The 229659-nt window shown below is 46.2% G+C and carries 217 protein-coding genes, 2 tRNA genes and 1 riboswitch (2 of these 220 running past the window's edge); of the genes, 122 read left to right on the top strand and 97 right to left on the bottom strand.

Translation table 11 applies throughout. From position 1 onward, the window contains the following. From odhB to sucD, 3 genes are all read left to right on the top strand, one after another. Window positions 1-1223, top strand: partial view of a 2-oxoglutarate dehydrogenase complex dihydrolipoyllysine-residue succinyltransferase gene (gene odhB / locus Q5L94_RS03645; protein WP_317497112.1) — the 3' portion only. It extends 376 nt beyond the left edge of the window; the window shows 1223 of its 1599 coding nt (coding positions 377-1599); its start codon lies off the left edge, out of view; it ends in the stop codon at window positions 1221-1223. Window positions 1224-1358: 135 nt separating this feature from the next. Continuing rightward, window positions 1359-2525: an ADP-forming succinate--CoA ligase subunit beta gene (gene sucC / locus Q5L94_RS03640; protein ID WP_317497111.1), complete on the top strand. Its 1167-nt coding sequence runs from the start codon at window positions 1359-1361 to the stop codon at window positions 2523-2525. After that, entirely contained in the window at window positions 2525-3397 is an 873-nt protein-coding gene (gene sucD, locus Q5L94_RS03635; protein WP_317497110.1) for a succinate--CoA ligase subunit alpha, read from the top strand. Before sucC ends, sucD begins: the two co-directional genes overlap by 1 nt. Window positions 3398-4119: 722 nt before the next feature. On the opposite strand, the gene Q5L94_RS03630 is transcribed toward sucD, so the two are convergent. Both Q5L94_RS03630 and Q5L94_RS03625 read right to left on the bottom strand, forming a co-directional pair. Further along, window positions 4120-4296, bottom strand: coding sequence for a DUF6435 family protein (locus Q5L94_RS03630; protein ID WP_317497109.1), 177 nt, complete (start codon window positions 4294-4296; stop codon window positions 4120-4122). Window positions 4297-4576: 280 nt separating this feature from the next. Further along, window positions 4577-5692 (bottom strand): DEAD/DEAH box helicase, encoded by a 1116-nt coding sequence (locus Q5L94_RS03625; protein WP_317497108.1) that lies wholly within the window; start codon window positions 5690-5692, stop codon window positions 4577-4579. Window positions 5693-5964: 272 nt separating this feature from the next. Between Q5L94_RS03625 and Q5L94_RS03620 the strand changes: the two genes are divergently transcribed. The 4 genes from Q5L94_RS03620 to Q5L94_RS03605 all read left to right on the top strand — a co-directional run bounded on the left by Q5L94_RS03620 (window position 5965) and on the right by Q5L94_RS03605 (window position 9621). Beyond that, complete coding sequence (locus Q5L94_RS03620) at window positions 5965-6357, top strand: hypothetical protein (RefSeq protein ID WP_317497107.1); 393 nt, start codon at window positions 5965-5967, stop codon at window positions 6355-6357. 112 nt (window positions 6358-6469) lie between these two features. Continuing rightward, on the top strand, window positions 6470-7729 hold the full coding sequence (locus tag Q5L94_RS03615) for an acyl-CoA dehydrogenase family protein (RefSeq protein WP_317497106.1): 1260 nt from the start codon (window positions 6470-6472) through the stop codon (window positions 7727-7729). Beyond that, window positions 7722-8807, top strand: a complete 1086-nt coding sequence (locus Q5L94_RS03610) for a phosphotransferase family protein (RefSeq protein WP_317497105.1) — start codon at window positions 7722-7724, stop codon at window positions 8805-8807. The genes Q5L94_RS03615 and Q5L94_RS03610 overlap by 8 nt, the downstream gene beginning before the upstream one ends. Before the next feature lie 43 nt (window positions 8808-8850). After that, complete coding sequence (locus tag Q5L94_RS03605) at window positions 8851-9621, top strand: SDR family oxidoreductase (protein WP_317497104.1); 771 nt, start codon at window positions 8851-8853, stop codon at window positions 9619-9621. 7 nt (window positions 9622-9628) lie between these two features. Here the strand turns inward: Q5L94_RS03605 and Q5L94_RS03600 are convergent, their stop codons facing one another. Then, window positions 9629-10087 carry a hypothetical protein gene (locus Q5L94_RS03600; protein ID WP_317497103.1) on the bottom strand — a complete coding sequence of 153 codons (459 nt, stop codon included), beginning with the start codon at window positions 10085-10087 and terminating at the stop codon, window positions 9629-9631. A gap of 76 nt (window positions 10088-10163) precedes the next feature. On the opposite strand from Q5L94_RS03600, the gene Q5L94_RS03595 reads away from it, so the two are divergent. From Q5L94_RS03595 to glnS, 6 genes are read left to right on the top strand one after another with little or no spacing between them, the layout of a single operon-like run. Then, entirely contained in the window at window positions 10164-10424 is a 261-nt protein-coding gene (locus Q5L94_RS03595; protein ID WP_317497102.1) for a hypothetical protein, read from the top strand. A 27-nt stretch (window positions 10425-10451) separates the two neighbouring features. Continuing rightward, entirely contained in the window at window positions 10452-10856 is a 405-nt protein-coding gene (locus Q5L94_RS03590; protein ID WP_317497101.1) for a hypothetical protein, read from the top strand. After that, a complete protein-coding gene (locus Q5L94_RS03585; RefSeq protein WP_317497100.1) occupies window positions 10853-11641 on the top strand; it encodes a 5-oxoprolinase subunit PxpA in 789 nt (262 codons plus the stop codon). The genes Q5L94_RS03590 and Q5L94_RS03585 overlap by 4 nt, the downstream gene beginning before the upstream one ends. Before the next feature lie 8 nt (window positions 11642-11649). Beyond that, a complete protein-coding gene (gene pxpB / locus Q5L94_RS03580) occupies window positions 11650-12381 on the top strand; it encodes a 5-oxoprolinase subunit PxpB (RefSeq protein WP_317497099.1) in 732 nt (243 codons plus the stop codon). Further along, complete coding sequence (locus Q5L94_RS03575; protein ID WP_317497098.1) at window positions 12378-13331, top strand: biotin-dependent carboxyltransferase family protein; 954 nt, start codon at window positions 12378-12380, stop codon at window positions 13329-13331. Before pxpB ends, Q5L94_RS03575 begins: the two co-directional genes overlap by 4 nt. A 48-nt stretch (window positions 13332-13379) precedes the next feature. Further along, entirely contained in the window at window positions 13380-15065 is a 1686-nt protein-coding gene (gene glnS / locus Q5L94_RS03570) for a glutamine--tRNA ligase (RefSeq protein ID WP_317497097.1), read from the top strand. Here the strand turns inward: glnS and Q5L94_RS03565 are convergent. The 5 genes from Q5L94_RS03565 to Q5L94_RS03545 form a co-directional block, all read right to left on the bottom strand. Then, entirely contained in the window at window positions 15052-16089 is a 1038-nt protein-coding gene (locus tag Q5L94_RS03565) for a saccharopine dehydrogenase family protein (protein WP_317497096.1), read from the bottom strand. The genes glnS and Q5L94_RS03565 overlap by 14 nt on opposite strands. A gap of 7 nt (window positions 16090-16096) precedes the next feature. Beyond that, the gene (gene fur, locus Q5L94_RS03560; protein ID WP_317497095.1) at window positions 16097-16540 is read right to left on the bottom strand and encodes a ferric iron uptake transcriptional regulator; all 444 of its coding nucleotides are present in this window, start codon (window positions 16538-16540) and stop codon (window positions 16097-16099) included. Window positions 16541-16585: 45 nt separating this feature from the next. After that, entirely contained in the window at window positions 16586-17119 is a 534-nt protein-coding gene (gene fldA / locus Q5L94_RS03555; protein ID WP_011234721.1) for a flavodoxin FldA, read from the bottom strand. Between the two features lie 77 nt (window positions 17120-17196). Further along, entirely contained in the window at window positions 17197-17412 is a 216-nt protein-coding gene (locus Q5L94_RS03550; protein WP_011234720.1) for a DUF2788 domain-containing protein, read from the bottom strand. Window positions 17413-17512: 100 nt separating this feature from the next. Beyond that, window positions 17513-18289 carry an alpha/beta fold hydrolase gene (locus Q5L94_RS03545; protein ID WP_317497094.1) on the bottom strand — a complete coding sequence of 259 codons (777 nt, stop codon included), beginning with the start codon at window positions 18287-18289 and terminating at the stop codon, window positions 17513-17515. Between the two features lie 106 nt (window positions 18290-18395). On the opposite strand from Q5L94_RS03545, the gene Q5L94_RS03540 reads away from it, so the two are divergent. Both Q5L94_RS03540 and pgm read left to right on the top strand, forming a co-directional pair. Beyond that, complete coding sequence (locus Q5L94_RS03540; RefSeq protein ID WP_317497093.1) at window positions 18396-18878, top strand: replication initiation negative regulator SeqA; 483 nt, start codon at window positions 18396-18398, stop codon at window positions 18876-18878. Further along, window positions 18878-20515 carry a phosphoglucomutase (alpha-D-glucose-1,6-bisphosphate-dependent) gene (gene pgm, locus Q5L94_RS03535; protein WP_317497092.1) on the top strand — a complete coding sequence of 546 codons (1638 nt, stop codon included), beginning with the start codon at window positions 18878-18880 and terminating at the stop codon, window positions 20513-20515. Before Q5L94_RS03540 ends, pgm begins: the two co-directional genes overlap by 1 nt. Window positions 20516-20519: 4 nt before the next feature. On the opposite strand, the gene Q5L94_RS03530 is transcribed toward pgm, so the two are convergent. Then, the gene (locus tag Q5L94_RS03530; RefSeq protein ID WP_317497091.1) at window positions 20520-21806 is read right to left on the bottom strand and encodes an MFS transporter; all 1287 of its coding nucleotides are present in this window, start codon (window positions 21804-21806) and stop codon (window positions 20520-20522) included. A gap of 152 nt (window positions 21807-21958) precedes the next feature. Here Q5L94_RS03530 and Q5L94_RS03525 point away from each other — a divergent pair, with 152 nt between their 5' ends. Both Q5L94_RS03525 and hda read left to right on the top strand, forming a co-directional pair. Next, a complete protein-coding gene (locus Q5L94_RS03525) occupies window positions 21959-23044 on the top strand; it encodes a DUF2066 domain-containing protein (protein ID WP_317497090.1) in 1086 nt (361 codons plus the stop codon). Beyond that, entirely contained in the window at window positions 23044-23757 is a 714-nt protein-coding gene (hda, locus tag Q5L94_RS03520; RefSeq protein ID WP_317497089.1) for a DnaA regulatory inactivator Hda, read from the top strand. The genes Q5L94_RS03525 and hda overlap by 1 nt, the downstream gene beginning before the upstream one ends. Here the strand turns inward: hda and Q5L94_RS03515 are convergent. Genes Q5L94_RS03515 through arsC form a run of 3 tightly spaced genes read right to left on the bottom strand, consistent with a single transcriptional unit; the run spans window position 23754 to window position 25057 of the window. Continuing rightward, window positions 23754-24143, bottom strand: a complete 390-nt coding sequence (locus tag Q5L94_RS03515; protein ID WP_317497088.1) for a DUF2069 domain-containing protein — start codon at window positions 24141-24143, stop codon at window positions 23754-23756. The two genes, hda and Q5L94_RS03515, sit on opposite strands and share 4 nt — an antisense overlap. A 9-nt stretch (window positions 24144-24152) precedes the next feature. Continuing rightward, window positions 24153-24710 (bottom strand): flavodoxin domain-containing protein, encoded by a 558-nt coding sequence (locus tag Q5L94_RS03510; RefSeq protein ID WP_317497087.1) that lies wholly within the window; start codon window positions 24708-24710, stop codon window positions 24153-24155. Further along, window positions 24710-25057 carry an arsenate reductase (glutaredoxin) gene (gene arsC, locus Q5L94_RS03505; RefSeq protein WP_317497086.1) on the bottom strand — a complete coding sequence of 116 codons (348 nt, stop codon included), beginning with the start codon at window positions 25055-25057 and terminating at the stop codon, window positions 24710-24712. The genes Q5L94_RS03510 and arsC overlap by 1 nt, the downstream gene beginning before the upstream one ends. 70 nt (window positions 25058-25127) lie before the next feature. On the opposite strand from arsC, the gene Q5L94_RS03500 reads away from it, so the two are divergent. Next, the gene (locus tag Q5L94_RS03500; RefSeq protein WP_317497085.1) at window positions 25128-25577 is read left to right on the top strand and encodes a TlpA disulfide reductase family protein; all 450 of its coding nucleotides are present in this window, start codon (window positions 25128-25130) and stop codon (window positions 25575-25577) included. On the opposite strand, the gene Q5L94_RS03495 is transcribed toward Q5L94_RS03500, so the two are convergent. Then, window positions 25569-26942 carry a M48 family metalloprotease gene (locus tag Q5L94_RS03495; RefSeq protein ID WP_317497084.1) on the bottom strand — a complete coding sequence of 458 codons (1374 nt, stop codon included), beginning with the start codon at window positions 26940-26942 and terminating at the stop codon, window positions 25569-25571. The two genes, Q5L94_RS03500 and Q5L94_RS03495, sit on opposite strands and share 9 nt — an antisense overlap. A 223-nt stretch (window positions 26943-27165) precedes the next feature. Here Q5L94_RS03495 and Q5L94_RS03490 point away from each other — a divergent pair, with 223 nt between their 5' ends. Beyond that, the gene (locus Q5L94_RS03490) at window positions 27166-28245 is read left to right on the top strand and encodes an AI-2E family transporter (protein WP_317497083.1); all 1080 of its coding nucleotides are present in this window, start codon (window positions 27166-27168) and stop codon (window positions 28243-28245) included. A 22-nt stretch (window positions 28246-28267) separates the two neighbouring features. On the opposite strand, the gene bcp is transcribed toward Q5L94_RS03490, so the two are convergent. Continuing rightward, window positions 28268-28738, bottom strand: coding sequence for a thioredoxin-dependent thiol peroxidase (gene bcp, locus Q5L94_RS03485; RefSeq protein WP_317497082.1), 471 nt, complete (start codon window positions 28736-28738; stop codon window positions 28268-28270). A gap of 177 nt (window positions 28739-28915) precedes the next feature. Here bcp and dapA point away from each other — a divergent pair, with 177 nt between their 5' ends. From dapA to purC, 3 genes are read left to right on the top strand one after another with little or no spacing between them, the layout of a single operon-like run. Next, window positions 28916-29806: a 4-hydroxy-tetrahydrodipicolinate synthase gene (gene dapA / locus Q5L94_RS03480; RefSeq protein WP_317497081.1), complete on the top strand. Its 891-nt coding sequence runs from the start codon at window positions 28916-28918 to the stop codon at window positions 29804-29806. Continuing rightward, complete coding sequence (gene bamC / locus Q5L94_RS03475; protein WP_317497080.1) at window positions 29806-30894, top strand: outer membrane protein assembly factor BamC; 1089 nt, start codon at window positions 29806-29808, stop codon at window positions 30892-30894. The genes dapA and bamC overlap by 1 nt, the downstream gene beginning before the upstream one ends. Before the next feature lie 23 nt (window positions 30895-30917). Beyond that, complete coding sequence (gene purC / locus Q5L94_RS03470) at window positions 30918-31631, top strand: phosphoribosylaminoimidazolesuccinocarboxamide synthase (protein WP_317497079.1); 714 nt, start codon at window positions 30918-30920, stop codon at window positions 31629-31631. On the opposite strand, the gene Q5L94_RS03465 is transcribed toward purC, so the two are convergent. The 5 genes from Q5L94_RS03465 to Q5L94_RS03445 are packed head-to-tail and all read right to left on the bottom strand — an operon-like array spanning window position 31628 to window position 34506. Next, a complete protein-coding gene (locus tag Q5L94_RS03465; protein ID WP_317497078.1) occupies window positions 31628-31792 on the bottom strand; it encodes a DUF2897 family protein in 165 nt (54 codons plus the stop codon). The two genes, purC and Q5L94_RS03465, sit on opposite strands and share 4 nt — an antisense overlap. After that, a complete protein-coding gene (locus tag Q5L94_RS03460; RefSeq protein WP_317497077.1) occupies window positions 31777-32472 on the bottom strand; it encodes a M15 family metallopeptidase in 696 nt (231 codons plus the stop codon). Before Q5L94_RS03460 ends, Q5L94_RS03465 begins: the two co-directional genes overlap by 16 nt. Beyond that, window positions 32466-33596 carry a succinyl-diaminopimelate desuccinylase gene (gene dapE / locus Q5L94_RS03455; RefSeq protein ID WP_317497076.1) on the bottom strand — a complete coding sequence of 377 codons (1131 nt, stop codon included), beginning with the start codon at window positions 33594-33596 and terminating at the stop codon, window positions 32466-32468. Before dapE ends, Q5L94_RS03460 begins: the two co-directional genes overlap by 7 nt. Next, window positions 33593-33937 carry an arsenate reductase gene (locus tag Q5L94_RS03450; protein ID WP_317497075.1) on the bottom strand — a complete coding sequence of 115 codons (345 nt, stop codon included), beginning with the start codon at window positions 33935-33937 and terminating at the stop codon, window positions 33593-33595. Before Q5L94_RS03450 ends, dapE begins: the two co-directional genes overlap by 4 nt. A 20-nt stretch (window positions 33938-33957) precedes the next feature. Then, window positions 33958-34506 carry a PTS glucose transporter subunit IIA gene (locus Q5L94_RS03445; protein ID WP_317497074.1) on the bottom strand — a complete coding sequence of 183 codons (549 nt, stop codon included), beginning with the start codon at window positions 34504-34506 and terminating at the stop codon, window positions 33958-33960. A gap of 139 nt (window positions 34507-34645) precedes the next feature. On the opposite strand from Q5L94_RS03445, the gene yfbV reads away from it, so the two are divergent. Beyond that, window positions 34646-35080: a terminus macrodomain insulation protein YfbV gene (gene yfbV / locus Q5L94_RS03440; protein ID WP_317497073.1), complete on the top strand. Its 435-nt coding sequence runs from the start codon at window positions 34646-34648 to the stop codon at window positions 35078-35080. 24 nt (window positions 35081-35104) lie between these two features. Here the strand turns inward: yfbV and xthA are convergent, their stop codons facing one another. Continuing rightward, window positions 35105-35914 (bottom strand): exodeoxyribonuclease III, encoded by an 810-nt coding sequence (gene xthA, locus Q5L94_RS03435; RefSeq protein ID WP_317497072.1) that lies wholly within the window; start codon window positions 35912-35914, stop codon window positions 35105-35107. 121 nt (window positions 35915-36035) lie between these two features. Between xthA and Q5L94_RS03430 the strand changes: the two genes are divergently transcribed. Together Q5L94_RS03430 and Q5L94_RS03425 are read left to right on the top strand one after the other, a co-directional pair. Continuing rightward, window positions 36036-36359 (top strand): DUF3392 domain-containing protein, encoded by a 324-nt coding sequence (locus Q5L94_RS03430; protein ID WP_253620053.1) that lies wholly within the window; start codon window positions 36036-36038, stop codon window positions 36357-36359. 14 nt (window positions 36360-36373) lie between these two features. Further along, complete coding sequence (locus Q5L94_RS03425; protein WP_317497071.1) at window positions 36374-37441, top strand: alpha/beta hydrolase; 1068 nt, start codon at window positions 36374-36376, stop codon at window positions 37439-37441. 1 nt (window position 37442) lies between these two features. On the opposite strand, the gene Q5L94_RS03420 is transcribed toward Q5L94_RS03425, so the two are convergent. Further along, window positions 37443-37913, bottom strand: coding sequence for a hypothetical protein (locus Q5L94_RS03420; protein ID WP_317497070.1), 471 nt, complete (start codon window positions 37911-37913; stop codon window positions 37443-37445). A gap of 101 nt (window positions 37914-38014) precedes the next feature. On the opposite strand from Q5L94_RS03420, the gene Q5L94_RS03415 reads away from it, so the two are divergent. The 4 genes from Q5L94_RS03415 to Q5L94_RS03400 all read left to right on the top strand — a co-directional run bounded on the left by Q5L94_RS03415 (window position 38015) and on the right by Q5L94_RS03400 (window position 43416). Then, the gene (locus Q5L94_RS03415) at window positions 38015-39949 is read left to right on the top strand and encodes a PAS domain-containing hybrid sensor histidine kinase/response regulator (RefSeq protein WP_317497069.1); all 1935 of its coding nucleotides are present in this window, start codon (window positions 38015-38017) and stop codon (window positions 39947-39949) included. 61 nt (window positions 39950-40010) lie between these two features. Next, entirely contained in the window at window positions 40011-40847 is an 837-nt protein-coding gene (locus tag Q5L94_RS03410; RefSeq protein ID WP_317497068.1) for a MoxR family ATPase, read from the top strand. An 8-nt stretch (window positions 40848-40855) separates the two neighbouring features. Continuing rightward, a complete protein-coding gene (locus Q5L94_RS03405; protein ID WP_317497067.1) occupies window positions 40856-42025 on the top strand; it encodes a vWA domain-containing protein in 1170 nt (389 codons plus the stop codon). Then, window positions 42022-43416, top strand: a complete 1395-nt coding sequence (locus tag Q5L94_RS03400; protein ID WP_317497066.1) for a phospholipase D family protein — start codon at window positions 42022-42024, stop codon at window positions 43414-43416. The genes Q5L94_RS03405 and Q5L94_RS03400 overlap by 4 nt, the downstream gene beginning before the upstream one ends. Before the next feature lie 17 nt (window positions 43417-43433). On the opposite strand, the gene Q5L94_RS03395 is transcribed toward Q5L94_RS03400, so the two are convergent. Together Q5L94_RS03395 and Q5L94_RS03390 are read right to left on the bottom strand one after the other, a co-directional pair. Continuing rightward, window positions 43434-44309 carry an MBL fold metallo-hydrolase gene (locus tag Q5L94_RS03395; protein ID WP_317497065.1) on the bottom strand — a complete coding sequence of 292 codons (876 nt, stop codon included), beginning with the start codon at window positions 44307-44309 and terminating at the stop codon, window positions 43434-43436. Beyond that, window positions 44306-47218, bottom strand: a complete 2913-nt coding sequence (locus tag Q5L94_RS03390; RefSeq protein WP_317497064.1) for a diguanylate cyclase — start codon at window positions 47216-47218, stop codon at window positions 44306-44308. Before Q5L94_RS03390 ends, Q5L94_RS03395 begins: the two co-directional genes overlap by 4 nt. Window positions 47219-47354: 136 nt before the next feature. Here Q5L94_RS03390 and Q5L94_RS03385 point away from each other — a divergent pair, with 136 nt between their 5' ends. The 8 genes from Q5L94_RS03385 (at window position 47355) to Q5L94_RS03350 (ending at window position 56049) form a co-directional block, all read left to right on the top strand. Further along, window positions 47355-48404 (top strand): NAD(P)-dependent alcohol dehydrogenase, encoded by a 1050-nt coding sequence (locus Q5L94_RS03385; RefSeq protein WP_317497063.1) that lies wholly within the window; start codon window positions 47355-47357, stop codon window positions 48402-48404. A 44-nt stretch (window positions 48405-48448) separates the two neighbouring features. Then, window positions 48449-48626, top strand: a riboswitch (Lysine riboswitch). 93 nt (window positions 48627-48719) lie between these two features. After that, window positions 48720-50060, top strand: coding sequence for a lysine-sensitive aspartokinase 3 (lysC, locus tag Q5L94_RS03380; protein ID WP_317497062.1), 1341 nt, complete (start codon window positions 48720-48722; stop codon window positions 50058-50060). Between the two features lie 288 nt (window positions 50061-50348). After that, entirely contained in the window at window positions 50349-51146 is a 798-nt protein-coding gene (locus tag Q5L94_RS03375) for an undecaprenyl-diphosphate phosphatase (RefSeq protein WP_317497061.1), read from the top strand. An 11-nt stretch (window positions 51147-51157) separates the two neighbouring features. Beyond that, window positions 51158-51985 (top strand): ion transporter, encoded by an 828-nt coding sequence (locus Q5L94_RS03370; RefSeq protein ID WP_317497060.1) that lies wholly within the window; start codon window positions 51158-51160, stop codon window positions 51983-51985. Continuing rightward, the gene (locus tag Q5L94_RS03365) at window positions 51969-52685 is read left to right on the top strand and encodes a SprT family zinc-dependent metalloprotease (protein ID WP_317497059.1); all 717 of its coding nucleotides are present in this window, start codon (window positions 51969-51971) and stop codon (window positions 52683-52685) included. Before Q5L94_RS03370 ends, Q5L94_RS03365 begins: the two co-directional genes overlap by 17 nt. Before the next feature lie 12 nt (window positions 52686-52697). Beyond that, window positions 52698-53138: a VOC family protein gene (locus Q5L94_RS03360; protein ID WP_317497058.1), complete on the top strand. Its 441-nt coding sequence runs from the start codon at window positions 52698-52700 to the stop codon at window positions 53136-53138. An 89-nt stretch (window positions 53139-53227) separates the two neighbouring features. After that, window positions 53228-55453: an NADP-dependent isocitrate dehydrogenase gene (locus Q5L94_RS03355; protein ID WP_317497057.1), complete on the top strand. Its 2226-nt coding sequence runs from the start codon at window positions 53228-53230 to the stop codon at window positions 55451-55453. Between the two features lie 125 nt (window positions 55454-55578). Continuing rightward, window positions 55579-56049, top strand: a complete 471-nt coding sequence (locus Q5L94_RS03350; RefSeq protein WP_317497056.1) for a hotdog fold domain-containing protein — start codon at window positions 55579-55581, stop codon at window positions 56047-56049. On the opposite strand, the gene Q5L94_RS03345 is transcribed toward Q5L94_RS03350, so the two are convergent. Continuing rightward, on the bottom strand, window positions 56039-57355 hold the full coding sequence (locus Q5L94_RS03345) for a M24 family metallopeptidase (RefSeq protein ID WP_317497055.1): 1317 nt from the start codon (window positions 57353-57355) through the stop codon (window positions 56039-56041). The genes Q5L94_RS03350 and Q5L94_RS03345 overlap by 11 nt on opposite strands. A gap of 67 nt (window positions 57356-57422) precedes the next feature. After that, a complete protein-coding gene (locus tag Q5L94_RS03340; RefSeq protein WP_317497054.1) occupies window positions 57423-58976 on the bottom strand; it encodes a peptide MFS transporter in 1554 nt (517 codons plus the stop codon). A 365-nt stretch (window positions 58977-59341) separates the two neighbouring features. On the opposite strand from Q5L94_RS03340, the gene Q5L94_RS03335 reads away from it, so the two are divergent. From Q5L94_RS03335 to Q5L94_RS03310, 6 genes are all read left to right on the top strand, one after another. After that, the gene (locus Q5L94_RS03335) at window positions 59342-60031 is read left to right on the top strand and encodes a GntR family transcriptional regulator (RefSeq protein WP_317497053.1); all 690 of its coding nucleotides are present in this window, start codon (window positions 59342-59344) and stop codon (window positions 60029-60031) included. After that, complete coding sequence (prpB, locus tag Q5L94_RS03330) at window positions 60028-60906, top strand: methylisocitrate lyase (RefSeq protein ID WP_317497052.1); 879 nt, start codon at window positions 60028-60030, stop codon at window positions 60904-60906. Before Q5L94_RS03335 ends, prpB begins: the two co-directional genes overlap by 4 nt. A 78-nt stretch (window positions 60907-60984) precedes the next feature. Beyond that, on the top strand, window positions 60985-62109 hold the full coding sequence (gene prpC / locus Q5L94_RS03325; protein ID WP_317497051.1) for a 2-methylcitrate synthase: 1125 nt from the start codon (window positions 60985-60987) through the stop codon (window positions 62107-62109). An 83-nt stretch (window positions 62110-62192) separates the two neighbouring features. Continuing rightward, a complete protein-coding gene (gene acnD / locus Q5L94_RS03320) occupies window positions 62193-64787 on the top strand; it encodes a Fe/S-dependent 2-methylisocitrate dehydratase AcnD (RefSeq protein WP_317497050.1) in 2595 nt (864 codons plus the stop codon). Between the two features lie 12 nt (window positions 64788-64799). Then, a complete protein-coding gene (gene prpF / locus Q5L94_RS03315; protein WP_317497049.1) occupies window positions 64800-65978 on the top strand; it encodes a 2-methylaconitate cis-trans isomerase PrpF in 1179 nt (392 codons plus the stop codon). Beyond that, on the top strand, window positions 65979-66233 hold the full coding sequence (locus Q5L94_RS03310) for a hypothetical protein (protein ID WP_317497048.1): 255 nt from the start codon (window positions 65979-65981) through the stop codon (window positions 66231-66233). Between the two features lie 17 nt (window positions 66234-66250). On the opposite strand, the gene Q5L94_RS03305 is transcribed toward Q5L94_RS03310, so the two are convergent. The 4 genes from Q5L94_RS03305 to Q5L94_RS03290 form a co-directional block, all read right to left on the bottom strand. Continuing rightward, entirely contained in the window at window positions 66251-66865 is a 615-nt protein-coding gene (locus tag Q5L94_RS03305) for a hypothetical protein (RefSeq protein WP_317497047.1), read from the bottom strand. A gap of 139 nt (window positions 66866-67004) precedes the next feature. Then, window positions 67005-67751 (bottom strand): 3'-5' exonuclease, encoded by a 747-nt coding sequence (locus Q5L94_RS03300; RefSeq protein WP_317497046.1) that lies wholly within the window; start codon window positions 67749-67751, stop codon window positions 67005-67007. Window positions 67752-67754: 3 nt separating this feature from the next. Further along, window positions 67755-69608 carry a DUF294 nucleotidyltransferase-like domain-containing protein gene (locus Q5L94_RS03295; protein ID WP_317497045.1) on the bottom strand — a complete coding sequence of 618 codons (1854 nt, stop codon included), beginning with the start codon at window positions 69606-69608 and terminating at the stop codon, window positions 67755-67757. A gap of 71 nt (window positions 69609-69679) precedes the next feature. Continuing rightward, window positions 69680-71374: a BCCT family transporter gene (locus Q5L94_RS03290; RefSeq protein ID WP_411161926.1), complete on the bottom strand. Its 1695-nt coding sequence runs from the start codon at window positions 71372-71374 to the stop codon at window positions 69680-69682. 445 nt (window positions 71375-71819) lie between these two features. Here Q5L94_RS03290 and katG point away from each other — a divergent pair, with 445 nt between their 5' ends. Beyond that, window positions 71820-74075: a catalase/peroxidase HPI gene (gene katG, locus Q5L94_RS03285; protein ID WP_317497044.1), complete on the top strand. Its 2256-nt coding sequence runs from the start codon at window positions 71820-71822 to the stop codon at window positions 74073-74075. A 97-nt stretch (window positions 74076-74172) separates the two neighbouring features. On the opposite strand, the gene dbpA is transcribed toward katG, so the two are convergent. Next, window positions 74173-75585 carry an ATP-dependent RNA helicase DbpA gene (gene dbpA / locus Q5L94_RS03280; RefSeq protein ID WP_317497043.1) on the bottom strand — a complete coding sequence of 471 codons (1413 nt, stop codon included), beginning with the start codon at window positions 75583-75585 and terminating at the stop codon, window positions 74173-74175. Between the two features lie 87 nt (window positions 75586-75672). Continuing rightward, window positions 75673-76545 (bottom strand): DMT family transporter, encoded by an 873-nt coding sequence (locus Q5L94_RS03275; protein ID WP_317497042.1) that lies wholly within the window; start codon window positions 76543-76545, stop codon window positions 75673-75675. A 193-nt stretch (window positions 76546-76738) separates the two neighbouring features. On the opposite strand from Q5L94_RS03275, the gene Q5L94_RS03270 reads away from it, so the two are divergent. Both Q5L94_RS03270 and Q5L94_RS03265 read left to right on the top strand, forming a co-directional pair. Beyond that, complete coding sequence (locus Q5L94_RS03270; RefSeq protein ID WP_317497041.1) at window positions 76739-77752, top strand: WYL domain-containing protein; 1014 nt, start codon at window positions 76739-76741, stop codon at window positions 77750-77752. Window positions 77753-77856: 104 nt separating this feature from the next. Continuing rightward, window positions 77857-79560, top strand: a complete 1704-nt coding sequence (locus tag Q5L94_RS03265) for a class I SAM-dependent methyltransferase (RefSeq protein WP_317497040.1) — start codon at window positions 77857-77859, stop codon at window positions 79558-79560. 53 nt (window positions 79561-79613) lie between these two features. Here Q5L94_RS03265 and Q5L94_RS03260 read toward each other — a convergent pair whose 3' ends face one another. After that, window positions 79614-80216 (bottom strand): outer membrane beta-barrel protein, encoded by a 603-nt coding sequence (locus tag Q5L94_RS03260; protein ID WP_317497039.1) that lies wholly within the window; start codon window positions 80214-80216, stop codon window positions 79614-79616. Between the two features lie 223 nt (window positions 80217-80439). On the opposite strand from Q5L94_RS03260, the gene Q5L94_RS03255 reads away from it, so the two are divergent. From Q5L94_RS03255 to Q5L94_RS03245, 3 genes are all read left to right on the top strand, one after another. Beyond that, entirely contained in the window at window positions 80440-80811 is a 372-nt protein-coding gene (locus Q5L94_RS03255; RefSeq protein ID WP_317497038.1) for an ArdC family protein, read from the top strand. Between the two features lie 107 nt (window positions 80812-80918). Next, on the top strand, window positions 80919-81335 hold the full coding sequence (locus tag Q5L94_RS03250; protein ID WP_317497037.1) for a hypothetical protein: 417 nt from the start codon (window positions 80919-80921) through the stop codon (window positions 81333-81335). Window positions 81336-81549: 214 nt separating this feature from the next. Beyond that, entirely contained in the window at window positions 81550-82254 is a 705-nt protein-coding gene (locus Q5L94_RS03245) for a uracil-DNA glycosylase family protein (RefSeq protein WP_317497036.1), read from the top strand. An 85-nt stretch (window positions 82255-82339) separates the two neighbouring features. Here the strand turns inward: Q5L94_RS03245 and Q5L94_RS03240 are convergent, their stop codons facing one another. The 3 genes from Q5L94_RS03240 to Q5L94_RS03230 form a co-directional block, all read right to left on the bottom strand. Further along, window positions 82340-82720: a hypothetical protein gene (locus tag Q5L94_RS03240; RefSeq protein WP_317497035.1), complete on the bottom strand. Its 381-nt coding sequence runs from the start codon at window positions 82718-82720 to the stop codon at window positions 82340-82342. A 23-nt stretch (window positions 82721-82743) separates the two neighbouring features. Next, complete coding sequence (locus tag Q5L94_RS03235) at window positions 82744-84756, bottom strand: AAA family ATPase (RefSeq protein ID WP_317497034.1); 2013 nt, start codon at window positions 84754-84756, stop codon at window positions 82744-82746. Between the two features lie 213 nt (window positions 84757-84969). Then, window positions 84970-85046, bottom strand: a tRNA-Val gene (locus Q5L94_RS03230). Between the two features lie 195 nt (window positions 85047-85241). Here Q5L94_RS03230 and Q5L94_RS03225 point away from each other — a divergent pair. After that, entirely contained in the window at window positions 85242-85505 is a 264-nt protein-coding gene (locus Q5L94_RS03225; protein WP_317497033.1) for a hypothetical protein, read from the top strand. A 34-nt stretch (window positions 85506-85539) separates the two neighbouring features. Here Q5L94_RS03225 and Q5L94_RS03220 read toward each other — a convergent pair whose 3' ends face one another. Beyond that, the gene (locus Q5L94_RS03220) at window positions 85540-86574 is read right to left on the bottom strand and encodes a DUF3080 domain-containing protein (RefSeq protein ID WP_317497032.1); all 1035 of its coding nucleotides are present in this window, start codon (window positions 86572-86574) and stop codon (window positions 85540-85542) included. A gap of 31 nt (window positions 86575-86605) precedes the next feature. Here Q5L94_RS03220 and Q5L94_RS03215 point away from each other — a divergent pair, with 31 nt between their 5' ends. Then, a complete protein-coding gene (locus Q5L94_RS03215; RefSeq protein ID WP_317497031.1) occupies window positions 86606-87229 on the top strand; it encodes a riboflavin synthase subunit alpha in 624 nt (207 codons plus the stop codon). On the opposite strand, the gene Q5L94_RS03210 is transcribed toward Q5L94_RS03215, so the two are convergent. Beyond that, on the bottom strand, window positions 87223-87432 hold the full coding sequence (locus tag Q5L94_RS03210; RefSeq protein WP_317497030.1) for a CPXCG motif-containing cysteine-rich protein: 210 nt from the start codon (window positions 87430-87432) through the stop codon (window positions 87223-87225). The two genes, Q5L94_RS03215 and Q5L94_RS03210, sit on opposite strands and share 7 nt — an antisense overlap. Window positions 87433-87501: 69 nt before the next feature. Then, entirely contained in the window at window positions 87502-88395 is an 894-nt protein-coding gene (locus Q5L94_RS03205) for a DMT family transporter (RefSeq protein WP_317497029.1), read from the bottom strand. Window positions 88396-88560: 165 nt separating this feature from the next. On the opposite strand from Q5L94_RS03205, the gene thrS reads away from it, so the two are divergent. From thrS to Q5L94_RS03170, 7 genes are all read left to right on the top strand, one after another. After that, window positions 88561-90477 carry a threonine--tRNA ligase gene (gene thrS, locus Q5L94_RS03200; protein ID WP_317497028.1) on the top strand — a complete coding sequence of 639 codons (1917 nt, stop codon included), beginning with the start codon at window positions 88561-88563 and terminating at the stop codon, window positions 90475-90477. A gap of 19 nt (window positions 90478-90496) precedes the next feature. Beyond that, on the top strand, window positions 90497-91042 hold the full coding sequence (gene infC, locus Q5L94_RS03195) for a translation initiation factor IF-3 (RefSeq protein WP_317497197.1): 546 nt from the start codon (window positions 90497-90499) through the stop codon (window positions 91040-91042). A gap of 73 nt (window positions 91043-91115) precedes the next feature. Next, the gene (gene rpmI / locus Q5L94_RS03190; protein ID WP_317497027.1) at window positions 91116-91313 is read left to right on the top strand and encodes a 50S ribosomal protein L35; all 198 of its coding nucleotides are present in this window, start codon (window positions 91116-91118) and stop codon (window positions 91311-91313) included. A 13-nt stretch (window positions 91314-91326) separates the two neighbouring features. After that, entirely contained in the window at window positions 91327-91680 is a 354-nt protein-coding gene (rplT, locus tag Q5L94_RS03185) for a 50S ribosomal protein L20 (protein WP_011234642.1), read from the top strand. Window positions 91681-91803: 123 nt separating this feature from the next. Continuing rightward, on the top strand, window positions 91804-92784 hold the full coding sequence (gene pheS / locus Q5L94_RS03180; protein WP_317497026.1) for a phenylalanine--tRNA ligase subunit alpha: 981 nt from the start codon (window positions 91804-91806) through the stop codon (window positions 92782-92784). 13 nt (window positions 92785-92797) lie between these two features. After that, window positions 92798-95185 (top strand): phenylalanine--tRNA ligase subunit beta, encoded by a 2388-nt coding sequence (pheT, locus tag Q5L94_RS03175; protein ID WP_317497025.1) that lies wholly within the window; start codon window positions 92798-92800, stop codon window positions 95183-95185. Between the two features lie 3 nt (window positions 95186-95188). Next, window positions 95189-95485, top strand: a complete 297-nt coding sequence (locus tag Q5L94_RS03170) for an integration host factor subunit alpha (RefSeq protein WP_317497024.1) — start codon at window positions 95189-95191, stop codon at window positions 95483-95485. Window positions 95486-95532: 47 nt separating this feature from the next. On the opposite strand, the gene Q5L94_RS03165 is transcribed toward Q5L94_RS03170, so the two are convergent. From Q5L94_RS03165 to Q5L94_RS03155, 3 genes are all read right to left on the bottom strand, one after another. Continuing rightward, a complete protein-coding gene (locus Q5L94_RS03165) occupies window positions 95533-96210 on the bottom strand; it encodes a ChrR family anti-sigma-E factor (RefSeq protein WP_317497023.1) in 678 nt (225 codons plus the stop codon). Beyond that, a complete protein-coding gene (locus Q5L94_RS03160; RefSeq protein ID WP_317497022.1) occupies window positions 96200-96820 on the bottom strand; it encodes a sigma-70 family RNA polymerase sigma factor in 621 nt (206 codons plus the stop codon). Before Q5L94_RS03160 ends, Q5L94_RS03165 begins: the two co-directional genes overlap by 11 nt. 88 nt (window positions 96821-96908) lie before the next feature. Further along, complete coding sequence (locus Q5L94_RS03155; RefSeq protein ID WP_317497021.1) at window positions 96909-97478, bottom strand: LON peptidase substrate-binding domain-containing protein; 570 nt, start codon at window positions 97476-97478, stop codon at window positions 96909-96911. 145 nt (window positions 97479-97623) lie between these two features. Between Q5L94_RS03155 and Q5L94_RS03150 the strand changes: the two genes are divergently transcribed. From Q5L94_RS03150 to Q5L94_RS03100, 11 genes are all read left to right on the top strand, one after another. Continuing rightward, complete coding sequence (locus Q5L94_RS03150; RefSeq protein WP_317497020.1) at window positions 97624-98559, top strand: DUF523 and DUF1722 domain-containing protein; 936 nt, start codon at window positions 97624-97626, stop codon at window positions 98557-98559. Window positions 98560-98561: 2 nt separating this feature from the next. Next, on the top strand, window positions 98562-99968 hold the full coding sequence (phrB, locus tag Q5L94_RS03145) for a deoxyribodipyrimidine photo-lyase (RefSeq protein ID WP_317497019.1): 1407 nt from the start codon (window positions 98562-98564) through the stop codon (window positions 99966-99968). After that, window positions 99961-100395 carry a nuclear transport factor 2 family protein gene (locus Q5L94_RS03140; RefSeq protein ID WP_317497018.1) on the top strand — a complete coding sequence of 145 codons (435 nt, stop codon included), beginning with the start codon at window positions 99961-99963 and terminating at the stop codon, window positions 100393-100395. Before phrB ends, Q5L94_RS03140 begins: the two co-directional genes overlap by 8 nt. Further along, on the top strand, window positions 100392-101123 hold the full coding sequence (locus tag Q5L94_RS03135) for an SDR family NAD(P)-dependent oxidoreductase (RefSeq protein ID WP_317497017.1): 732 nt from the start codon (window positions 100392-100394) through the stop codon (window positions 101121-101123). Before Q5L94_RS03140 ends, Q5L94_RS03135 begins: the two co-directional genes overlap by 4 nt. Next, on the top strand, window positions 101120-102394 hold the full coding sequence (locus Q5L94_RS03130; RefSeq protein WP_317497016.1) for an NAD(P)/FAD-dependent oxidoreductase: 1275 nt from the start codon (window positions 101120-101122) through the stop codon (window positions 102392-102394). Before Q5L94_RS03135 ends, Q5L94_RS03130 begins: the two co-directional genes overlap by 4 nt. After that, entirely contained in the window at window positions 102391-103113 is a 723-nt protein-coding gene (locus tag Q5L94_RS03125; protein ID WP_317497015.1) for a DUF1365 domain-containing protein, read from the top strand. The genes Q5L94_RS03130 and Q5L94_RS03125 overlap by 4 nt, the downstream gene beginning before the upstream one ends. Window positions 103114-103134: 21 nt before the next feature. Next, on the top strand, window positions 103135-104373 hold the full coding sequence (locus Q5L94_RS03120; RefSeq protein ID WP_317497014.1) for a cyclopropane-fatty-acyl-phospholipid synthase family protein: 1239 nt from the start codon (window positions 103135-103137) through the stop codon (window positions 104371-104373). Then, window positions 104373-104873, top strand: a complete 501-nt coding sequence (locus tag Q5L94_RS03115; RefSeq protein ID WP_317497013.1) for a DUF2878 domain-containing protein — start codon at window positions 104373-104375, stop codon at window positions 104871-104873. The genes Q5L94_RS03120 and Q5L94_RS03115 overlap by 1 nt, the downstream gene beginning before the upstream one ends. A gap of 3 nt (window positions 104874-104876) precedes the next feature. Next, the gene (locus tag Q5L94_RS03110; protein ID WP_317497012.1) at window positions 104877-105383 is read left to right on the top strand and encodes a chalcone isomerase family protein; all 507 of its coding nucleotides are present in this window, start codon (window positions 104877-104879) and stop codon (window positions 105381-105383) included. A gap of 1 nt (window position 105384) precedes the next feature. After that, the gene (locus Q5L94_RS03105; RefSeq protein WP_317497011.1) at window positions 105385-105912 is read left to right on the top strand and encodes a DUF3833 domain-containing protein; all 528 of its coding nucleotides are present in this window, start codon (window positions 105385-105387) and stop codon (window positions 105910-105912) included. An 83-nt stretch (window positions 105913-105995) separates the two neighbouring features. After that, the gene (locus tag Q5L94_RS03100) at window positions 105996-106253 is read left to right on the top strand and encodes a DUF3912 family protein (RefSeq protein ID WP_317497010.1); all 258 of its coding nucleotides are present in this window, start codon (window positions 105996-105998) and stop codon (window positions 106251-106253) included. A gap of 47 nt (window positions 106254-106300) precedes the next feature. Here the strand turns inward: Q5L94_RS03100 and Q5L94_RS03095 are convergent, their stop codons facing one another. Continuing rightward, on the bottom strand, window positions 106301-106660 hold the full coding sequence (locus Q5L94_RS03095; RefSeq protein ID WP_317497009.1) for a hypothetical protein: 360 nt from the start codon (window positions 106658-106660) through the stop codon (window positions 106301-106303). Window positions 106661-106800: 140 nt separating this feature from the next. Between Q5L94_RS03095 and Q5L94_RS03090 the strand changes: the two genes are divergently transcribed. Genes Q5L94_RS03090 through Q5L94_RS03080 form a run of 3 tightly spaced genes read left to right on the top strand, consistent with a single transcriptional unit; the run spans window position 106801 to window position 109239 of the window. After that, window positions 106801-107562 (top strand): Nif3-like dinuclear metal center hexameric protein, encoded by a 762-nt coding sequence (locus tag Q5L94_RS03090; protein ID WP_317497008.1) that lies wholly within the window; start codon window positions 106801-106803, stop codon window positions 107560-107562. 15 nt (window positions 107563-107577) lie between these two features. After that, window positions 107578-108354 (top strand): methyltransferase domain-containing protein, encoded by a 777-nt coding sequence (locus tag Q5L94_RS03085; protein WP_317497007.1) that lies wholly within the window; start codon window positions 107578-107580, stop codon window positions 108352-108354. Between the two features lie 15 nt (window positions 108355-108369). Next, entirely contained in the window at window positions 108370-109239 is an 870-nt protein-coding gene (locus tag Q5L94_RS03080; RefSeq protein WP_317497006.1) for an NAD(P)-dependent oxidoreductase, read from the top strand. Window positions 109240-109395: 156 nt separating this feature from the next. Here Q5L94_RS03080 and Q5L94_RS03075 read toward each other — a convergent pair whose 3' ends face one another. Then, complete coding sequence (locus tag Q5L94_RS03075) at window positions 109396-110745, bottom strand: DUF1329 domain-containing protein (RefSeq protein WP_317497005.1); 1350 nt, start codon at window positions 110743-110745, stop codon at window positions 109396-109398. A gap of 162 nt (window positions 110746-110907) precedes the next feature. Between Q5L94_RS03075 and Q5L94_RS03070 the strand changes: the two genes are divergently transcribed. Both Q5L94_RS03070 and Q5L94_RS03065 read left to right on the top strand, forming a co-directional pair. Beyond that, complete coding sequence (locus tag Q5L94_RS03070; RefSeq protein ID WP_317497004.1) at window positions 110908-112086, top strand: WD40/YVTN/BNR-like repeat-containing protein; 1179 nt, start codon at window positions 110908-110910, stop codon at window positions 112084-112086. Continuing rightward, window positions 112087-114417: an efflux RND transporter permease subunit gene (locus Q5L94_RS03065; protein ID WP_317497003.1), complete on the top strand. Its 2331-nt coding sequence runs from the start codon at window positions 112087-112089 to the stop codon at window positions 114415-114417. Between the two features lie 84 nt (window positions 114418-114501). On the opposite strand, the gene sbcB is transcribed toward Q5L94_RS03065, so the two are convergent. Continuing rightward, window positions 114502-115941, bottom strand: a complete 1440-nt coding sequence (gene sbcB, locus Q5L94_RS03060; protein WP_317497002.1) for an exodeoxyribonuclease I — start codon at window positions 115939-115941, stop codon at window positions 114502-114504. Window positions 115942-116003: 62 nt separating this feature from the next. Next, on the bottom strand, window positions 116004-116240 hold the full coding sequence (locus Q5L94_RS03055; protein WP_317497001.1) for a hypothetical protein: 237 nt from the start codon (window positions 116238-116240) through the stop codon (window positions 116004-116006). Between the two features lie 89 nt (window positions 116241-116329). Between Q5L94_RS03055 and Q5L94_RS03050 the strand changes: the two genes are divergently transcribed. Continuing rightward, window positions 116330-117367 (top strand): isoaspartyl peptidase/L-asparaginase, encoded by a 1038-nt coding sequence (locus Q5L94_RS03050; protein WP_317497000.1) that lies wholly within the window; start codon window positions 116330-116332, stop codon window positions 117365-117367. Window positions 117368-117378: 11 nt separating this feature from the next. Beyond that, window positions 117379-121308: an ATP-dependent RNA helicase HrpA gene (hrpA, locus tag Q5L94_RS03045; RefSeq protein WP_317496999.1), complete on the top strand. Its 3930-nt coding sequence runs from the start codon at window positions 117379-117381 to the stop codon at window positions 121306-121308. 36 nt (window positions 121309-121344) lie between these two features. Here hrpA and Q5L94_RS03040 read toward each other — a convergent pair whose 3' ends face one another. The 6 genes from Q5L94_RS03040 to ubiG all read right to left on the bottom strand — a co-directional run bounded on the left by Q5L94_RS03040 (window position 121345) and on the right by ubiG (window position 127148). Further along, the gene (locus Q5L94_RS03040; RefSeq protein ID WP_011234612.1) at window positions 121345-121611 is read right to left on the bottom strand and encodes a GrxA family glutaredoxin; all 267 of its coding nucleotides are present in this window, start codon (window positions 121609-121611) and stop codon (window positions 121345-121347) included. 102 nt (window positions 121612-121713) lie between these two features. Then, window positions 121714-121974 (bottom strand): class I ribonucleotide reductase maintenance protein YfaE, encoded by a 261-nt coding sequence (gene yfaE / locus Q5L94_RS03035; protein WP_317496998.1) that lies wholly within the window; start codon window positions 121972-121974, stop codon window positions 121714-121716. A gap of 3 nt (window positions 121975-121977) precedes the next feature. Continuing rightward, window positions 121978-123111, bottom strand: coding sequence for a class Ia ribonucleoside-diphosphate reductase subunit beta (gene nrdB, locus Q5L94_RS03030; protein ID WP_317496997.1), 1134 nt, complete (start codon window positions 123109-123111; stop codon window positions 121978-121980). A gap of 18 nt (window positions 123112-123129) precedes the next feature. Then, on the bottom strand, window positions 123130-125460 hold the full coding sequence (gene nrdA, locus Q5L94_RS03025; protein ID WP_317496996.1) for a class 1a ribonucleoside-diphosphate reductase subunit alpha: 2331 nt from the start codon (window positions 125458-125460) through the stop codon (window positions 123130-123132). 272 nt (window positions 125461-125732) lie between these two features. Beyond that, a complete protein-coding gene (locus tag Q5L94_RS03020; RefSeq protein WP_317496995.1) occupies window positions 125733-126416 on the bottom strand; it encodes an HAD-IA family hydrolase in 684 nt (227 codons plus the stop codon). Further along, window positions 126417-127148 carry a bifunctional 2-polyprenyl-6-hydroxyphenol methylase/3-demethylubiquinol 3-O-methyltransferase UbiG gene (ubiG, locus tag Q5L94_RS03015; protein WP_317496994.1) on the bottom strand — a complete coding sequence of 244 codons (732 nt, stop codon included), beginning with the start codon at window positions 127146-127148 and terminating at the stop codon, window positions 126417-126419. Window positions 127149-127297: 149 nt separating this feature from the next. On the opposite strand from ubiG, the gene gyrA reads away from it, so the two are divergent. The 11 genes from gyrA to Q5L94_RS02960 all read left to right on the top strand — a co-directional run bounded on the left by gyrA (window position 127298) and on the right by Q5L94_RS02960 (window position 138968). Beyond that, window positions 127298-129937, top strand: coding sequence for a DNA gyrase subunit A (gene gyrA / locus Q5L94_RS03010; RefSeq protein WP_317496993.1), 2640 nt, complete (start codon window positions 127298-127300; stop codon window positions 129935-129937). Continuing rightward, entirely contained in the window at window positions 129934-131019 is a 1086-nt protein-coding gene (gene serC / locus Q5L94_RS03005; protein ID WP_317496992.1) for a 3-phosphoserine/phosphohydroxythreonine transaminase, read from the top strand. Before gyrA ends, serC begins: the two co-directional genes overlap by 4 nt. Before the next feature lie 30 nt (window positions 131020-131049). Beyond that, window positions 131050-132153 (top strand): histidinol-phosphate transaminase, encoded by a 1104-nt coding sequence (gene hisC, locus Q5L94_RS03000; protein ID WP_317496991.1) that lies wholly within the window; start codon window positions 131050-131052, stop codon window positions 132151-132153. Then, the gene (gene aroA, locus Q5L94_RS02995; protein ID WP_317496990.1) at window positions 132146-133435 is read left to right on the top strand and encodes a 3-phosphoshikimate 1-carboxyvinyltransferase; all 1290 of its coding nucleotides are present in this window, start codon (window positions 132146-132148) and stop codon (window positions 133433-133435) included. The genes hisC and aroA overlap by 8 nt, the downstream gene beginning before the upstream one ends. Before the next feature lie 97 nt (window positions 133436-133532). After that, a complete protein-coding gene (gene cmk, locus Q5L94_RS02990; protein ID WP_253620441.1) occupies window positions 133533-134225 on the top strand; it encodes a (d)CMP kinase in 693 nt (230 codons plus the stop codon). A 114-nt stretch (window positions 134226-134339) separates the two neighbouring features. Continuing rightward, window positions 134340-136022 carry a 30S ribosomal protein S1 gene (gene rpsA, locus Q5L94_RS02985; RefSeq protein WP_317496989.1) on the top strand — a complete coding sequence of 561 codons (1683 nt, stop codon included), beginning with the start codon at window positions 134340-134342 and terminating at the stop codon, window positions 136020-136022. 35 nt (window positions 136023-136057) lie between these two features. Continuing rightward, window positions 136058-136342 carry an integration host factor subunit beta gene (locus Q5L94_RS02980; protein ID WP_317496988.1) on the top strand — a complete coding sequence of 95 codons (285 nt, stop codon included), beginning with the start codon at window positions 136058-136060 and terminating at the stop codon, window positions 136340-136342. Window positions 136343-136416: 74 nt separating this feature from the next. Continuing rightward, complete coding sequence (locus Q5L94_RS02975) at window positions 136417-136677, top strand: LapA family protein (protein WP_317496987.1); 261 nt, start codon at window positions 136417-136419, stop codon at window positions 136675-136677. A gap of 6 nt (window positions 136678-136683) precedes the next feature. After that, window positions 136684-137841, top strand: a complete 1158-nt coding sequence (lapB, locus tag Q5L94_RS02970) for a lipopolysaccharide assembly protein LapB (RefSeq protein ID WP_317496986.1) — start codon at window positions 136684-136686, stop codon at window positions 137839-137841. 4 nt (window positions 137842-137845) lie between these two features. Beyond that, on the top strand, window positions 137846-138541 hold the full coding sequence (gene pyrF, locus Q5L94_RS02965; protein WP_317496985.1) for an orotidine-5'-phosphate decarboxylase: 696 nt from the start codon (window positions 137846-137848) through the stop codon (window positions 138539-138541). A 106-nt stretch (window positions 138542-138647) separates the two neighbouring features. Further along, the gene (locus tag Q5L94_RS02960) at window positions 138648-138968 is read left to right on the top strand and encodes a ComEA family DNA-binding protein (protein WP_317496984.1); all 321 of its coding nucleotides are present in this window, start codon (window positions 138648-138650) and stop codon (window positions 138966-138968) included. 88 nt (window positions 138969-139056) lie between these two features. On the opposite strand, the gene rne is transcribed toward Q5L94_RS02960, so the two are convergent. Beyond that, window positions 139057-142002, bottom strand: coding sequence for a ribonuclease E (gene rne / locus Q5L94_RS02955; RefSeq protein ID WP_317496983.1), 2946 nt, complete (start codon window positions 142000-142002; stop codon window positions 139057-139059). Between the two features lie 452 nt (window positions 142003-142454). On the opposite strand from rne, the gene rluC reads away from it, so the two are divergent. The 17 genes from rluC (at window position 142455) to Q5L94_RS02870 (ending at window position 155829) form a co-directional block, all read left to right on the top strand. Then, the gene (gene rluC / locus Q5L94_RS02950; RefSeq protein WP_317496982.1) at window positions 142455-143402 is read left to right on the top strand and encodes a 23S rRNA pseudouridine(955/2504/2580) synthase RluC; all 948 of its coding nucleotides are present in this window, start codon (window positions 142455-142457) and stop codon (window positions 143400-143402) included. A gap of 15 nt (window positions 143403-143417) precedes the next feature. Continuing rightward, window positions 143418-144080, top strand: coding sequence for an HAD-IA family hydrolase (locus Q5L94_RS02945; RefSeq protein WP_317496981.1), 663 nt, complete (start codon window positions 143418-143420; stop codon window positions 144078-144080). Further along, window positions 144077-144673 (top strand): Maf family protein, encoded by a 597-nt coding sequence (locus Q5L94_RS02940; protein ID WP_317496980.1) that lies wholly within the window; start codon window positions 144077-144079, stop codon window positions 144671-144673. Before Q5L94_RS02945 ends, Q5L94_RS02940 begins: the two co-directional genes overlap by 4 nt. Window positions 144674-144724: 51 nt before the next feature. After that, on the top strand, window positions 144725-145252 hold the full coding sequence (gene yceD / locus Q5L94_RS02935; protein WP_317496979.1) for a 23S rRNA accumulation protein YceD: 528 nt from the start codon (window positions 144725-144727) through the stop codon (window positions 145250-145252). Window positions 145253-145268: 16 nt separating this feature from the next. Next, the gene (gene rpmF / locus Q5L94_RS02930) at window positions 145269-145439 is read left to right on the top strand and encodes a 50S ribosomal protein L32 (protein ID WP_011234590.1); all 171 of its coding nucleotides are present in this window, start codon (window positions 145269-145271) and stop codon (window positions 145437-145439) included. Window positions 145440-145447: 8 nt separating this feature from the next. Continuing rightward, window positions 145448-146473 carry a phosphate acyltransferase PlsX gene (gene plsX / locus Q5L94_RS02925; protein ID WP_317496978.1) on the top strand — a complete coding sequence of 342 codons (1026 nt, stop codon included), beginning with the start codon at window positions 145448-145450 and terminating at the stop codon, window positions 146471-146473. Between the two features lie 16 nt (window positions 146474-146489). Further along, window positions 146490-147452 carry a beta-ketoacyl-ACP synthase III gene (locus Q5L94_RS02920; RefSeq protein ID WP_317496977.1) on the top strand — a complete coding sequence of 321 codons (963 nt, stop codon included), beginning with the start codon at window positions 146490-146492 and terminating at the stop codon, window positions 147450-147452. A gap of 10 nt (window positions 147453-147462) precedes the next feature. Continuing rightward, a complete protein-coding gene (fabD, locus tag Q5L94_RS02915) occupies window positions 147463-148383 on the top strand; it encodes an ACP S-malonyltransferase (protein WP_317496976.1) in 921 nt (306 codons plus the stop codon). Window positions 148384-148399: 16 nt separating this feature from the next. Next, a complete protein-coding gene (gene fabG / locus Q5L94_RS02910) occupies window positions 148400-149137 on the top strand; it encodes a 3-oxoacyl-ACP reductase FabG (protein ID WP_011234586.1) in 738 nt (245 codons plus the stop codon). A gap of 119 nt (window positions 149138-149256) precedes the next feature. Next, entirely contained in the window at window positions 149257-149496 is a 240-nt protein-coding gene (gene acpP, locus Q5L94_RS02905) for an acyl carrier protein (protein WP_011234585.1), read from the top strand. A 54-nt stretch (window positions 149497-149550) separates the two neighbouring features. Beyond that, complete coding sequence (pabC, locus tag Q5L94_RS02900; protein WP_317496975.1) at window positions 149551-150339, top strand: aminodeoxychorismate lyase; 789 nt, start codon at window positions 149551-149553, stop codon at window positions 150337-150339. Then, entirely contained in the window at window positions 150336-151340 is a 1005-nt protein-coding gene (mltG, locus tag Q5L94_RS02895) for an endolytic transglycosylase MltG (protein ID WP_317496974.1), read from the top strand. The genes pabC and mltG overlap by 4 nt, the downstream gene beginning before the upstream one ends. Before the next feature lie 2 nt (window positions 151341-151342). Next, entirely contained in the window at window positions 151343-151960 is a 618-nt protein-coding gene (gene tmk, locus Q5L94_RS02890; RefSeq protein ID WP_317496973.1) for a dTMP kinase, read from the top strand. Beyond that, complete coding sequence (locus Q5L94_RS02885; protein WP_317496972.1) at window positions 151960-152820, top strand: DNA polymerase III subunit delta'; 861 nt, start codon at window positions 151960-151962, stop codon at window positions 152818-152820. Before tmk ends, Q5L94_RS02885 begins: the two co-directional genes overlap by 1 nt. 23 nt (window positions 152821-152843) lie before the next feature. After that, a complete protein-coding gene (locus tag Q5L94_RS02880) occupies window positions 152844-153200 on the top strand; it encodes a hypothetical protein (RefSeq protein WP_317496971.1) in 357 nt (118 codons plus the stop codon). Between the two features lie 12 nt (window positions 153201-153212). Further along, window positions 153213-154001, top strand: a complete 789-nt coding sequence (locus tag Q5L94_RS02875) for a YchF/TatD family DNA exonuclease (protein WP_317496970.1) — start codon at window positions 153213-153215, stop codon at window positions 153999-154001. 343 nt (window positions 154002-154344) lie between these two features. Beyond that, window positions 154345-155829 carry a bifunctional 2-methylcitrate dehydratase/aconitate hydratase gene (locus tag Q5L94_RS02870; protein ID WP_317496969.1) on the top strand — a complete coding sequence of 495 codons (1485 nt, stop codon included), beginning with the start codon at window positions 154345-154347 and terminating at the stop codon, window positions 155827-155829. 51 nt (window positions 155830-155880) lie between these two features. Here the strand turns inward: Q5L94_RS02870 and Q5L94_RS02865 are convergent, their stop codons facing one another. Genes Q5L94_RS02865 through sppA form a run of 3 tightly spaced genes read right to left on the bottom strand, consistent with a single transcriptional unit; the run spans window position 155881 to window position 160159 of the window. Beyond that, window positions 155881-157224: a sodium-dependent transporter gene (locus Q5L94_RS02865; protein WP_317496968.1), complete on the bottom strand. Its 1344-nt coding sequence runs from the start codon at window positions 157222-157224 to the stop codon at window positions 155881-155883. Window positions 157225-157256: 32 nt separating this feature from the next. Next, complete coding sequence (gene ansA / locus Q5L94_RS02860; protein WP_317496967.1) at window positions 157257-158270, bottom strand: asparaginase; 1014 nt, start codon at window positions 158268-158270, stop codon at window positions 157257-157259. A 38-nt stretch (window positions 158271-158308) separates the two neighbouring features. Beyond that, complete coding sequence (gene sppA, locus Q5L94_RS02855) at window positions 158309-160159, bottom strand: signal peptide peptidase SppA (RefSeq protein WP_317496966.1); 1851 nt, start codon at window positions 160157-160159, stop codon at window positions 158309-158311. Window positions 160160-160267: 108 nt separating this feature from the next. Here sppA and Q5L94_RS02850 point away from each other — a divergent pair, with 108 nt between their 5' ends. After that, complete coding sequence (locus tag Q5L94_RS02850) at window positions 160268-160834, top strand: nitroreductase family protein (protein ID WP_317496965.1); 567 nt, start codon at window positions 160268-160270, stop codon at window positions 160832-160834. Here the strand turns inward: Q5L94_RS02850 and asnS are convergent. Then, window positions 160831-162231 carry an asparagine--tRNA ligase gene (asnS, locus tag Q5L94_RS02845; protein WP_317496964.1) on the bottom strand — a complete coding sequence of 467 codons (1401 nt, stop codon included), beginning with the start codon at window positions 162229-162231 and terminating at the stop codon, window positions 160831-160833. The two genes, Q5L94_RS02850 and asnS, sit on opposite strands and share 4 nt — an antisense overlap. Window positions 162232-162338: 107 nt before the next feature. Here asnS and Q5L94_RS02840 point away from each other — a divergent pair, with 107 nt between their 5' ends. Next, a complete protein-coding gene (locus tag Q5L94_RS02840; protein WP_317496963.1) occupies window positions 162339-162698 on the top strand; it encodes a hypothetical protein in 360 nt (119 codons plus the stop codon). Here the strand turns inward: Q5L94_RS02840 and bioA are convergent. Then, window positions 162695-163990 carry an adenosylmethionine--8-amino-7-oxononanoate transaminase gene (bioA, locus tag Q5L94_RS02835; RefSeq protein ID WP_317496962.1) on the bottom strand — a complete coding sequence of 432 codons (1296 nt, stop codon included), beginning with the start codon at window positions 163988-163990 and terminating at the stop codon, window positions 162695-162697. The two genes, Q5L94_RS02840 and bioA, sit on opposite strands and share 4 nt — an antisense overlap. A gap of 101 nt (window positions 163991-164091) precedes the next feature. Between bioA and bioB the strand changes: the two genes are divergently transcribed. The 7 genes from bioB to Q5L94_RS02800 all read left to right on the top strand — a co-directional run bounded on the left by bioB (window position 164092) and on the right by Q5L94_RS02800 (window position 170946). Then, window positions 164092-165129 carry a biotin synthase BioB gene (gene bioB / locus Q5L94_RS02830; protein ID WP_317496961.1) on the top strand — a complete coding sequence of 346 codons (1038 nt, stop codon included), beginning with the start codon at window positions 164092-164094 and terminating at the stop codon, window positions 165127-165129. Between the two features lie 24 nt (window positions 165130-165153). Continuing rightward, window positions 165154-166284 (top strand): 8-amino-7-oxononanoate synthase, encoded by a 1131-nt coding sequence (locus Q5L94_RS02825; RefSeq protein WP_317496960.1) that lies wholly within the window; start codon window positions 165154-165156, stop codon window positions 166282-166284. 10 nt (window positions 166285-166294) lie between these two features. After that, entirely contained in the window at window positions 166295-167062 is a 768-nt protein-coding gene (locus Q5L94_RS02820; RefSeq protein WP_317496959.1) for a methyltransferase domain-containing protein, read from the top strand. An 18-nt stretch (window positions 167063-167080) separates the two neighbouring features. Then, on the top strand, window positions 167081-167749 hold the full coding sequence (gene bioD, locus Q5L94_RS02815; protein WP_317496958.1) for a dethiobiotin synthase: 669 nt from the start codon (window positions 167081-167083) through the stop codon (window positions 167747-167749). Window positions 167750-167812: 63 nt separating this feature from the next. Next, complete coding sequence (gene htpX, locus Q5L94_RS02810; protein WP_317496957.1) at window positions 167813-168676, top strand: protease HtpX; 864 nt, start codon at window positions 167813-167815, stop codon at window positions 168674-168676. A gap of 72 nt (window positions 168677-168748) precedes the next feature. Continuing rightward, on the top strand, window positions 168749-170107 hold the full coding sequence (locus tag Q5L94_RS02805; protein WP_317496956.1) for a class II 3-deoxy-7-phosphoheptulonate synthase: 1359 nt from the start codon (window positions 168749-168751) through the stop codon (window positions 170105-170107). Window positions 170108-170148: 41 nt separating this feature from the next. Next, entirely contained in the window at window positions 170149-170946 is a 798-nt protein-coding gene (locus tag Q5L94_RS02800; RefSeq protein WP_317496955.1) for a DUF1338 domain-containing protein, read from the top strand. 31 nt (window positions 170947-170977) lie between these two features. On the opposite strand, the gene Q5L94_RS02795 is transcribed toward Q5L94_RS02800, so the two are convergent. Beyond that, complete coding sequence (locus tag Q5L94_RS02795) at window positions 170978-171787, bottom strand: pyruvate, water dikinase regulatory protein (protein WP_317496954.1); 810 nt, start codon at window positions 171785-171787, stop codon at window positions 170978-170980. 107 nt (window positions 171788-171894) lie between these two features. Between Q5L94_RS02795 and ppsA the strand changes: the two genes are divergently transcribed. Together ppsA and Q5L94_RS02785 are read left to right on the top strand one after the other, a co-directional pair. Beyond that, a complete protein-coding gene (gene ppsA / locus Q5L94_RS02790) occupies window positions 171895-174261 on the top strand; it encodes a phosphoenolpyruvate synthase (RefSeq protein ID WP_317496953.1) in 2367 nt (788 codons plus the stop codon). Between the two features lie 2 nt (window positions 174262-174263). Beyond that, on the top strand, window positions 174264-177293 hold the full coding sequence (locus Q5L94_RS02785) for an FAD-binding and (Fe-S)-binding domain-containing protein (protein ID WP_317496952.1): 3030 nt from the start codon (window positions 174264-174266) through the stop codon (window positions 177291-177293). A gap of 14 nt (window positions 177294-177307) precedes the next feature. Here Q5L94_RS02785 and Q5L94_RS02780 read toward each other — a convergent pair whose 3' ends face one another. The 6 genes from Q5L94_RS02780 to Q5L94_RS02755 all read right to left on the bottom strand — a co-directional run bounded on the left by Q5L94_RS02780 (window position 177308) and on the right by Q5L94_RS02755 (window position 183416). Next, window positions 177308-178345, bottom strand: coding sequence for a Glu/Leu/Phe/Val dehydrogenase dimerization domain-containing protein (locus tag Q5L94_RS02780; protein ID WP_317496951.1), 1038 nt, complete (start codon window positions 178343-178345; stop codon window positions 177308-177310). A 132-nt stretch (window positions 178346-178477) separates the two neighbouring features. Next, complete coding sequence (locus Q5L94_RS02775; RefSeq protein ID WP_317496950.1) at window positions 178478-179620, bottom strand: cupin domain-containing protein; 1143 nt, start codon at window positions 179618-179620, stop codon at window positions 178478-178480. Then, window positions 179617-180987 carry an adenylosuccinate lyase gene (purB, locus tag Q5L94_RS02770; RefSeq protein ID WP_317497196.1) on the bottom strand — a complete coding sequence of 457 codons (1371 nt, stop codon included), beginning with the start codon at window positions 180985-180987 and terminating at the stop codon, window positions 179617-179619. Before purB ends, Q5L94_RS02775 begins: the two co-directional genes overlap by 4 nt. Before the next feature lie 40 nt (window positions 180988-181027). Further along, entirely contained in the window at window positions 181028-181648 is a 621-nt protein-coding gene (gene hflD, locus Q5L94_RS02765) for a high frequency lysogenization protein HflD (RefSeq protein ID WP_317496949.1), read from the bottom strand. Continuing rightward, entirely contained in the window at window positions 181645-182760 is a 1116-nt protein-coding gene (gene mnmA / locus Q5L94_RS02760) for a tRNA 2-thiouridine(34) synthase MnmA (protein WP_317496948.1), read from the bottom strand. The genes hflD and mnmA overlap by 4 nt, the downstream gene beginning before the upstream one ends. Before the next feature lie 80 nt (window positions 182761-182840). Then, window positions 182841-183416 carry a pseudouridine synthase gene (locus Q5L94_RS02755; RefSeq protein WP_317496947.1) on the bottom strand — a complete coding sequence of 192 codons (576 nt, stop codon included), beginning with the start codon at window positions 183414-183416 and terminating at the stop codon, window positions 182841-182843. A gap of 106 nt (window positions 183417-183522) precedes the next feature. Between Q5L94_RS02755 and Q5L94_RS02750 the strand changes: the two genes are divergently transcribed. Continuing rightward, complete coding sequence (locus Q5L94_RS02750) at window positions 183523-184278, top strand: hypothetical protein (RefSeq protein ID WP_317496946.1); 756 nt, start codon at window positions 183523-183525, stop codon at window positions 184276-184278. Window positions 184279-184285: 7 nt separating this feature from the next. Beyond that, on the top strand, window positions 184286-185131 hold the full coding sequence (locus tag Q5L94_RS02745) for a glucosaminidase domain-containing protein (RefSeq protein WP_317496945.1): 846 nt from the start codon (window positions 184286-184288) through the stop codon (window positions 185129-185131). Window positions 185132-185200: 69 nt separating this feature from the next. On the opposite strand, the gene ttcA is transcribed toward Q5L94_RS02745, so the two are convergent. The 13 genes from ttcA to Q5L94_RS02680 all read right to left on the bottom strand — a co-directional run bounded on the left by ttcA (window position 185201) and on the right by Q5L94_RS02680 (window position 200201). Next, window positions 185201-186103, bottom strand: a complete 903-nt coding sequence (gene ttcA, locus Q5L94_RS02740) for a tRNA 2-thiocytidine(32) synthetase TtcA (RefSeq protein ID WP_317496944.1) — start codon at window positions 186101-186103, stop codon at window positions 185201-185203. Window positions 186104-186169: 66 nt separating this feature from the next. Further along, window positions 186170-187096: a universal stress protein UspE gene (gene uspE / locus Q5L94_RS02735; protein WP_317496943.1), complete on the bottom strand. Its 927-nt coding sequence runs from the start codon at window positions 187094-187096 to the stop codon at window positions 186170-186172. Window positions 187097-187164: 68 nt separating this feature from the next. Beyond that, on the bottom strand, window positions 187165-187836 hold the full coding sequence (locus Q5L94_RS02730; protein WP_317496942.1) for a sulfite exporter TauE/SafE family protein: 672 nt from the start codon (window positions 187834-187836) through the stop codon (window positions 187165-187167). Further along, window positions 187808-187993 (bottom strand): cbb3-type cytochrome oxidase assembly protein CcoS, encoded by a 186-nt coding sequence (gene ccoS / locus Q5L94_RS02725; RefSeq protein WP_317496941.1) that lies wholly within the window; start codon window positions 187991-187993, stop codon window positions 187808-187810. Before ccoS ends, Q5L94_RS02730 begins: the two co-directional genes overlap by 29 nt. After that, complete coding sequence (locus tag Q5L94_RS02720) at window positions 187990-190368, bottom strand: heavy metal translocating P-type ATPase (RefSeq protein ID WP_317496940.1); 2379 nt, start codon at window positions 190366-190368, stop codon at window positions 187990-187992. The genes ccoS and Q5L94_RS02720 overlap by 4 nt, the downstream gene beginning before the upstream one ends. A 4-nt stretch (window positions 190369-190372) precedes the next feature. Further along, on the bottom strand, window positions 190373-190870 hold the full coding sequence (locus tag Q5L94_RS02715) for a FixH family protein (protein WP_317496939.1): 498 nt from the start codon (window positions 190868-190870) through the stop codon (window positions 190373-190375). A gap of 53 nt (window positions 190871-190923) precedes the next feature. After that, on the bottom strand, window positions 190924-191877 hold the full coding sequence (gene ccoP, locus Q5L94_RS02710; protein WP_317496938.1) for a cytochrome-c oxidase, cbb3-type subunit III: 954 nt from the start codon (window positions 191875-191877) through the stop codon (window positions 190924-190926). Further along, on the bottom strand, window positions 191870-192052 hold the full coding sequence (locus Q5L94_RS02705; protein ID WP_317496937.1) for a cbb3-type cytochrome c oxidase subunit 3: 183 nt from the start codon (window positions 192050-192052) through the stop codon (window positions 191870-191872). The genes ccoP and Q5L94_RS02705 overlap by 8 nt, the downstream gene beginning before the upstream one ends. Further along, window positions 192052-192672 carry a cytochrome-c oxidase, cbb3-type subunit II gene (gene ccoO, locus Q5L94_RS02700; RefSeq protein ID WP_317496936.1) on the bottom strand — a complete coding sequence of 207 codons (621 nt, stop codon included), beginning with the start codon at window positions 192670-192672 and terminating at the stop codon, window positions 192052-192054. The genes Q5L94_RS02705 and ccoO overlap by 1 nt, the downstream gene beginning before the upstream one ends. An 11-nt stretch (window positions 192673-192683) precedes the next feature. After that, window positions 192684-194120, bottom strand: coding sequence for a cytochrome-c oxidase, cbb3-type subunit I (ccoN, locus tag Q5L94_RS02695; protein ID WP_317496935.1), 1437 nt, complete (start codon window positions 194118-194120; stop codon window positions 192684-192686). Window positions 194121-194262: 142 nt separating this feature from the next. Next, window positions 194263-195903 (bottom strand): methyl-accepting chemotaxis protein, encoded by a 1641-nt coding sequence (locus Q5L94_RS02690; RefSeq protein ID WP_317496934.1) that lies wholly within the window; start codon window positions 195901-195903, stop codon window positions 194263-194265. 100 nt (window positions 195904-196003) lie between these two features. After that, on the bottom strand, window positions 196004-199129 hold the full coding sequence (locus Q5L94_RS02685) for an efflux RND transporter permease subunit (protein ID WP_317496933.1): 3126 nt from the start codon (window positions 199127-199129) through the stop codon (window positions 196004-196006). Next, window positions 199122-200201 (bottom strand): efflux RND transporter periplasmic adaptor subunit, encoded by a 1080-nt coding sequence (locus tag Q5L94_RS02680; RefSeq protein ID WP_317496932.1) that lies wholly within the window; start codon window positions 200199-200201, stop codon window positions 199122-199124. Before Q5L94_RS02680 ends, Q5L94_RS02685 begins: the two co-directional genes overlap by 8 nt. A gap of 102 nt (window positions 200202-200303) precedes the next feature. Here Q5L94_RS02680 and Q5L94_RS02675 point away from each other — a divergent pair, with 102 nt between their 5' ends. Next, window positions 200304-200495 (top strand): CPXCG motif-containing cysteine-rich protein, encoded by a 192-nt coding sequence (locus tag Q5L94_RS02675; protein ID WP_034820882.1) that lies wholly within the window; start codon window positions 200304-200306, stop codon window positions 200493-200495. A gap of 21 nt (window positions 200496-200516) precedes the next feature. Here the strand turns inward: Q5L94_RS02675 and Q5L94_RS02670 are convergent, their stop codons facing one another. Continuing rightward, on the bottom strand, window positions 200517-201077 hold the full coding sequence (locus Q5L94_RS02670; RefSeq protein WP_317496931.1) for an FMN-dependent NADH-azoreductase: 561 nt from the start codon (window positions 201075-201077) through the stop codon (window positions 200517-200519). A 115-nt stretch (window positions 201078-201192) separates the two neighbouring features. Here Q5L94_RS02670 and Q5L94_RS02665 point away from each other — a divergent pair, with 115 nt between their 5' ends. From Q5L94_RS02665 to fabA, 3 genes are all read left to right on the top strand, one after another. Then, a complete protein-coding gene (locus Q5L94_RS02665) occupies window positions 201193-202104 on the top strand; it encodes a LysR family transcriptional regulator (protein ID WP_317496930.1) in 912 nt (303 codons plus the stop codon). Window positions 202105-202505: 401 nt separating this feature from the next. Then, on the top strand, window positions 202506-204422 hold the full coding sequence (locus Q5L94_RS02660) for a Lon protease family protein (RefSeq protein ID WP_317496929.1): 1917 nt from the start codon (window positions 202506-202508) through the stop codon (window positions 204420-204422). An 83-nt stretch (window positions 204423-204505) separates the two neighbouring features. Then, on the top strand, window positions 204506-205018 hold the full coding sequence (gene fabA / locus Q5L94_RS02655; protein ID WP_317496928.1) for a 3-hydroxyacyl-[acyl-carrier-protein] dehydratase FabA: 513 nt from the start codon (window positions 204506-204508) through the stop codon (window positions 205016-205018). 76 nt (window positions 205019-205094) lie between these two features. On the opposite strand, the gene rmf is transcribed toward fabA, so the two are convergent. The 5 genes from rmf to rlmKL all read right to left on the bottom strand — a co-directional run bounded on the left by rmf (window position 205095) and on the right by rlmKL (window position 211511). Continuing rightward, entirely contained in the window at window positions 205095-205271 is a 177-nt protein-coding gene (gene rmf, locus Q5L94_RS02650) for a ribosome modulation factor (protein WP_011234532.1), read from the bottom strand. A gap of 184 nt (window positions 205272-205455) precedes the next feature. Next, the gene (locus Q5L94_RS02645; protein WP_317496927.1) at window positions 205456-207207 is read right to left on the bottom strand and encodes a DUF3466 family protein; all 1752 of its coding nucleotides are present in this window, start codon (window positions 207205-207207) and stop codon (window positions 205456-205458) included. A gap of 3 nt (window positions 207208-207210) precedes the next feature. Next, a complete protein-coding gene (locus tag Q5L94_RS02640) occupies window positions 207211-209157 on the bottom strand; it encodes an ATP-binding cassette domain-containing protein (protein ID WP_317496926.1) in 1947 nt (648 codons plus the stop codon). Further along, a complete protein-coding gene (locus Q5L94_RS02635; RefSeq protein WP_011234529.1) occupies window positions 209154-209393 on the bottom strand; it encodes a glutaredoxin family protein in 240 nt (79 codons plus the stop codon). The genes Q5L94_RS02640 and Q5L94_RS02635 overlap by 4 nt, the downstream gene beginning before the upstream one ends. Before the next feature lie 3 nt (window positions 209394-209396). Then, window positions 209397-211511 carry a bifunctional 23S rRNA (guanine(2069)-N(7))-methyltransferase RlmK/23S rRNA (guanine(2445)-N(2))-methyltransferase RlmL gene (rlmKL, locus tag Q5L94_RS02630; RefSeq protein ID WP_317496925.1) on the bottom strand — a complete coding sequence of 705 codons (2115 nt, stop codon included), beginning with the start codon at window positions 211509-211511 and terminating at the stop codon, window positions 209397-209399. Window positions 211512-211713: 202 nt separating this feature from the next. Between rlmKL and Q5L94_RS02625 the strand changes: the two genes are divergently transcribed. Next, window positions 211714-211790 (top strand) — tRNA-Met (locus Q5L94_RS02625). A gap of 114 nt (window positions 211791-211904) precedes the next feature. Here Q5L94_RS02625 and Q5L94_RS02620 read toward each other — a convergent pair. The 14 genes from Q5L94_RS02620 to Q5L94_RS02555 form a co-directional block, all read right to left on the bottom strand. Further along, window positions 211905-212459: a cell division protein ZapC domain-containing protein gene (locus Q5L94_RS02620; protein ID WP_317496924.1), complete on the bottom strand. Its 555-nt coding sequence runs from the start codon at window positions 212457-212459 to the stop codon at window positions 211905-211907. 64 nt (window positions 212460-212523) lie between these two features. Beyond that, window positions 212524-213528, bottom strand: a complete 1005-nt coding sequence (gene pyrD, locus Q5L94_RS02615; protein ID WP_317496923.1) for a quinone-dependent dihydroorotate dehydrogenase — start codon at window positions 213526-213528, stop codon at window positions 212524-212526. Then, window positions 213528-218375 (bottom strand): NAD-glutamate dehydrogenase, encoded by a 4848-nt coding sequence (locus Q5L94_RS02610; RefSeq protein ID WP_317496922.1) that lies wholly within the window; start codon window positions 218373-218375, stop codon window positions 213528-213530. Before Q5L94_RS02610 ends, pyrD begins: the two co-directional genes overlap by 1 nt. Before the next feature lie 196 nt (window positions 218376-218571). Further along, window positions 218572-218799, bottom strand: coding sequence for a DUF2835 domain-containing protein (locus tag Q5L94_RS02605; RefSeq protein WP_317496921.1), 228 nt, complete (start codon window positions 218797-218799; stop codon window positions 218572-218574). Window positions 218800-218822: 23 nt separating this feature from the next. Then, window positions 218823-221414 carry an aminopeptidase N gene (gene pepN / locus Q5L94_RS02600; protein ID WP_317496920.1) on the bottom strand — a complete coding sequence of 864 codons (2592 nt, stop codon included), beginning with the start codon at window positions 221412-221414 and terminating at the stop codon, window positions 218823-218825. Window positions 221415-221473: 59 nt separating this feature from the next. After that, on the bottom strand, window positions 221474-222928 hold the full coding sequence (gene nhaC, locus Q5L94_RS02595) for a Na+/H+ antiporter NhaC (protein ID WP_317496919.1): 1455 nt from the start codon (window positions 222926-222928) through the stop codon (window positions 221474-221476). A 12-nt stretch (window positions 222929-222940) separates the two neighbouring features. After that, entirely contained in the window at window positions 222941-224326 is a 1386-nt protein-coding gene (locus tag Q5L94_RS02590; RefSeq protein ID WP_317496918.1) for a sodium-dependent transporter, read from the bottom strand. A gap of 110 nt (window positions 224327-224436) precedes the next feature. Continuing rightward, complete coding sequence (prc, locus tag Q5L94_RS02585) at window positions 224437-226494, bottom strand: carboxy terminal-processing peptidase (RefSeq protein WP_317496917.1); 2058 nt, start codon at window positions 226492-226494, stop codon at window positions 224437-224439. 9 nt (window positions 226495-226503) lie between these two features. Beyond that, entirely contained in the window at window positions 226504-227130 is a 627-nt protein-coding gene (proQ, locus tag Q5L94_RS02580; RefSeq protein WP_317496916.1) for an RNA chaperone ProQ, read from the bottom strand. Further along, on the bottom strand, window positions 227123-227413 hold the full coding sequence (locus Q5L94_RS02575; RefSeq protein WP_011234518.1) for a hypothetical protein: 291 nt from the start codon (window positions 227411-227413) through the stop codon (window positions 227123-227125). The genes proQ and Q5L94_RS02575 overlap by 8 nt, the downstream gene beginning before the upstream one ends. A gap of 1 nt (window position 227414) precedes the next feature. Next, window positions 227415-227888 carry a GAF domain-containing protein gene (locus Q5L94_RS02570; protein ID WP_317496915.1) on the bottom strand — a complete coding sequence of 158 codons (474 nt, stop codon included), beginning with the start codon at window positions 227886-227888 and terminating at the stop codon, window positions 227415-227417. Then, window positions 227885-228184, bottom strand: a complete 300-nt coding sequence (locus tag Q5L94_RS02565; RefSeq protein WP_317496914.1) for a YeaC family protein — start codon at window positions 228182-228184, stop codon at window positions 227885-227887. The genes Q5L94_RS02570 and Q5L94_RS02565 overlap by 4 nt, the downstream gene beginning before the upstream one ends. A gap of 3 nt (window positions 228185-228187) precedes the next feature. Next, window positions 228188-228517 carry a hypothetical protein gene (locus Q5L94_RS02560; RefSeq protein ID WP_317496913.1) on the bottom strand — a complete coding sequence of 110 codons (330 nt, stop codon included), beginning with the start codon at window positions 228515-228517 and terminating at the stop codon, window positions 228188-228190. A 130-nt stretch (window positions 228518-228647) separates the two neighbouring features. Beyond that, a protein-coding gene (locus Q5L94_RS02555; protein WP_317496912.1) for an AGCS family amino acid carrier protein crosses the window boundary here: on the bottom strand, window positions 228648-229659 show its 3' portion. Its footprint extends 665 nt past the window's final position; only the last 1012 of its 1677 coding nucleotides appear in the window; the start codon falls outside the window, past its right edge — the gene reads right to left on this strand; the stop codon is at window positions 228648-228650.

Below are 229659 nucleotides of genomic sequence, written 5' to 3'. Positions count from 1 at the left end.
GCGAGAAGATGGAAGTTAAAGTTCCTCAACTGCCTGAATCAGTCTCTGATGCCACTGTTTCTACCTGGCACGTTAAAGCCGGTGATGCGGTAAAACGTGATCAGAACTTGGTTGATATTGAAACCGACAAAGTGGTTCTTGAAGTGGTTGCTCCCGCTGACGGCGTTTTAGCTGAAATTAAGCATGAAGAAGGCGACACTGTTAGTGCTGATGACGTTATTGGTCTTGTAGAAGCTGGCGGTTCTGCTGGCAGTAGTTCAAGCAAATCTGATGAGAATAAATCAGAAGCTTCTTCACAGAGCAAAGACGAGAGTAAAGATGACGGTGACAACGAAGTAGCAGGTCCTGCGGTTCGCCGTTTACTCGGTGAGCACGGTCTTAAGCCAAGTGACGTAAAAGGCACGGGTAAAGGCGGTCGTGTTACTAAAGAAGATGTTGAAAAACATGTGAAAGGTCAGTCTTCGTCTAAATCATCTGACAGTAGCAGCAAGCAGCAGTCTTCACAGCCTGCAGTTTCAGGCGACCGTGATCAGAAGCGTGTACCTATGACACGTCTGCGTAAACGTATCGCCGAGCGTCTGTTGCAAGCTAAGAACGACACGGCCATGTTGACCACGTTTAACGAAATCAACATGAAGCCAATTATGGACTTGCGTAAGAAGTACAAAGACGTGTTCGAAGAAACTCACGGCACGCGTCTTGGTTTCATGGGCTTCTACGTCAAAGCAGTAACCGAAGCACTGAAGCGCTTCCCGGACGTCAACGCATCCATTGATGGCGATGATATTGTTTACCACAATTTCTTCGATATCAGCATTGCGGTATCAACGCCTCGTGGTCTGGTAACCCCAGTTCTGCGTGACACTGACCGTTTAAGCATTGCGGATATGGAAAACGGTATTCGTGACCTGGCTATTAAAGGTCGTGACGGTAAGTTGACGATGGATGAAATGCAGGGTGGTAACTTCACCATCACTAACGGTGGCGTATTTGGCTCACTGCTTTCAACGCCAATTTTGAACCCACCACAAAGCGCTATTCTGGGTATGCATAAAATCCAGGAGCGGGCGATGGTGGTAGACGGTAAGATCGAAATCTTACCGATGATGTACCTGGCTCTTTCTTATGACCATCGAATCATTGATGGTAAACAATCGGTAGGTTTCCTGGTTACCGTGAAAGAGTTATTAGAAGATCCTCAACGTCTTATCCTGGATATCTAAAGACGCTGAGAACCAGCCGCAATGCAACTTTGCTTGCGGCTGTTAATTATGCGCCGAGCAGGTTAAAATTCGGCGCGGTATTCGGGTAGGCAGCACTTTGCTGCTTGAGTTGTTTCAACGAATCGGAAGAGCATCATGAATTTGCATGAGTATCAGGGTAAACAACTCTTTAAAGAGTTTGGTTTGCCAGTATCTGAAGGTTATGCCTGCGACACTGCTGATGAAGCGGTAGAAGCGGCAAAACGTATTGGTGGCGACATTTGGGTTGTCAAATGTCAGGTTCACGCAGGTGGCCGCGGTAAAGCGGGCGGCGTGAAATTAGTGAAAAGTTTAGACGATGTTCGCGCATTCGCTGAGCAGTGGTTAGGTAAAAACTTAGTAACTTTCCAGACCGACGAAAAAGGTCAGCCGGTTGCTAAGATTTTAGTTGAAAGCTGCACTGACATTGCAGACGAGCTTTATTTAGGTGCAGTTGTTGACCGTGCTTCACGCAAAATCGTGTTCATGGCATCAACTGAAGGCGGCGTGGAAATTGAAACCGTTGCTGAAGAAACACCTGAGAAAATCTTGAAAGCTGAAATCGACCCTACGGTTGGCGCGCAGCCATACCAAGGTCGCGAACTAGGCTTTAAACTGGGACTGACTCCAGACCAGGTTAAGCAATTCACTAAGGTCTTCATGGGCCTGGCGAAAATGTTCGAACAGTACGACTTAGCACTGTTAGAAATTAACCCATTGGTTATCACTGACGAAGGCAACGTTCACTGTCTGGATGCGAAAGTTGGCATCGACAGCAACGCATTGTATCGTCAGCCTAAAATCCGTGAAATGCACGATCCGTCACAAGACGACGCACGCGAAGCGGAAGCGGCAAATTGGGAACTGAACTACGTAGCACTAGACGGCAATATTGGCTGTATGGTTAACGGTGCCGGCTTGGCGATGGGTACTATGGACATCGTTAAACTGAGTGGTGGCGAGCCAGCTAACTTCCTTGACGTTGGTGGCGGCGCAACCAAAGAGCGTGTTTCTGAAGCGTTCAAAATTATCCTGTCAGACAGCTCTGTTAAAGCCGTATTGGTTAACATCTTCGGCGGTATCGTACGTTGCGATATGATTGCTGAAGGTATTATGGGCGCTGTTGAAGAAGTTGGCGTTAAAGTACCGGTTGTTGTTCGTTTAGAGGGTAACAACGCGGAGCTGGGTAGAGAAAAACTGAAAGAAAGTGGCCTGAACATTATCGCTGCAGAAAGCTTGTCTGATGCTGCCGATAAAGTTGTTGCTGCGGCAGGAGGTCAATAATGAGCATTTTGATCGATAAAAATACCAAAGTTATCTGCCAGGGGTTTACTGGTGGTCAGGGGACTTTCCACTCTGAACAAGCGATTGCTTACGGTACGCAAATGGTTGGCGGTGTTACACCTGGTAAAGGTGGTCAAGAGCACTTAGGTCTGCCTGTTTTCAATACAGTGAGTGAAGCTGTAGAAGCTACTGGCGCAACTGCTTCAGTTATCTACGTACCAGCTCCTTTCTGTAAAGATTCAATCATCGAAGCAGCAGACGCTGGTATCGAACTGATTGTTTGTATTACTGAAGGCATTCCCACATTGGACATGCTGTACGTTAAAGAATACCTGACGCACAAAGGCGTGCGCATGATCGGTCCAAACTGCCCGGGTGTTATCACTCCGGACGAGTGTAAAATCGGTATCATGCCTGGTCACATCCACAAGAAAGGTAAAGTGGGTATCGTGTCACGTTCAGGTACATTAACGTACGAAGCAGTTAAGCAGACTACTGACGCTGGTTTTGGTCAGTCTAGCTGTGTTGGTATCGGTGGCGACCCTATCCCGGGTTCTAACTTCATCGATATTCTGGAACTGTTTGAAAAAGATCCAGAAACCGAAGCTATCGTAATGATTGGTGAAATCGGCGGAACGGCAGAAGAAGAAGCGGCAGAGTACATTAAAAACAATGTCTCTAAGCCGGTTGTTTCTTACATTGCTGGTGTTACTGCGCCTCCTGGCAAACGTATGGGCCACGCTGGTGCCATCATTGCCGGCGGTAAAGGTACTGCTGACGAGAAATTTGCTGCACTTGAAGCAGCAGGCGTTAAAACTGTACGCAGCCTGGCCGAAATTGGCAAAGCTGTTGCAGAGAAAACTGGCTGGTAATAACGGCCAACGCTTAGACAAAACCCGGCCTTCGAGCCGGGTTTTTTGTTGGTGGCTTTGTGGTAAGAAGGGCTGGTCCTCACGGAGACGCTACGTGCACGTCCGTGTGCGCTTGTCTCAGGCCATCCTTGGCCTTCGACACTCCGTGAGGCCTAGTCCTTCTTCCCTTGCCTGCAACAAAATACCGCGGTATCTCGAAGCCAGCATGGTGAGGCTACAACATCTGGCACTAGCTCTCAGCTATTTCGACCTTCTGGCTCAGCAACAATCACAGCGACGACTCTTTTTCTGAGGATTAAATTAATACGGAATTGAACAGCAGAGCGAGCATAAAGAAGTTAAAGCAGAGAGCCATTGAGCCTGATTTGTTTGTTGTGTTTTTCAATGAAGAGTAAAAAAGTTCCCTAGCCGAAGCTAGGGAAAAAATTCGCACTTCCAGGGAGAGGAAAAGCAAAGACCTGTAAAACAAAACTTAAGATTGCTTAAGTAATTGTCATACATATTGTAATGAGAATCGTTATTATTTGCAAGTTGGTTTTAGATATTATGATTAGGGCGTGAATACATCGATTGAGAAAACCAAATTTTTCTAACAAATAGGTTAGTGGGAAGACTGATTATGATGGCTAGTGTAAGGCACAAATAGTGCACAGATATCTTTACACTCACGGAAGGACGGTAGATGAGTGCGGGTTGCCAGTTAGCAACCCAAAACTTAAATCTTATTTATTTTGATTTTCCAGTGCTTGAATTTTATTCCAGAGTTCGTCTGCTTGCTGGCTGATATGCGAACTATCCCGAATGTTTCCGTTACGCTGCATTTCCATGGCTTTTTCCTGCAACTGCTTTAGTTCTTTACGCATTTTCTTCGTAGGATCTGATTTGAAAAGTCCAAACATTAATGAGTGCCTCGAGTTACTATGTGTATCTAGCGATACGAGAAAACCTGGTTAAAAGTTTATTTGTCGCTTAGGATTTTGAATTCTAGACGAGTCCATATGAAGCTATTTACCGGAACCAATACTAAAAGCCTGGTAAGGCCGTACTGGTTGGTGACACCACCGCCAGTGCCGGGTATGGATGCTTTAGACCATGCTCATGAGTTAAGTAGCAAAACTATCCACGCTGGTCTTTAGTAGGAGCCGGCGTCGTTCCGTTAAGTTCGACGCCGGCAATGCCTTACAGCTGGCGCTGCTCAATTCGCTGGCCTATAAGCTCTTCAATGGCTTTCAGCGCTTCAGCGTCCTCGTCCGTTACCAACGATATAGCATGACCGGTTTGGCCTGCGCGGCCAGTGCGACCAATACGGTGTATGTAGTCTTCCGCAACGTGGGGGAGATCGTAATTGATTACGTACGGCAGCTTTTCAATGTCGATGCCGCGTGATGCTATGTCGGTGGCGACAAGCACCTGCACTTTGTCGTTTTTAAAGTCAGCCAATGCTTTGGTACGGGCACCCTGACTTTTGGCACTGTGAATAGCCGCTGCCAGAAAGCCGGCTTTATCCAGCTGTTTGACTAACCGGTTAGCGCCTTGCTTGGTGCGCGAAAATAGAAGCACCTGGGGTAAGTTGAGACTTTTCAGTATCTTTAATAGCAGCCCTAACTTTTGGCTTTTTTGCACTTCATACAACGTTTGTTCAATAGGCTCGGCAGTAGCGTTGGGTGGTGCTACGGAAATTTCTACCGGTTTGTTCAGCAAGCTTTTAGCCAGGGTGCGAATATCATCTGAAAAGGTCGCTGAGAACATGAGTGTTTGGCGCTTAGCTGGTAATAACTTAATAATTTTCTTAATGTCGTTAATAAAGCCCATATTGAGCATACGGTCGGCTTCATCTAGTACCAACACCTCTAGCTCGGGAAAGCGAACTGCGTTTTGTTGGTATAAGTCCAGCAAACGGCCCGGTGTGGCGACCAGAATATCCACGCCTTTGCGAAGCTTCATCATCTGCGGGTTAATTTTCACACCGCCAAACACCACCGCGTAATTCAATGGCAGACGGGCGCTTAAGTTAGCAACACTTTCACCCACCTGAGATGCCAATTCACGAGTCGGTGTTAAAATGAGCACGCGAGCTGTGTTTGCCTTTGCGCGCTCGTTGCTTTTGAGAATGTCTAAAATCGGTAAGGTAAAGCCTGCTGTTTTACCTGTGCCGGTTTGCGCCGCAGCCATGACATCTTTCCCAGCTAGCACTAAGGGAATAGCTTGCGCCTGAATGGGCGTGGGTTCGCTATAACCCTGACGTGAAAGGGCTGAAAGCGTTCCATGGGAAAGTCCTAGATCAGAAAAGATCATGTAGTTGTGTGCGCTTTGATAGTGGTTGGGGGATTCTAACGGAAAGCCAGGCTTTTCGCATTTTATTTAAGCTTACAACTTATTGCTCTTGAGCTTTTTTAAGAGCTTGAAGTTCTCTCCGCGTACTTTAAGTCTTTTAGCTATGGTAAATCTAAACAGAGCTCATTAGCGTAGGTATCAGTTAGAAACGCTGCGTTCTAGTTTGACAGATCGCGGCTTAGTAAATAACACTTGAGGACAGCGATTGATCTTTGTTGTAACGGGAGGTTTTTATGAATGCAGAACAGTATCTGAACGATTTCCTCAGTCATCGTTTACCAGATAGCAAATCATTGTCTGAATTTTATGAGGTTGCGGAAGAGCAAAAAGAAGAGCTGCAGCAACTGGCTAATACTATAGTTGAGCTTCAGACTGATGCAGCTACACCAGCCGACCACACCAGAACGCAGTCCTATGATGCACTTGCTGAAGAGCGAGCGAATATTGTTTCTAATATGGAACTGGCAGGAAGCCGAACGGAGCGAGAGTCCCGCGAGAGGCGCCTGGATGATATTCAGCGTGAAATGGAAGTAGAAAATCAGACCGACAGTGATAAAGAAACCGAAATTGGAGACAAACTTAGTCAGCTTGAGCGCATTACTGACAGTGTCGTGGCGCGGATGTAGTAGACCCGAAAGCCCCCTCTCAGCCAATATCAATTTTAGGTAATCTACAGAGTTGTACCAGTACTGTTTTCATGTCTACAATGCTGTTTAACGTTGGCTGGGAGCGGGTGTTATGGACTTTTCCTACAGTGCGAAAACAAAGAATTATTTAGCGCGGCTAGACGCCTTTATGCGCGAGCATATTGAGCCGTACGAAGACCAATATCAAAAAGAGAATTATCGTCTGAACAGCACGCCGAATTGGCGTGAATGGCAGGTGCCGCCGCGGGTGGCTGAGCTTAAGCAAATGGCGAAAGAGCAGGGGCTTTGGAACCTGTTTTTGCCGGACGAAGAGTTTGGTGCTGGTTTAAGCACGCTGGAATATGCGCCATTAGCTGAGCGCATGGGTCGCAGCCTCTTAGCACCCGAGGTCTTCAACTGCAACGCACCTGACACGGGCAATATGGAAGTGCTCTATCACTTTGGTGATGACCCGCAGCAAGAGCAGTGGTTAACACCACTTTTAAACGGCGACATTCGCTCGGTGTTTTGTATGACCGAGCCCGATGTCGCGTCCTCCGATGCCACCAACATGCAAACCACCATTGTTGCCGATGGCTCAGACTGGGTTATTAATGGCCGTAAGTGGTGGAGTACGGGTTTAGGCCATCCGGACGCTGAAATTGCCATTGTTATGGGGCTGACCGACGAGGACGCCGACAAGCATCATCGCCATTCCATGGTATTGGTGCCGTTAAACACGCCGGGCGTGAATATTGAACGGATGTTGCCTGCCCTGGGCGAGTACGACGCTCCCTATGGCCATGGCGAGGTGGTGTTCGATAACGTACGCGTACCGAAAGAAAACATTATTGTTGGCCCAGGTGCGGGTTTTAAAATTGCGCAGGGGCGTTTAGGGCCGGGACGAATTCACCATTGCATGCGTGCTATTGGCGCGGCAGAACGTGCGCTGGAGCTTTTCATTGAGCGTGGCGTATCGCGCATTGCCTTTGGTGAGCCGTTAATGAAGCTGGGTGGTAACACCGAGCGCTTAGCTGACTTACGTGTAGCCATTGATCAGGCGCGGTTACTGACACTGCACGCGGCATGGCAAATAGATAACGTAGGTGCACTTAAAGCCATTAAGGAAATATCGGCCATTAAGCTGGTGGCACCGAATGTGCTGCAGCGGGTGGTGGACGAAACCATGCAGTTGTTTGGTGGGGCCTCTATGTGTCATGACACGCCACTGCCGGGCTTATTAACCGTTGCGCGTTCGCTGCGCATTGCCGATGGACCCGACGCGGTTCACCGCGCGACTATTGCAAAAACAGAGTTGAAACAAAGAGAAAAACAAAGGGAAAAACAATGGAAAGGGCGCTCTAATGACTGATCCATCATCCGCCGTAGTCGATCAGGCGAGTGACGTACGCGAAGAAGAAACCTTGCCCGTAGAGGCATTAGATAATTGGCTGGCGGAGCACATTGGTGACGAGCTTCCGGAAGACCGCGGTACTTTGCGCATTACCCAATATACTGGTGGTGTGTCGAACTGGACCTACCGTTTAGATTACAACGGGTTGGCATTAGTGTTGCGCCGCCCACCAGATGGCACAAAGGCCAAGTCAGCCCATGATATGGGTCGTGAGTTTCGCCTGCAGAAACGCCTGAGACCAGAGTTTCCGCACGTACCCCGAATGCTGGCGTATTGCCGTGACGAGTCGGTTATTGGCGCCGAGTTTTATGTGATGGAACACGTAACCGGCATTATTCCGCGGAGGCGTTTTCCTAAAGGACTGGAGTTAAGTTCTGAGCAGGCGCGGCAATTATGCACGAACGCGTTGGATAAACTGATAAAGCTGCACCAGGTAGATTTAGACAGCACCGGACTACGCAAAATAGCCAAAGGTAAAGGTTACACCGAACGTCAGGTAAATGGCTGGTGTGGCCGTTATGAAAAAGCAAAGACCTGGAATGTATTCGGTGCGGGTTCGGTTATGCGTTGGCTTAAAGAGAACCAGCCGCCAAGCGAGAAAATTTGTCTGGTTCACAATGACTTTCGCTTAGACAACCTGATACTCAACCCGGATGATCCAACCGACATTATTGGCATTCTGGACTGGGAACTGGCGACTTTAGGCAACCCGTTAATGGATTTAGGTAACTCGCTGGCTTATTGGATAGAAGCGGGCGATGACAAAGTGGCGCGTGCGACCAAACGGCAGCCGAGCGACTACCCTGGCATGCTAACCCGCAAAGAAATTATCGATTACTATTGTGAGCGCACCGGCACTAAGGTAGAAGACTTTGCCTTTTACGAAGTGTTTGGTTTATTCCGTTTAGCGGTGATAGCCCAGCAAATTTATTACCGCTACCACCATAAGCAAACCACCAATAAAGCCTTTAAGAACTTCTGGTTTTTGGTGAACTACTTGCTGTGGCGTTGCCGTCGTCGTATTGCCAAAGCCTAAAAAATACGAGTAAAAAGACAATAACAATAAAGAGAGCTCAATAATGTCTCAAGAAAGGAAGACCATTTTAATTACCGGAGCCAGTTCTGGTCTGGGGCAAGGTATGGCTCGCGAGTTTGCCGCTCAGGGCAAAGACCTATGCCTGTGCGCACGTCGGTTAGACCGGCTGGAAGCCTTAAAAACCGAATTGGAAGAAAAGCATTCTGGCATAACGGTCAGCATTAAAACTCTGGATGTAAATGCTCATGAAGACGTATTCCGCGTGTTTCAAGAGTTTAAGCAAGAGCAGGGGCAAGTTGACCGCTTTATTATTAACGCGGGCATGGGTAAAGGCGCTGCGCTGGGTACTGGCTACTTTGAAGCAAACAAAGCCACGGCTGAGACGAACTTTGTAGCCGCGCTGGCGCAGTGTGAAGCGGCTATGGAAATTCTACGAGAGCAAAAGCAGGGGCACCTGGTAACGATTTCGTCCATGAGTGCTTTCCGCGGTATGCCGCGGGCTATGACGGTTTATGCGGCTACCAAAGCTGGGTTGGCATCATTAACGGAAGGCATTCGTGCAGACTTAATGAAAACCTATGGCAGCAACAGCCCGATAAAAGTTTCGACCATTTACCCCGGCTATATTCGTTCGGAAATTAACGAGAAGGTTAAAAAAACGCCTTTTATGGTGGACACCGAAACCGGCTGTCGCTTATTGGCAAAAGCCATTAACAAAGAGCCGGTTCAAGCTTATGTACCGCGTTGGCCGTGGGCATTAATGGCGTTTTTAATGAAACGATTACCACTGAAATGGGTGTTAAAGCTGGCTTAGCTTTCGGTTATTCACCAGAGTCAGCGCACACGGCGTCGCCGCGGGTAGAAACCTGGACCGAGAGAGACTGGCTGACGCCTTGTGCATCGTTAAACAGAAACACCGGCTCGACTAAAAACATGTTGCCGCGCTTGCCATCGTGGTTGATTTCCAGCCGCTGATTCGCCAGTTCCAGTTTAATGCAGCCATCGTGCTCTGTGGTCATTATGCGTTCCCATTTATCTGGCTGTGGTTCGTGCAGCCAAATTTCATGGCCCTGCCAACTTTGTTTTTCACCCCGTTCGCACCAGTAGCTATGAACCTCCAGCGCGCCGTCTTCACTGGTTTCCAGTTGGCGAATGTCGCACTCGTCTTCATGCGGTAATTCTGGTTCCATGGCGGTGTACTGGTACACAACAACACTGACAAAAATGACGAGAAGTGTGACGGCCGAAGCGCCTAACCAGATAAGAATTTGCTTTAACATATGGCTCCAGAACCTGATACAGTATAAGTTCTTAGTATAAAGACAATAATGATAAGAACAATGACTTGGGGGAAGTATGTGGCAGCGTGTTTTGGCATTACTGATTCTGATTGTCGGTCTGTTAATGGCCGTTTTGGGTGTGGTGAGTGACAACGATACCAATGTCAGACTGTCGGGTGCGGTATTGATGTTAATTGGTATTATCTGGCTATATAAGCAACCGACGCTGAAGTCGCTTAACCGTACCGACAAGCCAACGTTAAAATGGTATCAGTCCCCAATTCTCTGGATACCGATTATTGCGATCATCATCTTTGTGATTAGTCTGTTTATGTAAACAGAGACTCAGTTAGGAATCGAATTCATGAATATAGCAAAACGAATTGTTATTTTGGCCGGTGCGGTGGGGCTGTTTTTTTATACCGCAGAGCAGGAAGAGCTGATTACCTTAATTGCGAACTTTAATCTGAGCTGGTACAAACTGGGCGTTCCTGTTGCCTGGGGCTTAGTCATTGGTGGGCTTTGCGCGCTGTTAAAATTCCGCTGGCTGCTTTCCTGGATGGCACCTGTTACCTTAGTTGCCAGCGCCATAACGACTATGGGGCTCACCGGTGCAGCAGCGGTATTTGTGAAACATCAACTGATGGTGCTGTGCTTGCCTCCGTTGCAGTTAGCCGCCGTAGGTGTTGGTTTGTATTTATTTGCCGTGGGTCTGGTTAAGCTAATGGGAGACATTGAAGCCAGAAAATCCGAAAAAGGTGAGGAATGAGTCGTCAAAGTAGCCCCGAAAGTAATCCGGGAATTACATTAAACAGCGATATTGGTGAAAGCTTCGGAACCTGGAAAATGGGCGCCGATGACTTAATTATGCCGCACATCGACTGCGCTAATGTAGCTTGCGGTTTTCATGCATCAGACCCGTTAACTATGCTGAAAACAGTCAAGTTAGCCAAGCAGCATGATGTGACGATAGGCGCGCATCCTGCGTACCCCGACCTCGTTGGTTTCGGCCGACGTCACATGACGTTAAAACCCGATGAAGTAACCGCTTTAATTCAGTATCAGGTGGGGGCTTTACAGGGCATTTGTGCAGGCCAGAAAACCGAAGTGAAATATGTGAAGCCACACGGCGCACTTTATAACGACATGTTAAGCGACGGTCAGCAATTCGATGCTGTTTGTCAGGCCATTGCCGCCTTGCAGGACGACAGACATGAACCCTTGCCGTTAATGGTTATGGCAACTCCCGAAAATGACGCCTGGCGCCACCGCGCGCAGCAGTTTGGTGTGGAATTATGGTTTGAAGGTTTTGCCGACCGCGCTTATGACGATAATGGGCAATTGCGTTCACGGAGTAACCCCGACGCTGTGCATGGCGATGTTGAGGCCATGTATGCTCAAGCAGAAGCTTTTGCGACAGGCCGTGCTATTGAGAGCGTGTCGGGCAAGTCGCTGCAAATTGAAATTGATTCTCTTTGTGTTCACGGGGATAACCCCAAAGCGATAGAAACCGTAGAGAAGCTGCGGAGTATTGTCCGGCAAGCTAACGAATAAACTTAGGAATGACCTATAGTTCAGTTATGAAAGAAGAGCTTGATTTTCCAAAACTCGTTTCAGCCGGCGCCGATGCCGTTATTGTCTATTTAGGCGAGGGCATTAGCGTGTCAGTTAACCAGCGTGTTCTGGCTGCGGTTAAGGCAGTTAAAGACCAACTGTCTGACGTTGTGCTGGATTTAGTGCCGTCCTATAACTCCTTAATGGTTTATTATAACGTGCTGAGCATTGATGAGTCTGAAATACGCGAACGTCTGCGTAACGCTTTAACTGACCTCAGCTCTGATACTAGCGAGCAGAGTGGCAAGCGGCATCGTATTCCGGTTTATTATGACGAAAGTGTCGGACCGGATTTAGCCCGCATTGCTGAAATGAACAACTGCTCTGTGGATGATGTAATAAAAATGCACACCGAACAGACGTACCGCGTATACGCCATGGGCTTTGCGCCGGGCTTCGCTTATTTAGGCGAAGTTAGTGAGAAGATAAGGACGCCTCGTTTAGATAACCCCAGAAAGCGCATTACCGCCGGCAGCGTCGCCATTGCTGAAAGCCAGACCGCTGTTTATCCGTCGGCATCGCCTGGTGGGTGGAACATTATTGGCCGTACTTCAACTCAGTTGTATGACCCGTCCTCCGGGACCATCAGCCCGCTGAACGTAGGCGATGAAGTCGAGTTTTACGCGGTAAGCAAAGAGCAGTTTATTGAGGAAGGCGGTGACACGGAGGCCTTGTCATGATGCGTATTATTGAGCCGGGTATGCGCTCAGCCGTTCAGGATTTTGGGCGCTTTGGGTATTTGTCGAAAGGCCTGACCCGCGGCGGCCCTATGGATGAACACGCGTTTTTATGGGCGAACCGGTTGCTGAGTAACCATTTTAATGCCGCTCAAATAGAAATTACCCTGGGCGGCTTTGAAGTAGAATTTGACCGTGACTGCCAGTGTGCTGTGACCGGCGCCGACGTGGAGTTGACGCTGGACGACGAGGTGTTAAATAGCTGGCAAAATTTTAAAGTACGCGCGGGGCAGCGCCTGAAAATGGGGTACGCTAGTGCTGGTGTCAGAGCGTATTTAGCAGTGCAGGGCGGTTTTCAGGTGGAATCTAAGTGGGGCAGTTGCGCAACCGTTACTCGCGACGCGGTTGGCGGCCTGCATGGAGACGGCTCGTTTTTAAAAGCGGGTGACGAACTGAGTTTTAATGAGCAGAATTATCAGGTATCGCGGCGCGTGGGCTGGGCCTACAGAGCAAACTACCAGAAAACCCCGGTTATTGGCTTAATACCGGGCTTTCAGTACGACGCCTTTCCCATGTCGGCAAGAGAAGCTTTCTGCTACGAAGATTACGAAGTGACTAAAGACAGCGACCGCATGGGCATTCGCTTGTCGGGTAAAGCGTTGGAATATGATGGTGAGGGTTTGGTATCTGAAGGCGTGAATGTGGGGTCTGTACAGGTGCCCGCAAATGGCCAGCCTATTATTATGATGAACGACCGCCAGACCTTAGGTGGCTACCCGAAACTGGGCACCATTAACCCGTTCGATTTAGGTCGGTTGGCACAATGCCAGCCAGGGCAGACGGTTCGTTTTACCCGCATTGAAGGTAAGGTTGCACAGCAGCAACTGCGCCGTTTTTATCAGTTTTTTAATGTTCGCTTAGCTTGTCAGGCAAGCGATAACCTGCGATCATAACCGCTTCATTTTATCCGGTGTTGATTTTGTAGCGGAGACAAAAGGTCCATGGCTGATACTGATTCACGTCCCAGTAATTTTATTCGCCAAATCATTGATAAAGATTTGGCCAGTGGTAAGCACTCTACCGTACATACCCGTTTTCCTCCGGAACCGAATGGTTACCTGCATATTGGCCATGCCAAATCGATAGTGCTGAACTTCGGTATTGCCGAAGACTACAAGGGCACTTGTAACCTGCGTTTTGATGACACCAACCCACTGAAAGAAAAAGTGGACTATGTGAACTCCATTAAAAAAGACGTGGAGTGGTTGGGTTATCACTGGGAAGGCGAACCGCGTTATTCCTCTAACTATTTCGATCAGTTACACGCGTTTGCCGTTGAGCTGATTGAAAAAGGTCTGGCCTACGTTGATTTCAGTTCTCAGGATAAAATGCGCGAACTGCGCGGTACGCTGAAAGAGCCTGGCGTAAACAGCCCTTACCGTGATACCTCTGTGGAAGAGAATTTAAAGCATTTTGCTGACATGACGGCAGGTAAGCACGAAGAAGGCACCGCGGCATTACGGGCTAAAATTGATATGAGCTCGCCGTTTATGTGTATGCGCGATCCGGTTATTTACCGTGTGCGCTTTGTACACCATCACCAGACCGGTGATAAATGGTGCGTTTACCCAATGTACGACTTCACCCACTGCATTTCGGATGCGCTGGAAGGCATTACGCACTCGCTGTGTACGCTGGAGTTCCAGGACAACCGTCGCTTGTACGACTGGGTACTGGATAACATCAGCATTGACTGTCACCCGCAGCAAATTGAATTCTCGCGCCTTAACCTGCAATACACGGTAATGAGTAAGCGCATTATTAATACGCTGGTCGACGAGAATAAAGTCAGTGGCTGGGATGATCCGCGCATTGCCAGTATTGCCGGTTTGCGTCGCCGTGGTTATACACCAGACTCAATTCGTGAATTCTGCCGCCGTATTGGCGTGACCAAAATGGATAACCAGGTAGAAATGAGCATGCTGGAAGCCTGTATTCGCGACGACCTGAACGCTAACGCACCACGCGCTATGGCGGTGATGGACCCGGTGAAAATTGTTATTGAAAACTACCCGGAAGGTGAACAGGAATTGCTGGATGCACCGAACCATCCGAATGATCCGGAAATGGGTTCGCGTCAGGTAACCTTCAGCCGCGAAATTTGGATTGAGCGGGAAGACTTCCGTGAGTCGGCTAACAAGAAGTTTAAGCGTCTGGTGCTGGATAAAGAAGTGCGTTTGCGTAATGCCTACGTAATTCGTGCAGATCGGGTAGAAACCGACGATAACGGCGAAATTCAGACTATTTACTGCCATTACGACGCCGACACTCTGGGGAAAGACCCGGCGGACGGGCGTAAGGTGAAGGGCGTTATTCACTGGGTGTCTGCAGAAACCGCAAAAGAAGCAGAGTTCCGTGTTTATGACCGCTTATTCCAGGTGCCTAACCCGGCTGCCGAGGAAGACTTGTTCTCAACCCTTAACCCTGAGTCTTTGATTATTAAGAAAGGCTTTGTGGAAGCTAACTTAGCGAACGCGAAACTGGGCGAAAACTTCCAGTTTGAACGTCTGGGCTACTATTGTCTGGATCAGGACGCTGACACAGAAGTTCGTTTAATATTTAACCAGACCGTTGGTTTACGCGACAGCTGGGCGAAAATAGAGCAGGAACAAACTACTGGATCTTAAACTGGTTCAGTAGTTTAGCGCCGTACAAACGTGAGGGGGTGTAAAAGCCCCCCGACTGTTTCTGGCTTAAAGTATGAACGGCTATCTCAACAGCCCCTTCTGCCGTTAGCGAATAGCCGTTTTTCACTTTTACCCGCATACTTTTCTTGTTGCCTTTGGTGTCGCTGATTTCACCCCAAACGTAAGTCGGGTTATTCTTTCGTTCTTTTTCTTCAGGGCCAGCAGGCTGTGATTCTAGCTTTTTCTTCAGCTTAGCCTGAACCCATTTCCACTTAAATACCCAACGGAACCAGTTCATTCGGCGCATTTTTTTCACTAAGCGTGGGCTGGCCGGTATGTACACTTCAATGTTGGGTATCTCCGTGGTGTAGTAGGCGGTAGAGACATCGCCCCAGGGAATGGTCATGGCATATTTTTCGCCATTACCAAAATCTATCCAGCGAGAATGCCAGGCGTGCGGAACATCGGTAATTTGTCCGTTAATACGGGCGGCTCCACCGTGACCTAAACGCTCTATGCTGGTTTTGGATGTGCCGCGACTCATGCGTGAACCGGAATCAAAACCTAAGGCCAGGTGTGTTGCTTCCGGCATCTGGGCATTTAACCGTGCCGCAATACAGTCAGTTGGAATAACGTCAAAGCCAACGCCCGGGCATATAACAATGCCGGCTTCGCGTGCCGCTTTGTCCATAGAGTGAGCGTATTCAAATACGTCTATTTCGCCAGTAATGTCTAAATAGTGGGTTTTGGTATCAATACAGGCTTGAATAAGAGGAGCGGCGGTCTGGCTGAATGGGCCCGCGCAATTAATGACTAGGTCTACGTCTTCTAATTGCTTTTGAAGTTCATCAATACTGTTGAGCGAGAAGACCTTGTATTGAAAATCTAAATGGCGGGCGACTGGCTCAAGGGCGTTTTCGTTACGGCCGGCTAAAATAGGTTGATAACCGCGTCTTTTAGCCTGGTGGGCAATAAGTTTGCCCGAATAGCCGTATGCACCGTATATGAGCCAGCGCAGTGCCATATTGTTATTATGCCTCAGCGGCAGCTTTGTATTCGCAGCCTTCGCCGCGCTGACATTCCCCGTAAAGGTACAGGCTGTGGTTAGTCAGTTTAATTTTATTTGCCGCGGCGACTTTTTCCTGACGCTTTTCTATTACGTCATCTTCAAATTCAAAAACGTGGCCACAGGTTAAACATACCAGATGATCGTGGTGATGCTTTGCACTCAACTCAAATACCGAACGTCCACCTTCAAAGTGGTGGCGAGTAATAATACCAGCGTCATCAAACTGGTTTAGTACCCGGTAAACGGTAGCCAGGCCAATTTCATCTTTTTGTTCCAGCAGGATTTTATAGACGTCTTCGGCACTGATGTGTTGGTTATCTGGTTTTTTCAAAATCTCCAGAATCTTCATCCGTGGGGAAGTGACTTTTAGTCCTGCTTTTTTCAGCTGTTCGTCGTTACTCGCCATAATAATTCGTATCTCAGTTAAACATGTATAACAGCATACATTGTATTAGCTGTCACTTGCCAGTTCTGCCAGACACATTTCTTCATAAACTTGCTGGCACCATTTGCTAACGCGTTCTTTGGTTAATTCTGGCTGACGGTCTTCATCTATGCCCAGACCGACAAAGTGCGTGTCGTCGGCCATGCCTTTAGAGGCTTCAAAATTGTAGCTCTCGGTAGGCCAGTGCCCGACAATAATACCACCACGGGCTTCAACAATGTCGCGAACCATACCCATGGCATCAAGGAAGTATTCAGCATAATCCTCCTGATCGCCACAGCCAAAAATGGCAATGAGCTTGTCCGTAAAATCGATCTCTTCCAGTTCGGGGAAAAAGTCATCCCAGTCGCACTGAGCTTCGCCGTAATACCACGTCGGAATACCGAACAATAGTAAGTCGTAATTGGCAATATCTTCTTTACTGGATTTGGCGATGTCTTTTACATCAACGAGCTTTTTACCAAGCTCTTTCTGAATCATCTGTGCGACGGCTTCGGTGTTACCGGTGTCGCTTCCAAAGAAAATTCCAACAGTTGCCATAAGTCAATTTTCACCTGATTATACGAATAAACAGTACTGAATGGATTGTCATTCAGCGGCGTAAATTATCAATTGGGTTAAACTCCGGATTCCCAGAGCACCTGAATAATACCTTTAGCGATAAAGCCAAAACAGCCAAGAAAAAGCACCATCCAGACAATAACCTGGCCAAATTTGGGTACTGCAGAACGTTTTAATACGTCCCGAATGGCTAAGCCTATTAGTAAGAATAGTATGCCCAGCGTAAAATTGGTGGCCAGAACTTCAATTTGTTCGTAATACTCAGCTAACATACTGCTTAACCTCGCTGGTACTTAACCTAAGAATGCTTAAAGCGATCTTGACTGTTTTTTACGGCGCTTAGATTACCATAAAGCATGGCTGGTGGCGAGATTACTGCGTTATAAACTCAATGATCAAGCGGTTAAATATTCTGGGTTTCTCGGCATGTAGCCAGTGGCCTGCACCTTCGATAACCTTTACTGACGCATTGCTAAACCGCGCCGCAACTTCTTGTTGATGCTTTTCTGTAAGGTAGTTTGAACTTCCTCCTTTAATGAAAAGCACTGGGCCTTCATATTGGCCTTCGCTGACGGCCGCTGAAATTTGCTGGTAGTTTTCTCTTAGTGCTTTTAGGTTAAGCCTCCACTGGTAACCGTCGTCAGTTTTTTTCAGATTTTTTAGCAGAAACTGGCGTACACCTTTTTCTGAAATTGTCTCAGCTAACTGTTTATCGGCGTCGCCGCGGCTTTTTGCCTGGTCTATGTCCAGGTTAGAAAGGGCGTCTAGTATGCTGTCGTGAGTACCGTCATAAGCTGCGGGTGAAATATCGGCAAATATCGCCGCTTTAATTCTTTCTGGGGCCTTCATGCAAGTTTCCATTGCGATTTTACCACCCATGGAATGACCAACTAAATAAAACTGCTCGAGATTCAGTGAATCAGCCAGTTTGATGATGTCATCTGCCATGTCTGGATAAGTCATACTGTCGCTGTGAAACGATTCACCATGATTACGGGCGTCGGGCAAAATGCAGTAATAGTCTTCTGACAGTTCACGAGCAAGACTTTTTAAATTGTCTTTGTCGCCAAACAGGCCGTGAATAATGATGATAGCCGGATTGGTATCCGTACCTAATGTTTCGTGATTCAACAATGAAGAGTCTGCCATCGAACTGCCTTTAGTGATAAACTTTGGTCTATATTTTCAAGGCTTTGTCGGGCTGTTGCAAGCGACAAAGCGTAACCTTTCAATTTTTAGAGGTAGAAAGTCAACAATGAAGCGGATTGACATTGACGATGACTTATACACGTACATTGCAAGCCACACCAGACAAATAGGTGAGAGCGCATCGGATATTCTGCGTCGCTTGCTTGACGTGAGCAGCAGTGAACCTGAAGCTGACAGTAAAAGCGAACCACCGGAGTCGGTTTTTAACCGTTTAAACGAGCAGGACGTGCGTATTCAAAAAAGCGTAGTGGCACGCTTTCTTTATATTTTAAGCATGTTGTACCGCTGCCACCCGAGTGCATTCTTGCAAGTGCTGGATATTCGCGGGCGCGATCGTCAGTATTTTGCCCGTTCAGAAGAAGCTTTGCTGACATCGGGTAACAGCACCAATCCGAAGCAGATACCGGACTCTCCATTTTGGGTAATTACCAATACCAATACCACTAAGAAAAAAGCCATGCTGACTCAGGTAGCAGAAAAGCTGGGTTACCAATCGGCTGATGCAGAAAAAATTAGGGATTTTTTATAATGGCGGATCACGAGCGAGCAGGCCAGTTGGCGCAGGCCAGCGACTTGACCAATATAGCGCAATTGACCAGTGCGTATTATGTTTATGAGCCGGACCCACGCAAAGCGGCTGAAAAAGTCAGCTTTGGTACTTCGGGCCATCGCGGCAGTTCATTAAAGCGTTCCTTTAACGAAGCGCATATTCTGGCTATTGCCCAGGCTATTTGCGCTTACCGCGAAGAGCAAGGCATTACCGGACCTATTTTGGTGGCTAAAGATACTCATGCGCTGTCTGAGTCCGCTTACATTAGTGCATTAGATATTTTTATTGGTAATGGCATAGAGGTTCAGGTTCAGACCGAGCACGATTATACGCCAACGCCGGTATTAAGCCGCGCGATTATTGAGTGGAATCGTGAGAATAAAGCTAAAGCTGATGGCGTGGTGATTACACCCTCGCATAATCCACCAGAAGATGGCGGGTTTAAATACAACCCGTCACATGGCGGTCCGGCAGACTCTGACGTGACCCGAACCATAGAAAAATACGCAAACGCGCTGCTATCATCAGGGCTTGGTGGTGTGAATACGTGCGAGAGCGAAGATGTATTACAGCACCCAAAATTAACCTTTGTTGACTGGCGCACGCAGTATATTAGCCAGCTTGACGACTGTATTGATATGTCGGCTATTCAGGACGCGAAACTGACATTGGCTGTTGATGCCATGGGCGGCTCGGGTGCGAAATACTGGACGCAACTTGCAGAGCACTACAACTTATCGATTGAGGTTCGTAATGCCGTGGTTGACCCAACTTTCTCGTTTATGCCGCTGGATAAAGACGGCAAGATTCGAATGGATTGTTCGTCGCCTTTTGCCATGGCCAGCTTACTTGAGTTAAAAGATAACTACGATTTGGCTTTTGGTAACGACCCGGACTACGACCGTCATGGCATAGTGACTCCGACACACGGCTTGCTGAACCCGAATCATTATTTGTCTGTGGCAATAGACTACTTATGTAAGAACCGCGACTGGGATAACAGTATTGCTATTGGAAAAACTTTAGTGTCCAGTGCCATGATCGACCGAGTGGTGGGCGCAAACGAGCGACCTCTGATGGAAGTACCGGTGGGGTTTAAATGGTTTGCTAAAGGGCTGTTCGAGCGTTCAATTGCGTTTGCTGGTGAAGAAAGTGCCGGTGCTACTTTACTTGACCGTAAAGGCAATACCTGGACAACCGATAAAGACGGCATTGTCATGGCACTGCTGGCAGCTGAAATACTGGCGAAAACCGGTAAAAACCCCGGGCAGTATTACGATGACTTATGCCAGCAACATGGTACGGCTTATTATCGTCGGGTTGATACGGCTTCCAGTGCACAAAAGAATGGGCGCTTTAAAGACATTCGAGCTTATAAAGTAAAATTGCCTGAACTGGCGGGCGACAGTGTGTCTGACATTTCTACCAAAGCGGCAGGGAATGACGCTCAGTTTGGTGGGATAAAAGTGACGACAGATAACGGATGGTTTGCTGCCAGACCTTCAGGCACAGAACCCGTTTATAAAATTTATGCAGAAAGCTTTGTCAGCGAGCAACATCTGGATGACATTCTGGAGCAGGCCACCACTTGGGTGAATGACCTGCTGTCAGACTAAGCCTTTAACGAAGGACGGCGTTGGATTCCATTTCCTCGTCGTCTTCTTCTTCCGTTTCCGGGGCTTCCTCAGCCATTGATGTTAAAAGCTCATCAGAAGTTTGTGATGGGGCCAGTATGGCAAAGTTGCTGTGCAGCTGGTCTTCTGCTTTTGCCCGACGTGTAATGCGGTACAGCGAATAAAAACCAACACAAGAGGTAAGTGCAGCTAAGAGTAAAAAGAAGTAATTAATGGCACCAAACTGCATTAACGCAGCTACCGCAGGCGCACCAATAATAGAGCCTGCTCCCCCAATTTTAATGATGGCACCGGTTGCTCCCACCATTTGGTCTCGCTCCAGATAGTCGTTAGTGTGTGCCATACCCAGAGAGTACAAGGGCAGTATGAAGGCGCCTAAAAGTCCAACATTTAAGTAAATGAAAATGGCGTTTGATGCATCGAGCTGTGACAGAGCGACTGCGGTCAGAGTTCCTCCAGCGGCGCAAATAGCAATAACAAAACGGCGATCAATGCGATCCGATAAAAGCCCAAATGGTGCTTGTGAAATTAAGCCACCGGCAATAAAGGCAGCCATGAAAAAGGTAATTTGCAGAACACTAAGACCTATGTAGGAAGCATACATTGGCCCTATACCGTAAAACATGGCGTAGCAGGCCTGCATGATAAATGCATTAATGACGCCCAGCGGAACGGTTTTCAGCAGCAGTGAAATGGGAACTTTTCGGTTTTCGTGCGTTGTAGGCTCAGCCGTTACGCTGACCAGAATTGGAATAAGCGCTAAGTTAATGAGCAGAGCGACAATTGCGAAAGCCACAAAGCCGGCCGGATCGGCAACACCAAGAATAAGCTGCCCGACAATAAGCCCACTATAAATAATGACCAGATAGATTGACAGCAGGGTACCGCGACTGCGGTTATCAGCCATGGTATTAAGCCAGCTTTCAACAATGACGAAAATACCAGAAATAGCGAAACCAGTTATAAAACGCATGACGAACCAGACCACCGGATCAACCCAGATGGCCTGCATTAGAATACTAAAGGCAGCCAGTGCGGCAAGACCGCCGAACGAACGAATATAACCTACCCGGCGAATATCTTTTGGCGCGCGGGTCGAGCCAAATAGATAGCCGATAAAATAGGCCGACATGATAAAGCCGGTAACCAGAGTACCAAAACCTTCAATGGTAGCGCGCAAACTTAACAGGGTACTGGTCATGCCCACACAGACCCCAATTAAACTGATACTGCCGAGCAGTGAGCTGATACCGCGAAGTTGTTGTTTTAGCATGCCTTTGTCACTCTCCTTCTGTTTGTCGCAATACTACCGTTAGTGGCTTTATTTTCCTAGTGAAGATTCCCACAAGCTTATCCACAAGTTGTTACTTGCTGTTCGCTATCTGGCTGTTTAATATGCTCTCAAAGTCTTATTTGGATAATGACATGTCAAAGTCGCGGATTCATTATTTCGCTGCCAGTTTATTGTTTCTGTTTAGCCTTTTTATGGCTACGGATGCCGAAGCGAGGTTGATTGAAAATTTGTATTCAGCAGAAGTGCAAGTGTCTTCGCAGAGTTCGTCTCACCGGCAACAGGCAATAGAGAAAGCGTTTGACCGTGTTATCATAAAATTAACGGGGCAAACCGAGTTGACTGGACATGACGCGATACAACGAGCAAGGCGTGATGTGAATAATTACCTGGTGCAATACGGTTACAGCGAAAAAGAAGGAAAGCGAACTTTAACGGCGACATTTGACGGCAGTAAGTTGCGCGTGTTGCTGGCAGAGCACCAGTTACCCTACTGGGGGAGTCGGCGACCGCAACTGATGCTGTGGATAGCGAAGGAAAACAGTAATGGGCAGCGCGTGATCATTGACAGTAATAGCGAGTCAGTATTTACCCAGCAGCTCAGATTCTTTGCGCAGCAATACAGTATTCCAGTTCAGCTGCCTTTGATGGATTTGACAGACAGTTTCACCATAAACGCAACCGATGTCTGGGGGCGCTTTTTAGGCCCGGTGAGAACGACTACAGAACGTTACGGCACTGATGGTTTATTGGTCGGTCGTATGATTCGTCAGGATGACGAGGAAGAGCCCTGGAGTTTAAATTGGTTTGTTGAAGTCGGAGACGACCGTTTTTCTGGTGAAGTGACAGCAACGAGCCCGGACTGGCTTGCCGAGCCTTTGGTTGAGCAGCTAATGGCGCAGTTGGCCAAGCAGTACAGTGTTACCGCCGGCGATGAAAATGTTCGTAATACGTTAATGATTAAAGTTGAAAGGTTAAGTAGCTTAAGCCGTGTTTTAGAGTTGGAAGCATTTTTAGATAGCATTGTCTCTGTTAGTGAAGTTCGTTTACTTGAATACTCACAAGCTATGAGCGAATTTGAGATTGTGGTTAACGGCCCGGTTGATCAGATACTGCAGGCTATTAATCTAGATGGGCGTCTGGTTTCACAGGAAGTGGGCCCCTTTGTTGCGCCGCAGCAGGCCGAAACACCGGTTTACCGTTGGAATGAGAACCGCTGATGTCACCACAGCAACTACCGTTAGCCGTCCAGTTGCCGGATGACGAGATATTTTCTACCTTTCTTGCAGGCGACAACTTAACCTTATTAAGTTGGTTAGAAAGCTTGCCCGCAGCCGAGCCTCCATTAAAGAGAAGCCAGCAACTGACCTGGTTGTCGGGAGCGAGTGGGGTAGGTAAAAGCCATCTAATGCACAGCGTCATAGCCTCGGCCGGGTCACAATATCGTATTGCGTATTTACCTTTGCGCGAGCTGGCTAAAGCCGATGCATCTGCTGTTCTGCAGGGAATTGATCAGGCAGATCTTATTTGTCTGGATGATATTGATACGGTAACCCAGGAACAGAGCTGGAGTTTTGAGTTGTTCTCGCTTATTAATCGCGTAACCGACAATGAGTCGACGCGTTTAGTGATGACGGCCAAGCAGTCTGCGGCTCAAACTGAAGTGTTGTTACCGGATTTGCAATCGCGTTTCCAGTGGGCAACGGGTTTTCAGGTTCAGCCGCTGAATGACGAAGAAAAAATTAATGCGTTAATTTTGCGAGCGCAATGGCGTGGACTGGAGTTGCCGAGCGATGTCGCCGCTTTTATGACTCAACGACTGGGTCGTTCCATGCGAGATTTAATGAAAGCGTTAAACGAGCTTGATAAGGCCTCTATTACTTACCAACGCCGCTTAACAATTCCTTTTGTTAAGCAGGTTCTCGCAATTTAGTCGTAGTCTTTTAGTTTTTTCAGCCCTAATCCCTGAGCTCTTCCCTGATAGCGGGCATAACCTGTTGCGCCAATAAATGCACCGGTGGTAAATATCAGTTCCAGTATTGACCACACACGCTCATCCGGGTGGGTGTAGACCACAGTTAAGCCATGCAGAAAGTAAAACATTAAAACAAAATTAGTCCATGCGTGGGTATAAGGTTTGCCTTTAACCAGCCCATGCAGAGGAAACAACAACGGCAGCACCCAGAGGAACAAAGCAATATAGGCTGGCAATGTGCCTGGCGCATCGGTGGGCATACCGTGCCACAATGCAACTAAAATGAGCAGTGGCCAGTAAAAAATTTGTGTTAACCAGCGGTAAAAGCGTGGAGATGTCGGCATTGGTAATTCCTATGATGAGAGCTTAGAAGCGGTTTGCGTGACTCGTTTACCTAAAGCGATAGCACATTGCTTTTCATGGTCAGTTAACTTACTGCTGTGCTCATGATGGCTGGCACCATAAGGTGAACCTCCGGACTGAGTCTGATGCAGAGCCGGTTCAGAATAAGGAATGCCAATCAGCATCATGCCATGATGCAGCAGCGGTAAAGCCAGAGTCAGCAGGGTGGATTCCTGCCCCCCATGCAGTGAACTGGAGGAGGTGAATACCGCACCGGGTTTGTCCGTTAACGTAGCCTGTAACCATTCGCGCGAGGTGCCTTCCCAGAACTTTTGCAAGCTTGAGGCCATATGACCGAAGCGGGTCGGACTGCCCAGAATAAGGGCATCACAGCTTTCAAGATCGGCGTTTTCAATTTCCAGATCGCGGTCACTGACGGCGTCGCTGCCGTGCCCGGTGCTGCGTAAAACCGCTTCGCCTCCGGCTGCCGTTACACCTTCTGCTATGGCATCAGCAAGCTGTTGAGTAGCCCCATTACGGCTGTAATAAAGAATAACGACGCGGGTCATTATAAAATATCCAGTACAGCTTCAGGAGGGCGGCCAATGGCTGCTTTATTACCCTGAATAACAATAGGGCGCTCAATAAGCTTAGGATTGTTAACCATTGCGGTAATCAATTCATCTTCGTTATTGATACCGGCCAGACCAAGCTCTTTATAAACGTCTTCTTTTTTGCGCATTAGCTGATCGGCAGAGAGCCCTAATTTCTCCAGAATCTCTTTTAGTTCTGCAGCATTAGGCGGCGTTTTAAGGTATTCAACAACGTCCGGCTCAATGTCATTCTGCTTGAGTAATTCAAGGGTCTGTCTTGATTTTGAGCAACGCGGGTTATGATAAATTGTTACTTGGCTCATAAGTATCGTACCTTGTAGTATCTGATTATTTGGTAAGTATGAGTCAATAGTAACGTAATTGAGGTAAGGAATGAAACTGAGAACGTTAGTGTGCGCGGCAGCTGCTTTGCTGATAACAGCTTGCTCGCAAGAGCCGGATGTGGTTACCGATGCCGACAATGAGCTTCGCTGGGGCAACCTCGGCGAAAAAACGGTGGTGGTAAACTACTTTGCTGAGTGGTGCGCTCCTTGTTTAAGAGAGTTACCGGAGTTAAACGAATTTAATCAGCACAAAGCAAAAGATGTAGAGTTAATAGGTGTCAGTTTTGACCCAATGTCTAACGCGGAACTGACTGAACTGAAACAGCGCCATGGCATTGAGTTTCAGTTGGCGCTGATGGAACCAGCGCCGAAGTTTCCCTTTCAGCGCCCGCAGATGTTACCGGCTACTTACGTCATAAAGCCCGATGGCAGTGTCAAAGGACCTTTAATGGGTGAGCAGGATCTAGAGTCGCTGGAAAATGCGGTTAGTTCACATTAACGACTTTATTTGCTGCTCTAAGCTGCGCATTTGATCAATACGTGCATTCAGACGTTTATGCGTCAAATCGTTATCTGTATGGTTATGCGCGGTGTGCAGCTGGTCAATGGCCAGCCGGAAGTTTCCTCTTAATGCCAGTGCTTCAGCGCGAGTTTCGTACATGGCGGCTCGCTTACCACTGCGCTCATAAACCTGAGTGAGAAGGTCAAGCGCCAGCGCATGCTTTGGCTGTTTCAATAAAAAGTCGCGCAGAAGCTTCTCAGCTAACTCTGTGTCTTTTGCTTTGAGTGCCGCGTTAGCAAAGTTAAGCGTAATGACAGGCTCAGTCGGCTGCTGAATGTACTTGCCTCGTAGCCAGCTTAGAACCGTCTCGTAGTCTTCTTGCGCCAACAGAATATCGGTTTGTACATCAATGTAGAAGGGGTCATCAGGATAGCGCTCAAGTAGTGGCTGCATGAGCTTATAAGCTAAATCAATGTTGCCGTTGTCTAGCGCTCGTATGGCTAAACCATATTGCCCGGCTTGTTGGTTAATTGAATTGCTACTGGAGCGCATAGATTCAAAATCACTGTTCGTGGTGTTGCCAATGTACCGAGCCTGAACTCTGGTTTTAGCCAAGGCAAAGTCAAGGCTGGGAGCCACATCTACCCGTTGCATATTTTCAGCGCGAGCACGTGTGTCGGCTATGCGGGACTCGGGCAACGGGTGCGTCATAAGCATTTCCGGGGGCTTGCTGACATAGCGGTATTTTTCTGCCAACCGCCCGAAAAAATCGGGCGCGCCACGGGGATCAAAGCCGGCGGCTAACAACGTAGAGAGGCCTATACGGTCAGCTTCCATTTCATACAGCCGAGTGTAATTAATTTGCGACTGACCAGCCATGCCCATTGTGGCGTATAGGCCTGCAGCACCGGCCTCAGGGTTGGCCATACCGATTAAAATAGAGCCAATGATACCGGCTATGGTCATGGGCATACTGCGCTGTTGTTCCTGCATCCGGCGAACTATGTGACGTTGAGTAATGTGCGCAACCTCGTGTCCAAGTACCGCCGCGAGTTCTGACTCGGTTCTGGCTTCGTTAATCAGTCCCGTATGCACACCTACGTAGCCGCCCATGAAAGCGAAGGCGTTTATCTCTTTGTTATTTATCCAGAAAAAGTTAAAAGGGTAGCGCACGCCGCCGGTATTCCTGACCAACCGCTGGCCTATGCTGTTTAAATAACTGTCTAATACCGGATCGTGAACAATGGGCGCTTGTGAGCGTACCTGACGCATGTAAAAGTCACCGACAACACGTTCACGTTCAATACTCATGAAAGCCGCGCCGGTAGTTCCAATTTCAGGTAAACGTCGATTATCCTGCATGGCGCTGCCGGGAGCACTAAAGCTGATTGCAAAACTTAATAAACAAGCGGTGAAAGTGTGTATTATTTTGGTGGACATCAACTACTCATAGGCCAAATGAAATGGATTTAATCTGTTCTTAAGAACAAAATTCTTATCTTTAGTTCCTTTTTACTCTATGGGGTTATGGAAAGATTGCAAGGACTGATATTATCATCTCAACAAAGGTTAAGAGATAGTGGTTATGTGGGAATACATTCAACGGTGGTATCAACGGAAATTTTCTGACCCTAATGCAGTAACGTTGTTTCTGTTGCTGGTTGTTGTGGTATTGGTCATTGTGTTTTTCGGGAGCCTAATTGCACCATTGTTAATTGCTATTTCTCTAGCGTATTTGCTGGATTGGCCGGTAATGCGACTGATGGGGCTTGGCTTATCTCGTTTAACTGCCACGATTATTACCTTCTCGTTATTTCTGGCATTAATGATGGTTACTTTGCTGACTCTGGTACCGGTTATATGGCAGCAAAGTACCACTTTGATCCAGGAAATGCCGGAGATGGTCACGAATTTGCAAATTTGGTTGCATAAATTGCCGGAAATGTTCCCGACTATTGTCGATGACAGTCAAATTACTGAATTTACACAGGAAGTAAAAAGACGAGCAGTGAGTTTAGGGGAAAGCCTGTTAACGGTTTCATTAACCTCTATCGTGGACGTCATGGCCATGCTGGTTTACCTTATCATCGTGCCGCTTTTAATCTTTTTTATGCTAAAAGACCGCGATATATTGATTGCTCATTTCAGCCGCCTATTGCCCTCAAATCGTCAGTTAATTTCGCAGGTAGGGCAAGAGATGAACCTGCAAATTATGAACTACATTCGCGGCAAGGCGATTGAAGTGGTGGTGGTGGCGATAGTTACTTTTGTAACCTTTAGCTTATTTGGACTGCGCTACTCGGCGCTGCTTTCCATTATGGTTGGTTTATCGGTTTTAATTCCATATGTTGGCGCTGCGGTCGCAACCATTCCGGTGGTGTTAGTGGCTTTATTTCAGTTTGGACCAACGGCGGCATTTGTTTGGGTCACCGTGGCTTATCTGATCATTCAGGCTTTGGATGGTAACTTACTGGTACCGCTACTGTTTTCAGAGGCAATAAGTTTAAACCCAGTCTACATTATTGCTGCGGTATTAATTTTTGGCGGCATATGGGGGTTCTGGGGCGTGTTCTTTGCGATTCCTCTGGCCAGTCTGGTCAAAGCGGTATTGACAGCTTGGGACAGTGGTACCGGGGAAAAAGCAGAAGAGCAAACACCGCTTTAGTGCGGTATTTGCTCTATAGAGCTTAAGCTTGCTTAAGGTGTTCCAGCACCACGTCGTGGTGCTCTTTGGTCTTAAATTTATTAAATACTTTTGAAATGCTTCCGTCCTGCTCTACTAAAAAGCTAATACGGTGAATACCGTCGTATTCTTTACCCATAAACTTTTTCAGGCCCCATACGCCAAAATCTTCAGCCACTTTATGGTCTTCGTCGCTTAACAAGGTGAAGTTCAGCTCATCTCTGTCAGTAAATTTTGCTAAGCGCTTAGGCGCATCCGGGCTTATACCAACAGAGACAACGTTAAATTCCTCAAGCTGCTTGCGGCTGTCCCGTAAGTTTTGTGCCTGCACTGTGCAACCCGGTGTCATTGCTTTTGGGTAAAAGTAAACCAGTACCCTGTTCTTTTTTAACAACTCCGATAAGGTCACTGAGTTCTCGTTCGCATCCGGTAAAGTAAAGTCAGGCGCTTTATCGCCCTGTTGCAGTGTCTGCATTGCATTCTCCTGGAACTTAGTTAACAGTGCGAACATCATAGCGGACAGATGCCGTCTTGGAAAATGCCATACCGGCAAAAGTTTATGGAACCTTCTTGGCAAGTTAGGTTCCTATCACTTGTGTTTCGTCAGGGCTGGCATTACCATTGGAGCCCCAATTTAGGACTTGGAGAATGTATGCTTAAGGGCAGTATTGTCGCTTTAGTTACCCCTTTTACAAAATATGGCAATGTTGATTACAGTGAACTCGAGTTTCTGGTTAATAAACATTGCGAAGCGGGTACCGACGCTATTGTAGCGGTTGGCACGACAGGGGAGTCAACAACCTTAACGCATGAAGAACACATTGATGTCGTTAACGCCATGGTCGAACTGAGTGCCGGGCGCATTGATATTATTGCTGGAAACGGTTCAAATTCGACCAGCGAAGCCGTGCAACTTACAGAAAAAATGACCCAGGCGGGTGTCAGTGGCTTCTTAAATGTTACGCCATACTACAATAAACCTTCTTTAACTGGCCTGGTTGCACATTATAAGGCCTGCGCCGATGCCACGGATAAACCTCAAATTTTATATAATGTTCCGGGGCGGACTAGCCTTGATATGACACCAGATATGGTCGAACAGTTGGCAAAAATTGATAACGTTATTGGTATAAAAGAAGCGACCGGTGACCTGAGTCGGGTACAGGAACTTAAAAAGCGCTGTGGCGATGATTTTATCTTATTAAGCGGTGACGATCCTACCGCACGCGAATTTATGTTCGCGGGTGGTCATGGTGTTATCAGTGTTACTGCTAATATTGTTCCTGCCAAAATGAAAGAACTGGTAACTGCGGCACTCGCTGATGACAAAGAAAACGCGAATCAGCTCGATGCTGAGCTGGCACCTTTGCATAATATGTTATTCGTTGAATCCAACCCCATTCCGGTAAAATGGTCGCTTGCATTAATGGGCTGGGTCAGCGCAAATTATCGTCTGCCATTGACACCTCCGGAAGAGAGTAATCAACAATTGATTGAGTCAGTGTTACAGAAAGCAAACCTACTGAATATTCAGGAGTCGTAATGAAATTGTCTCGCCTTGCGTGGATGGGCGTAGCTGCCGTAGTTGTAACAGGTTGTTCGTCGGTAGAGAAAGAACGTGCCAGCGGCGGGTTTGAATATGTGAACATTCAACCTACTGCCACACTGAATATTCCGGATGGTCTGGAGAAGCCGGAAAAAGGAACGCAATATCAAATTCCGGATACGAACATAGCACCGGCTCCAGTTGGTTATAAAGTCAATATTATGGCTCCGCAACAGGTTCGTCCTATTGGACTGGGTAGTCGGGTGTTAGAAACTGAAACCGAAACCCGGGTGTACTTTGACATTGTCGACGGTATGGGCGATTCAGTAACCGAATTTGTTCGTCAGGCGGCATTTGATGTACTCGAAAGACGCGACGTTCAATGGGAAGAAGCCGGTGATAATCGTTGGCTTACTGAACAAATGACGGTACAGCAAACCATTGAGGGCGACAGCGGATTTTTCGGCATTGGCGGAGAGAGTGACAGTGATCTGGAAAGAACTTTCCGTTATGAATTGACTCAGGAAACCGAATCGCATCAACGCAGCACCGCACTGCGAGTCGATATTAACGACTTCACTCAGGTTGTTGGTGGTGAGCAGCAAGAAGTTGCGCCTTTGGTGGTTCGTAATTTGGAAGCTGACTTACTCAACGCGATTATTTCGGAAGTTAACCGGAAACAACAACTGGCTGTAGCTCGTGAAAAAGCGGCCGGTATCGAAACCCGCTTGTCAAAAGCTGCAGAAGGGAATTCGGTTTTCATTGTTGAAGACAGTTTTGAGCAAGCATGGCCATTAGTTAATTTAGCTCTTCAGAATATTGGTTTTGAGGTTGAAGATTTAAACCGCGAGACAGGAACCTATTTTGTTGAGTACAGCGAACCCGGCAGTGGCTTCCTGTTCATTGGTGGTGATGACTACGAAGACCTGGGCATTGCTGCAGGCGAGTACGAATTCCGTTTACTGGAAGATGGTGAGAATACCTCGGTTACTGTTTACCAGGGTGACGAAATTGTCTCTGACGAATGGGTTAATCAAGTATTTGAAGCCTTTAAAAACGCTGTTAAACAGCAAAGCCAACTTTAACTTAAGCGCGAGTGGAAAGATTCATGGAAAAACGCAGTGAACTGTATCGGGGAAAAGCAAAGACGGTCTACCATACCGACGATCCTAACCGCCTGGTGCTGGAGTTTCGTAATGATACTTCAGCGTTCGACGGCGAAAAGGTCGAACAGCTTGATGACAAAGGCATGGTGAACAATAAGTTTAATCATTTTATTATGTCGAAGCTGGAAGAAGCGGGTATACCGACGCAGTTAGATGAGCGCTTGAGCGATACCGAGTCTTTGGTTAAAAAATTAGATATGATACCGGTAGAATGCGTTGTCCGTAACGTGGCAGCAGGTTCTCTGGTGCGCCGTTTAGGTGTTGAAGAAGGCAAAGAGCTAAACCCACCGACATTCGAATTTTTCTTAAAGAACGACGCGCTGCACGACCCTATGGTCAACGAATATCATATCCAGGCCTTTGGCTGGGCAACAGCAGAGCAAATTGAGAAAATGAAAGACCTAACCTTTAAAGTGAACGACGTTTTAAAAGCTCTGTTTGCTGATGCGGGTCTGTTGTTGGTGGATTACAAGCTTGAGTTTGGCGTGTTTGACGGCCGAATTATGCTTGGCGATGAGTTTACTCCGGATGGTTGCCGCCTTTGGGACGCAGAAACTCGCGAAAAGCTCGATAAAGACCGTTTTCGCCAGGGCTTAGGCGGTGTTGTTGAAGCCTACCGTGAAGTGGCTAAGCGCCTTGGCGTAACGCTGGGCTAATCTTTATTTTTGTTTGTAGTGTCCTGGTCGGAGTCATCTTCAGTTTTGGATGATTTCGTATCAGGCCATTTAAACTTAGCGGTATACTTCAGCACCATGAGGTTACTTACAATCACGCCTACTACCAGTAATATTATTAACCACACTAAATAGCCGTCCATCCGTCGTCCTCCGTTATTGTATCAATGTACTGATTCTTTATTTGTGTTAGGTTATCCAGGATAATGGGTTTCCCCTCTATGGCTAACGAGCCTATGGTTTCTGCTAACAGTTCGAGGCTTAATTGCTTACGGCACTTCTGTGAGAGTGCGCGGTAGCTTAAGTGCCAGGGCTCCTGTGCTACACCGCCCTGATAGCGTGCATAAGGAAAGAAAAAACCACTTTTGTGGGCATGCCGGGTTAGCCATTGCCAAAGTTCGTGACAAGGGCCGGATTGGTCAATGTACTCGCCGGGAACTAATTGCAGTTTCAGTTCTCTGCCCTGAAAAGGGCGGGGGTCGTAAATATCAAAATCACTTCCCCAGTGGTGACGGCTACTGCCCGGTAATGCAGACCAATGCAAAATGGCGTGCATTTTCTCTACGTCGTCTAAGTTTGATGCATCCAGTAGCTCGCCCTCTTTGGAGCGAAGGGGAAGCTTACCCCGCCATTTTCTATTCCAGATAGACAGTTGCCGGTCCAGTGAGCGGAAGCCACTGGCTATGGCTAACTCAATACCGTCAGCAGCCGCTGCTTTTTGCATGGCGAGATAAGCTTCTGCTGCATCGGGATACAGTTTTTGCCCATCGACTGCGGTTAAGTGTGTTTCGCAGGCACCTGTCAGTTCTGTGCTGCTTAACATAAAAGCTTCTCCAGACAACGGTAATAAACGTCACTGAGTTTATCTAAATCATTGACTTTAACGCATTCGTTCACTTTGTGAATGGTAGCATTTACGGGTCCCAGCTCAATGACCTGAGCTCCGGTCGGGGCGATAAAGCGTCCATCAGATGTGCCGCCTGCAGTAGAAAGTGTGGTTGAAAACCCACATTCGTGTTCAATTGCCGCCTGCACGGCTTCAACTAACGCGCCTGACTCCGTTAAAAAGGGTGGTCCGTTAAGCTTCCACTGCAGGTTGTATTTTAACGAGTGCTTATCGAGAATGGCCTCTACTCGTTGCTTAATTTTTTCGGCTGTGAGCTCAGTCGAAAAGCGGAAGTTAAACTGGGTATCAATACGCCCGGGGATAACATTGCCTGCACCGGTTCCCGCCTGAATATTAGAGACCTGAAACGTGGTTGGCGGGAAACTGGCGTTACCTTTGTCCCATTCTTCATTAATCAGCTCGCTGAGTGCCGGGGCAAGATCATGGACCGGATTTTTCGCCAAATGTGGATAAGCAACGTGACCCTGTATACCTAAAACAGTCAAATCTCCGGTTAAGCTGCCTCTGCGACCGTTCTTAACGATATCACCCAGGGTGTCCGTACTGGACGGCTCTCCGACAATACACCAATCTATGTTTTCGTTACGTTCCTGCAGTGTTTCAATGACACGCTTGGTGCCATTAATAAAGGGGCCCTCCTCGTCACTGGTTATGAGGAAGCTTATGTCGGCATCGACATTCGGATAGTCTTTAATAAACCGTTCCGTCGCGGTTACCATCGCCGCCAGGCTGCCTTTCATATCAGCGGCTCCGCGTCCGTATAAATACCCTTCGTGTGTCGTCGGTTCAAACGGTGGAAACTGCCAGTCATTGATGTCGCCGGGCGGAACAACGTCGGTATGGCCAGCGAAGCAAAACAGTTTACGGCCTTGCCCACGCCTTGCCCACAAATTAGTGGTGTCTTCAAATATCATAGACTCAAGGTTGAAGCCCTGAGCCGCAAGCCGCTCACCGATAAGTTGCTGACAGCCTTCGTCTTCTGGTGTAATCGACGGGCGGGAAATGAGCTCACGGGCAAGCTGTAATGTCTCTGAACTCATAAGTAGCGTTCGCTCCAGAGTTTCTCATTAAAACCACAATGAACAGCCTGGCCGGACTCAACTAATGGACGTTTAAACAGCGTTGGTTGTTCGGCAACTAATTCCGCTATGGCATTAGCGTCGTCAAAAGATTTTTGCTCATCTGACAGGTTGCGCCAGCTGGTGCTGCGCTTGTTCAGTAAAGATTCCGCCGGCAGTTTTTGTAACCAGCCGCTGACGGTTTCTTTTTGCAGTGGCTGCTGGCGAACATCAATAAATTCGTAATCGACTTCGTTTTTATCTAACCATTTAAGTGATTTTTTAACGGTGTCGCAGTTTTTAATGCCATAAACGCGCAACATAGGTAGAGCTCCTGTCGATGTTAATAAGTAATAAGCGGACTGTCTTTCGCAGTAATAAATCCAGCGTTTAGCCATTGCGGTGATTCGCTACCGTGCCCGGAGTTTAATGAACAAAGCAAGACAGCAAGGCGTTGTTGTGACGGCTTTAAGCTGCGCAGTAGCGACTGGTTAATCTTAACCAGAGGATCGCCATACTTAACCTCTGCCTGTTCGCGACAAAGCACAGTTAAAGCTGCATGATGTCCGAACGCATCGCCAGAACCTATGACCAATTGTAAGGAATAGGTGTCGTTTAAGCGTAACGACAAGTAATCGCCACTACTGCTGATGTGGGTCAATGAACCATCGGCGGGGGCGTATAGTGTGCTGCCGGTCACCTCAATGACAATGCCTTTGCCAAGCAGGCCATGTTGGCATACTGCGGCTGAAGGTTGTACTGCTATGATGCGACCGGTTACCGGCGCATAAAGAGAAGGAAGCTGACTTATTGTCACTGCTGACACCATGCGACTGACTAATTCAGGTAGTATAGTGGCAAAGCTAAAGCTTCCGTGCAACTGTATCCACATTAACTGTGGATATCTTTGTGAACTACACGGTTGTAAGAGTGTAACTAAATGAAAAATAAAGATAATATTAAAAGTGCGAATATCATACAATAGCTCAGTAATCGATTATAATTACAGCAGGTTTGTTTAAGAGGTCACCATGAGTCGTTCACTTTTTGCGGTTTTAAGAGATGGAAAGAGGTATGCCGATAAATGGCCTCATCATTCAGTTGTTGCCGCTATGGCAGAGTCGCGAATTATCCCCATAACTCGCAAAGCTATTAGCTGGACTCCGGGAATAGCGGTACTCAATGCTGCGCTGACATGGCAGTTTATGCCGCAGGAGCAGTTTGCACCAGGGCTGATGCTGTCACTCATTATGTTGAGCTTACCCTTGCAGGGATTGTATTGGCTAGGCTGGCGCTCCAGACAACCATTAAAGCCAATGCTACGGAGTTGGTATAAAGAGCTGAGAGATAAACTGAGAAAGCAGGGCATTGAGTGTCAGCCGCAGGGTGAGAAAGGCCCTGAATATATGGATTTGGCGATTATTTTGCGTAAAGCACTGGAAACATTGCCGCCGGAAGAGCATTAAGGCCAGCCGACGGCAAAATAATTATCAGTCTCTAAAGGTAGACCAGACAGGCGCATGATCCGAAGGTTTTTCTATACCCCTTAGCTCATAGTCTATACCGCTGTCTTTGCATTGCTCGGCAAGAGCTTTAGTGGCAAGGATAAGATCGATGCGTAAACCCCGGTTGTCATCAAAGCCACGTGAGCGGTAATCAAACCAGCTGAACTGGTTATCCACATCCGGGTTCAGCTGACGATAAGTATCAGTAAAACCCCAGTTCATTAATCTTTGTATCCATTCCCGTTCTTCCGGAAGGAAGCTGCATTTCCCTGTTTTAAGCCAGCGTTTGGCGTTGTTCTCACCAATACCAATATCCAAATCGATACGGGATATATTCACATCCCCCATAACAATTACCGGCTGATCAGGCGAAAGGTCGTTATCCAGGTAGCTCATTAAGTCCTGATAAAACTTTTCTTTAGCCGGAAATTTCGTAGGGTGGTCACGGCTTTCGCCCTGCGGGAAGTAGCCATTTAGAATACGTACATGCCCACCCTCTGCCAGCGGATAATCACCCATTATCATGCGGCGCTGCGCTTCATCATCGTCAGTAGGGAAGCCAAACTGCGGATTCTCCAGTGGTTTTTTACTGAGCATGGCCACGCCGTAATGACCTTTCTGGCCGTGGTAAATAACGTGATAACCCATGGCTTCCACGTCTTTTAACGGAAACTGGTCGTCGTGTACTTTGGTTTCCTGCAGGCCGATAACATCGGGCTGATGTTTATCAATTAATGCCTGTAACTGATGCAGTCGCGCTCGTATGCCATTGATATTGAATGAAATGATTTTCATGAAATGTCCTGTAAATAAGCCTCTTTATCGGCTTAGGATAACACAGCAAAGCGCAAACTTGGGATGCGAAAGCGACAGAAAATTCGTATACTCGAGCGATGCTTTTAAGAGGGGTACTAGCGTGCAGAATGTGTTAAATAATTTGGGCATGATGATCCGCCCTCATTTTTACGAATTAGCTATGGCGATCATTGCCACTTTATTGGTTATTTACGGCGCTGAAGTAAACCGCATGGTGAAAAGGCAGGTAGCGCACTGGCACTTTGTGTTCAGGACTTTGGTCTTTATTGTGGTTTGTGCTTTTGGTTACGGTTGGCTGACCGTCTGGTTTACGCCTGTTTTAGCCGGCTGGTTAAGTCTTATTCCTTTGCATCTGCTGGCGGTCAGTACCATTGGAATATTATTCTTCTTAGGTTTTCTCGCAGAAAGAAAACGACAACTGTAAAACAGGGAAGTTGTATGACGGATTGGATTAATATAAAAGCAGGCTCGTCGGCTTATCAGCATATTCAGGAGCAGGGGCTGAGAGCCGACGACATCAGTTTGCTGTTAGGTGCCTCCGGCGGACCGAAGTGGTTTGTGCTTCAGGGATTTGATAAATGGATGTTCGGGGAATTCTTTAAAGATAAGAAAGCGCCGCTGAATACTCTGGGAACTTCTGCCGGGGCCTGGCGTTTCGCGGCATTAGGGCAACAAGACCCAGTTGCTGCCAGCGATTTATTTTGTCGTTTGTACAGAACCCAGACTTACAGTGCAAAGCCCGACAGAAATGAAATTACCAGCGAAGCCAAAGACTTGCTGGCCAAGTACGTTCCTGATCAGGCGGTAACAGAAATACTGGGACAGTTAGCGGTTCGCCATCATTTTATTGTGGCACGTTGCCGGGGCTGGACAGCAGCCGAAACAAAAAAGCAGATGCTGGGATTACTAAGTTCAGCTTTCGCCAACAGCTTGAACCGCCGCTGGTTAGGCCGGTTTTATGAGCGTGTTATCTTTCATCATCCACAATCAGACTTAAGCTTTGCAAAAAGCTGGAACGACTTACCGACACACCATGTTGAACTGACCCAAAATAACTTTCAGAAAGCGTTGCTGGCGACCGGTTCAATTCCTTTGGTACTGGACGGTGTGGCCGATATTCCCGGAGCACCTAAAGGTATTTATCGTGATGGTGGTGTTACCGATTATCACTTTGACCTGGACTTCTCTGACGTGAATGGTTTGGTGCTTTACCCTCACTTTCATAAAGAAGCCATTCCGGGTTGGTTCGATAAACGATTGAGTTGGCGCAGAACCACCGGTAAGACATGGCCGGGTGTCGTGTTTATTACGCCGTCGGAAGATTTTATTCAATCACTGCCTTACGGGAAAATTCCCGACCGCACTGACTTTGCCAAGCTGGACGCTTCAACTCGTATTGATTACTGGGAAAAAGCGGTGGACGCGGGAAAACGTATGGCGGATCAACTTCAGGATTGGGTTGCTACCGGGAAAATACGAGAAAAAACAAAGTTGTGGTTACCTTAGCCTACAAACCATGCACGTCAAAACTGGCGTCGCAAATTTGTTCAAAGCGCTCGGCGGCAAGCTGGCGGGCGCTGTTTAATTGTCTTGCCGTCAGCTTGTGCAGAAAACCATCAATAATTTTAGCGGCTTCGTTTTCACCGGCCCGATCCGCTAAGGTTAGCCAGCAACACGCATGAAAAATACTCTCTGGTAAATCCTTACCTTGTAAAAACATTTGCCCTAAGTACAACATAGCCTTGCTGTGACCAAATAACGCTGCACGCCGAAAGTGCTTGGCGGCTTCAAATCCTTGTTCTGCTTTAAGTAAGTCTGCGGCTCGAACGTAATGATGCTTTGCAAAACGTTGCCAGTATTCAGGGCCCCGGATGGTTGGCTTTTGTCGACCAGGCAAACGGGTTTGCGCCAACTCTATGAGTTGATCAACTTGTGTCAGCAGAGCTGTTTGCCATTCATTGACGTTTGCCTGGGTCATCCGAGTTTCGTTGTTTTTATGTTATTGTTTTTGCCAGTGTACACCAAGTTGCTACTGCGGCAAACTGGTTGCAAGAAAGCCTTTAAAGTGAGTCCGAATAAATGCCGACACGTATTTCCAATGAAAACCTCGCAGCTCTGCTGAATGTGGGAAGTCATTTAAGTCTGTTTATCTGGGAAGATGCTCCGGGATGGCCGGTGCGTTTTGTTTCAGACAACATAGAAGACCTTTTAGGGTATAAGAAAACGCGTTTAGAAAGCCATGAACTTCAGTACCGGGATCTTATTCATCAGGACGACTTGCCCCGAGTCATGGAGGAAGTCAATTCACTTCTTATCAAGAAGTCCGGCTCTTCATTGACTCATCAGGATTATCGCGTAAAGCATGCTAACGGACACGACGTATGGGTATCCGATACCACGGTATTATTACGCTACGAAGATGGGGAGAATCATCTTTACGGTTATTTAATTGATATTACTGAGCGGAAGCAGCTGCAAATTGCGCTTGAAATGGAACGTAATCGGTTACGTCTGATTTTGGACGCGACCCGTTTAGGCACCTGGGAGTGGAACCCACAAACCGGCGTTACCATTTTTAACCAACGCTGGGCCAGTATGTTTGGCTGGGACGTCTGCGAGCTGGAGGCGAATGTAGAAAGCTGGTCGAGCCGATTACACCCTGAAGATTACGACGACGTATGGCAGGCCATTAAAAACCACCTGGACGGAGTAACGCCTTTTTACGAGAGTCTTCATCGTATAAGGCATCGTGATGGTCATTGGGTTTATGTGCTGGACCGCGGAAAAATCATAGAGCGGGACAGCGAGGGCAGAGCCATTCGTTATACCGGAACCGTTACCGATGTGTCGGAACAGAAAAAAGCCGAGTTAGATGCGTTAAAAGCCGCTCATGCAAAAAATGTGTTTCTGGCGAATATGTCACACGAAATCAGAACTCCGTTACACGGTATACTGGGTATCGCGTCTGTGCTGGAGTCAACTGAGCTTAACCCACATCAACAGCAATTGCTGGGCACAATAAAAAATAGCGGCGATTATCTGCTCACGACGTTAAATGATGTGCTTGATTTAACCCAGGCCGAAGAGGGGCAACTAAAAGTCAAAAGGGGTGTTCACTCGCCGGCAAAGGTGTTAAGTCACGTCATTCAGCTGTTTGAACAGCCGATAAAAGAGAAAGGCCTGGTATTTATTATTGATATTGATGCCGATATTCCGAAGCGAACATTAATGGATCGGGCTCGTATTGCTCAGGTGGTCAGTAATTTAGTCAGCAATGCTTTAAAGTTTACCGAACGAGGCTCCATAGCGATTAAAGCAAGCTGGGAAGCTGATAGCGAAAAGCAAAACGAAGGCGACCTTATCGTAAAAGTAAAGGATACCGGAGTAGGTATTTATGATACTCAGCGTATTTGGCAGCTTTTTGAGCAAGAGCAGGATGGATTAAACCGTACGGAAGGCGGCAGCGGGCTGGGGCTTGCTATAGTGCGTAACCTGGTGCAGTTATTAAACGGTACGATTCAGGTGGATAGCGAACCTGAACAGGGGTCCTGTTTCACGCTTTGCATACCAATGAGCGTTCAGCCTGAAAGCTTAAACCAACCGGAGCCGAATGATGTGCCTAAGTTATCGAAAAAACAGGTTCTGGTCGTTGATGATAATAAAATCAACCAATTGATAATAAAAGAAATGTTGCTGTCACTTGACCAGTATGTTGATTTGGTAAGCGATGCCCATAACGCGTTAAAGATGATGCAGGCCAGAGACTACGACGTGCTGTTTATGGATCTTCATATGCCGCATATGGATGGTATGGAAGCGACCAGAACGTTGCGGAATATGCACATTCATCAACCTTACGTGATTGCGCTTACTGCGGATGCCTATCCCGAAACACGAACCCAGGCATTGCGTTCTGGTATGGACGATTACGTGACAAAACCCTTTGTTAAAGCCGATATAGCGAGAGTGCTGGAGCGCTTTGAACTGATGTTATCCAGAAAGCCCACCGATTAGCACCGCCAGAGTGTCTGTTGTACCATAGGTTCAATTTTAAGCTTAATGTAAAGGATATAGAATGGAATTTAGCAGTAGCTCTCAGTATGTCGTGTCGCAAGAACTGGCGACAGCCGTCAATGCCGCCGTAACACTAGAGAAGCCTTTATTACTGAAAGGTGAGCCGGGCACGGGTAAAACTCGTCTTGCCGAGGAACTGGCAAATGCTTTAGATACCGAGTTGCTGCAATGGTCAATTAAATCGACTACAAAAGCACAGCAGGGCCTGTATGAATACGATGCTGTCTCTCGTTTGCGTGATAGTCAGCTGGGCAGTGAAAAAGTACACGATATTAGTAACTACATTCGCCCCGGTAAATTGTGGCAGGCGTTTACCGCGGAAAAACGTCCGGTTCTGCTCATTGATGAAATTGATAAAGCGGATGTTGAGTTTCCGAATGACTTGTTGCACGAATTGGACCAAATGGCGTTTCACGTTTATGAAACCGGTGAGCAAATTAAAGCCGAGCAACGCCCTATTGTGCTTATTACCTCGAACAATGAAAAAGCTTTGCCCGATGCGTTTTTACGCCGCTGCTTTTTCCACTACATTCAGTTTCCTGACAGTGACACATTAAAAGCCATTGTCGATGTCCATTTCCCGGATTTACACCGTGATTTACTGGATACCGCGTTAGCGCTGTTCTTTGAATTGAGAGATGTGCCCGGGCTGAAGAAAAAGCCGTCGACATCGGAGTTACTGGATTGGTTGCGCTTATTATTGGTTGAAGATATTGATGCTAATGAATTGCGTAAAAGCCGTAAACAAGGCGGCCTACTGCCTTTATCAGGTGCGTTACTTAAACACGAACAAGATGTGGAGCGCTTAGCTGAATACGCTCGCATTCAACGGCGCTAATTCGCATTATGTTTATAGATTTTTTTCAAACCCTGCGACGGCACGGACTAAAGACCAGTATTACCGAATGGCTGGATTTACTCAGTGCCATGAAAGCCAACTTAGCTTTCGCTGATGTAGAGCAATTTTATTATTTATCGCGACTTATTCTGGTAAAAGATGAGTCCCAGTATGACAAGTTCGACCGTGCCTTCAGCGAATATGTGGATAAAGTTGCCAAAGTTGATGTGACTGAGAAAATTCCGAAGGACTGGTTAGAGAATGCCTTGAAACGCAAGCTGAGCGATGAAGAAAAGAGTAAAGTTCAGCAGTTGGGCAGTCTGGATGAGCTCATGAAAACTTTTCAGGAGCGCTTAAAAGAACAGCAAAAACGCCATCAGGGCGGCTCTAAGTGGATAGGCACAGGTGGAACTTCGCCTTTTGGTGCTTATGGTTATCATCCCGGTGGTATCCGTATTGGACAGGGTGGCAACCGAAACCGCAGCGCAGCTAAAGTATGGGACAAGCGGGAGTTCCGCGACCTGGACGATAATGCCCGGCTTGAGCAGCGTGGTTTTCAGGTGGCGCTTAGGAAGCTGCGTCAGTTTGCCCGCACCGGCGCCGCGACAGAGCTCGATTTAAACGGCACCATCGAAGCTACCTCAAAAAAAGGCGGTTTACTTGACTTGAAGTGGCAGTCTGAGCGCCATAATGCCGTTAAAATCATTCTGCTGCTAGACGTTGGCGGCTCAATGGATGACTATGTGTATCAGTGCGAGCAGTTGTTCACCGCACTAAAAAACGAGTTCAAGCATCTGGAGTTGTTTTACTTTCATAACTGCGTGTATGAAGGCGTGTGGCGGGAAAATTCGCGCCGGCGTGAGGAGCAAATTCCGACTGAGCAGTTAATTCAGACTTATGGCGAGGACTATAAGCTGCTATTTGTCGGCGATGCTACTATGGGGCCGTATGAAATAGCTTACCCGGGTGGCAGTGTCGAACACTGGAATGAAGAGCCCGGCGAAGCCTGGATGAACCGGTTGACTGGTCATTTTGAAAAAGTCGCCTGGCTTAACCCGCAGCCAGAGGAGCATTGGCGTTATTATATGTCGGTTAGAATGATTCACGACTTAGTGGGTGGAAGAATGTACCCATTGACTCTTGATGGACTTGAAAGGGCAATGAGCAGACTGCGATGACACCTTTACTGCCCGGGTGCCCGGACAATCAGTTTAAATTGCTGGAAGATGCTCACCGGGCGCTGATTGAACGAGTGAGGTTAATACGCCAGGCCCGGCAGCACATTGCGTTACAGTACTATTTGTGGCGCCCTGACAGCAGTGGGCTTACCCTGCTGAAGGAGTTACTGGATGCCGTTGAGCGTGGTGTGCGGGTTGATCTCCTGCTGGATGATTTGCACAGCAAACCGTTAGAACCTTTATTGCGAGATTTATCCTCCCGCGCTAATTTCAATATTAAGCTTTTTAATCCTTTTAAGCACAGACGCTGGCGCTGGCTAAACTGGTTAACCGACTTTAAGCGCATGAACCGGCGAATGCATAATAAATCGATGCTGGTAGATGCTGAAGTAGGTATTGTCGGTGGGCGAAATGTTGGTAACGAGTATTTTGGTACACATGCCGGGCAATTGTTCTCCGATCTTGATGTGATAGCAAAAGGCAACATCGTTAAGACGTTACTTGAGGACTGGCAGCAATACTGGAACTGTTCTTTATCGGTTGCGGTTAACGCCATAAGGTCGTCGGATAAACCCCGATTGTTTGACGATATTTGGATGGGTTATCAAAAGCAACCGGAGCTTAGAGATTTACACCAGTTTGTGCTTTCTGATGAACACCTTACGGGCACTCCCCAAAGTGACACTGAAACCTGGTATAGGGCTACCGGGACGGTTGTCAGCGACGACCCTTTAAAAGCTCAGCCTGATAGCAAACCGAGCCGTCTGGTGACGCAGCAGCTGACGCAAACTCTGGGTTTGGCAAAGCGATCTATTGTTATGGTTTCTCCTTACTTTGTACCAACGCCTACGGGGGTTAAAGAGCTGGAGAATTTGTCGGAGCAGGGAATAAAAATCCGAGTGTTGACTAATTCACTGGCAGTAACTGACGTTCCGGCGGTACATGCGGGCTACCAGCGACATCGACGTCGTCTGTTGTTGTCCGGCGTAAAGCTGTTTGAGCTAAAACGCACCGAGGAAAAACCCTTACGCAAAGATATGCGCCCTTATTTCAGGCGTTCGGCGTCGAGCCTGCATGCTAAAACCGTGACAGTGGACAGTGAGAAAGTTTTTGTTGGGTCATTTAATTTTGACTCGCGTTCAGCGCAAATTAACACAGAGTCTGGGCTTTTAATTGAGTCAGCGGAGATGGCGCAGAGAATTAACGCGATGTTTGAGCACGAATTGCCGTTACGAACCTATGAGGCCCGAATTAATCGTTTTTATAAACTGTACTGGCTGGATAAAAGTAAAATACCGGCGTTACGACTCTACAAAGAGCCGGGAGCCGGTATTTGGCGACGCCTGGCGGTTTGGTTAACCGCCAGGTTACCGGTTGATCATTTACTCTAGCTTAGAGTTGCTATTAATTATAAGCGATTCAGTGGAACCTTCAGGTAGACGGTACCGTTATCTTCTGCAGGCGGGAGCTGTCCGGCGCGAATGTTTACCTGAATTGATGGAATAATGAGTCGGGGCATATTCAGTGTCGCGTCGCGTTCTTCACGCCATTTCACAAACTGCGCTTCTGTGGCTTTGCCGCCAACGTGAATGTTATTTCGCTTTTGATCCGCTATCGTCGTTTTGCATTGATGTTGACGTCCTTCCGGCGGGTAGTCGTGGCAAATATACACTTCGGTGGTGTCTTCCAGTTCAAACAATTTTTGAATAGAACAGTACAGGGTACTCGCGCTGCCGCCCGGAAAATCACATCTGGCTGTGCCTACATCGGGGTTAAAAAGTGTGTCGCCGACAAACACTTTGTTTTCATTAATTACGTACGCAATATCTGCGGGTGTGTGTCCCGGTGTATGTATCACCCGAATTGTCATTGAACCTAGGTGAAAGGTCTCGCCATCTTGCAGAAGTTTGTCAAAATGTTCTCCGTTAGGGAGAAATTCTTTGTCCAGGTTATAAACCTGCTTAAACGTTTTCTGCACTTCTGTAATGTGTTCACCAATAGCAATAGGTGCCCGTAGATGTTCTTTCAAATAAGGTGCCGCGCTTAAGTGATCTGCATGAGCGTGAGTTTCTAATAACCATGCAACATTAAGCTTATTGTCTTTAACAAACTCGATAATACGGTTAGCGCCTTCGGTGTAGGTCTTCCCGGAGGCATAATCAAAGTCGAGTACCGGATCAATAACAATGGCGTCTTTACTTTCTGAATCGTAAACGACATAGCTGAAAGTTTCGCTGTCGTTATCTAAAAACGCCTCAATCTGAATTTTCTCTACTTCACTCATGGTTTTGACTCCACGCGGTTGCGGCCTTCACTCTTGGCCTGGTACAGAGCTTTATCTGCAGCAACGAGTAAACTTGAATGGTCAGCATAGTGGTAGCTGCTTGCTACACCAATACTAACGGTAATCTTCATATCCTCAACTAAATCGTCAAAGCGGGTTGTGGCAATACGCTCGCGCATTCTCTCACTAGCTTCTCTGGCAACTTCCAGTTCAGAGTTGGTAATGAGGACCGCAAATTCTTCGCCCCCCCAGCGGGCAACGTAGTCTATCTCTCTTATTTCATCATTTAAAATTTCGGCCAGACGAATAAGCACTTTATCACCGATAGTATGTAAATAGCGGTCATTAACTTCTTTAAAATAATCGACATCAAGAATGGCCAGACTTAGATAGGTTCCGTCGCGGCGACAGCGATTCAGTTCATGTTGCAGGTGCTCATCAAACGCCCGACGGTTACCCAGGTTAGTCAGAGGATCTTGTCGAGCCATGGTCTCTAAATCGGCGGTTTTCTCTTTGACCATTTGTTCAAGTTGTAAACGAGTTTTGTTGTATTGATTAAGACGCGCGCGAACGATAATTAAAATCAACAGGGCAGTGATCAAAGAGGCAAAAATCCAGAACCAGGGTTGCATCCAAAAATGAGCTGACTGTCGAAATGAAAAATAGTCGGGTTGGCTCCACTGGCCTCCTGGGTATCTTGCTCTTACCTGAAAAACATAGTCTTCTGCTGGCAAAGTCGTGTATTCAACCGAATTGAATGAGTTTTTATCCACCCAGTCTTCATCAAAACCTTCTAAGCGTACCTGATAATCAATGTGCTCAGCCATAAGGTAACCGGGAGCAACGAATTCAAATACAATGCGGTCAGTATCTGCGCCCAACTCTTCGCCAAAAATCACGGTTTTGTTGTCCGCTTTTACCGACTCAATATTGACCTCCGGAGGGAGGTTACCAATTTTGGTGATGGTATTCGGGTCAACGACAGAGACGCCTTTACTTGTTGCCAGCCAGATGCGGCCATCGGAACTCTCGAGAATTGAAGGGCCACCGGTATTAATTTGGGCACTTTCAAGACCATCAACTTCGGTATAACGCTGAAAGTCCAGCGTGTCTGCTTGTCCATTTAAAACCTCTGTAAATGAGTCATGTTCCACCATGATCGGCCCCCGGCTTGAGCCAAGCCAAAGGTTTCCATCGCCGTCAAAGGCAACGGACATAAAATTATCGAAGGGAAGCCCGGTATCACGGTTAAAAATCTGCCAGCTATCCTTATCGATATTGTGAACAATCAGTCCGCGGTCGGTTGCCAGCCACACATAATCGCCTCGCTCAGTAATATGAAAGGCGAGCTGTGCATTATTAAGGTTAGCTAAATCAAGGGGAGTAATTTGATAATTAAAACCTTCATCGCCGGCAATAATGTCTATTTGCGCAACCCCACCACCGGAACTTACCCAAAGTGTCCCGTACTTATCCAGATACAACGCCATAACAAAGTCATTAGACAGTATATCCTCTAAAGGAATATGCTGAGATACCCAAGTGCTTTGCGTATTTTGATACAAATGGGTGACGCCATTTGGTGTGGCTAGAAAAATTCCGAGTTGCTCATCGATTGCAATTTGCCGCACTTCATTTGATTGGAGCAAGTCATCATTAGTAAAATGTTGGGTAACTTTTTCACCGTCCCAGATATAAAGACCGTCGGTGTAACTGCCAATATAAAGGTTTTGTTCGTCGTCATAAGCCAGAGATAACACGGACAAATCGCTTAATAGGGTGTCCGCGGCCAGCGGGGCGATATCAAGTTTATTAATAACAGACACCCCAACACTTGAACCGACAATAATTTCTCCGTTCTTATTCTCAGCTACAGCTCTTACATAGTCTCCTGTGAGCCCATCTTTAGTCGTATAAGAGGCAAATAAGGAGTCTCTGAGTTGCACAAGGCCCCCGTGTGTTGCCACCCAAACGCTGCTTTCTTTGTCCTGAATAATGTCGAGCACGTGATTATTCGGTAAACCCTGTTCAGTGCTGAATTTTTCGATACCCGACTGGTTTATTCTTATCAAGCCGTCCTGGTAGGTTCCTAGCCAGATTTGGTTGTCGGCAGTCTGGAAAATAGTACTTATTCTGCTGTCAATTTCAGGTTTAAAAGCTTCAAACTCGGTATCATTAACCTGTTTATAAAGGCCTTTCTCTGTACCGACGATTAAATGGTTATCGTCTAGCTCGAATAAAGTGATAATAACGTCCTCTGGAATCGTTGTTATATCGATAAACTTCGACTTACCCGCTTTTTTAACCTGCAGACCTTTATTTGTCGCCGCCCAGAGGTTTCCATCGGAATCAACAAAAGAGTCAAAAATGAACATAGAATCTAAACCATGTTCGGTGGTGAACTGGGCAATACGCTCATTATTTTTATAAACAAGTATGCCCAGCGTTGCAGTCGAGACCCAGAGGTTACAGTTGCTATCAATGGCTAAATCGTTAACAAAAGGCGGTGCTGACTGAAGTGTTTGCCAATGGCCATCATAAAAACGGGCTATGCCGCCTCGGTTACCGGCAACGTATACGCTGCCATCGCAAGGGCTATAAGCTAAGGTATACATACCTATATCGGGTAACCCGGTCTCGCGTAAATTATCGTAGATATCAAAGCGACGACCATTAAAACGGGTAGGTCCCTGCCAGGTTGCAAACCACAAATAGCCTTTATCATCTTGAATAATTTCGTTGATAGAGTTGTGAGGCAAACCGTCGCGGGTTTCCCAGTGTCGAATCAAATAGTCGCTCAGTGGACGTTTTTCATTTTCTGCACTATTTTCATCAACAAAAGCTGTCGCCACTGACACTTTCAGAGACAGAAACAGGGCAACCAGCAGTAAGGAAAAGTGATACTTCATAGGTCTTCAATTATTGAACAGTATTTTTGAATGGTATGTTGTCCCTGACTGGGTTGCAATAACTCAAAAGGACTACAATCTAAAAAATGAATTGATGAGTACATTAGTGTGATAAATCAAATTAAAGGAGCAACAAATGACGAAAGCCTATGCCGCGCAATCAGAAACTTCTGAGTTAGCCCCTCATCCAATAGAGCGTCGTGAATTGCGTAGTGACGATGTTGCTATTGATATCACATACTGTGGCGTATGCCATACCGATATTCATTATGCAGAAAACGACTGGGGCGGAACGATTTACCCGGTTGTGCCGGGGCACGAGATTATCGGAAAAGTCACGGCTGTCGGCGATAATGTGAAGGGCTTTAAAGTAGGAGACTCGGTTGGAGTGGGTTGCATGGTCGACTCTTGTCGCGAGTGTTCTTCATGTGAGCAGGGGCTGGAGCAGTATTGTCTGAACGGAATGGTTCCAACCTACAACGGTGAAGATTTGCACGATAAAAGTGTGACTTACGGCGGCTACTCAGAAAAGATAGTGGTCAGTGATCGTTTCGTGGTGCGAGTACCGGAAAAACTCGACCCGGCAAAAGCAGCGCCATTATTGTGTGCTGGCATTACAACTTATTCTCCGCTGCGTCACTTTGGTGTGAGAGAAGGGCATAAAGTGGGTGTTATTGGCATGGGTGGCCTGGGTCACATGGGCGTCAAGTTCGCCAAAGCTATGGGCGCCGAAGTCACTATTTTTACTCGTTCGGAAAGTAAAGTTGCTGAAGCAAAACGACAAGGTGCAGACAATGTCATCATCTCAACCGACGATGAGCAAATGGAAGCGGCCGCTGAGACGTTTGATTTCTTGTTGGATACTGTACCGGTGCAACATGATTTAAACCCTTATATTAACTGTCTTAAAGTTGATGGCACTCATATTCTGGTCGGTTTACTGGAACCGGTTGACCCAGCGTTGCAAGCCGGAGCACTGGTAATGAAGCGCCGTGTGTTGGCAGGCTCTTTAATTGGCGGTATTCCTGAAACTCAGGAAATGCTGGATTTCTGTGCCGAGCACAACATCCACTGTGATGTCGAAATGCTTGATATCCAGAATATTAACGAGGCTTTTGTACGTATGAAAAAAGGCGATGTGAAATACCGTTTCGTTATCGATATGGACACATTAAAGCAGTCTTAAACTGCAAATGAATTGACCGCGCTTTATTTGGCGTGGTCTAATTCAGACCGAGAAGAGGTGCGTACATCAGGGACTTTTGAACTTAGGCCGCCAAAGCCAGATTTAAGTCGAAAGAGAGGGGATGTCACGCCGAGGTAATATTGTCATTTTGGCGCAATGTTGCCGGTTGCAGGGTTTGAACACCCGCAACTGTCACCTTTAAGGTGGAGAGCTTCTGGTGTTTGCATCCCGCTTTGGTGGCTATATACAGCCGCTAATATCTTTCTGCAAAGCCTAAGTTCTCCGAACACTTTTTGTTTTGTTCGGGAGAAAACTGTGACTTTTATCGTTTCAAAGTTCGGAGGTACAAGCGTCGCTGATTACGCTTCAATGCTCCGCTGTGCTGAAATTATTCAAAGTAACTCATCTATCCGTCTGGTGGTTGTCAGTGCCTGTGCCGGTGTAACTAATCGTTTAGTCGCGATAGCAGACCTGCAGGGAAGGCAAGTAGAAAAGCGATTAAATGAGATATACCAGATTCATTACGCTATTCAAAAAAAGCTCAAAAATGCCAATCAGGTGAAAAAATCATTAGAGCAGCTGCACCATAAACTCGCTCTTCATTGCCAAAAAACTACGGTAGGCCGAGCTTCATGGCGGGATGAACTGCTGAGCTTTGGTGAGCGTTGTTCCAGTCTGCTATTTTCTTCACTACTTGTTGAACAGGGACTGCGCTCCAGTACTCTCGATGCCCGGCAACTACTTAAAACCAACAGTGATTTTGGTCGCGCTCAACCGGATGAAGTTACCACCAAATCTCACTGTCTGGAGCAGAAACAAAAACTTGAATCCGACGGCGTGTGGGTAACTCAGGGGTTTATTGGTTCTGACGAAAATGACCAGACAACGACTCTGGGCCGCGGCGGGAGTGATTACAGCGCCGCACTTTTAGCGGCAGGCTTTAATGCAACTGATTTACAAATTTGGACCGATGTTGCCGGCATTTATACTACCGACCCAAGAGTTTGTGCCAGCGCACGTGCTATCGCGGAAATGAGCTTTTCTGAAGCGGCAGAGCTGGCAACCTTTGGCGCTAAAATACTGCACCCCTCAAGCCTGGCTCCGGCAATAAAGAACGACATTCGCGTCTTTATTGGCAACAGTCAGGACGCGCTTGCTGGCGGAACTTATATTTCTGCCAGCCCGACAAGCCGACCTGATGTTCGCGCGGTTGCACTGCGCCGTGATCAGACCTTAGTGACAATTCATAGTTTGAATATGCTGCACGCAAGCGGCTTCCTGGCGAGGCTTTTTGAAATACTGGCTCGGTATAACGTGAGTGTTGATTTGGTTACCACCTCAGAAGTGAGCATTGCGTTAACTCTGGATGAAGGCGGCAGCGTTGCAAATGGGCAGGCTTTACTACCCGCCGCAGCCCTGGAAGAATTGGAGCAGTTTTGCCGGGTGGAAGTGGAAACAGGGTTATCTTTGGTTGCTATTATTGGTAACGGTATTGGGCGCGACGCACACATTAGCCAGCTAACGTTTAACAGTGTTAATGATTATGCAGTGAGGTTAATATGTCAGGGAGCCAGTGAACATAATTTGTGCTTCCTTGTCGCAGACAGTGAAGGTGAGAATGTCATTCGCACTTTGCATGACAGAATATTGGGTTAACAATGTGTAAATAGCCGTCTATTTTTTGAATGCATAAACTATAGCTGAAGAGACTCTGGCAAGGATATCGGCTCTTTTTGTTGCTTCGAGAATGAGTGTAGGGGGCAAAAGCAACCTCCTTTGAAGTCACCGAACAGTCGTCTGGTTACGAAATATCTCAGCCACAGGTAGTGAAGTTTGGTGAAGGCAAATGTGAAGCCTAATCGCTTAATGTTACTTTCGTTCTGAGGACGAAACTGCCTATAATGCTCACTTTCTATTTGAGCAGAATGAAAGCGAGCATTATTAATGGATTTCTTACAGTCGATCATCCTGGGGATTATTCAGGGAATAACCGAATTTCTTCCAATCTCCAGCTCTGCTCACTTAATTTTAATGCCGATACTTACTGGCTGGCACGATCAGGGCGTAGGCTTTGATCTTGCCGTTCATGTAGGTACCTTGCTCGCCGTAATTTTGTATTTTCGCAAAGATGTCAGTGAACTCTTTGTTGACGGACTTCGTTCTATTGCTGCACGCCAGCATGTTGGACAAAGCCGGTTGGGCTGGGCCGTTGTTGTTGGAACTATCCCCGCCTGTATCGCCGGAATACTGTTACTGGATTACATAGACACCGCACTAAGAGCTGTGGGTGTTATCATCACCACTACAGTTGTGTTCGCCGTGCTGTTAGCGGTCGCAGATCGTTTTGCGCGGGGCAGCCGGACTTTGCAGGATATTGGTTTTAAAGACGCGATTATTGTCGGTCTTGCTCAGGCTTTGGCACTTATTCCGGGAACCTCACGATCTGGAGCAACGATAACCGCCGGGTTATTTTTAGGTCTTAGCAGGGAGTCGGCCTCGAAGTTTTCATTTTTTATGGCCATTCCAATTACGACTGCGGCGGCTTTGGTCAAATTATTAACCATAGCTTCAGAGTCTATAGCGGTAGATTGGTTAGGTTTTCTGGTTGGCGGCATAGTGTCCTTTTTAACCGCCATTACGGCTATTCACTTCTTCCTTAAGTGGCTAAATGCGTTCGGTATGTGGCCTTACGTTATCTACCGTCTAGTCTTAGCGGTTGTCTTGTACTTACTGTTCTTCTGAGTTGTTACTTTATGTACGAAAAAATAAAAAAGCAGTTATTTCACCTTAAAAGTAACAAAATATTTGAAGCGCTGGTGGTTGCCGTCATCATTATTTCGGCATTAGAAATTGGCGCAAAAACATACGAATTACCAGCCTTTGCTAACAGTCTGACCTTCGGTCTGGACCTTTTTATTACCTTGTTTTTCTTAATTGAAATAACCATCCGTTTCATTGCTGAAGACAATAAAAAAGCGTTTTTCAAAGACGGCTGGAATGTGTTTGATACTCTGGTCGTGCTGGTCAGTCTTATTCCAATTAATGACTCGGAACTGGCTTTGCTGGCGCGTTTAGTGAGGATTTTCCGGGTACTGCGGATGATATCCATTATTCCGGAATTGAGAACCTTAATAAACTCCTTATTAAAAGCGCTTCCGCAGATGGGCTATGTTGTGCTTCTGATGTTTATCATCTTCTATATTTACGCTGCGGTAGGCAGTTATTTATTCGCCGATATCAATCCATTTTTATGGGATAACATTGCCACTTCAATGCTTACGCTGTTCAGGGTGATGACCTTTGAAGACTGGACTGACATTCAGTACGAAACCATGGAAGTGTATGGCTGGAGCTGGATTTACTACATGACCTTTATTTTCCTGACGGCTTTTGCGTTCTTAAATATGGTTATTGGTATTGTGATTAATGTCATGGATAAAGAGAGTCGGAAAATTGAACTTGCTCAGGAAGGCTTGGATGAAAACGGTGTGGAAAAAGAACCGTCGATTACTGATCTGCAACAGGAAATTCGCGAATTGAAACAACTGATAGTGGCTCAGCAGGATGCCGAAAGAAAGTAAAAGCCTATACAGCGCGGAGCTTTTGATTAACGGTATTCCTGTAACGGTAAAGAGTAAGCGCATAAAAAATATGTACTTAAGGGTGCGTGCTCCCTCAGGTGATGTTGAGGTGTCTGCCCCCCGACAGTGTTCGTTAAATGAAATTGAACGCTGGCTGTTTGAACGTCACGACTGGCTGATAAAGCAACGAAAAAGAATTGCTTTGCAGCCGGCTCTGCCAGAGTTGCAGTTTATTTCAGGAGAGGAACACAAGCTTTGGGGGGAAAATCACCCCCTGGACGTTGTGGTAAAAAAACGCGGGACCTCGGTTAAACGGCTCGGTGATCGTTTACGGCTGATTTCTTTGCCGCATTACAATGCGGATCAGCGTAAGCAGGTAATGGATCGTTGGTATCGAGAGCAAATTACCCAAGAAGTTAAAGCGTTGCTGGATATCTGGCAGCCGCTAATGGGGGCATACAGCAGTAGCTTTGGCATCAGAGCAATGAAAACCCGCTGGGGCAGCTGTAATATTCGCAGCAAAAAGATATGGTTAAACCTGGAATTAGTTAAAAAGCCGGTAAGCTGCCTTGAGTACGTGGTAGTTCATGAGCTAACACACCTTTTTGAGCGTTATCATAACGCGCGCTTCTACGCGTTAATGGATAGCTTTCTTCCCGACTGGCGTGAACGAAAAAAGCTGACCAATCAGCTTCAATAAAAGGAATGAATTATGCAGTATTTACATACGATGGTGCGTGTACATGATTTGGAGCAATCCTTAAATTTCTACTGTGATTTACTCGGCTTAAAGGAAGTCAGCCGCAAGGATGTGGAAAAAGGCCGTTTTACCCTGGTTTTTTTAGCCGCGCCGGACGATATCGAAAGAGCAAAGAAAGATCAGGCTCCTATGCTGGAGCTTACTTATAACTGGGATCCACAAACCTACCGAGGCGGTCGTAATTTTGGTCATTTAGCCTTTCGAGTCGAGAATATTTACGAGCTTTGCAAAAAGCTGATGGATAATGGTGTCATTATCAACCGTCCGCCGCGAGACGGTCACATGGCTTTTGTTCGCTCACCGGACAATATCTCTATTGAGCTTTTACAGAAAGGCGATAATTTGCCGCCGGAAGAGCCGTGGACGTCTATGGAAAACATTGGCGAATGGTAATTAAAGGGCAGATCCTCTATAATCTTCGCCACAAAACTATGTAAGTAAATGAAGCAATTTTTACTTTGGTCCAATAAATAGGAATGACTATGTCGACTGATAAAGCAAAGATTATTTATACTGAAACGGACGAGGCACCACGTCTTGCAACGTACTCGTTTCTGCCTTTTATTGAAGCATTTACTAAAGCTGCAGGTGTTTCAGTTGAGACTCGTGATATTTCTTTGGCTGGTCGTATTATTTCGCAGTTTCCGGAGTACCTGACCGAAGAACAACGTCAGTCAGATGCTTTAGCTGAACTGGGCGAAATGGCGAAAACCGCAGAAGCCAATATTATTAAGTTGCCAAACATCAGCGCGTCTATTCCGCAGATGACAGCCTGCATCAAAGAATTGCAAAACCAGGGCTACAAACTGCCGGACTACCCGTTTGACCCGCAAACCGATGAAGAGAAAGACGTTCGTTCACGTTACGACAAAGTGAAAGGCAGTGCGGTTAACCCGGTATTACGTGAAGGTAACTCTGACCGTCGCGCACCAAGCGCTGTAAAAAACTATGCGAAGAAGCATCCGCATCGTATGGGCGAGTGGTCTAAAGATTCTAAATCACACGTTGCTCACATGAACGAAGGTGACTTCTACGGTAGCGAAAAGTCTGTGACGTCAGCCAGCGATGATACTTTCAAGATTGTTTTTGAAAGTAATGGTGAGCAAAAAGTACTGAAAGAATCAGTGCCAGTACTGGCTGGTGAAGTGGTTGATGCGGCGACTATGAGCAAGAAGAAGCTACAGGCTTTCTTTGAAAAAGAAACGGTAGCGGCAAAAGAGCAGGGCGTATTGCTGTCATTGCACTTGAAAGCCACTATGATGAAAGTTTCTGATCCAATTATGTTTGGTCACGCGGTACGTGTTTTCTATAAAGATGTTTTAGAAAAACACGCCGATGTAATGAAAGAAATTGACTTTGACCCAAGCAACGGTATTGGTGACCTTTACGGCAAGCTGGATAAGCTGACTGCCGAGCAACGCGATGCCATTGAAGCAGACATGAACGCGGTTTATGCGAAGCAGCCTGAACTGGCTATGGTCAACTCGCATAAAGGCATCACTAACCTGCACGTTCCAAGTGACATTATCATCGACGCATCTATGCCGGCGATGATCCGTGATTCTGGTAAAATGTGGGATACGAATGATAGCCAGCAAGACGCAAAAGCAATGATTCCAGATCGCAGCTATGCTGGTGTTTATCAGGAAACCATCGATTTCTGTCGTGAAAACGGTGCCTTTGACCCTGCAACTATGGGTACAGTACCTAATGTTGGCTTAATGGCGCAAAAAGCAGAAGAGTATGGCTCGCACGATAAAACCTTTGAAATTCCCGCCGACGGCGTGGTGAAAGTTTTCAATAAAGCTGGTGATGTCGTTTTCGAACACAACGTGGAAGAAGGTGATATCTGGCGCATGTGTCAGGTGAAAGACGCACCGATTCGCGACTGGGTTAAGCTGGCGGTGAACCGTTCACGCTTAAGTGGTATGCCGGCAATATTCTGGCTGGACAGCAACCGTGCACACGATGCTCAGTTAATTAAGAAAGTGGAAGAGTACTTAAAAGAGCACGATACCGATGGTCTGGACATTCAGATCATGGCGCCGGTTGAAGCGACTCGCCATACGCTACAGCGTGTGAAAGAAGGCAAAGACACCATTTCTGTTACCGGTAACGTATTGCGTGACTACCTGACTGACTTGTTCCCAATTCTGGAACTGGGCACCTCAGCGAAAATGCTGTCAATTGTTCCGTTAATGAATGGCGGTGGTTTGTTTGAAACGGGTGCCGGCGGTTCAGCGCCTAAACACGTACAGCAGTTTGTTGAAGAAAACCACTTACGTTGGGACTCTTTAGGTGAGTTTTTGGCGTTAGCAGCGTCTCTTGAGCACTTAAGCCGTACTTTTGATAACAAGCGTGCGCTAGTACTGGCTGACAGCTTAGATGTGGCAACAGCTAAGTTCCTGGAAGAAAACAAATCACCGTCACGTAAAGTGGGTGAAATTGATAACCGTGGCTCACATTTCTACCTGGCAATGTACTGGGCAGAAGCACTGGCTAACCAGAACGATGATGCAGAACTGAAAGAACGCTTCAGTAAGCTGTTTGACAAACTGTCTGGCAACGAGCAGGCGATTATCAATGAACTGAATGAAATTCAGGGCGTTAAAGTGGACATTGGTGGTTACTACCAGCCAAATACCGATAAGGTATCAGCAGCAATGCGTCCATGTTCAGTATTAAATGAAACACTTGGCAGCTTATAATTTGTAGTAAGCTAGAAACTTAAGAAGCAGGCTTCGGCCTGCTTTTTTTATATCTGTATTTTTTGTCTGTACATTAGTACATTCTGAAACAAGGTTTTCATTAACACAGGTCTGGAGTAACGATTTTGGCAACTGGCAACTACCTTATTAATTTGTACGAACGCTGCTTAAAGCTACCTTTTGGGCGTAAGATTTTTTCGGCAATGTTTGCCCGAAAAGCGCCTTACTTTAAAACAATTAAGCCGCTTATTACTGAGTTAAGGCCGAACTTTTGTCAACTGACGTTTAAGAAGCGAAAGGCGGTACAGAACCATATTGGTACGGTACACGCTATTGCTGTTTGCAACGGTATGGAAATGGCGATGGGAGCATTAGCCGAAGCTTCGATTCCAAAACATCTTCGCTGGCTACCGAAAGGCATGAATGTGCAGTATCTGGCGAAAACAGACAGCGATGTGACCATAGAAGCATCTAGCTCAGAGTCCACCTGGCAACCGGGCGATCAGCTCATATCGGTAGAAGCCAAGCGCAGCGACGGCACGGTTGTAGCCGCCGGGCATATTACTGTTTATGTTTCAGAAAAGCCTAGTCGATAAGATGAAAGGACTGCTGTCTGCCGTTTAGGTAACTAACACCATCACCATCAAAAAATGCATCCTCTTCCAGCATGATGGTGATGGCTTTATCCTCGAATGTGGTTTTGTTATTAAGTTCTATAGAATAAGCCGTATTAGAAAATAGCGGGTATTCGCCACCGCCTGGTATAGCGTACTGTTTATCCCACATGCCAATGGTAGGCCCTGATCCATGGCCGTAATAACCTATAGGATGGGTATAAATCATAGGCTCCAGACCCTCGCTTCTGGCCTCTTCCAATGCCGCAAGCAAAATGTCATTGCCTGTACGTGTCTCTTCAAACTGTTCTGTCAGAATATCCTGTAGTTTATTAGCGTTTGCTAACGCTTGTTTTAGTGCATCAGGTGCGTCTGACTCGCCTTCTTTTAAAACATAAGCATGTTGCTGAGTATCGGTATTTAAACGCAGGTACGTAATGCCAAAGTCCACGTGCAGTAAATCGCCGGGTTGTATGGTAACGCCGGTCGAACGAGGGTTGCCTGGTTGAGGATCATCGATGCGCTGCACACTCACTGAAGGATGGAACCAAACTGGCAGATTTTCTTGTGCAGCACGTTCACGGAACCACCACTGAAGATCTTCTGTGGTGGTTTCACCAACTGAAACCACTTTGCTTGAAAATCCCTCAGCGATAATTTGATGAGCAAGCTTAACGGCATTACGATAATAGGGCAGCTCTGCTTCTATTCGCTTTTCAAGCCAGGAAACGGCTAGCGGTTCAGCACTCACAATTCTATTTTTTAGATTATCGGGTAAAGCGGCCACAAAAAGTTCTTTATCCGTTGCTGTAATCCCGTCGGCCTGAGCAAAGTCTTTCGACTGATTAATTGCAATAGAACCTGGGCTACGCTCTGTAATGACTTCCGTCAGACGTTGCCATTGATTAGGCTGTTGCTCCGGATTCCAGGCACTTTTAAACACCTCGCCAACGTTGTAACGGGCTATTGCTAAGGTTTCCAGGCTCTCACCCTTGCCTGGGTTATGGATAACTAAGATGGTTCTTCGTCTGGCAGATAACCAGTCGCTGGGCAGGAAGGTTTTAAGTACAGGATCCTCGTTATATTCGCGACTTATTAGTACCCACATATCAATGCCGGTCTGTTGCATTAACTCCGGAAGCAGTTTCTGCACACGTTGCTGAAGCAGCTCATCAACGATCTCTGCGCGTTGCTTAAGGGGCAGGGGACTTATATTTTCTGCAAGTAGGCTGGCGGAAAAAACAGTACCGTAAGTTAGGCTGGCTAATAAAATAAGTTTTTTTAGCATAAGTGCTACCGATAATAAAAAAGGGACCCGAAGGCCCCTTTCTAGCAGTTTTTCACAAAGAAGTGAATTATGGTTTGCCTACTGGCTCATTGGCATCGATGACCGCACCAGGGTGCTCGTCTTCACCATCGTCCGGCGCCAGCTTTTCCCATTTACGGGTAAACAGAGCCAATACGAATACAACCGCACCGACGCTCACACCGAATACGAAGATAGTCCAGTAAAGTTCTGGCATCGCCTGTGGGTTTTCCGGGTCAAGACCACCCGCCAGAAGACCAGCAATGACGTTACCCATGGCATAAGTCAGAACGAAAACTCCCATTAACTGTCCAGCCATACGCTTGGGCGATAATTTACTGACCGCACTCAATGCTACCGGGCTTAAACAGAGCTCACCTACAGTATGGATAAAGTAGACCGCGACTAACCAGTATGGAGCCACTTTCATGCCACTTGCCGCTGCTTGTGATGCAAAGAACATGACAATGAAACCAGTCGCCATAATGATAAGGCCAATCGCACTTTTGAAGCCATAGGATGGGTTAATCATGCGCTTGCTGAGGTTTATCCAAAGTGCTGCGAAGAAGGGTGACAAGGCAACCAAAAAGAAAGAGTTCAGCGATTGGAACCAAGTGGTTGGAATTTGAAAGTCGCCAACCATACGATCGGTTAAGTCTCGCGCAAACAAGTTGAATGAAGAACCTGCTTGTTCAAAGCCTGCCCAGAACATGGTTGAGGCAATACAGACCAGAAATAAGGCGCCGAGTCGCTTCATTTCATCTTTGGTCAACTTACCAAAAATGAATATTGATAGGTAATACACAAAAAAGATAATAGTGAAAATAACAGCGACATTACCAGCTACTAGAGTTGGGTCTATGGCAACGTAGTCAGTCAATGCTAAATACGTGAAAACCGCTAAACCAGCCAATAAGAGCCAAATAACTCCCCAGGTGCGCTTTGCCGCTTTGGGACCAAGAGGTTTAGGCGGTTTTGCTCCAACGTTGCCAAGTTTAGGTTTAGTCAGTTTGTACTGAATAAGGCCAAATGCCATACCAATAGCGGCTGCGCCGAAGCCCCAGTGGTAACCGGCATTTTCCATAAGGTAACCGGTAACGATGTAACCGATAATCGAACCGATGTTAATACCCATATAATAAAGCGTATAACCACCGTCGCGACGGTCATCGTCGGAGCTATATAACTGGCCAACCATGGCGGTGATGTTTGGTTTCAATAAACCTGTGCCAAGTACCACCAAAATCATACCAACAAAGAAACCAGCCTTACTCGGTATGGCCAATACAATGTGGCCAAGCATAATAATGATGCCGCCGTACCAGGTGGCGCGCTGTCCGCCTAATAATCGGTCAGCTATCCAACCGCCAGGTAGACCCATAAAGTATACGGCACCGGTGTACAAACCGTAGATGGCTGTTGCTGAGGCGACGGTGAATGCTATACCGCCTTCTTGTAAGCTTGCGGTCATAAAAAGAACCAGCAATGCGCGCATACCGTAGTAACTCATGCGCTCCCACATTTCGGTAAAAAACAGGGTTTGTAAGCCCCCTGGTTGTCCGAAAAAACTTGCGTCTTTGTCGACTATTTTTGTTGGATCCATTGTTATTATCCGTTTAGTTATTGAAACTTTGGTCCTGTTCGACTTTGGTCTAAGTCAAAAAAAGTGGCGTTACTTTACTAGCGACCGCCGTGAAATAAAACCGAAAACGATGAAATACTCAATTTTTGGGGTGTTTATCCTCTGGTATGCCCTCGCGAAATGCCACTGGTTTATGGCTTTTGGCATGCTAATTTATTCGAACATGTCGGTCTCTGTAGTCCTGATAAAGTGATAGCTGCTATATTGAAAGGTATTAGTGATAAAAACAATCGATTTTAGATTGTCGACAATCTAATTTGATTTGCCTTGCAAACATGGTGTTTTTCATGGAAAATATTTGAATCAACAATTACTGTCGACAATTAATGCAAATAGTCAGCCCTTTAGAACGTTCCGCCATTACTTCATCAGACCGCGTTTTGTTTGAAATACAGCGCGCTATTGTCGAAGGAGATATCGCGGCGGGTTGTAAAATTAGCGAACCGGAGCTTGCCCGACGCTTCAATGTCAGCAGAGCGCCATTGCGTGAGGCTTTGGCCCGGCTCGAACGCTGCCATCTTATTGAACGAATTCCGAACGCTGGTGCCAGAGTGGTTACCTTGTCTATGGATGGATTAATTTCGTTATATCAAATTCGGGAAGAGCTTGAAGGCCTGGCCTGTCGTTTAGCGGCAGAGCAAATGCCTGATAATGAAATAGACGAGTTAAGACAGCTTTTAGATAAGCATCTGGAAACTCAACGGGTTCGTGAAGGTGAAAGTTACTATCAGGAAGCCGGCGATCTCGACTTCCATTATCGCATTATACTCGGCAGTAAAAATCAGTATTTAATTAATATGCTTTGCGACGAACTCTACTATCTTGTCCGTATGTATCGAGTGCAGATGGGTATGAATGGTCCGAGAGTTTCGCGCGCCTTCGATGAACATAAAGCCATTATTAATGCTATTGCTAATCGCGATGGTGAATTGGCCGATCTGCTAATGCGCCGTCATATAGGCGCATCTCGTAAGAATATTGAATTACGGTTACAAACAGAAAAGGAAACATCATGACTCATATGACAAGCCCGGGTGCTAAGTTGCGCCAAGCAATTGCCGACGAAAATCCTTTACAGATTGTTGGCACCATTAACGCTTACACAGCAATGATGGCAGAAAAGGTTGGGCACAAAGCGCTGTACCTGTCTGGTGCCGGCGTGGCGAATGCGTCTTTTGGCTTGCCTGACTTAGGCATGACATCGTTGAATGATGTTTGTGAAGACATTCGTCGTATTACTGCGGCAACCGATTTACCTCTGTTAGTTGATGCTGATACTGGCTGGGGCGGGGCATTCAATATTTCCCGTACGGTTAAAGAAATGACACGTGCCGGTGCTGCCGGAATGCATATTGAAGACCAGGTGGCTCAAAAACGCTGTGGACACCGTCCAAACAAAGAAATTGTGACTCAGGAAGAAATGGTTGACCGCGTTAAAGCCGCAGTTGATGCGCGCATTGATGACCAGTTTTTGATTATGGCGCGTACCGACGCACTGCAACAACAAGGACTGGAAGCCGCCATTGAACGTGCTCAGGCTTGCGTTGATGCCGGCGCTGACGCCATTTTTGCAGAAGCTGTCCATACACTTAACCAGTATAAAGCTTTCACCGAAGCGCTGAATGTGCCGGTTCTGGCAAATATCACTGAATTTGGCGCAACGCCACTGTTTAATAAACAAGAATTAGCTGACGTTGGGGTGGAAATTGTTCTTTACCCTTTAAGTGCTTTCCGGGCAATGAACAAAGCCGCACTGAACGTCTACAATAGTATTTTAGAGAACGGTGACCAGAAAGCCGTGGTTGATAATATGCAGACTCGCGCAGAGCTGTACGACTTTTTGAATTATCACGATTTTGAAGAAAAATTAGATCAGTTATTTAAGAAATAATACGACGTAGCCTGACGTTAACGTCAGGTGAAATATCGAATACAAAAGACTTTGTAAAATTAAGAAGGGAACAACATTATGGCAGAGAAGAAACTAAGCGGCGCAGGTTTGCGCGGACAGTCAGCCGGCGAAACGGCATTATGTACCGTTGGTAAAAGTGGCTCAGGTTTAACCTACCGTGGCTATGACATTTCTGAATTGGCGGAAAAAGTCAGTTTTGAAGAAGTGGCTTACCTTTTAGCTAAAGGTGAGTTACCGAATAAGCAGCAGCTAACTGATTACAAAAAGCGTTTGAAGTCACTGCGTACTTTACCTCAGGAAGTTAAAGACGTACTTGAGCGTATTCCAAAATCAGCACATCCAATGGATGTTATGCGTACTGGTTGCTCTATGCTGGGCAACCTGGAAACAGAAGAAAGCTTTGATGAAGCTGACGATCACATCGAACGTCTGCTGGCGACTTTCCCGGGTATCGTATTGTACTGGTATCGTTTTACTCATGACGGTGTTCGTATTGATACCGATTCTGAAGAAGAGTCTATTGGTGCACACTTCCTGCGCTTGTTACACGACAAAGCGCCTTCTGAGCTGCATGCTGCGGTAATGAATACGTCATTAATTCTGTATGCTGAGCATGAGTTTAACGCATCAACCTTTACGGCTCGTGTTTGTGCTTCAACCTTATCTGACATTCACTCTTGTGTGACCGGTGCCATTGGCTCATTACGTGGCCCACTTCATGGTGGTGCAAACGAAGCGGCAATGGAGCTGATTGAAGGCATGAAAGACGCTGACGATGCAGAGCAGAAGTTGAAAGGCATGCTGGAGCGCAAAGAGAAAATCATGGGCTTTGGTCATGCGATTTACCGTGACTTTGATCCGCGTAACGATGTCATTAAAGCCTGGTCTAAGAAATTGTCCGAAGAAGTGGGCGACAGTCGCTTATATGATGTGTCTGTACGTTGTGAGAAAGTCATGTGGGACGAGAAGAAACTGTTCCCGAATGCTGACTTCTTCCATGCATCGGCTTATCACTACATGGGTATTCCAACCAAATTGTTTACACCAATCTTTGTCATGTCGCGTGTTACCGGCTGGACCGCTCATGTGAAAGAGCAGCGTGCAAACAACCGTATTATCCGCCCAAGTGCCGATTATACTGGCCCAGAGCCGCGTAAAGTTCCGGCTTTAGAAGAGCGTTAATCTGTTCTTTGACTGATAAATAGTACAGGAGCAGTCATCTACTGCTCCTTTTTTCGTTTAACGATGACGATAAGTGGTAACTCATGACTTCATACCGTAAAAAACTCGCTGGTACTACGCTCGAGTACTTTGATACTCAAGCCGCGGTAGATGCGATTGAACCAGGGGCCTATGCGCGCCTGCCTTATACTTCCCGTGTATTAGCTGAAAACCTAGTCCGTCGCTGCCCGGCGGATATTCTGACGCAATCGTTAGAACAGTTGATTTACCGCAAAAAAGAACACGATTTCCCATGGTTTCCGGCACGCGTTGTCTGTCATGATATTTTAGGTCAGACAGCCTTAGTGGATTTAGCCGGATTGCGTGACGCCATTGCAGAAAAAGGTGGGGACCCCGCCAAAGTGAACCCTGTGGTTCCAACTCAGTTGATTGTTGACCACTCACTAGCAGTTGAGCACGCAGGCTTTGATAAAGACGCTTTCGAGAAGAACCGGGCTATTGAAGACCGTCGTAACGACGATCGGTTTCACTTTATTAACTGGACCAAAACCGCGTTTAAAAACGTTGATGTGATTCCTCCGGGCAACGGCATTATGCACCAGATCAATCTGGAGAAAATGTCACCGGTCGTGCAGGTTCGCGACAATGTTGCTTTTGTGGATACCTGTGTGGGTACTGACAGCCATACGCCAATGGTTGATGCCTTAGGTGTTATCTCTGTAGGTGTTGGCGGCCTCGAAGCGGAAAGCGTTATGTTGGGGCGTGCATCTTATATGCGCTTGCCTGACATTGTAGGTGTTGAGCTTAGCGGTAAGCTGCAACCGGGTATCACCAGTACAGACTTAGTGTTGGAAATGACCGAATTCTTGCGTAAAGAGCGTGTTGTTGGAGCCTATCTGGAGTTTTACGGTGAAGGTGCAGAAGCCTTAACGGTAGGCGACCGTGCCACCATCTCAAATATGACCCCGGAATACGGCGCGACTGCGGCCATGTTCTATATTGATGATCAAACCATTGATTACTTAAAGCTGACCGGTCGTGACGATGACCAGGTAGAGTTGGTTGAACACTTTGCCAAAGAGACGGGATTGTGGGCTGATAGCCTGAAGTCTGCCGAATATGGGCGGGTGCTTAAATTCGATTTATCAAAAGTTAAGCGTAACCTGGCCGGGCCATCGAACCCGCATTCGCTGTTACCTGCATCTGAATTGTCTGAGCGTGGTGTAGCTAAGCATATCGAAAACCCGGAAGAGGGCAAAATGCCTGACGGCGCGGTGATCATTGCGGCAATTACCAGCTGTACCAATACCAGTAACCCGCGCAATATGATTGCTGCTGGCCTCATTGCCCGAAACGCGAACAAACTGGGGTTAACCCGTAAGCCGTGGGTAAAATCATCGCTGGCTCCGGGCTCCAAAACGGTCAAAATGTATCTGGAAGAAGCTGAGCTGTTGCCTGAACTGGAAGATTTAGGCTTTGGCGTGGTGGCGTTTGCCTGTACTACCTGTAACGGCATGAGTGGTTCGTTAGACCCGAAAATACAGCAGGAAATCATCGACCATGACTTGTTCTCCACAGCGGTGTTATCCGGTAACCGTAACTTTGACGGGCGTATTCACCCCTATGCTAAGCAGGCGTTTTTGGCGTCTCCACCATTGGTCGTAGCCTACGCCATAGCGGGTACCATTCGCTTTGATATTGAGAAAGACGTTCTGGGCATTGACCCTGACGGTAACCCGGTAACGTTGAAAGACATTTGGCCAAGCGACGAAGAAATTGATGCCATTGTGAAACAAAGCGTTAAACCTGAGCAATTCCGTAAGGTGTATGATCCTATGTTTGACCTGTCGGTTGATTATGGTGAGAAAAACAATCCGCTGTATGACTGGCGTCCACAAACCACTTATATTCGTCGTCCACCGTACTGGGAAGGTGCATTAGCTGCAGAACGTACCATGAAGGGTATGCGTCCGTTAGCAGTGTTAGGCGACAACATCACCACCGACCATTTGTCGCCGTCAAACGCCATTATGGCCGACAGTGCGGCGGGTGAATACCTGGCGAAAATGGGCGTACCGGAAGAGGACTTTAACTCTTACGCAACACACCGTGGTGACCATTTAACAGCGCAACGCGCGACTTTTGCGAACCCGAAACTGTTTAATGAAATGGTGAAGGGTGAGGACGGTAAGGTGATTCAGGGCTCGCTGGCACGCATTGAACCTGAAGGGAAAACCGTGCGCATGTGGGAAGCCATTGAACACTATATGGAAAATAAACAGCCGTTGATTATTGTGGCCGGTGCCGACTATGGTCAAGGCTCGTCACGCGACTGGGCGGCAAAAGGTGTGCGCTTAGCGGGTGTTGAAGTCATTGTTGCTGAAGGCTTTGAACGCATCCACCGTACCAACCTGATTGGTATGGGCGTACTGCCGCTGCAATTCGAAGAGGGCACAACTCGTAAAACACTGAGTATTGATGGCACTGAAACCTTCGATGTGAAAGGTACGCCAGAAGCCGGTGCAAGACTGACATTGGTTATTCATCGTGCCAATGGTGACAGTGAAGAAGTACCGGTGCAGTGTCGCTTAGACACTAAAGAAGAAGTGTCTATTTATGAGGCTGGTGGTGTACTGCAGCGTTTTGCGCAGGACTTTTTAGAAGCAGAAGCAAGCTAAGGAGTTCTAATAATGGAACAGAAACCACAAATCAAAATTCCCGCCACCTATATGCGTGGCGGGACTTCGAAAGGGGTTTTCTTTCGTCTGCAGGATTTACCCGAACCGGCACAACAGCCGGGTGCTGTGCGTGACGCTATATTAATGCGCGTAATCGGCAGTCCGGATCCTTATGCTAAGCACACCGACGGCATGGGAGGTGCTACCTCCAGCACCAGCAAAACGGTGATTGTGTCGAAAAGCACTCAACCAGAGCACGATGTCGATTATCTTTTTGGTCAGGTGTCTATTGATAAGCCGTTTGTCGACTGGAGCGGAAACTGCGGAAATTTATCCTCGGCGGTAGGGCCTTTCGCTATTGCTAACGGTTTGGTTGACGCTGAGCGTATACCTGAAAATGGTGTGTGCGAAGTTCGCATCTGGCAGGCCAATATTGGCAAAACCATTGTCAATAAAGTGCCTATGGTTAATGGTGAAGTGCAGGAGACCGGTGACTTTATTCTGGACGGTGTTACCTTTCCGGCGGCGGAAGTGCCGGTGGAGTTTATGGACCCATCTGCCGACGGTGAATCAATGTTTCCTACCGGTAACCTTATTGATGATTTAGAGGTTCCGGGCATTGGTACATTAAAAGCCACGATGATTAATGCAGGCATTCCGACCATTTTCCTCAATGCGGAAGAAATTGGATACGACGGCACTGAGCTGCAGGAAGTCATTAACGGCAGTCCGGAAGCGCTGGAGCGCTTTGAAACCATTCGTGCCTATGGTGCGGTAAAAATGGGCTTGATTGATGGTATTGCTGAAGCGGTTAACCGTCAGCACACGCCAAAAGTGGCTTTTGTGGCAACGCCAAAAGACTACACCGCATCCAGCGGTAAGAGCATTAAAGCCAACGACATTGACTTGCTGGTAAGGGCTATGTCGATGGGGAAATTGCACCACGCCATGATGGGAACTGCGGCCGTTGCTATCGGCACTGCTGCAGCTATTCCGGGTACAACCGTTAATTTAGCCGCTGGCGGTACAGACCGTACTATGGTTAATTTCGGACATCCGTCAGGCACCTTGCAGGTAGGAGCTGAATGCAAACAGGTGAATGGTCAATGGACAGCCATTAAAGCCATTATGAGTCGTAGTGCCCGAGTGTTAATGGAAGGTCAGGTGCGCATTCCGGGGGAGGTTCTTTAAGTGGAAAAAACCACGCAAGTCAGGTTACTTAAAACTGCCATGATCACCGGCATTACCCTAATTTTATTAGGCCATGTTGTGCTGGCTGTGACTATCGGCAACGATGATATTGATTTTCGTGGTTATATTTTGGGGGCAGCAATGAATGCCGTTGGCATTATCCTGTCGCTGCCCACCAAAATTTACTTAACTCTGGTGCTAATGGAAAAGGAAGAAAAAAGTAATAAAAATACGCATTGGAGCGATATTAATTAGCTTTAACTTCGCAGACCTTAGTCTGTATATCCCCATGGAGTTGCAGGTGTTTCAACTGGCTCTGTTAAGTCAAAATCCACCCGAAACTCTCGACCTTCTCTAACTAAACGGTAAGTAAAGGTTTCATCGTGAATGTACATTTCCCAGATGTTGGTGTTTGACTGCGGGACGCCTAGTTCAATAAATAACTCTTTAGAATAGGCATCAACAGGAAAAGATTGTGCGGTTGCATAGCCCTTGTCAATCGTATGCCCGCCATACATAGTTAATGGGTCATAGTTGCCGTCAGGTTTACGGTGATCGTGTTTTAGGCTAATACCTGAGCCTGTTTGCGTTAATATCCAGGTACGCGAGTGGTTGTCTCCAACATGAAAAGGAATTTCTATTCGCTGCTCACCACACTTACGAACGTGCATCACCAAATCCCCTTCGAACCCTTCTGACTTTGGTGTATCGACTGTTACCTCACCTGCATAAGAATTACCGCAAAGCTTGTTTATAGCAGCAAAAAATTCAGCCTGTACCTGAGTTGAAACTCTGGGAGCGGGTTTAATCACTTGATCCTGAGCGATCGAGCTGTGAGGCACTAGTGCCCCTAAAAGTAGAGTAAGAATGGAAAGCCAGATTTTCATTGTTGTTACCTTTTTGCTTTTATAAGACCAATTTTTTATGCGATTTTCCTGAAACTAAGAGAACAAGGGTGATATTAATTGGCGCCAGAGTCCAGGCTTTTTACTTAAATTCACACGTATTCAGTGCTTAACAAGCAGATCAAGGCAGCCAAATCTCACTGAGTGGGGAATCTGGCTTAAAGTGATAGGCTATTTGAGCCTGCAAAAGTTCCGCGCACGCCAGTGCGTCAGTTAACGCATTATGCGGGGGGTAAAAGGGTAGGTTATAGCGGGTGCGACTGTCCGCCAAACGAATGGATTCCGGTTTTTTACCACGCAGTTTTTGCCATAAGGATAATGGCTTACGGTGGAATCGAGCTTCGATTTCCATTGTATCAATAAGCGGAAACTGGATATTTTCATGCAGACGTTCTTTTATCCCTCGTTGCAGGAAAGGGCGTTCAATGCCGTGGTAATGAACAACCCAGACTTTTCCGGCGACAAGCTCCAGTAGCTCATCAATTATACTTTCTAAATCGGGCGCATGCTCAATTTCGCTATGAGTAATACCATGAATAACGACAGATTCATCTGTAAGACTGCGCCGGGGTTTGACAACCCAGCTTTTTGCTTCCGAAAATAAAATTCGTTCCGTAGTCATAGGAATTGCTGCGATGCTCACGATGCCATCCTGTTCAGGATTTAACCCCGTTGTTTCAAAATCGACGGCAACCATAGGCGTTTTATTAATGGGCGTATCGGGCGAACTGATGCCCTGACTGTAATACCGTTTAAGCGCCTGAGAGTGGCTGAGCTGCTCTAAGGTCTCAAATTGTTTAGGCCAGTCAATGTTCTTAGATTTGCTGTTTTTTTGCTTTTGTTTGTTTTCCGGGGCGAGATAAAGCATCGCTTAGCCTCCCGAGTAGCGGTAACGCAAATATTTTTGTGCGTTACTTAGAATTTGAAAGGCGTCTTTTAGGTTTTTACGCTCAAAATGAGACAAGTCTTCCGGAGCAACGTTATTGTCAGGCACTTCTCCTGCCGAAATGGCTAACGCCTGATGTCGAATTCTCACCATAGCAATCAGTTCCAGAGCATCACGTAAATCTGGCCCGCGACCTTGTGGCAAAATTTGTGACTCAATAATGTCTTCCAGGCGAGTAAAGGAGTTGCGCTGTGATGAACCAATGGCCAAAGCGTGAACACGGATCAAATCTGCAACTGGGCCGGTGCCGCGGCGTTTGGTATTGATGCTATCACGGTGTTTGCCATCTTTTTCCATGACGAAATCTTTAAAAAAGCCTAAAGGCGGAGTTCGGTTTAGCGCATTACGTGCCATAGAGCCTAAAAACTGTTTGTTACCTTTGGCTTTTTTCCGTATCAGTGAATTGAGCTCATCGGCAAATTTTTGCTGACCCCAGACGCCGTCCAAATCGAAAAATATGGAGGAATGCAGCAGTTTTTCGGGTGATGGATTTTCAATCCAGTCGGTAAAGTAGTTTTTCCACACTTTTAACGGTTGGCGCCAGGCATCTGTGGTGGCCATGATGCCGCCAGTACAATAGGTATAGCCGCAGGCATTTAAGCCGTCGGCCACAAAGCCGGCCAACTCTTTAAAGTAGGCATCGTGCTGTTTAGGGTCAAAGTCGTCATGTAAAACCATCGCGTTGTCCTGATCCGTGACAATACTTTGCTCGTCACGCGCCATTGAACCCAGAGCAAGAAAACAATAGGGGACTGGTGGCGGTCCAAATTTTTCTTCACCAAGTTCTAAAAACCGCTGCTTGAACGAACGACCAATAGTGGCCATCGCAGAACCTATCATGCGCGAGTTTGCATCTTCGTTAACCATGCGAACGAAACTAGCGCGGACACTTTCCGCAAGTTCAGCCAGTTCTTCAGTAGAGTTTTGTTTAAAAATACCGCTCACAATAAACAGCGTGCTTTTTGACTCATGTTGCGCCACGTCCGATAAGGCGATAACGCCGACAACTTGACCTTTCTTCAATACCGGCAAATGATGAAGGTTGGTCCGCATCATCATTAATAAGGCTTCGAATACGCGGTTATTGTACTGAATAAATGTCAGGTTTTCGGTCATGATAGAGGAAACAGGGTGGGTGCTTGAGCGGTTTACAGCTAAGACGCGTTTTCGTAGATCTTTATCCGTTATAATACCCACCGGCAAATGCTGTGTCTCATCGAGAATAAGTAATGATGACACTTTTTCTTCTGTCATTTTAGCGGCAGCATCGTGAATACTTGCGTTTAAATCAATAGAAACCGGCTCACGGGTAATGATTGTATCAACCGTAGCAGAAAGCGATTCATTACGATTTTCCTGCTCTTTTACTGCTTGGTTTACGCGCCTGTGACCCTCTACTTCAACTGCATCTGCAAAGCTGTCATATTCATCGAACAAGCGATTAAATAAACTGCCGGGAATAAAGTAGATAAGCGTATCTTCTAATGCTTTGACGGGGTAGCGAACACGACCTTTACGCAGTAAACCTGCTTCACCAAAAAAGCCACCTTCGCTCAACCGATTAAACAGATCACCGTTGCGATTGTAGGTTTCTACTGAACCATGCCTAACGACGTGTAAATTAGAAATTGACTCATTATATTCAAGCAGTTGGGAACCTGCTTTGAAATAGCTGATTTCAGTACTTTTGGCCAGCTCAACAAGTTCCTCTTCAGGCAGTTCATTGAAGGGAGGGAAACGTCGTAAAAAATTAAGAATTTCCAGATGTTCGGCTTCCATAATTGCACCTGTTATAGCAAAAGCGGCGCTTTAGCGCCGCTTTTAAATGGGTAAAGGCGTAACGCGAGTCGCTACTTCGCAGGTTTACCAACTCTTGGTTCGGAACGTAATCCCTGAACTACAGCAAAACAAGCTGCCAACAGGACAAGAGTAAATGGTAAGCCAGCAGAAACGGCCATTGCTTGCAGGGCAACGAGGCCACCGCCAAGTATTAGGGCAATTGCTACTAAGCCTTCGAATGTACACCAGAATATGCGCTGAGGTACTGGAGCCTCAACTTTACCGCCGGCACTGATGGTATCGATAACCAATGAACCAGAGTCAGACGAAGTAACGAAAAATACCATAACCAGAATAATACCCACGAAGGAAGTTATTCCTGTCCATGGCAGGCCATCGAGCATAACAAAGAGTTGCAGTGATAAGTCGACGTTTGCAACTTCTTCAGCTCCTGATAAAAATTGATCTATTGCAGCAGTACCAAATACCGTCATCCAGAATACACAGGCCAAAGAAGGTATTAGCAGTACCGAGATTAAGAATTCACGTACTGTACGACCTCTTGACACGCGTGCAATAAACATCCCAACAAACGGCGACCATGCAATCCACCAAGCCCAATAAAACGATGTCCAGCCTTGTGAATAGTTTAAGTCTTCACGACCAACTGGGTTAGATAGAGCTGGTAAATTAACAATGTAATTGTAGAGGTTTTCCGCGAAGCCGGTCAGGATTGCGACCGTTGGGCCCACGATAATGACGAATAGCATCAAAATAGCTGCCAACGACATATTAACCTGCGACAGTCGCTGCACACCCTTTTCCAGACCCGCAAGAACTGATATCAACGCGATAGCGGTTATTCCGATAACGAGCAGAACCTCGGTGGTATCACCCTCAGCCCAGCCGAATAAGAAGTTCAGTCCGGCTGCAGCCTGAGACGCGCCTAACCCCAACGAGGTTGCAAGACCAAACAAGGTTGCGAGTATCGCTATGATATCGATGACGTGACCTGGCCAGCCCCATACGCGCTCACCCAGAATGGGATAAAAAATAGAGCGAATAGTTAGTGGCAAACCTTTGTTAAATGAAAATAAGGCTAAGCCCAAAGCTAACACCGCGTAGATTGCCCAGGGGTGCAGAGCCCAGTGGAAAATGGTTGCTGCCATGCCGAGCCTAATTGCCGCAGCCTCATCACCACCAGCGCCACCAAGAGGTGCCCAGTCAGTGCGTAGACCGTTAGCCCCGGTTTCGGTTCCAGCCAATGCCGTGCTGAAATGCGTAATAGGTTCAGACACACCGTAAAACATGAGTCCAATACCCATACCAGCGGCAAACAGCATTGAGAACCAGCCCAGATAAGAAAAGTCAGGGCTTGCTTCAGTGCCACCTAAACGAACTTTACCTAATGGTGAAAAGATTAAGAACAAGCAAAGGAGCACAAAAATATTGGCTGCCCCGATAAAGAACCAGTCAAGGTTGGCCGTCAGCCAGTTTTTGGTGCTTGTAAATACGGGCTCGGCCTGATTTTGGAACATTAATGTTATGACGACAAAGGCAACAATGGCTAATCCCGAAATAGCAAATACGCGGTTATGAAAATCAAGGCCGAAAGGCCCTACTTTCATAACAACGTTGTCTTGTCCTACTTGATAATCGGTACTGATTGGATTGACTTCACCGTCAGGAATCATCGGGTCGTTAGCCTGACGCTCGCGCTCGAGGTCTTTGTCCCCGCGGAGCACTTCCTCTTCTTTTTTATTCATTTGCTCTCCCCTGTATAAAGGTAAGTTGTTTTACTCTTTAAATTTAAGCGTTTATTCTTAATTTGCTGATAGAGTATAGAGCGCTACGAAGGTTTCTTAAAGTTAGATCGGTTTTTTACAGTAAAAATAATGAATGAATAACATTAGAAGTTACGGAATGAGTGGGCTGACGTGCTTCTACAAAAGTCAACACGTCAGCTTTTAAGCATTTAGACTGGTAGTTAGAAGCTGGTACCGAACTGTTGCGGCGACAGTATCGACGTTCTGCTCGACTTCATCTCAACCGTATCGTTTTTAACCAATGCTCCTTTATGAAACTTTCGGTCAAGACTGACTATACGATTATGCCAATCTGTTTTCCTCATCTATCTGAGCCCCCTAAAAGACTCCGTTTGTTTTATATTACTGACGCACTTATTGTGTCTAACGAAAAGGGTAATTAATCATGTTTAAGAAAACAGTACCTTTACTTTCTGCTGTAGCGATTGCGATATCGTTTTCAGCCGGAACGGGTGTTGCAAATGCTCAGGAAAACTCATCTTATGAGGTAAATTCTTCAGAGCCTAAGTCGAACGATTTTTGGTGGCCAAATAAGCTCAATTTAGAGCCATTGCGTCAACACAGTCCTGAATCAGACCCTTATGGAGACGATTTTGATTACGCTGAAGCTTTCAGTCAGCTTGACCTTGAGCAGGTTAAAAAAGACATTGAAGAGCTAATGACCTCGGATCAGGACTGGTGGCCAGCTGACTACGGTCATTATGGCCCATTCTTTATTCGTATGGCCTGGCATGGTGCCGGAACCTACCGGGTTCAAGACGGGCGTGGCGGTGCAGCTGGCGCTCAACAACGTTTTGAACCACTAAATAGCTGGCCGGATAATGTCAGTCTGGATAAAGCGCGTCGTTTGTTGTGGCCGGTCAAGCAAAAGTACGGCAGAGATATCTCATGGGCTGATTTGATGGTGCTAACCGGTAACGTTGCGCTTGAGTCTATGGGGTTCGAAACTTTTGGTTTTGCCGGCGGACGTGAAGATGCCTGGGAACCTGATATTGTTTACTGGGGCCCTGAAAAAGAATGGTTAAAGGGTGACGAGCGCTACTCTGGCGACCGTGAACTTGAAAACCCTTTGGCCGCTGTTCAGATGGGTCTGATTTACGTTAACCCCGAAGGACCTAACGGCAAGCCTGATCCGTTACTGGCCGCTAAAGACATCCGTGACACATTTGGCCGCATGGCAATGAACGACGAAGAAACCGTTGCTCTTATTGCCGGGGGACACACCTTTGGTAAAGCACATGGTGCGCACAAGCCTGAAGAGTGCTTAGGTGCGGAACCAGCTGCTGCAGGTGTTGAAGAGCAAGGTCTTGGCTGGAAAAACAAATGCGGTAAAGGCAACGCCGAAGATACCATCACCAGTGGTTTAGAAGGTGCATGGTCAGTGAACCCGACAGCCTGGACAACTCAGTACCTGGATAATCTGTTTGGTTTTGAATGGGAACAAACGAAGAGTCCAGCTGGTGCGATTCAGTGGATCCCTGTTGACGGTCAGGCATCTGAGCTGGTTCCTGATGCACACGTTGAAGGCAAGCGTCACGCACCTATTATGTTTACGACGGATCTTTCGCTAAAAGAAGATCCTGAGTATCGCAAAATTGCTAAACGCTTCCATGAAGACCCTAAAGAGTTTGAACTGGCGTTCGCAAAAGCCTGGTTCAAGCTGACGCACCGCGATATGGGTCCTAAACAGCGTTATCTTGGCGATATGGCTCCGCAGGAAGATCTGCTATGGCAAGATCCAATTCCTGAAGTCGATTTTGAACTGATTAACGAGAATGACGTCGAGCAGCTTAAGGTTGCAATTCTGAATTCAGGTCTTAGCGTGCCTCAGTTAGTTCGTACTGCCTGGGCTTCGGCATCAAGCTTCCGCGGTACTGACATGCGTGGCGGTGCTAATGGCGCTCGTATTGCATTAGAGCCTCAGGTGAACTGGGAAGCGAACAACCCGGCTGAGCTTAAGAAGGCACTGGATACGCTGAAAGACGTTCAGGAAGACTTTAATGATGAGCTGTCTGGCGACAAGCACGTGTCTTTGGCTGATGTTATCGTTTTAGGCGGCGCTGCGGCTATTGAGAAAGCGGCGAAAGATGCCGGTTACGATGTGACGGTGCCTTTTGAGCCGGGTCGTACTGAGGCCTCTCAGGAAATGACGGACGTTAACTCGTTCTCGTTCCTTGAGCCTAAAGCTGACGCATTCCGCAACTACTATGCTGAAGGCAACCGTGTTTCACCAGCTCAGCATATGGTAGATAAAGCTGACCAGCTAACCTTAACGGTACCGGAAATGACGGTATTAGTGGGTGGCTTACGTTCGCTGGACGCTAATTATAACGACAGTGATCATGGTGTTTTCACAGACCAGCCGGGGACGTTGAATAATGACTTTTTCGTTAACCTGCTAAGCATGGAAAACGAATGGAAAAAGTCATCGGACAACGAAGCGATATACGAAGGCTTTGATCGTAAAACTGGAGAACAGAAATATACTGCAACGACGGTTGATCTGATTTTCGGTTCAAACTCTGAATTGCGTGCTGTTGCAGAAGTTTATGCAATGAGTGATGCAGACGAGAAGTTCGTTAATGATTTTGTTCAGGCATGGACGAAAGTCATGCAGTTAGACCGCTTTGATCTGAAATAATATTTAAGTGTGTGAGCGGTGGTATTCTCTTCAGAACGAAGAGAGTATCACCGCTTTTTATCTTGTCACTTAAGCGTGCAGGCTGAGGCACCACAAATTAAAGTATTTTTGCCCGAAACTTCTTACCTTTTATTTTATTGTTATTAATAAGCCCTAGAGCGTGCTTAGCCAAACGGGAATTTACGGCAACAAAACCAAAGGTGCTTTCCAGCTTTATCTTTCCAATGTCGTCAGCACTTAAAACCTTGTCCTTTGTTAGCGCGCCAACAATGTCACCCGGTCTCAACTTGTCCTTTTTTCCGCCACTGACTTGTATGGTGGACATAGTAGCTTTTAACGGTGTGTTGTTAGACAGCGCTGGCGCAGGCTGTACTTGAATAGGTTCGGCAAACGTATCCTCAAGCAAACGCATTTTGTAATCATCTTTTTCGGCAATTAGGGTTATTGCGACGCCTTCTTTGCCCGCGCGGCCAGTACGACCTATGCGGTGAGTATGGGTGTCTAAATCATGAGCCATATTAACGCTAATCACTAAATCAAGTTCGGCGATATCTAAGCCGCGAGAGGCCACGTCAGTCGCAATAAGCACCCGGGCACTGCCATTACTAAATTGTATAATGGCCTGATCGCGATCTTTCTGTTCGAGCTCACCATGCAGAGCCAACACGCTGAACTTATTGGCCCGAAGTGTGTTAAAAATATCTTTTACTTCGTTTTTGGTATTGCAGAAAACCAGACAGTTTTCGGGTTGATGCTCGCCCAATAAATTCATTACCAGCTGTGCGCTGTCTTCATTATTCATGGCATAAAAGAGCTGTTCAATTTGTGGCTTTGCTTGCTCTTGAATGGCCTCAATATTGCTTGCCTTAGTTGTCACTTGTTCTGCTAAGGCGGCGATATTTTTAGGGTAGGTGGCACTGAATAATAGTGTCTGTCGCGCCTTTGGAATGTGCTTAACGATAGCACTCAGGCTGTCCTGAAACCCCATTTCTAACATTCGGTCGGCCTCATCAAGAACCAGAGTTGTCAACATGGACAAATCGACATTGCGCTGCTCAAGATGATCAAGCACCCGGCCGGGTGTGCCAACCAACACATGAGCGCCATGCTCAAGTGAGTTAGTCTGAATACGTGATGGCTCGCCACCACACAAGGTCAGTATTTTTATATTAAGCATTGATTTAGCCAGCTTACGGACCTCGTCAGCAACCTGATGAGCGAGTTCACGAGTAGGGCACAATACCAACGCCTGTGGCGAAAAGCTTTTTGCATCCAGCTTTGCCAGCAAAGTCAGCGCAAAAGCGGTGGTTTTTCCGGAGCCGGTATCCGCGCGAACAACGGCATCGGTGTTATTTAAAATAACCGGCAAGCTTAAGGACTGCACCGGTGTCATATGTTGGTAACCAATTTCATCAAGCCGTGTCAGTAACGCTGACGGCAGGTTCAATTGGTTAAAATGAATGAATTCAGGTGAATTCTCAGGGGTGTTTTTATCGCTAATTATGGGCATTAAAGGCGGCCATTTTCTGTGTCAGGTTTCTGTGGTTATTGTAACAGGGTTCTGGGCAAATATACTGAGGTAATCTGTGCAAAAACCTCAGTGTTTGCTGGAGTAAACCCCTAAAGCTGTTACGGTAGTCAATATTATCAGCATTCCGAGTACCTGCGTATAAGCCAGTACCTCACCTAAAATAATGACTCCGAATAGCGCTGCCGTAACGGGCTCTATTGTTGCTACTATGGAGGCCAGCGCTGGCAGGGTTCTTCTCAGTCCAATAATATAAAGAATAAAGGATGCACCGCCACCCAGCACTCCGAGAATAGCAAAGAGCGGCCAGTCAGTGGAGTCCAGAACTCTTCCGGCTTCCTCTATATCAATTAACGTGCCCAGAACCAGAGTCAGGGTAGAAAATGCGATTGCAAGAACGGCCTGAGGGCTACCTTGCCTGGCTGCGTATTTAAAACCAAAAATAAAAAGCGCCAGTGACATACCCGAAAGAAGCCCGGCTATAACGCCTATAGGAGTAATACCACCGCTGTCGACTTGATATACACGGGTGAGTAAAACGACACCAGCCATTACCAGCAGTATTGCGGCGCATTTGCTTAGCGTGGGACGTTCAATTTTAACAGCGAAAGAAATTAGGTAAACAAATATGGGAGCGCAATACATAAGGGTTGCCGCAACCGCAACGCTGCTCTCGGAAATACTGAAGAAATAGAAAGCGAAATTTCCCGAGACTCCAAGCCCTGCGATGATAGACCAGAACCATAACTTACTGTTAGTCAGCCCACTATTGCCAGGTCTTAAAACCAACCACATCAGCACAAATATAAGCCCGACAGCACCCCGGCAAAAAGATACTAAAACGGCATTCCAGCCGTCGTTGATGAGAATGCCCGCTATTCCGCCGGACAGTCCCCAGAAAAGCGCCGCTGACGCCACCAGTATAATGCCTGAATTCGTCATGCTTCGGTCAACTTCTATTGAAATATTGAATAAGCCTAAAGTATTGAATTTAGAAGATAAGAAGGAGAATTTCAATTTTCAAATAGTGCTAGTTAGAAAATGGATGAGAAGAGAGACATCAGAATTAGAAGCCTGTTATTCAAGTGAAATTCTGATAAGTTAAAGTCCAAATATAAAGCAAAAGGAGCTTGCCATGTCTTCACAGGGGTCACGTCAAACATTGGTACGGCAGTGGGAGTTACTGAAGCTGCTGCCGACAAGACCACCGGGAATGACAGCCAAAGACATTTGTCAGCAGCTTAACGACGAAGGTTTTGAAGTTTCAAAGCGGCAGGTTGAACGCGACTTAGACCAGTTGTCGCAGTCATTCGCGCTAGAGTGCAACGACAAGGGCAAACCCTACGGCTGGCATTGGATGGAAGGGGCTGGTGCCGATATGCCGGCAATTTCAGCCGCCGAAGCACTGTCGCTGACCATGGTTGAGAAAGTCTTAAAGCCATTAGTGCCTAATACGGTGCTTAAATCAATCGCTCCGCGCTTAAACCAGGCAAAAGATAAACTCACCAAACTGCACCAGGGCGCGTCGTTGGGCAGTTGGCAGAACAAAGTGGCTTATGTTCCGGCCACCTTGCAGCAGCAAGCCCCCGGAATTAACGACGACGTATTAAGCAACGTACAGTTGGCGTTGCTGCATAACCAGTGTGTAGACGTGAGTTATCAGCCCGGCTCACAGCCCGACACAGTAAAAGAGTACACCTTACACCCGCTTGCTATAGTACAACGTGGCGTTAGCACCTATTTAGTGGCCTGTGTTGACCCTTACGACGACCCGCTATTGTTTGTACTTCACCGCATACATGAGGCCGTACCTCGGGAAGATAAACACGCCAAAACGCCTGAAAACTTCACCTTAAAGCGTTATTTAGAGAAGGGCGCTTTGCAGTTTTCCGACGGCAACACGCTAAAACTGAAAGCCCGCATTAACGACAACCTGGCCATGCATTTAACGGAAACACCACTTAGTGAAGACCAGCAAATAACGCCCGGCGGCGAAACTAACCTACTGACGGTAACCGTTATCGACTCCTGGCAACTGCACTGGTGGGTGAAGTCTATGGGCGCACAAATACACGTATTAGAGCCTGAAACATTGCGCAAAAGTGTTGTTAAAGAGCTGCAAGAAACTCTAAAACTCTACGGACGTTAATATGCAAAATCCCTCTTCTGGAAGATTAGAGCTGTCGGGCTGTAAGCTCTATTTATAATTAAGTCCCCTTTACAGCTTTGCAAAAACCAAGCACATTATGGGTCATGAAATACTACAATAAAAACATCACCTACTACTCCAAAAACGCCGAAACCCTGGCGGACAACTACAACAGCGTACCTGTTGAGTCGGTGCACAAAGATTGGCTCGATCAATTACCAAAAGAGGGCATGGTGCTGGATGTCGGTGCCGGTTCGGGGCGTGATGCGAGGTTTATGGCCGCTAAAGGCTTAAATGTGGTAGCAGTAGAGCCTGCCGAGGGTATTCGTGAAGTCGCGCAAGGCTATACTGTGGGTAAACCCGTGCATTGGCTTAACGACAGTCTGCCCGATCTCAGTCAGGTGTTTGCACTACAAAGCAAATTCGACCTTATTCTACTGAGCGCCGTGTGGATGCACATTCCGGCGTCCCAGCGTGAACGCAGCCTGCGTAAGTTAAGCTCTCTGTTAAAACCCAACGGGAAATTGGTGATTTCGCTGCGTCACGGTGCCTGCCATGACGATCGCACCATGTACGAAGTTTCTGCCGACGAACTGGCGCAGTTAGCCAGTCGTTTTGGTTTAACCTATCAGTTAATGACACCCGAACAACAAAGCGACAAGCTTGGCCGTGGCGATGTCAGCTGGCAAACCGTACTGCTCACGCTCCCCGATGATGGCACCGGCGCCTTTCCGCTGCTGCGCAACATCGTCGTTAATGACAAAAAGACCTCGACTTACAAAATTGCGCTTCTAAGAAGCTTACTGCGCATCGCCGAAGGGCATCCCGGCGCGGTATTGGACCAAACCGAGGATCACGTCGCACTACCCATGGGACTGGTGGCGCTGTATTGGTTAAAGCTCTATAAACCTTTAATTGACCAATACGGCATGCACCAAAACAACAACACCTCGGCGGGGCTGGCCTTCGTGCAACCGCGAGGGTGGGGGTTATTGCAACATACCACCGCGGCCGATTACGCTATTGGCGCACACTACAGCGGCGCAGAGCAGGCGTTACCGCTTTATCAGACACTGAAAGACATCGCCGCTACCATTAAAAAGAACCCGGCCACTTACACTACCTTGCCCGGTAGCAATACCGCCGTGTTTGAGGTTGAGCTGAATCGTACCAACAAGCCAACAAACGGTCTGACCCTGGATCTGCCGTTTTTAGCCTCGCTCGGGTCTTTTTACGTGCCTAAACACATCTGGGATTCGTTGACGCGCTTTAGCGTGTGGATAGAACCGGCGCTGGTGAACGAGTGGGCGGCGCTGATGCACAGTTACGACGTCAATAGGCAGCAATTTACCCGCAACAATTATTTAGATGCCCTGGACTGGAAAGACGATACCCGCAGCACCAACCGTGTGCGCCATCGGGTTAACGAACTGCTTGCCAGCGATGACGTCGCCTGTTGCTGGTCCGGCAAACATATCAAACCCAGCGATTACGCGGTGGATCATGCCTTCCCGTTTGCCCGCTGGCCCAATAACGATTTATGGAATTTACTACCCACCCGCAGCGCCGTAAACGCTAATAAATCTGACCGCCTGCCAAGCAGCGACAAGCTCATAGCCTCGCGCCAACTGATAACGCATTGGTGGCAACAAGGCTGGCATAACAACCATCGCGAGTTTTTCACCCAGGCCAACTTGGCATTACCCAACCTACACCACAACAACCAAAGCTTTGACGACGTATTCGAAGCCTTTGCGCTGCAACGCGACCGCATTAAAGATATCCAGCAGTTGGCGGAGTGGGGGTAGTTTATAAAAAGCCCGCAACAGCTGCGGGCTATTTGTTTTACGAGGGCACTAACTTAAAACGCGTAGCGGAATGACGCGCTTAAGGTGTCGATGTCCAAATCAGCGTCGCTGGGGCGGTACATTTCGTAACCCACACCGACCGAGATATTGTCAGTGAAGTAGTAAAATGCGTTGACCTGGGCACGCACAATGTCTTCGCTATCGATATTGACGTAGTCCACCTTGCCACCTAACTCGAATGACGACGTTAACATCGAACGGACGCCAACGCCCAGGCCAAAGCCGGTTTCACCGTCAGAGGCAGAAATACCGCCGCCGGAACCGGATACTTCCAGTCGCTCCACCGATACCGTTGCAAACATATCGGTGTTATCAGACACGCTTTCGTAAAAGCCGGCACCGGCACTGAGCATGTCTAAATCGGCACTGGCACCATTGGCATCTTCCGATACCGCTTTGTAATCGCCAAACAGCATCCAGTTATCGCTAAGCGCAACCGAGCCATTCAAGCCAAAGCCGTCGAACGACGCTTCGCCAATATTTACATCTATATCAGTATCAAGATACGACACGTCGACCTTGTTCCAGTTGGGCGACTGCGCCATCGCCGCCCCCGAAGCGGTAATTAACGCCAACGCTAAGATTGATTTTTTCATGGGTATCTCCTTATTAAGCAAATATCACCATCATGGTGAATCCGTGCAGTAAAACCTTTGGGTGCGTCATTTTGGGTCGCAGTTAAATTATTTGTTTGCGACGTAAAATGACGTAGCCATCATTTAATCTATCAAAAATGGACATCACAGCGGATGTGAGAGAGCAGGGATGCTACCAAAAATATTCTTTCAAATATATAAAAGCGCATAGTATGCTGTAGCCATGGACGATTCATTACACGCCACTATGCAACATCAGGACGATAAGCCTATTTCGGCCAACACTTTGCTTGAGCAGATTAAAGCCGGCTCTGAGCGCTGGCTGATGCCATGGCACAAAGGGTTAGAAGCGCCGGTAAACCCGGTAACCGGCAATCTGTTTAAAGGTCGAAACGCGGATCTATTGTGGAAGGCGGCCATTCAGCAAGGCGTCAGTCACAATCAATGGGCAACTTTAAAGCAGTGGTCAAGGCTAAACATGACATCGGCCAGCGATCTATCTACCGTGCCAGCCGAATTAATGTCTAAGTTTAACTCGGCATTTTATGCCGATCCCGTTGATGCCGTCTATAACGCGCTAGGGGTTAGTCAGTAGGGAGTTGTAAATGTGTAGCGCTGGATTTCATATTTGAGCATAAGCCAGACAGGTTATTAGAGATTGGTAAAGTATTTAGTCAACGTGCAGAAGCTCGAGGTTACGTTTTGGGCTCCAAAGGCAAGGGCTTTACCCTATTCTTAACCAAAGAGCTAGATTCGGTAGTGCCTCGTGAGAGTGATGGTGGCTGGCCAAATAGAGAATCATTTTTGTATGAGTTTGATTACCGAAATAAAAAAATTTCCTTCCGCGCAACTGTAGCGCCGGGAGAGCAACAGCTAAGACAACGGATTATGGATATATTATCTCGGGTTGATGGTGTGAAAAAGCCAAACAGCAAAAGTTGGTGGGCTGTTTATAGTCACAGCTTTAACTACGAGCTAACCAGCGAAAAGTTTTTCGATGAGGAAAAGCTTGTCGAGGTAATTGATAAAGTACTGGACGCTGTCGAACCTATTATAGAAAAAACATCAGTGTGTTTGGTTGATGGTTTGAAGAACGATGTTGATATTGTTGATTACTGAGAGCTTAATTTTTCTTAGGTAAGGGATAGAGGCATTGGCTGTAAGCTTGTGAGAACTATTGCCGGAAGCTTTCGGCTACTGGCGATAAGTCTAAATTTTGGGGATTGAGCCATTGCTACCTCTTGCTGTATGTTAATAATTAATCTTAGATTAGCGATTCGCTGCGACATCTGACGTCGCATAATAACTTTACTATTTTGCAAGGAGCGCACTGATGACACCTCAAGAACTCGCACAATTTTGCCGTGAACAACTTGGCGTAGAAGCCGAGCGTTCGGGTGGTATTTTTTATAGCAAACCGGAGTTACTCAAACGTGGCGATGTCTATTTAATGGGGTACAACCCAGGCGGTGATAGTGGGCCTCCCATTAGTGAAGAATTAGACAATCACTTTGCAAAGAGTGTTAGCGGTTATGAGCAGACCTGGCAGCATCGCAGTGGCACTAACGATGATGGAACGCTGGGTCATCGTGATGTTGAGCGTTTGACGCGTTATCAGCGGGGGCTTAAGGAATTTACTGCGCTTCTGGGTTATCAACCGGGACAGGTTTTTATGACCAACTTGATATTTTTTCAGAGTCATGACGGGAAGGACGTTAAATACAAGCAGGATAGCGAGACATGTTGGCCCATTCACGAAAAGATGCTGAGTATTGTTAAACCAAAAATTATTGTTGCCGTGGGTAATGGTAATGCCGGTTCAGCGTATACTAAATTACTGCAGCAAAAACGGCATACGATTGAACCTTCATCAAAGGTTGTTAAAGAAGCTAATCATGGCAAATACCGGTTAAAAGGGTTTCGATTTTCAGAGGACAACCGTGATGTCATGGTGTTGGGCTTGCCACACTTCAGTTACTACAATGTTAAGCCAAACCAAGACTTGTTAAAACAGTTTATCAACGACCTTGCGCGCTAGGCGCAAGGTCAGCATTTTTTAATTCTGATTACGCTGAGAGAGTAGCATCGACACCCCGCAACACATATGAAAAAGCATTATTAGATTAATCCTCTAATAACTGAGCAATAGCTTCCATGTCCGTTGTGTAATGTAAATCGCTTTTCCAGTCAGCTTGGTGCGGTGTGAAGCCAAAGTATTCGGCTATAGCGCTTTTAACTTCTTTGCTTATTAGCGCTTTATCCAAATAAACGATAAAGCGCTGCTTGCGCAATTGATACAGCACACGGCCACGAGGTATGTCCTGATAGTCGTAGTGAGCCAGTATCGGGCTACTGTCTGTAAAATTACCGTACTTTTCCCAAACAGCAACGTGAGTCGCGTCAGAGTCTAGCAGCCCGGGTAAGGACTGCTGCGCCTCAGATAGTTGAGTCTTTTCACCCAGTACTTCTCCGTCAAAAAACCAAAACACACCAATTTTAGACATAACCTCTCCTTTAGAAGGTGGCATTAGCAAACTTTAGCCAGAAAGCCCATGGCATTTTCGCCTCGGTGTGACAACATTCGAGTCAACTCATGAGTTTCACCATTTAACCGACATTTCCTCATTGCCTGAATAAGCTGTTGTGGTGTTGCTGTACAGTGCTCTTCAATGTGTGGAATATCAAAGCGACGTTCTTTCGCCCATTTGCTTGAAAAGTGCCGAATAGCAGAGGCAGCCCAGGGTTTTAAAGCTAACTTATAATCAAGTGCGCTTTCTATTATCGGGTAGTCCTGAAGTATGCGTTCATTACTTACCGTTATAACTAACGGTGGCCGGAACTCGCGAATTTTGTTGGCAATAATATGAACAATACTTTCCGGATCGGGTATGACTCGTTGTATGGCAGTTAAAACCTGATCAATTTTATCAATAGCCAGCAGACTGTTATTTTGCGTGGCTTTATCGAATACTTGCATAAGCTTGTTTTCAAGGAATACAGGGTCTGGATGTATGAATGCTGAAGAATCGAAAAAATGCATGCTACCGTTACAGTCATAGCAGAGGTATCGAGCTAACGCGGTTTTACCCGAGCCCGTTACTCCGCTAATAAGTAAACGAATGCTGTCCCCTTGAGTGCAAAATTCTTCAATGCGTTGCTTGGATAAATCACATTCTATTGGGGTATGTGAAAAGTCAAACTGGCCGAGTTCTTCACTGTAAAGATAGGGCAAGTCCGGGTAGTTAAGCCTAATGATTTGATCGATGGACAGGTTACTGCCCGTTAACCGGTCAGTCAGCTGTTGCATCTGAGCGATGGAAGCAGGAGTTTTTACCCGAAAAGCGGCTAGATTCTTTAGGGTCTGCAGGCTTGTGCTCTTATTTGTAAAAGCTTGCTGTAATAATTTAACGGCCGTTGAAAAATTGACCTCGGGCATTTCCAGTACATAGTCAAAACGGCGTAGAAATGCCGAGTCGAAATAATGCGTTTCGTTGCATATCCAGTAAGAGGTTGTTTCACGCTGTTCCAATAGTTGGTTGATCCAGCCCTTGCGCTTTTCCTGGGTTTTCTTTTCGACTAAAACGTCTTCCACTTCATCAAATAGAATGTGGTTTCGCGATGAACCACTCAACAAGGAGCTCATGCGAGAAAACCGTGACAGACGATAAGTATTGGTATTGTCATATTCATCGTCATCAATGACTGGAACATCAAACAGGCAAGCACCTGCATACTGCGCTAAAGCCTTTGCTAATTCCGTTTTGCCAGTACCAGGGGGGCCAACAAATAAAATACTCATTGGCTTTGTGTTACCTAATGCTGCCTGTTTTACACAGTTCTTTAATAAGGTCAGTTGATTCCCTAAATACTCAAAATCGTTTAATTCCAACTTTGAACTGGAGCAGGGAGTTAGGAAGCCAGACAAGATATCGTCGTTAACCGACTGGCACTGGCTAATACTGTCGACGACAAAGGAAACCATTCTGAATCGATCACTGACTGAGCGAACATACGTATCTGGCGACCCTGCTAGGTACATTTTTACAATTGTTGAGTCGTCTTTTGTTAGCTCTTTGATGGTCTTTGGACTAACTCCAATTAACTTACTAATAATGTCTAGCTCAGCTTGTTTAGAAAACTCATGGTAAATGAAGTTAAGTATTAGCTCCATAATTTGTGAGGCACTGAATAAATAAGAAAACGCAACGCAGCGATACTCCTCATCAGAAAGGTTTAATTGTCGCTGGAGTGCCCTAACGCCAGTTACTTCCGGAACGCGAATTCGCCAGTCAGTATTGCTTTTACTAAACTCAATTATTTTTTCAACGGTGTTGGCAGGCAACTCATAAAGGCTTACTGCATCCTCAACTTTTTCAATTAAGCCTGAACGTCGATTTTCGTTACCGGCTAAGCTATGACACCGAGCGATTATGAAAAAGCTCAGCGGAGCCCAAAAGAACTCAAAAGGGTGATCTTCATTTTGCCCAAAAGAAATGGGCAGCTTTGGTAATGCAGGAGTCGAATTAGTTAATTTTGTCATAAACGCCTCGTTTTTAGTCGGTGAGGCTATATTAGTGTTACATTGCGTCATATCATGTCGCAAGTAAGCATGTGCGCATGGTATCGACGTTATGGCGTAGGTGAAAACAATGTCTCATAACGCAATGTTACATGTTCGGGTTGATGAAAAGTTACAAAGGAAGGCGGCTTGCCAAAAGTAGACCATGAGAGCGTTATGGAGATACTAGAAAAGTGGTGCGTCCGAGTAGACTCGAACTACCGACCTCTGCCATGTCAAGGCAGCGCTCTAACCAACTGAGCTACGGACGCACTTTATGGGGAATGTCGTTAACGACGGGCGGTATATTAGTGATTTGCGCTCACAGGTGCAAGCGATTTTTTACTAAATGCATTTGTTTGTCGAAATTCTATTCATCTTTAAAAGACTATGCTTAGTTTCTTAAGAAGGCTTTTGCTAGAATGTTTGGTGAACTCTGCTCTTAATAACTGAAAAGAGGTAGTAAAATGTTTACTGTTTTGCGAGTAATACGGGCGTTTGCCGGGCTTCTTTTCCTGGCCGGAATAGTGGGTATCGTTGTGCAGCTTGGGTTTAACATTCTGAATGTTGATATTCTGATGCGTTCATCGGTCATCGTTATTATGGTCGGTACATTGTTTGCGGCTTTTTGGCTGTGGGTCTTTCTTGGCTTGCGTTACGTTATTAATGAAATTCATGAAAAAGAACAAGGTAAACCACACCCCAGCCTGACTAAGAAGTGGCATTTGTAAGCGAAAAATAATTACGAATAAGTTGAGCCAGACTCTAATCAATTCCGGGTGTAAAGTCACAGGCGCTGTAGAACTTTTGCCATGGACGGACAAAATGCACTGACGCATCGGTGAGCTTTTTACTGAGCGATCCCAGTTCTGCAATGTAGCTTTTTAGCGCCGGTTGAGGTGCTATACCTTTCAGGTTATCCAAAAGCATCAGTAAGCGCTGATGTTGTTCAATCATTGCGGCTATATCGCCTTGCATTTCTTCGAGATAGATGGCGTTAAAAGCGTCTTTGAGCGCTAATGCGGCATTTGGGATATTCCCATTTTGACAATAAACTGACTCGGGAACTTCAGGTAGCAATTCGGTCATTCTCTCCAGTTTATAAGAGTAATCCAACATCGTACGGAATAAATCGGGAAGGTAGCTACTGCTCTCTAGACGACCGAGCATTTTTATCAGTTCATCGGGGGCGTCGGCTTCTTTTGTGTAATTCCAGCGCTCTAGTATGCGGGTAAAGCGCTCCAGCGCATTCACAGCGTAATTGTATTCTGTTACATGTATTTTGGGTAAAGGGTTATTACCTACAGAAAGGGCTTTTCTCAACCCATCGTCACGGGCAAAAGCGTTTGCCAGGCTGTTTTGCAGTTGCGATTCTTTATGCGCCAACGCCTCTTTCAATTTGTCTTTAAAATTGGCCGAATCAGGATGCTCAATGCATTTCTTCAGTGCCTGAATCATGGTGAGATCAGCATGGTAGCGGCTAAATCCATCTTTTAGTCTTCCCAGTGAACTGTTGTTTTCAGCTATTAGCTGGCCTAACTGACAATGGTTAAGCCGAAGGCTCTCCAGCAAGCCCATGCTTGTCCGTTCAATATTTCGGGTTAGCGCGCGTTTTGCCGGATACTGGAGTTGAGGTTTAGGAGCTTCTATTGAGTTATTGGGGAGCTTGAGTGTGCTCTGGACGCGGCTATGCAGTTCATCCGCGTATTCCGTCAGACCCGGGTCATCCGAGCAGGCTGATAATCCAAAGGCGACGAACGCATAGCCAAAAGAGCGGAAAATCAGTACACTTCGCTTCATTGTATTATTCCTTGCAATAAGGTTCTTATCGATGTTTACCGGTATTGTTCAAACCCAAGCTACGATATTTTCAGTCTCTGACCAAGTAGTTTCTGATCACAAGACATTTCGACACCTGGTTGTTAAAACTGAACCTCAATTTCTGGAAAACCTGGCGATTGGTGCAAGTATTGCCATAAATGGTTGCTGTTTAACGGTGGTCGAATTCAGCGATACTCAAGTGCACTTTGACGTCATAGATGAAACTCTGCGGCTAACCAATTTGGGGTTGTTAGGTGAAGGGAATAAGGTCAACTTCGAAAGGTCACTAAAAGTAGGCGATGAAATTGGCGGGCATGCAGTTTCAGGTCATATTCACTGCCAGGGCAAAGTGACTAAAATTGACACGTCTGATAATAACGTTGCTATGTGGATAAAGCTACCAGAGAGTTACACACCGTATTTGTTTGCCAAAGGGTTTATTGCGGTTAATGGTGCCAGTTTGACGGTAGGTCAGGTGGAGGAAAATTGTTTTAGTCTGCATTTAATTCCCGAAACTTTGCGCCTGACCAATTTGGAATCAACGGAGGTGGGTGACAGTCTGAACATTGAACTTGATCAGCAAACTATCACCATTGTTGAAACCGTTGAGCGTGTACTGGCCAAACGTCAGTAAAACTGCTCATCGTTACCATCTACTTTCACCCGTGCCTGCTGGTTAACTTCATCAACGTGTAACTGAACATGAATGAGGTCTCCGCAGGCAGCACATTCTTCCTGATAATCCTGATTTCCCTCCGAGGTATCAATTTCTAAAAAGGTATTGTGCCCACAGTGCGGGCACTTCACCGGCACACTTTGTAAGTTTTCTTCGTTCATTGGTAACTCCTTTGCCAGGATGCCAGAGTTTATTCGCGCATCCCCAACGAAATAAGGTTCTGCTTCTTACTATAGAAATAAAATACCGATTCCGCCCAATGAGATTAAAGCTCCGGCTATAGAGCGCGGGGTAATTCGTTGTTTTTTCAGTAAAGAAATCGGTATCAAAAAAAGTGGCGCAGTTGATAATAAAGTCTGGGTAAGACCCGGGTTGATGTTGGCGATAGAGATTTGCTGTAACCAAATAGCAAGAAAAGTACCGAATAAAATGGCGCCGAGCAGAGGCAAAGGGTTGATAGAACGAATTTGTTTTATGATTGCGCTATACGCACCTCGCTTTGAAACCCCGACAATTATGGCCAGCAATAAAGACCCGGCGGCAAGACGCACAAATGCTGCATCTATAGCGTTTACGCCAGATTGCATTAGTACCGCAAACGCCATGACTAAGCCGGTTGCCTGACAAAATGCCGCGCCGCAACCCATGAATATACCGGATAATGAAAGCGCAGGCTGTTTGTCCGGCGCTTTTTCAGTAACAACCCATAGAACGCCGCTTAAGGTTATGACCGCACCGGTAATTTCAATGGTTGATAAACCGTCGTTTAAAAACACCCAAGCCATGAATGCAGCCAGTGGTGGTGCCAGATATTCCAACAACATTGCGTGCCAGGGCCCTAAACGCCGCAAGGCAGTAAAATGAAAGCTGTCGCCAATGGTAATACCGATAATGCCGCTTAGGGCGAGTAACCAAAGGCCTGAGCTTAGCTCTAATGAGTTACCCAGCAACAAACTCATGATCAAAAGCAGGGGAGTGGCAACAACGCCTTTAACTAAGTTCATTTGTATGGGCGAGAAGTGGCTACCGGCGCGGTGATACAGTACGGTAGCGACAGCCCAAAAGCTGGCAGCTAGTAAAGCGGCGAGTTGTCCGGTTAACTCTCCAGTAATGTCTGATGTCAAAGCAGGCTCGGCGGTTGCTCAAATGTAAGCGGTCGATTATAGTAGCCTCTCGCGTTCGATGGTACCGAACGCAAAAATTTCGTAGGTTTTTCTATAAAGCAGATAAAACCAAAATAGAGCACGTGGCACTTGGTAGGTGTCACCACTGGTTGGAAAGGAAGTTTCATGCCTGTAATTACTCTCCCTGACGGAAGTCAACGCGAATTCGATAAACCTGTAAGCATTATGGAAGTTGCCGCCGATATCGGTGCTGGCCTTGCGAAAGCAACAGTTGCTGGCCGTATTGACGGTGAGCTGGTTGATGCCTGTGAGCTCATTGAACAAGACGCCCGCATTGAAATTGTTACCCCAAAAGATGACGACGGTGTACACATTATTCGTCACTCTTGTGCTCACTTAATGGGGCATGCGGTTAAACAGATGTGGCCAGACGCCAAAATGGCAATAGGCCCAGTCATCGACAACGGTTTTTACTACGACATTGACGTTGATCACACTTTCACTCAAGAAGATCTGGAGAAGATTGAAAAGCGGATGAAAGAACTGGCTAAAACGGAATATACCGTTATAAAGAAAAAAGCCAGCTGGAAAGAGGCCCGTGAAACTTTCGTAGAACGCCATGAACCCTACAAAATAGAAATCCTTGACGAAGACATTCCGACTGATGCAACGCCAGGGCTCTATCACCACGAAGAATACATCGACATGTGTCGTGGTCCGCATGTACCCAACATGAAGTTTTGCCAGCATTTTAAAATTATGAAAATGGCTGGTGCGTACTGGCGTGGTGATTCTGACAACAAAATGCTGCAGCGTATATACGGTACGGCCTGGGCAGATAAGAAACAGTTAAAAGCTTATTTGCAGCGTTTAGAAGAAGCGGAAAAACGCGATCACCGTAAAATTGCTAAAGCTCAGGATTTGTTCCACTGGCAGGAAGAAGCGCCGGGTATGGTGTTTTGGCACCACAATGGCTGGACTATTTTCCGTGAGTTAGAAACTTACATTCGTGAAAAAATGCGCGAATACGAATATCAGGAAGTCAAAGGTCCAATGATGATGGACCGGGTGCTGTGGGAGAAGTCAGGTCATTGGGAGAAATTCTCTGATTTGATGTTTACCACGTCATCGGAAAACCGGGAATATGCGGTTAAGCCAATGAACTGTCCGGGACACGTTCAAATTTTCAATCAGGGCTTAAAGTCTTATCGCGACTTGCCGTTGCGTATGGCTGAATTTGGCAGTTGTCACCGTAATGAACCTTCAGGTGCCTTGCATGGCCTAATGCGTGTTCGAGGTTTCACACAAGACGATGCGCACATCTTTTGTACCGAGGAGCAGGTACAGGAAGAAGTCGCGGGTTGTATCAGAATGGTATACGAAACTTACAAAACCTTTGGTTTCGAGAACATCGATGTGAAGCTTTCAACCCGTCCTGAGAAGCGCTTAGGCGACGATGCGACATGGGATCGCTCGGAGACAGCTCTCGCAGAGGCTTTGAAAAAGAATGACATCGATTTTTCTTATTTACCGGGTGAAGGTGCCTTTTATGGCCCGAAAATAGAATTTACTTTGTTCGATTGTCTGGGCAGAGCGTGGCAATGTGGTACAATACAGCTTGATTTTGCGTTGCCAGGGCGTTTAGGTGCCACTTATGTGGGTGAAGATAACGAGCGACATACGCCAGTTATGATTCATCGCGCTATTTTGGGATCACTTGAACGTTTCATGGGTATTCTCATTGAAGAGTACGCTGGGAATTTCCCGTTATGGTTGTCGCCAACGCAAGTTGTGTTAATGAATATCACGGATAATCAAAGCGATTATGTACGAAAAGTTGTCAAAACCCTGAACGAAAAGGGAATTCGTGCATCAGCCGACTTGAGAAATGAGAAGATAGGCTTTAAAATCCGTGAATACACATTAAAACGTGTTCCATATTTACTGGTTGTCGGCGACAAAGAAGTCGAGGCTGGTGAGGTTGCGGTACGTACACGGGGTGGTGAAGACTTGGGTAAATTCCCATTAGAAGACTTTATCACTCGTGTAGAGGACGAAGTCCGTACTCGCAAAATTGATTAATTATTTGGAGGAATAAACCATTAAAGGCGGAAAAAGAACTCAGAAAGCTGCAGATAAAAACCGTATCAACGAAAAAATCACAGGCGTTGATGAAGTTCGCTTAATCGGAACCGATGGCGAACAAGCTGGTGTCGTCAGTATTAACGAGGCTCTTGATGCAGCAGCGGAAGCTGGTGTTGATTTGGTGGAGATGAGCCCTAACGCAGAACCACCGGTCTGCCGCCTGATGGATTACGGCAAGTTCCTCTTTGAAAAGAGTAAAGAACAGAAAGAGCAGAAGAAAAAGCAGAAACAGATTCAGGTCAAGGAAGTTAAATTCCGGCCTGGTACTGATGAGGGCGACTACCAGGTAAAACTGCGCAACCTGCGTCGTTTCCTCGAGGGAGGTGACAAAACCAAAGTCACTATCCGTTTCCGTGGCCGGGAAATGGCACACCAAGAGTTGGGTATTGAATTGCTAAATCGTGTTAAAGACGATTTAGAAGAAATCTCAATTGTTGAGTCGTTCCCAAGACGTGCCGAAGGGCGCCAGATGATTATGGTCTTGGCACCCAACAAGAAGTGATCGTGGTTTACAAGTAGTCTGATTGTCAGGCTCACCCTTTCACACTTTTATCAACAATGCGGAGTTTAATTTCATGCCAAAAATGAAATCGAACAAGGGCGCTTCCAAGCGCTTTAGAAAAACTGCTTCTGGTGGTTTTAAGTGCAAGCAATCTCACTTGCGTCACATTCTGACTAAGAAGAGCCCTAAGCGTAAGCGTCAGCTTCGCGCTAAGAGCATGGTCCATGAGGCCGACGTTAAATTAGTCGCTCGCATGTTACCGTACGCATAAGGAGAGATAGCAAATGGCACGAGTAAAACGTGGTGTAATCGCGAGAGCGCGTCACAAAAAAGTCCTGAAGCAGGCGAAAGGTTATTATGGTGCCCGTAGTCGCGTTTATCGCGTAGCGGTCCAGGCAGTAACTAAAGCAGGTCAATACGCATACCGTGACCGTCGCAATAAGAAACGTCAATTCCGTCAGTTATGGATTGTTCGTATCAATGCTGCGGCTCGTCAAAACGGTTTGTCTTACAGCCGCTTTATTAATGGCCTGAAAAAAGCATCTATCGAAATCGATCGTAAAATCTTAGCCGATATCGCTGTTCATGATCAAAACGGTTTTGCCGCTTTGGTTGAGAAAGCAAAAGGCGCACTGTAATTATTCAAAACCTTTAGGGATTAGAATAAACAGATTTAGAAGGGAGCCAATTGGCTCCCTTTTTCATTGAAAATTCGCTATCATAGCGCCTTTATTATTTATCTTGTGTTGTTGAGGGATACGATGCAGCTAGAGCAAATTGTTGAGCAGGCTGAATCGGCCATTGCGGCCGCAGATTCACCGACTGCGTTAGACGAAGTCCGCGTCGAGTATATGGGTAAGAAAGGGCAGCTTACCGAGCTTTTAAAAGGCTTAGGTAAGCTAGACCCGTCTGAACGCCGGGAAGCCGGACAGAAAATTAATGAAGCCAAGCAACAAGTGCAGACCAGTATCAATGCCCGCAAAGAGCTATTGAAAGCGGCTGAGTTAGCACAGAAGCTGGAAGCAGAACGTATCGATGTTACTTTACCCGGGCGGCATTCTGCGGTAGGTGGTGTGCATCCGGTTACTCAGACGATTCGCCGTATTGAACAGTTTTTTGGTGATTTAGGCTTTAGTGTAAAAGAAGGCCCGGAAGTCGAAGACGGTTTTCATAACTTTGATGCGCTGAATATCCCTGCGAATCATCCGGCTCGCGCTGATCACGATACGTTTTATTTTACCCCCTCAACAATGTTGCGTACGCAAACTTCTGGTGTACAAATTCGTACCATGGAGAATGAGCAGCCTCCGTTGCGGATCATTTCTCCCGGACGTGTGTACCGGAACGACTACGACCAGACCCACACCCCGATGTTTCATCAGGTAGAAGGGTTAATGGTTGATACCGATGTCAGCTTCACGCAGTTAAAAGGAATTCTGGAAGATTTTCTGAATCACTTTTTCGAAGAGTCGCTAACGGTGCGCTTCAGACCTTCCTACTTCCCGTTTACCGAACCTTCGGCAGAAGTTGACGTCATGGGTAAAGACGGTAAGTGGCTAGAAGTTTTAGGTTGCGGCATGGTGCACCCAAACGTATTGAAGGCGGTGGGTATTGATTCGGAAAAGTACACTGGCTTTGCCTTTGGTATGGGCGTCGAGCGTCTTACCATGTTGCGCTACGGCGTGAATGATTTACGTGCGTTCTTCGAGAACGATCTGCGTTTCCTCAAACAATTCAACTAACGGGCAGTAAGCAATGAAATTCAGTGAACAATGGTTAAGGGAATGGGTTAACCCCGACATCAGCAGTCATGAATTGAGTGAACAGCTCAGTATGGCGGGTCTTGAAGTAGATGCTGTTGAGCCGGTTGCCGATGAATTCCATACTGTCGTCGTTGGTGAAGTGATTGAGTGCGGTCCTCATCCAGACGCAGATAAATTACAAATTACAAAAGTAGATGTTGGCGAAGCTGAGCCGGTAGATATTGTTTGCGGCGCGTCTAACTGCCGCTTAGGTATTAAGGTTGCAGTTGCTAAAGTTGGTGCGGTATTGCCTGGTGATTTCAAAATTAAGAAAGCGAAGCTTCGCGGTCAGCCGTCAAACGGTATGCTGTGCTCGTTCAAAGAACTGGGGCTCATTGATGAGCACGACGGCATTATTGAGCTTCCGGCAGATGCTCCGGTCGGAGAGGATTACCGTAAATACCTGCAGCTTGATGACAACAGTATTGATATTGACTTAACCCCTAACCGTGGTGATTGCCTTAGCATTAGAGGTATAGCCCGTGAAGTAGGTGTGTTGAACCGTCTGGATGTAACAGTACCAGAAAGTAATGAAGTAGCGGCCAGTATTGAAGATACGCTAAGCATTACCTTGTCTGCTGCTGAGCAGTGTCCGCGTTATTTAGGCCGCGTTATCAAAGGTGTCGATTTAACTCGCCCAACGCCGGTATGGATGACAGAAAAATTAAGACGCAGCGGTATTCGTAGCATTGACCCGGTAGTTGATGTCACTAACTACGTGTTGCTTGAACTGGGTCACCCCATGCATGCATTTGACCTCGATTCACTTGAAGGGAACATCGATGTTCGCTTAGCCAAGCCTAAAGAAAAGCTTACTTTGCTTGATGATCAAGAAGTTGAGCTGGACGACGATACTCTGGTTATTGCTGATGAGAAAAGAGCACTAGCCATGGCGGGTGTCTACGGTGGTAAAAACAGTGGTGTAACAGAAAATAGCAAAAATATTTTTCTGGAAAGCGCGTTCTTTGCACCGGATGCCATCTTAGGGAAAGCACGCCGTTACGGTCTACATACAGATGCGTCACATCGTTATGAGCGCGGCGTAGACCCTCAGTTGCAACGTACGGCAATGGAAAGAGCGACAGAACTGTTGTTGGCAATTTGCGGTGGTGAAGCGGGGCCGGTAACCGAAGCGGTGGCAGAGCCATTTTTGCCTAAGCGTGATGGCATTACCCTAAGAGCTAGCAGATTGGCTAAAGTACTGGGTGTCAGCATTGCTAATGACAATGTCACTGAAATTCTTGAGCGTTTAGGTTTTGATGTTTCATTTGACAGTGAACAATGGCAGGTTGGCATTCCGTCATATCGTTTCGATTTGAGCATTGAAGAAGATTTAATTGAAGAAGTGGCCCGTGTTTACGGTTATAACTCAATTCAGGCTGCACCGCCGGCAGCGCAACTGCGCATGACTGAGCGTAAAGAAAGCCAGCTTAGCGCCTATCAATTGGTGGATGCTATGGTCAGCCGTGGTTATCAGGAAGCGATAACCTACAGCTTTGTTGATCCAAAACATCAGGCACTGATGTTTGATGAGACCGCAGCGCTGACTTTGCCACACCCAATTTCGGTTGATATGTCATCTATGCGTGTGAGCCTATGGCCGGGCTTAGTCGGCGCGGTTGCTCATAACCAGAAACGTCAGCAGTCTGTTTTGGCTTTCGTAGAAACGGGTTTACGTTTTATTCCAGATGAGTCAGCTGAAAATGGTGTTCGTCAGGAAGCGGTTATTAGTGGCATACGTTCTGGTAAAGCGCACTCCGAGCACTGGTCGGAAGGTGATAGTGCGGTTGATTTTTACGATGTAAAAGGCGATGTTGAAGCGTTATTGGCTCAAACAGGTAATGCTGCAGCGTTTCGTTTTGTTGCATCACAACATCCAGCACTGCACCCGGGGCAATCAGCGGCAATTTACCGCGGCTCTGAAAAAGTTGGCGATATCGGCGCTTTACATCCTAAGTTTGATAAAGCTTTAGGGCTTAACCAGCGTACCTTTGTGTTTGAACTGGCCTTATCCGCCGTGACTGAGAGGCCTTTACCGCAAGCTAAGCCGGTATCTCGTTATCCTTCTATTCGTCGCGATCTTGCTGTCGTGGTTGATAAAGACCTTGCGGCAGGTGAGCTGATCGCTGCGATGGAAAATGTTGGCGTAAAACAGTTAGTTGACCTAAACTTATTTGACGTTTACATCGGTGATGGTGTGGCAGAAGGTAAGCAAAGCTTGGCTTTATCCGTTACTCTTCAAGACAGCGATAAGACTTTGGAAGAAGCGGAGGTCACTGAGCTTATGACTAAATTTATTGAGACATTAAAGAGTGAGTTTAATGCAACATTGAGGGATTAAACTATGGCGCTGACCAAAGCAGAACTGGCAGAGGTGCTGTTCGACAAATACGGTGTTAGTAAACAAGATGCCAAAGTGTTAGTTGAAGATTTTTTTGAAGAAATCAGAGTTGCTTTGGAAAAAAGGGAGCAGGTAAAGTTGTCGGGCTTTGGCAATTTTGAGTTGCGAACTAAAAATCAGCGCCCCGGACGCAACCCTAAAACGGGCGAAGAAATTCCAATTTCAGCGCGTCGGGTTGTGACCTTCAAACCGGGTCAAAAATTTAAAAGCAGGGTCGAAAACGCAGAACCCGAGGATTAACCTCGGGTTCTTTTTTATTGAATCTTTGTACGCTGAGTCGCTTGAAATTAACGAAAGAAAAGCTGACTAAAGGGGTTTAATAACCTACTGATACCAGAGGTAAAGTGTAAGGGAGCGTTCAGAGTTGCCAGGGTTAAACAGTCTTCATCCTGAGTTTCCGGCGTATGGGTACGATTCGGATCAAGCAACATAAAATCGCCGTCCCTGTACTCGCTTTGCTCGTCATTAAAAACACCATCAATAACCAGTGTCGCTTCCTCTCCTTTATGCGTATGTTCCGGGAGCTTTGCTCCTGGCGCCATGTAAATTAAGTTGGTCTGATTCCCATTGTCCAGAGTTAATGGTGCGCGCCAGAGCTTACCGACCAGTTTCGACCACTCCCCAATACGATGACTGTTGTGAGCCAGAGTACGAGGCAGTGTAAAGCGACGACCTTCCAGAGAGAGCATCTCATTCGGTTGGTTTACTTGTTTGTTGCATGCAGAAGACGCAAAAATAGCCTCCAGCATTTGGTCACACTGAGACTTGCTCATTGTTGTACTGGCAACACTAACCAACGTGTCCAAATTCTCTTCACACAACTTCTGTTCAATCTCGCACACGGTTTGACGACATGCTTTACACATATCGATGTGTGTGCCGACAACTAAAGTCATGGCCGCACTAAGGTCGCCAGAGGCATACTGATATAAAAGGCCTTCGCCCGGGTGTGATTTAATCATCATCGACTATCAACTCTTTCAATTTTTTTAATGCTAGACGAGTTCGGGACTTAATTGTCCCTAAAGGCACTCCCAGGGCGTCAGAGACTTCCTGTTGAGATTTACCTTCAATATAAATCTTCTCAATAACGACCCGTTGTGCATCGGGCAATTGAGCGTAATAGAAAGAAATTTCCTGCATCAGAACATCGTGATCCAATGCGTATCCATCATCAAGGCTATCGTTCTGCTCTGACAGAATCGGCCAGAGTTCATCAGCACTGATGTCATCTTTGCGTTTTTTGTTTTTGCGAAGCAAATCGAAGCGGATGTTACGAGCTATGGTAAATATCCAGGTGGAAGGAGAGCCACGGTCAGGCTTGAACAAATGCGCTTTGTGCCAGACGTTTGTCATGGTTTCCTGGACGAGATCCATAGCCGTTTGTTCATTACCAAATTGTCTTGTAGCGTAAGACTGCAGTTTGGGTGCAAATAACCTGAAGAGCTCGCTAAAGGCAACGCGATTCCTATTTTCCGCAATCTCTGCCAGCAGTTCCCCTGCTTTTTCGGCAGCGTCTGTCTGGGTGGTAGCCATAGACCCCCGATTCGATGTTCTTTCTGACACCATTTGCATAATTAGACCTGCTTCTTTTCACACAATGTTCTAATTATTACGGGGTGTTGAGAAAATGGATCACCCGGATGGCAGAATGTTTACTCAATTAACGGATTAAGTCTAACAGATATTCTTTCGCTTTTAGACAATTTTCGCATCTTATCAGTTCTTGTTTCGTATAGACATCCAAAGGCAGTATTTCAAGCCACCTTGAACAGACCCAATCAAGTTTCTCGTAGCCTAGATTGGGTAGTAACTCAGACAGTTCAGGGTAGGTCTCGAACGCTTCCTGTAATCGAGTTTTGAGTTTGTCGTCGGAATTATCCAGGGTAATTTCAGGCCAGTTTTCAAGATACTCTATTTTGCCAAACCTGAGTTTATCGCTCTCCGACCAATGCTCGTCAATACGAACCCGATTTTTTCCTTCAATGGTTATTCCAAGTAAACCATCGTCTCGTGGTTCAAAATCAATAATCTTCACGGTGGTAGCGTACGGGAGAAGGTAATCGCTTGATGTCGTTGCATGTTCATTGTTAAACATGGCCACTACAAACTCACTGTCATTTTGCAGACATTCTTTTACCAGCCTGGTGTAACGAGGCTCAAACACCTTTAATTTCATGCGTCCGCCCGGCATTATATGCGATGTAAGCGGGAATAGCGGTAACTGCTGCATATAACCTCATTTGGCTAGTAGTTTAAACAATTAAGAAACATTACGTTGAGGTGGGTCTGGTTGGATCTTTTTTATCGAGTAAAGGCCAAACTATTTTTAGCAATATACCGTACATTATCATCATTGAAATTTCGCAGAGGTTACAATGGCAAAATTAAAAGTGGGTATTAGTTCCTGTTTAATGGGCGATGAAGTCAGGTTTGACGGAGGACACAAGAAATCCGCATTTTGCGTTGATGAATTAAATCGACACATGGAACTGGTACGCTTTTGCCCGGAAGTTGGTATTGGGATGCCGGTGCCAAGACCGACAATCAGGCTCGAGCAACATGATGATGTACAGGCGGTAGTACCCAAAACCGGTGAAAATGTTACGTCACAGCTAGCGGATTTTGCCGATAAGATTCAGGTGAAAATAGAACAGTTAAGTGGCTACATTCTATGCGCGAAATCTCCCAGTTGCGGTATGGAGCGGGTCAAGTTATATGATCCGGAAACGGGGCATGCACAAAAAGCAGGAATGGGAATTTTTACTGCGCGACTAAAGGAAAAGAATCCCGCTCTGCCTTTAGAAGAAGATGGCCGGCTCAATGACCCGCATTTACGTGAAAATTTCGTTATGCGGGTTTATGTGTTTAGTCAATGGAAAGAAATGACGCAGACGCTTTCTAAACATCAGCTTTTGCAGTTTCACCAACGCTGCAAGTTACTTTTGTTGGCTCATAATCAGCAACGTTACCGCGAGCTGGGTAAGCGTTTGGGTGAACAAGAGACCATCGACGGTGCTTTTGCGGAGCAGTACATTATTGATGTGATGGACGCTTTATCAAAACCTGCCTCTCGTAAGAACCACACCAATGTGCTCCAACATATCCAGGGCTATTTCAAATCAGATCTCGGCCATGAAAGACGGGAAGAGCTGAGTGATATCATTCTCCAGTATCACGATGGCATTCTCCCTCTTATGTCACCTCTAACGTTAATACGGCATTATTTGCGCGAGTTCCCAAAAGAGTATTTAGAAGGGCAATGGTATCTGACGCCTTATCCTGATGATTTAAAATTACGTTATGGGCTGTAGCGATGCGAGAAGTAATTTGGTTTCGTAGTGATTTAAGAATATTAGACAACCCGGCCGTCTTTTCTGCATGTCAGGGCGATGAGCCACCGTTGGCGATATTTTTTGTGTGTCATGAAACATGGGAAAGCCATGACTGGGCGCCGATAAAAGTAGACTTTGTTTGGCGAAATTTAGAATGCCTGCAGCAGGATTTAGCCGAAAAGGGCATTGAGCTGGAGGTGCAACTCGTCCCCAAATTCAGTCAGATTCCCGGCGCTGTAAGAGCTTTTTGCCGGGAAAATGAAATTGCCCGGGTACATATTAATGCAGAGTATGCGCTGGATGAAAAACGCAGAGATGCAGCGACCAATGCAGTATTAAGCAATGACGATATCGAACTGGTTTCGCACCATGGAAATCTGTTGGTGTCGCCGGGAGAGGTCAGAACGCAACAAGGTGACTATTACAAAAAATTCACGCCTTTTAACCGGCGTTGGCGACAAGTATTAAGCGAAAAAGCTTATAGCGAACCGCTGCAAATCAAATCTTATTCTCGAGTTACCGCAAAAGGCCTCCCTGACTGTCCGCTGGCTAGAAAAGACTCGTCTGATTGGAGTGCTGGCGAGCAGCAAGTTCTGGGGAAACTGGGGCAATTCGTCGGCCACAGTATTGATGATTATCAACAAGGCAGAGATCTGCCGGCTGAAAACGGAACCTCACAACTTTCCGCTTATTTGGCGCAGGGAGTTATTGGGCCGCAGACGGCTGCCCGGGCGCTACATAAGTTTTCGCCAGAGTTTCCGTTTGGACTTGCTTCCGGTGCTGATACCTGGCTTACCGAACTGGCATGGAGAGAGTTCTATCAGCATCTAATGTACTTTGTGCCGCGCTTATCAAAAGGGGAAAGCTTTCAGACTGAAACGGACAGCATTCAGTGGTTAGAGGACGATGACGCTTTTCAACGTTGGTGTAATGGCCGCACGGGGTACCCAATTGTTGACGCCGGAATGCGTCAATTGACATCAACGGGGTGGATGCACAACCGCTTAAGAATGATCACAGCCAATTTTCTGGTAAAAGATCTATTAGTAGATTGGCGAAAAGGTGAAGCCTTTTTCATGCAGCATTTAATTGATGGCAGTTTCCCGGCAAACAACGGTGGCTGGCAATGGAGTGCTTCGGTTGGAACTGACGCCGTTCCCTATTTTCGTGTTTTTAATCCGGTTAAGCAAAGTGAGAAATTTGATCCTGACGGGCAGTACATTCGTAAGTGGGTAGACGAACTTAAGGAAGTACCAACAAAGTATATTCACTGGCCTCATAGTTGGCTTCAGCAACAAAGCAGTAATAACTATTGCGAACCCATAGTCGAGCACAAATTTGCTCGTGAACGATTCTTAACAACGTTTAAGCAGGTGAAAAATGGATAACAGTGAATTAGTCGAAAAACTCAAAGAGTTCTACGATGAACTAAAAACCGAAAATCTTGATGAACTGAATGAGTTATACCATGACGAAATAGCGTTTACTGATCCAATCCAACACGTTGTCGGGTTGGAGGATTTTCGAAAATATCTAAAACACACAATGGAAAACGTTGAATATTGTCATTTTGCTTTTGACGACGAATGCGTTGGCGAAGAGCAAGCGTTTCTTACATGGCAGATGCGTTACGCACACCCCAAGCTTGCCAATGGCATGGAAATTATTCTGCCGGGAGTTTCGTATTTAACCTTTGAAGACGGCAAAATCAGAGAACAAAGAGATTATTACGACCTTGGCGCAATGCTTTATGAACACGTACCGCTAGTCGGTTATGTCATTGATAAAATTAAGAATAGGCTAACAGACGAATGAAAGTCTTAATTACAGGAGCTTCATCAGGTATTGGGCGTCAGCTGGCTTTGGATTACGCAGCTGACGGCAATGACGTCGTTGTGTGTGGAAGAAATAACGACGCGTTGTCAGAGATACAAAAACAATATCCTGAAAAAATAACCTGCAGCGCCTTTGATATTACCGACAAAGAGTCGGCAAAAAATGCGTTAGCACAAGTTAATGAGATTGATGTCGCAATACTGTGCGCGGGCGTGTGTGAATACCTCGACGTTAAAGCTTTCGATGCCGACATGTTCGAGCGTGTGTTTAAAGTAAATGTATTCGGCACAATGAACTGTGTGGAAGCTTTACTTCCCCAATTCAGTAACTCGGCGCGTCTGGTCATTGTTGACAGTCTGGCGAGACTTCTTCCGTTCACCCGGGCTCAGGCTTATGGTGGTTCAAAAGCAGCAATGCATTATATCGCGCGGGGACTGGAAGTTGACCTAAAGTCTCAGGGAGTCAAAGTTCAAACCGTATCGCCTGGGTTTGTTAAAACACCAATGACTGATGCCAATGATTTTGAGATGCCAATGCGCGTTGACGTTGAATTTGCGTCTAAGGCAATAATAAAAGGTATTAATAAGAACAAACGGGACATCGCATTTCCGTGGCTATTTAGTAGTCTTTTGAAGTTAATGTCTGTCTTGCCGGAAGGCTTACAAGTGAAACTATCAGAACAAATGGCAAGGAAGCAGTCCTCATGAAGATAGCCGTTATTGGAAGTGGTATTGCGGGTCTTACCAGCGCTTACTATTTAAGCCGTGAACATCAAGTCAGTGTATTTGAAAAAAATGATTATATTGGCGGGCATACATGTACCAGTGATGTGAAAATTAATGGCAGCATGTATGCCGTAGATACAGGTTTTATTGTTTTTAATGATAAGACATATCCACGTTTTAAACGTCTGCTAAAAGGTCTGGAAGTGGCTTGGCGTGACACTGAAATGAGTTTCAGCGTACGTGATCCTAAGTCGGGTCTGGAATTTAATGGACACAATCTCAATACCTTGTTTGCGCAACGGAAAAATTTGTTTAGCTTGTCTTTTTACCGTTTGTTGCAGGGTATTTTGAAATTTAACGCCGCCGCGAAAAGTGCGTTAGAAGAGGATGTCAGCGAGGCTGACAATGTCACGTTGGCAGAATTCCTCACTCGGCACAATATTCCGGAATCGGTTTCGCATTACTACTTATTACCGATGGTTTCGGCTATCTGGTCTGCAAGCCTGGCCGACGCGAAAGACTTTCCCCTGGGCTTTTTCCTTCGTTTTTTTGATAATCATGGGTTATTGAATGTTAGCGACCGTCCTCAGTGGCATACTCTTATCGGTGGCTCTCACGCGTACATTCCAATGCTAACCGAACCGTTTAAAGAACGGCTTGAATTAAACAGTGAAATTGTTGCAGTTAAGCGTCAACAGGAGCAGGTTGTTCTTGTTTTTAGTAATGGTGAAGAACGGTATTTTGATGAAGTGGTTTTCGCGTGTCACAGTGACCAGGCGCTTGCGTTACTCGATGACGCCAGTGCTGACGAAAAACGTATTCTTGGTGAGATAAAATACTGCCCGAATGAGGTTGTTCTGCATACTGATGAGAACTTGTTACCCAGAAAGCGACGAGCCTGGGCCAGTTGGAATTATCTATTAAGAGAAGATGATGCAGCAGAAGAGCAGCCCAGCTCAGTAACCTACAATATGAATATTCTGCAAGGACTGCTGTGCGAAAAAACCGTATGCGTTACATTAAACAATACAGCCGCAATTGCTCCTGACGAGATCATTAAAACCTTTACCTATGAGCATCCACAGTATTCTGTTCAGTCTTTAAAAGCCAGAGCCGAAAGAAATGTAATTTGCGGAAAGAATAGCACCCATTTTGTTGGTGCTTATTGGTATAACGGTTTTCATGAAGACGGTGTAAGAAGCGCCATTGATGTTGTTAACCGCTTGAATACAGAATTGATTGATAACTCATGAAGAGTGCGATTTATTGGGGGAATGTCTTTCATGTAAGGCATCGCCCCAAACACCACGCCTTTAATTACCGTTTCCAACAATGGTGCATCAATTTATCCGAGCTCGATGAAGTTAGTTCGACAAGCCGTTGGTTATCGTGTAAAAATTTTGCGCCTCTTTGGTTTCGTCGAAAAGACTACCTGAAAGATGAAGGGGGCAGTTTACAGCAGGCTGCACTGAATAAAATGTCCTCCCTTGCAGCGAAGAATTTAACTGGTGAGGTTTTATTTGTCGGAAACTTACGTACCTTTGGAATTTTTTTTAGCCCAATTAACTTGTATTTTCTTCGTCAGAACAACGACGAATATACACACATGTTAGCTGAAGTCAGTAATACGCCCTGGCTGCAACGTCACTATTATTTGGTCGATTTGTCAGAAGAGTCTCCAAAAACCAGTAAACAATTTCACGTTTCTCCGTTTAACCCTATGGATATGACCTATCACTGGCAAATAGAACCTCCCACAGAGAGTTTAAAAGTCACTTTAAGCGCCCACCAGCAAGAGAAAGATTTTGTTGCCGGCATGAAATTAAATAGGCAACCGCTAAACCGTAGTGAAATTTATCGCGTATTAAGGACAGTACCTGTCATGGCGCTAAAAATTATTGGTGGCATTTATTGGCAGGCGTTAAAGCTTTTTATCAAGCGGGTTCCATTTTACGGAAACCCTGGTAACTAAAATAATTAGAAGGCAGTTTGTATGTCCAGTAGTGAAACAACTATGGTAGCGCCTATTCAGTATGGTGTGTTGGATAAGCTTTTCCGTACTATCGCTTTTAAGTTATTAGCTCATTTGCAATATGGGCAGCTGACAATAAAAGAAAAAGGCACGTTCATTGAAACTTTCGGGCACCCCGATAAAGATTTGAATGCTGAAATTGACGTGAAAGACTCGTCTTTTTACCGTCGCCTGGTAACTGGTGGCAGTATTGGCGCAGCCGAATTATATATTGATAAGCACTGGGATACGCCCGATTTAACGTCGGTTATTCGTATTTTTGCCCGCAATTTACCGGCCTTAGATAAGCTGGAGACACGGCTGGCCTGGTTAACTTTTCCTTTTAATAAATACCAGCACTGGAGTAACCGAAACCGCAAAGGACAAGCTAAAAAGAATATCTCCGCTCACTATGACCTGGGTAACGAGCTCTATACGCGTTTTCTTGACAGCGCAATGCAATATTCCAGCGGCTTATTTAAAGAGTCCACAGATTCGCTGGAGGAAGCCCAGCGCAACAAGATGCAGCGTTTGTGTGATGCACTCGACTTAAAAAAACAAGATCATTTGTTGGAAATAGGTACTGGCTGGGGTGGCCTGGCTATTTATGCAGCAAAAAATTATGGTTGCCGGGTAACAACGACGACAATTTCAGATGAGCAATTTCAGTACGCGAAGCAGCAAGTGGAAGCGGCGGGCTTGTCCGACAGAATTGAATTATTGAAGCGTGACTACCGTGACTTAGAAGGGCAGTACGACAAGTTGGTCTCGGTTGAAATGATAGAAGCGGTGGGGAAAGAATACTTACCGACCTTTTTCAAAACCTGCAATAAACTGTTAAAAGAAGACGGAAAAATGTCGTTACAGGCTATCACTATTGCCGATCAGAGAGCGAAATCCTACGCCCGTTCCGTAGACTTTATTCAAAAGCATATCTTTCCCGGCGGCTTTCTTCCGTCTTTGAGCCAAATGACGCAATTGTTTACGCGTTACACTGACTTGGTGGTTCGTGACGTACACGATTTCGGTTTGAGTTATGCGAAAACCCTTAGAGAATGGGAAGAGCGGTTTAACGCTCACGAAAGCGAGCTCGAAAAGCTTGGCTACGATGAACGCTTTTCCAGACTTTGGAATTACTATTTCAGCTATTGTGAAGGCGGCTTTCTGGAACAACGGGTATCGGTTGTTCAGGTTACCGCTAGTAAATCGCAGGCGTACTAATGACTTCTATTCAGCATAAAATTGTCAGTTTTGTTCTGTTCAATGCGCTTTGGTTCAGTGCCGTTTCCGGGCGCGAGAACTACATTGTGCTTAGTGGTGTTTTATTAGCCTTTCAATTTTTCTACAGCATTGCCGTAGCCAAAGTTAGCTGGACCTTAATTTTGCGGCTGTTTGCGGTGGGGTTATTGTTGGAGGCTATTGTGATAAGCCTGGGTGTTATCGATTTTTCCGGAGGATATTTTCCTTTGTGGCTGGTCATGCTGTGGCTGGGTTTTTCATCTATGGCGCCGGTTGCACTGGACTGGCTGGCACCTAAACCCGTAATAGCGGTTTTGCTTGGTGCTATTTCAGGTCCCCTGAGCTATGTTGCAGGAATAAAACTTAATGCAGCAACGATTGACTCAATGCCGGTTGTTGTTGGCTGTTATGCTGCTGTATGGGGACTAATGATGGCGTATTTCGTTTTCTCCATGTCAATTAAGAAAGAACAGGGAGTCTAGAGTATGCGATTTATTTTATGCGGAATTATTGCGCTGTTTAGCCTTAATTCTTATGCCGCTGAATGTTCCGGCTCAGTACCCGATGACTTCTCTAAAGTTGGTGAAACCCGGCTCAGTGTGTATTTCTGGGATGTTTATGACGCCACTTTATATAGCCGGTCAGGTGAATATAAACAGGAAGAACGGCAGGCTCTGTTACTGGAATACCTGCGCGATATAAAGGCGAAAGATCTTATCGAAACGACGGAAGAAGAATGGCAGAAGCTGGGTTTGAACAGTGATAAGCATGAACAATGGTTAGAAAGACTTGAATCTATCTGGCCCGATATTAAAGAAGGCGACTGCCTTCTCTTAGTTGAAAAGAAAGACGGAACAGCGGCGTTTTACCAAAGCGATAGGTTGCTTGGAGAAATTGACGATAAAGACTTTACCGAACAGTTTTTAGCTATTTGGTTGTCGGAAAATAGCCGCTTTGAATCTGAGCGCAATGAACTCATTGGGGAGAAATAAAATGAAGGCTTTAAAGGTTTTAGGCTTTACCGTTTTACTTAGTTTACTTGCGGCGTGCTCAACCGGCATTGATGCTTATAAATCAGCTGAGCCAAAGTTAAAGCTTGAAGAGTTCTTTAACGGTGAACTGGTTGCTTACGGTATGGTTCAGGACTACAGCGGGGAAGTGATTCAGCGTTTTGAGGTAACCATGACAGGTACCTGGGAGGGGAGTAAAGGCGTTCTCGACGAACATTTCACTTATGCCGACGGTCGTGAGCAGCAACGCGTCTGGCACATAACGAAAACCGGCCCGAATAGCTATGAAGGGCGCGCAGACGATGTTGAAGGTGTTGCCAAAGGTACAACAGCAGGCAATGTTCTTAACTGGGAGTACCAACTGGAAGTAGTGGTAGACGGAGAGCCTCTAGTATTGACGCTGGATGACTGGCTGTATCTTATTGACGAGAACAATATGATCAATCGTACCGATATGTCTAAATGGGGCTTTCCGGTTGGTGAGATCACGCTTTATATTGGTAAGAAATAAATATCAAGAATCTCTGTCGGTGACCGATAATAGGAGTATAATCGTGGTATTGATATAGCCTTATAAGGTTTAGGGAAACGGCAGTGGCAATTAATTATCCGACATTTTCTTATAACAACCCCCGCATACAAGGGCAGACGATTTTTATTAAGCGTGGACCGCATCAGGGGAAGTTAGGAATTATAGCAAAAACACTGGGTAACGAGCGCTTCCTGGTGTCTCAGGCTGACTTTGGTTCTGAAAAAGTCATTTTCAAACGTAGCGACTTTCTGGTGCACCGTTACCGTAAAATTAGAGTTCCAATAGACCGCGTTGCCGGTAAAAATCCGGACGTCCTATAACGAAAAAAGCGACCATTAAGGTCGCTTTTTTTACTTCTAGCGGTGCCTTACGCACTGCCTCGGGGTAAACGACAATCACTGTCTTTACCTTCTAGCTTTTGCTTCCACAGTTCTTTTGCAGTTAAGCCGCCAGAGCTGGATTTTTTCGCCGGGGATTTTTTTGCAGTAGGCTTTTTAGCTGCTGATTTCTTAGTCTCGGCTTTCTTAGGCTCTGACTTTTCAGCTGCTGATGACTTCTCATTAGTCAATTCTTTTGCTTCGTCTGCTAATTGAGTAAGACGTACATTCTTACCACCATTAACGCTATACCAGCCATTGCTGCTTTCTATTTCCGGCTTTTTACCGTGAGCCTTTTGATAAGCTTCGGTATATTCGGCTAGTACCTTTTCTTTATCCAGTTTGCTCATTGAAGTGTTCCTTTATTCAAGGTTTGGTTGTAAAAGTTTTGTATAAAAATGCTTCGCTATTCGTTTATACCGTTTTTTCGGATTATTGTCTAATTTCGGGTAAACTGGAGACATTCATCAAAGCAATTTGGTTTTCAGATATGTCGATAAATAGAAATGAATTACAAAATTATCTTAATAAACTATTAAACAGTGAGCAGATTAAAGACTATTGTCCTAATGGACTGCAAGTAGAGGGGAAATCTGAAATCCGCAAAGTAGTCAGCGGAGTAACCGCATGTCAGGCCCTGGTTGACAGGGCAGTTGACGAGAACGTTGATGCGATTCTGGTTCATCATGGCTATTTCTGGAAGGGCGAGCCGGCGGAAGTTGTTGGTATGAAAAAGCGTCGACTACAGCAGTTGTTGAAGCATGATATCAATTTATTTGCCTATCACTTACCACTCGATGTCCACCCTGAACTGGGAAATAATGCGCAGTTGGCCAAACTGATGGATTGGCAATTCGATGGGCCGGTGGATCCTTCTGAACCGGCATGCCCGCTGGTAACCGGTCAGTTAGCTAAAGCCGTTTCCTCCGACGAATTAGCCAATGAACTGGAACAGCGCTTAGAGCGACCGCTGGTGTGTCGAGTCGACAGTTTAAATAAAATTAAAACAGTTGCCTGGTGCACTGGTGGCGGGCAAGGCTTTATTGACCGAGCGGCCCAGCTTGGAGTCGACGCCTTTATTACCGGTGAAGTCTCGGAGCCGACGATACACAGTGCGAGGGAGCAAGGTATTGCATTTTTTGCGGCCGGGCATCATGCCACCGAGCGTTACGGCGCAAAAGCGCTGGGCGAGCACTTAGCACGCCAGTTTGAGCTGGATGTTAAGTTTATTGATATTGATAGTCCGGCCTGATGAAAAGAAGCCTTTATGAATAGAAAAAAACAGGAACGCGGCGACTTCAGCGGTATTAGCCAAAAATTCTCCAAATCTATTTATGACACCACTAAAGGGCAACTCAGGGTTGAGGTGCTCAAGCGTGATTTAGCGCCGCTGTTAGCCACTGAGCCATGTTTAGTGCTTGATGTAGGAGCCGGGCTTGGTCAGGTAAACCAGTGGTTTCAGGAAAATGACTTCGCGGTGGTGCATTCTGATCTTTCAACCGAAATGGTTGAAGAAGCTGAGCGCCGTCACAAAGCGGCAGGCCTCGGACATAAGTGCAAGTACGTTTCGGCAAGTTTAACAGAGCTTGCTAATCAGCAGCCGCTAAATCAGTACGATATTATTCTTTGCCACGCCTTGCTGGAATGGCTGCCGGACACCGAGCTTGCCATTCATCAATTGGCTTCACTATTAAAGCCTGGCGGAAAGTTGTCGCTTATGTTTTATAACTATCATGCTAAGCTTTTTGCCAATGCCATTTACGGCAACTTTGATTATATTGAGCGCGGGCTGAAGGTGAAAAAGACCGTTCGTTTGAATCCTCAGAACCCAGCTGTACCGGAACAAGTTGACGACTGGCTAGATCAAGAAGGGTTAAACGTTCAGCAAAAGACCGGTGTTCGCTGTTTTCATGACTACTTACGTGACCTGACTCATCAGCAACGGTTCGATGAATTACTGGCACTTGAGATGAAATACAATCAAATGTCCCCTTATCGTGAGCTGGGACGTTATCAACACTGGCTTATTGAAAAACCGAATTAGTTTGGAGAAATGACGATGTCAAAGCAATGTGCATTTATTGGATTAGGCGTTATGGGTTACCCAATGGCCGGTCACTTACAAAAAGCGGATCATAAGGTAACGGTTTATAACCGCACTCAGGCTAAAGCCGAAAAATGGGCAAAGGAATATTCCGGACGCTGCCAGCCAACCCCGGCTGAAGCTGTTAAGGAAGCTGACTTTGTTATGGTTTGTGTTGGTAACGATGACGATGTACGTAACGTATTTTACGGCGATGAGGGTATTCTGGCGAATTTAAAATCCGGAGCTGTTGTTGTTGACCATACTACAGCTTCCGCTGAATTGGCGCGAGAGCTCGAGCAAGCTGTAAATGAAAAGCAGGGCAGTTTTTTAGATGCGCCGGTTTCAGGCGGCCAGGCCGGAGCGGAAAACGGTGTTCTAACGGCGATGGTGGGTGGTGAACAACATACTTTTGAAGCTGCGGACGAGCTTTTCCAATGCTATGCCAAAACTCGTCAACTGATGGGACCTGCCGGTAGTGGACAATTAGCGAAAATGGTCAATCAGATTTGTATTGCCGGCGTTTTGCAAGGCTTGTCTGAAGGGCTTCAACTGGCACGTAAAGTCGGCTTAGATCCTGATAAGCTTATTGCGGCGATTAGTCAGGGTGCTGCAGGCTCCTGGCAGATGGAAAATCGTTATAAGACTATGTGGGATAACCACTACGAGCATGGCTTCGCTGTAGACTGGATGCGTAAAGATCTAAAAATAGCCTTGGCTGAGGCCGACCGTCAGGGCTTGTCGCTGCCGGCGACTGCATTAGTTGACCAATTCTATGCTGACGTTCAGAAAATGGGTGGCAGTCGCTGGGATACATCGAGTCTTCTGGCTCGTCTGGAAAAGTAGCCTGATGCTATTGCATCAGGTGAGATGACCCGTAACAACCGCGATGCTGCTGCCTTCTTAATGTAATAACGTCAAGCTACGTAGAACTCACCAGGCTACGGACATTAAAAAAGGAGACTCAAATGAGTCTCCTTTTTACGTTTAAGCGGTATTGGCTTATCTGAAGCCTTTACGGCGTAATGCGTTAGTACTGAAGTCTTCACGGCTTGGTGAAATATCCCATTCCATGTAAGGGTCTTCTTCATTCCCTAACCCAAGAGATATGTAACGACCCGAATTCAGGTCATATAACGCTTCTGCAGCCATCCATGGAACGTCCTGGTTATAGAACTGAGTATTCAGAGCTTCACCAACACGCCATAGTTCGCCACGTCCGTCGTAGTGATCAACCAGTGACGCTGTCCAGGTATCTTCATCAAGGTACATTGTACGCTTAGAATAGATATGGCGTTCCCCGTCTTTCAAAGTGCCTTCGACAACCCACACACGGTGTTTTTCATAGCGGATCAAGTCCTGGTTCATATGACCTGCTTTTATAATGTCTTCATAGTTAAGCTCAGGATCCATGATCTTGAAGTTGTTGTAAGGAATATAAACTTCTTTCTTACCTTTTAATTCCCAGTTGTACTTATCTGGTGCACCGTTGTACATATCCAGGTTGTCAGAGGTACGTAAGCCATCTGCCGCAGTGCCTGGTCCGTCATAAGCAACGTTAGGTGCACGACGTACACGACGCTGGCCGGCATTATAAATCCAGGCGCGACGGCCTTCTTTTACTTGGTTAATGGTTTCATGAACCAGCAAAACAGTACCAGTTAAGCGAGAAGGCGCTTCAACTTCCTGCATAAAATAAAACAGAACGTTGTCGTCGGCTTCCTGGCGACCGGTTTCTAAGTACTCAGGGAATACCAAGGTCTCCTTAAGTTCTACTGTGTTGTAGTCTCCGTTAGCCAGAACCGGGAACTGGGCTACGTTACGAGTTACAGCGCCACCACGGTAACGGGTAATATGGTTCCACACCGCCTCTAACCCATTTTCGGGGATAGGGAATGGAATGGTAGTATCGAAGTTTTCGACGCCGTTACCACCGGCAACCATTTCTGCATTTTCTGCGTTAGATTTTATTTTAGGCCAAAGCTCGTCCGGATAAGTTGCCGAACGGTGGGTTGGATAGACAATCATTTTATAATCTGAGTATTCATTGAACATAGCGATTTGGCCTTCGCTTAGATGTTCTTTGTGCTCATCCAGGTTGTCATGAGTAATCGTAAATAACGGCTTATCATCGGCAAATGGGTCATTACCGCGAACAACTTCTACCGAATGATCAGAGTAACCACCGTCCCAGGCCGGGATAGAGCCGTCGGCATTTGCCGCTTTTTCAGCACCAATCGGGGTTAGATCCTGACCAAGCCTTGCGGCTTCTTCTGGTGATACCTTAGCCGCAACGCTCGCGGAAATCACCGACATGGCAAAAACGCCAGCTTTTAGCATCAGTTTATTCATTATAATTTTCCTTGTTGTTCTACTTTCCAACATCACTTTGCCAGAGGACTGACCTCTCAAGCAATACTTTAACGAAAAAAAGCACGAATTTAACGAAAAAAGGTTTTCAAATAATCTTGAGCTTATACAATCCTATGACATTTTTAGTACCTTGGAGGTTCCATGCGCTTGTCTTTAACCCCATTAGGGGTGTTGTTGGGGGCTTTTTTTAGCACCACAGTGCTTGCACAGGATGGCGACACAACAACAATTACTGATTACGACGTGATCAGTGCACCAGCATTGTCATCAGACAGAATTAAAAGCGAAGTGCTTATTGAAGTGACGACCGTTGGAACGCGAATTATAGCCGTCGGTGCGCATGGAAATATTATCTGGAAAGAGAGCGATAACTGGGAACAGGCTAAAGTAGATACCAGTGTACTTTTAACGAGCGTCGCTTTTGCTGACGAGCAAAACGGATGGGCGACTGGGCATCATGGTGTCATTATTAAAACCGAAGATGGTGGTAAAACCTGGAAGCGGCAGTTAGATGGCTTTGAACTAATGACGTTAGAAAAACGTTATTTTGAACAGCGTATTGAAAAACTGAAAGAACAACTAGAATCAACGAACGATGAAGATGTTATCGGTGAGCTTGAATGGCAGCTTGAAGAGGCTCAGTTCCAGATCAGTAATATAGAGGCAGCCAGAGAAGAAGGCCCCAGCAAGCCTTTTTTAGACCTTTACGCGAAAGACAGTCAGACCGTGATGGCGATAGGCGCTTATGGTACCTTCCTTAAAACCGAAGATGGCGGCGAAAGCTGGCAGGTTATCTCGGGTCGTTTGGAAAACCCGGGCGGTTATCATTTGAATACTATTTTTGGCCAGGGTGATGACTTATATATTTTTGGGGAAGCCGGGTTAGCCTTTGCGAGTCACGATGGTGGTGAGAGTTGGGAAACCCTGGACTCGCCTTATCGTGGGTCGCTGTTTGGCGGGCACCTCGATGCTGAGAGCCGTGTATGGGTTTATGGCCTGCGTGGAAACGCCTTTGTATCAGACGATAAAGGTCAAAGCTTTACAACCGTTGATACAGGCACCAGAGTTAATTTGTCGGCCGGAACCAACACTAACAAGGGTACTCAGCTCATTGTCGGGCATTCCGGAACCATTCTTGAGATTAATGGCCAGCTAGAAGTAAAGAACAGGACACATCCGAGCAGTTCGGTTCTGACCGATATTATTGAAGTAGCCGACGGTGAGTGGATTATGACGGGCCGCAGTGGTCTGTTGCACTGGCCGGCCAAGATCACTGAAAAAGAAGCCCTGGCAACAGCAACGCAACAAGGAGCGCAGTAAATGGATAATCCGAGTGCGAATAAATCAGCAGGACTGCTGGAGAAGTTATTGTTCACGGTACGGGCTCCTTGGCTAATTGTCTTTTTATTACTGACCTTGTTCCTGGGGTATCATGCGTCGCAGGTTCGCCCTGACGCCAGCCTGAGCAAAATGATCCCGACTAACCATCCGTTTATTCAAAATTATTTTGATTACCAGGACGACTTAGCCAGTTTGGGGAACGTTGTCCGAGTGGCTGTTGAAAATAAAGACGGCGATATTTTTGAAGCCGATTTTCAACAGGAATTGCAAAAAATAACCGATGAAATTTTCTTCATTCCGGGCGTTAACCGCTCCGGGCTTCGCAGCTTATGGACTCCCAATGTTCGCTGGATGGAAGTTACCGAAGAAGGTTTTGTCGGCGGCCCGGTGATTCCCGATGGTTATGACGGCAGTGAAGAATCCTTAGATGAACTAAGAACTAACGTTCTGCGCTCAGGTGAAGTAGGTAACCTGGTTGCAAATAACTTTGAATCTACCATCGTCTATATTCCGCTGGATGAAGTTAACCCTGAAACTGGCGAAAAGCTCGATTATCAGGAATTTTCTGAAAAGCTGGAAACCCTGGTTCGCGATAAATACCAAAGCGAAGATATTGAAATTCACATCACCGGTTTTGCGAAACTGATAGGCGACCTTATTGAAGGTGCTGAGCAGGTTGGTTTGTTCTTCCTGCTGGCTATCGCTATCACGCTTGTTATGCTTTACCTCTATAGCCGCTGTTGGCGCAGTACCTTTATGGTCCTTAGCTGCTCAATTATTGCGGTTATCTGGCAGCTTGGCATTATTGAGTTGATAGGCAGCGGCATTAACCCGTATTCAATGCTCGTGCCATTCCTGGTGTTTGCCATAGGGGTTTCGCATGGCGTACAGATTATAAATGCAATTGGTACCAACCGGGTTGCCGGGCTTGATAAAGTTGCTGCTGCTCGCACTGCGTTCCGCGGTCTGTATATTGCGGGGTTAACCGCTCTGGCAAGTGACGCCATTGGCTTTACGACCTTGATGGTTATTGATATTGAGGTCATCAAAGAGTTGGCAATAGCGGCCAGTATTGGTGTTGCTGTGGTGGTGCTGACTAACCTGGCTTTACTGCCTATTTTGATGTCCTACCTGGGAACCTCGGACAACGGTGTTGCTTACCAGAAAAAAATAAAGGACGAGCGTCATCCACTGTTTGATTTCTTTGCTAAATTTACTCAGCCAAAATGGGCGTATTCAGCCCTCGTTGTTGCTCTAATTATGCTGGCCTGGGGCTTAGTCAATAGTCAGAATATGGCAATTGGTGACCTCGATAAAGGCGCGCCGGAGCTTCGTCCTGACAGTCGCTATAATCAGGACAATGCCTTTATTGTAGAAAACTACAGCTCCAGTACCGATATTTTTGTGGTGATGGCGGCATCTGCGCCTGAACAGTGTATTGCCTACGATAATCTAGAGATTATGGAGCGTTTTAGCTGGCATATGGAAAATACCGGCGGTGTTCAGGACGTTAAGTCTGTCGTCTACGTTTCTAAAATGGGCATGTTTGGCATAAATGAGGGTAACCTTAAGTGGTTTAGTTTAAACCGCAATAAATACGTTACTAACGCCTCTTTAAGCCGTATTCCGGACGGTTTGATCAACAACGATTGTTCAATGGCGCCAGTCATTATTTACCTTGATGACCATAAAGCTAAAACCTTAAAGAATGTCGTTGGCTCGGTTAACGAGTTTAACCAGAACTATCAGCAGGAAGGGTTGGAGCTGTTGATGGCAGCGGGCAACTCGGGTATTGAAGCTGCGACTAACTCGGTTATAGAGGCGGCGCAGACTAAGATGCTGCTGTGGGTTTATGGTGTTGTTATCGTGCTGTGCTTTATTACCTTCCGTAGCGTTCGTACGGTGGCCTGTATCGTACTGCCGCTGGCCTTTACTACTGTTATGAGTCAAGGACTAATGGCGGTGTTAGGCATAGGCATTAAAGTGGCTACCTTGCCGGTTATTGCCTTAGGGGTTGGTATCGGCGTCGACTACGGCATTTATATTTACAGTAAAGTGAAAGAGGGCTTGCAGCAGGGCATGTCGTTGCATGAAACCTACAAGTACTCGCTGGATAACACTGGCAAGGCCGTTGGCTTTACTGGCTTAACGCTGGCCATAGGTGTCGCCACCTGGATATTCTCACCCATTAAATTTCAGGCGGACATGGGGATATTGCTGACCTTTATGTTCCTATGGAATATGCTGGGTGCGCTGATTCTAATCCCGGCACTGGCAAGATTATTTGGGGTAGGAAATAAAAAAGCCTAACGTGGTAATCTAATCTGAGTTAGTAAATTGAGGCGTCGGCTTTTATTAAGTCGGCGCCTTTTCTTTTATAGCGATAGTGGACTATTAAAGTGATGCGGCGTAGTCATACAGTGATTTTAGCAACCGCAGCTTATGCGCGTCTTCCTGTTGCTGATTCGCCAAGTCTTCAAGCTTCAGTGCAAAGTCCTCTGCGGACAATAAGCCTTCTGGCGGCTCAATTAAGCGCTGCTGACAAAACAAACGCCACTTATTCAGTTCTTTGTCGCTAAGAGTCGACGGGTAGTTTCGTGCCCGGTAACGAAACAGCAGTGTAGGCATACGCTTATCCTGAAAATCCAGTTCCAGACCGGCCAGCTGTTGCGGCTCTGAAGAACGGATAATTTCCATATGCTTTTTATCCTGAGGAGAGAAAAAGCCGTCGTATATTTGGTGGTCAACATCGGTTCTGGGGGCAAACTCCTTGGTTTGTTCAAACACCTGCATGAGTTTGTCACGGAAGTCGCTGTTTTCCTGCAACCATTTGGCGTTTGTCTCCAGGGCGGCTGTATCTAATGCGGCACTATCAGCAGCTTCAGCAGAGATGGTTTTAATGGGAGCTAAGAAAGGACAGCGACCCAAGTGAATATTTTGTATACCGCTCTTCTGTAAGCCTTGCTCTTCCAGTTCCCTGCGACTGGTGTAGGTTAACTCAGTTAATTCTTCTATAGATTTATCGGCAAAATCAATGGGCGGAACGCGCAAGTCCCAGGCAATAACGTTGCTATTTTGCTTAGGATGAAAGCCCAGCGGCAATATAGCCGACAAATAGCGGTTAGCCGTACCGTAAAAACCACTGACATGGGCCAGAGGCTCCGGTGCCTGCCAGTTAAACAAGTTCAGTAGCTTTTGTTTACGGCGAATACTGTATGCCCACTGCCACAGCTTAGGCTGCTTTTCGCTGATGAGCTTTGCCAGACCAATAGTCGCGTAAACGTCTGACATAGCGTCGTGCGCCTGGCCGTGCTCAATGCCATTGGCAACACTCAAATGCTCCAGTTTTAGGCTGGGTTGTCCGTCAGAATTCTCCGGCCAGTTAATACCGTCGGGGCGTAGCGCAAAACAGGCTCGCGCCACATCAATTAAGTCCCAGCGGGAATTGCCGTTCTGCCAGCTGTATTCGTAAGGGTCATAAAAATTGCGATAGAAAAGCAAACGGGTAACTTCGTCATCAAAACGGATGTTGTTGTAGCCAATAATGGTGGTGTTAGGCTTTTGAAACTCGTTTGCTATGGCTTTGCTGAACTCGGCTTCACCGACACCTTGCTTCGCAGCAAGCTGCGGTGTTATTCCGGTAATTAAAGTCGCTTCCGGGTTAGGCAGAAAGTCCGGAGTAGGTTGAGCGTAAAGCGTTAAAGGCCGACCGATAACATTAAAATCAGTGTCTGTGCGTAAGCCTGCAAACTGTGCAGGGCGATCCACTAAAGGGTTAGCGCCCCATGTCTCATAATCGTGCCAGTAGAAAGTTTCTTGTTCGTTGTGTGCCATAAGCCTAACTGCTCAGCGGAAAAGGAAAACTATAGCACGAGCCCGCAGATAAATTCAGCCACTCACTCCCTTTCAATTTTATTCACTTGCACATCATAGGCTTTATCCAACTTTTGCTCTAATGTACGGTCATCTTCGTGGCGAAAAGCAAGTTCAGCGTGCGGCAGAATGCGTTCAGCTAAACGCTGTGAAACGGCGTCTCTGAACTTTTGTTCGTTATCTAGTGCTTCATTATCTACTTCCAGCGTAATTTGCTGTCTGTCGCCTAAGTGTGTGTACTCAACGCGATAAGTCGGCATCTGCATATCTCCTCGTTGTCAGTTCGTTGCTTTCCTGCGACTATGTTATGACTAACAATCTAGCCTATAACAATAAAATCGAGGTCAGGATGAAAAAACTTTATTTATCTGCACTACTTGCCACTGCTGCGTTTGGATCGCTATTACCAGCCGTACAGGCGGATGACCATGATGTTGAATACGCTATGGCTATTCACGGCGGTGCGGGGACTATTACTCGTGCGAATTTAACCGCTGAACAAGAGCAAGCCTACAAAGATAAACTGACGGAAGCTTTAGAGGCTGGCCGTAAGGTATTGAAAGAAGGTGGTGACAGCACCACCGCAGTTATTGCGGCTATTCAGGTAATGGAAGCATCGCCACTGTTTAACTCTGGCAAAGGCGCGGTTTATACCTGGGACGGAGAACATGAGCTGGATGCTTCGTTAATGGAAGGTCTGAACGGCAATGCGGGTGCAGTTGCGGGTGTGAAAACGGTAAAAAGCCCAATAGAACTGGCTCGTGAAGTAATGGAAGAGTCGGTACACGTCATGCTAAGTGGTAAAGGCGCAGAGCAGTTTTCCCGGCAGCAAGGGCTGGAGCAGGTCGAGAATAGCTATTTCAATACCGAGCACCGTTATCAGCAGCTGCAAAACGCCAAAGAAACCATTAAGAAAAGTGAACAGCCGGAGCAACAAGCCTGGGAGTACCTGGATTTAGATTACAAATACGGCACAGTAGGTGCTGTGGCTGTTGATAAAAACGGGTTATTAAGTGCAGGCACATCAACCGGCGGCATGACAGCCAAACGTTATGGTAGAATAGGCGATTCCCCCATTATTGGTGCCGGTACCTGGGCGGATAACGACAGCTGTGCGGTGTCTGCGACCGGACACGGTGAATACTTCATTCGCTTCCACGTGGCGGCTGATATCTGCTCGCGGGTTAAGTATAAAGGGCTTTCGGTAAATGAAGCCGGCGATGAGGTCATTCACGGTGTGCTGGAACAAGCGGGTGGTACCGGAGGCGTTATTATTATTGACGCAGAAGGCAATATTGCTATGCCGTTTAATACCGAAGGTATGTATCGTGGCTATATTAAGGGCGAAGGTGATGCCCATATTGCTATTTATAACGAGGATGAATAAGTTCGGAGTCTATGAGTCGTCAAAAATCGCACGATAAATCACAAAGTCAGCCTTTTGTTGATAAATTTCAGACACAATTAGAGCAATGTACAACACAACAGGCCGCGCTTTTGCGCGGTCGTTTGCGTGGTCTGAGTAAAATTAAAAATGAGCAACGACAGCAGCAGGTGCTGGAGCGGATAGCGGGCGATATAGAGACCGCTGAGTTGGCGTACCTGGAGCGTCAGCAGCAACAGTTTTATATTAGTTACCCCGAAGAGTTGCCGGTTGCCCAGCAGCGTGGTGACATTAAAAAAGCCATTGAGCAGAATCAGGTGGTGGTCATTGCCGGTGAGACGGGTTCAGGTAAGACCACGCAGCTACCGAAAATGTTGCTGGAACTGGGGTATGGTCGCAAAGGTACCATTGGTCATACTCAGCCCCGGCGGCTGGCTGCACGCAGTGTTGCTGCCCGTATTGGGGATGAGCTGCAGGATCACGCGAAAAAGCAGGTGGGTTATAAAATCCGCTTTCAGGATGAGACCGCACCGACTACGGCAATAAAACTCATGACCGACGGTATGCTGTTATCCGAACTGCAGCAAGACCCTCTGCTACTGCAATACGACGCCATTATTATCGATGAAGCACACGAGCGCAGTCTGAATATCGATTTCTTGCTGGGGGTTCTGCATACGCTGCTGCCCAAACGCCGTGATCTTAAAGTTGTTATTACCTCCGCGACTATTGAAACCGAACGTTTCTCCAAACACTTTCATGATGCTCCCGTACTGACGGTAACCGGCCGAACCTACCCGGTGGAAGTTCGGTATCGACCGCCAAAAGAAGACGGCAAAGCTGCTGATGCCGACGTACTTCAAGGCGTTTGTGACGCGGTGGAAGAACTGCAGCGGGAAAGTGAAGGTGATATTCTAATTTTTGCCAGCGGTGAGCGCGAAATTCGTGATTACGCGGATGCTATTGGGGAGTTACAGCTGCGTAATACGGAAGTTTTGCCCTTGTATGCGCGTTTGTCGTCGCACGAGCAGAACCGTGTATTTCAGTCGCACAGTCAGCGCCGGGTGGTTATTGCTACCAACGTGGCAGAAACCTCGTTAACGGTTCCGGGCATACGCTTTGTAATTGACCCGGGCACCGTGCGCATGAGCCGTTACAGTTACCGCACTAAAGTGCAGCGCTTACCCATTGAGCCCATTTCACAGGCCAGCGCCAACCAGCGCAAGGGGCGTTGTGGCCGTATTGGTCCGGGTATTTGTATTCGCTTATACAGTGAAGAGGACTTCTTGCAGCGTCCGGAATATACCGATCCGGAAATTCTCCGTACCAATTTGGCGGCGGTTATACTGCAAATGTCGTCGTTGCGCCTGGGTGACATTCGCCAGTTTCCTTTTGTACAAAAGCCCGATGAGCGTTTTGTTAAAGATGGCCTGAACTTACTGGAAGAGTTGCACGCTATTAAGCCAGGACGTAAAAATGAGCAACCGAAATTAACGGATACGGGACGTCAACTGTCGCGGCTGCCTCTAGATCCGCGACTGGCCAGAATGGTCATAGCCGGACAGCAATATGGTTGTGTCCGTGAAATGCTGATAATTACCGCGGCTCTGAGTATTCAGGACCCGCGTGAACGGCCACACGATGCACAGCAGAAAGCAGACGAATGGCACCAACGTTTCCGTGATAAAAGCTCTGATTTTATGGCGTTTCTCAACTTATGGAACTACGTCAAAGAACAGCAGAAAGCCTTGTCAGGAAACCAGTTCCGTAAGCAAATGGGTCGTGAGTTTATTCATTTTATGCGCTTGCGTGAGTGGCAGGATATTTACACGCAGAGCCGACAAACGGTTCGGGAAATGGGGTTATCCATTAATGAAGAACCTGCCACTTTCGAGCAAGTACACCGGGCTTTAATTACTGGTTTATTGTCTCAGGTGGGTTTTAAAGAAGACCGACACGAATATCAGGGCACGCGGCAAACGCGTTTTCATATTTTTCCGGGCTCAGGTTTGTTTGGTAAGCCACCAAAGTGGGTTGTTACCGCAGAGCTCGCCGAAACCTCAAAATTGTATGCGCGTATTAATGCCGACATCGACCCGCTGTGGATAGAGGAGGCGGCTCCTCATTTAGTCAAAAAGCAATACCTTGAACCTCACTTTGAGAAGAAGCAAGGCAGTGTGATTGCCGATGAGCAGGTCACGTTACTGGGGCTGATTCTGGTGCCCAGAAGGCGCGTTCAATTCGGCCCAGTGTCGCCGATTAAGGCCAGAGAAATATTCATTCGCGAAGGGCTGGTTAATTCGCAGCTAACGCGCAAGCTGCCTTTTATTCAACACAACCTAAGGTTAATTCAGGATGTTCAGGCGCTGGAGGCGAAATCTCGTCGTCGCGATATTCTGGTGGATGAAGAGGTGTTGTTCGAGGCTTATGACCGCGCCATACCCGAAGGCATATATAACGAGAAGTTGCTGGCAGGCTGGTGGCATAAGGCGGCTAAAAAAGAGCCTAAACTGCTGTTTTTTGAACGCGACGACCTTATTGCCGGCGACACCGAACACATTACAGAAAATGAATATCCGGAGTTTTGGCGCCAGGGCAACTTGCGATTGCCGTTAAGTTACCATTTTGAACCTAACGCAGAAGACGATGGTGTCAGCGTGAATATTCAGCTGGGTATTCTGAATCAGGTGAGGCCGGAAGGTTTCGACTGGCATATTCCGGCGCTCCGTGAGGAACGAATTGCTCACTTAATTAAGTCGCTGCCGAAAACCTTACGCCGGAATTTTGTACCGGCACCTAACTTCGCTGGCGCGATTATAGCCGATATTGAACCGCTGCAAGGGCGCTTAACCGATGCTATGGCGACTAAGTTGCGCCGTATGACCGGCGTGACGGTTCCGGAAGAAAGTTGGGATGAGTCCTCGCTGCCTGATCATTTACGCATGAATTTTAAGATTCTTGACGGCAAAAAGTTGGTTAGTCAGGGACGTGACTTACAAGGTCTTCAACAGAAGCTGTCGGGTAAGGTGCAGCAGCGGCTGGAGAAAACCGCCGGTGACGATATTAGCCGTGAGCGCGTCGATAGCTGGGACTTTGATGGCTTACCGGAAGTTATTACCGAGCGCCAGCAAGGTTTTGAGCTGAAGGCGTATCCGGGCTTAATAAATAAAGGCAAAGGACAGGTTGCTTTGCAGTTGTTCGATAACCCAGAGCAGGCGAAGAAGCATCATAAAGCCGGTGTACGGGAATTGTTGCTGCAACAAATACCATCACCTATCAAGCATTTACAGAAGTCGCTGTCGAATAAAGCCAAGTTGGCCATGTACTTTAACCCCTGGGGCAAAGTGGATGCATTAATAGCTGACTGTATAGCGGCGGCAGTGGACGGTCTGGTTCAGGAACAAATAGAACAAGGCAATGAACTTAGGGATAAGCGAAGCTTTGAGCAGTTAAAAGGCATTGTCCGTGGTAATTTGAATGAACGTGTTGAGCAAATAGCAGGGGAAGTCGAGCAGTGTTTGCTACTGTCGCAACAGGTTAGAAAGTCGCTCAAAGGTAAAATCCCACTGGATCAGATCCAGTCCCGGGGGGATATTCAGGACCAACTGGATAACTTAGTCTTCGCCGGGTTTGTCTCTGCTTTTGGTGGGGAGCGCCTGAGTGACATTGTGCGTTATTTAAAAGCTATTCAACGTCGGCTAGAAAAACTGCCGGTTGACCCGAATAAGGACAGATTGATGACTCTGACCCTGGCCAACCTTGAAGAGCAGTATAAAGCCGCGGTGAAGGCTTATGAAAATAAAGGCTCGGTTGTTCCCGATGACATTACTGAAATTCGCTGGATGATTGAAGAGCTGAGAGTGTCATTTTTCGCGCAGACACTGGGAACCAAGTATCCAGTGTCAGAAAAGCGGGTTAAACAAGCAATAGAGGCGGCTAAATAGCCGCCTCTACGATAGGGTTACATTACTTACACAGAATTATGCTGTATAAAGCCCTAAGTTCTCTTTTGCGTAGGCTTCAAATTCTGTGAAACCGCCAACGTGTTGTTCGTCGACAAAAATTTGAGGAACCGTTTGTACCGGTTTGCCTACCGTTTTTTCCAGGTCAGCTTTGCTGATGCCTTCAGCGTGAATGTCGACATAGCGATAATCAAAATCTTCCATATCGGCTTTTAATTTATCCGCAACTTCTACGGCGCGAACACAAAAAGGACAACCCGGACGTCCAAAAATGACTGTAAACATGAAATACCTCTCTCACAAAAATTTATAGTGCCATTATCCAGATTTTATTGCTGGTTAACAATTGTTCTGCACGATGGCCACAATCGGTTTAATGAATAATACTTAGTGGTCAATGTCCAGATCTGACTCCGGAACGCAGCAGCAGGGCAGAATGTCGCCTTTTCTGACATAAGCCAGAGGTTCTGTTGTATAACGGATTTTACCGGACTTTAGGGTGCTACGGCAGGCACCACAAAAGCCACTGCGGCAGTGGTAGTGCATTTCTAACTGATGCTTTTCTAAGGCCTCGAGTAAGGTGCCTTCAGTCGCGTCAACGGCAAGTTCGGGCCCACCGTTGACAGTGACTTTAAAGGTGTTAGCCATAGCTTAGAGATCAAAGTCCCCAAGGTCGGAAGCATTCACTTCGCTGTCTATCTGACCAACAAGATAAGAGGTAATTTCTGATTCCTGCGGCGCTACCTGAACGTTGTCTGAAACCAGATACTTGTTCATCCACGGTAGTGGGTTGGAACGCTGGTTCTCAAACGGTGCGTCAAAGCCAATGGCCTGCATACGTAAGTTCGCAATATATTCTACATACTGACAGAGCATGCTCTCATTCAGGCCAATCATTGAGCCGTCTTTAAACAAGTAGTGCGCCCACTGCTTTTCCTGCTTCACTGCTGTCATGAAAATATCATAGGCATCGTCGCGCAGTTCTTCGGCAATTTCTTTCATTTCCGGGTCGTCTTCGCCGTATTGCCACAAGTTAAGAATGTGCTGTGTCGATGTCAGGTGAACGTTTTCGTCGCGGGCAATCAGCTTAATAATTTTTGCGTTGCCTTCCATTAACTCACGTTCTGCAAAAGCGAAAGTACAAGCGAAGCTGACGTAAAAGCGAATAGCTTCCAGGGCGTTAACCGAATTAATGCATAAAAACAGTTTTTTCTTAATTTCTCGCTGCGTTACGGTATGAGTTTTACCTTCAACAACGACATCGCCTTCACCGTGCGTCTGCAACAGTTGAGTATAGAAAATAAGATCATCGTAGTATTTAGAGATGTCATTAGCGCGAATTTTAATTTGCTCGTTAATGACGATGTCTTCAAAGACTTCGCTGGGATCACTAAACAAGTTACGCAGAATGTGCGTGTACGAGCGCGAATGAATGGTCTCAAAGAATGACCAGGTTTCAATCCAGGTTTCTAGCTCAGGAAGAGAAACAATAGGCAATAACGCGATATTCGGCGAACGCCCCTGAATTGAATCTAACAGTGTTTGATACTTCAGGTTAGAAATAAACACATGCTTTTCACTGGCTGTTAACTTGTTAAAGTCGATGCGGTCACGACTGACGTCGATTTCCTCAGGTCGCCAGAAAAAACTGATTTGTTTTTCAATGAGCTTCTCAAAAATGCTGTGCTTTTGCTGATCGTAGCGAGCAACGTTAACGGAGTTGCCTAAAAACATTGGCTCAGTTAACGGGTTATTCTGCTCTTGATTAAAGGTTGAGTACGACATTCGCTAACATCCTTCTTATTAAATTTTGCAGGCGCCGCCGGCACAGTCATCATCTTCTTCAATGATCACTTCTGTCGGTTGAGCTTGAGACGCAGCAGCACCTTTACGTGCAGCAATATCGGATTGATTATCCGCAGCACCGTCACGGGTGTTGTGATAGTAAAGCGTCTTAACGCCAAATTTATAGGCCGTTAATAAGTCCTGCAGAAGCTGCTTCATTGGTACTTTCCCGGCTTCGAATTTACTTGGGTCGTAATTGGTGTTCGCAGAAATTGTCTGGTCGACAAATTTTTGCATAATACCAACTAGCTCAAGGTATCCTTTGTTGTTAGGGATTTGCCATAACAGCTCGTACTTGTCTTTTAAGTTTTCGTAGTCTGGAACAACCTGTTTGGTGACACCGTCTTTTGATGACTTAATACTGACAAAACCACGAGGCGGCTCAATGCCGTTGGTCGCGTTAGAAATCTGCGACGATGTCTCAGAAGGCATTAACGCTGATAACGTTGAGTTACGCATGCCGTGTTGTTTGATGTCGGCACGAAGCTTGTCCCAGTCCAAACGCAGAGGTTCATCACAAACCTTATCCAGGTCTTTCTTGTAGGTATCGGTTGGCATAATGCCCTGAGAGTAGGTGGTCTCATTAAATTTAGGGCAGGCACCTCTTTCTTTAGCCAGGTTCATTGACGCCTGCATTAGATAATACTGTATTGCCTCAAAGGTCTGGTGAACCAGGCCGTTTGCAGAGCCGTCTGAATATTTAACACCGTGCTTGGCTAAGTAATAAGCAAAGTTAATAACCCCAATACCCAGAGTACGGCGGTTCATTGTCGCGTTGTACGCGGCCGGGACCGGGTATTCCTGATAATCCAGCAGGCTATCCAGTGCGCGAACGGCTAGGTCGGCAAGGTTTTCAAATTCACTTAAGCTCTCAATTTTGCCTAGGTTAAAGGCCGACAGAGTACAAAGGGCAATTTCGCCTTCTTCGTCGTTTACATGACTTAGAGGCTTAGTTGGTAACGCAATTTCAAGGCACAGATTACTCTGACGAATAGGAGCAACTTTAGAGTCGAATGGGCTGTGCGTGTTGCAATGGTCAACGTTTTGTACGTAGATACGGCCAGTACTGGCGCGTTCCTGCATAAACAAACCAAACAACTCAATGGCTTTAATACGTTTTTTGCGGATGCTCTCATCCTGTTCGTACTGAAGGTACAAACGCTCAAATTCGTCCTGATCTTCAAAGAACGCGTCGTAAAGGCCTGGCACATCCGACGGGCTGAACAAGGTAATGTAATCGTCTTTAATCAGACGCTGGTACATGGTGCGGTTAAACTGCACACCGTAATCCAGATGACGAACCCGGTTTTCTTCAACACCGCGATTGTTTTTTAGTACCAATAAGCTTTCAACTTCCAGGTGCCAAAGCGGGTAGAACAGGGTAGCCGCGCCACCACGAACACCACCTTGCGAACAACTTTTAACTGCTGTCTGGAAATATTTATAGAACGGAATACAACCTGTGTGGAAAGCTTCGCCGTTACGAATAGGGCTGCCCAGAGCGCGAATACGCCCTGCGTTAATGCCAATACCGGCGCGCTGAGAGACGTATTTTACGATGGCGCTTGACGTGGCATTAATAGAGTCAAGACTATCACCGGCTTCAATCAGAACGCAGGAGCTGAACTGACGCGTAGGCGTGCGCACACCCGACATGATAGGTGTTGGTAGCGAGATTTTGAATTCAGAAGCGGCATCGTAGAAACGTTTAACGTAGTCCATACGAGTGCTTTTCGGGTAGTTGGCAAACAAACAAGCTGCTACCAGAATGTATAAGAACTGAGCGCTTTCGTAGATATCGCCGGTAACCCGATTCTGAACCAGATATTTGTTCTCGAGCTGCTTCACTGCTGCGTAAGAGAAGTTCATATCACGCCAGTGATCCAGAATGTCGTCCATCTGGTCAAATTCTGCTTCAGTATAGTCTTCCAGCAGGTGCTCATCGTAGCGATGCTCTGCAACCATCTTCTTGACCTGGTCGTAAAGACGGGGGGGCTCAAACTTACCGTAGGCCCGTTTACGCAGGTGAAAAATAGCTAGACGCGCAGCCATAAATTGATAGTCGGGCGCTTCTTCTGAAATTAAATCAGCAGCGGCTTTGATGATGGTCTCGTGAATATCTTCGGTTTTAATACCGTCGTAAAATTGAATGTGAGACTTAATCTCGACCTGAGAAGCTGAAACGTTGTTAAGACCTTCAGCGGCCCACATGATAACCCGATGAATTTTATCGAGGTTTAGCGGTTCGCGTTCGCCGCTGCGTTTAGTGACATATAGTTGCTCGTTCATTCTGCGCCGACTCTTAGCTTTTTGTTATATGCATGTAGCCACTAGATATTGTGCTTATTAGTTGTACAGGGCGATATTCACACAATATCTAGTGTCTTAGGAATGGACAGTATGCTAGGTCTAACTGCCACTTCGATCAAGTAAATTTACGGGCAAAAATAGGAATAATTTTGATTTAGAAATCTTGATTTTTTGTCAGCCTTTGTTTGGCGTGAGTTTGCGCTGGTAATCTTGCTATATAATTTTTTGATCTTTCAAAAGATGTTTATAGATCAAGAGTTATCGATAGCAAGCAACTTCAGTAATTCGAGTGGTGACGCGATATGGTAGTCGGCTTGCCAGCGTTGTGGCTGATCCTCATTGCTAATATAGCCATATTCAGCAAGCACCGTAACCATACCCGCATTGCGGCCGGCTTCGATATCTCGTTCAGCGTCTCCGACATAAAGACAGTCGGCAGGTTCTACTCCCAGTTTTTCAGCCGCATAGAATAAAGGTTCCGGCGAGGGTTTCGCCACGCTTAAGGTATCACCGCTTACGACCACACGAATAGCTTCAAACTCCGGAAAGTGAGGCAGTAATTGTTGGGTTAAGCGCTCTGGCTTATTGGTAACTATGGCAACCTCAATGGATTCGCTCTGCAGCAAGGCAAGTAGCTCCAAAACGCCGGGATAGGGTTGCGTATGAATGGCTATGTTCTCTTTATAAGCATTAAGAAATGCATGCCGGAGTTCAGCTTCCATGTCGCTGTACTCTTCGGCAAAAGCTAGCTGCAGCATACCTCTGGAACCATGAGACGCGACTGGTGTAAACACCTCAGCCGTAATGGCAGGGCGTTCGTATTGTTCGCATACGACGTTCAATGCAGCTCCCAGGTCGGGTGCTGTATCAAGCAAGGTGCCGTCTAAATCAAACAGTACCGCCTTTACGGGAGAACTTTTATCTGACGAGCTCATTTATTCTCCCGGTTTTTTTAAAGCGACAATATAGTTCACATCAACATCTTTCTCTGACAGCACAAAGCCTTTTAGCGGGTTAAAAATCAAACCGTTAATGGCGATATCTTCTAACGCGGCGGCATCTGTCATACGCAGTAGCTCTGATGGTTTGATAAAACGTTGATGCTGATGAGTTCCTTTGGGAACCCAGCCTAAAACATGCTCAGCGGCAACAATGCCTAATAGCCAGGATTTTACATTCCGGTTTAGTGTGGAGAAAAAGATCTTCCCGCCAGGTTTTAGTGCTTTAGCACAGGCTTTTACAATAGCCTCAGGGTCAGGCACATGCTCCAGCATCTCCAGACAAGTCACCACATCAAAGCTTGCTGGTTGCTGCTCCGCCAGGGTTTCGATAGCAATGCATTGATAATCGATTTGACGGCCGCTTTCTGATGCGTGCAAACGCGCTACTTTTAATGATTGTTCGGCCAAATCGACACCGGTAACCTGAGCCCCACGTTCAGCCATAGCTTCGCTGAGTAATCCACCGCCGCAACCAACATCCAGTACCTTTTTGCCGAATAGGCCTTCAGTATGGTTTTCAATAAACCCTAGTCGAACGGGGTTTATTTCATGTAAGGGTTTGAATTCTCCCTCGGGATCCCACCATCGCGAGGCCAGGGCTGAAAACTTTGCGATCTCTTCCGGATCGACGTTTTTTTGTTCACTTTTAGAGCTGCTGCTGGTCATAGATTACGCGTCTTTAAGAGATGGATAACGCGGCTAGTCTACCTCAGGCAAAGAATAAGAAAAAGAGGGTGCGAGACGCGTTTGGGATGGGTACAATGATTGGATCAAAATAACAATGAATATGCGGATCTATATTTAGGGAATAAACTATGAGCGATCTAGCCAGAGAAGTGTCACCGGTAAATATCGAAGACGAACTGAAAAGCTCGTACCTCGATTATGCCATGAGCGTCATTGTTGGGCGTGCTTTACCAGATGTTCGTGACGGCCTGAAGCCAGTACACCGACGTGTCTTGTTCGCAATGAACGAATTGCGCAACGACTTTAATAAACCTTATAAAAAGTCAGCTCGTGTCGTTGGTGACGTTATTGGTAAATATCACCCGCATGGTGATAGTGCTGTTTACGACACTATTGTACGTATGGCACAGAACTTCTCCTTGCGTTATATGCTGGTCGACGGCCAGGGTAACTTTGGTTCGGTTGACGGTGATTCTGCTGCGGCGATGCGTTATACCGAAATTCGCATGGCGAAAATTGCGCATCAGTTACTCGCCGATTTAGATAAAGAAACGGTTGACTTTGTCGACAACTATGATGGTACTGAGCGTATTCCTGACGTTCTGCCTACCCGAGTGCCTAACCTGTTAGTTAACGGTTCTTCTGGTATTGCCGTTGGTATGGCAACCAATATCCCACCGCATAATCTGACCGAAGTTATCGACGGTTCACTTGCCATGATTGATAACCCGGATATTGATGTTGAAGGGTTGATGGAATACATCCCGGGACCGGACTTCCCGACAGCGGCAACAATTTCTGGCCGTAGTGGTATTGTCGAAGCTTATAAAACGGGTCGTGGGCGCATTCATTTGCGCGCTCAGGCTGAAATTGAAGTTGATGAGAAGACCGGTAAAGAAACCATCATCGTTACGGAAATTCCGTATCAGGTGAATAAAGCTCGCTTAATTGAGAAGATTGCGGAACTGGTCAAAGAAAAACGCGTTGAAGGTATTAGCGCGTTGCGTGATGAGTCTGATAAAGACGGTATGCGTATCGTTATCGAAATCCGTCGTGGCGATGTGGGGGAGGTTGTTCTCAATCATTTGTACGCCAATACGCAGCTACAGGTTGTGTTTGGTATCAACATGGTAGCTCTGGATAAAAATCAGCCACGCCTGTTTAACCTACGCGATATGCTGGATTGCTTTATTCGCCACCGTCGTGAAGTGGTGACACGTCGCTCAGTCTACGAATTACGTAAAGCTCGTGAACGTGCTCATATTTTGGAAGGCTTAGCGATATCGCTGGCCAATATCGACGAAATTATTGAGCTTATCCGTCGCTCGCCAACACCGGCTGAAGCTAAAGCTGGTCTAATTGCCCGCGCATGGCAGTTGGGAGATGTCGCTTCAATGCTGGAAACAGCCGGCGTTGATGCTGCGCGTCCTGATCATCTGCCAGAAGAATACGGCATCCGGGGTGGCAATTATCACCTGACCGAAGAGCAAGCTCAGGCTATTCTGGATTTACGCCTGCACAAACTGACCGGTTTAGAACACGAAAAAATTCTGGATGAATATAAAGGTCTGTTAGAACAGATTGCTGAACTGCTGCATATCCTCAACAGTTCAGAGCGCCTGATGGAAGTGATTCGTGAAGAACTGGTAGAAATACGTAACAACTTCGGTGATGAGCGTAAAACGGACATTACTGCTGCTGCACACGACATCAGCATGGAAGACTTAATCAACGAAGAAGACGTAGTTCTGACGCTTTCTCACGAAGGTTATGTGAAGTATCAGCCACTGACTGAGTACGAAGCTCAGCGTCGTGGTGGTAAAGGTAAAGCCGCCACTAAGATGAAAGACGAAGACTTTATTGAAAGGCTGTGGGTAGCGAACACGCATGACACCATTTTATGCTTCTCAACCCGTGGTCGTATTTACTGGATGAAAGTTTACCAGTTGCCGCTGGCAAGCCGCGCGTCTCGCGGTAAACCTATCGTCAACTTGTTACCGCTTGAAGCCGACGAACGTATTACCGCTATTTTGCCAACACGGGACTATCCGGAAGATAAGTTCGTTGTTATGGCAACGCGCAAAGGCACTATCAAGAAAACACCATTACCAGAGTACTCACGTCCTCGTAACGGCGGAATTATTGCACTGAACCTGGTTGATGACGATGAACTGATTGGCGTTGACATCACCGACGGTAATGGCGAAATTATGCTGTTCTCTGACGCTGGTAAAGTGGTGCGTTTTGCTGAAGAGCAGGTGCGTTCAATGGGCCGTACCGCGACCGGTGTCCGTGGCATTCGCTTAGAAGAAGGGCAACGTGTTGTATCACTGATTGTTCCTCGCGAATACGAAGAGGAAGAAGCGAATGTATTAACCGTGACTGAAAACGGTTATGGTAAACGTACGCCGTTAAGTGAATACCCAGCTAAGAGTCGTGCGACCAAAGGTGTTGTCTCTATAAAAGTCAGCGAACGTAATGGTTCAGTTGTTGGCGCTATGGAAGTTATTGATGGCAATGAGATCATGCTTATTAGTAACAAAGGTACTTTGGTAAGAACGCGTGTCAACGAGGTTTCAACCGTTGGTCGTAACACTCAGGGCGTGCGCTTAATTCGCACCGCAGATGACGAGAAAGTCGTTGGCTTACAGCGTATCGATGAAATTGATGAAGATGAAATGTTAATTGATGGCGAGGTTGCTGCTGAAGAAGGTGAAGCCGCAGCTGAAGACAATATTGAAAACCAAGAAGGTTCCGACGAGTCATGAGTCAGTTGTTTAACTTTTCTGCCGGACCGGCAATGTTGCCGGTCGATGTTTTGAAACAAGCTCAGGAAGAGTTATTGAATTGGAATGGACAGGGCGTATCTGTGATGGAAATTTCTCACCGCGACCCTGTCTATGTCCACATGGCACGTGAAGCCGAGCAAGACTTGCGCGATCTGTTAAACGTGCCGGACGACTATGAAGTACTCTTTTTGCAAGGTGGTGGACGCGGCCAGTTTTCTGCGGTCCCGCAAAATATTGCGTCACCGGATGCTACCGTAGATTATCTGGATACAGGAATTTGGTCTGGTTTTGCTATCCGGGAAGCCGAAAAATTTGTTTCCAACGTGAATATTGCGGGGAAGGTTCAGGAAGGCGCTAAAGGCAAAGAAATTCAGTGTCCAGAAGACTGGAAACTGTCTGAAAATGCCGCCTATTTTCATTATTGTCCTAATGAAACTGTCGATGGTATTGCACTGCATGAAGTTCCTGACGTAAAGGCGCCAGTTATCGCCGATATGTCATCAAACATTCTTTCTGAACCACTGGATGTTTCAAAGTTTGGCGTTATATATGCTGGAGCCCAGAAGAATATTGGTCCTTCAGGTTTTGCCATTGCTATTGTTAAAAAGTCTTTATTAGGCGAGCCGCAGAAGCAGGTGTCGTCTATTATGGATTACCAACTTCAGGCGAAAGACGGGTCTATGTACAACACACCCAACACCTTTGCCTGGTACCTTGCTGGGCTGGTATTCAAGTGGTTAAAAGCGCAGGGCGGGTTAGTCGCTATGGGCGAACGCAATCGCTATAAAGCGCAGCTGTTATATGATTTTGTCGATAAGTCCGATTTTTACAGTAATACGATTAATCCGGCTTACCGTTCAATTATGAACGTTCCTTTTCAGTTGGCCGACGACAAGCTTGATGCGGAATTTTTACAAGGCGCTAAAAACGCAGGTTTATTAGGGTTAAAAGGGCATCGCTTTGTTGGTGGCATGAGAGCCAGTATTTATAACGCAATGCCGGTAGAAGGTGTGGAAGCATTGCTAAGTTATATGGCAGATTTCGAGCGTAAGCTTGGCTAAATAAATAGAATAAAAAGGTAGTGAATCGCTATGGCAGAATTTAATGCATTAGAACTGGTTAATTCCGGAGTGAAGCAATTACGTCCGTATCAGGCAGGTAAGCCTACGTCTGAATTACAGCGTGAGTTAGGTCTGCAGCACGTGGTTAAGCTGGCTTCAAACGAAAATCCTCTGGGTTTGAGTGGAAAAGTAAAAAACGCGCTGGAAGCCGAGTTAACGGATTTAGTGCGTTACCCTGACGCCAATGGTTACTACCTTAAAAGCCGGCTGGCTGAGTTACATGAAGTTGGAACGCAGCAAATAACTCTGGGTAACGGTTCTAACGATGTTCTGGAAATTTTAGCCCGTACCTTTGTGTCGGATAAGAACGAAGTAATTTTCTCACAACACGCATTTGTGGTGTATCCGCTGGTTACTCAGGCTATCGGTGCTAAACCTGTTGCTGTTCCTGCAGTAGATTACGGGCACGATCTTGATGGTATGGCAAAAGCCGTTACCGATAAAACCAAGATGATTTTTATTGCTAACCCGAATAACCCAACGGGCACCTTTTTATCAACCTCAGCGCTAAAAGACTTTCTTGCTAAGATACCGCAAAATATCATTGTGGTTCTGGATGAAGCTTATTACGAGTATGTACCGGAAGACGAACGAGCGCCGTCGGTAGAGTGGATAAAAGAATATCCTAATCTGGTGGTTAGCCGGACGTTTTCTAAAGCCTATGGCTTAGCCGGTTTGCGCGCAGGATACGTGGTCAGCGACGAGAGTGTGGCAGACGTCCTTAACCGTATTCGTCAGCCGTTCAATATGAACTCGTTGTCACTGAAAGCAGCTGAAGTGGTATTAGATGATCACGCCTATTTGCAAAAAGCCGTTGAATTAAACGCACAAGGTATGAAGCAGTTAACTGACTTTTGTGAAGATTCAGGACTTAACTACATTCCATCTTACGGTAACTTTTTAACCATAGAAGTTGGGTCCGGTGCTGAGAAGCTTTACGACGAGCTTCTGCATGAAGGCGTTATTGTACGTCCTGTAGGTGGCTATGAGTTGCCTAATCATTTACGTGTCAGCATTGGTCTGCCTGAAGAAAATCAAGCCTTTATTAAGGCAATGAAAAAGCTGCGTGGTTAATTCTATTCATTTAGAGCCGCGGCAGCATTGTCGCGGTACTGTAACCTTACCAGGTTCAAAAAGCATTGCTAACCGGGCACTGCTTATGGCTGCTTTATGCCAGACTCCCGTCACCTTACATAATTTACTGGTTAGCGATGACACCAGCCGCATGCGTGAAGCTCTTAATGCATTGGGAGTGAGCTTTGAAGATGACAAACTCACTACCCGGGTGCATGGTTTAGGAGGGCATTGGAACAAACCTGCTTCCGATTTCTATCTGGGAAACGCCGGCACGGCAATGCGGCCGCTCATAGCCGTGTTAGCGGCAACATTAAAAAGCGAACATCAAGCGGTAGTGTTAAAAGGTGATGCCCGAATGCATGAGCGCCCGGTTAAGCACTTAGTTGATGCTTTACAGCCTCATAATGCCGGGGTTAACTATCTGGGGGAGACAGGGTTTCCTCCGTTAGAAATGACTTCTGGTTTAAAGTCGGGTCACTTTGAAATTGATGGTTCGGTATCCAGCCAATTCATTTCGGCTCTGCTGATGGCGCTTCCGTTACTGCCCGGTGATTCAACCCTGACATTAAAAGGGAATGTGGTTTCACGACCTTACATTGAACTGACGCTGCAAATGCTGTCTGATTTTGGCATTTCTATAAAAGAAGACTCTCCTCAGCGCTACGCTATTACCGGCGGACAATGTTACCAGTCGCCCGGCGAATACTGGGTAGAAGGTGATGCCAGCGCCGCATCTTACTGGATGGCCGCCGCGCTCTTAGGAAAAGGTCCTGTTGAAATTATCGGTGTCGGTAAAAACTCGATTCAGGGCGACAAACGCTTCGCCGAAGTTATTGAAGCCATGGGTGCGTCAGTAAGCTACCATAAAAACAGCATAACCGTATCCGGCACAGGAAACGTGCAGGGCATTGACCAGGACTTTAATGATATTCCCGATGCGGCAATGACGGTTGCGCCACTGGCTCTATTCGCAAATAGACCGACGACAATTCGTAATGTCGCAAACTGGCGGGTAAAAGAAACCGACCGTCTTCATGCTATGGCAACAGAGCTGCGACAGCTGGGTGCCATAGTCGATGAAAGCGAGGACTCTCTCCGCATTGAGCCGCTGAAGCACTGGCAACATGCCGCAATTGATACTTATGACGACCATCGCATGGCAATGTGCTTCTCCTTAGTCGCATTTTCGCCGACTGGAGTGACAATCAATGATCCCGGTTGTTGTGCGAAGACCTATCCCGACTATTTTTCCGAGTTTTCACGGCTCTGTCACAGTTAACTCTTAGACTCGTTGACTTTGATTAATGCAATTTTTTTACAAATGCGTATAATTGCGCGGCTAAATGCTGCGTAATGCAGAGCAATTAGAGGATTTTATGACAACTCATATTCCAGTCATTACGATTGACGGGCCGAGTGGGGCAGGGAAAGGAACGATAAGCCGATTATTGGCTGAAAAGCTAGGATGGCACTTGCTGGATAGCGGCGCTATTTATCGCGTGCTGGCATTAGCGGCTTTGCATCACGATTTCACACCGGAAGATGAAGAGAGCCTGGTGGCTTTGGCAGCGCATCTGGATGTGAAGTTTGAAGCAGAAGAAGAGCGTTCATTGACACATATTATTCTTGAAGGTGAGGATGTGACCATGACCATCCGTACTGAACAAGTGGGTAATATGGCGTCAAAAATAGCGGCTTTACCACGAGTCAGAGAAGCTCTACTGCGCCGCCAGCGTGGGTTTAAAGAGCTTCCAGGTCTGGTAGCCGACGGCCGTGATATGGGAACCGTTGTTTTCACTGATGCCGATGCCAAAATCTTTTTGACCGCTTCTGCCGAAGAGCGCGCAAGACGACGCTTCGAGCAATTGAAGGAAAAAGGTTTTGATGCTAATATTGATCAACTAGTGAACGAAATAAAAGAAAGAGATGATCGTGATACGAATCGCTCGGTGGCACCTCTTAAGCCAGCTGAGGATGCGTTGTATCTGGATTCCACTGATACGTCGATAGAAGACGTATTGGAACAAGTATTGACGTTTGCGCACAGCAAACTCTCAAAGACTAGCTAGGGTCAGGTGACCTTAATTAGGCGTCTGTTGTAAGGATGCGAACAGACTATTTTAATAACCCCGCTGTATACGGAAGTTCAGTGGACGTCTTATTTATAAGCGAAGTTAATTACTATGTCAGAAAATTTTGCAGAATTATTTGAAGAAAGCCTAAAGGAAGTTGAAACACGCCCGGGCTCCATTGTTAAAGGTACTATCGTTGCTATACAAAAAGATTTGATTCTGGTTGATGCTGGTCTTAAATCAGAAAGCGCGATTCCAGCAGAACAGTTCCGTAATGCAGAAGGTGAATTAGAAGTCAGCGTCGGCGACGTAGTTGACGTAGCCCTTGATGCAGTTGAAGACGGCTTTGGCGAAACCATTCTGTCTCGCGAAAAAGCGAAACGTTACGAAGCATGGCTGGTGTTGGAAAAAGCACACGAAGACAATGCAACCGTTATCGGTATTATCTCTGGTAAGGTTAAGGGTGGCTTTACAGTAGACTTAGGCGGCGTTCGCGCGTTCTTGCCTGGTTCACTGGTTGATGTACGTCCAGTACGTGAAACAACGCATCTGGAAAACAAAGATTTAGAATTCAAAGTTATCAAGCTTGATCAGAAACGCAACAACGTTGTTGTATCTCGTCGTGCTGTTATCGAGAAAGAAAACAGTGCAGAGCGTGAAGAGCTGCTTGAAAACTTGCAGGAAGGCCAGGAAGTTCAGGGTATCGTTAAGAACCTGACTGACTACGGCGCGTTCGTTGATTTAGGCGGCGTCGATGGCTTATTGCACATTACCGATATGGCTTGGAAACGCGTTAAGCACCCAAGTGAAATCGTAAACGTTGGCGATGAAATCACTGTTAAAGTATTGAAGTTTGACCGTGAACGCACTCGTGTGTCTCTTGGCCTTAAGCAGTTAGGCGAAGATCCATGGGCTGATATCGCAAACCGCTACCCAGAAGGGCATCGTTTAACTGGTCGTGTTACGAACTTGACTGATTACGGTTGCTTCGTCGAAATCGAAGAGGGTGTTGAAGGTCTTGTTCACGTATCAGAAATGGACTGGACTAACAAAAACGTTCATCCTTCTAAAGTGGTTAACCTGGACGACACTGTTGAAGTTATGGTTCTGGAAATTGACGAAGAACGTCGTCGCATTTCATTAGGCCTTAAACAGTGCAAGCCTAACCCATGGGAAGAGTTTGCTAAGAACCATAATAAAGGCGAGCAAGTTACTGGTAAGATCAAGTCAATCACTGACTTTGGTATCTTCATCGGTCTTGACGGCGGCATTGATGGTTTGGTTCACTTGTCAGACATTAGCTGGAACGCTACTGGTGAAGAAGCTGTTCGTGATTATAAAAAAGGTGAAGAAGTTACCGCTGTAGTCATGCAGGTTGATGCTGAACGTGAACGTATTTCACTAGGTATCAAACAGCTTGAAGAAGACCCATTCAATAACTACCTGGCGGCCAATAAAAAAGGTGCTATTGTTACAGGTACAGTTACTGAAGTAGACGCTAAAGGCGCTAAAGTTGAATTAGCTGAAAGCGTTGAAGGCTACGTTCGTGCCGCAGACATTTCACGCGACCGCGTTGAAGATGCAAGCACTGAACTGAGTGTTGGTGACTCTATTGAAGCTCGCTTCATGGGCGTTGACCGTAAAAACCGTACTCTGAGCTTGTCTATCCGTGCGAAAGACGAAGTTGAAGAGAAAGAAGCGGTTGAAAGCGTTAATAAGCAACAGGACAGTGGTTCTGGTCTTAATAGCGCAATGGCTGAAGCCTTTAAAGCTGCAAAAACTGACGACGAATAATTAACTGCATTGTTGCAGTTAATTTGAAGGAGGTAATGATGACTAAATCAGAGCTGATTGAAAGGTTAACTTTGAAGCACGAGTTACCTCCGAAGCAGGTTGAAGCTTCGGTTAAAGAGATACTCGAACAAATGGTGCAGTCCTTATCACAAGGCAAGCGCGTTGAAATTCGGGGTTTCGGAAGCTTCTCTTTGCATTATCGGGCTCCTCGTGTTGGTCGTAATCCTAAAACAGGCGAGCCTGTTGAGTTAGAAGGGAAATACGTACCGCATTTTAAAGCGGGAAAAGAGCTTCGCGAGAGGGTCGATACATTAAGTTAGTTTTTACGCTCGATTGATAAAAACGGCATGCTATACTGGCATGCCGTTTTTTTATAACTAACAGGTAAGCAATTATGCTTAAAAAGCTGCTTATTCTCATTCCTGTATTAATCATATTTCTTTTAGCAATGGCGTTTGGGGCTCAGAACCCGCAAACCGTAGTTGTTAATTTACTGGTGCTGCAAACAGAAATGGCTGTTGCATCGCTGCTTGCTATCTTTTTTGGCAGCGGCTTTCTGATGGGTATTTTATTACTTTGCTTATCGAGTTTATCCTGGCGCTATCGGTATAACCGCTTAGTTAAGCGTTTAAATAAACTGGACAAGGAGAGCTAACGGCTCATGTTGGAGCTTCTCTTCCTGCTTTTACCAATTGCGGCTGCCTATGGCTGGTTCATGGGCCGTAATAGTGTCCGCACAGAAGAGCGAAAAGAGCAGAAGCGTTTCTCTAAAAAGTACGCCACAGGTATCAACCTGTTGTTGTCAGATCAGCCAGATAAGGCGGTTGATCTATTCGTCGAGTTATTAGATGTCGACAGCGAAACCATTGAGACTCACTGGACCTTAGGCAAGTTATTTCGCCGCAGAGGCGAAGTCGACCGTGCAATAAAAATTCATAAAAACCTGACGTCACTTCCCAATCTGTCTGAGCACGATCGCTTAACGGCTATGTACGAGTTAGGTAAAGACTACCTTTCTGCCGGAATCTACGACCGTGCTGAACAAATGTTTGCTGGCTTACAGAGTTACAAGTCATTCCGGGAAAAAAGCCAAAAGCACCTTCTTGAGCTTTATGAATCCACGCACGAATGGGACAAAGCCATTAAAATAGCTTTGCGTCTGGCGAAGCAAAGCAGCCACGCGCGAGTCGTTCTCGCTCAGTTATATTGCGAGCTTGCCGAACTAGACGACAATGTACCCAGTAAAATAAAGCATTACAGTAAGGCGCTTAAACACGATAGTAATTGCGTTAGAGCAGTTCTCGCCCTGGGAAAAATCTACATGAAAGAAGGGGAGTACGGGGAGTCCATTAATTACTTAACCCGGGTGTTCGAACAGGACAAATCATTTGTTTGCGAAACCATTCCTTTGCTAGAGGAAGCTTACGAGAAAACATCGGACACTCATACTTTTATCGAGTTTTTACACAGTTGCGTTGAACACAATGCGGGAATAACGGCCGCTATTACGTTGTCAGAAAAAATCTGTGAATCGCAAAGTATTGAAGACGCAGAATACTTTATGACTCATGTTTTAGAGCAGCACCCGACAATGCGCGGATTCCATCATTTAATGGGGTTACACGTTCGGGCTGCTGATGTGGGCAATGCGCGTGACAGCCTCCGGAGGCTGCGTAAAATGGTTCACGAGCACATAGTGCAGCGGCCCAATTATAAGTGCCGTCACTGTGGTTTCTCCGGACATACTTTATATTGGCGTTGTCCTTCGTGTAAGAGCTGGGCAACAACAAAACCTATTTTTGGATTAGATGGTGAATAACGACATGGCGTTACCGAAAATTTATGTTGCTTTAGATTGCCAGACACAGGAAGTCGCTGACAATTTAGTGAGTCAATTACCAGCCGGAAAAGTTGGGCTGAAAGTGGGTAAGGAATTGTTTACCGCTATTGGACCTAGCTGGGTAAAAAAGCAGGTTGAGCAGGGTTTTTCAGTATTTTTAGATTTAAAGTTTCATGATATTCCAAACACAGTGGCTAAGGCGGTAACCTCGGCAGCTAAAATCGGTGTTGATATGGTGAACGTGCATGCCAGCGGCGGTACCGAAATGATGAGCGCGGCAAGGGATGCATTAAAGCAATTTGATAAGCCTCCTTTATTAATAGCCGTGACAGTACTCACCAGCATGAGTGATTCTGATCTTGCAGAAACTGGAATTCAGGCATCTGCGGAACAGCAAGTACTTAAACTGGCAAAATTGGCGCAGCAGGCTGGCCTGGACGGAGTGGTTTGTTCTGCTCAGGAAGCTCGTATGCTGAAACGTGATTTGGGTACGTCATTTAAGCTTGTAACGCCGGGTATCCGACCTGCCAACAGCGCCGCGGGTGACCAAAAGCGGGTTATGACACCAGAAGCCGCAATAGAGGCTGGGGTTGATTATATGGTCATTGGGCGACCTATTACGCAGGCAGCTGACCCAACCGCCAGAGTTGCGGAGATATTAGCTTCTATAGGAGAATAACTCACTTACGCCTTCGCAATGTCGTAATCTTCTAATAAGGCAAAAAACTTCGGCTATAGTGTCCTTACTGCAGTGACGCAGTGATTTTTCAATAGGGAATGACACTATGAAGCTAAAATTGATACCCATACTTGTTGCCTCATCGCTGTTTTTAGCAGCAGGGGCGCAAGCCACTCCGTTATCCGCCTTACCAAACTTATCGCCAGTAGCACAGGCTGAAGAGGTTAAAACCGTCAATATCAATACCGGTTCAGCACAAGAGATATCGGCTGTTCTGGTTGGTGTTGGTGAAAAACGGGCTGAGCAGATTATCGAGTTAAGAGAACAGCTGGGTAGCTTTACCGAAGTAGAGCAGCTACTTGATGTAAAAGGTATTGGTGTTAAAACTTTAGAGAAAAACCGAGCCTTCATTACGATTAAGCAGTAATGGCAAGTAAACTCCAGAGATAAAAAAGGCCGGTAGTTCGTTGCTACCGGCCTTCTTATTTTCTAACTAAGCTCTTATTTAGCTGAATTTAGTCACATTTTGCCATTTCGGCATAAGAAGTCGAACGCGCCTGAGAAATACTAGCGATACGACTGTCTTTAACAAACTGAGGACGATTATCTGATGAAGCTACGGGCAGAGCCTTAAAGGCTTCTTTGCGCTCTTCAGCTGTTGCCTTCGTCATTGCAGAAAATGATGAACCACTTAATGAACGGTTAGGTATAACCGCTTCGGTTTTCATTTGTTTGCGTTTTTGCCCCGCAGCCCGTTGATGACGAGGAGAGCGGCGAGAGCGATCTCTGCTTTTCTTCTCTTCAGCCTTAGACTCTGGTTTTTCTTCAACAGTGTCTTCTGCCTCATCAGTTGGCTTTTGAGGCTCTTCAGCTGTTTCAGAGCTATTACTTTGCTCTTCTTTAGCTGGTTCTGGCACTGCTTCACTGGCTTGCTCAACTGATGATTCTACTTTGTCATCAGATGCCACTTCAGGTTTCGCTGTGTCAGGCTTTTGTACTGTTTCGTCTGTACTGGTTTCAGTTTGTTGAGTTGCTTGAGTGTCCGCTTGAGGTGCTTTCTCTTCCGTATTCTCATCAACACTCTTCTCTACGTTCTGTTCCGTCGGAGTTGTAGGTTGAGTCTGATTTTGCACCAGCTCAGCAGCTGCCTGCATACGCGGATCCAGTACCTTGTCAGAAATTGCTTTATTTTCGCCCTTGTCAGAACCAGATTGCTTTGCTGGTTTCTCTTTAGTCTGGGCTGGCTTCTGATTCTGGGTCTCTGCACCATCAGTCGACGCATCAACAGCCTTTTGAGATGGCTGCTGTGTTGGCTCTTTAGCTGCTACTGAACCGTCAGTTGATGAAACGCGAACGGATTTTTCAATCGGCTTACGTTGACGACGCGGTTTATCCTGAACAGCTTTTGTCTCTTTTGGCTTTTCTGCTTCAGCCGGGCTATCAACTTGTTCGTTCTTAGCCGTTTCTGGTTTTGGCTGCTGCTGATTTTTATTGCTACGGCCACGACGTCTGCGATCGTTACGGTTGCGACTATTGCGGTTACCTGCGTCATCGCGAGATTCTTTTGATTTCTCTTCTGTCGCTGGGGAGGTTTTTTCTTTACTGGCTTCCTTGTCCTTATCCGCTGACTGGTTGCGGCCTCGCGGCTGACGGTTTCCTGAACGGCGATTGCGACCACGACGTTGCTGATTCCGCTGGTTTTGAGCGTTACGTTCTTTTTCTTTCTCAGCTTCAGCCTGTTTCTGCTCTTCATCTGAACCAAACAAGCCAGAGAACCAGGTCACTAAACGACTCAACAACGATGGTTGAGCTGCTTTTTTCTCTTCAACTTTAGGGGCCGGTGCTGGCGTAGGAGCCGCACTCGGTGCCTGAAGGCCTTTTAGTGCTGGCTCTTCAAATTTCGCTTTATCCTGAGTTAAAGTAATAGAAACCGTAGATTCAGTTTGATCTGGCTTTTGCACCAACTCAAAACTGGCTGACTCCGGAACTTCGTCATCACGAATACGCAACACTTCAAAGTGAGGTGTTTCCATATGGTGATTTGGGATAATAACGATTTTCACGTTATGGCGTTTTTCTATATGATTGACGGATTGACGCTTTTCATTGAGCAAGTAAGTTGCAACATCGATCGGGACCTGAGCATGTACCTGAATGGTGTTGTCCTTTATCGCTTCCTCTTCAATCAAGCGCAATATCGACAGAGCTAAAGAATCGCTCGAACGTATGGTTCCCTGACCATTACAACGCGGACAAACATTGTTTGCTGATTCGCCCAGTGAAGGGCGTAAGCGCTGACGGGACATTTCCATCAAGCCAAAGCGCGAAATACGGGCTACCTGAATACGCGCTCTGTCCTGAGATAAACTGTCGCGTAAACGATTTTCAACGTCACGTTGATGGCGGGCAGGGGTCATATCGATAAAGTCGATAACCACTAAACCGCCAACGTCGCGTAAACGCAATTGACGTGCTATTTCTTCGGCTGCTTCAAGGTTGGTCTGCAATGCCGTTTCTTCGATATCGCCACCTTTAGTTGCACGTGACGAGTTAATGTCGATAGAGGTCAGTGCTTCAGTTGGGTCGATAACAATTGAACCACCTGACGGAAGGCGGACTTCGCGCTGGAATGCAGATTCAATTTGGCTTTCTATCTGGTAGTGACTGAAAAGCGGGACATCGCCTTCGTATTGTTTTACGCGTTGTAAAAAGTCCGGACGAATAAGCTGTATATGACTACGGACTTGCTCGTATACTTTCGGGCTATCGATGAGAACTTCACCGATGTCTCGGCGCAGGTAATCGCGTAAGGCACGGAAAATAACGTTGCTTTCCTGATGGATAAGGAAAGGAGCAGGGCGCTCGTCTGCAGCTTTGCTAATGGCTTCCCAATGATTAAGCAGAACATTTAAGTCCCACTCGAGCTCTTCTTTTGACTTGCCTACACCGGCTGTACGGACAATCAGTCCCATTTCTTTCGGAACATTGAGGTCAGATAGCGCTTCTTTTAGTGCTGAACGTTCATCACCCTCAATACGACGCGATATACCGCCGGCTCGGGGGTTGTTTGGCATGAGCACCAAATAGCTGCCAGCCAGGGAAACAAAGGTCGTTAAGGCGGCACCTTTTTGGCCTCGCTCTTCTTTGTCTATTTGAACAATAACTTCCTGGCCTTCCTTGACCACATCTTTAATATTAGGGCGACCCTGGAAGGTATAGCCTTGAGGAAAATAGGTTTTAGCTATTTCTTTAAGAGGAAGAAAGCCATGTCGCTCTGCACCATAATCGACAAAGGCAGCTTCAAGACTTGGCTCTATACGCGTGATTTTGCCTTTATATATGTTTGCTTTTTTCTGTTCGTGACCAGGGCTTTCAATATCTAAATCGTAAAGGCGCTGGCCGTCAACCAGCGCAACACGCAACTCTTCTAATTGCGTGGCATTAATTAGCATTCTTTTCATTACTGTGACTCAATTCTTTGGGCCACAATATGACACGCCCCAATGGCGATCGTGCAATTATCGAATTCGTCTGTCGCTGCAGGCCCTTTGGGACCTGCGTTACCCGTCATCTACAACGTATAACTAAAATGAGTTTGACTGTGCCGATAACACCAACTGTTCGGTGTCATATTGTCGCTAAATTTTACGTCTGCAATCGATTATGAAACAAAGCGTATTCAATGTGCTGTGTTCTTCTCCGTGCCATCAACATCTCGGCTAGTCACTTCATTAGACTTTAAAACCGTACGCTGATGTGGATAATGCGTCGCTCTGTTATTTCGATTGCGCGAAATATATTCTTCGTCTGCCATCTTCGATGGACTTTGACACTTAATTATTCCATGAAAACCACTGAAAATACAAGCAACAATTTCGCTGTTGAATCTTGTAGATGATGGTAAAATAGCGGCATGAAAACAATTCAACAAGAAGTACGCTGGCATACTGTCTCTGCAGAAGAGTCGGGGCAGCGAATAGATAACTTTCTCATTGCGCAATTACGCGGTGTACCTAAGTCTTTGGTATATCGAATTGTTCGTAAAGGTGAAGTGCGAGCGAATAAAAAGCGGATAAAACCGGACTATAAGTTGAAAGAAGGGGACCTCATTCGCATTCCTCCGGTAAAAGTGAGTGAAAGGCCGGACCTTCCGTCTGCTAATTTAGAGCAGGTTGCAGCTCTCGAGCACGCGATCCTCTATGAGGACGACGCTTTGATGCTAATTAATAAACCATCAGGAGTCGCCGTACATGGCGGCTCAGGACTGCAATTCGGTCTTATTGAAGGTTTAAGAGCGTTGCGGCCAAAAGAGAAAAGCTTAGAGCTGGTTCACCGAATAGACCGAGATACCAGTGGCTTGTTGCTGGTTGCTAAAAAACGTTCAGTGCTGAGAAGTTTGCACGAACAGTTGCGTAACAAAGAAATGAATAAGCAATATCTGGCGTTGGTTCGTGGCCAATGGCAAAAGCGGGTTCGCAGCGTTGAAGCGCCGTTAAAAAAGAACACCTTAAAATCTGGCGAGAGAATTGTGCGTGTTGATGCAGAAGGCAAAGCCTCGTTGACTCGTTTCAGAATTCAGCAAAGATATAAGGAAGGGACATTAGTTGAAGCGTCGCCAGTTACCGGCCGCACTCATCAAATTCGCGTTCACGCGTTACATGCCGGTCATCCTATAGCGAAAGATCCTAAGTACGGTGATGCGGATTTCGATAACATTATGTCCGGGCTTGGGTTAAACCGACTGTTTTTACACGCCTGGCAGCTGCGTTTTCTGCATCCGGTTACCGGAAAAGAAGTGGCTTTTGAAGCCCCTCTGGATGACAACTTACAGCAAACGTTAAAGCAATTGACCGCGCAATAATAAGGACAGCTTATAATGATGTGCGATAAGCGACTTGTGGTGTTTGACTGGGACGGCACTTTAATGGACTCCATTGGCCGAATTGTGTCATCGATGCAAAACACAGCAGAGCATACGGGGTTACCTGTTCCGACCGAGATGTCAGTCAGAGACATTATTGGTTTAAGCCTTGAACCTGCAATAGAAAAACTGTTCGGTGTACTTAACGCGACACAAATGAATAACTTTTTAACTCAGTATCGCGATGAATATATCGATCTAAATACAACGCCGTCGCCCTTATTTCACGACGCAAAAGCGGTGCTTTCTCAGTTATCCAGTGCGGGCTATCGTTTGGCCGTCGCGACTGGCAAGGCTCGGCGAGGATTACAACGAGTCTGGGTGGAAAGCGAAACCGAACATTACTTTGATACTTCGCGGTGCGCCAGTGAAACGAAAGGTAAGCCTGACCCCCAGATGCTTTATGAAATTATGAATGAACTTAAAACTCAGCCTGAACACACCGTAATGGTTGGAGACTCTGTTCACGATATGAAAATGGCGGTCGCGGCAGGCGTACAGGCAATTGGTGTAAGCTTTGGCGTACATGACGCTGAACGTTTACGTGAAGCCGGTGCTACAATAGTGATCGATTCGCTTTCAGAGCTCAGCAGCAAACTTGTCAGGGAGACGTTATGACGTTGCCACTAATTTTGGGGTCAGGTTCTAAGTACCGTCGTGAAATTTTAGATAGACTGCATTTGAACTACGATGTTGTAAAGCCGGACATAGACGAGAGTGCGATTAGCTCAGAAAGCCCACAACAATTAGTGGGGCGGTTAGCAGAAGCCAAAGCACGGGCGGTCGAGAGAAGAATGACCTACGATAATGCCATTATTATTGGTTCCGATCAGGTTGCTGTTTGTGATGGCAACATTTTAGGCAAACCAGGCAACCATGACAATGCGGTGCGACAATTGTCCAGCTTTATTGGCAAAACGGTAACCTTTTATACTGGGCTGGCTGTTCTTAATACAGAGGCTCAACAATGCGAAGTAAGAATAGAGCCGTTTGAAGTTGAATTTCGTCAACTGACTGCCGAAGAAATAGAACGTTATGTTGAGCTTGAAAAGCCCTTTGATTGTGCCGGCAGCTTCAAAAGCGAAGGGTTGGGAATCAGTTTGTTCAGCGGCTTAAAAGGCAACGACCCCAATGCACTCATCGGGTTACCAGCTATCGCTTTACTGGATATGTTGAGAACTCACGGAATTAACCCTCTAAATAAGGATTAACGACAGATTTCCCTTGTCAGTAAAGCGGAACTTCGTTAACATTCGCGCGCTATGCAAAAAGTTCGTATTCCCGTAACGGTCGACCCAGTCAAAAGTGCCAACAAAAAAGTGGCATATGATGGGGTAGTGCCCGGAAAAACATTGACAAGACTTCAGGAAAGTTTGGTAGAACCTTGCCCCGATCCTGAGGCCAGTGTTGAATTTGGAATTGATGAACAGGGCATTAGTTATTTTACAGGGAAAGCAAAAGTTGCTGTCAAAGTACTTTGTGAACGCTGTAATACGCCCCTGGATGTTGATATTCTCGCGCAGTTTGCGTATGCTCCTGTCACTAAGCGACAGGTGGCAGATGACTTTCCCGATAGCTATGAAGCTATTGAGGTAAACGATTTTGGAGAATTTAACCTGCATGGGCTTGTTGAAGACGAATTAATTCTGGCTATGCCAATAGTTCCTAAGCACGACGCTAAGGTATGTCAGGTGGATCGTGATGCGATGACGTGGGGCGAAATTGACGAATCAGATGCTGAAGAGTCTGAGAACCCGTTTGCCGTATTACAAGAATTGAAGCGTAAATAATCAGGAGATAGCGTAAATGGCTGTTCAAAAAAGTAAGAAAAGTCGTTCAAGACGCGACATGCGTCGTTCACACGATGCAATAGACGGCCCAACACTGTCGGTTGACTCAACTACGGGTGAGACGCATCGTCGTCACCACGTAACAGCCGACGGTTATTACAAGGGTCGTAAGGTCGTTAACAAGTAAGACAGGCCATGCCTGAACTGAACATAGCGATTGATGCAATGGGGGGCGATAATGGCCCCTCTATTGTTATAGAAGCCCTGGAAAAAGCGGTTCATCGGTATTCCGATGTTAAATTCACCGTTGTCGGGCACGAGAAAGAACTCACCCCGTTACTCGATAAATTCAATTTAAGCTCACATCCTTCTGTAAATCTTGTTCACGCCGAACAGGTTATCGAAATGGATGATAAACCAGGTCAGTCCCTGCGTAGTAAGCCTGAGTCCTCCATGCGCGTTGCGCTGAAAACCCTAACCGACGGTAATTGTCAGGCAATGGTAAGCGGCGGCAATACTGGCGCATTAATGACTAATGCCTACTTTACGCTGAAAACGCTTCCTGGTGTTCTACGCCCGGCGTTGATGACGGCTTTGCCGAATCAAACCGGCGGAAAATCTTACCTGCTTGATCTCGGCGCTAATGCCAGTTGCGATTCAGAAACTTTGTTTCAGTTTGGTGTTATGGGTGCTGTGGCAGCTGAGTATTTATCGGGCGTGCCCGCGCCCAAAATTAGCCTGTTGAATATGGGTGAAGAAGATATCAAGGGCAATGATGTTGTGCGTAATGCAGCAGCCAGGCTCGCGCAATGCGACCAGCTAAACTACATTGGTTTTATTGAAGGTAACCACTTATTTAGTGGCAGAGCTGATGTTGTAGTTTGTGATGGTTTCGTCGGGAACATTGCACTTAAAAGCTGCGAAGGTCTGGCAACATTCATTATTGATCAAATGCGCGACACACTGAGCTCACATTGGCTTTATCGGTTTTTCTTCCGTTTTTTACAAAAACGGACGCACAAGTCCTGGGATAGGTTGAAGCCCGACCACTACAATGGTGCGAGTCTGATAGGATTGCGCCATGTCGTGATAAAAAGTCACGGTAGCGCTAGCGCCGGCGCTTTTTATAGTGCAATTCAACAAGCCGTCGCAGAAGCGCATGAACAGCTTCCTGAGCGAATTAAACATCGTGTCGAAGCAGTCTTATCAGAACAGCTGTAACCAGTTAAGTAGCGCTATGACTTATGCAAAAATTGTTGGTACCGGGCATTATCTGCCCGAACAACGGCTTACTAATGAAGAACTTTCCCAGCGGGTTGATACGTCTGACGAGTGGATAACAGAAAGAACCGGCATTAAAGAACGGCGCATTGCGGCACCTGATGAAACCGCAGCGACTTTAGGTTATGAAGCGGCAAAAGAAGCACTGGCTGCCGCCGGTTTAAGCCCCCAGGATATCGATATGATTGTGGTGGCGACCACATCGGCCGAGCACGCTTTTCCAAGTGCGGCCTGTGAAATTCAACGAATGCTGGGCGTTACATCGATTCCTGCTTTCGACGTTGGAGCGGCATGCTCCGGTTTTATTTATGCGCTCTCTGTCGCTGATCAATTTATTAAAAGTGGGCAGCACCAACGTGTTCTGGTCATCGGCGCTGATGTACTGGCGCGTTTATGTGATCCCTATGATCGTAACACCGTGGTGCTTTTTGGGGACGGCGGTGGAGCGGTCGTCCTGGAACAAAATGATACTCCAGGAATACTCTCCACCCATCTATTCAGCGCCGGCGAATACAGCCACTTGTTAGGAGCTAAACAAGCCTCCAGAGGGGCCGACCGCGGCAGAGAAAACGCCTGGATGTACATGAAGGGTAACGAGGTCTTTAAAGTTGCGGTTTCAAAACTCAGTAGCTTAGTAACCGAAACCTTAGCGAAGAATCAATTACAGGCACATGATCTGGACTGGTTAATTCCGCATCAGGCAAATTTACGTATTATTAATGCGACAGCGAAAAAATTACAGATGCCGATGGAGCGCGTGGTAATTACTCTGGACTCAACAGGGAATACTTCTGCGGCATCGGTACCCATTGCACTTGACTGGGCGGTTAAGGATGGACGCATTAAGCGTGGTCAGAAACTCTTGTTAGAGGCTTTTGGTGGCGGTTTTGCGTGGGGTTCAGCGCTCGTTCAATATTAAGAGGATGATTATGACTAAAACGGCATTGTTATTTCCGGGGCAAGGCTCTCAAAGCGTTGGTATGTTAAGTGACTTGTCTAATGATTGCGCATTAGTGAAAGAAACGTTCGCAGAGGCCAGCAGTGTTCTCGGGTATGACCTTTGGCAGCTTGTCCAACAGGGGCCTGAGCAGCAATTGAATGAAACGCAACGGACACAGCCTGCATTATTAACTGCCAGCGTTGCACTGTATCGCGTTGCTAAAGAGAAAGGCCTGGCCGATGCTACCGTTATGGCCGGCCATAGCCTGGGTGAGTATTCAGCCCTTGTATGCGCCGGAGCACTGGAATTTACCGACGCGGTTAAACTTGTAGCCCTGCGCGGCGAGTTTATGCAGCAAGCTGTAGCCGAAGGCGAAGGTGCTATGGCCGCGGTTATTGGCCTTGAAGATGCCGAAATAGAAAAAATTTGTTTAGAGCAGGCTGGGGAACAAATAGTGACTCCGGTGAATTATAATTCGCCGGGTCAGGTGGTTATAGCTGGACATGCAGATGCCGTAGCTCGCGCCGCAGAAGCGTTAAAAGAAGCCGGAGCTAAACGTGTTTTGCCGTTACCTGTTAGCGTGCCTTCACATTGTGCTTTGATGCAGCCAGCCGCCAGCCAACTAGCCGACGCATTGAAGTCGATAAAGTTGAAACAGCCACACACGCCGGTCATTAATAATGTCGACGTTGCAATAGCCGACAGCGAAGATGCCATTAAAGATGCTTTGGTGCGTCAGCTTTTTTGTCCTGTGCGCTGGACTGAGACGATTGAACAGATTGCGAAACTGGATGTCGAATCTGCCTATGAAGTTGGTCCGGGAAAAGTACTGACTGGATTAAACAAACGTATTACTAAGGCTTTTGGTTGTAGTGCGTTGAATACGCTAGACTCTTTGAACTCACTTTAATAAAAAGGTTATTTACGTGCAAAACTTTGAGAATAAAGTCGCATTAGTTACAGGCGCAAGCCGGGGAATAGGAAAGGCAATAGCTGAACTGCTTGCTAGTCAGGGAGCGAAAGTTATTGGTACGGCTACCTCTGATAAAGGTGCCGCTGCAATCTCCGAATATCTTGGTTCAAAAGGCAAAGGCCTGGCGTTGGATGTAACCGACTCTGATAGTCTCCAGCAGGTTATTAAAGAGATTGAATCAGAATACGGTTCTATTGATATTCTGGTGAATAACGCCGGCATTACTCGCGATAACCTGATGATGCGAATGAAAGACGACGAGTGGGATGCTGTGTTAAACACGAATTTGTCAGCCGTATTTAAAGTTTGCAAAGCGGTTGTGCGTGGCATGATGAAACGTCGTAACGGCCGTATTATTAATATCAGTTCAGTTGTTGGCACAACAGGAAACCCAGGGCAGGTTAACTATTGTGCCGCGAAAGCCGGGCTGGTTGGTTTCAGTAAGGCAATGGCTAAAGAGGTAGCAGCTCGCGGCATTACCGTGAACTGTGTTGCGCCGGGCTTTATTGATACAGATATGACAAAAGCTCTGAATGATGAGCAAAAACAGGCTATTTTTGATAATATTCCGGCAGCACGTTTAGGCGAGCCAAAGGAAATTGCTGCTGCGGTAGCATTTTTAGCATCAGAAGGTGCAGCTTATATCACTGGTGAAACCATTCACGTTAATGGTGGTATGGCGATGGTTTAAGGGGGGTAACGGTACGACCTCTTAACTTTATGCTATTTTTTACTTTATTAATGAGGCTGGTTTCACTACACTACAGCCAATTTTCACTCTCGCGATGACTATTGAGGGATTTTATAATCATGAGTACTATTGAAGAACGCGTTAAAAAAATCATTGTTGAACAATTAGGTGTTAAAGAAGAAGAAGTTAAGCCTGAAGCGTCATTTGAAAATGACCTGGGTGCTGATTCTCTGGACACAGTTGAACTGGTAATGGCTTTGGAAGAAGAATTTGAAACCGAAATTCCAGACGAAGAAGCTGAAAAAATTAAAACAGTTCAATCAGCTATCGATTACGTAAATAATCATTCTAACGACTAATTTGTCGTAGAACGTGATATAAAAGGCGGAGCCATTGGTTCCGCCTTTTTTGTTATGACAATAAGAAAAATACTACTTAATAATACGCCTTTCCATTGTTCGGAAATAGACAGAGGGCTTCAGTTCGGTGACGGGCACTTTACAACCATGCGAGTTGTTCAAGGTGTGCCTTTGCATGTTGAGAAACATTTGAGCCGACTGTCTGAAGCCAATATCCGTTTATTTATAAACCACCCAAGCTTTGACTCTTTACATCAACGTATTCTTAACGCTTGTAATGGCATTGAAAACGGTGTGTGCAAAGTTATCGTCACTAGAGGTTATGGTGGTCGGGGATATGGCTTTTCAGACGGCGCAGTGGCCAATGAATACATTCAGGTAAGTGATGCTCCGGGTAACCTTAAATCGGTTAGTCTTGGTGTTGCTGAATTGAATTTAGCCAGACAACCTAAGCTAGCCGGTTTAAAAACACTAAATAGACTGGAACAGGTTCTGTTAACTCAAGAGTGCCGTGCGTCTGAATATGACGATTTACTGGTCTGCGACTCTGAGGGTAATGTTGTCGAAGCCATACAGGGAAATGTTTTTTGGTACAAACAAGGGCAATGGTATACCCCCGATCTGAGTTTTTCCGGAGTACAAGGCATTATGCGCCAGTTGATTATTGATGAAGACATGCTTGCGCCTTTGCGTATCGGTCATTTTTCATTGAATGAGTTAGCTGACGTTGAGCAGATGATCCTCAGCAACAGTGTCAGAGGCGCTGTTACGGTCACTCAGTTTAATGGTAAAGTAATGAATAAGAGCAAATTGCCGGCGGTATTAGAGCAGCTTATATTATGAAAAAACGTCTTATTTTAGTGCTGCTTGTTGCAGTTTTTGCGGTTTCAGTCGCGGTTGTCTTTGTGTCCGGACGCTGGTATTTATCGCAGCCAATACAAAGTGAAGCCAGTACGCCGCTATTGTTAGACTTTAGAGGCGGAGCAACCGCCCGTAGCGTGACATCTCAAGTGACAGAGCACTTTGAGGGTGGACATTCGGCATTAAGTTACCGCCTGAGTCAGGTTTTTGCTGATATTAATCATTTGCAGGCCGGCCTTTATGAAATTCATGGGCAGCAGAGCTGGTTTGATATTTGGAGTATGTTGAGTCAGGGACGCGAAAAAACCTTTACCGTGACTCTGGTGGAAGGCCTTACACTTGAACAATGGCGTGCTCAACTGAAACAGCTGCCTTATTTAAAAGACGAGTCTTCTGAATTGAGTGCGGAGGAACTAAGGCAAAAGCTTGGCGTTACAGAGACTTCATTAGAAGGTGTTTTACTACCTGAAACCTACAGTTACAGAGCTTATACAACAGATATCGCTATCCTGAAACAGGCGTACCAGTCTATGCAGCGCGTGCTGGAAAATGTCTGGCAAGAACGCTCAGACCGGTGCCCTGTAAATTCACCTTACGAGCTGTTAATACTGGCTTCTATTATTGAAAAAGAGACCGGTTTGGCCGATGAACGTCCGTTAGTCGCAAGTGTATTTGCTAACCGTCTGGCTATCGACATGCGCTTACAGTCTGACCCGACGACAATCTATGGTATTGAAAATTTTGACGGCAATATCACCCGGGCTCATTTGCGTGAGAAAACGGCTTATAATACCTATCGAATTGATGGGCTACCTCCAACACCAATCGCTATGCCCGGCGAAGCTTCAATTGAAGCCGCAGCGAATCCTGTACGTTCTCCGTACTATTATTTTGTTGCGGATAAATCGGGTGGTCATGTTTTCTCAGAAACGCTGGAAGAACATCAACGGGCTGTACGCCGATATCAACTGAATCAAGAGTGATTATGTCAGGAAAATTTATTGTTATCGAAGGACTTGAGGGAGCCGGTAAAAGTTCGGCTATCGCAAGTGTTGTCACGCATCTTCAGGCAAAAGGAATTCAGGCTGAAACGGTTCGGGAGCCTGGTGGCACACTGTTAGCTGAATCACTGCGGGACCTGGTAAAAAAGAAGTGGGATGAAAAAGTCAGCCCCACCACCGAGCTCTTACTTATGTACGCCAGCCGGGTTCAGTTGGTCGATAATGTCATAAAACCCGCGCTATCCAGAAATCGCTGGGTTATTGGTGATCGCCATGACTTGTCTTCCAGAGCCTATCAGGGCGGTGGTCGTGAACTCGGTGATGAGTTGTTGCAAAAGATACGTAAAATTACTTTAGGGAATTTTACCCCCGACTTAACGTTACTACTTGATGTTGAAGAGAAGAAAGGTCTTGAACGAGCGCGTGAACGAGGTGAGCTGGATCGCATTGAAGAAGAAGATTTAGCCTTTTTTCAACGTACTCGGCAACGCTATTTGAATATTGCAGCTAAAGATCCGAGCATTATTGTTATTGATGCAAACCAGTCGATGCTGGATGTACATCAGTCAATATTGAGAGCAATTGAGGAGTATTTGTTTTAATGGCTTTTCCGTGGCTGCGAGAACCCTGGTTGAGACTAGTAGCAAGTGCCGAGGCCGGACGCCTGGCTCATGCTTATTACTTGCAACATCATGTTGAGGGTGGTTCGACCGAGTTTATTCAGCGCCTGAATCAGTTTTTGTTGTGTAAGCAACCGGGCAAAAGTGCCTGCGGGAAATGCAAATCCTGTTTACTTTACCTATCGGGTAATCATCCGGACACCTGGACTATTGATGGTGCACAAGTTAATCGAATAGGTGTTGATACGGTACGCGAACTGCAACAAAGCGTAACACAGACAGCGAACCAGAATGGATTAAAAGTCGCGGTCATACTGGCAGCGGAAAAAATGACAGAACAGGCTGGCAACGCTCTGCTGAAAGTTTTAGAAGAGCCTCCGGCCGATACACACTGGTTGGTTTCAACTAAGGACGCAGAGCGCTTACTGCCCACCTTAAGAAGCCGCATGCAGTGGGTGAGCATTGCGTACCCGACAACCATACAGAGCTACGAGCAGGTGACTTTTGCCGGACAGCTTCTGGCCGGACTACGAGGGCAGCAGGAATTACCCCTGTTAAAAGAGAAAGATGGCGCGTTAAGCTGGCTGGATATTTCCGAGAACTTACTAATGGATTGGTTGTTGATTAGCCAACGAGCTGCTGCTACGCGTTTGCGTTATGAGCAATTGGCGGACGAATTACAACAAATCAGCAACTATGAGTGGGTCAATGTCGCGCAACTGAGTGAATGGGTATCCGAATGCCGACAGCTACGTCAGCGATATCAGGGCTCAACCGGGATCAATTTGCCGTTATTATTAAGTTTTGCCTGGAGTCGCTGGTCGAATACTCTTTCAGCATAGCGACTCCGTAAAACGGAGTTGTCATGTTGACGCTAAAATTAAGTCCACAATCAGCGACAGAGCTCTCTGCTCACGTTGTTCCTGAGTTTCAGTCCTTTACTTTGCTGGTTAACAGCGAAACGGTCGATATCGCGCTAGATGATAGAGCCAGATTGGAGTTCCAATGCCCAGTTATAGAAAGTGAGCCTCTATGTCTAGAAGTGAGCGTGGTGTTTCGGTTTGAGGTTCTGGAGCTAAAGAACTGGTTGGTGGTTGCGGTCTTACCCTCACAGCAAGCCTTGATTCATTATCTTCGTTACCTTTGCCGCCATCATACAAGCGAATATGGTAAACTCTTCCGCCAACTGGTTAACGACTTTTGTCACTCAAATCAACGCTAAGTGGAGCTATCTATGTTCGTCGACTCACACTGTCATTTGGATAAAATCAACCCTGAAAAAGCGGGTGCCGATTTAAAAGAAATTGTTGCAGCGGCACGAGCTAATAAGGTTGAGCACATGCTGTGTGTTTGCGTTACCCTCGAAGACTTTCCGGCCATGCAGGCGGCTGTAGCCGAATTCGATGATGTTTCGATTTCTTGTGGTGTGCATCCTTTGTATGTGAAAGACAGTCAGACGCCAATAGCTGAGTTAGGTGCAAAATTGCGCGAGCTAACAGCATCGAACAGCGTTGTTGCGGTAGGAGAGACGGGGCTGGATTACTTTTACCATCCTGAGTCAAAAGTGCTACAGCAGGAAAACTTCGAGCAACATATTGAAATAGCCAACGACGTCAATAAACCACTGATTATTCATACGCGTGACGCTCAGCAGGACACCTTGTCGCTATTAAGAAATGGCCATGCTGATAAGCCAGGCGGTGTCTTGCACTGTTTTACCGAATCTCTCGATATGGCAAAAAAAGCCATTGATGATCTCGATTTCTTTATTTCTATTTCCGGTATCGCTTCGTTCCGCAATGCTCAGGAGCTGCGTGACACAATCAAAGCATTGCCATTGGAAAAACTCTTAATTGAGACCGACAGTCCCTGGTTAGCGCCGGTGCCTCATCGAGGTAAAGAGAACCAGCCAGCCTATGTTGTCGACGTTGCAAAATGCGTAGCTGACGTAAAAGGCATTACCTTAGAAGAGGTGGCTAAGACCACGACAGCTAACTATTATAAGCTGTTCGCTAACTCTTAACTAGTTGTGTATAACCTGTGTTCTTTTTAGTGAAAGTTTTTCAAAAACAGTAAGATAAAAAATTTCTTAAAAATATTAGACATCTCTTTGATATTGTCTACACTGAAGTTTACTGAACAAATTTAATGCGACCTAATGCCTTATCTTTGTCATGAGTTAGCGCACGGCTCAACCTTTGAGCCATTCCCCTATACCCGGAACAATCTGGATTGGTTCCGGGTTTTTTTTTATTCTTTTCTTCCTGCTTGTTAACAATTCATGGCGATCAAAATGGCACTTTTCAGGGTACATATAAACAAATGGATAGCCCGTTCTGATAATAAAATTAATTAAGGAGTCAGTGATGAGTACAACCGTTGAAAGTAATGAACGTCCCGACTACGACGAAGTCATTCAGACCATTGCAGACTACGTTATCGATTACAAAGTAGACAGTGAGGAAGCCTGGAATACCGCTCGGAACTGCTTGATGGATACCCTGGGGTGCGGTTTATTAGCACTGCGCTTCCCGGAGTGTAGTAAACATTTAGGTCCTCTGGTTGAAGGAACCACGGTTCCAAACGGCGCCCGCGTACCGGGAACTCAATTTCGCATGGATCCGGCCAAAGCAGCCTGGGATATAGGTTGTATTATTCGTTGGCTGGACTTTAATGATACCTGGCTGGCAGCAGAATGGGGTCACCCCTCCGATAATTTAGGCGGCATACTGGCAACCGCTGACTATATTTCGCAAAAACGAATATCAAAAGGCGAAAAGCCTTTAACCATGAAAACCGTTTTAGAAGCGATGATTAAAGCTCATGAAATTCAGGGGAATTTAGCTATAGAAAACAGTTTTAATCGCGTTGGTCTCGACCATGTTGTGTTGGTAAAAGTGGCCTCTACCGCCGTGGTTACCTGGTTAATGGGTGGTTCCAGAGAGCAGATTATGGCTGCTGTCTCGCAAGCCTGGGTAGACGGTCAGTCGTTAAGAACTTATCGGCACGCACCTAATGCCGGCTCGCGTAAATCCTGGGCCGCCGGCGATGCCACTTCAAGAGCTGTACGTTTGGCCGATATAACGATGCGCGGTGAAATGGGTATTCCCGGAGCACTAACTGCTCCGCAGTGGGGCTTCTATGATGTACTGTTTAATAAAACCAATAAAGATCAGCAGTTGAAACCAAAAGAGGACTGGGAATTTAAGTTTCAGCGTGACTACGGCAGTTACGTTATGGAAAATATTTTATTTAAATTGTCTTTTCCGGCTGAGTTTCATGCTCAGACTGCCTGTGAAGCTGCCGTGACATTGCACTCAGAAGTTAAAGGCAGAGTTGATGATATTGAGAAAGTTGAAATAACGACTCATGAGTCAGCTATTCGAATCATTTCAAAACACGGAAAGTTGGCTAATCCAGCAGACAGAGACCATTGTTTGCAATACATGACTGCCGTGCCTTTAATTTTTGGTGAGTTAACGGCGGATCATTACGAAAATGGCTTTCACGAAAATAACCCGGTTATTGATACCATACGTGAAAAAATGGAAGTGATTGAAAACAAGCAATATAGTCAGGATTATCACGACCCGCAGAAGCGTTCTATAGCCAATGCTTTACAGGTGTTTTTCAAAGATGGAACTCATACTGAAAAAGTCGAGGTGGAATATCCGATAGGCCACAGAAGACGCCGGGAAGAGGGCTTTCCTGTGCTTGAAAGCAAGTTTAAAGCGAATTTAGCGACTCGTTTTCCTGAGCCCCGGGTTAAATCTATTTTTGAGCAATGTAGTCAACAGCGGTCTTTTGAGAATATCGCGGTTAACGAATTTATGGATATGTTTGTTATTTAATTCGCTTAAAAAAAGGCTCTTCATTCAGTTGAAGAGCCTTTTCAACGGTTATTAACCACGCCAGATAACCAGCAGAATCAGTATCGGGCAAATGAACTTTACGTACCACGGCCATATCTTCCAGAATAAGCTTTTATCAATGTCTGGTGAGCCTTGCTTTAACGCTTTTAATAAATGATTCTGGCGTAATACCCAGGTCAGCATAATGCCGAACACCAGTGCCATTATTGGTTGCATATAAACGGTGCTAAACGTAATAACGGCACCGAACAGTAATTCAAAGTTATAAATAATAACCGTGGAAATGGCAGTAACCACAAGTGCAATTATCCATACGCCGCTGCTACGGTCACAGTTCGCTTCCTCTCTAAGCGCATTGACAGGTGCTTCCAGCATAGAAATGGATGAGGTAATGGCGGCGATAACCATTAACAGGAAAAAACCAAAAGACATAAATAGTCCAGCGTAACCCAATGCATCAAACATCGCAGGTAGAACAGTGAACACTAAAGTATCCGCTGAGAGCAGGGTGCCATCGTCAGCATAAATGGTAACGCCATTAGATTGCGCTACAAACATAGCCGGTAAGATAAGCAGGCCAGCTAAAAATGCAACGCTGGTATCAATGCCGGCTACCCAGGCTGCTGTTTTTGGTATGTTCTCGGAGTTTGAAAGGTAAGCACCGTAAGTCATCATCACGCAAACACCGAGCGACAAAGAGAAAAACGCCTGCCCCATGGCGCGAATAATTAGGTTCGGATCGGTAATGGTTGAGAAGTCCGGAACCAGATACATTTTCAGGCCCTGTATCGCACCGTCCTGCGTCAAAATGTAAGCGGACATGCCAATCAACAATATAAATAATATAGGCATTAACCGCCTGGACCAGCGTTCTATGCCGTTGTTTACACCTGAACGTACAACGTAAACCGTTAGCAGCATAAAAAATATCATGGTGGTTATATTTCGTGAAACTGAAAATTCAGTAAACCATAAAGCGGTTTCAGGTTGACCTATTAAAACCATCAGTGGCGCCAGCATATAGGAAACTAGCCAGCCCGATACGATAGCGTAGAAACTCAGTATTAAGCTTAAGACAATAAGGCCAGTGACGCCCGCGATAGCACCTGTGCCTCTTAAAAAAGGCTTACCGGATAAGTTACGTAATGCTTCTATTGGGTTCTGGCGTCGTATGCGGCCAATGGTTATTTCGGCTACCAGCATAGGATATGCCAGTAAAACAATCATGATCAGATAGACCAATAGAAAAGCACCGCCACCATTACTGGCGGCCTGAGTAGGGAAGCCCCAAATATTACCAACGCCAACCGCTGAACCAGCGGCAGCTAATATAAACCCTAATCGCGTTGCGAACGCAGGTGATGAATTTGCCATAATTGTTCTTATTATTTTTAAGCTTCGTCAAATTATGGCGAAGTTAATTCGCCACGTAAATTCTTCTGTAACAATTTCTGCATTTTACTCGGGCTTAAATCTTGTGACAGCAGATAATGCAACTTAGTCAATGCTGCCTCAATGGTCATATCAGCTCCAGATACGATACCGATTTCAGCCAGAGCATTACCTGTCGCATAGCCGTCCATATTGACCCGACCACGAAAGCATTGAGTACAGTTAAGAATAGTGATGCCCTGGTTAATGCCTTCTTTAAGGCTAGTCAGCAGGGCCTCGTCCTGTGGCGCATTACCAACACCGTAACTTTGTAAAATCATGGCTTTTACGGGCTGTTGTAGCTGGTTTTTTACAATGTCAGCGGATATTCCCGGATAAAGCATGACCACACCGATTGGCTGAGGGGTCATTTCAATGACTTTCAACGATTGGCTTGAGGGTTCCGACAGTTCTCCTGCGTTTAATTGAATTTGGATCCCTGCTTCAAGTAGTGATGGGTAGTTCGGAGAGGCAAAAGCCTTAAATCCGTTGGCGTCCGCTTTGGTCGAGCGGTTCCCACGGTAAAGCGTATTGTTAAAGAACAAGCCAACTTCGGGTATGGGATAATTGGCGGCCACATAAAGCGAATTGAGCAGGTTGGTCTGGCCATCAGAGCGCAGGGCGGCTAGCGGTATTTGTGAACCGGTTACAATAACGGGTTTGCTCAGATTCTGTAGCATAAAGGACAGAGCGGACGCCGTATAAGCCATGGTGTCGGTGCCGTGCAAAATAACGAAACCATCATAGTCGTCGTAGTTTCGTTCTATATCACGAGCGATGATCACCCAGTCAGACGGCGTCATATTTGATGAGTCCATTAATGGTGAATATTCATTAATGGTGAATTCCGGCATCTCATCGCGGAAGAATTCGGGCATGTTTTCAACGCACCGGCTCAGGTGTCCCGCAACCGGAACATAACCCTGAGCTGATTTTTTCATACCTATAGTGCCGCCAGTGTAAGCGACATAAATCTTTTTACGAGGCAAAGTTCACTCCTGTGCTCTGCGAAATAACCGCGATAATTCTATCGCGGTTGAAGGCAGAGTGCACAGTAAGAGTAAACATTTTTAGGGTCATTAAAGTTTTGTAAAACCGCAGTTTCAGATTTCACTTTGTTAAGTGTACCCACTAACCAGTGTTGAGCCTCACTACCAACAGCTGGAACAGGGAGGTACTCTGAAGAGCTGTTGAACATGTTGGCCAAAAACTGCTCTTTCGGTGACAGTTCTTGCTGAATAACTCTTACATCGTACTCATCAATGGCAGCCAACTTTGCGGCCGCTGCTACTGAGTCGTCAAAATCACCCAACTGGTCAACTAATCCACGCTCCATTGCCTGTTTCCCAGTCCAGATACGGCCCTGAGCAACTTCGTGTACGTCGTCGCGGGACATGTTGCGAGCCTTACTGACAATAGTTAAAAAGTCTTCGTAGGTGGTTTCAACCGAGCTTTGGACCAGATTCTTTTGGTACTCAGTCATTTCTTCCAGTGGGTTTAAACTTTTTATCTCAGTAGTACTGACAGTATCGCTATGAACGCCAATAGCCGCCAAACTATCTTCCAGAGTCATTAACAGACCGAAAACACCGATAGAGCCGGTAATAGTGGTTGGGGCGGCCACAATTTTATCGGCATCTGCTGCAATCCAGTAACCACCAGACGCTGCAACTGTGCTCATTGATGCAACAACTGGAATACCGTCTTCTTTTGCCTGGAGAATTTCCTGTCGGATAATTTCAGACGCAAAGGCACTACCGCCGGGGCTGTCTATGCGCAGCACAATTGCTTTCGTCTGCTTATTATTGCGTGCATCACGAATCAGTTTTGCCGTGCTGTCGCCACCAATCATACCGGCTTTTTGCGAACCATTAACGATTTGCCCGCGGGCAACAACTACTGCTATCTGGCTACGGTCTGTCGGTTGCAGACTTTCTGGAACTTCCATCTCAGTCGCCAGATAGTTGTTGTAGGTGATATGACGGAAGGTATCTTCTTCTTTATCGTATCCGGCTAAATTGATGAGCTCGTTACGAACTTCGGTACGTGTACGCAGCGCATCAACCATGTTTGTTTCTAGCGCCATTTTGGCCATATCGCCATTGGCACTGTTAAAGGCCGACATGTAATCATCAACTTTACCACTGGTAACCAACGGATTAATGTTACGGGCCGCTGTCACATCGGTGCGGAAGCTATCCCACAAGGCTGAATAAAGAAACTCATTGGCTTCACGTGCTTCGTCAGACATGTCGTTACGAATGAAAGGTTCAACTGCCGCTTTAAATTTACCAACTTTAAAGACTTGAGGCTGAACTTTAAGCTTGTCGAGTAAGTCCTTAAAGTAAAGTTGAGTGTAATCAAGCCCTTCAAATACAACTCCGCCCATTGGGTTTAGGTAAAGCTGATCTGCATGCGCTGCAAGATAATACTGATGCTGATCATAGTAATCAGCATTACTGATAATGGGTTTACCAGAGGTACGGAAATCGTCAAGAGCCTCTGCAACTGCCTGTAACTTATTGAGCCCGCTTGGGTACAAGTTTTGTAAGTTTAAATACAGTGCGCCTATACGCTCGTCTGTTTTGGCTTTCTCAATTGAGTCGACCACATCAGATAGCAGAACTTCGGGGATATCATCACTGCTTCCCATAGCTTCATTCAGGAATTGACTAAAAGGATCAACCCAGGTCTTCTCTTCAACCAGCATGCCATTAGGGTTAAGAACCAGAATGCCATTCTCCGGTACTTCGATAGGATCCTCTCCGCTAAATAGACTAACGAGAAAAACCGCGAGGATTAAAAAGAATACAAGGTTCAGAATGACCTTGCGCGTACCGTTGATTATTTTCCACAAATAACTGAAGATTGAGCGCATAGTTAAATTCTCATTAGCTAATAAAAACAGGCCTTAGCATATCGAATGTGCGAGTAACAGACCAGTCAGAGAATGTAACTAACCATTACACATTGAATAAGGTGAAGTATGAATGCCGAAGAGTTATTAACCAGCCGTTCCTCCATGCCGCGCTTGAGTGAACCCGGTCCTACTATAGAGCAACTGGAGTTAATTAAGGCCGCAGCTGTTCGTGCGCCTGATCATATGGGACTAACGCCATATCAGTTTATTCAGTTTCAGGGAAAAGATAGGCAGATTCTGGCGGATATCTACCAGCAGGCTGCCCGCCTTAATGACTTTTCGGAAACGGTCATAGAGCAGGCTGGGCAGCTGCCTTTTCGGGCGCCAATGATAATTGTTTCTTGTCTGCGTTTTCAGGAGCATCCGAAAGTCCCCCGTGATGAGCAGCTGTGTACGGTTGCCTGTGCAACTCACGGCATGCAGCAAGCGGCTTTTGCACAAGGTATTGGTGCTATCTGGCGTACCGGATGGATGGCCGAGGACGATTTTATCAAAGAGCATCTGGGATTATCTGTAGACGATGCCATTGTCGGCTTTCTGTACGTAGGGACACCTGCAGTCCCTACGCCAATAAAGCCTCAAAAAGATTCATCACCGTTTTTTATGAACGGCAATGACTTAGTGCTGGATTAAAATTCAGCACTTTTCGGAGCCCGGGGGAACGGTATAACGTCACGAATATTCTGTACGCCCGTGACATAAGCCACTAAGCGTTCAAAACCCAGACCAAAACCGGCGTGAGGAACAGTACCGTAACGGCGTAAATCGCGGTAGAAGCCATATTCTTCTTTTGGCAGATTCATTTCGTCAATCCGCTGGTCAAGAATGTCTAAACGTTCTTCACGAGCGGAACCTCCGATAATCTCACCAATACCCGGCGCTAAAACGTCCATGGCAGCAACGGTTTTGCCATCTTCGTTCTGGCGCATGTAAAACGCTTTGATATCGCGCGGGTAGTTTTTCAGAATAATCGGCGCACCCACATGCTCTTCAGCTAAATAACGCTCGTGCTCTGATTGTAAATCCACACCCCATTCAACCGAGTACTCAAACTTTTTATCACAGTTTTTCAGTATTTCGATGGCGTCGGTGTAATCCATATGCACAAAGTCGTTATTAACAATGGCTTCTAAACGGCTGATAGCGTCAGAGTTAATGCGCTCGGCAAAGAAACCCATGTCGTCTGGGCGCTCTTCAAGTACGGCTTTAAACACGTACTTGAGCATGGCTTCGGCTAAGCCGGCAACATCATCTAACGTGGCGAATGCCAGCTCGGGTTCTACCATCCAGAATTCAGACAAGTGACGGCTGGTGTTTGAGTTTTCGGCGCGGAATGTCGGCCCAAAGGTGTAAACTTTAGACAGCGAGCAGGCGTAAGACTCAACGTTTAGCTGCCCGGAAACGGTTAAAAAGGCTTCTTTGCCGAAAAAGTCTTCAGAGTAGTCGACTTCGTCTTTATCTGTTTTCGGGATATTCAGCATGTCCAGTGTTGAAACACGGAACATTTCACCGGCACCTTCACAATCAGACGTTGTAATGATTGGTGTGCTCACCCACAAATAACCTTCCTCATGGAAGAAGCGATGAATAGCCTGAGATAATGCATTACGAACACGCATGACTGCGCCGGTAATGTTGGTGCGCGGACGCAAATGTGCGTATTCACGTAAATATTCCATGCTGTGACGCTTGGGCGCCATAGGGTAGGTGTCTGGATCTTCTACCCAGCCGTATACATGAACTTTAGTTGCCTGCAGTTCAAATGACTGACCTTTGCCCTGAGAGGGAACAACAACACCGGTAATAGCTACAGAGCAACCGGTCGTCAGCTTCTGTACTTCATTACTGTAATTGGGAAGTTCTGCCGGAACCACGGCCTGAATGGCATCAAAGCATGAGCCATCGTGTAAGTTAATAAATGAAATACCGGCTTTAGAGTCACGGCGGGTACGGACCCAGCCCCGGACTGTGACGGTTTCATCGACAGCGACTTTTCCCGTCAGAACATCCACTACAGAAGCATACGACATGAGTTGGTTTTCTCCGAAATTTACACTATTTTGCTATAGAAAGGTTGCTATGTTACCGCGCTTTGGCGCAGACTCAAGTATAACCCCTGAGAACAGAGAGAAAAATTATGAAAAGGGGATCCTTAGCGGATTTAAAGCAGGTACCATTTTGGTCACGTGTTCTGGGATGGTTGTCTATTTTTGGCTGGCTTATTTTTGTTATTGCCGCCGTTGTCTTTAATTACGCAAAACCCGAGCGTAACACCATTTTAACTGAAATTTTCGGGGTCTCTGTCCGTGACTACTGGCACATTACGTTAGGTGACTTATTTGTCATCCTTTTGGTTATTGGGCTATGCGTGAGTCTGCTGAGCTTTACTCTCAATTATGTTCTTTTTCGTCAGGACAAGCAGCACCTTTGGCTGAATATCCTGATACTGATCATGAGCTGTTTAGGTGGATTATCAATTTATTTCTTTGGTTATTAAGCCTTAATAGAACTTTGATTTTCAGCATAGTCTTGCATGGCACTGGTTAAAGAGCTGAGTTCGTTCTTAGAAATAACATAAGGCGGCATAATATAAAGTAAGCGTCCGAACGGGCGTATCCAAACCCCTAATTCAATAAAACGTTTTTGCGCAACGGCGACATCAATTGGGTGGTGCATTTCTAATACGCCAATAGCCCCAAAAACTCGCGCGTCTTTTACCGCATTATATTCAACCAGGGGAAGAAGTTGCTGCTTTAACTGGGTTTCTATTTCAGCAACCTGTTGCTGCCACTTACCCTCAGCAACAATCGCCAGCGACTCAGCTGCAACAGAACACGCTAAAGGGTTGCCCATAAAGGTGGGGCCGTGCATTAATGCTCCGCCTCCGGGGCCGTGACCAATGGTTTCTGCTAGCTTTTTTGTGGTTAGCGTGGCCGCCAACGTCATGTAACCACCGGTCAGTGCTTTACCAACGCAGAGAATGTCAGGTGTAATTCCTGCGTGTTCGCAGGCAAAAAGCTTGCCGGTACGACCAAAGCCTGTCGCAATTTCATCCGCTATCAGTAATACCTCAAAATCGTCGCAAAGCTGGCGTATAAGCCTTAGGTATTCAGGGTGATAAAAACGCATGCCACCGGCTCCCTGAACAATAGGTTCAAGAATAACGGCTGCCATCTGACCTTGGTGTTGCTCAAACCAGTGTATGAGCTCGCCACCTGCGGTCGCGGTCCAGTCATCGTCCGGGGTTAGCGATGGAGCATCGGCAAAGAGCTGAGAGTTAATAGCCTTATTAAAGAGATGGTGCATACCGTTGACCGGATCGCAAACTGACATCGCTTTAAAGGTGTCGCCGTGGTAGCCGCCCTTGATGGTTAACAACCGGTGTTTCTCCGGACGTTCCTGCGCCAACCAGTATTGCAAGGCCATTTTTATGGCAACTTCAACGCTGACAGAGCCTGAATCGGCAATAAATACCCGCTGCAGAGACTCGGGAGTTAGTTCAATAAGACGTCGCGCAAGATCAATAGCGGGTTGATGCGTGATACCGCCAAACATAACGTGGCTCATTTTATCTATCTGACTGTGAGCAACGGCATCTAAGCGTGGGTTGCGATACCCATGAATAACAGCCCACCAGGAAGACATGCCATCAATCACCTCCTGACCGTTATCCAGAGTGAGCCTGCACCCTTTTGCAGACTCAACTTTATAAGCAGGTAAGGGATTCAGCATAGAGGTGTATGGGTGCCAAATGTGCTGTCGGTCAAACTCAATATCACTTTTGCTCATAAAGTAAACTATTGTAAAGTATTAAACTGAAAGTATATTGACAGTGTATCGAGCTGGATTATTCTAGTCGACCATAATTTGCCAAGCACACGAGATTTACCATGCCACAAATTCGTAATAACTGGACCATCGAAGAAGTTCAGAATCTTTTGCAGATGCCGTTGAATGATTTAGTTTTTGAAGCTCAGACTGTGCATCGTCAACATTTTAACCCGAACGAAGTTCAGGTCAGCACTTTGTTGTCGATTAAAACCGGCGCCTGTCCTGAAGACTGCAAGTATTGCCCACAAAGTGCGCATTACCACACCGGCCTGGATCGCGAACGTCTGATGGCTGTAGAAAGTGTGCTGGCTGAAGCGCAGGCAGCGAAAGAGAAGGGCGCGAGCCGTTTTTGTATGGGCGCCGCCTGGCGTAATCCAAAAGACCGCGATATGCCTTACGTCATTGAAATGATTAAAGGCGTGAAAGCATTGGGTTTGGAAAGTTGTATGACACTTGGCATGTTAAGTAATGAACAGGCGAAAATGCTGCAGCAGGCCGGTCTCGATTATTACAACCACAACCTTGATACCTCACCGGAATTTTACGGTGACATCATTACCACCCGAACCTATCAGGATCGATTGAATACGCTAAATAATGTGCGAGATGCCGGCATGAAAGTCTGTGCCGGAGGCATTGTCGGTATGGGCGAGAGCGTCACCGACCGTGCCTCTTTACTAGTGCAGTTGGCGAACTTGCCTAAGCACCCGGAAAGTGTCCCCATTAATATGCTGGTTAAAGTAGAAGGCACGCCTTTTGCCAAGCTGGAAGACCTGGATAACTTTGAATTTGTGCGAACGGTTGCCGTAGCTCGTATCTTAATGCCGGCTTCGCACGTACGCTTGTCCGCCGGTCGTGAGGATATGAGCGATGAAATGCAGGCGTTGTGTTTTCTCGCCGGTGCCAACTCAATCTTCTATGGTGAAAAACTGCTGACCACAGCAAATCCTGAAGCGGATGCCGATTTACGTTTATTCGAGCGTCTGGGAATAAAGCCTGAACAGCGCGATGGTTATGATGATGAAGTTCATACCGCGGTTATTGAAGATGCGATAAAAGAACAGCAAAACCCTGTTCGATACTACGATGCGTCTTAGTAGAGAATAGGCAAAGAATAGAGAATGGAAAAAATCGTGTCGGGGTATCAACAGCGGCTTAATCAGCGTAAAGGCTCGTCGCTGTTTCGCTCGCGAAAGGTACGTAGCGCCAACGCTCATTGGCAATTGGATTTCAGTACCAATGACTATCTCGGCCTAAGTCAGCATCCGGATATAAAGCGTGCGTTTAAGCAAGCTATTGATACCTGGGGTGTTGGCAGTACAGGCTCACCTTTGCTCAGCGGTTACAGTGCGGTTCATCAGGAACTGGAAGAATTGCTGGCCGAGTGGCTGGGTAAACCGAGAGCTTTGCTGTTTAATTCAGGTTTCGCGGCAAACCATGGTGTGTTGACAACTCTGGTCGATAAGCAACAAAAGCTGTTCGCCGACAAATTAGTTCATGCCTCAATTATTGACGGTATGCAGCACGGCGAGGGGCGTTTTAAGCGGTATCCGCATGGCCAACCAGAACCTTTGGTTGCTAAAGCGTCGCCCGGCGACTGGTTAGTGACTGAAGGTGTTTTTAGCATGGACGGAGACGCCTGTGATTTAAACCAGCTGGCGTCTTTAAAGCACAAGTATGGCCTCAAAATTATGCTTGATGATGCGCATGGAATAGCCGCGTATGGCGCTGAGGGGCGAGGGTCATTAGCTGCGGACTTCGATGTTGCAGATGTCATAACCGGCACTTTTGGGAAAGCAATAGGTGTCGGCGGCGCATTTGTTTGTGGTGGGGGGGATGAAATTGAAAGTCTGATCCAATTTTGTCGTGATTACATTTATTCTACAGCCATGCCGCCGGCTCAGGCTGCTGCAATAAAAGCCTCAGTAAAAATTGTACGCAGCGCAGAAGGCGATGACCGTCGCGCAAGACTCGCTGAGCGCATTCAGTATTTTCGGGAACAACTAAAGCAACGCGGTTTAAAAACGGTAGAATCCGATTCTGCCATACAAACCTGGTTGTTTAACTCCGATGAGGACGCGCTACACATGGCGACAGAACTACAGGCTCAGGGGTATTTATGCAGCGTTATTCGTCCGCCAACGGTTCCTGTCGGAAGCTCTCGTATTCGTTTTAGCTTAACGTCAGAAATGTCGACCCCAGAGCTTACTCAATTCTGGGATCGGGTCGATAGGATTATTCGCCAGTTATGAAGTCCCCATTATGAAACCATTGAATTTCCAACAGGCTGTTGCGCGGCAGTTCAATAGAGCGGCAAAGGACTATCACCAGCACGCGAGTATTCAGCGGTTAACAGCGAACCGGCTATTAAGTCTGGGGCCCGCCGATGTCAATCAAGTGCTTGACGTTGGCTGTGGACCTGCATCAACGACAGCAGAGCTCTTACCCCGTGCGAATCATTATCTTGGTGTTGATATTGCTCCGGCTATGTTGTCTAAAGCGGCTGCGGATTATCCTGAACTTAGCTGGGTTAATGGTGAATGGGAAGCTCTGCCTGTAGCAGACAATTCAGTCGACTGGCTTTTCGCTAATTTGTCTATGCAGTGGGTCGATAATTTGCAAAAAGCGATGAGCGAAGCTTATCGCCTTTTAAAGCCGGGTGGTGTTGTAACCGTTAATACCGTTGTCGAGGGTACTTTCAATTCTTTCATAAAAAGCTGGAATGCCGTGGACGATTTGCAACATACGCACCGCTTTAAAAGCGCAGAAAGTGTGCAGAACGAAGTCGGCTCAATTAACTGGCGTCGTTCAGAATTCGTGTTAGAAGAACACACTCAATACTTTGGCAATGTCCGTGAACTTATAGGCAGTATTAAGGGGGTTGGAGCCAATTATGTGAGACGAACTGATAACGCCGGACTGATGACGCGCAACCGCCTGCAGCAGCTGGAAAATGCCTTCGAAAATCATCGGACTTTGCAGGGATTGCCACTTGAATGGTCAATTCTTAATATTAAATTAGTTAAGTAGCATTGAGTTTAAGTTGATATGAGCACTTATTTTATTACCGGAACAGACACCGACTCAGGAAAAACCGTTGCAGCATGTGCTTTTGTTCAGTATTTAGTAAAGCAGTCGCAACACGTTGCGGTAATGAAGCCCGTTGCATCCGGTTGTCACTGGCAAAATGGACAGTTGGTGAATGAAGATGCACTGAGTTTAATGCGTCAATCGAATACTTCTTTTGATTACGAAAGGGTCAATCCTTATACCTTTGAAGCAGCAATAGCCCCTCATATTGCGGCAGCAGACAATGACGTGATCATAGACAAACAGCGCTTGTTGAAAGCGGTAGATTGGTTTCGTGATCAGTCAATAGACAGTTTGGTGATTGAAGGCGCGGGTGGCTGGCAGTTACCTCTGGCTCCCGGGCTACGTATGCCGCAGGTGGTAAAAGACATTAATGCGAAAGTTGTGCTGGTGGTCGGGTTAAAACTAGGCTGCCTGAACCATGCGTTGCTCAGCTTACAATCAATAAAGCAGGAAAGTTGCGAGGTTGCAGGCTGGATAGCCGTGCAAACCGGAGCCGAGCCTATGCCGCGACAGGCCGAGAACCTGGAGTCGTTACGTGAGTTGCTGGGCGAAAAAGAGCTCGCTACTATTCCTTATTTGCCTGAGTGGGAAGAAAAAGATTTGAGCATTTATTTCCATAAATAAGATTGAAATACGACTAAATAGCCCCACATAACTTAGCAGATTAAGTTCCCCGGAGTACGAGCAATGAATAGAATTTTGCTGTTTTTAGCGACTAACATGGCCATTTTGCTGGTTGTTAGCGTGGTCTTTAATATTGTGATGGCGGTAACCGGCATTGATGCACAAGGGTCGGTGGGCTTACTGGTGTTCTGTGCGCTGTTTGGTTTTGGTGGTGCCTTTGTATCGCTCTGGATATCACGCTGGATGGCAATTCGTTCAACCGGCGCCAGAGTTATAGAAAAACCGCAGAACCAATCTGAAGAATGGTTGTTACGCACCGTTCAGCAACAGGCGCAAAAAGCAGGCTTGCCTATGCCTCAGGTTGCGGTTTATCAGTCCCCGGAGCCTAATGCCTTTGCTACCGGGCGCAGTAAAAATGCTTCATTGGTTGCAGTCAGTACCGGGCTACTGCAAAGCATGAATGCTGACGAAGTTGAGGCGGTTCTTGCACATGAAATTAGTCACATTGCTAATGGCGATATGGTGACACTGACCCTGATCCAGGGTGTGATAAATACGTTTGTGATGTTTTTCGCACGAATCATTGCCAGCGCAATAATGCGCGGTGGTGATAACCAGCGGGGCGGCGGGTTCGCTTATTATGGTGTCGTAATGTTGCTGGAAATCGTATTTGGCGTGTTAGCCAGTACCATTGTTATGTGGTTCTCTCGCCAGCGTGAATTCAGAGCGGATGCCGGATCCGCAGATTTAGTCGGCAAACAAAAAATGATTGCTGCTTTACGCCGCTTACAGCAGGGCAAAGAGTCTGAACTTGATGGCACTATGCTGGCGTTTGGCATAAAAGGAAAGCGCTCAACTATGTCTAAGTTGTTTATGAGTCACCCGCCTTTAGATGAACGAATTCATGCTCTTGAGCAACGGCGTTAGTCGTTGCTTTTCAAGGGATACAGAGGTACATTCTTAACTCTTACTTACCGATAAAGCGGATAATTTTTTGTTATGGCCCAATGGAGTGCGCGCAGTTGGCGCGATAAGCCAATAGAACAACAACCTAAGTATTCAGATCCGTCACAGTTGCAAGCTGTAGAACAGCAACTGAGTCAGTTCCCGCCTCTGGTGTTCGCAGAAGAGATACGAGCGTTAAGAAATCAGTTAAAAAATGTCTGTGTAGGAGAAGGGTTCCTGCTGCAAGGCGGTGATTGCGCTGAATCTTTTAGTGACTTTAATGCACCAAAAATTCGTGACACTTTTAAGGTTATCCTGCAAATGGCCATTGTCATGACGTTTGCAGGCTCATGTCCGGTAACAAAAGTTGCACGCATGGCTGGTCAATATGCGAAGCCGCGCTCCAGTGACTTTGAAACCATTGGCGACCTCAGTTTGCCCAGTTACCGTGGTGACATCATTAATGGTTCAGAATTTGACACAGTAGCTCGTCAGCCAGACCCTGAGCGCATGCTTAAAGCTTATCATCACTCTGCTGCGACCATGAATTTGTTGCGTGCGTTCGCGCAGGGCGGTCTGGCAAACTTACACAAAGTGCATAAGTGGAACTTAAGCTTTATAGCTTCAAATCCGTTAAAAGAGCGTTACCAGAAAATAGCCGAAGAAATTCAGTCAGCGCTGCGCTTTATGGAAGTATTGGGAATTAATTCAGAAAATAACGCGGCCATTCACGAGACTTCGCTATTCACCTCGCATGAGGCGTTGTTGTTGCCTTATGAACAGGCATTGACCCGCACCGACACATTAACGGGTTTACCGTACGACTGCTCAGCGCATATGGTCTGGATTGGTGAACGTACTCGTAAACTGGATCAGGCTCATGTTGAATTTATGCGTGGCATTCATAACCCGGTTGGGGTAAAGGTGGGCCCAACCATGCAAGGGGATGAGCTCATTGAGTTAATTGACGCATTGAACCCTGACAACGAACCAGGACGTTTAACATTAATTAGCCGTATGGGCGCCGATAACCTTGCGAATAAATTGCCCGAATTGGTGCGTCGTGTAAAACAGGAAGGCCGTAATGTCGTCTGGTCAAGCGACCCGATGCATGGCAATACGATTAAAGCCGATAATGGCTTGAAAACCCGGAATTTTGACGCCATACATAAAGAATTAAGACATTTCTTTGCGATTCATCAAGCTGAAGGTACTTATCCGGGCGGCATCCATCTGGAAATGACCGGTGAAGATGTTACAGAATGTACTGGTGGTGCCTACCGCATAAGTGAGGCAGATTTATCCAGTCGTTACCGCACTCAGTGCGATCCACGACTGAATGCTGATCAAGTGCTGGAATTAGCGTTTTTAGTCGCAGAATCATTGAAAGCAGCCCGCAACGGCGCGGGCTGATAGACTCCTTATAATCGGATATTTAAGAGGTATATTTTTATATGTCGCAACAGGTAGAAGTGTTATTTGAAAACTTGTGGCAAGATTATTTATCGCGCACACCTTCAGCAAAAAAGGTGCATCAAATTTTAGGAGAAGGGCATCCGATCGTTAACGATCACGTTGCTTTTCGTACCTTTGATATCAGTCCGGTTGGTCTGGAAGTACTGGCACAGCATTTTCTGGACTTAGGTTACAAAGAGGGTGGTGACTATCACTTTGAAGCGAAAAAACTGCGCGCAAAACATTTTGAGCACGAAGACCCTGAATTACCAAAAGTATTTATCAGCGAATTAATGACAGCTGAATTTTCTGATGAGTTGCAAAGCAAAGTTAAAGCTATGGTGGCTCAGGTTTCGGCTGAAGACACCAAAAAGTCGGACTTTCTTTATTCAGGTACGCACTGGAAAGTCAGTTATGCCGATTACCAGTCATTGCTTGAAGAAAGTGAGTACGCTGCGTGGATGGCTGCATTTGGCTATTGCGCAAACCACTTTACGGTAAGCGTTAATCAGTTACCAGGCTATAAAACGCTTGAGCAGGTCAACCAGAAGTTGAAAGACAATGGTTTCAAACTGAATACGTCTGGCGGCGAAATAAAAGGGTCTCCAGAAGTTTATCTGGAACAATCATCAACTATGGCTGACCGCCATCCAGTTGAGTTTTCTGATAAGACTGTCGAGATCCCCAGTTGCTTCTATGAATTTGCTAAGCGCTACGAAATTGAAGAAGGCAAACTGTATACCGGCTTTGTTGCAGCGTCGGCGGACAAAATATTTGAAAGCACCAACGCTAAATAAAGTGTTCAATTTTAAGAACGTTAGAGCGGCATTAATAACGATGCCGCTCTAAGTTCGTTTTAGCCAGAATTTTTGCGGCTATTTCTTCTACTGAATAATGAGTTGAGTTGATAAAAGGTACGGCCTCGCGGCTATAGAGCCTTTCAACTTCAGCGAGTTCAAACCGACATTGCGCCATAGAGGCGTACTGACTGCCTTCCCGTCTTTGACTCCTAATTTCATGTAAACGCTGGGACGACAAGGTCAATCCAAATAGTTTATGGCGATGCAGTTTTAATTCTTTAGGTAACTGTAATCGTTCGAAGTCGTCATCGTCGGTTAAAGGATAGTTGGCAACTTTAATTCCGTATTGCATTGCCAGATATAAGCTGGTCGGGGTCTTTCCTGTACGCGATACGCCAATCAAAATCAGGTCAGCTTTATCGAGTTGGTTTAAGCGTTTTCCATCATCATTATCCAGCGCGTAATTAATAGCGTCTATTCGGAAATTATAATTTTTATGCACACCATGAGTACGGTGGGTTTTGGGTTCAGCTTTAACGTCTAACTCTTTTGCGACAGGAGCCACAAAGTGATCTAAAAAGTCGTAGCAGATGCCCCCGCAGTTGGTAATTTTTGCTTTTAGCTTCTCGTTAACGAAAGTATGAAAGATTAAAGGCGGCTCACCACTGTCGGAAACGGCTTTTTTTATTGTTTTACACACCTCATTTGCTTTTTCCTGACTATCGATAAAAGGCAATGTTTTGTGTTCAAAATTAACCGGAAACATCGACAAAAGCGCGTGGCCAAAGGCTTCGGCGGTTAATGCTGTACCGTCTGAAATGTAAAATGCGTAGCGCACTGGTGAATCTCTTTTTAAGCGATTGTAGGTTCGATATTAACTTGTTGGGCCACAGCGTGTAAAATAGATGTCACTTCCATGCCGAAAAATCAATTAAGGATTGTGACGTGCAAGAATACGTAGTTTGGTACCAACATCTGGGAATGCAGGACGTAAACCGAGTTGGAGGCAAAAATGCCTCGCTGGGTGAGATGATCAGTAACTTAGCCGGAGCAGGAGTTGAAGTGCCCGGTGGTTTTGCAACAACGGCTGATGCCTATAACCAGTTTCTGGAGCAAAGTGGCTTAAACGATCGTATTCACGATTTGCTCGACACGCTTGATGTTGATGATGTTCAGGCATTAGCACAGGCTGGGAAGAAAATTCGTCAGTGGATTATTGATACACCGTTCCAGCCGGAATTTGAAACGGCCATTAAAGACGCTTTTGCTGAGTTAAGTGAAAACAATGACGAATTCAGCTTTGCGGTACGCAGTTCTGCCACGGCAGAAGATATGCCGGATGCTTCATTTGCCGGGCAGCAGGAAACTTTCCTGAACGTACGTGGCCTGGGTAGCGTTATGGAAGCCATTAAACATGTGTTTGCTTCGTTGTTTAACGACCGCGCTATTTCCTATCGTGTTCACCAGGGCTACGACCACCGCGGTGTTGCGTTGTCGGCTGGTATACAACGTATGGTTCGTAGTGATATCGCGTCTTCCGGGGTTATGTTCAGCATTGATACAGAATCGGGCTTTGATGACGTGGTTTTCATTACTTCATCATACGGTCTCGGTGAGATGGTCGTGCAGGGTGCAGTTAACCCTGATGAATTCTACTTACATAAGCCAACGTTAAACGCAGGGCGTCCTTCAGTGCTGCGCAGAACCTTGGGTAGTAAGAAAATCCAGATGATTTTTTCTGACGACAGAGAACATGGAAAGCAGACATTAATTGAAGACATCGATTCAGCTAAAAGTCAGACATTCTCGGTAACCGACGAAGAAGTCGAGATACTGGCTAAACAAGCTCTAATCATTGAAGACCATTATGGTCGTCCAATGGACATTGAATGGGCAAAAGATGGCGTCGACGGAAAGCTTTACATTGTTCAGGCACGTCCGGAAACCGTACAGTCGAACCAAAAAGGGCAAGCCATTGAACGTTTTGCGTTAAAAGCAAAAAGTGACGTCGTCTGCACAGGGCGTGCTATTGGCCAACGTATTGGTCGTGGTGTTGCTCGTGTTTTGAACGACATTAGCGAAATGGACAAAGTGCAGCCGGGCGACGTATTAGTGACCGATATGACCGACCCCGACTGGGAACCAATTATGAAACGCGCGGCCGCCATTGTTACTAACCGCGGTGGTCGTACTTGCCATGCAGCAATTATTGCACGCGAACTGGGCATTCCAGCGGTAGTTGGTTGCGGTGATGCAACTGACCATATCAGTAATGGTCAGGCCGTTACAGTTTCTTGTGCTGAGGGAGACACCGGTTATATCTACCAGGGTGAACTGGACTTTGATATTACCGAGTCACAGATAGACGCTATGCCGGATCTACCACTGAAAATTATGATGAACGTGGGTAATCCGGACAGAGCCTTCGATTTTGCCGGCCTGCCGCATGCGGGTATTGGCCTTGCTCGTCTCGAGTTCATTATTAACCGCATGATAGGCGTTCACCCTAAAGCCTTGCTTAATTACGAACAGCAAAGTGACGAACTGAAACAGACTATTGATAGCATGATGGCCGGTTACAGCAGCCCTCGGGAATACTACGTAGCGCGTTTAGCCGAAGGTATTTCTACTTTAGGTGCTGCATTTTCGCCAGAACGCGTTATTGTGCGTATGTCTGACTTTAAGTCGAACGAGTACGCCAATCTTATTGGCGGAAAGCAGTATGAGCCTGGTGAAGAAAACCCAATGCTGGGCTTCCGTGGTGCGTCTCGTTATATCTCTGAAGAATTCCGTGACTGCTTTGCATTAGAGTGTGAAGCAATTAAACGCGTTCGTAACGATATGGGTCTGACCAATATCGAAATCATGATCCCGTTCGTAAGAACCCTTGAAGAAGGTCGCAAGGTTATCGAACTTTTGGCCGAGCAGGGGCTGGTTCAGGGCGAAAATGGTTTACGCGTTATTATGATGTGCGAGCTGCCCTCTAACGCTTTGCTGGCTGATGAATTTCTCGACATCTTCGACGGTTTTTCGATTGGTTCTAATGATTTAACCCAGTTAACTTTAGGCTTGGATCGTGATTCTGGTGTTATCGCGCACTTATTTGATGAGCGTAACGAAGCTGTGAAGAAACTGCTGGCAATGGCCATTCAAACGGCGAAAAAACGCGGTAAGTACGTTGGTATTTGTGGTCAGGGACCGTCGGATCATCCTGATTTTGCAGCCTGGTTAGTTGATCAGGGCATTGATTCGGTCTCGCTGAACCCAGACACCGTTATTGAAACCTGGATGTACCTGGCGGAAAACTTATAAATATGACTGTATTACCTGAGATTGCTGCTGAGAATGCGTTACCAAATGACTACCGGCACTTTATTGAGCAGGTAAGAAGCTCAGAGTTTGCAGGTGAAATTGACGTGAGTTATTCGGGCCGTTTAATCGCGGCCACGGATAACAGCGTTTATCAAAACCTGCCTCAGGCCGTTTTGTATCCTCTTAATCAAACTGATCTTGTCTTGCTGATGAAGCTTGCAGGTCAGGAAAATAATAGCAGTGTGCAGTTCTCTCCCCGTGGAGGTGGCACCGGCACCAATGGTCAGTCTCTAACTTCCGGTATTGTGGTGGACTTAAGTCGCCACATGAATAAAGTGTTGGAAGTTAATTCAAAAGAGGGCTGGGTGCGAGTACAGGCTGGTGTCGTAAAAGATCAGCTCAACGACATTTTGCGCCCACACGGCTATTTCTTTTCACCTGACTTATCGACCAGTAATCGTGCCACGCTTGGTGGAATGATCAATACTGACGCATCTGGTCAGGGCTCTTTGGTTTATGGGAAAACCAGCGACCACATTCTTGGTCTGAAAACCGTGTTGCTGGACGGCTCTGTGCTGGATAGCGGCCCGGTCTCGCTTGAACAGGCGGAAACTATTGCGCGGCAGGATAATCGTATAGCCCGAGTTTACAAGCAGGTTATTGATACCTGTGTGGGCGAAGCTGAGAATATTCGTGATAAATTTCCGCCGCTGAATCGGTTTTTAACCGGTTATGACTTGAAACATTCCTATAATGCCGAGCAGCAGAAAATAGATGTTTCGCGAATCATTGCGGGCTCAGAGGGAACATTGGGCTTTGTCAGCGAAGCTCGTCTGAATATTACTCCTATTCCCAAACATCGGGTGTTGGTGAACGTAAAGTACTCAAATTTCCAGGCGGCTTTAGAAAATTCACCTTTTTTAGTTGATGCCAAAGCAACCTCAGTAGAGACAGTTGACAGTACCGTACTGAACCTTGCCCGTCAGGATATAATTTGGAAGTCGGTTGAGCCGCTGTTGTCTGATGTCGAAGGTCAGCGCATGGATGGCATCAACATGGTTGAGTTCACCGGGTTAAATCAGGAAGAAATAGACAGTAAAGTGAGCTCTTTAACTCAACGTCTGGATAAGCTGATTAAAAGCAAAGACAGCAAAGGGGTTATTGGTTATCAAGTCTGTGATGACTTGCCCAGCATCCAGCTTATTTATGCGATGCGGAAAAAATCGGTGGGCTTGCTGGGCGCAACTAAAGGACGCCGCAAGCCCGTCGCTTTTGCAGAAGACACCGCTGTACCGCCGGAAAAACTGGCTGATTTTATTAACGAGTTCCGTGCTCTTTTAGACGCTAACGGCCTGCATTATGGCATGTTTGGCCATGCAGATGCCGGAGTTTTGCATGTGCGCCCGGCGCTTGACCTGTGTGAGCCAGAAGATGAAGTTATGCTCAGGCAGATCAGTGATAAAGTTGCTGAACTGACACAAAAGTACGGTGGACTCATGTGGGGCGAACACGGTAAAGGGTATCGCTCGGAGTACGTACCGGCATTTTTTGGCGAGCATCTCTATACCGAATTGCAAAAAATTAAGGCGAGCTTTGACCCCTTTAACCAGCTAAACCCGGGGAAAATTTGTACACCGCTTAACACTGATGCCGAGCTTATCTCTGTCGATGCCGTTAAGCGCGGATTCTTTGATCGCCAAATACCGATAGCTACACGCGACAGCTATAAAAACGCGATGGATTGTAACGGTAATGGCTTGTGCTTTAATTACGATCCTAAGTCTGCTATGTGCCCCTCTTATAAAGTAACGAGGGATCGTCGTTATTCACCCAAAGGGCGGGCAGGGCTTTTACGTGAATGGTTACGACTTACGCACAACGCCGGCTATAACGCGGCTGAAAAGCCGGAGTCAGTAGGCTTTGCGAAACGTCAACTAAACCGCTTTACGACAAAAAATGATTTTAGCCACGAAGTGAAAGAGTCCATGGACAAATGTCTGGCTTGCAAGGCATGTACTAACCAGTGCCCGGTCAGTGTCGACGTCCCGACGTTCCGCGCTCGTTTTTATGATCATTACTACAGTAAATACGCTCGTCCGTTAAAAGACTATCTGGTCAAAGGTATTGAAAAGACTGCTCCTGTAGCGAGTAAGTTTCCCAGGCTGAGTAATTTACTGATTAATAATCCGTTAAGCCGGTTTGTACTCAAATATGGTATTGGCTACGTCGATACGCCGTTGTTCTCAACGCCCAACTTAAGATCGGCCTGGCGCCAAAACGGGCTTATAGAGTTAACGACAGAGCAGGTAATGAGCCTGACTGAGGAAGAGAAGTCAAAGGCGGTGGTTATTGCGCAGGACCCTTTCACAACATTCTACGAAGCTGATCTTGTCGTAAAACTGGGGCTGCTTATTAGCAAGTTAGGTTACACGCCAGTTTTAATGCCGTTTATAGGTCATGGTAAAGCTCAGCACGTAAAAGGCTTCATCAGTGACTTTGAGAAAACAGCCGATAAAGTGACTAAACAGTTAAAACCAGTTTCTGATGCTGGTATTTCTTTAATTGGGCCCGACAGCTCTACGGCATTGATATTCCGGGACGAGTATCGCAAGGCGCGGGATGGGCAGTTGCCCGAAGTTAACGTAATGACGGTTGTAGAATGGCTTAATACTTTAAATTTTGATGATATGAGTTCATTTAGTACCAGTCGTTACGGCCTACTATTGCACTGCACCGAGCAGAGCTTCGTACCTGAGTCCGCCAAACAATGGCAGACCTTATTCCAAAACCTGGGACTGAAACTGGACGTTGTTAATGTGGGTTGCTGCGGCATGGCCGGTACATTTGGTCATGAAAAACAGAACCAGGAAGACAGCCGGGGACTTTATCAGATGGGTTGGCAACAAGCGGTTCAGGAGTACGGAAGCAGCGGAGTACTGGTTACTGGATTTTCGTGTCGCTCACAAATAAAGCGTTTAGAAGAAAAGCGGGTGAGACACCCGCTTGAGATAATATTACAAAGCCTGAATTAACTCAGGCTTTTATTTTACTGTTTACCTTTGGCGATGATTTCTCGAGCCATTTGGTCTGCAACAGCTCCCGTAGGACGGTCTTCGTCGTTTGCGCGAGCAAAAAGCTGGTCTAAGGTTTCGTAGATACCACGAACGCGTTTATCGGTTTCTTCCAGGCTCATATTAGCGGCTTCAGAGCACACATGAATAACACCACCGGCATTAATTACATAATCAGGTGCGTAAAGGATGCCCATGTCTTTTACTGCTTGATCGTGTTTAGGGTTGGCTAACTGGTTATTCGCGCTTCCTGCAATAACTTTAACTTTCAGCTGCTTTAACGTTTCGTCATTGATAGTAGCACCTAAAGCACATGGCGCGTATACGTCAGCTTCTACGTCGTAGATTTCATCAAGACCAACAGCTTTTGCTCCCAGTTCTTTAACGGCGCGCTCGATGGCTTCTTCGTTTATATCGGTAACAATTAGTTCAGCGCCTTCTTCTGCACAATGCTTAGCGAAATCGTAGCCAACAGCTCCCAGGCCCTGAACGGCGATTTTAACGCCTTTAAGATCTTCGCTACCTAATTTGTGTTTTGCTGCCGCTTTTAGACCAAGGTAAGTACCCAATGCTGTGTGCGGTGAAGGGTCGCCAGCTTTTTCTGCTGTACCGGCAACGTGGCTGGTCTCTTTTGCGACCATACCGATGTCTTCAGTGCGAATATTGACGTCTTCAGCGGTAATGTAACGACCGCCTAAAGATTCGATAAAGCGGCCATAAGCACGGAAGAGTTCTTCGCTTTTGATTTTCTTGGCATCACCGATAATAACCGCTTTACCACCACCTAACGGCAGCCCGGCCATTGCGCTTTTATAAGTCATACCACGAGACAATCTCAGTACGTCTGTTAGCGCTTCTGCTGAAGAAGCATAATTCCATAAACGAGTACCGCCAAGGCTCGGGCCTAGAGTTGTATCGTGGATGGCAATAATGGCTTTTAAGCCTGATTCCTGATCATGACAAAACACCACTTGCTCATGGTGATCAAATTCGGGATGCTCGTATAAAGACATGAAATTCAATTCCTTATTGCTTCAAAAATTGCGCGAACATTACCATTTAGAAAAGGTCCGCGCTACTTTGTTGAGTGAATAAATTTAGGTATTTAAACAGGCGTTTATCAACTCTTGTTTACACAGAATCACTTAAGATTCGTCAATGTATAAGTAGATGATTCCCTGATTAATGGCTTCGGCAATGAGCTCATACTCGGCTGATGATTTCGCCAGCTTAGCTAGTTCTTCAAGAGTTTCAGAGCCTTGCAATTGCGCCAGCCATTCCGCTGTAGTTAAAGCTTCTTGTGAAACGTGAAAAGCTTCACCATTGCCGTAAAACTGCGTATCGCTAAGTTTTAAGAAACGGGCACCCGAAGCTTTTTCAATAAACGCATTTTGTTGCGCGAGCAGAGTCGGAATTTGCTCAGCGGTGGTCGGCAACTCTGGTTCGGGAAGAGGGCGTTTAGACTGGGAAATGATTTTTGCTAGCAATGCATCAGTGCCTTCGCTTGCCAAAGCATCTTTTAGAAACTGCTTTAATGCACTTAGCTGTTTTTCCTCAATAATCCATGAAACGTCTTTGCTGCTAAGAGTTGGGTCCTGATAACGCTCCTGCATTAACTCCTGTTGCATCGCAATATCACCTAACTGCAACAGTAGCTCGGCTTTCGATGGAGCACGAAAGCCAACAGAGTAGTTTAAAGATGGCTCCAGCGAAACTCCGTCATGAGGACACCCAGCAGGAATATATAAAACGTCGCCGGCAGTCAGATGCTCATCGATAACCGCTTCGAATTCACCTTTTATCTGACAGAGATCTTCCGCAGGCTGATGTTCCTGCATTGCTTGTCGGTCGCCAACCCGCCAATGCCGGGAGCCTGCGCCCTGAACAATAAAAACATCGTACTGATCCAGATGAGGGCCAACACCGCCGTTTTCACAGGAAAAACTGACCATAACGTCATCAATGCGCCAGTCGGGCAGAAAGCGGAAAGGTGTTATCAATTCACCTACGTCCGGTAGCCACTCGTTTACTGACTGCACCAATAAAGTCCAGTCGGTTTCTCCGAACTTTTCGTAGTCCTCAAATGGACCGTGAGTCACTAACCAACCCGACTCAGTGTCCGCCCGAGATTCAATAACCCGCGAGTCAGCGCCTTCTTCCATCGCTAGTCCAGCCAGAATTTCAGGGCTGACAGGGTCGGTAAAATCAGCAAAGCCCTGTCGGATAAGACAAGGCTTTTTCTGCCAGTAATTTGCTAAGAAGTCGTCTTTATCAAAAGCTAATTTCATACAAGATCATCAACAAATTGAGTAGCACGGCCAATATAATTAGCCGGAGTCAGTGCTTTCATTTCGTCTTTAGCCGCGTTAGGTACGTCTAAAGAGTCAATAAATTTCGCCAGATCATCGCTGGTAATACGCTTACCGCGAGTTAAGGTCTTTAGCTTCTCGTATGGTTTTTCAACACCGTAGCGACGCATAACAGTTTGTACCGGCTCCGCCATTAATTCCCAATTTTCATCCAGCTCAGCCGCTAAACGGGCTTCGTTAACTTCCAGTTTACTTAAACCTTTTAAGGTTGCCTGGAATGCGATAACAGTATGGGCAACACCCACGCCTAAATTACGCAAAACGGTTGAGTCAGTCAGGTCGCGCTGCCAGCGTGAAATAGGCAGTTTCTGAGCTAAATGCTGCATAACAGCGTTTGCAATACCCAGGTTACCTTCGGAGTTTTCAAAGTCGATAGGGTTTACTTTATGAGGCATGGTTGATGAGCCAACTTCGCCTTCAACAGTACGCTGTTTAAAGTGGTTCAATGCTATATAGCCCCATACGTCACGATCAAAATCAATGAGTACAGTATTAAAACGAGCTAATGCATCAAAGTATTCGGCAATGTAGTCATGCGGTTCAATTTGCGTTGTGTAAGCGTTCCAGCTCAAGCCTAATGAAGTAACAAATTGCTCTGAAATATGGTGCCAGTCAACGTTAGGGTAGGCTGCCAGGTGCGCGTTGTAGTTACCGACGGCACCATTTATTTTGCCCATAACATCCACAGCTTTAAGCTGTGCCAGCTGACGCTGTAAACGCACGGCAACGTTTGCAAACTCTTTGCCCATTGTGGTTGGTGTTGCTGGTTGCCCATGTGTACGGGCCATCATAGGAACGGCTTTGTGTTCTTTCGCCAGCTCTTTAACCCGGTCAACAAGCTCCTGCATCATAGGCAGTAATACTTCATCACGAGCCGTGTTCAGCATTAAGCCATGAGAAAGGTTATTAATGTCTTCGGACGTACAGGCAAAGTGGATGAACTCGGACACTTTATTCAGTTCTTTGTTATCTGCCACTTTCTCTTTCAGAAAGTACTCGACCGCTTTCACGTCGTGGTTGGTGGTACTCTCGATAGCTTTTATGCGTTCAGCGTCGTCGACCGAGAAATTCTCAACAATGGAGTTCAGTATCTGTGTTGCTTCTTTACTCAGCGCAGGTACTTCTTTAATACCGTCAACGTCTGCTAATAATTGTAACCAACGAACCTCAACAGTCACTCGAAATTTAATCAATCCGTACTCACTGAAAATAGGGCGTAGCATTTCTGCTTTTGAGGCGTATCGTCCATCAACAGGTGACACCGCCGTCAAGGAGGAAAAGGGCAACATAAACTGGCTCTCCGAGGGTTAATTAAATCGTTAATTGTTATGCGACATGCAGCAATTGCTGCGCTGTATCTAACATTTTCTTTCTAGAAAACACGAAATGACGACGCTTGCCGCCTACTTGCTGCCAAAGCACGGCACTGCGAATGCCAGCTAGCAACAAGGTTCTAATATGGTGTTGATTTGAGTCGCGTTTTAAAAACTCCGGGTTACCATTAATGCGAATGGGTTGTCCCAGGGGACTTATCAGTTCGCGATAAATTCCGGCTAAGCTTTGCTGTACACGTTGACTTTCAAACTCAAATTCTTCTTTTTGGCGTTTGACCTGAGCAATTTGCTCGCCAAGTGAATCAAGTATTTCAGGTTGCCTTAGTAAGCGTCTGGAAAGGTGAATCAACCCCACCAGATAACGGGTAACTTCAATGTCTTTACTTTTATTATTGCCTGCCTGACGAATAAACGCCTGAATGCCAGGCTGAATATTATCGAGCCCGCCGTATACATCTTCTATATTATTTGGGTTCTGCTGAAGAAGGCTGTGTACAAGCGTATCAGTGATAGATTCAGGGTAAAGCTCTCCGCTGCGAGCCAGCTTCTGCACAGCCATAGCACTTAACGACATACCAGCTAAGGCAATTACCCGTTGCTGCCATTCGTTCATAGCTTGACCTCAAAGTCAGTAATGCGCTGCTCTATTATGCCACCGCCTAAACACACATCATTACTGTAGAATACCGCAGACTGGCCTGGGGTAACCGCTGCAACCGGTTCTTTAAATTGAACCTGAAAGTCACCATCACTAAGCGGCGTAACCCGGCAGGGAATATCCTGCTGGCGGTAGCGCGTTTTCACCGTGCAATCGAAGGCCTCCGATGGGGCGTTTCGATTAACCCAATGCAGTTGTCCGGCAATAAGGCCTTGAGAGTATAGACGCGGATGGTTTTTCCCCTGCGCTACAATTAAAACGTTACGTTCGACATCTTTGTCGACAACATACCAGGGTTCGCCGGAATTATCGGCCATACCACCTATATGCAGACCTTTGCGCTGACCCAGAGTATGATACATCAGGCCTTCGTGTTGGCCTAAGCTTTCACCTTCAACGGACTCAATAGGACCCGGTTTGGCAGGAAGGTATTGCTGTAAAAAGTCTTTAAATTTGCGCTCGCCAATAAAGCAAATGCCGGTCGAGTCTTTTTTATCGGCTGTTACCAGGCCTTGCTCCTCCGCAATACGGCGAACTTCGGGTTTCTCCAGTTCTCCCACCGGGAACAGAGTCTGGGCAATGTGTTCGTGGCTCAAGGTATACAAAAAGTAGCTTTGATCTTTATTGCTGTCTAAGCCCCGCAGCATTTCCCATTTGCCATCATGCCGTTGACGACGCACATAGTGTCCGGTCGCAATATAATCGGCATCTAATGCGTCAGCGGCAAACTCAAGAAAGGCCTTAAATTTAATTTCTTTGTTGCACATAATGTCGGGGTTAGGCGTGCGACCCGCCTTGTATTCTTCCAGAAAATACTCGAATACATTGTCCCAGTATTCTGCAGCGAAATTGATTGTGTGCAGCTCTATACCCAGCGTTTCACAGACTTTTTCAGCGTCAGCTAAGTCGTCGGAAGCGGCGCAGTATTCGTCAGTATCGTCTTCTTCCCAGTTCTTCATGAACAGGCCTTCTACCTGGTAGCCCTGTTGCATAAGAAGGTAAGCTGAAACGGAGGAGTCGACGCCCCCGGACATTCCGACAATGACTTTTTTACTGGCATTTGACATAGGTTAACCCTAACTGACTATAGCTCCTGAATTGGCTGCGCATTCTATCATTTTAGCGCGCACGAGGGTAGCTCAGGAAGTTACCAAACGGGTGGCTCTGAACGCCATTCCCCGGGCTGCATTGTTTTTAATTGAAAAGGACCCACTGCGGCTCGTATCAGACGTAGGGTTGGCAAACCAACATGCGCTGTCATGCGACGAACCTGGCGGTTTTTACCCTCGCGAATTTTAAGGCAGAGCCAGCTGTCCGGAACACTTTTGCGCTCACGAACGGGAGGGTTTCGTGGCCACAAGTTCATTGGTTCAGGCATCACGAAGGCTTCAGCAGGGCGGGTCATTCCGTCGTTTAGCTCGACACCATTTCTTAATTGCTCTAATTGCTCTTCGCTTGGATCACCTTCTACCTGCACCCAATAGGTTTTCCACACTTTGTACTTAGGATTAGCAAGTCGAGCCTGATAAACGCCGTCATTGGTTAGCAACAACAACCCTTCGCTGTCTTTATCAAGACGCCCGGCGGGGTAGACGTCGTTATGGGGAATAAACGGCTTTAAAGTCTGGTCGCCTTCTTCTCCGGTAAACTGAGATAAAACGCCGTAAGGCTTGTTCAGTAGAACCAACTTGGGGTTTGCCGGTCGTTTTTTCTGCGATTTCATGACTGCCTCAGATTGTTCTGTCGATTTAAATTGGATCGTACCAGAGGATACTCTAGTATATCGGGCGCTAGTTTATCTTACTGATCAAAAAAGTGTGGGAATTTCTGTGGATGATAACAAAGTAACAATTGGTGGCTCATTAGTTGAATCGCTTAAAGGAAACTATCAGCTGTCGTTGCGGCAAGTTTTTGAGCAGGCATTTAACATTACCAAATCGAATCTGACTCCTTTAATTGGTGGCTTTTTGGTTTTACTGGGTATTAATGTGGTGATGGTGCTCATTTTGATGAACGTGTTTTCGATTGAGAGCCTGCAAACATCAATAAAAATTCAGTACTTTTCCAGCATTTTACAAGCTGTTATCAGTGCTCCTCTGTTAGGCGGTTTGATGCTAATGGGCATCAAGCACAGCGTTGGTATCGGTACAAAAAGCGCCGATGTCTTTAACGGGTTCAATGTAATGTTTCCTTTAATTGCAGTTTCTCTGATAAGCACTTTGTTAAGCATTGTCGCCAGTCAACTCTTTGGGTTGATTCACCCAAACGTTTCTATTTTGGCGCAACTTTACATTACGGTTATTTTGATACTCGCCATGCCTTTAGTTATTGAGCGAGGAGTGGGCCCGCTAAACGCCTTGTACTATTCAATAAAAATCATCCATTTCAAGCTGCCTAAGTTTATCTTGTTATTTTTGATTCTTGCGGGCTTGTTACTTCTGGCTGTTATTCCTTTTGGATTAGGCCTTATTTGGATGTTGCCAATGATGTATAACCTTCTGGGAGTGGTCTATCGGGAAGTCATTGGCGTAACCGTTATTGATAAACCCAAAAAAGACAGCTCGTCTGAGAATATTTCGGCTTGAGGATTACATGCGATTATTAACCATATTACTATTTATTGTATTAAGTGTAGCGGCATTATTTTTACCTTGGCTTATTAAAGATACCGCGTTAGAAACTCCTGAACAGTCAGTCACAGCTCATTTACCGGCCATTCCCGATGTGCCTGTTCACAGAGATTTACCTGACTTTATGTCGATGACCGATGTTACGGAAAAAAAAGAAGAGTTTTTTCGCTTTTTACTGCCAATGGTTGAAGCTGAAAATATACGTATATTGCATGACAGGGCTTACCTTAAAGCAATTTACGAGCGCTTTAAAAACAATGCGTTAACTGAGTCAGATAAAAAGCAGCTAGCGGACTGGATAGAGTATTATCGACTGGAAGACGATATTGCGATTGATGAAAATTTATTTGGTTTACTAAAACGCCGTATTGATATTATTCCGGAAATGATGGTGCTCGTTCAGGCTGCAAACGAGTCAGGCTGGGGAACGTCCAGATTTTCACGTAAAGGACTGAACTTGTTTGGTCAATGGTGTTATTCCAAAGGCTGTGGTTTAGTTCCTACCGGAAGAGATGAAGATGGCCGTCATGAAGTTGCGCGATTTGACTCGGTTAATGCGTCAGTAAGAAGTTATATGCGTAATATTAATACTCATGGTGCTTATCTGGATTTACGTTTGCTGCGAGAACAAAAGCGCTTAGATAACGAAGATATTCTGGCAAGAGATTTAATTACGGGTTTATCAAGTTATTCTGAGCGAGGAGAAGACTATATTGATGAACTACGCGCAATGATTCGTATCAATCGACCCATTGTGAAACGAGTCAGTGAGGAATTGAATACGCCGGAAGTTCCGCAACCAGAGTAAGGTTTAAGCGAAACTATATTGGAATAAATATAAGAGAGGCTCAATGAAGAGCCTCTTTTTGTATCGGGTTTAGGCTAAATGTTTGATGGGAATATTGCCAGCAAAAACAGGACTCTCTTCAGTTTCAAAGTTTGAAGTAAAGCTGTCAGTATCAAAGGCTTTATCGCCATTTTCATCAGCAACACCGTCTGCGGTAACGGCCTTAAAATCAAACAGGGCGCTGTCGGCTAAATGCGAGGGTACAACGTTTTGCATTGCCGTAAATAAGCTTTCAATTCTGCCCGGAAACTGCTTGTCCCACCCATTAAGCATTTGCTTTATTTGCTTTCTCTGCAGGTTTTCCTGAGAGCCACACAAGTTACAAGGGATAATAGGGAATTCCATTGCGTCAGAGTATTGTTCTATCTCTTTTTCACGGGCATAAGCCAAAGGACGAATAACAACATGCTCGCCGTTATCGCTTGCCAATTTAGGCGGCATGGATTTCAACTTGCCACCGTGAAACATATTCAAAAAAAGCGTTTCGATCATGTCATCGCGATGATGACCCAGAGCGATTTTAGTCGCTTTTAATTCTTTGGCTGTTCGATACAAAATGCCTCGTCTAAGGCGGGAGCATAAAGAGCAGGTTGTTTTTCCTTCGGGAATTTTTTCTTTTACGATGCTGTAGGTGTCTTCTTCAACAATTTTGTAGTTAACACCAAGCTTTGCCAGATAGCCCGGAAGCACGTGTTCTGGAAAACCTGGTTGCTTTTGATCCAAGTTGACCGCAACCAGAGAAAAACGAACAGGAGCAACTTTTTGCAGATAGAGGAGGGTGTCCAGCAAAGTGTAACTGTCTTTACCGCCTGACAGACAGACCATAATATGATCGCCGTCTTCAATCATCCCGAAATCTTGTATGGCTTTACCCACATCGCGACGAATACGTTTCTGTAGCTTATCGAAACTGTATTTACTTTCACTGGCCATAATGGCTCCTGCAACCTATTTCATCTGTAAGTTATGAGGAGCCGGATTATACCTGAGGCATTAAACTCAAGCGAGGGGACTGACAAAGTCTTCTGGCTTAATTGCCAACACATCACAATTTAACTCGTCCAGTACGTGTTCAGCTGTGTTACCTAACAAGGCTGCGCTTAACCCAGTACGGCCAATAGTGCCTAATACCACCAGTTCAGCATCGAGTTGTTTTGCGGCTTCGGGAATAACCTGTTCCGGCAAACCTTGCGACAAATGCTGATAATGGCTAGAAATTCCGTAATCGCGTCCCAGCGCGGCCATCCGGTTAAGGTGGTGCTGCTCGAGCGCGTCGCTGTATTCGCTGACATCAAACTCAGGGATTTCTACCGCTACATTGACGGGAGCGCTGGGATACGCATTAACCAGGTGAACACTGGCACTCAACACCTTACTCATTGATTGAGCATGTTCTATGATGCGTTTATTCAGGTCTTGATGGTGTTCCTCTTCCGAACCGGTATGAACGGCAGCAATTATTTGCCCATGGCTTGGCCATTCATGTTCTTTAACCAGTAAAACCGGGCAGGGGGCTTTTCGCAGTAAATGCCAGTCGGTTGGTGTAAAAATTAAGTTCTGGAAGCTTGCACTGACCTGAGTACCTTTTATTATGAGGTCGTGCTCGTGTTTTATCGCTTCTTTAATAATGGCTTCAAAAGGTCGGTTATGCCAGACCACATCGATATCAATACGAACCGAATCGGTATCGAATTCGCTCAGTACGTCGGTTAACCAGGCTCTTCTGTCCGCTATAAGATTTGAACGCATAACGTCACGTTCCTCACTGGACAGCATGGTTGTCATTTCGTAAGAAAAGTCATAAATAGACAAAAACAGTGTTAATCTGGCATCGCTCAGCCGAGCCATATGTAAAGCGCGTTTCAATGCTTTGTGCTGCTCATCTGCAGCGTCTATAACAACTAGAACGTGACGGAATGCGTCCATACTGACCTCGTAATTATCTATCTCTATTCACCCTTAAGATTAGACGAAATCAGCGGGCTTTGCAGGCTTTACTGGAAAAAAGGTTTGATTAGGGTCAGCATGCTCCATAAAGCATAAATTATGAGCAAAACTCCCATAGCAGTACGCACGCCCTGAGCGCGTAAAAAACGATGCAGGAATTGACTGAAATGTCCGGCGGCTATCATGGCTGGCAAGGTTCCCAGACCAAAAGCAGCCATGGTCAGCGCTCCATCGCTAGCTGAGCCGCTTAAAGCTGCCCAGCTTAGGGCACTATAGACCATACCGCAGGGTAACCAGCCCCATAAAGCTCCCGCAAAAAAAGTGGCAAAAATACCCGGCTTATTTCTGAGTTTTGCAGCCAGAGGCTGTATTTTCCGCCAAATTGGTCGGGCTGATTTCTCCAAATACACCAGTCCTGAAAACCATCCAGTAAAATACAATCCGAGCAACAGGAGAAAGACAACAGCCAACCAACGAAGAATGATTGTTGTATAACCACCTTCCGGAGCAAACAAGCCGATAGCCCCGCCAACCAAGGCTCCAATAAGCATGTAGGAACAAACCCGGCCTAAGTTATACAGCCAGACATGGTAGGGACGGGTATTGATACCCATGGCGCTGGCAATACCACCGCACATCATTAAGCAATGTCCGGCACCGGCCAACCCCATCAGTAAGGCTGTAACTAAATCAGCGCTTGGGTTTATCGGATTCATCATCAGCGTTATTGGTGTTATCTTCGTCGTCCATCAGAATATTGAGTCCCTGACGTTCAATGTCCTCAAACTGATCGGAACGTACCGCCCAAAAAAAGATCGCAACAGCGATAATAACAAAAATTATAGCGATGGGAATTAACGCGTAAATGACACTCATTTTCGATACAACCTTAGAGAGTTTCCTATTACCAGAAGAGAACTAAGCGACATACCAAGCGCTGCTGCCCAGGGAGCAATCATTCCGATAGCAGCTACAGGTAATACAGAAATATTATAAACCAATGCCCAAATGAAATTCTGTCTCATTATCTGACGTGTTTTGAGTGCGCTTTCTATTACTATTTTAATTTGGCTCAGAGATTCCGACATTAACACAACGTCGGCTGCCGTTTGCGCTAAATCAGATGCCTGAGAAAACGTCATTGAAAGGTCGGCTTTTGCGAGAACCGGGCTGTCATTAATGCCGTCACCAACCATCCAGACCGTATGTCCGGCTTCTTGTTGAGCCGTAACAAAAGTTAGCTTCTCTTCTGGTTTCAAGGCGCTGTGGTAGTCAGGTATGCCCAGTTCATGAGCCAGAGACTGAACTCTTGATTCGCTATCTCCGCTTAGAATTATGGGTTGATAACCATTGTTTTTTAACCAGTTAATGGTTTCAGCAGCATCTTCTCTTATTTGATCTTCCACTCTGAACTCGGCCAGCACGCGTTCTTTACTGGCAATAACCACCTGATATTTGTTAAGAGCTTTAAACTCAGGATGCCACTGCTGGATGTAGGTTTCACTACCTGCGCGATAGGACTGACCATCAAATTTTCCTTGCAGGCCAAAGCCCATCTCGTTAGTGATGTCCTGAAACGACGCCGGAGTGTCCGAGAGTTGGCTTAACGGGACCGAAAGAGGGTGCTCGGAAAAAAGCTCCAGTCCGCTAACCAGTTTATCAACGGTGTTGGAGTCGATGTAATCTTTTCGCTCAACCAACCGAAACTTTCCTTCCGTTAAGGTGCCGGTTTTATCCAAACACACTTTATTCAGGTGTTTAACGGACTCAAGGACATCAGAACCTTTTAATAAAATACCATCTCTGTTTAGTCGATGAATGATGCCAGTTAATGCTGTCGGTGCCGCAAGAGACAAAGCACACGGGCAGGTGGCCACTAATACAGCCAAAGTAACCCACAAAGCATGATCTGGCTGGATCCACCACCAGCTGAAATAGGTAATAACTGCAACGGTTAAAATTGCAGCAATGAAATAGCCCGCCAGTTTATCGATAACTTGCTGTGCTTTCGGTTTAACCGCTAAAGCCGAGTCCTGCATTGCGATGATGCCGGCCAAAACCGTTTGCTGCGCGGTTGCTGTTACTTTTATCCGTATTGGAGAATGTTGGTTAATACTGCCGGCAATAACCGCGTCCCCAAGCTTTTTCGATCTGGGCAGGCTTTCTCCGGTCAACAAGCTTTCATCAACCTGAGCTTGTTTATTCAGTAATTCACCGTCTGCAGGAATAGTCTCACCGGCTTTCACACGAATAATGTCACCTGTTCCCAGCAATTTAATAGCAACGGACTCATAGCCCTCTGGGGTTTCGCGGTTAGCCAGTTTAGGCAATAAGGTCAGACGGTTAGTGGCAAATTTTAACGCACGTTCTTTTGCCAGTAACTCCAAAAATCGGCCCGTCAACAAGAAGAAAGTAAACATGGATATGGATTCAAAGTAAACTTCGCCCGTGTTGGTTATTGTCGCGTACACACTGGCGCTGTAAGCACCTAATAAGGCGATACTGACGGGAATGTCCATGTTCAAACGCGATGCTTGTAAGGCTCTTAGAGCACCTGCGTAAAAAGGTTGTGCGCTGTAAAGAATAACCGGGGTAGCAAAAACCAGGCTGACGCTCCAGAGAAAGCGTTGCAGGTCCGGTGATAAGTCGCTGACAACGCCGAAATACAGGCCGAAGGCAATCATCATAACCTGCATAGTAGCAATGCCCGCTACACCTAACCGGCGGATATAACTCTTTCGCTGCCGTGCATATTGTTGCTCGGCTTCATTAGCCTGGAACGGCAACGCCTTGTATCCAATATTGGCTAAGGCTCTTAAAATGTCGCTTAATTTTAATTTCGCAGGAGACCAGCTAACCTGCACTCGGCGGCTGGTAACATTAACTACAGCTTTTTGTATACCTTGAAGGCGCAGCAGTTCACGTTCAATTAGCCAGCCACAAGCCCCACAGGTAATGTTCTCTACGGTAAGAGTTGCGAGCTCGGTGTCGGCTCCCTCATGTCTTACAAACTCTTTTTGTAAGTCAGGGTTGTCATAGAGAGCTAAATCATTTAATTCTTCAGGAAGAACAGGGGAGTCCTGTAGTTGAGATGTGTCTCTGTGTTCGTAATAAGCGTGCAAGTTGTGCTGAATGATGGTTTGTGCCACAGCCTGACACCCAGCACAACAGACCGGTTTCTCAGCACCTTTGTACTCAACAGCAAGGTTAATCCCTTTAGGAACAGGCTGCAGGCAATGAAAACATTCCATTCAATTAAACTCCGTATAATAACGGACGAAGCTTAGTTAATTCGGATTTTGGCAGTTGATATTTTTCGCTTACTTTCCAGACCTCATTAAACGGCTCAACGGTTATAGTCCACTTGCCTTCTATCTCTTCAGGAATGTCTGTTCGATAGGTACCATCTGAAGCAACCGTCAACATACGGGTGAAATCTTTTTCGTCTTGCGTAGCGTGAATAAAAAACACTCGTAGAGCAGACAGTTCTTCCGGCTGACCCGATGCATACTTAAGAGTAAATTGGCCTTTCTCAGCAGTAAACTCAAAAGAGATATTACGGCGTTGTGCTTCCTCGACATGCTCGATAATTGCATTGATGGTTTTGCCACGCTTGTAGTAGTCATCAACCACCATGGAGACACCGCCCTGAGATACGGACAAATAAATGATAACGCCACAAACGATCATAACGGTAACGGGAAGAGAAATAAGAAACCATGGCCAGAACTGCTTATACCAGGGTTGAATCATAATGATACCTCATACAAAAAGCCCCGCCGTAGCGGGGCTGTGTTTACTGCGTTTTATTCTTCGTTAGACAAGCTGTAGACATAAGCTGAGATAACGTGAATTTTATCCTCACCTAAGATGTCTTTCCAGGCTGGCATAACACCGTTACGACCATGCTTCAGCGTTTCTTCAATTTTATTAATTGAACCGCCGTACAGCCAGACATCGTCAGTTAAGTTTGGCGCACCAAGCTGCTGGTTGCCTTTACCATCCGCCCCGTGACACGCACTACAAACTGCGAAGTTCGCTTTGCCGGCTTCGACTAAGTCAGCGTCACGTTCACGGCCACTTAAGCTGGCAACGTAGTTGGCGAGTTCATTAATTTCTTTATCACTGAACTGCTCACCAAACGCCGGCATATTACCTTGGCGCCCTTGAAGCAAGGTGGTTTTTATATCACTTGGTTCACCGCCATAAAGCCATTCGTCGTCTGTCAGGTTAGGGAAGCCTTGACCACCCATCGCGTTCGAGCCGTGACATTGCGCACAGTTTTGCAAGAACAAACGCTGACCAACATCTAAAGCATCTTCATTGTTTGCCAACTCTTCAATTGGCTGTTTTGCAAATGCTTCAAAGATAGGGCCATACTTTTCTTCCGCAGCACGAACGGCGCGATCGTACTCAACAATCATTCCTTTTTCATGGGCTTCTTTCATTGCCTGACGAGACTCTTCTAAGGACTGAATATCCTGGTTTGAGCTTTTCCAGTCAAGTAAGCCGTTAAAGTTCCCAAGCCCAGGGTATAGAGCCAGGTATATAAAGCCCCATACAAAGCAGGCCCAGAACAAATAGGTCCACCATTTAGGAAGAGGGTTGTTTAATTCTACAATCCCATCGAAATCGTGGTCCATTTCCTGACCTTCTTCGATGTGAGTGTAATTTTTCATGTTCCAGCGCAGTAGCCAAATTAATACCACTAAGGTGGCCAGCGTTAAAACAATTATCCATGCACTCCAGAAGCTACTCATCTTTCTTCGACTCCGGTTTGTCGCTGTTATCTATTGATGATTCGTCCTCAAATATAGAATTAGCCGCATCATCAAATTGTTTTTTTGTACGGCGGCTGAACGCCCAGACCACAATGGCGATAAAAATTGCCAATATGATCAGGCTGAACACGCCGCGCCAAGTTCCGTAATCCATTACTTGTCAGCCTGCTGTAGCGTTGTGCCAAGCGATTGTAAGTAAGCGATAAGCGCCTCCATTTCAGTTTTACCCTGAACGGCTTCTTTTGCACCGGCGATATCCTTGTCTTCGTAAGGAACGCCCAATGTCCGCATAACTTCCATCTTCTTAGCCGTGTATTCACCCGTTAACTTGTTTTCTGCAAGCCAAGGGAACGCTGGCATATTCGACTCAGGAACCACGTTACGAGGGTTCATTAAATGAACGTGATGCCACTCATCGCTGTAACGGTCACCTACGCGAGCCAGGTCAGGACCTGTACGCTTGGAGCCCCAAAGGTGAGGGAATTCCCAAACGTGCTCACCAGCTAATGAATAGTGTCCGTAACGTTCCGTTTCTGAACGGAAAGGACGAATCATCTGGCTGTGGCAGTTATTACAACCTTCGCGCATATAAATATCGCGACCTTCAAGCTCTAACGCGGTGTATGGCTGCAAACCTTTTATGGGTTCATTGGTCTGGTTTTGAAACAGTAGGGGAGTAATTTCTACTAACCCACCGATAGAAACCGCAATGATCATTAAAATTGACAACCAACCTAAGTTTTTTTCAACAAATTCGTGTTTAAAACGACTCATTATTCTCTCCCTCAGGCAGTTTGTACGACGTTGCCTGCAGCTGTCTCACGACGGCCGGCACGAATTGTCTGATAACAGTTATAAGCCATCAGCAACATACCAACTACAATGAAAACACCACCGATAAAGCGGCCTGTCCAGAATGGATATGATGCCTGAACACTCTCTACGAAACTGTAAGTTAAGGTTCCGTCAGAGTTGGTTGCACGCCACATAAGACCTTGCATCACACCTGAAATCCACATTGAGACGATGTAGAAAACGACGCCGATAGTGTGTAGCCAGAAATGAACGTTCACCAGCTTAATGCTGTGAATTTCTTTCTGGTTGAACAGGCGTGGTACCAGGTAGTACATAGAGCCGATAGTGATCATTGCAACCCAGCCTAAAGCACCAGAGTGTACGTGACCCACAGTCCAGTCAGTGTAGTGAGAAAGTGCGTTCACTGATTTGATTGCCATCATCGGGCCTTCGAAAGTCGACATGCCGTAGAATGACAGAGAAACAATTAAGAAACGCAAAATTGGGTCGGTTCGTAGCTTATGCCATGCACCAGATAACGTCATGATACCGTTAATCATGCCACCCCATGAAGGTACGAACAGGATAACAGACATAACCATGCCGACTGACTGAGTCCAGTCTGGCAATGCGGTATAGTGTAAGTGGTGAGGGCCGGCCCAAATATAAAGAGAAATTAGGGCCCAAAAGTGAACAACCGACAAGCGGTAGGAGTAAACAGGGCGTTCAGCTTGCTTCGGTACAAAGTAATACATCATACCCAGGAAACCCGCTGTCAGAAGGAAACCTACAGCGTTGTGTCCATACCACCATTGAACCATGGCATCGACGGCACCTGAATAGATTGAGTAAGACTTGGTAAACGACACTGGTATAGCAAAGCTGTTCACGATATGCAGCATGGCGATAACGATGATGAAACCACCATAGAACCAGTTAGCCACGTAAATGTGTGATGTTTTACGAATAGCCAATGTGCCGAAGAAGACGATTAGGTAAGCAACCCAGACGACAGTAATTAAAATGTCGATAGGCCACTCTAGCTCAGCGTATTCTTTTGTGCTGGTAAGACCCATAGGCAGAGTGATAACTGCTGCTACTATAACGGCCTGCCAGCCCCAGAAAGTGAAAGCTGCTAACTTGTCTGAAAACAAGCTAACCCTACACGTTTTCTGAACAACATAGTAAGAAGTGGCAAAAAGGGCGCTGGTGCCAAACGCGAAAATAACAGCATTTGTATGCAGCGGGCGAAGACGGGAGTAGGTTAGCCAGGGAGTATTGAAGTTAAGCTCTGGCCAGACAAGCTGGGCAGCTATCAATACGCCTATAGCCATACCGACGATACCCCAAATAATCGTCATGACAGTAAACTGCCGGACGACTTTCATATTATATTCTATCGGTTGTTGTGGAATTGTTTGACTCATCTTTTAAATCCGCAGTGATGTAAAATCAGGAAAAAGGTGACTTTTACCAGACAGACACAATCCATGTAAAAGTGCATTTATTTTACGTCTTGTGAGTTGAAAGGTACAGGGGAGATTACCAGTATCCCCTGTATTTTTAAGGTTATTTTGTCTTAAACCGACTGACAAGTTGACTCAAGTCAACACTGTTTTCACTCAAGTTCCGACTGACTTCAGCAACGCGCGTATTAGCGTCCTGGTTAGCTCGAGAAAGATCGGAAATGCCAGTGATGTTCTCATTCAAATCTTTAGTTACCCGACTCTGTTCGTCAGTCGCTGACGCAATTTGGATATTCATACTCGATATATTCGCAACGGCTTCCTGAATTTGACTTATCGCTTGCTCAGCCTTGAGAGCTTCTTCATTCGTCGAGGCGGAGTGATGTTCAACGTCGCTGATGATTTTGCTCACCTCTTTAATTGCACCCTGGATACTTTCCACAATGGAGGAGATTTCGTCTGTTGAATGCTGAGTTCGGTTAGCCAAGGTTCTAACCTCATCCGCGACGACCGCAAACCCTCGTCCGGCATCGCCAGCGCGAGCCGCCTCAATAGCGGCATTTAATGCCAGTAAGTTTGTTTGCTCTGCTATAGCGACAATGACGCCGAGTATGTTCCCTATTTTGTCAGAGCCGTCTTGCAGCAAACGCGCTTTTTCGCCTGCTTTACCCAGCTCAGAAGTCAGCGCTTCAATGTTATTAACGGATTCTCGTACGATAATAGCTGAGCGTCCAGCTTCTTCGTCTGCCGTATTGGCCGAGTCTGCAGCCTGACGGGCGTGATCAGCAACCTCTGAAGCGGAGGAAGACAGTTCGGTAATGGCTGTCGCAACAGAACTTGTTTGCGAGCTAAGTTCATCACTTTGACGGCTGCTTGTACCCGATAACTCGGTCAACTGACTTGCAGCTTCGCTCTCATTTTTAGCACTTTCCTGCACATTTTGAACAAGTTGCTGAATTTTGTGAACGAAAGTGTTGAATGATTTTGCTAGCCGGGCGAGCTCATCAGAACCAGATTCATTCAACCGTCTAGTCAAGTCTCCTTCGCCTTCTGCGATATCAAACATAGCACTATTAATGGTTTTTAAAGGGCTGGTGATACTGCGTATGATGACAACAAACAACAAAAGCAGGGGGACGGATAAAACAATGGCTAAGCCCGCTAACTTAAAAAACTCCTGCCATAGAATAGCGTTAATGTTGTCGCTGTACTGTCCTGTGCCAAGAATAATGTTCCATGGCTCAAAAACGCGTATCCGGCTGACTTTCGCAACGAGATTATTTGCGTCATTGCCTTTTTGCCAAACGTATTCTACTGTCGCTTCGTTGGCCGAGCGTGCTTTGCGGACCATCTCCTGGAAGAGATGAGTTCCCTCCGGGTCCTCATAACTCATGACATCCTTACCAACTAACTTTTTTGTAAAAGGATGCTGAACCAGAATTCCATCACGATTCAATGTGAAAATGTATTCGCTGCCTTCGTATCTGATCTCGTCGAGACTGGTATAAGCTTTAGTTTTTGCTTCTTCCTCAGTCAAATTACCGTTCAGATATTGCTGGTGGTAATGACCGACCACACTGTGAGCCGTATCAAGAACGGAATCGAGCTTACGTTTTTCTTCTTTAACCAACAGGTTGTTCAGTAAGAACATCATAAAGGCTACCATCAGGGCGGTTCCCAGAGCGGCAATACCTAATAATGATATAAGTCTCTGTGTGATACTTAACTGCTGTACGATTTTCATTAATATTCCTCACTCAACCAGCGGAAAGCTTTCATAATAAGCTATCGGCAGTTTACAAAATCTTTACAGCAGAAAAAGTAGCTTAATGGCACTTATTTTTCTAGGAATTGATCTTTCTCTCTTTAAGTACCAATGCAGACAAAGCTGGCAAGGTAAACACAGTAACTAATGCTGCGCCGATTAAGCCAAACATCACAATAGCCCCAACTCCCCTGTATAACTCCGTGCCGGCTCCGGGTATAAAAACCAAAGGTGCAATACCGCATAGCGTGGTTAAGGTTGTAATGGTTATGGGGCGTACGCGCGACAGCAAACCTTCCTGAACAGCTTCTCTAATTGAGTAGTTCTCTTTATCACGGAGATAAATAGCCCGCTCAACCACAAGAATAGGGTTGTTAATGACGGTCCCCATAAGAATAAGGAAGCCAAGCATGGTGATCATGTCGAAAGGCTGACTCAGCGGCTGTAGCCCCACAGCGGGTAAAAGCTGGCCGACGCCATTCATAAGAGCTAACCCGGCAATACCTGCACTGATGCCCATTGGTATGGTTGCCATAATCAGTAACGGATAACCCCAGTGTGCAAAAATTGCGACCATCAACAGATAAATAATCGCGATGGAAATAACGTAGTTTTCACTTAGTGCGGCCTGGGTCTCTGCTAGTTGGTCAGCCGCACCGGATAACTGAGTCGAAATGTCTGCAGCTATAACACCTTGATCCCGTAAGTGCTTTAACACTTCTGAACGGACCATCTCAACACCGGACTCAAGCGCAACTGACTCCGGAGGTATTATATTTAAGGTTACCGTGCGCCTGCTGTCGACGCGACGCACGGTGCTGGTATCGACAATTTCGCGCACCTCGCTAATTGCATTCAGTGCCACGGAGCGGCCATTGACATTAAGTAATGGTAAGTCATCGAGCATTTCCGGCGTTACTTCCGTGCCTTTGTCGCTGTACAGGTACATATCAATTTTGTCGTCACCCTGGAAGTACTCACCAACAAAAGCCCCGTCAGTTAGCGCGGAAACAGCGTAACCAAAACTGTCTGCATCCAGACCTAATTCACTCATCCGTTCCCAGTCAGGACGAACCTCTAATAAAGGTTGGGCAAGAGTAAGGGAGTTCGGTGTGGATTGAATTCTGGGGTCATCGAAAACCTCTTGTGAGCGATTATAAATAGCTCGTGCGGCCGCATAAACTTCATTGAGCTCTTGTCCGCCAACGTCGACATTGATACTACGGGTGCCTCCATCGTTACTGCTGATAATAGAGCCTTTGGCTGCAAAGGCCCGCATGCCGGGGTAGCGCTCGTAAACTTGAGTAATAATTTCCATTAGCTCATCAATCCGGCTTTTATCCCGGGTTTCAGCAATAATCCGAATATTCGAAGGGGCAACACTTAAACTCATGGTTTTAAGCGCGGGAATAGTGACTCCTGAACGGGTAACCTCAGTATTTTCCGTCGTTAATGCCGGATCGAAAATATCACGTATTTCATCTCCAATTGAAGACATGGTCTGCAAGTTATAACCGGGTGGGGCGCTCATAGTGGCAAAAGTTTTAGCTTCTTCCCCCTCAGGCAAATATTCTGCGGGTGGCATCAAAAACCACCAAATTGCCACCACTGCAACAAAAGTTACTCCAACAGTACTGAGTTTTGATTTTTTAGAACGTAAAATCCGGCTGCTTATTGCTTCTATTCGGTTGGTCAGTTTGTCTGTTACTTTGGTTTTTGCCTGCGCAGGAAAATAAGCCGCGAGTAAGGGCACTAAAGTCACGGAAACAAACATCGAAGCAATAATGGATGCCGAAATGGCGATAGCAATATCGGAGTACAATTGTCCGGCTTCCTGAACAATAAAGAGTATCGGCAGAAAAACCATAACAGTGGTCAGGGTAGAGGTGAGCACCGCGGTCCAGACTCGTTTCACACCTTCAATTGCCGCTTCTTTAGGGTTCAGTCCTTTACGTCGTTCAAGCTCGATACTTTCTAACACCACAATGGTGTTGTCCAGCGTCATGCCAATAGCAAATGCAATACCAGCTAATGAAATGACATTAATCGTCCGATCCAGCAGCAACAGCCCCAGAAAGCCGGCCAGAGTACAAATTGGAATGCCGATAACCGCAATTAACGTCGCGCGACCTGAACGCATCAAACCATACATAACCAGGGTTGCGAACAGGGCGCCTAACAGTAAATTCACCAATACATTCTGAACTGAACTTTCGACATAGCGAACATCATCGGAGTTGAGCGTAATTTCCATACCGGCCGGGCGCAGCAACTCTTCGTTAATGCGCTCAACTTCGTCCAGCATGGCGTATTTTATATCAATGACATTAGAGCCCAGTTCACGCTGAACCTGAAGGCTGAGTACCTGCTGGCCTTTAAACCAGGACTCACTGTTCAGCTCAAAGTGATTAAAGTCGATATCGGCGACATCTTCTAACCTGACCAGACTGTCACCGGTTCTGCGGATAATCGTCTTTTCTATTTCTTCGAGCGAATCATAACGACCGACTGTGCGCAGCAGGAACCGACGTTTGCCTTGTTCCAGTTCTCCGGCGGATGTATCGCGGTTACGTCCGCTTATTGCGGTTCTGACATCATCAACTGATACGTTGTATTGAATCAGTGCGTCTTTATCCATCAAGATACGAACTTGTCTTTGTGCTCCGCCACTAACATTCACTTGCGACACGCCCGCAACTGAAGACATCCTTGGACGAACGTTGTCTTCAATGTAATCGCGCATCATGATCATGTTGATATTTTTAGGATTATCCTCAATTGGCGCTACCCGAAAGTACATAAACGCATTACTGGAAAAAGAAGCAGAGAAAATACGAGGCTCATCTACATTCTCAGGATAATCCGGCACTTGACTTAACGCATTGTTAACCAGGATTAATGTTTCAGTAACATCAACTCCGAAAGGAAAGTCCAGTTCTATGCTTGCTTCGCCATTACGGGCACTGCTTTCCATACGTTGTAAGTTGGGGACAGTGCGAAGAAACTCCTCCTGCTCAATCAGTATTTCTTTTTCAATATCTTGTGGCGTGGCACCTGGCCACTGGGTCTGTACAGAAATAGTCCTGACTTCCAAATCAGGGATCATTTGTACCGGAATGCGCAATGCCGCCGTTATGCCCAGCAAACAAAGTATTAAAATCGCGACGATGGTGACATGTTTGTGCTTTATTACGGCTTCAATCATAGTCAGCAGACTCCGTGAGCTTTAGTACCTGACCATCTGTTAGAGCTTCATTACCACGTACTATCACTCTCTCGCCTTCATCTAAACCGCTTCCCACCTCTACATAGCCGTTGAAGCGTAAGCCAAGTTCAACGGACTGTTCTTTCGCTTGCCATTCATCATTCTGCTCTACCGCAATCCAGACAGAGGTTCTGCCATCGCTGTAGCGAACAACGGCATCCTGAGGTACCGAAGTCTGAACCCGTCCCGTATCTATCTCAAATGAGGCTTTTAGTGGCATTCCAACAACCCAGCCTTTAGGGTAATCCCCCGTTAAGCGAACTTGAAAAGAGCGATCATTTCCGTCAACAAAGGGCACTATGCGACTTAAATGAGCATCAATAGTCGTCTCTTTGTAGCTAAGCGAAACCTGAGTATCAGAGTTTATAGAGGAGTAGTAAGACTGCGAAAGAAACACATCGGCATGCTGGTTTTTACTGCCAACCAATTGAAAAACGACCTGTTCGGCACTTAACCATTCACCTAAATCGGCCGGGCGACTCGCAATAACACCGTCAAATGGTGCCCTAAGTTCATGATAGTTTTGATTAACTTCAGTTTCGTTTAACATTGCCTTTGTTTCTGCCAGTTGCGCTCGTGCAACCTGAACCCGGGTACGGGAACGTCTTAAATCACTGGCTGGAACAAAATCAGTCTGTGCTAACTCTTCTAATTCACTCAGCTGCTGTTTTTCGTCGGCAAGACTGGCTTTAGCGCTATCCACCTGAGCCTGTAAAGACTCTATTATTGAATTAATTTGACGCGCATCTAAACTGGCAAGTACGTCTCCTTTATTGACTCTGTCACCAATATCCTTGTGCAGGCTCAACAACTTTCCTTCAACAGCAAAACTGAGTTGCGAATTATTCATAGCGGATAGGGTGGTGGGTACGTCAACGCTATTAATGACGGGCTGATTTTTGGCTTCAACGTACTCAACCGGGGCCTGAGTCCAGGCCGGGTTGCTAAATAGTGCCAGCACTAATAGTAACGGAATTAAGAAAACAGACTGTCTGAACCATGATGGCATCATTCGTACTCAGCTATTTTGTTAAAAAGAAGTTGTCTTTGTGTTACGCAAAATTTTTCAGATTCGATTACTATTGTAGGTTACAGAGAACAATAAGAGGCTTGTATGAGTTTAACGGATCCAAAAACGTTCGAATGTCCTTACTGTATGGCAATAAATGACATTGAAATTGATTGGTTAAATGATATTGGCCAACACCAGATTGTCGATTGCCAAATCTGTTGTCAGCCAATAGAGATCGAAATTCTGCAACTCGGGGATGATGTGCAGATCAAAGCGCACCGTGATGATGAATAAAGTACGCTTTTTTAAAAACCGTTATATTGTTTCAATTTCCTGTTCAGCTTCTCTGAAGCCTTGTTGGCGCGGCTCATCACCCATGTTCATGCCCTCAGCGCGGATGATGGTCACATCGGTTATACCGATAAAAGCAAGTGCCTGTTTTAAATAACTTTCCTGGTGATCCATAGCCTGGGCTTCACCTTGAGAGTAGATACCACCCCGACCAGACGCGATATAAACTTTTTTGTCATTTACCAGGCCTTGAGGGCCTTGTTCTGTATATTTAAAAGTGACACCAGCTTGCAATACACGGTCAAACCAAGCTTTTAGCTGAGTCGGAATAGTGAAGTTATACATTGGCGCGCCAATGACAAGCGTATCTGCCTCGAGCAGCTCCTTAACCAATTCATCAATTAGCGGCTTCTCTTCAGCTAATAATTCCTCAGCTGCCAGGTGAGGAACCGGGTTGGCAACCAGATCCCGATGAACAAGAGTAATTTCGTGTTTTTCTTTAAGTCTATTAACAATGTCCTGACTAACCTGCCGACTAACAGACTGTCCTAAAAAAATACCTGAATCCAAATGTAAAACTTTCATAGACACCTCTTTGATTTTTTAGTTGATGCAAGAAGTATATTTCGTTCCAATTAATCGAGTAAGTAGCTAAAATGAAAACTATCGTTCTAAATTTGGAATCTTTGAGGTTTTCACAATGTCATTTCCTGACGTCACAAACTACTACCTGTTCGCTCAGGTAATGGCCTGCGGCAGTATCAGCGCCGCCTCGCGGGAGCTCGGGCTGCCCAAGTCCACCATAAGCCGAAAAATGGCTATACTTGAGCTAGAACAGGGGACCCGGCTGTTTCACAGAAGCCGGTCAGGCCTCAAATTAACCGATGTTGGACGTGAGTTTCTGGTGCACTGCGAGCGTCTTGTCAGCGCAGCTGAATCGGCTCAACAAGTCACACAGCGTTTACTGGATAAACCCCGGGGTAAAGTCGAAATAAGCGCGCCCTATGCTTTAAGTCAAAGCTTGTTAGTCCAGGTGTTACCTGAATTTATGAGTTTGTATCCGGAAGTTGAAATTCAACTTGTTGTGACAAACCGGCCGGTTAACTTAATAGAAGAGGGCATCGACATTGCTTTGCGCGTACGAAAAAATATAGAAGACTCCAGTTTAATAGCCAGACCCATAAGTCAGGCGCCTCAAACCCTTTATATTGCTCCCGATTTAATAAATCATAACTCGATAACTGAGCCTGAGGACTTATTAACGTTCGAGCATTTGAGTCTGCATTACACCAACGGACGATATGGTTATGAATTGATCCACAGTTCAGGCCAGCAAAAAAATATCAGAATAAAACCCCGTCTTATCACCGACGATATGATTGTCTTACGTGAAGCTGCAATAAAAAAACTTGGCATTGTCGCTTTACCCAATTACCTCTGTAACGATGCAGTGAATAGCGGGGAACTTGTCCCTGTTTTAACTGACTGGCATCTACCCACCGGGATCATGCATATGACGTACTCGCACCGACGAGGAATATTGCCGGCGGTGCGGGTTCTTATCGATTTCCTCGCTGAAAAGCTTCCGCATCTTGCACAGCAGCAGTTTTAAAAAGTAAGTGCTTCGTACTAGATTTATACCGATATAGTAATGATTTAACATAATATACATTATACGCAATTAAGTTATATTAAGTTTTTAGTGCTTTCCAGGCCTGTCTTTAGTTCTCTCGAGTAACCTGAGATGATTTCTAGTATTTAGGAGGAAGTTTTACCGTGGCTACTGAATTTCGGACAAACTCTGTGCGCGTTTTCGCCTTTAACTACAAGGCTGCGGCTGGCCATTTGGGTGTAAGTCTACGAACAATTTACCGTTGGTTTGAATGGGGTTTTCATCCCAGTAACAAAATGACAAAGCTCCCTCAGACCGTAGTTATTTCCCACAGCAAAACTCTCTCAATTCAGCATTTCTGTTATCATGTCTTTATTGCTAGTTAAGAGAAGAACAATTCAATGAAATTAGACTGTCTGGCGCTACAGCCACAAACCGGCGAGTGGCTCAAAGAGCTGCCTGCGGAACTTAAAGAAGATGCCTTAGTTGGACAAAAACGTGCAGTTACGGCCTTAAATAACGCGTTACGCCAGCATGGCACATACTCTAATATTTATGCTTTATTTCCTGGTGGCCTTTTAAAACGGGACATCCTGGATGCCTACTTTACTGATAATCGTTGGGAGTTCACTCACTGGTATGACTGGCTGTATTTGGCGAATCCGTCAGATTCTTTACGTCCTTTGTGTGTTAATTTGCCGTCAGGAACTGCCGACGCAGCCATTAAAGCGATATGGGGTTTCCTGCAGCTACCGTTAAATCAACGCGAAGAAGCTTACAAGACCATTATTGAACAATTTGATACCCATAAGCTGCGTGATTACATGCAACAAATACGGGATAAAAAGGCTGAGGATATCCAGGGCGAGAGCCTGGCCTCTGTTTTAGTGGGACATCAGCACCCTGCCCCTTACTACTATTGCGATCGTGTTACCGAGGAACGGCTCTTTGGTCACATTGGTGTGCAATCGGTTGAAGGAACGGTCAGTTCAGAGCTGCATTTAATTGAGGCCGGCCTTTTGCATAAAGCGAACGGTGGTGTTTTGGCTATAGAGGTTGCTCAGTTGCTCGAAAACATCACGCTCTGGAAGCGTCTTAAAGATGTTATCGAGGGCGGAGAATTTGAATGGCCGCGTCAGTCGCCGACTTTAGGTGCGGCCTTCTTTTATCGACCCGAGTCTGTGCCCATTAATATTAAGATTATTTTACTGGGGTCACGTAACGAATACGCGCAGCTGCGCGAGTATGACGAAGACTTTGATAACTTCTTCCCGTTTTTGGCTGACTTTCATGGACATTATGCAACTCAGAATGAGCCGGTAGCGCCCTACTTCAATTACTTACAGTATGTGTGGCAACTAGCCGATGTGCTGCCGTTAAGTACCGATGGTTACTCAGCTTTATTGCGAGTTTGTGCCCGATACACGGATTATCAGCAGGAGCTCACATTAAACACGATACAGTTACTGCAACTGCTTCGTGAAGCCAACGACTGTGCGCTGCAAAACCAACACGCAAAGATTGATAAAACCGCTATAGACTTAGCGCTGCAGCAACAGCGAGACCGAGAAGGTAATCTTGCTGAGCTGAGCCGCCGGAGCATACTCGAACAGCAGGTTCGAATAGACACTCATGGCTCTGCGGTTGGTCAGTTAAATGGGCTGACTGTTGTGACTATGGGCGGCAGTGAGTTCGGCGAGCCTTCCCGGATTACTGCGACCATTCACTATGGTGATGGCGATATTATTGATATTGAACGTAAATCTGACCTCTCCGGTAATATTCACACTAAAGGAGTTATGATTTTAAGCGCCTATTTGGCCAACCAATTTGCCCGCCATGAACCGCTATCCGTATCAGCAACTGTGGTATTTGAGCAGTCTTACTATGAGGTCGATGGCGACAGCGCATCACTTGGCGAGCTTTGCTGCTTGATTTCAGCTCTGGCTGAGCAGCCGCTGAAGCAGTCACTGGCGATTACTGGCGCGATAGATCAGTTTGGTAACGTTCAGTCTATTGGTGCAGTGAATGAAAAAATTGAAGGTTATTATGCGCTTTGTGCTCACCGAGGCTTAAATGGCGAACAAGGTGTTATTATTCCGCAGTCGAATCGACACCAGCTTAACCTCAACGACGATATCATCGAGGCTGTTAAGTCCGGTAAATTTTATGTGTACACGGTAGAGCACGTTGAGGAAGCGTTAGAGTTACTAACAGACTTACCGATCAAAGATCTTTTTCAGAAAGTTCGTGAACGAACTCTGGATAGTTCTGATAGTGATCAACCTAGCGGTTTCTGGCAACGACTTTTTAGTTGAGAAACTACTTGTCGGATTTGTTTGGCGTACAGTTGTACGCTAGACTGCTGCCTAGTTTTTTCGAACAATTAATTAGGGTATTTATGAATCAATCGAGCTTTACTCGCGAAGAACTTCTCGCCTGCAGCCGCGGGGAAATGTTTGGTCCTGGTAACAGTAAGTTGCCGGCACCTAATATGTTGATGATGGATCGCATCATTGAAATTAACGAAGACGGCGGATCGGCCGGGAAAGGTTTTATCCATGCCGAGCTCGATATTCATCCTGACCTTTGGTTTTTTGACTGTCACTTTAAAGGCGACCCGGTAATGCCAGGTTGTTTGGGTCTTGATGCTATGTGGCAGTTGCTCGGCTTTCACCTGGCGTGGTCCGGGGGGCCCGGTCGCGGTCGCGCGTTGGGTGTTGGTGAAGTTAAATTTACCGGGCAAATTCTGCCGGAACACAAGAAAGTCAGTTATTTTATTGATATGACACGAGTTATCAAACGTAAATTATTTATGGGCGTGGGTAATGGTCGTGTTGAGGTTGACGGTCGTGAAATTTACACAGCCAAAGACTTAAAAGTTGGCTTGTTTACCGACACTTCTACTTTTTAATAATACTTCTTTGAATTCAAAAAACGCCGATGCTTTCGCTATCGGCGTTTTATTTAGCCTTTAATGCCTCTGACAATCAGCGGAATAAGCCGGTATTTCGGGCTTCCATTGCATCTCGCCAACCTCCCAGCCAGTGGGAACGAAAATCATCCTGGGTCTGATAAGGACAGTTGTCTTTTGAGCGACCATGCAAACCGGCTTTAAAGCCTTGAGTATGTGCTCTTTCAAAGCGATCGCGCTTTTGTCTTTTCATAAATCTATCCCTCGCCTGTTATTCACAGATTATTATTTAGAGATTATTTAGAGAGTGAGACTTTTTTGCTGCCTCATTACTATTGATAGACTTATTTGGTGAGAGTTCAATTGTAAAAGCAGCACAGTATCCATTGACTTTTTTTAACGGATTGAAACTGTGCTACTTTTTATTTTAAGACCTATTATGATTTTTTGGTCTTAAGGGAGGTTCTTCTTCTTATTCCGGTAATAAGCAAACCCAGTGTGCCAAATCCAAGTAGCGAGCCAAACCCGACAGCGGCGCCCTGACGCTCTACAGGCTCTTCGTTATCAGTACAGTTATTAAGCTCGCCTTCAATAGGATCGAGCTTTACATTGACCAAAATTTCGCGAGTCTGCTCTTCTCCGTCTTCGTCTGTGTAAGGTTCAGTTTTAAGCGCTGTAGCAATAATTTCACCGTTTTCGGTAATATCATTGGCATCAACAATATTGTATTCGCTGTCACAGCTAATCGTATTGTTCAGGTTAATAATTTGCGGGGCTTCGTCACTCATATCATAGTAAAAACCAGCACGAGCACGAACCTGAGACAATGTCGGATCAACCTCTGCTGTACCGACCATTTCGCCGTTATCATTGATACTGCGAACGATGGTCGACGCGCCATTAAAGAAACTGTCAAGAATTGTCAGTTCCCCCTCGTCAACATCATAATAAAAACCGTAGCTTCGCAACTTTCCTGCAGGGCGTTTGGTTAAATGACCTACCGCAACATTCGAATCATTAATGTCCGTTGCAGCGCCCCACAAGTAGATAGGGTCTTCAGTGACTGGCAGCGCTTCTTCATTCTGGAAAATTGCCGGCATACGAATAGCATTACGCTCAGGATGATATGTCCAGCTTTGCCCTACTGCTATGCCATTGTTATTAATGGCATAAGCGTAGCTTGAAAAGTCATTTTCATCGTCGCTTCTTCTCTCTACCAGCGTTGGTAATTTAATAGATTCGCCAATAACGTCACCATTGGCGTCAAGCTGCCATAATCTCGCGCGAATGTCATAGATAGAGCGACCGGCATTGTAACCGGAGCGCGGACGGCTATAGCGATAACGGCTGTTACTAAAGGTTGCGATATTCGACGCATCGGCATTTTGCAAGCCTCTCCAGATGCCCCATACACAAACTTCTAAAGGTTGTGATGCGCTGGCAACTTCAGGGTCTTCGCATCTTTCTTGAATTCGAGTTGTTGCGTAAGGACTTAACGAAACACTTTCGTAACCGGCAGCAAGTCCACTCTCGTTTATATCGAAAATAGCACTTTCGCCGCCCAGGTAATCCTGAGCTTCCGGCTCAACGACACTGGATTCTCCGTTGTTGTACCACATTCCGCGAGTTAAAAATTCGGATACGAAGTACTCCTCGGTCTCAGTTTCATCGTCAGAATTGGTATATTCATGCTCAATAAGCTCAAACGGTGCACTGGTGACCCCCACCGCTGTATTGGCATTATTAATTGAGTATAAGAAGCTGTCCACGCTATTAGCGAGTTGGTTCTCAGTTGCTGACACCGCGTTAACTTCACTGCTGGCCCCGCTGCTATAGATGAAGGCCTGGTTCAATCCAACACGTTGAGTCTGAAGGCTGTTATTTGCATAGTTTCCCAAGTTTTCTACAATTGCCTGATACTGAGCAATTGTCAGTTCTTCACCGGCTTCAGGATCAAAACCTATCTGTATGAGTAGTCGCTCGGGAACTTTAGAAAAATCAATTTCCACATTTTCCGGGAAACGTGCAACACCAACAATTTGCCCACTGGCGTTAATGCTTTGTGGAACACTGCTGCGATAATTATTCAAAGTGTCAATTGTTTCAATATTATAAGTGTCTGCTGCAGAAGCAAAAGAGACGGTTGAAACAATTGCGATGGTAAGTGACTTCAACGTAAATGATTTCATTAACTAACTACTCTGTTCTGATAAGTTTTCCAGTTCTTCCCAGCGCTCCAGATCTTGCATCAGCTGCCCTTCAATGTCGGCAATTTGACTCATGACTGGTTCGGTTTTTTCTAGTGGCTGTTCGAAGAACCCCGGTTCATTCATTAACTGTTGTAATTCTTCAAGTTTTTCTTCTTTTTCCGCAATAACTTTGGGGAACTGCTCTAGTTCGCGTTGCAGTTTATAGGATAACTTCTTCTTCGGCTTGTCTGAACCTTTGTCTGCGGGTTTCCTTTTATTTTGCGAACTTTTGTTGCTGTCAGACTCTTTAGCTGCTGCTTTGGTTCCGTTGCTATGGAATGAATTTTCCGCTTTCGCCGCTAAATAGTGGTTTAGCTCGGTAAAGCCACCAATAATTTCCGTAATAACGCCCTCACCTTCAAAGTACAGTACACTGGTCGCCGTATTATCGACAAATTCCCTGTCGTGACTGACTAATAGAACCGTGCCCTGATAATTCGCAACTATTTGTTCGAGTAATTCTAAGGTTTCAATATCAAGATCGTTGGTTGGCTCGTCCAGTACCAGAATATTACTGGGTTTCAGCAATATCTTAGCTAACAATGCGCGGTTTCGTTCACCACCAGAGAGCGCACGAACGGGAGTTCTTGATTGTTTCGGTGAAAACAGAAAGTCCTGCAAATAACTTAAAATATGGCGGCTACGACCCTGAAACTCGATGTCCTGCTTACCATCACCGACGTTATCCATCACCGTTTGCTCAGGATCAAGCTGCGAACGATGTTGATCAAAATAAGCAACTTCAAGGTTTGTACCCAGTTGAACCTTTCCATTGTCTACATCCTGCATACCGAGAATAACTTTAATCAGCGTACTCTTACCGCAACCATTGGGGCCGACAAACGCAACTTTGTCGCCACGCATCAACAAGAGATCGAGGTCATTAATAATAGGCTTTTCGCCGAAGCGCAAAGCCATATTTTCGCCTTCAAAGACTTTCTTACCGGAACGCGAAGACTCGTTCACGGCCAGATTTGCTTTACCCTGAAGTTCACGTCTTTGCTGACGTTGCTTCCGCAGATCCTGAAGTGCACGTACTCGTCCTTCGTTACGAGTGCGACGTGCTTTAACACCCTGGCGTATCCAGGTCTCTTCAGCTGCCAGCTTTTTATCAAATTCAGCGTTGTGGCTTGCTTCAACTTCCAGTGCTTCCTGTTTTTTCTGCAGATAGGTATCGTAGCTGCCCGGGTAACTGGTTAAGTGTCCGCGGTCTAAATCTATAATTCGTGTGGCCAAACGGCGGATAAATGCCCTGTCGTGACTAATAAATAACACGGCCCCGGAAAAGTTAACGATTTGCTCTTCCAGCCAACGCACCATTTCAATATCCAAGTGGTTGGTTGGTTCGTCTAACAGTAAAATGTCCGGATCAACAACCAAAGCTCGAGCCAGCGCTACGCGACGCAACCAACCGCCGGAAAGAGCAGCCATAGTTTCATCTGCGGGTAATTGCAGCTGAGTTAAAACCTGCTCAATGCGGGTGTTAACTTGCCAACCGTTAATGGCATCCAGTTGATTCTGCAATTTGTCCATTTCGTCCAGAGTTGCGCTACTGGGGGAATCCGTAAGACTGGCAGACAGTTCATGATAACGAGCCAACGCCTTGCCTGATTCAGCAAGAGCTTCAGCTACGTAGTCAAACACCCGTTGTTCAGATTGCTTAGGCGGGTCTTGCGGCAAACGGGTCACTTTAGTGTCACCCACCCACTGTATTTGGCCTGAATCTAAGACCACTTCATTATCTATCGCTTTTAAAAAAGTGGATTTACCAGCACCGTTACGGCCGACCAAACAGACTCGTTCACCGGCTTCAATGGTAAAATCTACACCGTCTAAAATGGCGTCAGCGCCAAAGGCGAGGTGTGCATCCTGTACACGTAATAAACTCATTGCTCTACAAACTCCAGCAATTGATTAGCGTCGAAAGGCCAACGCAATTCTGCGTCGTCTTTTCCCCGAATAAATACTGGTACTAACCAGCCATACTCTTCTTGCAGCTCCTGCTGTTCGGCAATGTCTACTACTCCAAGTTCAACCGGCTCTTCAAGGTCAAGCGAGTGCAGTAACTGAATAGCCTGAGTACAAAGCGGACAGTTTGGTTTCGTAAGCAAATAAAACGCAGACATTAATTAAGCCCGTGAAATAATAAAATAATGATGAATACCTTTATGACGTTTGAAGTCCTCTGGTATTGAGGCTTGTGTCTGATCATTCACCTCAAGGCCTGCTTTATCCAGCCCTTCGGTGTCAATGCGGAATTTCTTTCTATTGTTAGAGAATAAAATCACGCCATCCTCTTTCAGCATGCCCGTGGCGGTTTTTATCAAACCAACGTGGTCACGCTGTATGTCTAAGGTTCCGCTCATTCGTTTTGAGTTACTAAAGGTGGGCGGATCAAGGAAAATAACGTCAAACAGTTGTTTGCCACGTTGTTCCCGCATCCAGCTAAAGCAATCGGCCTGAATAAATTGGTAGTTGCCTCGTAAGCGGTTCAAGGCAAAGTTACGCTCACCCCACTTCAGGTAGGTTTTCGACATATCGACGGAAACCACTCGTGCGGCTCCGGCTCTGGCAGCCTGTACAGATGCGGTGCAGGTATAGGCGAACAAATTCAGTACATCCAACTCTTCGCACTTATCCAGTAGCTCTTTACGCACCAATCTGTGGTCCATAAATAAGCCGGTATCAAGGTAATCGGTTAAATTCACCTCAAACTTGGCGCCGTATTCTTTAACCGTTAGCACCGTGCTGTCCTGCGACTGTTTTTCGTATTGCTGCTTACCGCTTTGGCGCTGGCGACGTTTTAGAATAATTTTGTCTTCAGATACCGGCAGAGCAGAACTCAAAGACTCGAGCATGAACCATAATCGGTCATTGGACACCCCTTCCGGAATGTCTTTGGGAGCTGCGTATTCCTGTACAACCACGTAATCCTGGTAAATATCGATAGCGGCGTTGTACTCAGGAATGTCGGCGTCATAAACACGCCAGCAATCCAGCCCTTCTTTGTCTGCCCACTTACTTAACTTCGCGTAATTCTTCTTAACCCTATTAACCAGGTCGTCAGCTTGACTCTCTGCGAAGTCAGGTTGCTCTTTAGTTAAGTCATAAAGTGCCAAATTAACCGGAATTGCACCATTTAATAGCGGGTATTTTTTATGGCTGCGCAGTTTCAAGCGTTTTAGTAGCTGCTCGTCTCCTGCCAGTACCGCTATATGCCAATTGTGGAAGGTGTCTTTTAATTGGCGGCCAAAACGACGATACAACAACAAAGTTTCAACGGCCTCACCCAGACGTTCACCGTATGGCGGGTTACAGACCAATAAGCCACGTTCTGCGGGTGCTTCACAGTTTGTTGCATCAGCGACTTCAAACTCTATCACTTCATGCAGTAGCACACGCTTGGCGTTATCTTTGGCTTTAGCGACCAAATGAGGGTTGTCGTCAGAGCCTTTTAACTGGCCTTTAAAGTTTTTCTTACCCTCTTTAAAGCGCTGCTCTGCCTGCTCTAATACGTCGTGCCATAATTGCGGCGAATGCTCATGCCAAAACAAGAAGCCCCAATGCGCGCGGCTTAAACCTGGTGCATGATCCATTGCCATCATGGCCGCTTCTATGACTAAGGTACCCGAACCACAAAACGGGTCAAAAATAACCGGTTCGTCTTTTTCTAATTCGTTTTTGATGCCTGCACGGACTAATATAGCGGCAGCTAAGGTTTCTCGCAGTGGTGCTTCGCCCTGCTGCAAGCGATATCCCCTTTTGTGCATGCCGTCACCGGTAAAGTCTAAAGACCAGGTGAGCTTGTCTTTATGGACTCGCACGGCAATACGAATGTCCGGGTCTTGCTTATCGATACTGGGACGTTCAAATCCGCTATTACGAAAGTTATCGACAATACAGTCTTTTACTAACTGCGCTCCGAACTGAGTATGGCGAATGTCATCATTACCGCCAGAAAAATCAACCACAAAGGTTCTGTTCGCATCGAAAACCTTGCTCCAGGAGAATTGAGTCAATGCCAGCTTAATCTCATCCAGGCTGGAAACTTCCTTTTCACCTAATTGCAACAGCATACGGCTTGCTAACCTGGACCACATAGCCACCGTGTAAGCCTGCTGTAAATCGGCTTCAATATAGCAGCCTGCCATGGTTTGCTTAACGTGAGTTAAGTTAAATTCTTGCAACTCATCAAACAAAAGCCCTTCAAGACCTTTGGAGCACGCAATAAAAAAACGATACATAGAAACTTCGCCTAAAAAATTAAGGTGACAATTATAACGGAGAGCTCAGTGGCTGTCTGTAATTCCAGCTGAAATAAGGGAATTACAAAGAGAATGACTAATAAAACAGCAGTTAAACCGTATTTGTATAAATACTATGCGGTTGGTTTAAATAAAGCTTGCGTGGTACGAATTATCACTATACTATGCGCTCTCAATCGGACGCGGGGTGGAGCAGTCTGGTAGCTCGTCGGGCTCATAACCCGAAGGTCGTAGGTTCAAATCCTGCCCCCGCAACCAACGTCCGGAATAAGTATTTATTAATATTTTCCTGCTAAGTCCCCCTTTCTTAGAACAAAGTCCTAAATAAATCCCGAAAATACACTAAAATTTTAAGGTTTTTCCTTAAAAGAGTTACGCCAGTTTCTGACTCCAGTCAGACTGGGCCGACAAAGCTAAATCAACGGTTGCCGGTAACAAGCGGTTTAAAGTGACTTTAATGACATGATACTGACGCAGAGATTTAATTGCAGAAAGCTGCATGCCGTTACTTAACAGTAAGCAAGTCGCAAATTCATCATCGGTATCAAGAATTAAGAACAGCCCCTGATCAAAACCTGAGTTCAATTCGCATAAACGCCGCTCTACCGGCCATTCGCTAATATCAGATTTTTGAAAATGCCAACTCTGTGGCATTTGAGGACGACCAAAGCGACACCATGCCGTTGTATTAAGAGCCGCATTTTTCGGTGCGCAAGGCATTTTATCAGCTGGGTAAGCCTCCAATGTTTCACTAACGCTCTGGAAGGTCGTCGCGTCTTCAATGTCCATCATTTGTTCATTAAAGTGAATATTGACTAGCTGACTCGGTTTGTAAGGTGTATCAAATACCTCGGTATCACTTAGCTTGACGCTAAGCTTGCCGCTTTCTGTATTGAATAACCATAACCAATGGGATTCCGATTCCACGATGTTAGCCTTTATTATTAGAAGAATTTAAGCTTTGCGATAAGATACTAAAGTCACTTAACCATTACAAGTGACTAACAATTGAGCGAATTAGCCCTGGACCTTGATAGATAAACCCAGTGTAAATTTGTACCAGGCTAGCTCCTGCTTTGAGTTTAGCTTCTGCCGACTCAGCTGAATCGATACCTCCAACGCCAATCACCGGTATTTTTCTTTGCAAAGTTTTATACAACAACTCTATCACTCGAGTACTTTTATCCTGAAGTGGTTTACCGCTTAAGCCGCCAGCTTCACCTGCCTGACTGCTTTGCAATCCGTCACGCGACAACGTTGTATTGGTGGCTATTACGCCGTCCATTTCATTTTTTAATAATGACTGCGCCATGACTTCAACTTCATGATCTTCAAGATCCGGAGCTATTTTAACTACCAACGGAACATAGCGATCATGCTCTTTTGCCAGAGCGAGCTGAGTAGCTTTTAGCTTGGACAATAAACCATCAAGACTGGAGCCGTGCTGGAGGTCTCTTAACCCCGGGGTATTAGGTGATGAAATGTTAATCGTGACATAGTCTGCGTACGGATAAACTTTATTCAGACACGCAAGGTAGTCATCAATGGCCTGTTCTTCCGGCGTGTTTTTGTTTTTACCGATATTAATACCTAACACGCCTTTATAAGAAGACGCTTTGACATTTTTAACAAGCTCATCAACCCCATGGTTATTAAAACCCATGCGGTTAATAATTGCTTCGTCTTCGGTCAAGCGGAATAAACGAGGCTTATCATTACCCGGCTGAGCTACAGGGGTCACCGTACCCACTTCGATAAAGCCAAAACCCATCTGAGAAAATGCGTCTATACACTCAGCGTTTTTATCAAGACCAGCGGCTAAACCGACCGGGTTAGGGAAATCAATCCCCATAACCCGAACCGGTTTGCTGGCTACGTTTTGTTTCCAAAACAGCGACAACGGTGTGCGATGCCATTTATTCAGGATCCCGAGCATTAATTCGTGCGTTTTCTCAGGATCCTGACGAAACAAAAATGATTTTATTAGGTTGTACATTAACTGATCACTTTAGGTGCACAGTTGTGGCTCAACAGCATAAGCTCGCGCAAAGCAACGGAGAATTTGGCAAACTCGTGGCTCTTCGTTGTGCGGAAGTCTGATAGCATTTGCTGCCAACGAGATAACAACACTTCGTTTTGTTCTATCCACTCGCTGATCATCTTCTCCGGGTCACTGACGTCTGGTGTTGAGCGCAGCACAACTTGAGTTAACGAACGTTGTTGCCAATCGAGCTCTTCACGGAATGCCGCTCTTGCCAGAGCTTGCCAATGGTTCGCCACCGGTTGGTTATTAATTTGTATTAAGAACCAATGTAAGTTTATTTCCGCACCCAAACGGAAGTAAAGCGTACCAACTGTCTTGAATGACTGTCCTGTTTCATTAGCAACTTCAGCAAGATCCATCGCAGAAAATATGGTACTCAAGCTCGCAATGTTTTTTGCCAGCTTGGCCGGGAAGCCGTGCTCTTTGTACTTCTCAATTGTTTCTTCAATGACTTTGGCTTCATCTTCAACCATATACTTAAGGCTGTTTTCGCGTAAGTCGTCAAATGCTCCCATGTAGAAGTCTAAGTGTTCCTGAATACCACTCAGAGCTGGGTTACGGTGGCGCAAGAACCAGCGAGTTGCGCGGCGCACCATACGACGAAGCTGGAATAAAACTTCATTCTGAACTTCTGCTGGCACTTTATTATTCAGCGCTTCAATTTGTTCCCACAGTTCTTCAACTTTAAAGCACTCACGGGCTACTACGTAAGCAGAAGCTATTTCAGCAACTGTCGAGCCAGTTGCCTCCTGCTTGCGGAAAACGAAATTTGGTCCCATATCGTTAACGATATTATTGGCAAGCTTAGTGGCAATAATCTGACCTTTTAGCGGATGAGATACCATGCTGTCAGCAAAACGATCACGTAAGGCCTCTGGGAAAGAGTCAAAAAGTTCACGCATGTGGTACGGGTCTTCCGTAATTTCATCCGTTATCAACTGCTCTTTCAGAACCATCTTTCCGTAAGCGGTAACAATGGACAATTCCGGACGTGTTAAGCCCTGATTTGTTGCCTGACGCTCAACTAATTCATCATCATCAGGTAAAAACTCAAGCTGACGATTTAACGAATGCTCGCGCTCAAGGTGATGAATAAACCGCGTGTATTCTTTCACTTGATCGGTGCCGCGCAACGCTGTTACCGAAATTGACTGTGTTTGTCTGTTACAGTCATCCAGCACAATTTTCGCGACATCATCGGTCATGTCGTAAAGCAGTTTATCGCGTTGTTTCTTCGTCAGCTCGCCGCTGTTAACTAAACCGTTCAATAAGATTTTAATGTTAACTTCGTTATCTGAACAATCCACGCCACCTACGTTATCGACAAAGTCGGTGTTGACTCGACCGCCGTTTTGCGCAAATTCAATACGGCCTAATTGAGTAAAGCCTAAGTTGCCGCCCTCACCGATAATTTTTGCGTTCAGCTCGTGGCCGTTTACGCGCAGTGCATCGTTAGCACGGTCGCCAACATCACTGTCGGTTTCTGCTTTACCTTTTACGTAAGTGCCGATACCACCATTCCAGATAAGATCAACTTTCATCGTTAAGCAGGCTTTGATCAAATCATTCGGTGTCATTGATTTTTTCTGGGTACCCAGCATTTTCTTAATTTCAGGTGTTAGCTCAATCGCTTTTGCACTTCTTGAGAAAATACCACCACCTTTTGAAATCAATTCGCGGTTGTAATCATCCCAGCTTGAACGCGGCATTTTGAATAAACGGTCACGCTCTTCCCAGGATTTTGCCGCATTTGGTTGCGGGTCAATAAAGATATGCAAGTGGTTAAATGCCGCTTGTAAGCACGTGTGCTTGGACAGCAACATGCCGTTACCAAATACATCGCCACCCATGTCACCAATGGCAACACAGGTAAAGTCTGTGGTTTGACAGTCGATACCCATTTCGCGGAAATGGCGCTTAACTGACTCCCAGGCACCACGAGCGGTAATACCCATTTTCTTATGGTCATAGCCAACTGAGCCGCCTGATGCAAAGGCATCACCCAGCCAGAAATTATATTCAGCTGAGATGCCGTTAGCGATATCAGAAAAAGTTGCAGTGCCTTTATCTGCTGCAACAACCAGGTATGGATCGTCTTCGTCGCGACGAACAACACTTTTCGGCGGAACAATTTCGCCTTCAACGATGTTATCGGTAATGTCGAGTAACGCACGGATAAAGGTTTTATAGCACTCTTTACCTTCGACCATCATGCCTTCTCTGTCTTCTGGTAAAGCTTTACAAATAAAGCCACCTTTTGCCCCTACAGGAACAATAACGGTGTTTTTCACTTGCTGAGCTTTAACCAGACCAAGTACTTCGGTGCGGAAGTCTTCACGACGGTCTGACCAGCGCAATCCGCCGCGGGCTACTTTACCACCACGAAGGTGCACACCTTCGACTTTCGGCGAGTAAACAAATATCTCAAACTTAGGTAACGGTAATGGCATTTCCGGTACCAGTTCAGGCAAGAACTTAACCGAAATATACGGTTTGTCGTTGCCCTGCTCGTCTTTCTGGAAGAAGTTGGTACGTAACGCAGCATCTATCAATTCCACATAGCGACGAATAATACGATCGTCATCAAGGTTGGCAACGTTGTCCAACTCGGTATTAATACGGGTATGAAGTGCTTCGAGCTTTTTCTCGACTCCTTTTGTGCCCGGTTCAAACTTGCTGTAAAACATCTTCACAACCAGCTTGGCCAGCAAAGGATACTTACTGAAAGTGCTCTCTATGTAGCTTTGACTGAATGTAGTACCAATTTGGCGCATGTACTTCGCAAACATACGTAAAATAGTCGCCTGACGGCCGTTCATTCCGGCGCCTAGTACTAAGCGGTTGAAGCCATCGTCTTCTAACTTACCTTTCCAGACTAACGCAAAGGCTCTCTGGAAGGTTTCTCGACTTTCTTCCAGATTCAATGAACCTGCCGTATGAAGCATGTGGAAATCGAGAACCCAGTAGACATCACCGTCGCTCGTTTTAATCTGGTAAGGACTTTCGCCGATGACACGTAATCCGAAGTTTTCGAGCATCGGCAATACGTCCGACAGGTGAATCGGCTCGTCTTTATGGAACAACTTCAAATGCAGATGTTTACTGTCGTCTTTTTCTTCCTGAGCACGGTATAACACCATACCCAGTTTATGTTCGTCGTTTAAGGACTCCAGTTGTTTTATGTCTGAAATTGCTACCGATGGTAAAACATCTTCTTTATACGCACGGGGAAATGCCATAGCGTACCGCTTATTTAAACGGGTAGCATTTGCTTCGCCGAAAGTGGATTGCAAAATACGTTCGAAATTGTCTTCCCACGTGCGCGCCGCTTCAATTAAGTTCTGTTCTAATTCTTTCACGTTCACATCCTGATGGTCTTCGCTCAAACGCACGGTATAATGCGTTCTTGCTAACGAAGACTCTGAAAAATAAGTGGTAAAGTCGACGTCGTATTCGGTTTTCAATGTACGCGCCAACACACTTTGAGTTCGTTGACGTAACAAGGTGTTATAGCGCTCTTTTGGCACATAAACCATGCACGACATAAAGCGGCCGAAAATATCGCGGCGCAGAAAAGCGCGGGTCATGTCGCGTTCTTGCATTTGCAACACACCCAAACCAACCGTTAACAGATCGTCTTCTTCTGCCTGCACAATTTCATCACGAGGATAGGTCTCTAAAATATTCAACAGTGCTTTAGCCGCGTGAGACTGCGGAGCGAAGCCTGACATGTCCAATACGCGCGATATTTTCTCACTCACCAACGGGATATCACGTGCACTATTGTTGTAAAAGTTTGCCGAATACAAACCAATAAAGCGGTCTTCACCTACTACTTCGCCATCTTGGTTAAAGCGTTTAACGCCAATGTAGTCGGAGTATGCCGGACGATGGACCCGCGATTTCGAGTTGGTTTTAGTCAACAGTAACAAGCGTTCGTTTTGTGTTATTTCGCGCGCATCTTCAGGTAAGCTGGAAACCAAACGCCCTTTTTCACTAACGGAATTTTTCATTAGCCCCAGACTGGAATCTTTAACCTGTTTGAGTTCGTAGTCCCCTTTCACTGGGGTTAGCTCATAGGAACGGTAACCAGTTAATGTGAAATTATCATTGGCCAGCCACTGTAAAAATTGCTTAATTTCTTTCTTTTCTTTTTTCGAGCCCGGATAAAAGTCGTGATCAAGCTGTTCTGAAACCGACTGCAAACGCTGACGCATAGCCTGCCAGTCTTCAACTGCAAGACTGATTTCTTCCATTACCGACACCAACTCACTTTTTAACGTTTTTATTTCTTCTTTGCTGGTTTGGCGGTCTATTTCAATAAGAAAGACCGTGTCGACATAGTTATCTTCGCTACGGGTTCCGGGTTTTTGTAATTCAGTAACCTGACTATTTTTGTCTCGTTTATGACTCAACGGCATATGCAGTAATAAATGCGATGTAATACCCAGACGAGCCAGTGCCATTCGTACTGAATCAACCATAAACGGCATATCATTTTGAATAATTTCAATAATGGTATGGGGAGACTCCCAACCGTCCGCAGGAACTTCAGGGTTATATACTTTTATCAGTGCTTTATCACCGGGTTTATATTCATTAAAACTATGCCATAAACCCAAAACTGCACCGTACATATCACTATCGTGGCGGTTGGTTAAATCATCACTGGCAATATTACGATATAAGCGCTTGGCAAAATCTGCTACTAAGTGCGCTTGAGAGGCGGGAACTTTCTTATTTATCAATTCAACGACTTTTTCCAGTAAAACCGGAGATTGACTATCGACCAACGACATAATTACAGAGTCCTTGAGGTTGTTGGTGAAACGTCGCAGGCAAGCCCAAATGCGGCCCACGGCCAGAGAATATATGATTGATGTTATTGTCGGACATTTACGCTGGGGTTTCAACGCTTATTCACGCTAAAAACAGGTGTTTAGACCAGATATGGTAAGTAAAATAATATAACTATTTAGTTTAACTGAATGGACTCTATGTTAGCCGTTTTAATCCCACGAACTTTTGCTGTTCATCAACTTGCAAAAGGAAGCGTCCACGCACCCCCTTATTATCAATAAAAGGAATTAAACGACCCGCGGGTAGGGCTACCCGCGTGCCATTAACGGTCGTGACTACAATTTGTTGATAACCTTTACTGTAATAGACATCACAAAATTCCTGGTAGCTCATACTTAGGTTAAAAACATACTCAATGATCACCGTTGGTTAATACCTTTAAATAATTATTCAGTTAGACAACTTTCTATTTTTTCAAATAAGTCACTGGCCAGGTTTGGCAATTGACGTAAAGACTCAAGCTGATTGCGCATTAATTGCTGGCGATTGTCATCATACCGGCGCCAACTGACAAAAGCAGATAGCAGTCTTGAAGCAACCTGAGGGTTACTGGTATTCAGTTGTTGAATGACTGAGCCTATCAATTCATACCCTGCCCCGTCAGCTTTGTGGAACTGCGGTTGATTCTGAGTGAACGCGGCAAGCAGTGAATACACCCGGTTTGGGTTTTTCAACGAAAAATCGGGATGCGTCATTAAATCTTTAACGCGCTCCACCGTTGCGTCGTTATTAGCAAGAGCCTGAGTACTGAACCACTTGTCCATTACCAGCTTTTCGCCACGCCATTGCTGCTCAAACTTATTAAGTAAAGATTCAGCTATAGCATGATTTGCCCAGACTCCGGCCTGCATTGCACCCAGCTGATCAGTCAGGTTATCGGCCTGGTCAAATTGTTGTGTCAACTTATTGGTCGCTGCGTCGCCTAGTTCGGCTAAATAACTTAAACAAACCTGTTTCAGCTGACGTTTGGCTATTTCATCCCCCACTAACTGGTAGGCTTTTTCTGACTTACAAGAACTCAGAAGCTGGCTGAAATCATCCTCCAGCGCAACTGCCAGTTGTTTTTTTAGTGACTTCAACTGGGTATTAATTGCTTCTACCGGAATGGTTTCATAATTATCAGCGATAGTTGAAGCTGAAGGCAAGGTTAAGGCCAGAGCTTTTAGTGCAGGATCGGTATTTGCGCGAAGCAGGTTCCGACACGCATCAATAGTTTGTACCGAAAGCTCAATAGTGGAATGATCATCAATTCCCTTTTCAATTATTCGGGTAAACAACGACTGTGCCGCATCCCAACGACTAAAGTCATCTTTACTATGAGCCAGCAGTACTCGTAGCTCGTCATCGCTTATGGTGCGCTTCACTTTTACTGGCGCAGAGAAATTATCGAATAAGGATAAAATAGGTTCCTCAGAAACATTGTCAAAGGTGAAAGTCGTTTCACTCTCTTTTAAGTGCAGTAAATTATTATCACTTAATAAAAGTTCTTCGCCCTGCTCACTATAGGCTGACCATTTAACCGGGATATGGAAAGGAGCCTTTTGCTCTTGTCCGGGCGTAGACGCGGTTTCCTGTTTGAGCACCAAGGTGAGTTGTTTCGCGTCTTTATCGTAAGACTGCTCCGCTGTAACAACCGGCGTTCCTGCCTGCGAGTACCAATGACGGAATCGACTGAAATCCTCGCCGTTTGCATCTTCCATAGCCTGAACGAAATCTTCACAAGTTACAGCCTTACCATCGTGACGCTCAAAATAAAGCGTCATGCCTTTCTGAAAACCCGATTCTCCCAATAAAGTATGGATCATTCGAATAACTTCGGCGCCTTTGTTATAGACCGTCACCGTATAAAAGTTATTCATTTGAACCACTTTATCCGGGCGAATCGGATGTGCCATGGGACCTGCATCTTCGGCGAACTGATGGCTTCGAATAACGCGGACATCCTGAATGCGGTTGACGGCTCTGGAGCCAAGATCTGAGCTGAACTCCTGATCGCGGAAAACAGTAAGCCCTTCTTTTAAGCTCAATTGGAACCAGTCACGGCACGTCACCCGGTTACCGGTCCAGTTGTGAAAATATTCGTGACCAATAACGGACTCAACGTTAAGAAAGTCCTGATCGGTTGCCGTTGCTGGATTAGCTAAAACATACTTCGCATTGAAAACGTTCAGGCCTTTGTTTTCCATGGCGCCCATATTGAAGAAATCGACGGCTACAATCATATAAATATCCAGATCGTAGACCAGATCGAAACGCTCCTCATCCCATTTCATCGCGTTTTTAAGCGACAACATGGCGTGGTCAGCTCTGTCCAGATTACCTTTATCAACAAAGAGCTCTAAATCAACGGTACGCCCTTCCCGGGTAGTAAATTCATCACGTAACACATCGAAATTACCCGCGACAAGAGCAAACAGGTAACAAGGCTTAGGAAAAGGATCCTGCCAGGTTGCCATATGCTTTCCGTTATCGAGATCCAGCTGCTTTATGCGGTTACCATTTGATAATAAGTATGGAAAATCTGCCTTATCGGCAATAATTGTGGTTGTAAATTTTGCCAGAACATCGGGCCGATCGGGGTAATAAGTGATGCGCCGGAATCCTTCTGCTTCGCACTGCGTACAGAAAGTGTTTTCAGCCAGGTAAAGGCCTTCAAGCGCTTCATTAGTCGTTGGGTTAACGCTATTTTCAATTTCAAGAGTAAACGACTTAAGAGAAGTGTTGAGTGTCAGGCTGTTCTCATCGCATTGATATGCATCCTCGGCAACCTCTTCATTATCGACTTTCAAGCTCAATAAGGTGAGTTGTTCCCCGTCGAGTACCAAAGGCTTTGTATGATCGCCTTGCCGTACAACTTTTAAGACGCTCGTTACCCGAGTTTCTGTTGGATGAAGATTAAAGGTTAAATCGACATCCGTTATTGTGAATTCAGGTTCTTGATAATCTTTACGATATTTAGCCTTTGGTAATTGTGTCATAGCTTCCTTCTGTATTTAGTTCTCTAAGTCGCTTTCTTGCGTACGGCTGTTCGCTCTAATTAGGCTTCAGCCGTTTTATCTTTTGGGTTCAAATACAAGATAGTCCAGCCGGTATAGGCAAGAACTATGGCAATTAGCGGTGTCAGGTAATTAAAGAACGCATAAATGCCGTATTCGAACGGACTCACGGCAAGTACTGAAAACATATAAGCTCCGCATGTATTCCAGGGAATAAGAGCCGATGTGATAGTACCACTGTCTTCCAGAGTACGGGAAAGCACTCTGGGATCCAGGTTTCGACGTTCATACTCTTCTTTGAACATACGGCCCGGCAGTACAATCGCCATATATTGGTCAGCAGTTAATACGTTCGCGCCAAAACAAGTAAAAATGGTTCCGGTCACCAGCGAGCCAACACTCTTAGCTGATTTAAGCATACCGCGGATAAAGCGCTCCAGAAGGCCAACTTTTTCCATAATGGCGCCAAAGGTCATCGCACTTAAAATGAGCCAGACGGTGTTTAACATAGACGACATACCACCGCCGCTTAACAATGAATCAAGATTGGTACTGCCTGTACTCACCGCTACGCCATCTGATAACGCTAACCAAACCACTTTTAAGGCCGCGACCCAGCCCTGTTCTCCGGCTATTTGACTGACCATTTCGGGTTGAAAAATCAGCGCCCACACACCACCGAGCAAGGCGCCGAAAAATACTGTAGGTAGCGCAGGCTTGCGTGTTGCTGCCAAGTATAGCAATACGGCCAAAGGAACTAACATTTCCCAGCCAACGTTGAAGGTTGCGCTTAGTTGCTCCTGCATCAATTCCAGGCGCTGTAAGCTGACGTTGGTATCGGTATTAAGACCAAGAATTAAGAACAAGACTATCGATATAACAAAAGCTGGCCCTGCGGTATACCCCATGTAACGGATGTGAGCGAACAACTCAGTTCCTGCGACCGCAGGCGCCAGGTTGGTGGTGTCAGACAAGGGTGACATTTTATCACCAAAGTATGCTCCGGAAACAATTGCGCCGGCGGCAATACCTGGCTCTAACCCCATACCGGAGGCTACGCCCATTAATGCCACACCAATGGTTGCTGCGGTTGTCCACGAACTTCCAATAGACAGCGCTACCACACCACAAATAATGCAACTTGCCGCATAGAATAAGCTGGGGTTTAGCAGTTCCAGGCCAAAATATATTAAGGTTGGGACCGTACCAGAAAGTAACCAGGTCCCGATTAACGAACCGACGGCAAGAATGATTAACATTGCGCCCAGGGCGACAGAGATCCCCTCGGTTATGCCCTCTTCTATTTGTTCCCAGCTAAAGCCGTTTTTAAAACCTATGATGACAGCAATACCGGCCGCTATTAACAAGGCTATCTGGTTGGGCCCATAAGAAGAATCTTCGCCAAACAAATAAACCGACGAGGACAACATTGCAATTAGCGCAAGTAAAGGAATCAGCGCCTGTAATAAACTGGGTGCTTTTGTTTTATGACTCATTAATTATTCAACCTAAAGTTTTATAAAGCCTATTAGCTGTAAAAAAATAATAATGATAGCGACTGGAGAAATATATTTAACGCACAACAGCCAGACATCGAAAATGCCTTTTCTTGTATCCAGTTCGTCTTTCGTGAATTCAGAACGCATGACCCAGCCCGCTAATAAAGCGAGCAGCAAGCCGCCTAGCGGCAACAGTAAGCTTGATGTCAAAACGTCAATGATATCAAAGAGTGACTCAATTGGCTTACCTAACCACGCAGAATCTAACTGAGCCCAGCCGGAGCCGGCAAATGAATGGATGGTCAACTGCCCCAGAAGCCAAAGTACCCCGGCAGAAACTAAGGTTGCTGGCCAGCGGTTTAAGGAAAACTTTTCTGAAACAAAGGCAACCGATGATTCAATCATGGCGATAGCGGAGGTAAACGCCGCTATAACCAGCATAATAAAGAATACCGTTCCAACAAAACCTCCGGCAGGCATCTCACTAAAAGCTAAAGGTAACGTAGTGAAAATAAGACCCGGGCCTTCACTTGGCGTCAAACCATAACCGAACACCAGAGGAAATATTGCCAGTCCCGCTAATAGCGCGACAAAAGTATCAATGACTGCAATCCAGACACTGGTTTGTACTATAGAGGTTTCTCTTGGTAGATAAGCGCCATACATAATTACAACGCCGGAAGCCAACCCCAGAGTGAAGAAAGAATGACCTAGTGCGACCATAACGCCATTAACAGTCAACTTGCTGAAGTCCGGTTCAAACATAAAGCTAACAGCTGCAGAAAAGTCACCAATACTGCCTGAGTAAAGAGCAATACAAACCAGCAACACAATCATGCATGGGAGAAGCAGTCTAACCGACCTTTCCAGGCCATTCTTAACACCGTTGCCAACCACTAAAATGGTTGCGACAACAATCAGGCTATGCCACATCATCAACTCGCCGGGCGATGCTTGCAATGCATCAAAGGTTTTTCCTACGGCTTCGGCAGATGCATTAGTAAACACACCTTGTGCGGCTTTAAAGACATAAGCCAGTGCCCACCCCGCTATAACCGCATAGAAACTTAAAACCAAATAACCGGTCAACATTCCGAGCCAACCAGCAACTTGCCAGGCAGAATGCTTACCTGACTCCAATGCGACAGACTTAGCGGCATAGCCTGGTGAGTGTCGGCCACGACGGCCTATAATCACCTCGGCCATCATAATGGGAATGCCGATAGCTAAAATACAAAGCAGGTACACCAGAACAAAGGCACCGCCCCCGTTCTCTCCCATAACGTAGGGAAACTTCCAGATATTGCCTAAACCAACAGCCGCTGCTGAAGAGGCCAGTATAAAACTTAACCGACTTGACCATCGGCTTGATATCGTCTGATTATTTGTTGTCATTATTATTAATCGTTTGTGTTCATTAACGCACTATATGACCACAAAACAGGGGGCTATGACAAGCGCACAAAAAAATACCGCCGTAAAGGCGGTATTTTTAAAAGGTTTATTTAATTCGAGGCAAGTTGATTTTTATCAATATAATCAAATGCAACTAAAGCGGCTTGATCGAGGACGGGATCTACCTCGGTAAATTCTTCAGGGGCATCTTCGATACTCTCGATTGGCTCTTTACCAGCACGTTTCAAACGTTCGTTAACTCTCTCAAGTTGCTTGTTTTTCTGTTGCTCTTGCTTCTCTTCTCGTTCAGTTAACACCAGGCTGACCCATGTTTTATCTTTTTCTTGTCTATAACGCTCTATCTCTTCAAATATATAAGAAAACTCAGGGTCGTCTTCAATTCTCTGATTTAACTGTTGTTGCAACTCTTTTACTTCAGCATTGTTAATTTCACCAACGGGGCTGTAGCTCGCTTTATCTATTTTATCCCAGGGTAACGCGTTATCTTCTTTGCTTTCACCCCAGTCTGAAGCCTCAACAAACGAAGGGAAAACAACGTCTGGTTGAACACCTCTTAACTGCGTACTGCCGCCATCTATGCGATAGAATTTCGCAATCGTATATTGAACACTGCCAAGTGGCTTGTCATAGAAATCGAAACGTCGAGCCAGTCCACGATGTTGTTGCACAGTACCTTTGCCAAAGGTATTTTCGCCGATAATTAAGGCACGTTCGTAGTCCTGCATCGCGGCCGCAAAAATTTCTGATGCCGATGCACTGTAACGGTCAACCATAACGAACAATGGCCCGTCATAGTATGTTTTACCGTCTTTATCTTCACTAACATCAATACGTCCACGGCCGTCGCTAACCTGAACTACAGGACCTTTATCAATGAATAAACCGCTTAAGCTAATGGCTTCGGTTAACGCACCACCACCATTACCGCGCAAATCTACCACCAAACCTTCTACGTCTTCGCTTTGTAGATCTTCTATCAGCTTTTTCACGTCAGCGGTCAGGTTGTTGTAAAACCCGGGAATTTCGATAACACCAAGACGACGACCTTTATAAGGCCCCTCTTCGAACTCTTTGACTTCGGCTTTTGCGGCACGGTCTTCCAATTTGACCTTGTCACGGACAATTTCAACTTCACTAGGAGTACCACCGGCACCTTGGCTGGCTTTTAAGACCTGCAAACGAACGGTAGTGCCTTTGGGACCTTTTATTAACTCGACAACATCGTCCAGACGCATACCAATAATGTCAACAAACTCTTCTTCATCTTCACCAGAGCCCTGACCGACAGCGATGATTTTATCCTCTGGAGAAAGCTCATCGGTTTTATCCGCAGGGCCACCAGGAACTAAACTGCGAATAATTGTGTAATCATATTCTGACTGAAGTACAGCGCCAATTCCTTCCAGTTCAAGATTCATATTTTGCTGGAATCGCTCTGAATTGGAAGGCGAAAGGTAACTTGTGTGCGGCTCAACTGAACGGGCAAACGCGTTCATAACGGTTTGAAAAACATCTTCGCTTTTCGATTTTGTCAGTCGGTTTAATGCACTGTTATAACGCTTACCGAGTGTCTCAACTATCTCAGGCCACTCTTTACCGGCCAGTTTCAAATTAAGCGCATCGTATTTAACGCGGCTTTGCCAAAGATCATTCAGCTCATCTTTAGATTCTGCCCACTCAGCATCTTCGCGGTCATAATAGTATTTGTCGCCCTCAACCGAAAAATCCATCGGTTTTTCTTCGTCCAATAAAGACAGAGCATATTCGTAACGCTGGAAACGGCGTTCAAGACTTTTCTGATAAATGTCGTAAGCAACGTCAAGCTCGCCCCGTTTCAGCATGTCATCAAATAAATGACGATACTCCTGTGCGGCTTCTACATCTTCTTTTAGCAGAAACATCTTGCTGTAATCCAGCAAGTCAAAGTAGCGCTCATGAATTTGCTCAGATAACTCGTTATCCAGGGTCAGGCTACTGAAATGATAACGGGTAAAGTAGGACGCAATACGCTCACTGGCTGTATCATGCTGAGCTTCCTGCTCTAACTCTGGTAATTCACTGATCTTGTGCTCTGGCGGTATGGCAACCGCAGCAGGAATAACACACATCAGTGCCAATGCACATTTCTTTACAGCCCAGTGTTTCATTGACTACTCCTAAGCGCGCAGAAAAATCTTATCTGCTTTAACTTTCATAATTAAACCGTTTTGCAACTGAACCTGAACGTCGTCCTTGTCCAGTTCTAAAACTGTTGCTGACATGGGGGTGTTCCCCGCTTTTACCTGAACCTGTTGACCAACAGAAAGCTTGTTGAGTTCCACATCAGCCAATTTAACTTTTGGTTTGGCCGGTTTTTTTGTGGCTTTCGGTTTAGCTTTTGCTGTATTTTCAGGTTTATCTTTAGCCGGAGTTTTTTTAGCGGTAGCCTTGTTAGTTGCTTTGTTTTTCTCTGCAACTTTAGCTTTAGATTCTTTTAAAGTCTCTTGCGCATGCTGCTGGTGTTCTTCTGTAACAGCTTCAACCTGCTCACCATCCAGATTCACTCGCTGAGCACCGCTCTTAACACTGTACAGGTACCGCCAGCTATTAGTGTAATGACGCAGAGCTGTTCTTAAACGTGTCTTACTTACTTTGTCATCGTCCTCAAGGCGTTTCGCCAAATCTTCAAAAATACCAATTTTTAAAGGTTTAGCGTCGCCTTTTATCGTAAAACAGTCTGGAAACTGTTCGGCTAAATAGACAATGACATCTTTACTTTTCGTCAGCTTTTCAGGTTCACTCATTCCATTCTTCTTCCTGTTCGCGGACAACTTTCATTAAGTTTCGAACATAGTCGTCCATTTCATCAAATGACAAATCTAGCAATGCAGGCTCTTCAATCCAGTCGTACAACGTACGGCGAACCATTTCTTCAAGCTGCTCTGTTGTATCGTCATCCTCTCGTAATGCATTAATAAGATGCAGCATTTCATTGATTTTATCAGCGGCTTCTTCTTCATGCTCTTCAAAGAAAATAACATCTTGTTTGGTTACTAAATAACTGTGAATATCGAATTCAACAAACATACTATGATTGCACCCCTTGCCAATTCAGAGTTTGGCAGTAGTCAGCAATGGCCTGAATAGCTTTTGCGTCTTCTTCACTGAAGCGCCCCACAGACGGGCTGTCGACATCCAGCACCGCAACGGTTTTACCATTAACGACGATGGGTGCAACAACTTCACTGTTTGATGCTGAGTCACAAGCTATATGTCCGGCAAATTGGTGAACATCTTCAACTCTTTGGCAGGTTTGGGTTTCTGCAGCAACACCGCAAACGCCCTGTCCAAACTGAATACGAACACAAGCAACACGTCCCTGAAAAGGACCTAGCACCAGCTCGTTATCAGAACGGGTAAGGTAAAAACCTAACCAGTTAATGTCCTCAATGCGCTCGTAGAGTAGCGCAGAGATATTCGCAAGATTTGCAATTAAATCAGGCTCACCTTCTGTTAAAGCCCGGCTTTGGGCTAATAAGTCAGAATACAGCTGAGAGCTCATAATTCGCCTTCTTGTTGGTCGAGTTTGAAACGAGCAATTTGTTCTCCAGAGTCAGTTTTGAACTGCTCTTTTAATTCCCGTTTGGTTTTTGTAATTATTTCGCCGTTAGCACCAATAGTAAAAGCTTCCTCAGTGCTCGCATATCTCGCCTGATAAGCCATAACCAACTGAATGGAGTTTTCACGCTGCTCATCAGTTAAACGATTACCATCTGGCCATTTACCAGTTTCTACTGCCTGAACCAGACGCTCGTAAATGTCCTGATTCATGCTTTTAATTAAGTCGTCGAATTGCATAGTTTACCGCTTTTTCTTTTTTAAAAAGACAAGCTGCACACGGTTGACTATAAACCAAACTAGCCCCCCGACCATTAACCCAACGGCAACGCTGTATTGCCACGTTTTAGGCATGGGTTGCTGAAGGAATAAATAAGTAAAAGCGGCAATCGATATCAGTAAGGCGAGCATTGAACGGGAAACCAGCTTATCGGATTTTTCTTGCTTTATCCGTATGGCTTCACGCTCTATATCATCTTTAGACTGACCGGCCAGAACAAACTGGCAATGCGGGCACTCTTTTGCTTTGCTTGAAATTCGTTTATTACACGAAGGACATTGTGTTAACGCCATAAACTACCTATGTCTTATGCAGTCCTTGCAATATAAGGCTTTTGCTCTCAATTTCAAGCATTGCGAGGGAATAAAAAATAAAACGGCCAACTTTGGGTTGACCGTTTTGCTTTAATTGGCGCTTATTCTATTACTTTTTCTTGTCGGCATCGCCAAAGTCTTTCCAATAAGACTTAACCGTTGACTTCATTTCCTTGTGAAGCAAAATCATCCCCAGCAAGTTGGGGAGTGTCATTAGGACAATAGCAACAGCGGAAGCTGTCCAAACGAGAGTCGTATCTGCAAATGACGCCCAGAAGAAGCCCGATACATAAAGTATACGGTATGGCATAACCCCCTTTTGGCCGACCAGATAAACAACTGCCCTGTCACCGTAGTACGACCAGGCTATTGCGGTCGAAAAAGCAAACATTAGCAGAGTAATGGGAATAATGTACTGACCGTAGTCTCCAAAATACCCATTAGCAAAAGCCAGCGAGGTCAGAGCCGCGGAATGTACCAGTGACTTTCCGACAACTTCAATATCCTCTTTAATCAAGTTACCATTTTCAATTTTTACCTGGCCATTGTAAGCATCTTCTCCGGCAATAATGAAGCGCACGTCTTCAGCAACCGAGCGCGCATGTAAAATAGTGATTTCACCATTAGTCTGCGCTTTGCCATCAACAACATTCAGTGTACCCGAATAGCGTTTAATTTCAGTATCGTCATAGTCGTTCAGATATCTGTAAAGCTCTTTACGGTCTTCTTTGTCAACATCATTATACTCACCAACAACGAAGTCCAGATCGCTTCTGGCAAAGTTATTTTCAAACTTCTCAGTCCACACCCCGGAAGATAGAATAACCAGACCAGTTAAAGTACAGATTAAAATGGTGTCCAGGAAAGGTTCAAGAATTGACACCAAGCCTTCAGCAACAGGATCTTTCGCTTTTGCTGATGCGTGAGCAATAGGTGCAGACCCCTGACCCGCTTCGTTAGAGAATAAACCGCGGTTTACGCCACGGTTAAACGCATAAGCAAAGCTGGCTCCTAAAAAGCCGCCTGCCGCTGCAGAACCGGTGAATGCGTTAGTGAAAATAGAAGAAAAAGATGAGCCGATATTATCGATATTGAAGAAAATAACGCTCAAAGAACCAATG

Source organism: Idiomarina sp. Sol25, assembly GCF_033052775.1.
In the GTDB taxonomy this organism is placed as follows: Bacteria; Pseudomonadota; Gammaproteobacteria; order Enterobacterales; family Alteromonadaceae; genus Idiomarina.
Note: the sequence above shows the minus strand (reverse complement) of the source record. Positions and strands in the feature narration are given on the sequence as shown.

What these genes read in the sequence shown, in the direction of transcription:
- sucC (WP_317497111.1), top strand. Translation starts at nt 1,359, where the DNA reads ATGAATTTGCATGAGTATCAGGGTAAACAACTCTTTAAAGAGTTTGGT.
- sucD (WP_317497110.1), top strand. Translation starts at nt 2,525, where the DNA reads ATGAGCATTTTGATCGATAAAAATACCAAAGTTATCTGCCAGGGGTTT.
- Q5L94_RS03630 (WP_317497109.1), bottom strand. Translation starts at nt 4,296, where the DNA reads ATGTTTGGACTTTTCAAATCAGATCCTACGAAGAAAATGCGTAAAGAA.
- Q5L94_RS03625 (WP_317497108.1), bottom strand. Translation starts at nt 5,692, where the DNA reads ATGATCTTTTCTGATCTAGGACTTTCCCATGGAACGCTTTCAGCCCTT.
- Q5L94_RS03620 (WP_317497107.1), top strand. Translation starts at nt 5,965, where the DNA reads ATGAATGCAGAACAGTATCTGAACGATTTCCTCAGTCATCGTTTACCA.
- Q5L94_RS03615 (WP_317497106.1), top strand. Translation starts at nt 6,470, where the DNA reads ATGGACTTTTCCTACAGTGCGAAAACAAAGAATTATTTAGCGCGGCTA.
- Q5L94_RS03610 (WP_317497105.1), top strand. Translation starts at nt 7,722, where the DNA reads ATGACTGATCCATCATCCGCCGTAGTCGATCAGGCGAGTGACGTACGC.
- Q5L94_RS03605 (WP_317497104.1), top strand. Translation starts at nt 8,851, where the DNA reads ATGTCTCAAGAAAGGAAGACCATTTTAATTACCGGAGCCAGTTCTGGT.
- Q5L94_RS03600 (WP_317497103.1), bottom strand. Translation starts at nt 10,087, where the DNA reads ATGTTAAAGCAAATTCTTATCTGGTTAGGCGCTTCGGCCGTCACACTT.
- Q5L94_RS03595 (WP_317497102.1), top strand. Translation starts at nt 10,164, where the DNA reads ATGTGGCAGCGTGTTTTGGCATTACTGATTCTGATTGTCGGTCTGTTA.
- Q5L94_RS03590 (WP_317497101.1), top strand. Translation starts at nt 10,452, where the DNA reads ATGAATATAGCAAAACGAATTGTTATTTTGGCCGGTGCGGTGGGGCTG.
- Q5L94_RS03585 (WP_317497100.1), top strand. Translation starts at nt 10,853, where the DNA reads ATGAGTCGTCAAAGTAGCCCCGAAAGTAATCCGGGAATTACATTAAAC.
- pxpB (WP_317497099.1), top strand. Translation starts at nt 11,650, where the DNA reads ATGACCTATAGTTCAGTTATGAAAGAAGAGCTTGATTTTCCAAAACTC.
- Q5L94_RS03575 (WP_317497098.1), top strand. Translation starts at nt 12,378, where the DNA reads ATGATGCGTATTATTGAGCCGGGTATGCGCTCAGCCGTTCAGGATTTT.
- glnS (WP_317497097.1), top strand. Translation starts at nt 13,380, where the DNA reads ATGGCTGATACTGATTCACGTCCCAGTAATTTTATTCGCCAAATCATT.
- Q5L94_RS03565 (WP_317497096.1), bottom strand. Translation starts at nt 16,089, where the DNA reads ATGGCACTGCGCTGGCTCATATACGGTGCATACGGCTATTCGGGCAAA.
- fur (WP_317497095.1), bottom strand. Translation starts at nt 16,540, where the DNA reads ATGGCGAGTAACGACGAACAGCTGAAAAAAGCAGGACTAAAAGTCACT.
- fldA (WP_011234721.1), bottom strand. Translation starts at nt 17,119, where the DNA reads ATGGCAACTGTTGGAATTTTCTTTGGAAGCGACACCGGTAACACCGAA.
- Q5L94_RS03550 (WP_011234720.1), bottom strand. Translation starts at nt 17,412, where the DNA reads ATGTTAGCTGAGTATTACGAACAAATTGAAGTTCTGGCCACCAATTTT.
- Q5L94_RS03545 (WP_317497094.1), bottom strand. Translation starts at nt 18,289, where the DNA reads ATGGCAGACTCTTCATTGTTGAATCACGAAACATTAGGTACGGATACC.
- Q5L94_RS03540 (WP_317497093.1), top strand. Translation starts at nt 18,396, where the DNA reads ATGAAGCGGATTGACATTGACGATGACTTATACACGTACATTGCAAGC.
- pgm (WP_317497092.1), top strand. Translation starts at nt 18,878, where the DNA reads ATGGCGGATCACGAGCGAGCAGGCCAGTTGGCGCAGGCCAGCGACTTG.
- Q5L94_RS03530 (WP_317497091.1), bottom strand. Translation starts at nt 21,806, where the DNA reads ATGCTAAAACAACAACTTCGCGGTATCAGCTCACTGCTCGGCAGTATC.
- Q5L94_RS03525 (WP_317497090.1), top strand. Translation starts at nt 21,959, where the DNA reads ATGTCAAAGTCGCGGATTCATTATTTCGCTGCCAGTTTATTGTTTCTG.
- hda (WP_317497089.1), top strand. Translation starts at nt 23,044, where the DNA reads ATGTCACCACAGCAACTACCGTTAGCCGTCCAGTTGCCGGATGACGAG.
- Q5L94_RS03515 (WP_317497088.1), bottom strand. Translation starts at nt 24,143, where the DNA reads ATGCCGACATCTCCACGCTTTTACCGCTGGTTAACACAAATTTTTTAC.
- Q5L94_RS03510 (WP_317497087.1), bottom strand. Translation starts at nt 24,710, where the DNA reads ATGACCCGCGTCGTTATTCTTTATTACAGCCGTAATGGGGCTACTCAA.
- arsC (WP_317497086.1), bottom strand. Translation starts at nt 25,057, where the DNA reads ATGAGCCAAGTAACAATTTATCATAACCCGCGTTGCTCAAAATCAAGA.
- Q5L94_RS03500 (WP_317497085.1), top strand. Translation starts at nt 25,128, where the DNA reads ATGAAACTGAGAACGTTAGTGTGCGCGGCAGCTGCTTTGCTGATAACA.
- Q5L94_RS03495 (WP_317497084.1), bottom strand. Translation starts at nt 26,942, where the DNA reads ATGCAGGATAATCGACGTTTACCTGAAATTGGAACTACCGGCGCGGCT.
- Q5L94_RS03490 (WP_317497083.1), top strand. Translation starts at nt 27,166, where the DNA reads ATGTGGGAATACATTCAACGGTGGTATCAACGGAAATTTTCTGACCCT.
- bcp (WP_317497082.1), bottom strand. Translation starts at nt 28,738, where the DNA reads ATGCAGACACTGCAACAGGGCGATAAAGCGCCTGACTTTACTTTACCG.
- dapA (WP_317497081.1), top strand. Translation starts at nt 28,916, where the DNA reads ATGCTTAAGGGCAGTATTGTCGCTTTAGTTACCCCTTTTACAAAATAT.
- bamC (WP_317497080.1), top strand. Translation starts at nt 29,806, where the DNA reads ATGAAATTGTCTCGCCTTGCGTGGATGGGCGTAGCTGCCGTAGTTGTA.
- purC (WP_317497079.1), top strand. Translation starts at nt 30,918, where the DNA reads ATGGAAAAACGCAGTGAACTGTATCGGGGAAAAGCAAAGACGGTCTAC.
- Q5L94_RS03465 (WP_317497078.1), bottom strand. Translation starts at nt 31,792, where the DNA reads ATGGACGGCTATTTAGTGTGGTTAATAATATTACTGGTAGTAGGCGTG.
- Q5L94_RS03460 (WP_317497077.1), bottom strand. Translation starts at nt 32,472, where the DNA reads ATGTTAAGCAGCACAGAACTGACAGGTGCCTGCGAAACACACTTAACC.
- dapE (WP_317497076.1), bottom strand. Translation starts at nt 33,596, where the DNA reads ATGAGTTCAGAGACATTACAGCTTGCCCGTGAGCTCATTTCCCGCCCG.
- Q5L94_RS03450 (WP_317497075.1), bottom strand. Translation starts at nt 33,937, where the DNA reads ATGTTGCGCGTTTATGGCATTAAAAACTGCGACACCGTTAAAAAATCA.
- Q5L94_RS03445 (WP_317497074.1), bottom strand. Translation starts at nt 34,506, where the DNA reads ATGTGGATACAGTTGCACGGAAGCTTTAGCTTTGCCACTATACTACCT.
- yfbV (WP_317497073.1), top strand. Translation starts at nt 34,646, where the DNA reads ATGAGTCGTTCACTTTTTGCGGTTTTAAGAGATGGAAAGAGGTATGCC.
- xthA (WP_317497072.1), bottom strand. Translation starts at nt 35,914, where the DNA reads ATGAAAATCATTTCATTCAATATCAATGGCATACGAGCGCGACTGCAT.
- Q5L94_RS03425 (WP_317497071.1), top strand. Translation starts at nt 36,374, where the DNA reads ATGACGGATTGGATTAATATAAAAGCAGGCTCGTCGGCTTATCAGCAT.
- Q5L94_RS03420 (WP_317497070.1), bottom strand. Translation starts at nt 37,913, where the DNA reads ATGACCCAGGCAAACGTCAATGAATGGCAAACAGCTCTGCTGACACAA.
- Q5L94_RS03415 (WP_317497069.1), top strand. Translation starts at nt 38,015, where the DNA reads ATGCCGACACGTATTTCCAATGAAAACCTCGCAGCTCTGCTGAATGTG.
- Q5L94_RS03410 (WP_317497068.1), top strand. Translation starts at nt 40,011, where the DNA reads ATGGAATTTAGCAGTAGCTCTCAGTATGTCGTGTCGCAAGAACTGGCG.
- Q5L94_RS03405 (WP_317497067.1), top strand. Translation starts at nt 40,856, where the DNA reads ATGTTTATAGATTTTTTTCAAACCCTGCGACGGCACGGACTAAAGACC.
- Q5L94_RS03400 (WP_317497066.1), top strand. Translation starts at nt 42,022, where the DNA reads ATGACACCTTTACTGCCCGGGTGCCCGGACAATCAGTTTAAATTGCTG.
- Q5L94_RS03395 (WP_317497065.1), bottom strand. Translation starts at nt 44,309, where the DNA reads ATGAGTGAAGTAGAGAAAATTCAGATTGAGGCGTTTTTAGATAACGAC.
- Q5L94_RS03390 (WP_317497064.1), bottom strand. Translation starts at nt 47,218, where the DNA reads ATGAAGTATCACTTTTCCTTACTGCTGGTTGCCCTGTTTCTGTCTCTG.
- Q5L94_RS03385 (WP_317497063.1), top strand. Translation starts at nt 47,355, where the DNA reads ATGACGAAAGCCTATGCCGCGCAATCAGAAACTTCTGAGTTAGCCCCT.
- Q5L94_RS03375 (WP_317497061.1), top strand. Translation starts at nt 50,349, where the DNA reads ATGGATTTCTTACAGTCGATCATCCTGGGGATTATTCAGGGAATAACC.
- Q5L94_RS03370 (WP_317497060.1), top strand. Translation starts at nt 51,158, where the DNA reads ATGTACGAAAAAATAAAAAAGCAGTTATTTCACCTTAAAAGTAACAAA.
- Q5L94_RS03365 (WP_317497059.1), top strand. Translation starts at nt 51,969, where the DNA reads ATGCCGAAAGAAAGTAAAAGCCTATACAGCGCGGAGCTTTTGATTAAC.
- Q5L94_RS03360 (WP_317497058.1), top strand. Translation starts at nt 52,698, where the DNA reads ATGCAGTATTTACATACGATGGTGCGTGTACATGATTTGGAGCAATCC.
- Q5L94_RS03355 (WP_317497057.1), top strand. Translation starts at nt 53,228, where the DNA reads ATGTCGACTGATAAAGCAAAGATTATTTATACTGAAACGGACGAGGCA.
- Q5L94_RS03345 (WP_317497055.1), bottom strand. Translation starts at nt 57,355, where the DNA reads ATGCTAAAAAAACTTATTTTATTAGCCAGCCTAACTTACGGTACTGTT.
- Q5L94_RS03340 (WP_317497054.1), bottom strand. Translation starts at nt 58,976, where the DNA reads ATGGATCCAACAAAAATAGTCGACAAAGACGCAAGTTTTTTCGGACAA.
- Q5L94_RS03335 (WP_317497053.1), top strand. Translation starts at nt 59,342, where the DNA reads ATGCAAATAGTCAGCCCTTTAGAACGTTCCGCCATTACTTCATCAGAC.
- prpB (WP_317497052.1), top strand. Translation starts at nt 60,028, where the DNA reads ATGACTCATATGACAAGCCCGGGTGCTAAGTTGCGCCAAGCAATTGCC.
- prpC (WP_317497051.1), top strand. Translation starts at nt 60,985, where the DNA reads ATGGCAGAGAAGAAACTAAGCGGCGCAGGTTTGCGCGGACAGTCAGCC.
- acnD (WP_317497050.1), top strand. Translation starts at nt 62,193, where the DNA reads ATGACTTCATACCGTAAAAAACTCGCTGGTACTACGCTCGAGTACTTT.
- prpF (WP_317497049.1), top strand. Translation starts at nt 64,800, where the DNA reads ATGGAACAGAAACCACAAATCAAAATTCCCGCCACCTATATGCGTGGC.
- Q5L94_RS03305 (WP_317497047.1), bottom strand. Translation starts at nt 66,865, where the DNA reads ATGAAAATCTGGCTTTCCATTCTTACTCTACTTTTAGGGGCACTAGTG.
- Q5L94_RS03300 (WP_317497046.1), bottom strand. Translation starts at nt 67,751, where the DNA reads ATGCTTTATCTCGCCCCGGAAAACAAACAAAAGCAAAAAAACAGCAAA.
- Q5L94_RS03295 (WP_317497045.1), bottom strand. Translation starts at nt 69,608, where the DNA reads ATGGAAGCCGAACATCTGGAAATTCTTAATTTTTTACGACGTTTCCCT.
- Q5L94_RS03290 (WP_411161926.1), bottom strand. Translation starts at nt 71,374, where the DNA reads ATGAATAAAAAAGAAGAGGAAGTGCTCCGCGGGGACAAAGACCTCGAG.
- katG (WP_317497044.1), top strand. Translation starts at nt 71,820, where the DNA reads ATGTTTAAGAAAACAGTACCTTTACTTTCTGCTGTAGCGATTGCGATA.
- dbpA (WP_317497043.1), bottom strand. Translation starts at nt 75,585, where the DNA reads ATGCCCATAATTAGCGATAAAAACACCCCTGAGAATTCACCTGAATTC.
- Q5L94_RS03275 (WP_317497042.1), bottom strand. Translation starts at nt 76,545, where the DNA reads ATGACGAATTCAGGCATTATACTGGTGGCGTCAGCGGCGCTTTTCTGG.
- Q5L94_RS03270 (WP_317497041.1), top strand. Translation starts at nt 76,739, where the DNA reads ATGTCTTCACAGGGGTCACGTCAAACATTGGTACGGCAGTGGGAGTTA.
- Q5L94_RS03265 (WP_317497040.1), top strand. Translation starts at nt 77,857, where the DNA reads ATGAAATACTACAATAAAAACATCACCTACTACTCCAAAAACGCCGAA.
- Q5L94_RS03260 (WP_317497039.1), bottom strand. Translation starts at nt 80,216, where the DNA reads ATGAAAAAATCAATCTTAGCGTTGGCGTTAATTACCGCTTCGGGGGCG.
- Q5L94_RS03255 (WP_317497038.1), top strand. Translation starts at nt 80,440, where the DNA reads ATGGACGATTCATTACACGCCACTATGCAACATCAGGACGATAAGCCT.
- Q5L94_RS03245 (WP_317497036.1), top strand. Translation starts at nt 81,550, where the DNA reads ATGACACCTCAAGAACTCGCACAATTTTGCCGTGAACAACTTGGCGTA.
- Q5L94_RS03240 (WP_317497035.1), bottom strand. Translation starts at nt 82,720, where the DNA reads ATGTCTAAAATTGGTGTGTTTTGGTTTTTTGACGGAGAAGTACTGGGT.
- Q5L94_RS03235 (WP_317497034.1), bottom strand. Translation starts at nt 84,756, where the DNA reads ATGACAAAATTAACTAATTCGACTCCTGCATTACCAAAGCTGCCCATT.
- Q5L94_RS03225 (WP_317497033.1), top strand. Translation starts at nt 85,242, where the DNA reads ATGTTTACTGTTTTGCGAGTAATACGGGCGTTTGCCGGGCTTCTTTTC.
- Q5L94_RS03220 (WP_317497032.1), bottom strand. Translation starts at nt 86,574, where the DNA reads ATGAAGCGAAGTGTACTGATTTTCCGCTCTTTTGGCTATGCGTTCGTC.
- Q5L94_RS03215 (WP_317497031.1), top strand. Translation starts at nt 86,606, where the DNA reads ATGTTTACCGGTATTGTTCAAACCCAAGCTACGATATTTTCAGTCTCT.
- Q5L94_RS03210 (WP_317497030.1), bottom strand. Translation starts at nt 87,432, where the DNA reads ATGAACGAAGAAAACTTACAAAGTGTGCCGGTGAAGTGCCCGCACTGT.
- thrS (WP_317497028.1), top strand. Translation starts at nt 88,561, where the DNA reads ATGCCTGTAATTACTCTCCCTGACGGAAGTCAACGCGAATTCGATAAA.
- rpmI (WP_317497027.1), top strand. Translation starts at nt 91,116, where the DNA reads ATGCCAAAAATGAAATCGAACAAGGGCGCTTCCAAGCGCTTTAGAAAA.
- rplT (WP_011234642.1), top strand. Translation starts at nt 91,327, where the DNA reads ATGGCACGAGTAAAACGTGGTGTAATCGCGAGAGCGCGTCACAAAAAA.
- pheS (WP_317497026.1), top strand. Translation starts at nt 91,804, where the DNA reads ATGCAGCTAGAGCAAATTGTTGAGCAGGCTGAATCGGCCATTGCGGCC.
- pheT (WP_317497025.1), top strand. Translation starts at nt 92,798, where the DNA reads ATGAAATTCAGTGAACAATGGTTAAGGGAATGGGTTAACCCCGACATC.
- Q5L94_RS03170 (WP_317497024.1), top strand. Translation starts at nt 95,189, where the DNA reads ATGGCGCTGACCAAAGCAGAACTGGCAGAGGTGCTGTTCGACAAATAC.
- Q5L94_RS03165 (WP_317497023.1), bottom strand. Translation starts at nt 96,210, where the DNA reads ATGATGATTAAATCACACCCGGGCGAAGGCCTTTTATATCAGTATGCC.
- Q5L94_RS03160 (WP_317497022.1), bottom strand. Translation starts at nt 96,820, where the DNA reads ATGCAAATGGTGTCAGAAAGAACATCGAATCGGGGGTCTATGGCTACC.
- Q5L94_RS03155 (WP_317497021.1), bottom strand. Translation starts at nt 97,478, where the DNA reads ATGCAGCAGTTACCGCTATTCCCGCTTACATCGCATATAATGCCGGGC.
- Q5L94_RS03150 (WP_317497020.1), top strand. Translation starts at nt 97,624, where the DNA reads ATGGCAAAATTAAAAGTGGGTATTAGTTCCTGTTTAATGGGCGATGAA.
- phrB (WP_317497019.1), top strand. Translation starts at nt 98,562, where the DNA reads ATGCGAGAAGTAATTTGGTTTCGTAGTGATTTAAGAATATTAGACAAC.
- Q5L94_RS03140 (WP_317497018.1), top strand. Translation starts at nt 99,961, where the DNA reads ATGGATAACAGTGAATTAGTCGAAAAACTCAAAGAGTTCTACGATGAA.
- Q5L94_RS03135 (WP_317497017.1), top strand. Translation starts at nt 100,392, where the DNA reads ATGAAAGTCTTAATTACAGGAGCTTCATCAGGTATTGGGCGTCAGCTG.
- Q5L94_RS03130 (WP_317497016.1), top strand. Translation starts at nt 101,120, where the DNA reads ATGAAGATAGCCGTTATTGGAAGTGGTATTGCGGGTCTTACCAGCGCT.
- Q5L94_RS03125 (WP_317497015.1), top strand. Translation starts at nt 102,391, where the DNA reads ATGAAGAGTGCGATTTATTGGGGGAATGTCTTTCATGTAAGGCATCGC.
- Q5L94_RS03120 (WP_317497014.1), top strand. Translation starts at nt 103,135, where the DNA reads ATGTCCAGTAGTGAAACAACTATGGTAGCGCCTATTCAGTATGGTGTG.
- Q5L94_RS03115 (WP_317497013.1), top strand. Translation starts at nt 104,373, where the DNA reads ATGACTTCTATTCAGCATAAAATTGTCAGTTTTGTTCTGTTCAATGCG.
- Q5L94_RS03110 (WP_317497012.1), top strand. Translation starts at nt 104,877, where the DNA reads ATGCGATTTATTTTATGCGGAATTATTGCGCTGTTTAGCCTTAATTCT.
- Q5L94_RS03105 (WP_317497011.1), top strand. Translation starts at nt 105,385, where the DNA reads ATGAAGGCTTTAAAGGTTTTAGGCTTTACCGTTTTACTTAGTTTACTT.
- Q5L94_RS03095 (WP_317497009.1), bottom strand. Translation starts at nt 106,660, where the DNA reads ATGAGCAAACTGGATAAAGAAAAGGTACTAGCCGAATATACCGAAGCT.
- Q5L94_RS03090 (WP_317497008.1), top strand. Translation starts at nt 106,801, where the DNA reads ATGTCGATAAATAGAAATGAATTACAAAATTATCTTAATAAACTATTA.
- Q5L94_RS03085 (WP_317497007.1), top strand. Translation starts at nt 107,578, where the DNA reads ATGAATAGAAAAAAACAGGAACGCGGCGACTTCAGCGGTATTAGCCAA.
- Q5L94_RS03080 (WP_317497006.1), top strand. Translation starts at nt 108,370, where the DNA reads ATGTCAAAGCAATGTGCATTTATTGGATTAGGCGTTATGGGTTACCCA.
- Q5L94_RS03075 (WP_317497005.1), bottom strand. Translation starts at nt 110,745, where the DNA reads ATGAATAAACTGATGCTAAAAGCTGGCGTTTTTGCCATGTCGGTGATT.
- Q5L94_RS03070 (WP_317497004.1), top strand. Translation starts at nt 110,908, where the DNA reads ATGCGCTTGTCTTTAACCCCATTAGGGGTGTTGTTGGGGGCTTTTTTT.
- Q5L94_RS03065 (WP_317497003.1), top strand. Translation starts at nt 112,087, where the DNA reads ATGGATAATCCGAGTGCGAATAAATCAGCAGGACTGCTGGAGAAGTTA.
- sbcB (WP_317497002.1), bottom strand. Translation starts at nt 115,941, where the DNA reads ATGGCACACAACGAACAAGAAACTTTCTACTGGCACGATTATGAGACA.
- Q5L94_RS03055 (WP_317497001.1), bottom strand. Translation starts at nt 116,240, where the DNA reads ATGCCGACTTATCGCGTTGAGTACACACACTTAGGCGACAGACAGCAA.
- Q5L94_RS03050 (WP_317497000.1), top strand. Translation starts at nt 116,330, where the DNA reads ATGAAAAAACTTTATTTATCTGCACTACTTGCCACTGCTGCGTTTGGA.
- hrpA (WP_317496999.1), top strand. Translation starts at nt 117,379, where the DNA reads ATGAGTCGTCAAAAATCGCACGATAAATCACAAAGTCAGCCTTTTGTT.
- Q5L94_RS03040 (WP_011234612.1), bottom strand. Translation starts at nt 121,611, where the DNA reads ATGTTTACAGTCATTTTTGGACGTCCGGGTTGTCCTTTTTGTGTTCGC.
- yfaE (WP_317496998.1), bottom strand. Translation starts at nt 121,974, where the DNA reads ATGGCTAACACCTTTAAAGTCACTGTCAACGGTGGGCCCGAACTTGCC.
- nrdB (WP_317496997.1), bottom strand. Translation starts at nt 123,111, where the DNA reads ATGTCGTACTCAACCTTTAATCAAGAGCAGAATAACCCGTTAACTGAG.
- nrdA (WP_317496996.1), bottom strand. Translation starts at nt 125,460, where the DNA reads ATGAACGAGCAACTATATGTCACTAAACGCAGCGGCGAACGCGAACCG.
- Q5L94_RS03020 (WP_317496995.1), bottom strand. Translation starts at nt 126,416, where the DNA reads ATGAGCTCGTCAGATAAAAGTTCTCCCGTAAAGGCGGTACTGTTTGAT.
- ubiG (WP_317496994.1), bottom strand. Translation starts at nt 127,148, where the DNA reads ATGACCAGCAGCAGCTCTAAAAGTGAACAAAAAAACGTCGATCCGGAA.
- gyrA (WP_317496993.1), top strand. Translation starts at nt 127,298, where the DNA reads ATGAGCGATCTAGCCAGAGAAGTGTCACCGGTAAATATCGAAGACGAA.
- serC (WP_317496992.1), top strand. Translation starts at nt 129,934, where the DNA reads ATGAGTCAGTTGTTTAACTTTTCTGCCGGACCGGCAATGTTGCCGGTC.
- hisC (WP_317496991.1), top strand. Translation starts at nt 131,050, where the DNA reads ATGGCAGAATTTAATGCATTAGAACTGGTTAATTCCGGAGTGAAGCAA.
- cmk (WP_253620441.1), top strand. Translation starts at nt 133,533, where the DNA reads ATGACAACTCATATTCCAGTCATTACGATTGACGGGCCGAGTGGGGCA.
- rpsA (WP_317496989.1), top strand. Translation starts at nt 134,340, where the DNA reads ATGTCAGAAAATTTTGCAGAATTATTTGAAGAAAGCCTAAAGGAAGTT.
- Q5L94_RS02980 (WP_317496988.1), top strand. Translation starts at nt 136,058, where the DNA reads ATGATGACTAAATCAGAGCTGATTGAAAGGTTAACTTTGAAGCACGAG.
- Q5L94_RS02975 (WP_317496987.1), top strand. Translation starts at nt 136,417, where the DNA reads ATGCTTAAAAAGCTGCTTATTCTCATTCCTGTATTAATCATATTTCTT.
- lapB (WP_317496986.1), top strand. Translation starts at nt 136,684, where the DNA reads ATGTTGGAGCTTCTCTTCCTGCTTTTACCAATTGCGGCTGCCTATGGC.
- pyrF (WP_317496985.1), top strand. Translation starts at nt 137,846, where the DNA reads ATGGCGTTACCGAAAATTTATGTTGCTTTAGATTGCCAGACACAGGAA.
- Q5L94_RS02960 (WP_317496984.1), top strand. Translation starts at nt 138,648, where the DNA reads ATGAAGCTAAAATTGATACCCATACTTGTTGCCTCATCGCTGTTTTTA.
- rne (WP_317496983.1), bottom strand. Translation starts at nt 142,002, where the DNA reads ATGAAAAGAATGCTAATTAATGCCACGCAATTAGAAGAGTTGCGTGTT.
- rluC (WP_317496982.1), top strand. Translation starts at nt 142,455, where the DNA reads ATGAAAACAATTCAACAAGAAGTACGCTGGCATACTGTCTCTGCAGAA.
- Q5L94_RS02945 (WP_317496981.1), top strand. Translation starts at nt 143,418, where the DNA reads ATGATGTGCGATAAGCGACTTGTGGTGTTTGACTGGGACGGCACTTTA.
- Q5L94_RS02940 (WP_317496980.1), top strand. Translation starts at nt 144,077, where the DNA reads ATGACGTTGCCACTAATTTTGGGGTCAGGTTCTAAGTACCGTCGTGAA.
- yceD (WP_317496979.1), top strand. Translation starts at nt 144,725, where the DNA reads ATGCAAAAAGTTCGTATTCCCGTAACGGTCGACCCAGTCAAAAGTGCC.
- rpmF (WP_011234590.1), top strand. Translation starts at nt 145,269, where the DNA reads ATGGCTGTTCAAAAAAGTAAGAAAAGTCGTTCAAGACGCGACATGCGT.
- plsX (WP_317496978.1), top strand. Translation starts at nt 145,448, where the DNA reads ATGCCTGAACTGAACATAGCGATTGATGCAATGGGGGGCGATAATGGC.
- Q5L94_RS02920 (WP_317496977.1), top strand. Translation starts at nt 146,490, where the DNA reads ATGACTTATGCAAAAATTGTTGGTACCGGGCATTATCTGCCCGAACAA.
- fabD (WP_317496976.1), top strand. Translation starts at nt 147,463, where the DNA reads ATGACTAAAACGGCATTGTTATTTCCGGGGCAAGGCTCTCAAAGCGTT.
- acpP (WP_011234585.1), top strand. Translation starts at nt 149,257, where the DNA reads ATGAGTACTATTGAAGAACGCGTTAAAAAAATCATTGTTGAACAATTA.
- pabC (WP_317496975.1), top strand. Translation starts at nt 149,551, where the DNA reads ATGACAATAAGAAAAATACTACTTAATAATACGCCTTTCCATTGTTCG.
- mltG (WP_317496974.1), top strand. Translation starts at nt 150,336, where the DNA reads ATGAAAAAACGTCTTATTTTAGTGCTGCTTGTTGCAGTTTTTGCGGTT.
- tmk (WP_317496973.1), top strand. Translation starts at nt 151,343, where the DNA reads ATGTCAGGAAAATTTATTGTTATCGAAGGACTTGAGGGAGCCGGTAAA.
- Q5L94_RS02885 (WP_317496972.1), top strand. Translation starts at nt 151,960, where the DNA reads ATGGCTTTTCCGTGGCTGCGAGAACCCTGGTTGAGACTAGTAGCAAGT.
- Q5L94_RS02880 (WP_317496971.1), top strand. Translation starts at nt 152,844, where the DNA reads ATGTTGACGCTAAAATTAAGTCCACAATCAGCGACAGAGCTCTCTGCT.
- Q5L94_RS02875 (WP_317496970.1), top strand. Translation starts at nt 153,213, where the DNA reads ATGTTCGTCGACTCACACTGTCATTTGGATAAAATCAACCCTGAAAAA.
- Q5L94_RS02870 (WP_317496969.1), top strand. Translation starts at nt 154,345, where the DNA reads ATGAGTACAACCGTTGAAAGTAATGAACGTCCCGACTACGACGAAGTC.
- Q5L94_RS02865 (WP_317496968.1), bottom strand. Translation starts at nt 157,224, where the DNA reads ATGGCAAATTCATCACCTGCGTTCGCAACGCGATTAGGGTTTATATTA.
- sppA (WP_317496966.1), bottom strand. Translation starts at nt 160,159, where the DNA reads ATGCGCTCAATCTTCAGTTATTTGTGGAAAATAATCAACGGTACGCGC.
- Q5L94_RS02850 (WP_317496965.1), top strand. Translation starts at nt 160,268, where the DNA reads ATGAATGCCGAAGAGTTATTAACCAGCCGTTCCTCCATGCCGCGCTTG.
- asnS (WP_317496964.1), bottom strand. Translation starts at nt 162,231, where the DNA reads ATGTCGTATGCTTCTGTAGTGGATGTTCTGACGGGAAAAGTCGCTGTC.
- Q5L94_RS02840 (WP_317496963.1), top strand. Translation starts at nt 162,339, where the DNA reads ATGAAAAGGGGATCCTTAGCGGATTTAAAGCAGGTACCATTTTGGTCA.
- bioA (WP_317496962.1), bottom strand. Translation starts at nt 163,990, where the DNA reads ATGAGCAAAAGTGATATTGAGTTTGACCGACAGCACATTTGGCACCCA.
- bioB (WP_317496961.1), top strand. Translation starts at nt 164,092, where the DNA reads ATGCCACAAATTCGTAATAACTGGACCATCGAAGAAGTTCAGAATCTT.
- Q5L94_RS02825 (WP_317496960.1), top strand. Translation starts at nt 165,154, where the DNA reads ATGGAAAAAATCGTGTCGGGGTATCAACAGCGGCTTAATCAGCGTAAA.
- Q5L94_RS02820 (WP_317496959.1), top strand. Translation starts at nt 166,295, where the DNA reads ATGAAACCATTGAATTTCCAACAGGCTGTTGCGCGGCAGTTCAATAGA.
- bioD (WP_317496958.1), top strand. Translation starts at nt 167,081, where the DNA reads ATGAGCACTTATTTTATTACCGGAACAGACACCGACTCAGGAAAAACC.
- htpX (WP_317496957.1), top strand. Translation starts at nt 167,813, where the DNA reads ATGAATAGAATTTTGCTGTTTTTAGCGACTAACATGGCCATTTTGCTG.
- Q5L94_RS02805 (WP_317496956.1), top strand. Translation starts at nt 168,749, where the DNA reads ATGGCCCAATGGAGTGCGCGCAGTTGGCGCGATAAGCCAATAGAACAA.
- Q5L94_RS02800 (WP_317496955.1), top strand. Translation starts at nt 170,149, where the DNA reads ATGTCGCAACAGGTAGAAGTGTTATTTGAAAACTTGTGGCAAGATTAT.
- Q5L94_RS02785 (WP_317496952.1), top strand. Translation starts at nt 174,264, where the DNA reads ATGACTGTATTACCTGAGATTGCTGCTGAGAATGCGTTACCAAATGAC.
- Q5L94_RS02780 (WP_317496951.1), bottom strand. Translation starts at nt 178,345, where the DNA reads ATGTCTTTATACGAGCATCCCGAATTTGATCACCATGAGCAAGTGGTG.
- Q5L94_RS02775 (WP_317496950.1), bottom strand. Translation starts at nt 179,620, where the DNA reads ATGAAATTAGCTTTTGATAAAGACGACTTCTTAGCAAATTACTGGCAG.
- hflD (WP_317496949.1), bottom strand. Translation starts at nt 181,648, where the DNA reads ATGAACGAATGGCAGCAACGGGTAATTGCCTTAGCTGGTATGTCGTTA.
- mnmA (WP_317496948.1), bottom strand. Translation starts at nt 182,760, where the DNA reads ATGTCAAATGCCAGTAAAAAAGTCATTGTCGGAATGTCCGGGGGCGTC.
- Q5L94_RS02755 (WP_317496947.1), bottom strand. Translation starts at nt 183,416, where the DNA reads ATGAAATCGCAGAAAAAACGACCGGCAAACCCCAAGTTGGTTCTACTG.
- Q5L94_RS02745 (WP_317496945.1), top strand. Translation starts at nt 184,286, where the DNA reads ATGCGATTATTAACCATATTACTATTTATTGTATTAAGTGTAGCGGCA.
- ttcA (WP_317496944.1), bottom strand. Translation starts at nt 186,103, where the DNA reads ATGGCCAGTGAAAGTAAATACAGTTTCGATAAGCTACAGAAACGTATT.
- uspE (WP_317496943.1), bottom strand. Translation starts at nt 187,096, where the DNA reads ATGGACGCATTCCGTCACGTTCTAGTTGTTATAGACGCTGCAGATGAG.
- Q5L94_RS02730 (WP_317496942.1), bottom strand. Translation starts at nt 187,836, where the DNA reads ATGATGAATCCGATAAACCCAAGCGCTGATTTAGTTACAGCCTTACTG.
- ccoS (WP_317496941.1), bottom strand. Translation starts at nt 187,993, where the DNA reads ATGAGTGTCATTTACGCGTTAATTCCCATCGCTATAATTTTTGTTATT.
- Q5L94_RS02720 (WP_317496940.1), bottom strand. Translation starts at nt 190,368, where the DNA reads ATGGAATGTTTTCATTGCCTGCAGCCTGTTCCTAAAGGGATTAACCTT.
- Q5L94_RS02715 (WP_317496939.1), bottom strand. Translation starts at nt 190,870, where the DNA reads ATGATTCAACCCTGGTATAAGCAGTTCTGGCCATGGTTTCTTATTTCT.
- ccoP (WP_317496938.1), bottom strand. Translation starts at nt 191,877, where the DNA reads ATGAGTAGCTTCTGGAGTGCATGGATAATTGTTTTAACGCTGGCCACC.
- Q5L94_RS02705 (WP_317496937.1), bottom strand. Translation starts at nt 192,052, where the DNA reads ATGGATTACGGAACTTGGCGCGGCGTGTTCAGCCTGATCATATTGGCA.
- ccoO (WP_317496936.1), bottom strand. Translation starts at nt 192,672, where the DNA reads ATGAGTCGTTTTAAACACGAATTTGTTGAAAAAAACTTAGGTTGGTTG.
- ccoN (WP_317496935.1), bottom strand. Translation starts at nt 194,120, where the DNA reads ATGAGTCAAACAATTCCACAACAACCGATAGAATATAATATGAAAGTC.
- Q5L94_RS02690 (WP_317496934.1), bottom strand. Translation starts at nt 195,903, where the DNA reads ATGAAAATCGTACAGCAGTTAAGTATCACACAGAGACTTATATCATTA.
- Q5L94_RS02685 (WP_317496933.1), bottom strand. Translation starts at nt 199,129, where the DNA reads ATGATTGAAGCCGTAATAAAGCACAAACATGTCACCATCGTCGCGATT.
- Q5L94_RS02680 (WP_317496932.1), bottom strand. Translation starts at nt 200,201, where the DNA reads ATGATGCCATCATGGTTCAGACAGTCTGTTTTCTTAATTCCGTTACTA.
- Q5L94_RS02675 (WP_034820882.1), top strand. Translation starts at nt 200,304, where the DNA reads ATGAGTTTAACGGATCCAAAAACGTTCGAATGTCCTTACTGTATGGCA.
- Q5L94_RS02670 (WP_317496931.1), bottom strand. Translation starts at nt 201,077, where the DNA reads ATGAAAGTTTTACATTTGGATTCAGGTATTTTTTTAGGACAGTCTGTT.
- Q5L94_RS02665 (WP_317496930.1), top strand. Translation starts at nt 201,193, where the DNA reads ATGTCATTTCCTGACGTCACAAACTACTACCTGTTCGCTCAGGTAATG.
- Q5L94_RS02660 (WP_317496929.1), top strand. Translation starts at nt 202,506, where the DNA reads ATGAAATTAGACTGTCTGGCGCTACAGCCACAAACCGGCGAGTGGCTC.
- fabA (WP_317496928.1), top strand. Translation starts at nt 204,506, where the DNA reads ATGAATCAATCGAGCTTTACTCGCGAAGAACTTCTCGCCTGCAGCCGC.
- rmf (WP_011234532.1), bottom strand. Translation starts at nt 205,271, where the DNA reads ATGAAAAGACAAAAGCGCGATCGCTTTGAAAGAGCACATACTCAAGGC.
- Q5L94_RS02645 (WP_317496927.1), bottom strand. Translation starts at nt 207,207, where the DNA reads ATGAAATCATTTACGTTGAAGTCACTTACCATCGCAATTGTTTCAACC.
- Q5L94_RS02640 (WP_317496926.1), bottom strand. Translation starts at nt 209,157, where the DNA reads ATGAGTTTATTACGTGTACAGGATGCACACCTCGCCTTTGGCGCTGAC.
- Q5L94_RS02635 (WP_011234529.1), bottom strand. Translation starts at nt 209,393, where the DNA reads ATGTCTGCGTTTTATTTGCTTACGAAACCAAACTGTCCGCTTTGTACT.
- rlmKL (WP_317496925.1), bottom strand. Translation starts at nt 211,511, where the DNA reads ATGTATCGTTTTTTTATTGCGTGCTCCAAAGGTCTTGAAGGGCTTTTG.
- pyrD (WP_317496923.1), bottom strand. Translation starts at nt 213,528, where the DNA reads ATGTACAACCTAATAAAATCATTTTTGTTTCGTCAGGATCCTGAGAAA.
- Q5L94_RS02610 (WP_317496922.1), bottom strand. Translation starts at nt 218,375, where the DNA reads ATGTCGTTGGTCGATAGTCAATCTCCGGTTTTACTGGAAAAAGTCGTT.
- pepN (WP_317496920.1), bottom strand. Translation starts at nt 221,414, where the DNA reads ATGACACAATTACCAAAGGCTAAATATCGTAAAGATTATCAAGAACCT.
- nhaC (WP_317496919.1), bottom strand. Translation starts at nt 222,928, where the DNA reads ATGAGTCATAAAACAAAAGCACCCAGTTTATTACAGGCGCTGATTCCT.
- Q5L94_RS02590 (WP_317496918.1), bottom strand. Translation starts at nt 224,326, where the DNA reads ATGACAACAAATAATCAGACGATATCAAGCCGATGGTCAAGTCGGTTA.
- prc (WP_317496917.1), bottom strand. Translation starts at nt 226,494, where the DNA reads ATGAAACACTGGGCTGTAAAGAAATGTGCATTGGCACTGATGTGTGTT.
- proQ (WP_317496916.1), bottom strand. Translation starts at nt 227,130, where the DNA reads ATGAGTGAACCTGAAAAGCTGACGAAAAGTAAAGATGTCATTGTCTAT.
- Q5L94_RS02575 (WP_011234518.1), bottom strand. Translation starts at nt 227,413, where the DNA reads ATGTTTGTTGAATTCGATATTCACAGTTATTTAGTAACCAAACAAGAT.
- Q5L94_RS02570 (WP_317496915.1), bottom strand. Translation starts at nt 227,888, where the DNA reads ATGAGCTCTCAGCTGTATTCTGACTTATTAGCCCAAAGCCGGGCTTTA.
- Q5L94_RS02565 (WP_317496914.1), bottom strand. Translation starts at nt 228,184, where the DNA reads ATGCAATTCGACGACTTAATTAAAAGCATGAATCAGGACATTTACGAG.
- Q5L94_RS02560 (WP_317496913.1), bottom strand. Translation starts at nt 228,517, where the DNA reads ATGGCGTTAACACAATGTCCTTCGTGTAATAAACGAATTTCAAGCAAA.